Here is a 206929-nt window from a genome sequence, read left to right on the forward strand (position 1 = left end):
GGGCGATGAGCAGCGGCCATTCCAGGGGCCATCCCAGAAGGGTGACCAGTTCGCGCGGCAAGCCGAACGGAAAATCAAACGCGCCGAGCCATTCCGGTGTCTCAGCCAGCCAACGGCTCCAGGCGTCCAGCGAAGCAAAGCACTCGAAGTCGGACAGCTGTACGCAGCGATCTTCCAGCGTGCCGAGCGCGACGACGATGGGCTTGCGCGCGGTTGGCGAACTCGAAAAATCGCATCCGAGCAAGAGCATGGAACGGCTTCAATCCGCCGCGAAAGCCGCGGAACCTGGCATTGAAGGAAGATTCAGTGCCGGCCGACGATGGCGGCGGTGGCCATCAACTCTTCGAGCAGCGCCAGCGACACCTTGCCGGAGACCAAATAGGGGTCGAGCTCCGCCCTTTCGGAGTACTTGAGCAGCGTCGAGGCGTTGAGCTTCGACAGATTGACCTGCCCCATGGTCCATCCACCGAAACGGCGCTCCGAGATCTCTTCGTAGTGCAGCAGCACCACGTCCTTGTGGCGAGGATCGCGCTGGATGTGACCGTACAACTCGCTGATGGCCATCCGCCCACCTTCGATGGCCTGCAGGAAGACACCTGCGCCGTAGCAAAGGATGCCGGTGACGCCACACCCGGGATTGTGCGAACGCGATTGCGCAAGGATTTCGTCGATCGCGGCCTGGCTTGTGTCCACAGCGCGGCTTGCGTAGAGAAGGCGTACGAGCATGGCGTTCAGTGCTTGCGGGGAAGAAGGGAGAGAAATTCGCGGCGGAGATTCGGGTCCTTCAGGAATACCCCGCGCATCACGGAATTGATCATCTTGCTGTCCATTTCCTTGACGCCGCGCCACTGCATGCAGAAGTGCTCTGCCTCGACCACCAGCGCGAGACCATCGGGCTGTGTCTTTTCCTGGATCAGGTCGGCCAACTGAACCACGGCTTCCTCCTGGATCTGCGGACGGCCCATGACCCACTCGGCCAGCCGCGCATACTTCGACAGGCCGATCACATTGGTCTTCTCGTTGGGCATGACGCCGATCCACAGCTTGCCGATGATGGGGCAGAAATGGTGCGAGCAGGCACTGCGAACGGTGATCGGCCCGACGATCATCAGCTCATTGAGATGCTCCGCATTCGGGAATTCGGTCAGCGACGGCGGGGTCACGTAGCGCCCCCTGAACACCTCGTTGAGGTACATCTTTGCGACGCGACGGGCCGTGTTCTCGGTGTTGTGATCGTTCTCGAGGTCGATGACGAGGCTTTCGAGCACGTGCTTCATCTTGCCTTCGACCTCGTCGAGCAAATGCTCGAGCTCGCCCGGTTCGATGAACTCGGCGATGTTGTCGTTGGCGTTGAAACGTCTCCGGGCCGCCAGGAGGCGCTCCCGAATCTTGACGGACACGGGCGTGCCCTCGTCCTCAGCCCCTTCCGCGGGGCGCCGTGCGGCATCGATGGTCCTAAGCATCCGTGCATCCTAACAGCGAATGGACTTCGGGCAATTAGCCCTACAGCGCCTACAGCCCCTTCCTGCCTATCTATGTAGCTACTGTTTTGATAGCAAGAAGTCCGTCACCAGCGGGAGGTGGTCGGACATCCGGGCCCAGATCGGCCCTCGCGGCACCGCGCAGGCATGGAGTTCGAGTTGCCTGCCATAGATGAAATCGAGCTGGGTCACAGGCAGGCGCGAGGGATAGGTCAGCGGGCGCGGGCCGCGCAAGTCGCTCGAATCCCGCATGCCCATCGCATTCATGGCGTAGCGCATCCGCGCGCCCCAATCGTTGAAGTCGCCGGCCACGACCAGCGGCTCCTTGGGGGGAATTTCGCGTTCGATGAATTCGCGCAGCCGCGCGACCTGCCGGATGCGGCTTCCCTTGATCAGTCCCAGGTGCACGACGATCGCGTGGACCGGCTGGCCGTCGACTTCGATCGCGACGTGCAGCAGCCCACGTTGCTCGAAACGATGGTCCGAGATGTCCTGGTGCGTCTTGCGCAGCACCGGCCAACGCGTGAGCAGCGCATTGCCATGTTCGCCGTGCCGGGTGACGGCATTGGTCTCGTAGACCGCCGTATAGCCTTCCGGCGCCAGAAAATCGGCTTGTGGCTGCTCTGGCCAATGCCTGAACCGCACGGCAGCCTGGCGGTTCATCTTGCGCACCTCCTGAAGGCACACGATGTCCGCATCGAGCTGCTCGATGGCGTGGCCGAGGTTGTGAATTTCCAGGCGCCGCGCAGGCCCGATCCCCTGCACACCCTTGTGGATGTTGTACGTGGCCACGCGAAGGTTGTTGACCGGCGAATTCATCGCGCAAATTGTGGCAGGAGCAGTATCGCTTCGGCGTTCGACGGTGAAAAACAGGCGTCCGCTGCTTCGCGGTATGGCAGCCAGCGCCAGGCCGTGTGTTCGCGCGGATCCAGCTTCGGCGTCAGGCGATCCGGCACGCACAGTCCGAAAAGATGCTCCGTGTTGTGCGTGATCCCCGGCGCGTAGCGGGAACGCCAGCGCGGGTAGATCTCGTAGATGTTCTGGAGATTCCAGTCGGCCAGCCGCTGCGCGAGCTCAGTGCCGGGCCCGCAGGCGATGCCGGTTTCTTCTTCGACTTCGCGCACCGCCGTGAGCGTCAGCGCTTCGTCTTCGGAGTCCTTGCTGCCCGTGACTGACTGCCAGAAGTCCTCGGCATCGGCGCGACGGATCAACAGGACGTCCAGCGCCGGTGTGTGGATCACGACCAGCACCGACTCCGGGATCTTCCAGGGGCGCTCGCTCATGCTTGTCGCGCCCTTTCCGGTCTTCCGGTCGGATCAGGCCGCCGGCTGGGTGTTGCGCAGCTTGATGTGTAGCTCGCGCAGCTGCTTCTCGTCGACCGGGCTCGGCGCCTGCGTCAGCAAGTCCTGCGCACGCTGCGTTTTCGGGAAGGCGATGACGTCGCGAATGGATTCGGCGCCGCTCAGCAGCATGACCAAACGATCCAGACCGATCGCGATGCCGCCGTGCGGAGGCGCACCGTACTGCAGGGCATCGAGCAGGAAGCCGAACTTGTTCTGCGCATCCTCGGCGCTGATCTTGAGAGCGCGGAAGACCTTGCTCTGCACTTCCTCGCGATGGATACGCACCGAACCGCCACCCATCTCGATGCCGTTGAGCACCATGTCGTAGGCCTTGGAGATGCACTTCTCCGGCGCGGAGTCCATGAGGTCTTCGTGACCGTCCTTCGGTGCCGTGAACGGATGATGCACGGCCGACCAGCGCTGGCCTTCCTCGTCGAATTCGAACATCGGGAAGTCGACCACCCACAACGGCGCCCAGCGGTCTTCGAACAGGCCATTTTTCTTGCCGAAGGCGCTGTGGCCGATCTTGACGCGCAGCGCGCCGATCGCATCGTTGACGATCTTGGCCTTGTCGGCGCCGAAGAACAGGATGTCTCCGTTGCGAGCGCCGGTGCGCGCGATGATCTCGGCCAGCGATGCGTCATTGAGGTTCTTGACGATCGGGCTCTGCAGGCCTTCACGGCCCTGCGCTGCGTCGTTGACCTTGATGTAGGCCAGACCCTTGGCGCCGTAGATCTTGACGAACTCGGTGTAGGCATCGATGTCGCCGCGCGAGAGACCGCCCTCGCCGCCGCCACCCGGTACGCGCAACGCCACGACACGGCCGCCGGCCGTGCTGGCTGCCTGGGCGAACACCTTGAACTCGACATTGCGCATCACGTCGGTCAGCTCGGTGAACTCGAGCTTGACGCGCAAGTCGGGCTTGTCGGAGCCGTACTTGAACATGGCGTCGCCATAGCTCATGACCGGGAACGGGGGCAGCTCGACTTCGGCAGCCGCGCGGAACACCTTGCGGATCATGCCTTCGAACATCTCGCGGATCTCTTCCTCGGCCATGAAGGACGTCTCGATGTCGATCTGCGTGAACTCGGGCTGGCGATCGGCGCGAAGATCTTCGTCGCGGAAGCACTTGACGATCTGGTAGTAGCGGTCGTAGCCGGCCACCATCAGCAGTTGCTTGAAGAGCTGCGGCGATTGGGGCAACGCGAAAAAACTGCCGTCGTGAACCCGGCTCGGCACCAGGTAGTCGCGCGCGCCTTCGGGCGTGGACTTGCCCAGCATCGGCGTTTCGATGTCGATGAAGCCATTGGCATCGAGGAACTTGCGGGCCTCCATCGTCACCTTGTAGCGCAGCATCATGTTGCGCTGCATCACGGGACGGCGCAGGTCCAGCACGCGATGCGTGAGGCGGGTCGTCTCGGAGAGGTTGTCGTCGTCGAGCAGGAACGGTGGCGTGACCGACGGATTCAGCACCTTCATCTCGTGGCACAGCACCTCGATCTTGCCGCTCTTGAGGTTCTCGTTGGTCGTGCCTGCGGGGCGGGCGCGCACGAGGCCGGTAATCTGCACGCAGAACTCGTTGCGCAGGCCTTCGGCGGCCGCAAACGTTGCGGCGCGGTCCGGGTCGCACACCACCTGAACGTAGCCTTCGCGGTCACGCAGGTCGATGAAGATCACGCCTCCATGGTCGCGCCGGCGATTGACCCAGCCGCAAAGGGTGACGGTTTGACCCAGAAGGGCTTCGGTCACGAGACCGCAATAGTTTGTACGCATGGCCATAGATGGATTCCGGCGCCGGTGGGCGCGTTTATTTGATCGCTATCGTCGCGGGGCCGCCAGGTACGACGACCCCCATCGACACGATGTACTTGAGCGCGTCGTCCACGCTCATCCTGAGTTCGATGCAGTCGCTGCGCTTGAGCATCACGAAATAGCCGCCCGTCGGGTTGGGCGTCGTCGGCACGTAGACGCCGAGGTAGTCACCGCCGCCCAGGTGTTCGACAACTTCCTGGCCTGGCGTGCCGGTCACGAAGGCGATCGTCCACACATCTTCACGCGGCCATTGGACCAGCACGGCAGTGCGAAATGCATTGCCGTTCTCGGAGAACAAGGTATCGGAAACCTGCTTGACGCTGGAATAGATCGAGCGCACGACCGGGATCCGGCGGACGACCGCATCGCCCCAGCCGAGCAGCCGCTTGCCGACGAAATTGCTCGCGATCGCGCCGACGGACAGCAAGATGCCCAGCGTGAGCAGGACGCCCAGCCCGCGCACCTTGTGGTCGTTGAGATACCTCTGCCACTGTTCGGGCAGCAGCCACAGCGTCTGATCCAGCGTGCCGATGATCCAGTTCAGCACGCCCAGCGTGATGGCCAGCGGAACGATGACCAGCAATCCGGACAGCAGCCATTTGCGCAACGCGAGCATGGCGTGGCGGCCTCAGTCGGCGCTGGGTGCGGGTGAAGCGGCGGGCGCGGGTGCGGGCGACGGCGCGGGCGTGGCCGCGGGAGCATCGGCCGGCTTGGCAGGTGGACCGTCAGCAGACGGGCTGGCGGCAGAACCCTTTTCGGCGCTGGCCTTCTTGCCGCCGTCGCGGAAATCGGTCGCATACCAACCAGAGCCCTTGAGCTGGAAGCCGGCAGCGGTCACTTGCTTGCTGAACGCACTTGCGCCGCAAGTCGGACACTCCGAGAGAGGTGCATCGGACATTTTCTGCAGCACGTCCTTGGCAAAGCCGCAGGCGCTGCACTTGTAGGCGTAGATAGGCATGGATAAGGACAAAAAGAGCGACCGGCGGCCGCTCGCAAAGCTCTCGATTATAGGGCGCCCCTCTCGGAGGGCGTCGTGTGGATCAGGCCGGGTCGACGGCAAGCGGCCTGTGCGGTGTCCGGGTATTGGAGACCCACTGCGGCGCCAGCGACCCGACCACCATGCCGCCGAACGAAGCCAGGAGCCCCGCCAGTTGGGCCGGGAATTCCTTGCCCCATGGCATTGCCAGGAACAGCAGCCAGACGCCGATGCCGAGCACCACCGAAGCCACGGCCCCCTGCGTGGTGGCGCGCTTCCAGTACAGGCCGCACACCAGCGGCACGAATGCCCCGACCAGCGGGACCTGATAGGCGCCCGAGACCAGTTCGTAGATGGGCGTCCCCTGCATCCGGATCGCATAGAGCAGCACCGCCGCGCTGAAAACCAGCACCGTGATCCGCATCGTCATGAGGTTCGACCGATCGCTGCCCGCCGGGCGGAACTGGCGCCAGATGTTCTCGGTGAAGGTCACGCTCGGTGCGAGCAGGGTCGCGGAGGCCGTCGACTTGATGGCCGAGAGCAGCGCACCGAAGAACAGCACCTGCATCACGAACGGCATCTTTTCGAGCACGAGCGTCGGCAAGACTTTCTGAGGGTCTTCCTTCAGCAACGTGGCGGTCTGCTCCGGCATGATCAGGAGCGCGCTTGCCACGAGGAACATCGGGACGAAGGCGAACAGTATGTAGGCGACGCCGCCGATCACCGGACCGCGCGTGGCAGACTTGGCGCTGTTGGCGGACATCACGCGCTGGAACACGTCCTGCTGCGGGATCGAGCCCAGCATCATGGTGATCGCAGCAGCAAAGAAGAAGATCATGTCCTTCAGGGTCGGCTCGGGCCAGAACTTGAAGAGGTCCTTGCTGACGGCAAGCTCGACCACCTTGTCGGCGCCGCCGGCCATGTGGCCCGCGAACATCGCGATCACGGCGAGGCCCAGCACCAGGATGATCATCTGGATGAAGTCGGTCACCGCGACCGACCACATGCCGCCGAAGAGCGTGTAGGCCAGGATCGACACGACACCGATCACCATGCCCAGCGAGACGCCGATCGCACCGCCGGACAACACGTTGAACACCAACCCGAGCGCCGTCACCTGCGCGGACACCCACCCCAGGTAGCTCAGCATGATGATCAGCGAACAGGCGACCTCGATGGACCGGCCGTAGCGTTCGCGGTAGTAGTCGCTGATGGTGAGCAGCGTCATGCGGTAGAGCTTGCCCGCGAAGAAGAGCCCGACCAGGATCAGGCAGGTGCCGGCGCCGAACGGGTCCTCGATCACCCCGTTCAGGCCGCCCTCGATGAACTTGGCGGGGATGCCAAGCACCGTCTCTGAGCCGAACCACGTCGCGAAGGTCGTCGTCACAATCATGTAGAGGGGCAGATGCCGCCCTGCGATCGCGAAGTCGGTGGTGTTCTTCACGCGCTTGGCTGCGTAGAGCCCGATCGCGATGGTGATCAACAGGTAGACGATGACCAAGGTCAACAGCACGGCGAATTTCTCCAATCAGAAAAGACGCACGCGCACCAGCACCTGCATCGCGATCAAACCCAATACAAAACCTATGCCACCGTAGATGATTGCCTGCAGCAAGCGGTTGGTCCGCTTCTGGGCCGCCAGCAACTCCAGCAGTTCGCGGCGGTGGTCGGCGGGGCGATTTTCCAGGAAATCGTGCATGAGCCGCGGCAACTGGGGCAGCAATTTGGCGTACCGGGGGGCCTCGGCGCGCAACTGCTCGAACAGCTTGCGCGGGCCGATCTGCTCGCTCATCCACTTTTCGAGGAAAGGTTTGGCGGTGTTCCAGAGGTCCAGCTCCGGGTCGAGCTGCCGGCCAAGTCCCTCGATGTTCAGGAGGGTCTTCTGCAGCAGCACGAGTTGGGGCTGGATCTCGACGTGGAAGCGGCGAGAAGTCTGGAACAGCCGCATCAGCACCATGCCCAGGGAGATTTCCTTGAGCGGACGGTCGAAGTAAGGCTCGCACACCGTGCGGATCGCCGCCTCGAGTTCGTCGATGCGCGTGCCGACCGGAACCCAGCCGCTTTCGAGATGCAACTCGGCCACGCGCTTGTAGTCGCGGCGGAAGAAGGCGACGAAGTTCTGCGCGAGGTATTCCTTGTCGGACTCCGTCAGCGTTCCGATGATGCCGAAATCGAGCGACACGTAGCGGCCGAAGGTCTCCGTCTCCAGGCTCACCTGGATGTTGCCGGGGTGCATGTCGGCATGGAAGAACCCGTCGCGGAACACCTGCGTGAAGAAGAGGGTGACGCCGTCCCGAGCCAACTTCGGGATGTCGACGCCGGCCGCGCGCAGACGGTCGAGCTGGGCGATCGGCACGCCCTTCATGCGCTCCATGACGATCACTTCGGGGTGGCAGAAATCCCAGAACATTTCCGGGATCAGCACCAGCTTGAGCGGCTCCATGTTGCGACGCAACTGGGCGGCGTTGGCGGCTTCGCGCACCAGGTCGAGCTCGTCGTGCAGGTACTTGTCGAACTCGGCGACCACCTCGCGCGGCTTCAGGCGCTTGCCGTCAGCGGAGAGCCCCTCGACCCAGCCGGCCATCATGGCCATCAGCGCGAGATCCTTCTCGATGATGTCGCGCATGCCGGGACGCAGCACCTTGACCGCCGCCTCGCGCACGGTGCCGTCGGTCCATCGGACGGTCGCGAAATGCACCTGGGCGATCGACGCGCTCGCCACGGGCGTTTCGTCGAACTCCACGAAGATGTCGCCGACCGGTCGGCGGAAGGCACGCTCGATCGTTGCGATGGCTACCTTCGACGGGAAGGGTGGCACCCGGTCCTGCAGCCATGCAAGCTCGTCGGCGATATCCGGGGGCAGCAGGTCGCGTCGAGTCGACAGCACCTGGCCGAACTTGACGAAGATCGGCCCAAGCCGTTCCAACGCCTCGCGCAGACGCTGGCCGCGCGGCGCGTCGAGATTGCGGCCGACCGAGACAATCCGGGCCACCACGCGAAGCCAAGGCTTCTGGAGGCTCGTGAGCACGAGTTCGTCGAGGCCGTAGCGGAGCGCGACCCAGACGATGAAGATGCCGCGATAAAAACGCCTCATTCGGCGCCCGCGGGCCCGCCGGCCTTGCCGGAGCGTTCGCCGACAAAGCGCCGCAACCCCTCGACCATGCGACGGGCGCCCGTCGCGATCGTGTGCGCCGGCACATCGCCGATCACGCGCGCAAGATCGTCCTCCACGTCCCAACGCACATGGTCGACCAGCCAGTTGACCTCGGCGGCCAGTTGCACGTCGCCCTCGATGCGAACGGCGGGCTTATCCCCGCGGAAGGCCGCCCGGGCAAGACCGAAGGGAGACTCCTCCGTCACGGTCAGCGTGAGTTCGGGCACAGCGTCTTCGGGCGCCAGGTCGAGCAGACCGGCGGGCGTCGCGACGAACTTCATCGTCACGAAGCGCCATTCGAACAGCGCCACCCTTCCCTGCTGACGCATCAGCCGTTGTTGGGCCTCAGGCTCCTGCTGCAACACGTGATTCAAGAACAGCACTGTCCGGTGCTGGATCTCGTGGATCGCCCAGCCGGGCGGCTGCAACCGCTCGCCAACGCGATTGAATAGATCGTCAAAAAATGAAAATGGGGACGATGGTGTAACCATGTCCCCATTATCCCGGTCTTGCGACCGGATCGAGCCGCCGTTGACTTACTGAAGTGCTTGGACGCCAGCTACGAGCCAGCCGCTCGTGCCGCTCGTCGGCTTGGTCATGTTCCAGACTTCGCGGAACGGGCTCGGGCCCGAGGAGATGTCTTCGCGAATCATGCCGGAGAACTCGACGCTGGCCAGATAGGCGTCGGGCAGTTCCTCGATCCCGAGCAGCTTGGCGTCGAGCATCACGACTTCGGTCTTGTTCGGCTGTCCGCCCGTGTGGGCTTCGCGTTCGGCCAACTGCTGGCGGATTTCGCCGACCATGCCATCGGTCATCATCGACCGCAGCGTGGTGATATCGGCCCGGTCCCAGGCGTCCTGCAAGGTCACGAAATTGCGCTTGGCGGCGTTGAGGAAGCCATCGGCATCGAAGCCTGCAGGAATACCCCAGGTCTGGGAGCCGGCCAGCGCCGACCCGATCATGCTGCCGCCCGCGGCCGCGGCGCCCGCCATGGACGACCCGCCGGTGCCGGCCGGGTGCTCCGCCTGGGCCGGGGAAGCGTCGAAGGCGGCATGGTTGCGTTCCCACGGACGCGCCGAGGCATCGTTGCCAACATTGTTGGGGCTGTACTGCACGGGCGCGGTCGCATCCGCCGGGCTGCCTGCGCCTTGGAACGCGAAGCCGCCAGTACGCGCTGCTGGCGTCGATCGCGAACGCGCCGAAAAGATGCGCCACACGACCACTGCGGCCAGCACCAGAAGACCGATCAGCAGAATGTTGCCGAAAGCGGCGCCGAGTCCGAGGGAATTGGCCAGCCACGCCAGGCCCAGGCCTGCGGCCAGACCGCCCAGCATGCCAGCCCATGGACGCTTGGGCGCCGCAGCAGGCGTGGCCGCGGGTGTTGCAGGTGCGGGCTTGGCCGCGGCGTTGTTCGCGCTCTGGGCCGGCGCACCCGGTGCGGCGGGGCTTGCCGGCGGCGTTGCCTGGCGTTGGGTCACGTTGCTCGACTGCTTGCCGAACGACCTTCCGCCACCCATGCGTGCAGCGTCGGCATCGATGCTCACGACGGCCAGCGCACACACCAGCATGACGGACCAAAAATTCTTCATGACGTCTCCTCTACGGCAAACAGCTTCAACACTTGATTCCAACATGCAGCGCCACGACACCGCCGGTCATGTTGTGATAGTCCACATGCCCGAAACCGCCCTCCTTCATGAGGGTCTTGAGTTCCTCTTGCGCAGGATGCATGCGGATGGACTCGGCCAGGTAGCGATAGCTGGCGTCATCACCCGCCACGACCTTGCCCAGGCGCGGCAGCACACTGAACGAATACCAGTCGTATGCCTTCTGCAACGGCTTGGCGACCTTGGAAAATTCGAGCACCAGCAACTTGCCGCGCGGCTTCAGCACACGGTTCATTTCCTTGATCGCAATGTCCTTGTGCGTCATGTTGCGCAGGCCGAAAGCCACGGTCACGACGTCGAAGTGATCGTCCGGAAAAGGCAGCTTCTCCGCATCGCAGACCAGCGTGGGCAATGCAACGCCGGCATCGAGCAACCGATCGCGCCCGGTGCGCAGCATGGCCTCGTTGATGTCGGTGTGGACCACCTCGCCGGTGGTGCCGACTTTCTTGGCGAAGGCGAGCGCGAGGTCGCCGGTGCCGCCGGCGATGTCGAGCACCTTGGAGCCCTCCCCCACGTTGGCGACCATGATGGTGTATGCCTTCCACGCCCGATGGAGACCCATCGACATGAGGTCGTTCATGAGGTCGTAGCGCGAGGCGACCGAATCGAACACGCCGCGCACGCGTCGTGCCTTGTCGCGCTCGTCGACCGATTCGAAACCGAAATGGGTGGTACTCATGCTCCCGATGTTAGGCCGGAAGCGTTCATACCGCGCCGACGACCCCGCAGGGACACCGGGCATTTGTCACTCAATGACTCAATGGCTGCCGCAGGCGTGTCCGCTCTTCTCGGGCATCGGTGCATCGCGATCGACACCGGCGGCAGCAAGGCGACGCTCGTACTCGGCCCACTTCTCATCCTGACGAGCGCCGAGTTCGTACAGCAGGTCCCACGTGAAGATGCCGGTGTTGTGGCCGTCGCTGAAGGTCGGCTGGACCGCGTAGTTGCCGACCGGTTGCAAGTCCAGCAGATCGACATTGCGCTTGCCAGTCTGGAGGATTTCCTGGCCCGGACCGTGTCCCTGCACTTCGGCCGACGGCGAATAGATGCGCATCAGCTCAAAGGGAATCCTGAAAAGCGTGCCATCGGAGAAGCCAATTTCCAGCACGCGCGACCGGTTGTGGACGGTGATCGATTGGGGCGTCGGCGCGCCTGCCTGCAAACCTGCCATCAGAAACTCCTTGTCGCAAGACGCTGGGTGATGTCGCGCTCCACTACTGGCAAGCGGGCCTCGATGGCGACCTCGCGATGCCGATCGCGCTCTCGCTGCGCGGGAGCCCACACGGGCGACGGGAAGCGATTGTCCCAGTCGAAACGCGCGATCACGTGCCAATGAAGGTGCGGCACCATGTTGCCGAGCGCGGCGAGATTGATCTTGGCCGGCGCCAGTACGTCGCGCATGCTTTGCTCGACAGCGGCAACGGCCTCCATGCACTGCGTGCGATCGGCAGCCGACAGATCGGACCATTCGGCCACGTGATCCTTCCACACGACACGATAGAACGCGGGGAAGGCCTCTTCGGCCGCATGGATCACACGGAATTTCGCGGCGTCGAAGACAAGCCGGCCGCCGGCCTCGTCGCACAGGGGGCAGCCCTTGACGCGCATTGCCGTCACACCAGCACGCGCTCGATACCACCCTGGTTCGCGGCGGCCACGTAGTCGGGCATCCAGCTTTCGCCCAGGATCTTGTTCGCCATTTCAACCACGATGTAGTCGGCTTCGAGCAGACCGTTGTTCAGGTCGTTGCCATAGCGGCTCAGGCCCTGCAGGCAACTCGGGCAGCTCGTGAGAATCTTGACGTTGCCTTGCGGCGCGATCTTGCCGGCGTCGCGCAATTCGGCTTCACCCTTCTTCAGTTCTTCTTCCTTGCGGAACCGGATCTGCGTCGAGATGTCCGGCCGCGTCACGCCCAACGTGCCGGACTCGCCGCAGCAGCGGTCGTTCTTGAGCACGTTGTCGCCGACGAGCGCCTTCACGGTCTTCATCGGGTCCTGCAGTTTCATCGGCGTGTGGCAGGGATCGTGATAGAGGTAACCGCCACCGCCGGCGTCGCCCAACGTGATGCCTTTTTCGAGCAGGTATTCATGGATGTCGACGATGCGGCAACCCGGGAAGATCTTGTCGAACTGGTAGCCCTGCAACTGGTCGTAGCAAGTGCCGCAGCTCACCACCACCGTCTTGATGTCGAGGTAGTTCAGCGTATTAGCGACACGGTGGAAGAGCACGCGGTTGTCGGTGATCATCTTCTCCGCCTTGTCGAACTGGCCGCTGCCGCGCTGCGGATAGCCGCAACACAGGTAGCCCGGCGGCAGGACGGTCTGCACGCCGGCATGCCAAAGCATGGCCTGCGTCGCCAGGCCCACCTGCGAGAAGAGCCGTTCCGAGCCGCAACCGGGGAAATAGAACACCGCCTCGGTCTCAGGCGTCGTCGCGCTCGGATTCCGGATGATCGGCACGTAGTCTGCATCCTCGATGTCGAGCAAGGCGCGCGCTGTCTTCTTCGGCAATCCACCGGGCATCTTCTTGTTGATGAAGTGGATCACCTGTTCCTTGATCGGCACGGGGCCCAGCGAAGCCGGCGGCGCGGCTGTCTGCTTTTTCGCCAGCCCGCGCAGCAGGTCGTTGGCGAGTCGCTGCGCCTTGAAGCCGATGTCGACCATGCCCGAGCGCATCATCTTGATGGTCTGCGGGTTGGTGGCATTGAGGAAGAACATCGCGGCCGCATTGCCGGGACGGAAGGACTTCTGCCCCATCTTGCGCAAGAGATTGCGCATGTTCATCGACACGTCGCCGAAGTCGATCTTCACCGGGCATGGCGTAAGGCACTTGTGGCAGACCGTGCAATGGTCGGCCACGTCCTCGAACTCTTCCCAGTGCTTGATGCTGACACCGCGGCGGGTCTGTTCCTCGTACAGGAAAGCTTCAACGAGCAGCGAGGTCGCGAGGATCTTGTTGCGAGGCGAATACAGCAGATTGGCCCGCGGCACGTGCGTCGCACACACCGGCTTGCACTTGCCGCAGCGCAGGCAGTCCTTGACGCTGTCGGCAATCGCGCCGATGTCGCTCTGCTGCATGATGATCGACTCGTGCCCCATGAGGCCGAAGCTCGGCGTGTAGGCATTGGTCAGATCGGCCGGGAGCGAGCGTCCGTCCCGCGCGAAATTCGTGTTGTCCCGCAGGAGCTTGCCCTTGTTGAACCGGCCCTCGGGATCGACCCTTCGCTTGTAGTCGGCAAAGGGCTGAAGCTCGTCTTCGCTCAGGAATTCGAGCTTGGTGATGCCGATGCCGTGCTCGCCCGAAATCACCCCGTCGAGGCTGCGCGCCAGCACCATGATGCGCGCGACGGCCTTGTGCGCCGTCTGCAGCATCTCGTAGTTGTCGCTGTTGACGGGGATGTTGGTGTGCACGTTGCCGTCGCCCGCGTGCATGTGGAGCGCAACCCAGACGCGGCCCTTGAGCACGCGCTTGTGGATGGCGCTGCACTCGGCCAGGATCGGCGTGAACTCGCCACCGGTGAAGATCGACGCCAGGGGGGCGCGCAGTTGCGTCTTCCAGCTCGCGCGCAGCGAGTGATCCTGCAACTGCGGGAACAACGTTTCGACATCGTCGAGCCATTGTTGCCAGAGCGCGCGCAGTTCACGCACGAGCGTCACGGCCTGCGCCACGCGGTCTTCCAGTAGTTCGGCCGACGGGATGTCGTTGGCATCGTCGCTCTTGCCCAACGGCAGGTTGCCGCGCGCCAGGAAGGCTTCGAGCTCGTCGGCGAGCGCGATCTTGTTCTGCAGCGACAGCTCGATGTTGATGCGCTCGATACCGTCCGTGTATTCGGCCATGCGCGGCAGCGGGATCACCACGTCTTCGTTGATCTTGAAGGCGTTGGTGTGCCGGCTGATCGCCGCGGTGCGCTTGCGGTCCAGCCAGAACTTCTTGCGTGCCTCGGGGCTGATGGCGATGAAGCCTTCGCCGCTGCGCGAATTGGCGATGCGCACCACCTCGGACGTCGCGCGTGCCACCGCATCGGCATCATCGCCGGCGATGTCGCCGAACAGCACCATCTTCGGCAGGCCGCCGTGGCGCTTGGACTTGGTGGCATAGCCGACCGCCTTGAGATAGCGGTCGTCGAGATGCTCCAGGCCCGCCAACAGCACGCCGGAGCGCTTCTGTTCCGCGAACATGAAGTCCTTGATCTCGACGATGCTGGGCACCGCGTCCTTCGCGTTGCCGAAGAATTCGAGGCAGACCGTCCGGGTATGGGCCGGCATGCGATGCACGATCCAGCGGCAGCTGGTGATCAGGCCGTCACAGCCTTCCTTCTGGATGCCGGGAAGGCCCGAGAGGAACTTGTCGGTCACGTCCTTCCCGAGGCCTTCCTTGCGGAAAGTCTTACCGGGGATTTCCAGACGCTCGGCGCGCAGTGCCGTCTTGCCGTCGGCTGCGAAGTACTGCAGCTCGAACACCGCGCTTTCGGCGTCGTGGATCTTGCCCAGGTTGTGGCCAACCCGCGTGACCTCCAGCCACTCGGCCTGCGGCGTCACCATGCGCCACGAGGCGAGGTTGTCGAGCGCCGTGCCCCAGAGCACCGCTTTCTTGCCGCCGGCATTCATGGCAACGTTGCCGCCCACGCACGACGCCTCGGCAGAGGTGGGGTCGACCGCGAACACGAAGCCCGCGCGCTCGGCCGCATCGGCCACGCGCTGCGTGACCACGCCGGCTTCGGTCCAGATCGTCGGGACCGGCGCTTCGAGACCGGGCAGCGAGACCATCTCGACCTCGGTCATCGCCTCGAGCTTCTCGGTGTTGATGACGACGCTGTTCCACGTCAGCGGGATCGCGCCGCCGGTGTAGCCGGTGCCGCCGCCACGCGGAATGATGGTCAGACCGAGTTCGATGCAACCCTTGACCAGGGCGGCCATCTCGGCTTCGGTATCGGGCGTCAGTACGACGAAGGGGTATTCGACACGCCAGTCGGTGGCGTCGGTCACATGCGACACGCGGGAGAGACCGTCGAACTTGATGTTGTCCTTGGCCGTGAGCCGGCGCAGCGTGCGCGTCGCCTTGCGCCGCAGGGCCGCGACGTCGCGGAACATGGCGTCGAAGGTCGAGATGGCCTGCGCCGCGAGGCCGGTCAACTCGCCCACAAGCGCGTCGCGCTGGGCATCGGTATCGGGCGTGCGCCGCTTCTGCACTTCAGTGAGACGGTGATTGAGCGCATCCACCAGCTGGCCCCGTCGACGCGGGTTGTCCAGCAGGTCGTCAACGAGGTAGGGATTGCGCTGGACGACCCAGATGTCGCCCAGCACCTCGTAAAGCATGCGGGCCGACCGGCCGGTGCGGCGCTCTGATCGAAGGGTTTGCAGCAGTTCCCACCCTCGTTCGCCGAGCAGGCGAATCACGATCTCGCGATCGGAGAAGCTGGTGTAGTTGTAGGGGATCTCACGCAATCGCGCGGGCTCTGCGGCCTGCGACAACAACGCCGTCAACGCGGTCGGAGCATTCATCGGGGAGTGGCCTCGGTCGGGCGCTGCGCGCCCCATGAACCAGGGGCGTGAATTTTAAGGCAGCCCCGAAGAGCCTGCAGACAGGTCAGAAGAGCACCCGGCTCCGGATCGTGCCGGGCACTTTGGCGAGCTTCTCGAGCGCCAGGTCGGACGAGGCCGCATCGATGTCGGTCACGACGTAGCCGACCTTCTCGTTGGTCTGCAGGAACTGCGAGGAGATGTTGATGTTGTTGTCGGAAAAGATCCGGTTGATCTCCGACAAAACGCCCGGCACGTTGCGGTGGATGTGCAACAGCCGGTGCTTGCCGGGGTGCGCCGGAAGCGCCACCTCAGGGAAGTTCACCGACGAGGTCGAAGTGCCGTTGTCGCTGTACTTGACGAGTTTCTCGGCCACTTCGAGGCCGATGTTGGCCTGTGCTTCCATCGTCGAGCCGCCGATATGAGGCGTGAGGATCACGTTGTCCAGGCCGCGAAGCGGCGACTGGAACTCGTCCTTGTTGCTTCGCGGCTCGACGGGGAACACGTCGATCGCCGCGCCCAGCAGCTTCTTCTCCTTCAGGGCCACGGCCACCGCCTCGATCTCGACCACCGTGCCGCGAGAGGCGTTGATCAGGATGGCGCCGGGCTTCATGGCGGCAATCTCGCCGGCGCCGATCATCCATTGGGTGGCCTGCGTCTCGGGTACGTGCAGGCTCACGATGTCGCTCTGCGCGAGCAGATCCTTCAGTTCCCGTACCTGCCGTGCGTTGCCCAGGGGCAGCTTGGTCACGACATCGAAGAAGGCAACGTTCATTCCCAAGGCTTCCGCGAGCACCGAGAGCTGCGCACCGATCGAGCCGTAGCCCACGATGCCGAGGGTCTTGCCGCGAATCTCGAATGCGTTGTCGGCCGACTTGAGCCAGCCGCCACGGTGGGCGACGGCGCTCTTCTCGGGCACGCCGCGCAGCAGCAGGATGGCTTCGGCCAGCACCAGTTCGGCGACCGAGCGCGTGTTCGAGAACGGCGCATTGAAAACGGCCACCCCGTGTTCGCGCGCCGCGTCGAGGTCGACCTGGTTGGTGCCGATGCAGAAGCAGCCGACGGCCACCAGCTTGTTCGCTTCGGCGAACACGTCCGCAGTCAATTGCGTGCGCGACCGAATGCCGAGAAAGTGCACATCGGCAATGCGCGCCTTGAGTTCGGCGTCCGGCAAGGCGCCGGAAAGCGTCTCGACGTTGGTGTAGCCCGCTGCGTGAAGCACCTCGACCGCCGAAGGATGGATGCCTTCGAGCAGGAGAAACTTGATCTTGCTTTTGTCGAGGGAGGTCTTGCTCATTGCGAGTCAGGAAAGGCCCGCCCGGAACGCAAAAGGCGGAGCCGAAAAAAGGGAGGGCGATGCTAGCATGGTGCGCTGCAACATGCCGGGACTGGGGTCGTCGCGCACCAAAAGGGTTTCCCCCGTTGAGGCACACCGCGCGCCGCACAAAGAATATGTGACGTTGTCGTGTCATACGCGCGACCTAGCATTCGCGCGTTCATTTCTTTCCAATTCCCCTCAGGAGTCTTCATGCGATTCAAAACGCTCGCCTTGGCCTCGGCGCTTGCAGCAACGCTGTTCACACCCGCGTTCGCGCAGACCGAGATCCAGTGGTGGCATTCCATGACCGCCGTCAATAACGAGTGGGTCAATGACCTGGCCAAGCAGTTCAACGAGAGCCAGAAGGAATACAAGGTGGTGCCGGTGTTCAAGGGCACCTACGACGAATCGATGACGGCATCGATCGCGGCTTTCCGCGCCGGCAATGCGCCGCACATCCTGCAGGTGTTCGAAGTGGGCACCGCGACCATGATGGCCAGCAAGGGCGCCATCGTTCCGGTCGGCCAGGTCATGAAGGACGCGGGCGAGAAGTTCGACCCGAGCGGCTACATCTCCGCTGTCGCCGGCTACTACACGGCGCCCAACGGCCAGATGCTGAGCTTCCCGTTCAACAGCTCGACCACGATCTTCTACTGGAACAAGGACGCCTTCAAGGCGGCCGGCCTGCCGACCGACAAGGCCCCTGCGACCTGGCCCGAAGTCATCGCCGCCGCCGCCAAGCTCAAGGCCGCGGGCCACAAGTGCCCCTTCACCACGGCGTGGCAGGGCTGGACACAGCTCGAAAGCTTCTCTGCCTGGCACAACGTCGAATTCGCGACCAAGAGCAACGGCCTGGCCGGTCTCGACGCGCGCATGAAGATCGACTCGCCGCTGCATGTGCGCCACATCGAGAACCTGGCCAACATGGCCAAGCAGGGTCTCTTCATCTACAAGGGCCGCGGCAACGTGCCCGAGGCGAGCTTCGTGTCCGGCGAGTGCGCCATGATCAACACGTCTTCGGGCTTCTACGGCAACGTCGCCAAGAACGCCAAGTTCGCCTATGGGCTGGCACCGCTGCCCTACTACCCGGACGTTCCGGGCGCTCCGCAGAACACCGTGATCGGCGGGGCCAGCCTGTGGGTGATGTCGGGCAAGAAGCCGGCCGAATACAAGGGTGTCGCGAAGTTCTTCAGCTTCATCTCGCAGCCTGAAGTGCAGTCGGCCAGTCACAAGCGCACGGGCTACCTGCCGATCACGACGGCGGCCTATCAACTCACCGAGAAGTCGGGCTTCTACAAGGAAAACCCCGGCACCGATGTCGCCGTGACGCAGATGATCCGCAAGGTGACGGACAAGAGTCGCGGCATCCGCCTGGGCAACTATGTGCAGGTCCGCGCCATCGAGGACGAAGAGCTCGAACAGGTCTGGAACGGCAAGAAGACGGCCAAGGAAGCGCTGGACGAGATCGTCAAGCGCGGCAACGAGCAGATCGAGCGCTTCCAGAAAGCCAACAAGAGCTGAAGCTCTTGCCAGCTTTCAAGCTGCCGTATTTGCACCCCACCCTGCCCTCCCCGCCAAGCGGGGAGGGTGCCTGCCAACAATTGATGCCGCAGTAGACTCGCCCCGCCCGCCACATCCGAGGCTGGCGGGTTTTTCTTTTTTGAGGTTGCATGGAAAAACGGGTTGTTTTCCGATCCCGCTGGCTGCCGTGGCTGTTGATGGCTCCGCAGATCCTGGTGATCCTCGTGTTCTTTTTCTGGCCCGCGGCGCAGGCGATCCTGCAATCGCTCCAGCAGCAGGATGCGTTCGGTACGTCGGTCGAGTTCGTGGGGCTCGACAACTTTCGCCAGCTGTTCAATGACCCGAGCTATATCGAGTCATTCAAGACCACCGCGGTGTTCTCGGTGCTCGTGGCGGGCATCGGCCTGAGCCTGTCGCTCGCGCTGGCGGTTTTTGCGGACCGCATCATCCACGGCGGCATGGTCTACAAGACCATGCTGATCCTGCCCTACGCGGTCGCTCCGTCCGTTGCTGCGGTCGTGTGGGTCTTCATGTTCTCGCCCTCACTCGGGGTGGTCTCCTACGCGTTGGGCAAGTTCGGCTTCGACTGGAACCACCTTTTGAATTCGGGGCACGCCATGGCGCTGATCGTGCTCGCGTCGGTCTGGAAGCAGATCTCCTACAACTTCCTGTTCTTCCTGGCCGGCCTGCAGTCGATCCCGAAATCGCTCATCGAGGCCGCCGCGATCGACGGCGCGCGTCCCTGGCGCCGGTTCTGGACCGTGCAGTTCCCACTGCTGTCGCCGACCACCTTCTTCCTGCTCGTGATCAACATCGTCTATGCCTTCTTCGACACCTTCGCGATCGTCGACGCGGCCACGATGGGCGGCCCGGGCAAGGACACCACGATCCTCGTCTACAAGGTCTACTACGACGGCTTCAAGGCGATGGACCTCGGCGGGTCCGCCGCGCAATCGGTCGTCCTGATGCTGATCGTGATCGTGCTGACGGTCCTCCAGTTTCGCTACGTCGAAAAGAAAGTGCAGTACTGAACCATGGTCGAGAAGCGTGGCACTCACGGCATCCTCGCCCAAGTGGTGATGGTGCTCGGCGTCTTCATCATCGCCTTTCCGATCTACCTCGCGTTCGTGGCCTCGACGCACACGGCGCAAGAGATCGTCCAGGCGCCCATGCCGCTGCTGCCGGGCAGTCACATGATGGAGAGCTACAAATCGGCGCTTTTCGGTCGCGAGACCAGCGCCGGCTCCAACGCGCCGGTGGCCCACATGATGTGGGTCAGCCTGGTCACCGCACTCGTCATCGCGATCGGCAAGATCACGATCTCGCTGCTGTCGGCGTTCGCGATCGTCTACTTCAAGTTCCCGTTTCGGCGGTTCTGCTTCTGGATGATCTTCGTGACGCTGATGCTGCCGGTGGAGGTGCGCATCCTGCCGACCTACAAGGTGCTGTCGGATCTCCACATGCTCAACACCTATGCGGGGCTGACGGTGCCGCTCATCGCATCGGCGACGGCGACCTTCCTGTTCCGCCAGTTTTTCATGACGGTGCCGGACGAACTCACCGAGGCCTCGCGCATGGACGGGGCCAGCCCGATGCGCTTTTTCTGGGACGTGCTGCTGCCGCTGTCGAAGACGTCGATCGCCGCGCTGTTCGTGATCCAGTTCATCTACGGCTGGAACCAGTACCTCTGGCCGCTGCTTGCGACCACTGGCGAGGACATGTACCCGGTGGTCGTCGGCATCAAGCGCCTGATCGCCGGCGGCGATTCGCAGAACGAGTGGAACGTGGTGATGGCCACCGCCATCCTTGCGATGGTGCCGCCCGCATTGGTCGTCGTCCTCATGCAGAAATGGTTCGTGAAGGGCCTCGTGGATACCGAAAAATGAAACACCCCCAGGCTTGCTCGCTTCGCGTAGCCGCACACCCCCTTTCAGGGGGCAATACCAGCGGCCCGGCGAAGCCGGTTCCGCGGTATTCCTGGAACTTGGATGCCAGCTCGCTGGTAGCCATTGGTCAAAACTAATCAGAACATGGCAGCTCTCTCGTTTCGCAACGTCATCAAGCGCTATGGGCACGGGCCCAAGGCGAACCAGGTCATCCACGGCGTCAGCGCCGACATCGCAGACCACGAATTCATCGTCATCGTCGGGCCCTCGGGCTGCGGCAAGTCCACGCTGCTGCGCATGGTCGCAGGGCTGGAGGAAGTCAGCGTCGGGGAGATCCACATCGGCAATCGGGTGGTGAACAACCTCGAACCGGCAGAGCGCGACATCGCGATGGTGTTCCAGAACTACGCGCTCTATCCACACATGTCGGTGTTCGACAACATGGCCTACGGCCTGAAGATCGCCAAGATTCCGGTGCCCGAGATCAAGGCCCGGGTCGACAAGGCCGCGAAGATCCTGGAACTCGGCCACCTGCTGGCGCGCAAGCCGCGCGAGTTGTCCGGCGGCCAGCGGCAGCGCGTCGCGATGGGCCGCGCGATCGTTCGGCAACCGCAGGTGTTCCTGTTCGACGAGCCGCTGTCGAACCTCGACGCCAAGCTGCGCGCGCAGACCCGGCTGGAGATCCAGAAGCTCCACCGCGAACTCGGCATTACCTCGCTTTTCGTCACGCACGACCAGGTCGAGGCCATGACGCTCGCCCAGCGGATCATCGTGATGAACGGCGGCGTGATGGACCAGTTCGGCACGCCCGAAGAGGTGTACTCGCGCCCCGCCACGACCTTCGTCGCGAGCTTCATGGGCTCGCCGCCGATGAACCTGTTGAAGCACGCGCCGGGTGTGAGGACGGGCATGATCCTCGGCATCCGACCCGAGCACCTGACGCTCGACTCGAACGGCTGGTCGGTGGAGGTCGAGTACGTGGAAATGCTGGGCGCCGAACGGCTGATCTACGGCCGCATCGGTGACGAGCAACTGGTAATGCGCGCCGACGAAGGCCAAACGCCGCCTGTCGCGGGCGACACCATCCGAATCGCCGCGCGGCAGGACAAGCTCCACTGGTTCGACGCCGGCTCCGGGAAGCGAGCATGAAACCGTGGCCCTATCCGCGCTGGATCGCCCATCGCGGCGCGGGCAAGCTCGCGCCGGAGAACACGCTGGCCGCCTTCCGGCTCGGCGCCGAGTATGGTTTTCGCATGTTCGAATGCGACGCCAAGCTCAGCGCCGACGGCGTGCCCTTCCTCCTGCACGACAGCACGCTCGAACGCACGAGCAACGGCCACGGCGTCGCGGGCGACCAACCCTGGATGGCACTGTCCCAACTGGACGCCGGCACATGGCATTCGCGCCGCTATGCCGGCGAGCCGCTGGCCACACTCCAGGGACTGATCCGTTTCTGCCTGGCAAACCGGCATGCACTCAACATCGAGATCAAGCCCACGCCCGGCCAAGAGCGGCCCACCGGTGAAGCAGTGGCACGCCATGCGGCCATGCTGTGGACTGACCCCACGCTTCCTCCGCCCTTCCTCACGTCTTTTCAGCCCGACGCGCTGCGGGGCGCATTGACGACACGTCCGGAGCTACCGCGCGGCCTGCTGCTCGACACGCTGTGGGACGGCTGGCTCGACACAGCGCTGCAATTGCGCTGTTCGGCGGTCGTCTGCAACTACGCGCTATGGGACGCTTCGACCGTGGCGCAGGTGCACGCGGCGGACCTGCGCGCGCTGAGCTACACCGTCAACGACGAATGGGCCGCGCAGCGATTGATCGCGCTCGGCACCGACGGGATCATCACGGATCGGATCGACAGGTTCAGTCCGGCAGACTGATCGTCGCGTCGCACCTCGTTTCGTCCGCCGGACGCGCGCCTTCTATGATGAAGACATGACCTGGCTCCCACGTCTTGCGGCCCTGTTGCTGGCCGCCATGCTTTGCTGCACGGCGATGGCGCAGGGGAGCGAAACAGCCGATGTCGCCCCCACCGTGGCGGCGCTGCGAGCCCGACTCGACGCCGTCCCGCGGAATGTCGAGAACGCCGAGGACGTCGCCGGCGTGATCACGGAACTCAACGGGATCAGCGCCGCGACCGACAAGTTCATCGCCTCGCGCACCGGCGACCTCAACGATCTCAACGCACGCCTCGGCGAACTCGGCAACCCACCGCCCGCGGGCGCGGCCCCCGAGAACCCGGACATCACCCGTCGCCGCGCCACCTTGACCAAGGAACGCAACGCGCTCGACGCCGACATTCGGCTGGCCCGCCTCGTGACCGTCGACGCCCAGCAACGCGCCAGTGATGTCCTCGCCAAGCGACGCGCCATGTTCGAAGCCCAGTTGACCGAACGCGCGCCCTCGCCACTCGGCAGGGAGTTCTGGGGCGACATGGCCGAGGCCTGGTCCGGCGACGTGGATCGACTGAGTGAACTCGGCACCGAGTTGGAAGCAAGTCTGAACGTTGCCAGGCAGCCGGCCCATGCCACGGCGGTGCTCGTCAGCCTGATCGTGGCGCTGCTCCTGGCGTTGCCGGGCAACTGGCTGGCCGAGCGAGCGCTCACCCGGATTGCCGCTCGCGTGCTGCCGACTGGAAGACTGCGACGATCGCTGCTCGTGATCGCGATCGTCAGCACCAACGTCCTTCTGGTCGGACTGGCGGCGCATGGCGTCTTCACGACGCTCGACCTCCACCAGGTGTGGGGCGAAAAGACGCGGAAACTGGGGCAGGCGATGGTGCAGTCGAGCGTTTTCATCGCCTTCGTCGTCGGCCTCGGGCGAGCGCTGCTGTCCAACGGACGGCCATCGTGGCGGCTGCCGCCGATCCCCAACGCCATGGCCGCACGGCTCGCCCCTTACCCCTGGTTGATGGCGCTGGTCGCCGTCCTGGTATGGGTGCCGACGCAGGTCAATGCGTTGGTCGACGCCAGCTTCGCAGCCGTGGTTGCGGCGCACGTGGTGATGGCCCTGGCCCTTACCGGAATCATCGGCGCGATGCTGCTGCGGCTGCGGGGTCCGCGCGAAGCTGTGCCGGCGCCAGCGACCGAAGCGACGGGCGACGCTGCCGCTGCACCCGCTGTGCCGGACGCAACGGAGCGACCGCTCTGGGTGGGGGTGCTGTTGGGGCTGGTCACGCTGATCCTCATCGTGATCTGGGTATTGGTCGCGACCGGTTACGTCGCCCTGGCGAGCTTTCTCGCCAGCCAACTCAATTGGTCCGGCATCGTCGTGTCGGCCTTCTATGTGCTTTTCAAGTTCGCCGACGATTTCTTCATGGCGGTGGTGTCGTCGCGCAGCAGCTTCGGCCAACGGCTGCACCTGAGTTTCGGCCTTACCCAACGCACGCTGGATCAGACGGCCGTCGCGTTGTCGGGTTTGAGCCGCGTCGCGCTGTTCTTCTACATGATCATCGCGCTGGCGACGCCCCTCGGCACGAGCCCGGGCGAGGTGTTCCAGCGAAGCGGCAAATACGGCACGGGGGTGAAGGTCGGCGAGATCCAGTTGGTGCCCGGCGCGATCTTCGGCGCGATCGCGGTGCTCGTTGCCGGCTTCATCGCCCTGCGGATCGTCAAGAACTGGCTGGACACACGCTTCCTGCCGACCACGGCCCTCGAGCCGGGGATGCAGAGTTCGATCACGACGCTGCTGGGCTATGTGGGCGGGATCATCGTGATCGCTTTCGCGATGTCGGCGCTCGGCATCGGCATCGAACGCATCGCCTGGGTGGCCAGTGCGTTGTCGGTGGGTATCGGCTTCGGCTTGCAGGCGATCGTGCAGAACTTCATCTCGGGGCTGATCCTGCTGGCGGAACGGCCGGTGAAGGTCGGCGACTGGGTGGTCCTGGGCAATGCCGAGGGAGACATCCGCCGCATCAACGTTCGCGCGACCGAGATCCAGCTGGGCGACCGGTCCACGATGATCGTTCCGAATTCGGAATTCATCACCAAGACAGTCCGCAACATGACGCTCTCGAACGCCGAGGGCCGCGTGCTGATCCGCCTGCCCATGCCTCTGACGACCGACGCCAACCGCGCGCGGGAGGTGATGCTGTCGGCGTTCGCGAACCATCCGGGCGTGCTGGCCACCCCGGCACCGGCCGTCACGCTCGAAGGTATCGAGGTCGGCTTCATGATCTTCCAGGCGGTTGCCTATGTGCAGAGCCCGCGGCTTTCCGGCGGAATACGCAGCGACGTGCTGTTCACCATCCTCGATGGGCTTCGCGCGGCAGGCTTGCCGATGGCTGCCTATCCTGGAGTACCGGCCGGCATGCCGGCGCCTCCCTCCCCCGTGGCCGCTGTGCCGCCGCCACCCAGCGTGCTGCCGGGAACCGCCACCTAGCGCCGCCAGCCTCCGGAGACGAGCCACTGGCTGGTCCCGCACGCCGCCACCAGCGCGGCGTAGGTCGCCATCCTGCCGTCCTGACCGAAGACGATCAGCCCAGCGACCAGGACGGCAACGCCAACGACGAAATTGACCGCGCCCTGAGCCCACCAAGCCCGAGGCATGCCGGACCGGCGCATCGTGAATCGACCCAGGAGCGCGCACAGAAAGCCGACCGCGAACGCCGGGACAACAAAGTTGAGGAGATGATCGAGAAGGTCCAGAGGGGTCATTGCGAAGGCTCGCGAGACGGGCATCCACGGGATTGGGAAGCTCTGGCAACGGCCATTTTTCGATGCCGGACCGTCTACGGGCCGCAGATTTTATAATCGCCGGCTATGTCAGTCTGGGCCCTCGGGTTGAACCACACGACCGCGCCGCTCGACCTGCGCGGTCGTTTCGCGTTCGCCATCGACCAAATCGCTCCGACGCTCCAGAGCCTTCGGCATTCGTTTGGCTCCAACAGGCATCCCGACGTCGAAGCGGCCATCATCTCGACCTGCAACCGCACCGAGATCTACTGCGCCGCCAATCATCTCGCGCTCGACCACACCGTCGACTGGCTCGCCCACAGTGGCGGGGTGTCGCCAGCGCTCCTCCGCTCGCACGCGTACACTCTGCACGACGACCAGGCCGCCCGCCACGCCTTCCGCGTCGCCAGCGGGCTCGATTCCATGGTCCTGGGCGAGGCCCAGATCCTCGGCCAGATGAAGGATGCCGTGCGCGCCGCCGAGACGGCCGGCGCCCTCGGTAGCACGCTGAACCAGCTGTTCCAGCGCTCCTTCGCCGTCGCCAAGGAAGTCCGCACCGCCACTGAAATCGGCGCCCACTCGATCAGCATGGCCGCGGCGGCCGTTCGCCTGGCTGGTCAGCTGTTCGAGGATCTGCAACGCACCCGCGTGCTGTTCGTCGGTGCCGGCGAGATGATCGACCTGGCCGTGACGCACTTCGCGGCCAGGCAACCCAAGTCCATCGTCATTGCCAACCGTACGCTGGAGCGCGGCGAAAAGCTGGCCTCGCGCTTCGGCGGCGAGGCCATGCGGCTGGCCGACCTGCCAGCCCGCCTGGCCGAATTCGACATCGTCGTGAGTTGCACGGCCAGCACCTTGCCGCTGATCGGCCTGGGCGCCGTCGAACGCGCGCTCAAGCTGCGCAAGCACCGCCCGATGTTCATGGTCGACCTTGCTGTGCCGCGCGATATCGAGCCCGAGGTCAAGGCGCTCGAAGACATCTATCTCTACACGGTCGACGATCTCGCGCAAGTCGTGCAGCAGGGGCACGCCAGCCGGCAGGCCGCAGTGGCGCAAGCCGAGGTCATCATCGACGCCGGGGTCCAGAGCTTCATGCATTGGCTGGACCAGCGCGGCACCGTGCCGCTGATCCAGCAACTCAACGCTCAGACCGACGAATGGCGTGCCGCCGAACTGGCGCGGGCGCGCAGGCTGCTTGCCAAGGGAGAGAGCGTCGAAGCCGTACTCGAAGCGCTGTCGCGCGGGCTGACCCAGAAGATGCTCCACGGCGCCCTGGCCGAGTTGCACGCCGGCGACGCCGCCGCGCGCGAACACACGGCGCAGACCATTTCGCGCCTCTTCCTGCGAAACGAACTCCGCAGCGACACGCGCAAAGAGCGTTAGCGACGCCCCTGCTCCGGCGCCGCGCGCCGAACACGCCCTTGCCGCCTTCGCCTTCGCACGCGGCTTGAACCTTTCGCAAACCCGCCCTCTTTCGCCCCTTTCCCGTGAAACCCTTCCTGCGTCAACAGCTCGAGCGCTTTGCGCAACGCCTCGGCGAACTCGACTTCCTGCTTTCGCGGGAGGACATCATGTCCGACATGGCGCAGTACCGCACCATCTCCCGCGAGCACGCGGAAGTCACGCAGATCGCTGGCCGGTACACCCGCTACCTGCAACGCGAGGCGGATCTGGCCGGGGCGCGCGAGATGCTCGACGATCCTGACATGGCCGAGATGGCACAGGAGGAAATCGCGAGCGCCGAAGCGGAGCTGACGCAACTCGAAGATGAACTCCAGCGCCTGCTGCTTCCCAAGGATCCGGACGACGCGCGCAATGCCTTCCTTGAAATCCGCGCCGGCACGGGCGGCGACGAGTCGGCCCTTTTCGCCGGCGACCTCCTGCGCATGTACACGCGCTATGCCGACCGAGTGGGCTGGCGCTGCGAAATCGTCAGCGAAAGCGAAAGCGAACTCGGCGGCTACAAGGAAGTGGTGATTCGCGTCGTCGGCGACGAGGTGTTCGGCAAGCTTCGCTTTGAATCGGGCGGCCATCGCGTGCAGCGCGTGCCTGCCACCGAAACGCAAGGCCGCATCCACACCAGCGCATGCACGGTCGCCGTGCTCGCAGAGCCGGACGAGGCGCAAGCAGTGCAGATCAACCCGGCCGACCTGCGCATCGACACCTTCCGCGCCAGCGGCGCCGGCGGCCAGCACATCAACAAGACCGACTCTGCAGTACGCATCACGCACGTCCCGACGGGCATCGTCGCGGAGTGCCAGGACGATCGCAGCCAGCATCGCAACAAGGCCAAGGCGCTGCAAGTGCTCTCGGCACGCATCCAGGAAAAGGAGCGCAGCGAACGAGCGGCCAAGGATGCTGCGCTGCGCAAGGGGCTCGTCGGCAGCGGCGACCGCAGCGACCGGATCCGCACCTACAACTTTCCTCAGGGGCGGCTCACGGACCATCGCATCAACCTGACGCTCTACAAGCTGCTGGCCATCATGGAGGGCGATCTGGGTGACGTGCTGGACGCCCTGCAATCCGCGCGCGAAGCCGAGCAACTCGCGGAACTCGAAGCCGCCTTGCCAGCGTGAACACAGCGGAAGCCAATTCGCCCTCGACGCCAGCCGCCATGTTGGCTGCAGCGGCCGCCCTGGACATCGACCGGCTGGATGCGCAGCTTCTGTTGCTGCATGTGCTGGGGCGTCCCGCAGATGAACGAGCATGGCTCCTGGCCCATGACACCGACACGTTGGCGGAAGAGGTCTGGCCCGGTTTCGAACGACTGTGTGCCCGGCGAAGGGCAGGCGAGCCGGTGGCCTACCTGGTTGGCGAAAAGGAATTTCACGGGCTCAGCCTGAGAGTCGACGGCCGCGTCCTGGTCCCTCGTCCCGATACGGAAACGCTGGTCGACTGGGCCCTGCAATGCCTGGAAGGGCGGGAGACGCCCTCGGTGCTGGATCTCGGCACCGGCAGCGGCGCCATCGCCCTGGCGATCCAACACGCGCGTCCCGACGCCCACGTGGCGGCAGTGGATGCCAGCGCCGAGGCACTCATGGTGGCGCGCGCGAATGCTGAGCGGCTCGGACTGCCTGTGCGTTTTACGCAGGCAGACTGGCTCGCCGGCGCCGAACGCGGCCTCGACTTGATCGTTTCGAATCCGCCCTACATCGCCCACGGCGACGCGCATCTGGCCGCCCTGCGCCACGAACCACAGGGCGCACTCGTCTCCGGCGACGACGGCCTGGACGACATCCGCCGCATCGTCCAATCAGCGCCCGCGCATCTGAAAGAAGGCGGCTGGCTTTTGCTCGAACACGGCTACGACCAGAGCGAGCCGGTCCGGCAACTGCTGTCTCGACAGGGTTTTTCCGAATCCCAAAGCCGCGACGACCTCGCCGGCATCGCGCGATGTTCCGGCGGGATCTGGCGGGCGGTGAAATAATCCGCCCAGCCCAATTTCAGGAGTCACCCATGTCCGAAGCCCAGCAACGCATTGACGACCTCGTCAAGACCAACGATCTTGTCCTCTTCATGAAGGGCAACGCCAGCTTTCCGATGTGCGGATTCTCGGGTCGCGCGATCCAGATCCTCAAGGCGGTAGGTGTCGACCCCCGAACGCTCAAGACCGTCAACGTGCTGGAAGACGATGCCATTCGCCAGGGCATCAAGGAATACAGCAACTGGCCGACTATTCCGCAGCTCTACGTGAAGGGCGAGTTCGTCGGCGGCTCGGACATCCTCATGGAAATGTACGAATCCGGCGAATTGCAGCAAATGCTGAACAGCAATCCGGCTTGATATTGCTCGCCCCCAGGTTGCCCGCACTCCGTGTCGGGCGCCCACCCCCTGCCGGGGGCAACACCGGCGGCCCGGCTAAGCAGGTTCCGCGGTGTTTCATGAATGGAGACTGAGCATGAGTCACGACCATGGGGATGACGGGCACGCGCATGACGACCCGGCCTGGAAGCACGATGGCGTGCGCGTGATTCCGGGCAATCAGCTTGACACCAACACGGCGCAGACGCCGGGCATGAACCGGGCGGCGGCCATCAACTTTGCGCGCGTCGGCGCGCAGAAGCTGTGGGCGGGGACCGTGACCATTCATGCGAATGCCAAAACCGGTGCACATCACCACGGTCACCTCGAATCGGTGATCTATGTCGTTCGGGGGCGCGCCCGCATGCGATGGGGTGAACAACTGGAGTTCACGGCTGAGGCAGGTCCGGGCGATTTCATCTATGTGCCGCCCTACGTGCCGCACCAGGAAATCAACGCCAGCGAGACCGAAGCCCTCGAATGCGTGCTCTGCCGCAGTGACGGCCAGGCCGTGGCGATCAACCTCGACATTGAGCCTGTCGAGAAGCCCGAGTCGGTTCTATGGGTCGATCCCACGCACCCGCAAGGCGGTATTTGACCTCTTCGCGACAAAACGGCAAATCCGAGAAAACATAGACATCTGCGAACACCGGGCACGGCTTATGCTGTATCCAAGTGTTCGAAACCGGAGGTGTCCATGGATTCCCGCAGTCTCGTCCCCGCGTCGTCGTTCCAGTTGCCGGTCGCCAACCTGCGCAGCGTTTTCCAGACGCACGACGTCGAGCGCAAGCTCGCCAAGCTCCCCGATCGCGACCACGAACACCTGCGGACGACCTACGAACGCATGCTCGAACGCGGCCCCGATCGCTTCCAGGTCAAGCCCAGCGGCGTGCCAGAGATGTCCGGCCTCTACGCGCAACTGCCCAACTTCACCGAAGTGCTCGACGACGTGCGTCGCCACGTGGCGCTCGCCCAGGACAGTCGCGACGGACTCGAAGTCACGCCGATGTTGCTGCTCGGGCCGCCGGGTGTCGGCAAGACCCACTTCGCAAGGAAACTGGCCGACCTGCTGGGTACCGGAATGTCGCTGGTTCCGATGAACTCCATGACAGCCGGCTGGCTGTTGTCCGGTGCATCCTCGCAATGGAAGGGCGCGAAGCCCGGCAAGGTGTTCGAAGCGCTGGTCGACGGCCAGTACGCAAACCCTGTGATGGTCATTGACGAAATCGACAAGGCAGGTGCCGACAGCCAGTACGACCCGCTCGGCGCGCTCTACAGCCTGCTGGAGCACGACACAGCCCACGCGTTCGTCGACGAGTTCGCCGAAATCCCGATCGACGCCAGCCAGGTGATCTGGATTACCACCGCAAATGACGAACGCGGCATTCCCGAGCCCATCCTGAACCGCATGAACGTGTTCGAGATCGAGGCGCCCTCGCCAGAAGCTTCTCGGCAGATTGCGCGCCAACTCTACGCGTCGATCAGGGGTGAGCATGACTGGGGCCGCCTGCTGACCGAAGAACCCTCCGACGATGTACTCGACCAACTCGCAACCCTCGCGCCGCGCGAGATGCGGCGCGCGCTGATGACCGGCTTCGGCAATGCCCGCCTGGCCGGCCGGGGCGAGGTGCGCGTGGAGGATCTTCCACGGGTCAGCACGCCTCGAAGCCGCATCGGTTTCGTGCAATAGAAGCGTGCCGGGTCGACCCGGGATGGAACGCGCCCGGGTCGTGGCACCATGTCGGTCTTCATCGACCGACCCATGACCCTGACCCAAAGCTTGCTGGTCATCGTCGCGCTCATCGCGACGAGCGCCTTCTTCTCCCTCGCCGAAATTTCCCTGGCCGCTTCCCGCCGTCTCCGCCTGCGTCAGATGGCCGACGAAGGCGACGTCCGTGCCGAGCGCGTGATGCGCATCCAGGAGCAGCCGGGCCACTACTTCACCGTGGTCCAGATCGGACTCAACGCCGTCGCGATCCTCGGCGGCGTGGTCGGCGAAGGTTCGCTGAGCCCCTATTACGCGCGCCTGTTCGAGCTTTGGCTCAGCGTCGAGGCCGCGCAGACTGCGGCCTTCCTCGCTTCGTTCATCACGATCATCGCGGTCTTCCTCGTGTTTGCCGACCTGTTTCCCAAACGGCTCGGCATGAGCAGCCCCGAGCGGCTTGCGGTGCGGATGGTCGGCCCGATGCAGGTGCTGATCACCACCTTCAAGCCGCTGGTCTGGTTCTTCACGGTCAGCACCGATGTGCTTTTCAAGCTGCTCGGCATGCCGATGCAGCGCGACGAAAAGATCACCTCGGCCGACATCCTCGCGATGACTGAAGCTGGCGCGCGCGCGGGCGTTCTGGCGCAGCGGGAGCAGCAGGTGATCGCCAACGTGTTCGAGCTCGACACCCGACTGGTGAGCAGCGTGATGACTTCGCGCGACCGCATCGCCTGGTTTCTTCGGGACGACCCGGAGACGGTGCTGCGCGCGCGCATCGTGGCCGAACCCTTTTCCGCCTACCCCGTGTGCGACGGCGAGATCGACCATGTGCTCGGCTACGTCGACAGCAAGGACATGTTCCAGCGCGTGCTGAGCGATCAGCCGCTCTCCTTCGACCATGGTCTGCCGCTTCACAAGGCGCTCGTCATTCCCGACAGACTGTCGCTGACCGAGGTGCTCGAACAATTTCAACAGGCCCACGAGGACTTCGCGATCATCGTGAACGAATACAGCCTGGTGGTCGGCGTGATCACGCTCAATGACGTGATGAGCACCGTGATGGGCGACCTGGTCGGCGATCAGGACGAAGAACAGCAGATCGTGAAGCGCGACGAGAACTCGTGGCTGATCGACGGCGTGACGCCGATTCAGGACGTCCAGCGGGCGCTCGACATCGAGGAACTGCCACATCCGGACGAGTACGAAACGCTCGCCGGCTTCCTCATGGTGATGCTCCGCCGCGTTCCCAAGAGAACCGACAGCGTCAGTTGGGCGGGCTACACCTTCGAAGTGATGGACGTGGACAGCTACCGCATCGACCAGGTGATGGTCACCCGCACGGCCGCGATGACGGCCAAGGCCTGAGCCTCAGTCCGGCCTGATGTCCTTGCGCGGATCCTTGAACACCCAGAGCCGCTGATTCGCAAAGACAGCATCCGGATAGGGCGACTTGCCACGGCTGCCGTTGTAGCGACCGAGCGTCATGAACAAATCGCCGGATTCACGGTCGAGGTAGTGACGCAGGATCACGCAGCCGAAGCGCAGATTGGTCTGCATGTGGAAGAGCTTGGATGGATCGCCGTCGCCGATCACGCGGGTCCAGAAGGGCATGACCTGCATGTAGCCCCGGGCGCCGACGCTCGACACCGCAAACTTGCGGAAGTTGCTTTCCACCTGGATCAACCCGAGCACGAGGCTGACGTCCAGGCCAGCGCGACGCGCTTCGTACCAGACGGTTTGCAGGAATTCCTTCCGCGTCGGCCAGTCGGGCAGTTTCTTCTTGAGCCGTTCGCTCATTTCGCCGAGCCATCGCAAGTACACGAGGCGGGATTCTGTGTCCTTGAATTCCGGGATCGGCGGCGCGTTGTTACGGATGGCCGACGTCAGCGCGGTGCGCACGGAATCGATCAGCGGTTCCTCGATCTGCGCACCGGCGATGGCCTCGCGCGGCAGCACCAGGGACAGCGCCCCGCAGGCGGCGGCGCCCAGACAGAGGCGCCGCGAAAGCCCGGACGCTTCTATGGACGCCGTCAGGCTCATGCAGCAGCCAGCTTGCCGGCAATGAAATCCGCGATGCCGCCCATCGGCACCTTGGTCGCGGCGGTTTCACGGCGATGTTGGTACTCGAACTGGCCTTCCTTCAGCCCGCGATCGGAGATCACGACGCGATGCGGCACGCCGATCAGTTCCCAATCAGCGAACATCGCGCCGGGGCGTTCGCCGCGGTCGTCGAGCAGCACATCGACGCCGGCAGCCAGGAGTCGCTCATAGAGAGCTTCGGCTGCCGCCTTCACGTCGGCGCTGCGGTCCATGCCGATCGGGCAGACCACGACGGTGAATGGCGCGATCGCATCGGGCCAGATGATGCCCCGCTCGTCGTTGTTTTGCTCGATCGCCGCGGCTGGTAGCCGGGTGATTCCGATGCCGTAGCAACCCATCTCGAGAAACTGCGGCTTGCCGGCCTCGTCGAGGAAGGTCGCATTCATCGGCTTGCTGTACTTGGTGCCGAGCACGAAGACGTGGCCGACCTCGATGCCACGTTCGATCGCCAGGATGCCCTTTCCGTCGGGGGACGGGTCGCCAGCGACGACATTGCGGATGTCGGCCACGGCGTCGGGCTCCGGCAGGTCGCGACCCCAGTTCACGCCGGTGATATGGAAATCGACTTCGTTGGCGCCGCAGATCCAGTCGGCCATCACCGCAACCTCGCGGTCCGCGACGATCTTGACCGCCTGCTTGAGATTCAGCGGCCCCAGATAGCCCGGCTTGCTGCCGAAGTGGTCCTCGATCTCGGTGACGGTTGCAAAGCGGAAGCCCTGGTCGAGGCCCGGCACCTTGCCCACCTTGATCTCGTTCATCTCATGGTCGCCGCGAACCAGCAGCAGCCATACCTGGACGCCCTTGATGTTGCCCGCCGCGTCCAGTGTGTCGGTCGCCAAGACCAGCGATTTCACGGTTGTCGAGAGCGGCACGCCCAGCAATTCAGCCACGTCCTCGCAGGTGCTCTTGCCCGGCGTAGGTGTCTTCGTCAGGGGCTTCGTCGCCGCGCCGCGCGGCCCGGCCGGTGCAAGGGCCTCGGCTTTTTCCATGTTCGCGGCGTAGTCGCTGTCGGGGCAATAGACGATCGCGTCCTCACCCGTCGCCGCGATCACCTGGAATTCCTGGCTCACGTCACCGCCGATCGCACCGCTGTCCGCCGCCACAGCTCGGTAGCGCAGGCCGAATCGGTCGAAGATCTTCCGGTAGGCGTCGGCCATCACCTTGTAGCTGGCCTTCGCGCCTTCGAGGTCTCGATCGAAGCTGTACGCGTCCTTCATGATGAACTCGCGCCCACGCATCAGGCCGAAGCGCGGTCGGCGCTCGTCGCGGAACTTGGTCTGGATCTGGTACAGGTTCTTCGGCAGCTGCTTGTAGCTGCGAATTTCCTGGCGCGCGATATCGGTCACGACCTCTTCGCTCGTCGGCTGGATGACGAACGAGCGCTCGTGACGGTCCTTGATGCGCAGGAGTTCGAGGCCGTAGCCCTGAAAGCGCCCGCTCTCTTCCCAGAATTCGGCGGGCTGAACCACGGGCATGGTCAGCTCAACTGCACCCGCCCGGTTCATTTCTTCCCGGACGATCGCCTCGACCTTGCGTATGACCCGCAGGCCCATCGGCATATAGGTATAGATGCCGGTGCCGAGCTTCTTGATCATGCCAGCACGCATCATGAGACGGTGGCTCGCGACTTCGGCGTCGGCTGGCGCTTCCTTGAGGGTGGAGATAAAGAATCGGGAAGCTTTCATCGGTCACGCAAAGAAAGAATACGGGCAGGGGGTTGGTGGCAGGGCGGAAGGCCCGGAACCGGCCGCTTGCCGTACGCAAGCCGGCAGGCATAATCGACTCAGTTCAAAAATTGGGGTTTGATTATGCTCGACCGGGACGGCTTCAGGCCCAACGTCGGCATCATCCTGCTCAACCAGAGAAACCAGGTTTTCTGGGGTAAGCGTATTCGTACACACTCCTGGCAGTTTCCTCAAGGCGGCATCGATCGCGGCGAAAGTCCCGAGCAGGCGATGTTCCGGGAACTGCATGAGGAAGTGGGTCTCCACCCGGAGCATGTGCGCATCGTGGCCCGTACCCGTGACTGGTTGCGCTACGAGGTGCCGGATCGGTTCATCCGCCGTGACGCGCGCGGCCATTACAAAGGCCAGAAGCAGATCTGGTATTTGCTGCAATTGATCGGTCACGACTGGGATCTGAACCTGCGCGCCACAGATCATCCCGAGTTCGACGCCTGGCGCTGGCATGACTACTGGGTCCCGTTGGACGTGGTGGTCGAATTCAAGCGCGGCGTCTATGAGATGGCATTGACCGAACTCGCCCGCTACCTGCCTCGGCAGGATTTCCGCAACCGGTTCCTGCGCAGCAATGTGCGCGCGCGCGAATTCGAGCGCCATCCGCCCGGCCCGGGCCATGAACCGACCTTCGAACTGCCGCCCGGCGCCAGCTTCGACCCGAATCCGAATGCCAACCTTGCGAACGACTCTCCCTCGACCAGCGACCCGTTTCATGCTCCGCGCTAGCTGGCGAATCGCCCTCGCCTGCATTCTTGGCGCTTCGAGCCTCGCCCACGCCCAGTTGTTTGAGGATGCCGACTGGAAGGAATCCGAAGTGCCACCGCCCCCGGCTTTCAGCCAGGACAAGCTGATCGGCATCGACATGCCACGCTACATGAGCCTGAAGTTCGGCGTCGATCCCGCGACCATCAAGGTGACACGCGATGGCGTGGTGCGCTATGTGGTCGTCGCATCCAACCGCGAAGGCGGCGGATTCAATGCCTTCTACGAAGGCGTGCGGTGCGCGACCGACGAGCACAAGACCTACGCACGCTTCATCAATGGAGCATGGGAGCAGCAGGTCGATCCCGAATGGAGGCGTTTCAGCGAACGAAGCGCACGCTACGTCTACGCGTTGGCTACACAGGGACTGTGTCGCGGGCATGCCCCGCGGGCCTCAGTGAACGAAATGGTTCGCAACTTGACGACACCGGTCCGCGAGGTCGAGTGATCGGTCAGTGGCCGTCGGGCATCAACACCATGTTGTCCCGATGGACCATCTCGGCTTCGGCGACATAGCCCAGGAGCCGCTCGAATTCCATCGATGGCTTGCGACAGAGCATGCGAGCCTCGACACTTGAGTAGTTGGCAAGGCCCCGCGCGAGTTCGACTCCCCGGTCATCGCGTATCGCAATCACGTCGCCGCGCGAGAACTCGCCTTCGACGCTCGTCATGCCGATCGGGAGCAGGCTCTTGCCCTCGCCACGCACCTTGGCCGCCGCGCCCGCATCCACCGACACAGCGCCACGCAGCTGAAGGTGGTCGGCCATCCAGCGCTTCCGCGCCTGATGCTTGGCGGTTTGCGCGAGCAAAAGCGTGCCGATAGGCTCGCCGCACGTCAGCCGCAGCAGAGCATCAGGCTCGCGGCCCCAGGCGATCACAGTCGACGCACCGGACCCCGCCGCACGCTTGGCCGCAAGGATTTTTGTGATCATGCCGCCGCGGCCGATGCTGCTGCCGGCTCCACCGGCCATGACCTCGAGCGCCGGGTCGCCCGCTGCCGCTTCGTGCACGAAGCGGGCATCAGGATCCTTGCGCGGGTCGGCAGTGAAAAGGCCCTTCTGGTCCGTCAAGATGACCAGCGCGTCGGCCTCGACCAGGTTGGCAACCAACGCGCCAAGGGTGTCGTTGTCGCCGAACTTGATTTCGTCGTTGACGACCGTGTCGTTCTCGTTGATGACCGGCACCACACCGAGCGCAAGCAAGGTAACGAGGGTGGAACGCGCATTGAGATAGCGTTCACGGTCCGCGAGATCTGCGTGCGTCAACAACACTTGCGCGCTGCCGATACCGTTTTCGCGCAACTTGGTTTCATAGACTTGCGCCAGGCCCATCTGGCCAACTGCCGCGGCTGCCTGCAGCTCATGAATCTCATGCGGGCGAACACGCCAACCCAGTCGCTTCATGCCTTCGGCGATCGCGCCACTCGACACCATCACGACCTCCCGGCCATCGCGGACCAGCGTTGCAAGTTGGCGGCACCATTCACCAATGGCGCTCTCATCCAGGCCACGCCCTTCATTGGTGACCAGGCTAGAGCCCACTTTGACAACAATGCGACGTGCGTCACGGAGTGCGGCTGAACCAGAACTTGAGGTCATGGAGCTATGGCTAACTTGATGGCTACTGGACTGTCCGTCCTCGGATGGACTCACGAAAAGCGCGGATCGATCTCAGTCGGCGGCTGCTCGGCCACCTGCTGAGCCTTGACGTGCTGGTAGATCGCCTGAACCAACGGCTCGCACCCTTCGCGGGTGAGCGCAGAAATCTCGAAAACCGGCCCCTTGAAACGCAATCTCTTGACGAAATCCTTGACGCGCGTGGCACGCTCGTCGACGGGGATCATGTCGAGCTTGTTCAGCACCAGCCAGCGAGGCTTTTCGTAGAGAGCGGCATCGTATTTCTTCAGCTCGCCGACGATCGCCTTGGCCTGCGCCACCGGATCGACTCCCTCGTCGAACGGTGCGAGGTCGACCACGTGCAGAAGCAAACGAGTGCGCTGAAGATGACGCAAAAAGAGATGACCAAGGCCAGCACCTTCCGATGCACCTTCGATCAATCCTGGGAGGTCGGCCACGACAAAGCTCTGCTCCGGACCGACGCGGACGACGCCGAGATTGGGATGCAACGTTGTAAAGGGATAGTCAGCGATGCGCGGCCGCGCGTTGGAAATGGCGCTGATGAGCGTTGATTTGCCGGCGTTCGGCATGCCTAGCAGGCCGACATCTGCCAAAACCTTGAGTTCGAGCTTGAGGTTCTTCTTCTCGCCAGGCCAGCCCGGGGTCTTCTGCCGCGGGGCGCGATTGATGGCGCTCTTGAATCGCATGTTGCCGAAACCACCGTCACCGCCCTTGGCAATCGTGATCACCTCGCCCGGCGCCAACAGCTCATAAAGCACCTCGCCGGTCTCTGCATCGGAAATGATCGTTCCGACCGGCATCTTGAGCGTGATGTCTTCGCCGGCGGCGCCGAACATGTCCGAGCCCATCCCGTGCTGCCCTCGCTTCGCTTCGTGGCGGCGCGAAAACCGGAAGTCGACCAGGGTATTCAGGTTTGAGTCCGCCACCGCGAACACGTGGCCACCCCGCCCTCCGTCGCCGCCGTTCGGCCCGCCGAATTCCTTGTACTTCTCATGACGGAACGACACGCAGCCGTTGCCGCCGTCGCCGGCAGCAACGTCGATGAAGGCCTCGTCCACGAACTTCATGAGATATCCAGTTTACAAATGAAGAAGCCCCGGCAAAGCGGGGCTCCGAAAAGATCGAAGTGACAGGCTTAGGCCGGAGTCACGTTGACCGTGTGCTTGTTGAGTGCGCCCTTGGTGCCGAAAGACACATGGCCGTCCACCAGCGCAAATAGCGTGTGGTCCTTGCCCACGCCGACATTGATGCCAGGGTGGAATTGCGTGCCGCGTTGGCGCACGATGATCGAGCCTGCACTGATCAATTCGCCGCCGAAGGCCTTAACACCGAGCATTTTGGGCTTCGAATCACGCCCGTTCCGCGTAGAGCCGCCGCCTTTTTTCTGTGCCATGGAATCAGCTCCTTAGCCGGCGATCGCGCCGATTTGCAGTTCAGTGAACTGCTGGCGATGGCCTTGACGTTTCTGATAGTGCTTACGACGACGCATCTTGAAGATGCGAACCTTGTCGTGCTTGCCGTGCGACAGCACCGTGGCTGTCACCGATGCGCCGGACACCAGGGGCGTACCGACCTTGATTGCGCTGCCGTCGCCGACTGCGAGAACTTGGTCGATCACGATTTCCTGGCCTACGTCCGCAGCAATCTGTTCTACTTTAATTTTCTCGCCGGAAGCAACGCGATACTGCTTGCCGCCGGTTTTTATGACCGCGTACATGTGGACCTCTTGGGAAAAGATGGCTCTACGGCAAATTCCGCAGAGCCCAAGATTCTAGCACGCATGCGGCCTGACTACACCCATCATTCCAAGGTGCGAGGCCATTAATCCTTTGGTCTCCCTATAATCGGCGACTTCCGGCCAAGCGCCATCGTCGCACCTCTCGCAGCGCGCAAGCGCCCTCGCCTTGTCAGTTCCCGCCGCAGACACCTCCCCCGCCGCCAACGTCCTCAGCCTGATTGCAGAAGATATGGCCGGGGTCGATCTTGTGATCGCCCGCCGGCTCGATACTGGCGTGCCGCTCGTGAGCCAGGTGTCGAAGTACATCATTTCCGCGGGCGGCAAACGACTGAGGCCCGCATTGCTCCTCCTCATGGCTGGCTCGCTGGGTTATCAGGGGGAGCAACGCTTCAACTTGGCTGCCGTCGTGGAATTTATCCACACGGCGACGCTGTTACACGATGACGTCGTCGACGAATCGACGCTTCGCCGCGGCCGACCGACAGCCAATGAATCCTTTGGAAACCCCGCGAGCGTACTCGTGGGTGACTTCCTGTACTCCCGCGCGTTCCAAATGATGTTGGACGCCAACGACATCCGGGTCATGGAGATACTCGCCGAGGCGACCAATGTCATCGCCGAAGGGGAAGTGCTCCAACTGATGAACATGCATGACGCCTCGCTCAACGAGGAAGCTTATCTCAGGGTGATTCGCTCCAAGACCGCCAAGTTGTTCGAGGCAAGCACTCGGCTTGCGGCGGTACTCGCCAAGGCAACGCCCGAAGTCGAGGAGGCGTGCGCCACCTACGGCCAAGCGCTCGGCACGGCCTTCCAAGTCATCGATGATGTCTTGGATTACGCCGGCGACGCGAGCGAGACAGGCAAGAACGTGGGAGATGACCTTCGCGAAGGCAAGACCACACTTCCCTTGATTCTCGCCATGCAACGCGGCACGTCGCATCAACGAGATTTCATCCGCGCGGCCATAGAAGCCGGAGATACGACACAGTTGCCGCGGATCGTGGAAATCGTGCGGGAAACGGGCGCTCTTGAAGCCACGAGAGACGCTGCAGCGGCAGAGGCTCAGCGTGCGATGGACGCACTTCGTGGTTTTCCTGCAAATTCGCACTCCGCCGGTTTGCTACAATTAGCGGCTCAGTTGCTTGAGCGACGCGCCTAAGTCACCACGAAGGACGACTCTCTTTTCTTGCAACCATCGGGGTGTAGCTTAGCCTGGTAGAGCGCTACGTTCGGGACGTAGAGGCCGGAGGTTCGAATCCTCTCACCCCGACCAGATTCCCGCTAGGAATATCAAAAAACACCTAGCGTCGAGCATTGAATGCCAGCCTTGCAATGGGGCATGGGAGCGGAGTCTCCGTCTTTCGGCAACGTCATTCAACCCACCCCGCGCTTCTTCGGTCTGCTGATAAGATGCCTTTCCCTTTTAAGAGGTTAGAGGCTTCAATCCTCGCTGAGCCGACCAGCCTTTTGAGCTGCAAGTGCCAAATGCTCCGCGATCACCGATCGCGAAGAGGTTTACAGCCCCTGGGTGATCAGCGATGATCGTGAAGCACTTTTTCACGTTTTTTACATTGTTGAATGGCCGCTGCCGAACCCCTAGTCAAAGAAAGCTCGCCTGTCGCCCTTCCGGGACTGGCGCGCGCCTTGGTCTCGGCTGGAAAGCTCCCCGCCAAAGTTGCGGAAGACATCTATCAGAAGTCCCTTAGCGGGCGCACCAGCTTCATTGCGGAGTTGACCGGCACAGGTGCGGTCTCGGCGGCCGATCTGGCGCACACGCTATCGAGCGCCTTTGGTGCGCCGCTGCTCGATCTCGACGCCATCGATCCGCAGCGTCTCCCCAAAGACTTGCTTGACACCAAGCTTTGCCAGGCCTACCGAGTCGTTGTCCTTAGCAAGCGCAATAACCGTCTCATTGTCGCAACAGCCGATCCCTCCGATCAGCAGGCAGCTGAAAAGATCAAGTTCGCGTCGCAAATGGGCGTTGACTGGGTCATCGCGGAGTACGACAAGCTCTCTCGCATGATCGAAGCGGCGGCCGTCACGGCCTCCGAAACGATCGACAGCATCATCGGCGCTGAGTTCGAGTTCGACGAGATTTCGACGGACACACCAGGTGAGACTCCCGACCAAGCCGTTGCCGAAGTCGAGGATGCGCCGGTCGTCCGGTTTCTTCACAAGATGCTGCTCGACGCGTTCAGCATGCGCGCGTCCGATATTCACTTCGAGCCCTACGAACACAACTACCGTGTTCGCTTCCGCATCGACGGCGAACTGCGCGAAATCGCAAGTCCGCCGACCGTCATCAAGGACAAGCTGGCCTCGCGCATCAAGGTCATCTCAAGACTGGATATATCCGAGAAGCGCATTCCCCAGGACGGGCGAATGAAGCTCAAGATCGGTCCCGAGCGGGTCATCGATTTCCGGGTGAGCACGCTGCCAACCCTGTTCGGCGAAAAAATCGTCATCCGTATTCTTGACCCGAGCAGTGCACGACTAGGCATCGACGCGCTCGGCTACGACGCCGACGAAAAAGAGCGCTTGCTGCAAGCCATCGCCCGCCCTTACGGCATGGTGCTGGTCACAGGGCCCACGGGTTCGGGCAAGACAGTGTCGCTGTACACCTGTCTGAACATGCTCAACAAACCGGGCGTCAACATCGCGACGGCAGAAGACCCATCCGAAATCAATCTGCCAGGCGTGAATCAGGTCAATGTCAACGAGAAGGCGGGCCTGACTTTCGCGACAGCGCTACGTGCCTTCCTGCGGCAGGATCCCGACATCATCATGGTTGGCGAAATTCGTGACCTCGAGACGGCCGACATTTCAATCAAGGCGGCGCAGACGGGCCACCTGGTACTTTCAACCCTGCACACCAACGACGCGCCCACCACGCTGACGCGGATGCGCAACATGGGTATTGCGCCCTTCAACATCGCTTCCAGCGTGATCCTGATCACCGCGCAGCGCCTTGCTCGGCGCTTGTGCACCGTATGCCGCGCCCCCGCAGACGTGCCCAAACAGGCATTGATCGACGCGGGTTTCAAGGATCATCAAGTCGACGGCACCTGGAAGCCATACCACCCGGTCGGATGCTCCGCCTGCAATGGCGGCTACAAGGGCCGCGTCGGCATCTACCAAGTGATGCCGATCAGCGAGGAGATCCAGAAGATCATTCTTCGCGACGGATCTTCGCTGGATATCGCCAAGCAGGCGGAGGCCGAGGGCGTGCGTTCGCTGCGCCAATCCGGGTTGAAGAAAGTTATGCAGGGACTGACGTCACTTGAAGAAGTGGTCGCGGTCACCAACGAATAGCACCGAGAAGCGGAGAATCAATGGCAACGGCAGCAGCATCAAACCGAACGCTCAAGGAATACATCTTCGAGTGGGAGGGAAAGGACCGCAGCGGGAAGACAGTCCGCGGCGAGGTACGGGCCGCTGGCGAAAACCAGGTGCAGGCCGCTCTGCGGCGCCAGGGTGTGCTGACGACGAAGATCAAGAAGCGTCGGATGCGCTCCGGCAAGGCGATCAAGCCGAAGGACATCGCGATCTTCACCCGCCAATTGGCCACCATGATGAAGGCGGGCGTACCCTTGCTGCAGGCCTTCGACATCGTGGGCCGCGGCAACGCCAATCCGAGCGTGGCAAAACTGCTCAACGACATCCGCAGCGACGTGGAAACTGGTACCTCGCTGTCCTCCGCGTTTCGCAAGTTTCCAAAGTATTTCGACAATCTCTATTGCAATCTGGTCGAGGCCGGCGAGGCCGCCGGTATTCTTGAAGACCTGCTCGATCGTCTGGCCACCTATATGGAGAAGACCGAGGCGATCAAGTCGAAGATCAAGTCGGCCCTGATGTATCCGACCTCGGTGATCGTGGTTGCTTTCGTGGTGGTGGCCATCATCATGATTTTCGTGATCCCCGCATTCAAGCAGGTGTTCACCTCCTTCGGCGCAGACCTGCCCGCCCCGACCCTGATCGTCATGGGCATCAGCGAATTCTTCGTTTCCTACTGGTGGTTGATCTTCGGCGTCGTCGGCGGCGGCACTTACTTTTTCCTCCAGGCATGGAAGCGCAACGAGCGCGTTCAGAAGGTCATGGACCGCCTTCTCCTTCGTCTGCCGATATTCGGTGCGCTGATCGACAAGTCGTGCGTTGCGCGCTGGACGCGAACACTTGCCACCATGTTTGCCGCGGGCGTCCCGCTGGTCGAAGCGCTCGATTCAGTGGGCGGCGCATCCGGCAACTCGGTCTACGCGGAAGCGACGACCAAGATCCAGCAGGAAGTGTCGACCGGAACAAGCCTGACTACGGCAATGACCAACGCCAACCTGTTCCCTTCGATGGTCTTGCAGATGACCGCCATTGGAGAGGAATCAGGCTCCATTGATCACATGCTGGGCAAGGCGGCCGACTTCTACGAATCTGAGGTCGACGACATGGTCGCAGGCCTCTCGAGCCTGATGGAACCCATCATCATCGTGTTCCTCGGCGTCATCATCGGCGGCATCGTGGTTTCGATGTACCTGCCCATCTTCAAGCTCGGCCAAGTCGTCTGATGCTGGTTTCGCACGGGGTGGACGCCGCGTTGGCCGGCTTGCTCGGGTTGTTGATCGGCAGCTTTCTCAATGTCGTGATCTATCGACTGCCCAAGATGCTCGAACAGCAATGGGCTGCGGACTGCGCCAGCTTGAACGAATCGGAGCCACCTCCCGCGGAGCGGTTCAACCTGATGGTGCCGCACTCGCGCTGTCAGAAATGCAGCCATGTGATTCGCTGGTACGAAAACATTCCGGTTCTCAGCTATGTGTTCCTGCGCGGCAAATGCTCGGCATGCAAAACGCCGATCAGCCTGCGCTATCCGTTGGTCGAAATAGTGACCGCGGCGTTGTTCGCGTGGTGTGTCTGGCGCATGCCGGGCACGTTTGGCAGCCTTGCATGGTGCGGCTTCGCGGCGGCGCTCCTGGCATTGGCGCTGATCGACTGGGATACGACCCTCCTCCCCGACGACATCACGCTGCCGTTGCTGTGGGCGGGCCTGCTGGCCTCCATCGCTGGCTTCACGGGAATTTCGGTCACCAACGCCGTCTGGGGTGCCGTTGCCGGCTATTGTTCGCTCTGGGCAGTCTATTGGCTGTTCAAGCTGACGACCGGAAAGGAAGGCATGGGCTACGGCGACTTCAAGCTGTTTGCCGCTTTCGGTGCATGGTTCGGGTGGCAAGCGTTGGTACCGATCATCCTGATGGCTTCGGTCATTGGCGTGATCGTCGGTCTCGCACTCAAGATCAATAGCAAACTGCGCGAAGGCGGCTATGTGCCTTTCGGGCCGTTCCTGGCAGGGGCTGGCTTCACCGCCATGGTCTTCGGCCCCGATGCGATCCTCCGAGTGGTGGGCCTTTAGGGGCCCGCGAACCATGCGCATCGGCCTGACCGGAGGCATAGGAAGCGGCAAAAGCACCGTCGCGTCCATGCTGGTCCTTCTGGGCGCACATCTGGTCGACACCGATGCCATCGCAAGAGCGATGACCGCGCCGCGCGGCGCGGCCATGCCGGCGCTCGAGGCGGAATTCGGTCCGTCCATCATCACGCCGGACGGCAGCATGGACCGAGCGCGCATGAGGGAAATTGCGTTCCTCGACCCCATGGCCAAGAAGCGCCTGGAAGCCATCCTGCATCCCTTGATCGGCGCCGAGTGCGAACGCCAGGCCGCCTCGGCGGCCGTAGGGCAACCCATCGTGTTCGACGTGCCGTTGCTGGTCGAATCAAGGCGCTGGCGCGGAATCGTCGATCGCGTTCTGGTGATCGATGCGACCGAGCAAACACAACTGGAACGCGTGGTCGCCCGGTCGGGTTGGACGCCCAATGCGGTTCGCTCGGTGATCGCCCAACAGGTCGATCGCGCCTTGCGCAGGGCGGCGGCCGACGCCGTGATCTACAACGAGAGTTTGAGCTTGGCGGAACTCTCTTCCAACGTACGGGGTCTCTGGGAGCGGTGGGTGGTCGCGGGCACGCGATAATCCCCGGTTAGCCGGCCCATGCGCCGGACAACAAGAAAGCGGCGCACAAGTAAGCCCCGCGAGACAGCCCCAAAGATGCTCTTCAATTCATACGCGTTCATCTTCTGCTATTTCCCGATCGTCCTTTTCGGGTTCTTCCTCATCGGAAAGCGAAATGCGCGCGCTGCGGCCGGTTTCCTCGCGCTGGCATCACTGTTCTTCTACGGTTGGTGGAGCGTCAATGCCGTCCCGCTGCTGGTCGGATCGATCTGCTTCAACTACTGGGCAGGACTGCGCCTGACGAACGGACCCGGGCGCACCGAGTCCGGTAGAAAGCGCATGCTGATCATCGCGTTGGTGGTCAATCTTGGCGTGCTCGCCACGTTCAAGTACGCGAACTTCTTCGTCAGCAATGTGAATGAAGGGCTTGCCGCGGCCGGCTTCGCGCCATTGCCGTTGCTGCACATTGCTCTGCCAATCGGCATCTCCTTCTATACGTTCACGCAGATTGCATTCCTGGTCGATTGCTGGCAGGACAAGGTCCACGAACGCAGCTTCGTGCACTACGTGCTCTTTGTCACGTACTTCCCGCACCTGATTGCGGGCCCCGTGCTGCATCACGCGCAAATGATGCCCCAGTTCGCCAACCCGGCGACTTATCGAGTGGACTTGAACAAGGTCGCACTGGGCCTCGCGATCTTCGTGTTCGGTCTGGCCAAGAAGCTGCTCATCGGCGACAAGATGGGCGAATATGCCGACCTCATGTTCACCGGCGTCCACAACGGTGCCGTGCCTACGCTTTACACCGCATGGCTCGGTGTGCTCGCCTACACCCTGCAGATCTACTTCGACTTTTCGGGGTATTCGGACATGGCGGTGGGCCTGTCGCTGTGCCTGGGCGTGGAACTACCGCTCAACTTCAACTCTCCGTACAAGTCGACCAGCCTCATCGAATTCTGGCGCCGCTGGCACATTTCGCTTTCGACGTTCCTTCGCGACTACCTCTACGTTCCTCTGGGCGGCAATCGCAAGGGGCCGGCGCGTCGATACCTGAATCTCTTCATCACGATGCTGCTCGGCGGTCTCTGGCATGGCGCGGCCTGGACTTTCGTGATCTGGGGCGCCCTGCACGGCGCATTTCTCGCCGTCAACCACCTCTGGAACGCCAAGGTGCGTCGCAATTCCAAGCCGGGCCGCCCGGCACGCGTTCTTGGCTGGTTCCTGACCTTCGTCTTCGTGATGATCGCCTGGGTCGTCTTCCGCGCGGAAAGCATGCATGCCGCGATCGAGATCTACAAGGGCATGCTTGGAATGCACGGCGCGCCGCTCGTGGCCTTCGAGGAGTTCGGCCGCGTTCCGTCTCGCAAGCCCGAGTTCTTCCAGACGATGCTGGTCGGACTCTTCATCTGCCTCGCCTTGCCACCGACCATCACGCTGCAGCGTTGGGTCCCGCAGGCGCAGGCCCTGGCCGGTCGCCCACGTGCCGCGACGGTTTTCACCGCACTCATGGCACTGGTGACCGTGATTCTTTTCGGCCTTTGCGTGTCGAGGCTGGGTACCTACAGCCCATTCCTCTATTTCCAGTTCTGATATGACGCCCGCAAAACTTTGGTTGCAGATCTTCGCGGCAGGCTTCGCCGTGATCGTCGCGATGCTGATCGTCACTTTGAGCACGACCATCCCCTATGGCGATTTGTCGAGGATCGGATTGGTCTCCGATCACGAGTTCGGTTGGCAGTTGGAACCGCCCCACGTCGATCCTCGATATCTTCGAGGCTCGCCCATCACGGATGCGGACATTCTGGTGCTCGGCGACAGCTACTCAATGACATACCGTTGGCAATCGGTGCTCACGAAGCAGGGTTACCGGATCTCAACGGTCTATTGGGGCGAGCTAGGCGAATCGCTGTGCGATGACTTCGATGCATGGCTTGATCGCGCGGGCTTCCGGGGCAAGCTGGTCGTGATCGAAAGCTCCGAACGCTTGCTCAACGATCGACTTGTCAACACGCAGAAATGCGCCAAGATGCTCAAGCCAATCGAGCCCCTGGCCAAGCCCTTCTTCGAAAATCCCGAACACCCGCCCGGATTCGCCCTCAACTGGACGGCAAAGCTGACATCGGGCTATACAACTTACCGGAATACTCGCGCGGCGAAGAAATCGGACGGTGCCACGCTGGCCAGCAACGTGACATGGGTGCGCCCCGTGCCCGACGGCTGCTCCATGTTCAGCAATCGATATTGCGAGAAGGCATTGTTCTTCAGGGACGACGTCGACAACGGCGAGCTAACCATTGAGAACGTCGCGCAGATGGAGGCCTTCAACAAGGCCCATCCGAGCCGCTCGATCATGTGGATGGTGATTCCCAACAAGACGACAACCTACGTCATGCCGGATCATTCGAAAGATTTTGTGACAGCCTTCACTCAAGCAGGGCTGGGGCCGGACCTTTTTACCTTTGCCAGGGAGCAGAGGAAGAAGATCCGCGACTTCTTTTTCCCCAACGACACGCACCTGTCGATGCATGGACAGTTGGCGGTTGGCCAGATCATGCTCGAGGCAGTCCGCAAGATCGTGCCGCAACCGCCGGCGAAGCCATCTTGAGGCTATCATCGTCTCTGATCGGAAGCCGTCACGCGTGATTCTTTACGAGTACCCATTCAACGAGCGCATCCGGACCTATTTGCGGCTGGAGCACCTGTTCCGCCGTCTTGGTGAACTGGTGCCTGCCGATTCGGCCCTGCTGCATCACTACGCGCTCGTCACGATCTTCGAGATCATGGACGTGGCGGCCCGTGCCGATCTCAAGGCCGACGTCCTCAGAGATCTCGACAAACACAAGAACGTATTCAACAGCTATCGCGGCAACCCGGCGATCGCCGAATCGGTGCTGGATCAGGTCGTCAGCAAGCTTGAGAGCAACTTCACGACGCTCAATACCGTGCCGGGCAAGGCGGGCCAAGCCTTGACCGAGAACGAGTGGCTGATGAGCATTCGCAGCCGTGCAAGCATCCCAGGCGGCACTTGTGAATTCGATCTGCCAGCTTACTTCGCCTGGCAGAACGGCCGCCCCACTGAGCGACGCGCAGATCTGGAACGTTGGTCGTCGACGCTGGCGCCGCTGGCCGAGTCGATCTATCTGTTGTTGAAGTTGCTGCGCGATGCGGACGTGCCCTACAAAGTCATGGCGGCGCATGGGCAATTCCAGCAGACGCTCCCGCAGGGCCGCAGCTTTCAGTTGCTCCGTCTGAAGATCGATCCCAAACTCGGCCTTATCCCTGAAATCAGTGGAAATCGCTTGATGGTGTCTGTGCGTCTCATGCGACAGGAAGCCGACGACCGCTTGCACCAGAGCACCGACGACACGCCATTCGAGCTGACCCTTTGCGCATGAGCCCCGAGAATTCTTTTGGCGAGCGTATCGTCAGGTGTCCGGCGTGTGGGCAGGACAGCATCTACGCGCCGCGCAACCCTTACCGTCCGTTCTGCAGTGCTCGCTGCAAGGGGATCGATCTCGGCGCCTGGGCGAGTGAAGAATTCAGGATGCCGGCAGAAACGCCGCCCGACGACGATCCATTCGGCGATCCCAAGCGCCAATGATGATGGATTGACCACCAGCCTACGGGCCCTCGTTGGCTGGCCCCGTCGGCTTTCCGGTCAGGTGACCTTGGACTGACCCCGCTCCTCAGCGAGCCATTCCAGGACCGGCAGCGCCCCCGGCAACACCGGTGCCACATCGAGCGGCAATTGCTGCCAACACATCGATTGGCCTTCGCGCATTTCGAAGTCACCTGCCCAGGCCGTGACCTTGCACCAATGCAGCCTTACGAGCGCGTGCGGATAGTCGTGCTCGGTCACCTTCCAGATGACCGCCCCTTTGATCGTGATTCCAAGCTCCTCGTGGAGCTCGCGTCGCAACGCCTGTTCGACCGTCTCGCCGACTTCGATCTTGCCGCCCGGAAACTCCCAATACCCCGCGTAAGGCTTGCCTTCCGGTCGCGTCGACAGCAGCAGCGCATCGTCTTCGCGGATGAGAATGCCGACGGCGACCTCAGTGTGCTTGCGTGGCGTCGTGGTCTCGGACATCAGGCTCGTCCAGCGTAGTCGCGCGCAAACTGGTACGCGACGCGTCCACTGCGCGAGCCTCTTTCGAGTGCCCATACCAAGGCCTCGGGGCGCGCTGCCTCGATGGCCTTCGCGTCGACGCCAAATGACGAAAGCCATTGCGCGACGATCGTCAGGTACTCGTTCTGGCTGAACGGGTAGAAGCTCACCCAGAGACCGAAGCGCTCGGAGAGAGAGATCTTCTCCTCGATCACTTCGCCAGGATGCACCTCGCCATCCTCGGTGTGGGTGTAGCTCAGGTTGTCCTTCATGTACTCGGGCAGCAAATGACGCCGGTTGCTGGTCGCGTAGATCAGAACGTTCGGCGTGGCCGCCGCGATCGATCCGTCCAGGATCGACTTCAGAGCCTTGTAACCCGGCTCGCCCTCGTCGAAGCTCAAGTCATCGCTGAAGACGATGAACTTCTCCGGCCGGTTCGAGACCACTTCGATGATGTCAGGCAGATCCGTCAATTCGGCCTTGTCGACCTCGATCAGGCGCAGACCCTGCGGCGCATAGGCATGGAGACACGCGCGGATCAACGACGACTTTCCAGTGCCCCGGGCACCGGTCAGCAGAACGTTGTTGGCCGGCTTGCCTTCGACGAACTGGCGGGTGTTGCGCTCGATTTTTTCCTTCTGGGCGTCGATTTCCTTCAACGCGTCGAGTGGCATCTTGGCAACGTGACGCACCGGCTCCAACGTGCCATGGCCGGAGCTGCGGCGGCGATAGCGCCATGCGATGGACGCATTCCAGTCGGCGGGGGCCGCCAGTGGTTGGGGGAGGATCGATTCGATGCGACCAATCAGTTGCTCGGCGCGTTCGATCAGGCGTTCGAACTTCTCGTTCATGACCGGTAGTCGGCGTTGATCGACACGTAGTCGTGGCTGAGATCGCAAGTCCAGACCGTATCCGCAGCATTGCCGCGACCCAGCACGATGCGCACCAGGATCTCGCTCTGCTTCATGACGCGCTGGCCGTCTTCTTCACGGTAGGACGGATTGCGGCCGCCCTTGACCGCCACATGCACGTCGTCGAGATAAAGGTCGATGCCCGTCTGGTCCAGGTCGACGATGCCGGCGTAGCCGACGGCCGCAAGAATGCGCCCAAGGTTGGGGTCGCTCGCAAAAAACGCCGTCTTGACCAGCGGCGAATGCGCGACCGCATAGGCCACCTGCCGGCACTCGGCCCCATCACGACCGCCTTCGACGCGAATCGTGATGAACTTGGTCGCCCCTTCACCGTCACGCACGATGGCTTGCGCCAGTTGGCGGGCAACGTTTTGCATGGCCTCCAGCAGGGCACGCCCTTCGGCGGAATCGAGGGAGGTGATGGTGTCGTGCGCCGCCTTCTGCGTGGCGATGACCACGAAGGAATCGTTGGTCGACGTGTCGCCGTCAATCGTCACCCGGTTGAAGGATGCATCGGCCAGCGCCCCGGCGAGCGGTTGGATCAGCGATGCATCGATCTTCGCGTCGGTCGCCATGAATCCGAGCATGGTCGCCATGTTCGGACGGATCATTCCGGCGCCCTTGCTGATACCGGTGATGGTGACAGTCGCGCCACCAATGCGTACTTGCTGGCTGAAGGCCTTGGGCACGGTGTCGGTGGTCATGATGCCTTCTGCGGCGCGCGCCCAGTTCGCGGGTGCGGCGTCGGCCAGGGCGGCAGGCAGCCCGGCTTCGATCCTGTCGATCGGAAGCGGCTCCATGATCACGCCAGTGGAAAAGGGCAGGATTTGTTCCGGCGCCAGGTTCAGCTCGCGGGCGAGCGCAATACACGTCGCCCGAGTGCGCGCCAAACCGTCTTCGCCCGTTCCGGCATTCGCATTGCCGGTGTTGATCAGCATCGCGCGAATCCCGAAATTCTTCTCCAGGTGATCACGGCAGACCTGGACCGGCGCCGCGCAAAAGCGGTTCTGCGTGAACACACCTCCCACGGCGGCGCCCTCATCGATCAGCACCACCGTCAGGTCCTTGCGATTGGCCTTGCGCACACCGGCTTCGGCGACGCCGATGCGGACACCTGGAACCGCGTGCAGCGCTGAGGGATCGGGGGCGGAGAGATTCACGGGCATGGGTATGTCCTGCAGATGAATATCAAGAGAGCTTGCCGTGGCAATGCTTGTATTTCTTGCCGCTGCCGCAGGGGCACGGGTCGTTGCGCCCCACGCGCGCAAAGGCGGCTGCACCGGCGCTCAGGCCGCCGGCAGCCTGCCGGCGAAGGCTTTCTTCGTCCACCCGCACTTCGACCTCGCCAGTCTCGGTGGGCGCCGTGTATGTGATGTTCGCAAGGTTCTCGCCGCGGACTTCCATCGCCTCGGCCGCTTCTTCAAGCTGCTCGCTGGACTGCACGCGCACGGTCATGAGTTGACGCGTCACTTCGTTCTTCACCGAATCGAGCAACTGGCCGAACAGTTCGAAAGCTTCACGCTTGTATTCCTGCTTGGGCTGCTTCTGCGCGTAGCCGCGAAGATGAATGCCCTGGCGAAGGTAGTCGAGCGAGGCCAGATGCTCGCGCCAGTGGGTGTCTATGCTTTGCAGCAGAACCATGCGTTCGAACTGCGTGAAGTTCTCCTGGCCAATCAGCCCGACCTTGGCATCGAACGCCTTGTTGGCCTCGGCGATGACCTTTTCGACAACGTCTTCGTCGCCGATGGCGCTGGCGGCCTCGACCTCTTGCCGCAGAGGCATCTCGATATGCCAGTCGTCTGCAAGGGTCTTCTCGAGACCGCCGAGGTCCCATTGTTCCTCGACCGACTCGGCAGGCACGTACTGGCGAACCAGATCATTGAAGCAACCTTCGCGCAATGCACCGATCTGCGCGGTGAGGTCGCCCGCGTCAAGGATGTCGTTGCGCTGCTGGTAGATCACCTTGCGCTGATCGTTCGACACGTCGTCGTATTCGAGCAGTTGCTTGCGGATGTCGAAATTGCGCGCCTCGACCTTGCGTTGGGCGCTCTCGATGCTGCGCGTCACGATACCGGCCTCGATGGCCTCGCCGTCCGGCATCTTGAGGCGATCCATGATCGCCTTCACGCGGTCACCGGCAAAGATGCGCATCAGCGGATCGTCCAGGCTCAGGTAGAAGCGTGACGACCCCGGGTCGCCCTGCCGGCCCGAACGCCCGCGAAGCTGGTTGTCGATGCGGCGCGATTCATGCCGTTCCGTGGCGATGATGCGCAAGCCTCCGAGCGACTTGACGAATTCGTGGTCTTTGTCCCACTGAGCGCGTAGCTGCGCGATCTCGGCAGCCTTGGCGCTGGGATCGAGTTCCTCATTGACTTCAACCGCCTCGATGGTTTTCTCGACGTTTCCGCCCAGCACGATGTCTGTGCCACGACCCGCCATGTTGGTCGCGATGGTGATCATCTTGGTACGACCGGCCTGCGCCACGATTTCCGCTTCGCGTGCATGCTGCTTCGCGTTGAGCACCTGGTGCGGCAAGCTGGCCTTCTCAAGCAGCCCTGCGATGATTTCGGAGTTTTCGATCGACGACGTGCCTACGAGCACGGGTTGACCGCGTTCGTAGCACTCGCGGATGTCCTGGATGGCCGCGTCGTATTTTTCGCGAGTGGTCTTGTAGACGCGGTCAAGCTGATCTTCGCGCTTGCTCGGACGATTCGGCGGAATGATCATTGTCTCCAGGCCATAGATCTCCTGGAACTCGTAGGCTTCGGTGTCGGCCGTGCCGGTCATGCCCGCGAGCTTGGCGTAGAGGCGGAAGTAGTTCTGAAAGGTGATCGAAGCGAGGGTCTGGTTCTCTGCCTGGATCTCGACACCTTCCTTGGCTTCCACGGCCTGATGCAGCCCGTCGCTCCAACGCCGGCCCGTCATCAGGCGGCCGGTGAACTCATCGACAATGATCACTTCGCCCTGTTGCACCACATAGTGCTGATCGCGGTGATAGAGATGCCGCGCACGCAGCGCCGCATTCAGGTGATGCATCAGCGTGATGTTGGCGGGATCGTAGAGCGAGGCGCCTTCGGGAAGCAGCTTGAATTCGGAAAGAATCGTCTCTGCCTTCTCATGACCGTCTTCGGTCATGAACACCTGATGGGTCTTTTCGTCGACCGTGAAGTCGCCGGGCTTGGTGACGCCCTCACCGGTGCGAGGGTCGGCCTCCCCTTCCTGACGGACCAGCAACGGCACGACCTTGTTGATCGCAAGGTACAAGTCCGTGTGGTCTTCTGCCTGGCCGCTGATGATGAGCGGGGTCCGGGCTTCGTCGATCAGGATCGAGTCGACCTCGTCGACGATCGCGTAGTTCAATCCGCGCTGAACCCGGTCTCCGGGTTCGTAGACCATGTTGTCACGCAGGTAGTCGAAGCCGTACTCGTTGTTCGTGCCGTAGGTGATGTCGCTGCCGTAGGCCTGCTGCTTTTCCTCGCGCGGCATTTGCGGCAGGTTGATGCCGACGGAAAGGCCAAGGTAGTTGTAGAGGCGGCCCATCCAGGTGGCGTCGCGGTTGGCGAGGTAGTCGTTCACCGTCACGACGTGGACACCCTTGCCGGTCAGCGCATTCAGGTAGACCGGCAGCGTCGCCGTCAGGGTCTTGCCTTCACCGGTACGCATTTCGGAAATCTTGCCGTTGTGAAGCGCCATGCCGCCCAGCAACTGGACGTCGAAGTGACGCATCTTCATAACCCGCTTGGATGCTTCGCGCACCGTCGCGAAGGCCTCGGGCAGGAGATCATCAAGCGATTCGCCCTTGGCGATCCGGTCCTTGAACTCCTGCGTCTTGCCGCGCAGCGCAGCTTCATCGAGCTTCTCGAACGACGGCTCCAGCGAGTTGATGCGTTCGACCGTCTTGCGATACTGCTTCAGAAGCCGATCATTGCGACTGCCGAAAATTTGGGTCAGGATGTTGGTGGCCATGAATGGAGATCGAAGCACACTCGCTGAATGCGGGCGCTTCGACCGAAATCCCTAAGATAGACGAGAAGGAACTTGGGCGCGCTTTGCTGGAAAGCAAGCCGACCGGCCCGCAGGATTGCCGGCAAACCGCAGATTTTAGCCGCCTTGTTCGAACCCTTGATTGCAGACCATTGCCCATGAACCGCCGCTTCAACGCCGTCACTTTGCTGCAGGCCACGGAGGAGTCGCCGACCCTCGCGAACCTGGCGGCGCGCGCGCGCGATGCAAACGAACGGCTCGTCGCCATCCAGGACCTGATCCCCGCGGAATTGCGCCCCGGCATCAAGGCCGGGCCGGCTGAAGGCGATGTCTGGTGCGTGCTGGTGAGCGGTAGCGCCGCGGCAGCCAAGCTCCGCCAATTGGCGCCCCTTCTGGTGTCACGGTTGAAAGCCCGCGGCTGGGATGTCGCGACGCTCCGTATCAAGGTTCAGACAGGACGCTGATTCAGAGCTGCGCGAATACCAGGCCAAGTGTGAGAGCGACCGAGGTGCCGAAAATGATCAAGCCGACGCGCCGGCGCCGGTGCGTCAACATCCACAGCGCCACCCCGGAGATCGACAGGAAAACCAGGCTCCCTGCCAGCGTATCCACCAGAAGGATCCACGCAACCGGCATGCCGACCCCCTTGTGCAGGTTTGCCAGGGTGGCAACGAATCCGTTGCTGGTCATGGTGACGCCCACCGAGCGGTTGCCGCGCCAGTATTCGGCCTGAACGATCGCATCGGGACCGCCAAAATTGAAAACCCAGCGCTCGGGCTGCATGAGCGCGGATTCATGGGGGGCATCGACATCCGGCGCAAGCGCCTGGGCATGCTTGTCCTTCTCCGTCCACGCTACAGGTTTCGCCGGCTCGATGCGCATGGAATTAGGCGGACCGCTCTGGCCGAGCGCTGTCTGGAGCCATGCAGCCATTTCCTTGGCGCTGGCGGGGGCCGGATCGGGCAAGGCCAGTTGCGCGTTGATGCGCTGCTGGGCCATCGGCAGCTTAAGTACAGCACGGTGGTTCAGCCACACGCCGGCCGTGCCGAAAAGCAATCCGAGAATGGCGCCCCACAGACCGATCCAGCCATGGGTCTTGCGAATCCATTGCACGAGCGCAGTGCGACGTTGCCGGCTACGCAGGCGCTCGTCGAGTGATCCGGACGAAACAAAAGCTGTCGCGCCGGCGCCAGTTGAGACATTGGAAGCAGTGTTCATGTGGACGACCTAGGTGTCGCTCCATTTGCGAAGAAGGTTGTGATAGATGCCCACCAGCGTCCGGCGTGCGGACTCGTCTGCACCGGCTTGATTCAGGCGCTGGATGGCATTGTCGAGATCGAAGAGCAGCGCTCTGTCGGCGGCATCCCGCACGAGGCTCTGCACCCAGAAGAAACAGGCGACGCGGACGCCCCGTGTGATGGGTGTCACCTGGTGCAGGCTGGTCGCCGGATAGATCACCATGTCGCCAGCCGCAAGCTTTACGCTTTGCATTCCATGGGTATCCTCCATCTGCAATTCGCCACCGTCGTAGGTGTCGGGCGGTGACAGGAACAACGTGGCGGACAGGTCGGTGCGCACCTTGCGCCCATTGTGCGGATGGATGCGCACTCCACCGTCGACGTGCAGGCCGAACGTCATTCCGGCGCTGTAGCGATTGAACATGGGCGGATACAGGATGTTGGGCAGCCCTGCACTGATGAAGACCGGATTCCGTTCGAGTGCGCTGGCCACGATGGCCTGGCATTCCCTTGCCACTTGGGATCGCTCGTCAATCTGCTGGTTGAACTTGACTGGCGCGCCCTGGTGGCCAGCAGTGACGCGGCCATCGACCCAGGCGTCACCTGCGGCCTCCAGCCGCGAGCGGACGGCTTCGAGCGATTCGGCATCAAGGACTCGGGGAATGCAGACGAGCATGGCAGTGGGCGATCGACGTCAGAACCGATAGTTCATCGACAGCATGGCGGTGCGCGCCATGCCGGGCACCGCTCGACCGCCGTCGGACGGAATCAGGGCGTCGTAGTAGTGGCGGTCGAAGAGGTTGAACAGATTCAGCCGTACATCGTAATGCGGCTGGTGATACGCCAGCATCGCGTCGATTCGCGTGTAGCTGCCCACCTCAACCAGATTCGTGTTGGCGGCGTAACGGCTACCGACGTAGGTCGCGCCGCCACCGATTTCCCATTCGGGCGTGACGGTGTAGACAGCCCACAGGCTGGCGGCATTCCTGGGTGTGTTGGCCGGCACATTGCCTTGAGTCCCAGGTGCGATGGCGTCGACGATCGTTCCGTCGAGAAAGGTATAGGCGCCGAACACCTGGAGCACATCGGTGACGCGACCCGCGATGCCGGCACGCGCCCCGTTGACACGCACGGTCCCGGTCGCCGTGTAGGTGCCATCGGAGTTCTGCGCTCTCGCGTTGTATTGCGTGATGCTGAAGGCGGCGGCGGTCATTGACAGCGCGCCTCCATTGGCGTCCCACTTGCCTCCGAGTTCGTAGGCCTTGTTCTCCTGCGGAGGCAATGGCTGCGTCGCCCCAGTGGTTGCGACGAGTTGTTCGAGCGATGGATTGAACGATGTGCTGTACGACACATAGTAGGACTGCTCGGCCGTCGGCTGCCAGATGCCTCCAGCGCGCACGCTGGTGAAATCCACCGTCTGCCTTTCGTAGGCCAGGGTCGTCGCGCTCGTCACCGTGTTGTTGACGCTCGCGCGATAGTTGTCCTGCCGCACGCCGCCGACCAGCTTGAACTGAGGGTTGATATCGACGGTGTCATTGACGTACCCCGCAACCGTGTCGGCATCGGCCGTCGCAAGATTGCCAGGGAGGCCCGGCGCATTGAGCGGCGAATCGGTTGAGATGGGATTCAGCAATGGTGTGCACGACACATAGCCGCTGGTGCCACCCACTGGATTGAGCGGGACGCCCGCGCAAGTGCCATTGCGGTAGTAGCCCTGGTTCCTGTACGTATCGTGTCCGAGTTCCAAGCCTGCCAGCAAGGCGTGCTTGAGTGTGCCTGTCTCGAACTTGGTGTTGTATTCGGTCAGGTTGAAGAGCGAGGTGTCGCGGATGTCCCGGTCGTGACTCTGCTGGCGTACCCAGAGCTGTGTGAGAGGCAGCGCACTGGTTGCCGCGAGCGGGACCGCCGTGGTGCCGGTGGAGAACGGCGTGTAGCCTCTCGCGTTGACGGTTCCGATGCCTTGCGGGGCGGTTTCCGTCGCGTCGGTGGTGACTTGGTTGTACTGTGTCTGGTTGCGAATCGAACTGGTGGGCGTCAGCTTGTGCAGAATCGTCGCATTGAATGCACCGATGTCGGAGATCGTGCGATCGTCGTTGAATCCGTAGGCATTGTTTCGATCGACCTGCGCCGGAGCGCCATTGAGCGGCGGGATCCCGTAGTCGGCCATGTCGTGGTTGTGCTGAACCAGCGCTGAGAGCGTGACTTGCGTCGGCGTGTTGATGCCGAATTTCAGCGAAGGCGCAATGCCGACGTCCTGGATTCTCGTTTGGTCCCGATTGGATGCATCGCCTTCCTGTGCCATTGCGGCAATCCGGAATGCCGAAGTCTCGGACATCGGCCGGTTCACATCGACGGTCGTTCGTACGAGCCCGTTGCTGGTCACTGAAATATCCGCGTTTCCCGCCGCCGTCAGCGACGGCTTTTTGCTCACCTGGTTGATCACGCCACCAGTCGATCCGCGCCCGAACAGCATGGACGACGGCCCCATGAGCACTTCGACGCTATCCAGCGCAAAGGTATCGCGGTAGTACTGGCCGCGGTCGCGCGCGCCATCCAGAAAGATGTCGGTACGCGCCGAAAAACCATTCAGGTTGATGTTGGTCCCGATCTGCCCACCTTCGGCGGCGCCAATGGTCAGCCCCGGCACATTTCGCAGCGCGCTGGCCAGCGAGGTGGCGCCCTGCGATTGCATCACCGCCTGATTGATGATGGTGATCGATTGCGGCACGTCGTGAGGGTCGACAGGCAGGCGGCTGATCGACAGCGGATTGGGGCCGAAACTCCCGGTGTCCGCGGTGTCCCGAACTTGTATTTCGCGCAAGGTCGCCGGCACCGAAGTGTTCGTCGATGATGATGGCGATGACGGAGTGGCCGCCGGCGACTCCGATGACACGGGGGCGGGGGCTTGCTGCGCAAGTGCAGGGGCAGAGACCATGGCGAGCAGGGTCAATGCAACGGGCGTGCGCCGCATCGGGCGGCGACTAGAGCGATTCATGAGTTCTCCTGGAAAGGAATCCGCGGAGCCCTCTTGGGATCACCGGGACTGCTTTGTGGCTCGCAAGTCTAAATGCGAATCACTCTTTCTATCTTTCATCGGACCAATGTGTTACCGACGAAAGACAGTGCTCACAAATCTGTAATTTGGTCAGGTAAAAGTCAGTTTAAAAATTGGCCGATCCGGAAAACAAGAAACCCCGAGCAATTGACCTGCTCGGGGTTTTTGAAATGGTGCCGCTTGTCGGAATCGAACTGACGACCTACCGCTTACAAGGCGGTTGCTCTACCAACTGAGCTAAAGCGGCGTGGTGGGGGATTCTAGCGGTGGCCGTTTGCTGGAATTCTCACTTGATTCGCTTGAGCGACGGCCGCGAGCCCCCGCCGTTGGGTGGTCGCGGAGGATCTCCCGGATCCACTGGCGCGCCTGTCGTCTCGACGCTCTCCTCAGCACCCTCGCCCGAGACGAGATGGACGATCTTGCTGGCATCGCCTTCAGTACCCCGAGAAGCGTCACGCAAAGGTGTTCGCGTCGCAGCGGATGCCGGCATGGCCGTCCCTGGCGTCGCACTTCCATCGACCTGCGCAGGCGCCGGTGCGGGGAAGGCCATGCCCTGCCCGTTCTCCCGCGCGTAGATCGCGATCACGCGACCAACTGGCACGCTGATCTCGCGGGCGGTACCCGCAAAGCGGGCCTTGAACTCGATGAATTCATTGCCAAGATTGAGCGAACTCGTGGCGTCGAAACTGATGTTCAGCACGATCTCGCCGTTCTTGACGTACTCCCTCGGCACCTGGACGGTATCGTCGACCTGAACCGCGACATACGGCGTGAAGCCATTGTCCGTGCACCATTCATACAGCGCCCGGATGAGATACGGGCGGGTGGATGACGATTCGAGTGCGTTGATCATGACCGGCGGCGCCAGCAGTTCACTTGCGCATGACCTTTTCAGATGGAGTCAGTGCTTCGATGTACGCGGGACGAGAGAAGATTCGCTCAGCGTACTTCAAAAGCGGCGCCGCGTTCTTGCTGAGGTCGATGCCGTAGTAATCAAGGCGCCACAGGAGCGGAGCAATCGCGACGTCGAGCATCGAGAAATTGTCGCCCAGCATGTACTTGTTCTTGAGGAACACGGGCGCAAGCTGCGTCAGCCGGTCGCGGATGTGCGAACGGGCCTTCTCGAGCGCCTTCTCGTTCCCCTTGGAACTGCGATTCTCGAGCGTGGAGACGTGCACGAACAACTCCTTTTCGAAGTTGAGCAGGAACAGTCGCACGCGAGCCCGATCGACCGGATCGCCGGGCATCAGTTGCGGATGCGGAAAGCGCTCGTCGATGTACTCGTTGATGATGTTCGACTCGTACAGGATCAGGTCGCGTTCCACAAGGATAGGAACCTGTCCGTAAGGGTTCATCACGCTGATATCTTCAGGCTTGTTGTAGAGATCGACATCGCGAATCTCGAAATCCATGCCTTTCTCAAACAGCACGAAGCGGCAGCGATGTGAAAAAGGGCAGGTCGTTCCCGAATACAAGACCATCATGGCGAAAGGCTCCTAAAAATCAAAAAGAGTGGATCGCGTTCGCAACCCACTCTGTGGGACCAGACGCACGAGGCGCCTGATCGGCATCGTCATCGTATTACTTGACGTCTTTCCAGTACGCGGCATTCAAGCGCCAAACAAAGACCACGGACATGACAAGGAACAACAACACCCAGACCCCCACCCGGATACGCGTGTTTTGCGCCGGTTCGGCCATCCATTGCAAGTAGCTGACGAGGTCACCCACCGCTTGGTCGTATTGCATCGGCGTCATGGTTCCGGGGGTGATTTGCTCCCAACCCTTGAACACATCGGTTTCGTGACCGTGCGACTCGACCTTGTCGAAAATCGGACGGCGCTCACCTTGCAATTCCCACAGCACGTGCGGCATCGCCACGCTCGGGAATGCCAGATTATTCCAGCCCGTTGCCTTCGTGTCGTCGCGATAGAAAGTACGCAGGTAGGTATAGAGATAGTCGGCACCGGTGCCGCCATGGCCGGCACGCGAACGCGCCACGAGCGTCAGGTCGGGCGGAACGGTACCGAACCATTCCTTGGCCTGGCGTGGATCGATGTTCGCCTTCATGGTCTCGCCGACCTTGTCGGTCGCGAATAGAAGGTTGTCCTTGATCTGCTGCTCGGTAATGCCGAGATCCTGCAGCCGGTTGTAGCGCATGAACGCCGCCGAGTGGCAGTTGAGGCAATAGTTGACGAAGAGTTTCGCGCCATTCTGCAGCGCCGCCAGGTCGGTCGTCCGGTTCGGCGCCTTGTCCCAGGGGATACCTTCTTCCGAGGCATGAGCGCCAGCCACGAAACCAAGCGCTGCGATCAACGTGAGGATCAGTTTCTTCATTCTTGTTTTCCCCCGGTCAGTGCGCTGCGAAGGTCACGCGCTCAGGGACCGGCTTGAATTCGCCCAGACGGCTCCACCACGGCATCAGCAGGAAGAAACCGAAATAGAACAAGGTACCCACTTGCGACACACGCTCGCCGGCGGGCGACGGTGGTTGAACGCCAAGGTACGCGAGAACCACGAAGTTGACGACAAAGACACCGTAGAGGTACTTGTGCCAGCTCGGACGATAGCGAATCGACTTCACCGGGCTGTGATCCAGCCATGGCAGGAAGAACAGGATGATGACGGCACCGCCCATCACGAGAACGCCCCAGAACTTGGCGTCGATCGACAACATCATCGCGGCAACGCCAATGGCGACCACGACGATGACGCCCTTGAAGATCGAGGGAATGCGCGTCTTCCACACCCCAAATGCCGCACCGGCAACGACGCAAGCGATGAGCGCGTACATCATCTCGCTGGTGATCGCGCGAAGCATCGAATAGAAAGGCGTGAAGTACCAGACCGGGGCAATGTGATTCGGCGTTTTCAGCGAATCGGCCGGAATGAAGTTGTTGTACTCCAGGAAATAGCCGCCAGCCTCGGGCGCGAAGAAGATCACTGCCGAGAAGATCGTCAGAAACACCACGACGCCGAAGATGTCGTGCACCGTGTAGAACGGGTGGGATGGAATGCCGTCCAACGGATGGCCGTCAGAACCGCGGTTGGCCTTGATTTCGATGCCGTCCGGGTTGTTCGATCCGACTTCGTGAAGGGCGATCAGGTGAGCGACCACGAGACCGAGCAGGACCAGCGGCACTGCGATGACGTGGAAGCTGAAGAAGCGATTCAGGGTAGCGTCGCTCACCACGTAGTCACCGCGGATCAGAAGAGCGAGGTCAGGACCGACGAACGGAATGGCGGAGAACAGGTTGACGATCACCTGCGCACCCCAGTAGCTCATCTGGCCCCAGGGAAGCAGGTAGCCCATGAAGGCCTCAGCCATGAGGCAGAGGAAAATGGCGCAGCCGAAGATCCAGATCAGTTCGCGCGGCTTGCGGTAGCTTCCGTAGATGAGCCCGCGGAACATGTGCAGGTACACGACGATGAAGAACGCCGAAGCCCCCGTCGAGTGCATGTAGCGGATCAGCCAGCCCCATGGCACGTCGCGCATGATGTACTCGACCGATGCGAACGCCAGTTGCGCATCGGGCTTGTAGTGCATCACAAGGAAGATGCCGGTCACGATCTGGATCACGAGGACCAGCATCGCCAGCGAGCCGAAGATGTACCAGAAGTTGAAGTTCTTCGGCGCGTAGTACTTGCCCCACTGGTCGTTCCAGAGCTTGGTCAGCGGGAAGCGGTTGTCGACCCAGTTGAGCAGCTTCTCGTTCGCGGGCGCGTTGGGGGAGATTTCCTTGAGTTCGGCCATGTCTTTCTCCTCAAGCCTTCTTGTCGTCGCCGATCAGGAGGCGGGTGTCGGAGAGGTACATGTGCGGAGGCACCGGAAGATTGTCGGGTGCGGGCTTGTTCTTGAAGACACGCGCCGCCAGATCGAAGGTTGAACCATGGCAGGGGCAGAGAAAGCCCCCGTGCCAATCGTCAGGCAGCGAAGGCTGCGGCCCTGGCTGGAATTTGTCCGTCGGAGAGCAACCCAGATGGGTGCAGATGCCGACGACCACCAGGATCTCCGGCTTGATCGAGCGGTGCTCGTTGCGTGCGTAGGGAGGAGTGAACTCGTCCGGATTGCGCTTCGACTGCGGATCCGCGAGCAACGGATCGAGCTTCGGGAGTTCAGCGAGTTGTTCGGGCGTGCGCTTGAGAATCCACACGGGTTTGCCGCGCCATTCAACCGTCATCTTTTCGCCCACCTGGAGGGCACTGATGTCGACCTCGACCGGCGCACCGGCAGCCTTGGCTTTTTCGGAAGGCTGGAAGGTGCTGACGAACGGGACGGCGACTGCCACTCCGCCCACCGCTCCTGCACAACCTGATGCGATCAACCACGTCCGCTTGCTAGTGTCAATCCGGGGGCGGCCGGCTGTGCTGTCACTCATGGGGATCCTCAATGTTCTTCGCTAGGGTCTTGGGGTCAACCGACGATTGTAGCGGAGCGTAAAAGGCGAATTCAACGCGACGAGCCGTGCATCGACCATGAGTTCCGCCCGAGTGAGTCATTCAAAACACACCTCTATACTGGCCGACGTCTGAAAACCGCACATGAGGTACCCGACATGAGTTTTCTCAAGGAGTTTCGCGAGTTTGCCGTCAAGGGAAACGTGATCGACCTCGCGGTCGGCGTGATCATTGGCGCCGCTTTCGGAAAGATTGTCGATTCATTGGTGAGCGACATCATCATGCCGCTGGTTGGTCTGGTGTTCGGCAAGCTCGACTTCTCGAACCTCTACATCGTGCTGGCCAACAGACCGCCCAATGTGGCCGACAACCTGATCGAGCTCAAGAAGGCCAATGTGCCCGTGCTCGCGTACGGCAATTTCATCACCATTGCGGTGAACTTCGTGATCCTTGCTTTCATCATTTTCCTGATGGTCAAGCAGATCAACAAACTGAGGAAGGCGTCCGACGCAGCGCCGCCCCCACCGGCCCCCACTCCGGAAGACGTCGTGCTGCTGCGCGAAATTCGCGACAGCCTCAAGCGGCCCTGACGGCTGCGGCGCCGCTCGCGAGCGAGCGCGCCATGCGCACCGCTTCGATCAGGCTGGATGGATCGGCGCGACCCGTGCCTGCGATGTCGAATGCCGTGCCGTGATCGGGGCTCGTGCGCACGAGCGGCAATCCGAGCGTGACGTTGACGCCCTTCTCCACGCCCAGGTACTTGACCGGGATCAGGCCCTGGTCGTGGTACATCGCAATCACCACATCGAACTCTCCTGCACAGCCGGCCTTGGTGCGGGCACGCATGAAGACGGTGTCGGGCGCATGAGGTCCGTCGGCGTCGATGCCTTCCCTCCTGGCAGCCGCAATGGCGGGGGCAATGACGTCGCGCTCTTCACTGCCGAAGAGACCACCTTCGCCGGCATGCGGATTGAGTCCCGCCACGCCGATCCTCGGTGACCGACCCAGCACCGCGCCCAGTGCGCGATGCGTGATCCGCAGCGTCTCAAGGACGCTGTCATGCGTCACCGCCTCGATCGCGTTGCGCAACGACATGTGGATGCTCACCAGCACGGTCCGCAGTTCGTCGTTGGCAAGCATCATCCGAACCGGGACATCGGCGAGCGGTCGGTCCAGATGGGCAGCGGCCTCGAACTGAAGCAACTCGGTGTGACCAGGGAACATGAAGCCAGCCGCAGAGAGCGCCTCCTTGTGCAGAGGCGCGGTCACGACTGCCGCGACGTCGCCACGCAGTGCCGCCCGCGCTGCCCACACAACGCATTCGCCGGCGACGCGCCCCGCGACTGCACTGATCTGCCCAAGCGCAATCGGCGCTTCGACCTTCTCGACGACCTGCAGCACCGGGATGCAGGCAGGCGGAACATCGCCCACGCTTGCGGGCGATTCGATTTCCGCAACGGGCATGGCCAAGGAGCCAGGCATCGCCAGCCATTGCGCAGCCCGGCGAACGACACCGACATCGCCGGCAATAAAGCATCCTTGCATGTCACGGGCGGCATCACGGAAGGCCTTGATGATGATCTCGGGCCCGATGCCGGCTGGATCGCCGAGCGTGACCGCAATGGGAGACTGAACGCTGTTCACGCCGGATTGTCGATGTCGATGAATTCGTGGGCCAGGCCCAGCTGCGCGGCCACATGCCCCGCAACAGCCGGTGCGCCGTAGCGTTCGGTCGCGTGATGTCCGCAGGCGAGGAACGCCACGTTCATCTCGCGCGCATAGTGGGCCTGCGGTTCGGAAATCTCGCCGGTGATGAAGGCGTCCGCGCCTGCCGCGATCGCAGCCTCGAAATAGCCCTGGGCCCCGCCGGTGCACCAGGCCACGTTCCTGATCGGACGCTGCTGGGCAGCCTCCACGAGCGTGACCTTCTTTCCGAGCGCCTTCTCGGTGTGGCTCGCCAGCGCAGCGGCATTGGCGAAAACTTCGCCGTTGGCCTGCGCACCGAGAAATCCGAGTTCCTGTTCGCCGAAGCGGCCCGTCGAACCGGCATGCGCGACCAGGCCCAGTTTGGCGCCCAGTTGCGCGTTGTTGCCGAGTTCAGGATGCGCATCCAGCGGCAGGTGATACGCGAACAAGTTGACATCGTCGCCAAGCAGCAGACCCAGGCGCTGGCGCATCCAGCCGGTCACCCGTCCATCCTGGCCGCGCCAGAACAGGCCGTGGTGCACGAAGATGGCATCGGCCTCGGCGTGAATGGCGGCCTCGATCAGCGCACGGCTCGCGGTCACGCCGGACACGATCTTGCGAACCGTCGTGCGGCCCTCGACTTGGAGGCCATTGGGTCCGTAGTCCTTGAATCGCTCTGGGGCGAGCAGCACATCGAATGCGTGAAGAAGTTCGTGGCGGGTCGTGCTCATCGCGTGATTGTGGACCCGGGAGGCGCCGTCCGCATCGCAAGGCCGCGCGACGCGGGCCGCGTGGAGGACCTTCCGCACTCCTGCGCGCCGCGCCGAAGAAGGCCATGTGGACGCCCAGTCGCGCAAGTCACCGAATTCAGGGTTTCCCCCGATTTTGCGCGGCCAAGCGGTTGCGGCTCTGTCCTTCGGCACCAAGCACTTCGTGCGCATTGAGGGACAATTCAAGGTTTGGCGCCCAGTGAAAGAGGCGCCATCACCTCAATGGATTCATCGCCTTCATGAAACGCACCTGGCTGCTGTTTGCCCAAGCCGTCACCATCTTCCTCGCGGCCTATTTCGTTGTTGCAACGCTCAAGCCCGAATGGCTCAACAGACAGGCGAACGGACTGCGCGGCATGGTCGCGGTCGTCGAGGCACCCCCGGTCAATCCGCAGGCTGTGCCCGGCAGCCTGAGCAGCGCTGCGAAGAAAGCCTCGCCCGCCGTGGTCAGCATCAACACGAGCAAGGCCGCGCAGCTGAACCCTCGCAACAACGATCCTTGGTTCCGTTTCTTTTTCGGCGACCAGGGTGCGGACCAGCCCCAGGTCGGACTGGGCAGCGGGGTGATCGTGAGCGCCGACGGCTACATCCTCACCAACAACCACGTCGTAGAAGGCGCCGACGAAATCGAAGTGACGCTCAATGACGGACGCCACGCCCACGGCAAGGTGATCGGGACCGATCCCGACACCGATCTGGCCGTACTCAAGATCGAACTCGACAAGCTGCCAGTCGTGGTCCTTGGCAATTCGGACGCCCTGCAGGTCGGAGACCAGGTACTCGCCATCGGCAATCCGTTCGGAGTCGGTCAGACCGTCACCAGCGGCATCGTCTCGGCGCTCGGACGCAACCAGCTCGGCATCAACACGTTCGAAAACTTCATCCAGACCGACGCCGCGATCAATCCGGGCAATTCGGGCGGCGCGCTGATCGATGTGAACGGCAATCTCGAGGGCATCAACACCGCGATTTATTCGCGCTCGGGCGGCAGCATGGGCATCGGGTTTGCCATCCCGGTTTCGACCGCCAAGCAGGTCCTCGAGGACATCGTCAAGGCCGGAAAGGTCACGCGCGGATGGATCGGCGTGGAGCCCAACGATCTTTCACCCGAACTGGCGGAGACCTTCGGCGTCAAGGCCAAGACGGGCGTGATCATCACGGGTGTCCTGCAGAACGGACCGGCAGCGAAGGCAGGCGTTCGTCCAGGCGACGTGATCACCGGCGTCGGCGACAAGGACATCGGTAACGTCCAGGAGCTACTGACCGCCGTGGCGGGCCTCAAGCCGGGCAACGCGGCACGTTTTGCGCTGCAGCGCGGCGGCGACAAGCTGGAACTCGACGTCACGGCCGGCTCGCGGCCCAAATCGCCGGTCCGGCGCGCGCCGCAAGAAACGGAATGATGAAAACGAAGGATTCCGCTCAGGACTGAGCGGAATCGGGGCTCTCTTCGGGCGCCTTGGTGTACTTCGAGAAGTAGCGCGCACCCACGATGCCGACTTCGTACAGCAGGCACATGGGAATCGCGAGCGCAAGCTGCGAGACGACGTCCGGCGGGGTCAGCACCGCCGCAACGACGAAGGCAACGACGATGAAATAGCCGCGAAAAGAACGCAGCTTTTCGACGGTGACCATCTCGAAACGCACCAGCAGCATGACCACGATCGGGACTTGGAAGGCCACGCCGAAGGCGATATAGAGCGACAGGATCGCCTCCACGTACGACGATATGTCGGGCGTGGCCGCCACCGACGGAGGCGTGAATCGCTGGATGAAGCCGAACATCTTGTCCAGGACGAAGAACTGCACGAACGCAATCCCGGCATAGGCAAGCAGGCTGCCGAAGATGATCAGCGGCAAGGCGAATTTCTTCTCGTGGCTGTAGAGCCCCGGCGCCACGAACATCCAGACCTGATACATCAGCCAAGGCAGCGCCAGCAATACGGCGGTCATGGCCAGCACCTTGAGCGGCACGAAAAACGGCGAGAACACGCCCACGGCGATCAGCTTCGCGTCGTGCGGCATGTGGTTGCGGATTGGCACCGCGATCAGGTCGATCAGCCCACTGGGGCCCGGCCATATCGCGAGCAGGACGCCGGCGACGACAAGGCCATAAATGCAATAGAGCAAGCGATCCCGCAGCTCCATCAGGTGTTGGACGAAAGGCTGCTCGGTGCCGGCCAGTTCGTCTTCTTTGTTCTTGTCAGTGGAGTCAGACATGTCGGGGGCGCTGCGGACGGAATTCGGGCCGCGCTGGACGCGACCGGATCGACGCCGAAGCTATTTGATCTCGTGAGGACGGTAACGGGCCACGCGCGCGGCGCCCGAAAGCGCTTTGGTGCGCACGCCGTTGCGCGCCTTGTACCACTGTGGCGTGGCGCCCTGCTTCAGGCGCCAGTTCTTGCGTGGGTGCTTGTATTGCGGATAGACGGGCAGCGCCGGCTCAGAATCGGAGGACGTCTGGCCGATTTCGGAAAACTGCTTCTCGAATTCGCTCGCGCTGGAATGGATGCTGTGCTCGACCTCGCGAGCCGCGTCCTGCACCGTGTCTTTCATCTTGCGCAACTCGTCGAGGTCCATGGAGCGATTGACCTCGGCCTTGACGTCGTTCACGTAGCGCTGCGCCTTGCCGAGCAGCGTGCCAACGGTGCGCGCCACGCGCGGCAGCTTTTCCGGTCCGATGACGATGAGCGCAACTGCGCCGATCAGCGCAAGTTTCGAAATGCCGAGATCGATCACGGACGGTTGGAGCTCAGGACTTCTGACGCGCTTCGACGTCGATCGTCGACTTGTCGGTCGCGGCGGTGTTGGTCACCTGCGCGTTCGGGTTGGCCGGCGTTTCGGGTGCCCCGCCCTCCCGCATGCCGTCCTTGAAGCCCTTGACGGCGCCGCCGAGGTCCGACCCCATGTTGCGGAGCTTCTTGGTGCCGAAGATCATGACCACGACGAGCAGCACGATCAGCCAGTGCCAGATGGAAAGTGAACCCATGGATTACTCCTGAAGAATGTGAGCGATTTTAGACGGCGCGCAAATGCCGCCTCACGAGGCGGGAATCAGCCTCTGAGCCATGGGCGTGGGCCGCCCATGACGTGCACGTGGAGATGATGGACCTCCTGACCGCCCTCGGCGCCGGTATTCACGACGATGCGATACCCCCCGGTCGGATAAGGCCTGCAGCCCTGCTCGATGGCCAGCCTGGGGGCCAGCGTCATGATCCTTCCAAGCAACGCGGCGTCGTCGGAGGTGACCTGGGCCATCGACGGGACGTGCCGCTTCGGCACGATCATGAAATGCACCGGGGCCCACGGGGCAATGTCGTGAAACGCAAAGAGCTCCTCGTCCTCGTAGACCTTGCGGGAGGGAATCTTCCCTTCGATGATCTTGCAGAAGACGCAGTTGGGGTCAGAGGACATTCGAAGGCTCCATGGATCGGCCCGCGTTCATTCGCACCATCCCCTTGACGATGCGATAGAGGAACCAGAGGGAAATCAGCGCCCAGGCAATCCAGCCGGGCACGAAAAGAAGCAGCCACAGCCACGCGGTCAGCACGTACAGCACGCCGGCCCAGATCACAGTGCGAATGCGCCAGCTGAAATGCGAGGCCTGCCAGGTGCCGGCCGCATCGTCGCGCTTGACCAGGTCGATGATCAGCGCGATCAGCAGCAGCGCGATGGAAGCCTGTGCCCCGGGCAGGACCGCGCCAATGGCCACCACGAGGTGAAGGATGTAGCTGACCCAGCCCCAGGTCTTGAGCGAGTCGTCCGGTTCGACGGTCACGATGTCGTTGGGCATGGTGTCCTCTCAATCGTTGGAAGCTTCGCGAGCCTGCGCCTTGCGCAAGGCCTTTTCCTCGATGCCGCTGGTGCCTTCGCGCCGCTCGAGTTCCGCGACCACGTCGCTGGGCGAGAAACCGTAGTGCGCGAGTGCCACCATGCTGTGAAACCACAGATCGGCCACTTCGTTGACAACCTTCGAACGGTCGCCGCCATGATCGGCGTCCTTGGCGGCCATGACGACTTCGGTGGCTTCTTCGCCGATCTTCTTCAGGAAGGCGTCGGGACCCCGGTGAAGGAGACGTGCGACGTAGCTCTTGTCGGGATCGCCGCCGCGCGCCGGCAGCCGGCTCTCGATCACGGCAGCCAGGCGCGCCAGTGCGTCTTCCGCGTTGCGTGGGGTATCGCTCATCTTGGGGAGGATGTGTAGATCGATGCGGGGTCTTTCAAGACCGGTTCGGCGACCGTCCACCGGCCGTTCTCGTATTTGCTGAAGAAGCAGCTGTGGCGGCCCGTGTGACACGCGATGCCAGGCTCATGGCCGAGTTGGGTCACCTTGAGCAGCACGACGTCGTTGTCGCAGTCGATGCGAATCTCGTGAACCGTCTGCACGTGGCCGGACTCCTCGCCCTTGAACCAGAGCTTGCCGCGCGACCGGCTGAAATACACGGCCCGGCCGATTTCAGCCGTCTTCGCCAGCGCCTCGCGGTTCATCCAGGCGAACATCAGCACGTCGTTGCTGCCCTGCTCCTGCGCGATCACGGGCACCAGGCCGTTCGCGTCCCACTTCACTTCATCGAGCCAATTCATGCCGGAATTGTCGGTCAAAGCCGCACCGGGATGCCCCGCGCCGCCATTTGCGCCTTGGCCTGGCCCACAGTGAACTCGCCATAGTGAAAGATGCTGGCGGCCAGGACAGCGTCGGCGCCGCCCGCCTGAATGCCGTCGGCCAGATGGTCCAGGCTTCCGACCCCACCGGAAGCAATCACGGGCACGCTCACGGCATCGCTGACCGCGCGCGTGAGTTCGAGGTCGAAGCCGCTCTTGGTGCCGTCGCGGTCCATGCTGGTCAGCAGGATCTCGCCAGCGCCGCGCCGCGCCATCTCGACCGCCCATTGCACCGCGTCCAGGCCGGTGTTCTTGCGGCCGCCGTGGCTGTAGACATCCCAGCCTGCCCCGCGGGTCGCAGCGTCCTCCGCGGTGCGCCGCTTGGCGTCGATCGCCACCACGATGCACTGCGCACCGTATTTCCGAGATGCTTCTTCGATGACCTGGGGATTCGCGATCGCAGCCGAATTGAAGCTGGTCTTGTCCGCCCCGGCATTGAGCAGCCGGCGGACGTCCGCGACCGTGCGCACGCCGCCGCCGACGGTGAGGGGAATGAACACCTGCGAAGCCACTGCTTCGATGATCGGCAGGATCAGGTCGCGCCCGTCGCTCGTGGCGGTGATGTCGAGGAAGGTGAGTTCGTCGGCGCCTTGCGCGTTGTAGCGCGCGGCAATCTCGACCGGATCGCCGGCGTCTCGCAATTCGACGAAATTGACGCCCTTGACGACGCGGCCGCCGGTCACGTCCAGACAGGGAATGATGCGTTTGGCAAGCATGGGATCGTTCGGATCAAGGATTCAGGAAACGGTGAGCTGTTGCCAGCCCTGCCACTGCGCCCCCGGCGCCAGCAGAACGGGCTCGTCGATGCGCGCGGCCTCGACACAAAGCATGTGGCGCCAGCCGTCGTCGGGCAAGTCGTCGAGCTTGGCGCTCAGCACAGGACCAGGGTTCCAAACCACCGTCTCGGTGCAGCTCGCGCTCTGCGCGATCTCCAGCGTGCCGGAAGGCTGGGCCAGACGCAGAGGCCGTGTGGACGACGCGTAGACGCTGTCGAATTCGGTGCCGAAGGTGAGCGCGGGCGCCAACTCGACGTGTCGATCGTCGCGCACGGCATCCCAGCGGTTGGCGCCTTGAAGGCCTTCGAGGCGAAGCGCGGTCACGTCGTTCACGCGCAAATAGGTGTGCAGCGCTGCCGCAAAGGACCAGGGGCCGCTGCCGGGATTGTCGACCGTGAGCGCAATGCGCAGCGAATGCGGCGCCAAGGTGACCGTGAGCCGCAGCCGAAAGGCGTGCGGCCAGATGTCGCGCGTTGCCTCGTTGGAATGCAACGAAAAGACTGCCGTGCTGCGTTTGCCGTCGACTTCCTGCGAATCGGCCTGCCAGGGGACATTGCGCACGAAACCGTGCTTGGGCAACGGGCCGCGCATGTTGAACTGCGGCCAGCAGATCGGCACACCGCCCCGGATGGCGCTCTGCCCGTCGAAGCGGGCATCGGGGCTCAGGAAGAGGCGCTCCACGCCGTCGGCGGTCATCCAGGACAGCACGTGCGCACCGTGCAGGGCGACCATGCAACTGTCGCCGGCGGGCAAGGCAAGGCGCACTGCCGGCTGGCCACGAAAGGCTGACGTTTGGACAGACATGACCCGATTCTAGGTTTCGCCCGTGTCGGGATTGCGGCCAGCGCGGTTTTAGCTTGAAATCGCATCAGCAGGCGCTCGCGGTTGCGGGCTGTCGGCCAGAGACGATTCTCCAGAACGCACTCGCAAGGAGCACCCATGAGAAGGAAACTGCCGCCAGCCGTATGGATCCTGATCGCGATGGTGATCGGGATCATCCTGGGCTACATGGTCTTCGTGAACTTTCCGAACAAGAGGACGGCCGCGGAGATTGCCGGGTACATCTCGATCATATCGGACGTGTTCCTGCGGCTGATCAAGATGCTGATCGGGCCGCTGGTGTTCTCGACGCTGGTGGTGGGCATCGCGCACATGGGCGATGCGGCAGCCGTCGGGCGCGTCTTCGGCAAGGCGCTGGCGTGGTTCATCACGGCCTCGCTGGTCTCGCTGATCCTGGGCCTGATCATGGCCAATATCCTGCAACCGGGCCACAACCTTGGCCTGCCGCTGCCCGACATCGGCTCCTCTGCCAACCTCGCCACCTCGAAGTTCACCGTCAAGGACTTCGTCAGCCACATGGTGCCGCGGTCCTTCGTCGAAGCCATGGCCAATAACGAGATCCTGCAGATCGTCGTGTTCTCGATGTTCTTCGGGGTGGCGATGGCCTCTCTCGGCGACAAGGCCAAGACGCTGGTCGCCGCCATCGAGGAACTCTCGCACGCCATGCTCAAGATCACCGGCTACGTGATGAAGCTCGCCCCGCTTGCCGTGCTGGCCGCCATGGCAGCGACGGTCGCGGTCAACGGGTTGGACATCCTGCTGAAGTTCGCGGTGTTCATGGGCGGCTTCTACATCAGCCTGTTCATGCTGTGGTGCTTGCTGGCTCTTGCCGGCTTCATCTTCCTCGGCCCGCGGATCCTGAAACTGCTGAGCTACATCCGGGAGCCTTTCCTGCTGTCGTTCGCCACGGCGAGTTCGGAGGCCGCCTACCCGAAGATCCTGATCGCCCTCGACCGTTTTGGCGTGAAGCGCAAGATCTCCAGCTTCGTCATGCCGATGGGCTATTCCTTCAACCTCGACGGCTCGATGATGTACTGCACCTTCGCCGTGCTCTTCATCGCCCAGGCCTATGACATCCACCTGCCGATCGGCACCCAGATCACCATGCTGCTGATCCTGATGCTGACCTCGAAGGGGATGGCCGGCGTGCCGCGCGCCTCGCTGGTGGTGATTGCCGCCACCCTGAACCAGTTCAACATCCCCGAGGCGGGGCTGCTGCTGATTCTGGGGGTGGACACCTTCCTGGACATGGGCCGCTCGGCAACGAACGCGGTGGGCAACTCCATCGCCACCGCCGTCGTCGCCAAGTGGGAAGGCGAACTGATGACCGAGAGCGAGGCCGAGGCGAACGCGCGGTCGATGGACGCCGAACTCGCCGCCACCCTCGCCCACCCGATGCATGCCTGAGGACGATCATGGCGTTTCTGCGGTCACTGTCGATCGTTGCAGCCCTCCTCTGCGGCCTGTCGTCGCTGGCTTCGGCGCAGTCCGATCCCGTGCCATCCACGCCAGCCGAGCTGAGCGGAACCTTGGCCAAGGTGCGTGATGCCGGCGCCGTCACCATCGGCTATCGCGAGTCCTCGATTCCGTTCTCCTACCTCTCCTCGCGCAACGAACCGATCGGCTATTCCATCGAACTGTGCAAGGCGCTGGTCGAGGCGATGAGCGACGCGGTCCACAAGACGCTCGCGACGAAGTGGGTTCCAGTGACGTCCGAATCGCGCATCGACGCGGTGGTCAACGGGCAGGTGGACCTCGAGTGCGGTTCGACGACGAGCAATCTCGAGAGGCAAAAGCGGGTGAGCTTCTCGCCGACGATGTTCGTCTCGGGCACCAAGTTGCTGGTTCGGAAGGGTTCGCCCATCAAGTCGTTCCGGGACTTGGCCGGAAAGCCGGTTGCCGTGACGCGCGGCACGACGAACGAAAAGACGATGCGCGACATCTCCGAGCGCTTCAAGCTCGACCTGAATCTCCTCGTATCGCGCGACCACGCCGAGTCGTTCGCCCTGGTGAAGTCCGGCAAGGCGGAAGCGTTTGCAACGGACGACGTCCTGCTCTATGGCCTCATCGCCCAGGACCGTGGAACTGCGGACGGCCCAAGCGACTACGAGGTGATCGGCGACTTCCTGTCGTACGACCCCTACGGCGTGATGTACCGCAAGAACGACCCCCAGATGACCACGGTGGTCAACGACACTTTCCACGAGCTGGCGGAGGATGGCGAGATCGAGCGCCAGTACAAGCGCTGGTTCCTGCGCAAGCTGCCTTCCGGCACTAGCCTGAACCTGCCGATGAGCCCGCAGCTGGAAACGATCATCCAGACGATGGCGATCAAGTCGGAGTAAGGGCGAGCGAGGCCCCTTCGCAAAACACCGCGGAACCGGCTTCGCCGGCCCGCCGGTGTTGCCCCCGGCAGGGGGTGGGCGGCTACACGAAGTGAGCCAACCTGGGGGCGAGCCTACTGCTCAGCCAGTTCGTCCGCGCGGGCCTGCGCGGCGGCAAAGTCCAGGTCGCCCGAGTAGATCGCACGGCCGCAGATGACCCCTTCGACCCCGTCGGATTCGACAGCGCACAGCTTGTCGATGTCGGCCATGTTCGAGAGTCCGCCCGACGCGATCACCGGGATCGTGAGGGCCTGCGCCAGGCGCACCGTCGCGTCGATATTGATGCCCGACAGCATGCCGTCGCGGCCGATGTCGGTGTAGATGATCGACTCCACCCCGTAGTCCTCGAACTTCTTGCCCAGGTCGGCAACTTCGTGGCCGGTCAGCTTGCTCCAGCCATCGGTCGCCACCTTGCCGTCCTTGGCGTCCAAGCCCACGATGATGTGGCCGCCGAACGCGCTGCACGCGTCCTTCAGGAAACCGGGGTTCTTGACGGCGGCGGTGCCGATGATCACGTAGCGCAGGCCGTCGTCGATGTAGCGCTCGATCGTGTCCAGGTCGCGGATGCCGCCGCCGAGCTGCACGGGGATGTCGTCGCCGACTTCCCTCAGGATCGCCTTGATCGCCGCGTGATTCTGCGGCTTTCCGGCGAAGGCGCCGTTCAGGTCGACCAGGTGAAGCCGCCTTGCCCCTGCTTCCACCCATTTGCGAGCCATGGCGGCCGGGTCTTCGCTGAAAGTGGTGGACTGGTCCATATCGCCCTGCTTGAGGCGAACACAGTGGCCATCCTTGAGGTCGATCGCAGGAATGAGGAGCATGGTGCGAAATTGCTTGGAACGAGCGATGGAGTCGCGGGAAATCGAAGCGGGCGAACGTGAGTGGGTGGCAGGAAGCGGGATCGTACTCAGAATCCGGCAAAGCCCGCGACGGCAGGCCCGAGCCGGGCATTCGATGCGTTCACTGCGTCAAGGATTCCAGTGGAGGAAATTTCGATAGAGCTGCAGCCCATGGTCCGCACTCTTCTCCGGGTGGAACTGGGTCGCAAAAATATTATCGCGTGCAACGGCAGCGGTAAAGCGGTCGCCATAGTCTGCCTCGCCCACGCTGTGGTCGGCGTCAGCGGGCTTGGCGTAGAAGCTGTGCACGAAGTAGAAGTAGCTTTGGTCGGGGACGCCCGCCCAAACGGGATGCTTCCGCGACTGCCGAACCTGGTTCCAGCCCATCTGGGGGACCTTGTATCGGCTGCCGTCCGGCTGGAGGCGGCCCGCCAGCTCAAACTTGCGAACGTCACCGGGGATCAGGCCCAGGCCGTCGGTCGGCCCTTCGTCGCTGTGCGACAGCAACATCTGCATGCCCACGCAGACTCCGAACAACGGCTTGGAGGCTGCCGCTTCGACGACCGGCTCCAGCAGCCCCGAATCACGCAACTCGCGCATGCAGTCCGGCATGGCGCCCTGTCCCGGCAGCACGATGCGCGTGGCGTGGCGCACGACGTCGGGGTCTGAAGTGACGAACACCTCCACCCCAACCTGGTCGGCCGCATGCTGCACAGCCTGCGACACCGACCGCAGATTGCCCATGCCGTAATCGACGACGGCCACTGTGTTCTTGGTCATGGGAGAGCCTCCGCGCAGCAGCGCTGCGGCGGTCGCCTTGGGGCGGCCCGGCGGCTCAGAGCGAACCCTTCGTGGAAGGTATGACACCGGCGGAACGCGGATCGAGTTCCAACGCCGCGCGTAGCGCCCGGGCGAAAGCCTTGAAGACGGTTTCGCACTGGTGGTGCGCATTGACCCCCTTCAGATTGTCGATGTGCAGCGTGACGAAAGCGTGATTGACGAAGCCGTGAAAGAACTCGTAGGTGAGCTGGCTGTCGAAGGTCCCGATCATGCCGCTCGTGAAGGGAACATCCATCACCAGCCCGGGGCGGCCCGAGAAGTCGACCACCACGCGGCTGAGCGCCTCGTCGAGCGGAACGTAGGCATGGCCGTAGCGCCGGATGCCCTTCTTGTCACCCACGGCCTTGGCGACCGCCTGGCCCAGCGTGATGCCGACGTCTTCCACCGTATGGTGGCCGTCGATGTGCAGGTCGCCCTTGCAGTCGATATCGAGGTCGATCAGGCCATGACGGGCGATCTGGTCGAGCATGTGATCGAAAAAGCCGATCCCCGTCGACAACTTCGACCGGCCGGTGCCGTCGAGGTTGACCTGGACCGTGATTTTCGTTTCCGCGGTGTTGCGCGTGACGGACGCCGTACGCGCGCCGGCCGCGACGACTGCTTCGGGTGCCGTTGGAGTATTCATAGTGAGGCTTCAAGTGCCCCGAGCATCCGCGCGTTCTCGTCGGCGGTTCCGACGGTGAGGCGCAGGCAGTTCGCGAGCAATGGGTGCATTTTAGAAACGTTCTTGACCAGCACGCCGGCCGCCTTCATGCCCTCGAAGGTCTTTGCCGCGTCGGGGACCCGGACGAGGATCATGTTGGCCTCGCTCGGCCAGCTCTTCACGGCGGGCAGACGGGCCAGCGTCTCAAAGATCCGGGTTCGCTGCGCTCGAATGTCCGCGGCCTGTTCGGCGAAGACATCGGCGTGCTCCAGCGCGAAGAGCGCGCACTCGCAGTTCAGGACGCTGATGTTGTAGGGTGGCCGCACCTTGTCGACCTCGGCGACCAGCGCTGCCGGCCCCATCATGTAGCCCAGGCGAACGCCGGCGAGGCCGAACTTGCTGAGCGTCCGCATCAGCAGCACGTGGTCATGGCGCGTCACGCGGTCGATATAGCTCTTGCCGGCGAAAGGCTGGTAGGCCTCGTCGATGACGACCAGCCCTCCTTGCGCATCCTGCGCCTCGATGATCTTCTCGATCACGGCATCGTCCCACAGGTTGGCGGTCGGGTTGTTCGGATAGGCTAGGTAGACGATGGCGGGCTTCTCGCGCGCGATGGCGCTCAGCATCGCGCCCTCGTCCAGTTCGAAATCGGCCGTCAGCGGCACACCAATGAAGCGCAAGCCCTGCAGCTGGGCGCTCATCGCGTACATCACAAAACCGGGGACGGGCGCCAGGATTGCCGCGCCGGGCAGGTCGCAGGCCATGGCCAGGAGCGAAATCAGCTCGTCCGAGCCGTTGCCGAGCATTAGCGCGCAACCTTCCGGCATGGCGGCATATTTCGCCAGGGCGCGTTGCAGATCGGCGCCGCGCTCGCCCGGGTAACGATTCAGCGCGAGTGCGCCAAGGCGCTGGCCCAACGCCGCCTGCAGCGCCGGTGGCAGCCCGTGCGGGTTCTCCATCGCGTCGAGCTTGAGCATGCCGCGCGCGTCCTGGACGGCATAGGCATGCATGGATTGCACGTCGGCACGGATGCGGCCGAGTGCGCGGTTTGTCGCGGTCGTGGAAGTCATTGGTTCAAGGCGCGCAGCGGTAAGTGTTGCGCAGGGCAGCCGCCAGCACCAGTTGAACCGGCATGTCCGCTTCATAGCTGTCGGCATTGCGCGTCAGTTCGGCCTGGTAGAGCGAGCGTGCCATGGCGGGCTCGAGTTTGCGGCCATTGATGCAGAAACGCGGCTTCTGGTGCTCGCGCTGGTCGGCATCATTGGCTTCACGCAGGCCCTCCATCACGCCGACGAGATAGTAGTTGGCGTAGAGCTTGCCGTCCTTCTCGTTGGCTTCGAGGGTGCGAAGTTCGCGGATGGTCATGGCGTGGGCGGCGGCAGTCCATGCCAGCGTCGCCAGCACCAGCGTCTTTGCGAGCTGGCCGAATCGGATGCGTCTCAAAGGATCGTTCTCCCCTGTCTACCGTCAGCGCAGTCGCATGCGAGCTGCCTCGGCGTGCGCCGACAAGCCCTCGCCTTCGGCCAGCGTCGCTGCGACGCGCCCGAGAACCTGGGCGCCGGCTTCGCTGACCTCGATGAGGCTCGACCGCTTCTGGAAGTCGTACACCCCCAACGGAGAGCTGAAGCGCGCGGTGCCACTGGTCGGCAGCACGTGGTTCGGGCCGGCGCAGTAGTCGCCCAGGCTCTCGCTGGTGTACGCACCAAGGAAGATGGCACCCGCGTGCTTGAGCAAAGGCTCCCAGCGATGCGGCTCGCGGCTGCTCACTTCGAGGTGTTCGGGCGCGATCCGGTTGCTGATCTCGCAGGCCTGTTCCATGCTTCGAGTGTGGATCAGGGCTCCGCGCCCACTGAGCGACGCCGCGATGATCTCGGCGCGCGGCATCGACGGCAGGAGCCGATCGATTTCCTGCTGAACACGCTCGATGTAGGCCGCGTCGGGGCACAGCAGGATGCTTTGCGCCATTTCGTCGTGCTCGGCCTGGCTGAACAGGTCCATGGCGACCCAATCGGGCGGCGTCGTGCCGTCGGCGAGCACCAGGATTTCGCTCGGCCCCGCGATCATGTCGATGCCCACCGTGCCGAACACCCGGCGCTTGGCGGCGGCCACGTAGGCATTGCCGGGGCCGGTGATCTTGTCGACCGCCGGCACGGAGGCGGTGCCATAGGCCAGCGCTGCCACGGCCTGAGCGCCGCCGATGGTGAAAGCGCGCGTCACGCCGGCGACGTGCGCCGCGGCAAGCACCAGCGGATTCTTTTCGCCGCCCGGCGTCGGCACGACCATGATGATCTCGCCGACTCCGGCCACATGCGCGGGAATAGCGTTCATGAGCACGCTCGACGGATAGGCCGCCTTGCCGCCCGGCACGTAGATGCCCACGCGGTCCAGGGGTGTGACCTTCTGGCCCAACAGCGTGCCGTCGGCGTCGCGGTAGCTCCAGCTTTCGCCGCTCGCCTTCTTCTGCGCCTCGTGATAGCTGCGCACGCGGGCGGCGGCCGCCTCCAGTGCGGCGCGCTGGGCGTCCGGCAGCGCTTCGAACGCCTCGCGCAGTTCGGCGGCCGTGAGTTCGAGCGCGTCCATGCCGGCCACGTCGAGCCGATCGAACCGGCGCGTGTATTCGAGCACCGCCGTGTCGCCGCGACGCTGCACGTCTGCAAGGATGTCCGCTACCACCTGCTCGATCGCGGCATCGGCCTCAGCGGACCAATGGAGGCGCGCCTTGAATTCGGCCTCGAAGGTGGCCGAAGCGGTCGACAGACGGGCGGGGACGGCTTTCAGTTTCATGGCGCGTGCACTGTCACGAGGAAGGAATGGCCGATTCGAACGCGTCGACGATACGGCGGATCGCTTCGCGTTTGAGCTTGAGCGCGGCCTGGTTGACGACCAGGCGCGCGCTGATGTCCATGATGCGTTCGACCTCGACCAACTGATTGGCCTTCAGGGTATTGCCGGTCGACACCAGGTCGACGATGGCATCAGCCAGACCGGTCAGCGGAGCGAGTTCCATGCTGCCGTACAGCTTGATCAGGTCGACGTGCACGCCCTTGCTCGCGAAAAAGTCGCGCGCCAGGCCGACGTACTTGGTCGCGACCTTGATGCGCGAACCTTGCTTGACGGCCGAGGCGTAGTCGTAGTCGGCGCGCACCGCCACGCTGAGGCGGCAGGCCGCAATGCGAAGGTCGAGCGGCTGGTACAGGCCCTGGTTGCCGTGTTCGAGCAGAACATCGAGCCCGGTGACGCCGAGGTCCGCCCCACCATACTGCACGTAGGTCGGCACATCGGAGGCACGCACCAGCACGACCCGGACATCCGGCCGCGTGGTCGCGAGGATCAGCTTGCGGGATTTCTCTGGGTCCTCCGTCACCTCGATGCCGGCGGCGGCCAGCAAGGGCAAGGTTTCCTCGAAGATTCGACCCTTCGAGAGCGCCAGCGTGATCATGGCTGCACCTCGGCAGGCCCAGCGACCCGCTCGATGTCGGCCCCGAGACCGCGGAGCTTGGTTTCCATGCGGTCGTAGCCGCGATCGAGGTGATAGATGCGATCCACCAGCGTCTCGCCGTCAGCGACAAGCCCGGCGATCACGAGGCTCGCCGATGCGCGCAGGTCAGTGGCCATGACAGTCGCACCGGACAGCTGCGGCACCCCCTCGATCACGGCCACCTTGCCGTCGGTCTGGATCCGGGCACCGAGGCGCAGCATCTCGTCGACGTGCATGAAGCGGTTTTCGAAGATCGTCTCGGTCACCGTCGAGGTCCCCGCGGCGATCACGTTGAGCGCCATGAACTGCGCCTGCATGTCTGTCGGGAAACCCGGGTATTCGGTCGTGCGAAAGCTCTGCGCCTTGAGACGGCCCCGGCTTTGCACGCGAATACCGCCGTCGACCGCGATCACTTCCGCGCCGGCGGCACGAAGCTTTTCGATCACGGCATCGAGATGCTCGGCCCTGCCGTGCTTGAGAAAGACATCGCCGCCGGTGGCCGCCACGGCGCACAGGAAGGTGCCCGCCTCGATCCGGTCCGCCACCACCTGGTGCGTGCATCCGCGCAGCTTGTCCACGCCTTGTATGCGGATGCGGCTGGTGCCGTGCCCTTCGATCTTGGCGCCCATGGCGATCAGCATCTCGGCAAGGTCCGCAATCTCAGGCTCCTGGGCGGCGTTTTCAAGCACTGTCTCGCCCTCGGCGAGCGCCGCAGCCATCAGGAAATTCTCGGTACCGGTGACGGTCACCATGTCGGTCGTGATGCGCGCGCCGTGCAGGCGCTTGCGGCCACCGCCGATGCTGGCGACCATGTAGCCGTGTTCGACCACGATCTCGGCGCCCATGGCCTGCAGGCCCTTGATGTGCTGGTCGACCGGGCGCGATCCGATGGCGCAACCGCCCGGCAACGACACCTTGGCCCTGCCGAAGCGCGCCAGGAGCGGTCCCAGTGCGAGCACCGACGCCCGCATGGTCTTGACGAGTTCGTAGGGTGCTTCGGGCACCTCGAGCGATCGTGCGTTGATGCGCACGGTCCCGTTGTCGTCGCGATCGGCTGCAACGCCCATGTTGTGGACCAGCTTGAGCATGGTCGCGACGTCCTTGAGGCGAGGCACGTTGTGCAGCGTGACCTGTTGATCGGTCAGCAGCGCCGCGCAGAGTTCGGGCAAGGCGGCGTTCTTGGCGCCGGAAATGAGTACCTCGCCGCGAAGCGTACGCCCGCCGCGAATCAGAAGTTTGTCCATGTGGAATCCAGCGGAGGTCTAGCGGGAAGGCGAAGGAGTCTGGCTCGCCCATTCGGCGGGCGTGTAGGTTTTCATCGAAAGCGCATGCACTTCGTCGGTATGCATTTTGGCACCCAGGGTGGCGTAGACACGCTGATGCCGCTGGATGGGGCGCTTGCCCTCGAACTCTGCCGAGACGATCGTGGCGTACCAGTGACGGCCATCGCCCTCGAGCGCGATGTGCTCGCAAGCCAAACCTGCCGCAATGATCGATTGAAGTTCTTCAGCAGTCATAGTTGTTGCTCGCCCCCAGGCTGTGCGTACTTCGTGTCGCTTCGCCAACCCCCTGCAAGGGGGTGGGCGGCCACACGAAGTGGGCAAGCCTGGGGGTGTTTCATGTTATCCGCGAATCTTGTAGCCGATGCGCAGCAAGTGCACTGCGATCGCGCTCACCACCAGCCAGGCACTGCCGACGATCGCGAGACTCAGCCAGGGCGAAGCATCGCTGACCCCGAAGAAGCCGAAGCGGAAGCCGTCGATCATGTAGAAGAACGGATTGAGGTGGCTGACGGTCTGCCAGAAAGGAGGGAGCGAGCCAATGGAATAGAACACGCCCGACAGGAAGGTCATGGGCATGATCAGGAAATTCTGGAACACCGCCATCTGGTCGAACTTCTCGGCCCAGAGCCCGGCAATCAGCCCCAGCGTACCCAGGATGGCCGCACCGAGGAAGGCGAACACGGCGATCCACCACGGCGCGACGAATCCCGGCAGGGCGAACAGCGCCGTCACCACGAACACGCCCAGTCCCACCGCCAGCCCGCGCACGATCGACGAGCCGACATAGGCGAAGAACCAGCCCCAATGGGACAGCGGCGAGAGCAACACGAACACCAGGCTGCCCATGATCTTGCTCTGGATGATCGACGACGAACTGTTGGCAAAGGCGTTCTGCAGCACGCTCATCATCACGAGCCCGGGCACCAGGAAGGCCGTGTAGCTCACCGTCCCAAAGACCTTGACGTGGTCTTCGAGCACATGTCCGAACACCATCAGATAGAGCATCGCGGTCAGCACCGGAGCGCCGACGGTCTGGAATCCCACCTTCCAGAAGCGGAGCGTTTCCTTGTAGAGCAGGGCGCGCCATCCCAGCGCATTCACCATCATCTTGCAACCTCCAAGGGGGTCTGCTCGCCAGCCATCAGGTCGATGAAGACGTCTTCCAGGTCAGCCTTGCGCATCTCGACATCTTCAACATCCAGTCCCGCTTCGCGGATTGCAGCCAACAACTGCTCGACCTCGAGCGCATTCTGCGCGGGCAACTGGACGATGCGTCCGGTGACACGCGCATGCTGCGCGATTGACCATGGCAGCATGCCGTCCGTCTTGAAGCGCAACACGTTGCTGGCGGCGGACCGAAGCAATTCGCTCGTACGGTCCAGCGCAATCACGCGGCCCAGCTTCAGCATGGCGATGCGATGGCACAGCGCCTCGGCTTCTTCCAGGTAGTGGGTGGTCAGCAGCACGGTGCTGCCCTGTTTGTTGAGTTTGGCGACGAACTGCCACAGGGTCTGGCGCAGCTCGACGTCCACGCCGGCGGTCGGCTCGTCCAACACGATCACGGGCGGCTTGTGCACCAGCGCCTGCGCCACCAGCACACGGCGCTTCATGCCGCCTGAAAGCTGGCGCATGTTCGCGTTGGCCTTGTCGGCGAGCCCGAGGTTGTGCAGAAGCTCGTCAATCCAGTCGTCGTTGTTCTTGATTCCGAAATAGCCCGACTGGATGCGCAATGCCTCGCGCACATTGAAGAAGGGATCGAAAACCAGCTCTTGCGGCACCACGCCGAGCTTCCGGCGGGCCTCTGCGTACTGGCGCTGCACGTCGAAGCCGTGCACGCTGATGGCGCCTTCGGTCGGACGCGAAAGTCCGGCGAGCATGCTGATCAAGGAGGTTTTTCCCGCGCCATTGGGGCCGAGCAGGCCGAAGAATTCGCCTTCTTCGATCTGGAAGCTCACATTGTCGACCGCGCGCAGACCCGGTATTCCCTGGGCCCGTTGCTGGCGTGAGGCAGGATAGGTCTTGGAGACCGATTGAAAGGAGATCGCGGGCATGGGAACCGAGCATTTTATGCTCGCCCCCAGGTTGGCTCACTTCGTGTAGCCGCCCACCCCCTACCGGGGGCGCCGCCTACGGCCCGGCAAAGCCGGTTCCGTGGCGGCCCCGATCGGGCGCGCCGCGCAGCCGTGAGCACAGCGCCGCTTCTCGGCCGGCGAAGCCAGGCCCGTTGGTGAAACACCGCGGAACCGGCTTCGCCGGGCCGCTGGTGTTGCCCCCGGTAGGGGGTGGGCGGCTACACGAAGTGAGCCAACCTGGGGGCGAGCAAAAGCTACGGCGCGGCCGGCAAAAGGCCCGCTACACCGTACAAAGAAGCGAGTTCTCGCAAACGCGGGGGCAGGCCCTTTACCGCAAAGCCGCGCCCGAGGGCGCTCGACTCGCGCCGGCATTCGAGAAGCACCGCCAGCGCCGAAGAATCGAAGTGGGTCAGCGCGGTGGCATCGACCACCGTGGCGGTATCCGTTTGGCCGGCAAGCCCCCGCTGGAGCATGTACACGCAAGCGGGCGCCTCATCATGGGTCAGCTTTTGCGGGAGCACGAGCATGCCCGATCAGCCCTTACCGTTGGCGACATTGCTCTTGTTGCGAGCCACCAGCGCATCGATCAAGCCGTCGATGCCCTTGCTGTTGATCTGCTGCGAGAACTGGGTGCGATAGGTCTCGACCAGCCAGACGCCCAGCACATTGATGTTGTAGATCTTCCAGCCGCCGGCTTCGCCGGGCGTTTTCTCGAGACGGTAGTCCAGTTGCACCGGATCACCGCTGCCGCGGATTTCCGTCCGGACAAGCACTTCCTTTTCGTCCGGCGACCCGCGGAAAGGCCGCACGCTCACGGTTTGATTGCTGACCTGGTCAAGCGCGCCCGCATAGGTACGCACGAGCAGCTTCTTGAATTCTTCTTCCAGCCGCTGCTGCTGTTCCGGTGTGGCCTGCCGCCAAGCGGGCCCGACCGCCGAAGCCGTCATGCGCTGGAAGTTCACGTTCGGCATGATCTTGGTGTCGACCAGGGCCATGATCTTGTTGATGTCGCCAGCCTTGATCGATTTGTCGGCCTTGATGGTGTCGAGCACGTCCGCGGAGATGCGCTTGACCAACTCGTCCGGCGATTCGTCGGCTGCGTGAACGGGCTGAACGAATGTCAAGGCCGCGCCGGCCATGAGCAGGCCGGCGAGCGCAAGGCGCCCCAAAGAGCGGCGTTGAAGAATCTGATTCATTGATCTAGTCCCTTGTTTCAAGTCTCGAATCGGTCGAGCGGCCCGTTGGAGGCCGCCCCGCTCGCCAGGGTTCCATAGCGCAAGATGGTCGCTGCAACTGAATGCAAGCCACGCAGCGGCCCAGCAACTTCACTCGTCGGGCAAGTTGCCGTCGTGGATCTCGTTGCGCCGGCGCTGCAGGAACGCATCGCGGGTGAACGAATATCTATCAAGCGCGGCATCCTGGAGCAACTGCCCTGCGCGCAACAGGTTGGAGCGGAGGTCCACCAGGCGAAGTGCATACATGGAGTTTCGCAACGGAATGTTGGTCACATAGTTGACCGGGTCACCGTTGACATCGATTGGGAGCGCCGCAGCATCTCGCACCGTCGACGGGCCCAGCAGCGGCAGCACCAGGTAGGGGCCGCTCGGTACACCCCAGTAACCCAGTGTCTGGCCGAAATCCTCGGTGCGGCGGTCGATACCGGCCTCGGTGGCGATATCGAGCAATCCGCCCAATCCGAAGAACGTGTTGACGTTCACGCGCATGAAGGTCTGGGCGCTGTCCTGCAGCTTGAGTTGCGCCACGCTGTTGGCGAAGCTCCACACGTCCGACAGATTGCTGAAGAAGTTGTTCACGCCCGTGCGAACCGGTGAGGGAAGAACCTGCCGGTAGACGGTTGCGACCGGCCGCAGCACGGCGTCGTCGACGGTGTCGTTGAAGCGTGCGACCTGGCGATTGAGCGGTTCGAGCGGATCGGCCGGATTGGCGTTCGGACCCGTCGCGCAACCCGCCAACAGGGCAAGCGCAAGCGCGATCGGCAAGGCGAAAGGGGATCGTGGGTTCATTTTTTGTTGGAGTTGCCAGACGGCGAACTACCCTCTGCCGCCTTGCTGTATAGAAACTGCCCGATGAGATTTTCCAGCACGACAGCCGATTGCGTCGCGGTGATCACGTCGCCAGCCTGGAGATTCTTCTCATCAGCGCCAGCTTCGATTCCGATGTACTGCTCGCCAAGCAAGCCGCTGGTCAGGATCTTGAGCGAACTGTCCTTCGGAAAACTGTATCGGCTTTGCAGCGCAATCGTGACGCTTGCCTGAAAGTTCTTGTCGTCGAACGTGATCGATTCGACACGCCCGACAACCACGCCCGCGCTCTTGACCGCTGTCTGTAGCTTCAGGCCACCGATATTGTCGAAGCGAGCGGTCACTGAATAGGTCTTCTGGAAGTTCAGGCTCAAGAGATTGGCCGACTGGAGCGCGAGAAAAAGCAGCGCTGCGGCGCCGATCAGCACGAACAGGCCGACCCAGATGTCTTTGTTGGAACGTTGCATGTCTTGCACTCTCTGATCGATTTTTCTAGATGCTGAACATCATGGCGGTCAGCAGGAAGTCGAGGCCCAGCACCGCGAGCGAGGCAACGACAACGGTCCGGGTCGTGGCGCGCGAGACGCCTTCGGGAGTCGGTTGCGATTCGTAGCCTTGCAGCAGCGCGATGAAGGTGACGGTCAGGCCGAACACGACGCTCTTGACGACCCCGTTGCCAACATCCCTCCACACATCGACGCCACTCTGCATCTGGCCCCAGAAAGCGCCCGGATCGACCCCCAGCATCAGGACGCCGACGACATAGCCACCCAACACACCGACAGCACTGAATACTGCAGCCAGTAGCGGCATCGTGATGACCCCGGCCCAGAACCGCGGCGCAAGAATGCGCTGCACTGGATCGACTGCCATCATTTCCATCGCGCTGAGTTGCTCACCGGCCTTCATCAGGCCGATTTCCGCGGTCAGCGAAGTGCCGGCCCTGCCCGCGAACAGCAAGGCGGCAACCACCGGGCCGAGTTCGCGCACGAGGCTCAGAGCGACGAGCAACCCCAGCGCCTCCGAGGAGCCATAGCGCTGCAGCGTGTAGTACCCCTGCAGGCCCAGCACAAAGCCGACGAAGAGCCCGGACACGGCAATGATCGCGAGCGAGTAGTTGCCCAGGAAATGGATCTGGTCGCGCACCAACCCGAAACGACGCAGGCTGCCTGCACCGCGGAAGGACAGCCGCAGGAAGAGGCGGGCGCCCAGACCCAGATCCGCGAGCTTGCTGCGCACGGCAAAGCCGATGTCGGATGGCCGATACCAACTCATGCACGCCCTCCGTGGGCGTTGCCGAAGTCGTCCTCGATGGCCACCGCCGGATAGTGGAAGTGCACGGGTCCTTCGGGCAGTGCATTGACGAACTGATGAACCAGCGGGTCCTCGCTCCGACGGACTTCTTCCGGACGCCCTTGCGCTGCGATGCCGCCGTTGGCAAGGATGATCACGTGATCGGCGATGCGGAAGGTTTCCTCGAGGTCGTGCGAGACGACGATGCTGGTCAGGCCGAGCGTGTCATTGAGTTGCCGGATCAGTCGGGCCGCCGTGCCCAGCGAGATGGGGTCGAGACCCGCGAAGGGCTCGTCGTACATGACGAGATCGGGGTCGAGCGCGATCGCCCGGGCCAGCGCCACGCGCCGCGCCATGCCGCCTGAAACCTCACTGGGCATCAGCTGCCTCGCACCGCGCAGGCCGACTGCATCGAGCTTCATGAGCACGATGTCGCGAATGAGGGATTCGGAAAGGGCGGTGTGTTCCCGAAGGGGAAAGGCGACGTTGTCGAAGACGCTCATGTCGGTGAAGAGCGCACCGAACTGGAACAACATTCCCATGCGACGCCGAGCGGCGTAGAGCGCATCGGAACCGAGCTTGCCGATGTCCTGGCCGTTTACCAGCACCTCGCCGCGCTGTGCCCTCAACTGGCCGCCGATGAGACGCAGGACAGTCGTCTTTCCGCCGCCCGACGCACCCATGAGGGCCGTCACCTTGCCGCGCGGGACGGAGAACGAAACGCCGTCGAGGATCGCACGTGCACCGTATCCGAAGGCGACATCGTGAAATTCGACGAGTGAATTGGGAGGGGTTAGGTCCATGGCAAATGAAAAAGCCGGGGCGCCCTTGAAGGCATCCCGGCTCGCGGTACGGCGCCAATGATACGGGAAGCACAGGCACCCCGCCGCCCAGCGCCGCCTCCCCCTCGCGGCTTCAGCGCGGCAGGTCGCTGAAGCCCATCAGGAATTCGTCCACCGCGCGCGCCGCCTGCCGGCCCTCACGGATAGCCCAGACCACAAGCGACTGACCACGGCGAATGTCGCCGGCCGCGAATACCTTGGGAACGTTGGTCGCATAGCCGCCGATGAAGTCCACGCTGGCCTTGGCGTTGCCGCGCGCGTCCTTCTCGACGCCGAAGGCGTCCAGCACATTGCTGACGGGGCTGATGAATCCCATCGCCAGCAGCACGAGGTCGGCCTTGAGCACTTGCTCGCTGCCGGGAACCTCGATCATCTTGCCGTCCTTCCACTCGACGCGAACCGTCTTGAGGCCGGTGACCTTGCCTTTTTCGCCAATGAACTCCTTGGTCGAGATTGCGAACTCGCGTTCGCAGCCCTCTTCGTGGCTGGAGCTCGTACGCAGCTTGTAGGGCCAGTAAGGCCAGGTCAAAGGACGATTTTCCTCTTCCGGCGGCTGCGGCAAGAGTTCGAACTGGGTGACGCTGACCGCGCCGTGGCGGTTGCTGGTGCCCACGCAGTCGGAGCCGGTATCACCGCCGCCGATCACGATCACGTGCTTGCCGTCGGCCCGGAGCTGACCCTTGACCTTGTCACCCGCGTTGATCTTGTTCTGCTGCGGCAGGAATTCCATTGCGAAATGGATGCCATCGAGATCGCGGCCGGGCACGGGCAGGTCACGCGACTGCTCGGCGCCGCCGGTCAGCAGCACAGCGTCGAACTCCTTGTCGAGTTGCTCGGGCGTGACGGTTTCCTTGGCCCAGTTGGTGACCTTGGAGCCCTTGCCCAGCGGGTCCTTGGCAGCACCGACCATCACGCCGGCACGGAAGGTCACGCCTTCAGCCTTCATCTGCTCGACGCGACGATCGATGTGGACCTTCTCCATCTTGAAATCGGGGATGCCGTAGCGCAGCAGGCCACCGATGCGGTCGTTCTTCTCGAAAAGCGTCACATCATGGCCGACACGCGCCAGTTGCTGCGCCGCCGCCATCCCGGCCGGGCCGGAGCCGACCACTGCAACCTTCTTGCCCGTCTTGTGCTTGGCCGGCCGCGGAGCGACCCAGCCTTCGTCCCAGGCGCGATCGATGATCGCGTGCTCGATCGACTTGATACCTACCGGATCGTCATTCACGTTGAGTACACAAGCCGCCTCGCAAGGCGCGGGGCAGATGCGTCCGGTGAACTCCGGAAAATTGTTGGTCGAATCAAGCACCACGAAGGCGCTCTGCCAGTCAGTGCGATAGACCAGGTCGTTGAAGTCAGGAATGATGTTGTTGACCGGGCAGCCGCTGTTGCAAAACGGCGTGCCGCAATCCATGCAACGCGCACCCTGCACCTTCGCCTGCGTCTCGTCGAGTCCGACAACGAACTCCTTGTGGTGCTTGACCCGTTCCTCGATGGGCTTGTAGCCCTCCTCGATACGCTCATGCTCCATGAAGCCGGTGATTTTTCCCATCGTGTTGTCCTCTGTTCTTCGTTCTCGTTGCCGTCAGACCGCAGCCACCGGTTTGGCGGTCGTTGCTGCGTGCGGCTCCATGCCCGCATGTGCGTTGTTGCCGCTGCTGGTCAGCTCGACCTCTCGGTCGTGCATCTCCGCCAGTGCGCGCTTGTATTCGTTCGGGAACACCTTGACGAACTTCGTGCGCGCGACCGCCCAGTTGTCGAGCAGTTCGCGTGCGCGCTTGCTGCCCGTCCAGCGGTGGTGGTCTTCGAGCAGTTTCCTGAGCTGCGCTTCATCGGTTTCGCCGTCGTGCCACACCTTGCGATGCACGCTCGCAACCTGCTCAGCGGAAGTCAGCACCTTGTCGAGCGACACCATGGAAAGATTGCAGCGCGACGCAAACTGACCGTCTTCGTCGTAGACGAAGGCGACGCCGCCGCTCATGCCGGCCGCGAAGTTGCGACCGGTCTTTCCAAGCACGGCCACCGTGCCGCCAGTCATGTATTCGCAACCATGGTCGCCGGTGCCTTCGACCACTGCCGTTGCGCCCGAAAGACGCACCGCGAAGCGCTCGCCCGCCACGCCGCAGAGGTAGGCCTCGCCGGTGGTCGCGCCGTAGAGCGCGGTGTTGCCGACGATGGTGTTGCGCGTCGCCTCGCCGCGGAAGTCCAGGCTCGGACGGACCACGACACGGCCGCCGGATAGGCCCTTGCCGGTGTAGTCGTTCGCGTCGCCGATCAAGTACAGCGTGATGCCGCGCGCCAAGAAGGCGCCGAAGGACTGTCCACCCGTGCCTTCGAGCTGGATGCGGATCGAGTCGTCCGGCAGACCTTGCGGATGCACCTTCGTCAACGCGCCCGACAGCATCGCGCCGACCGAACGGTTCACGTTGCGTGCCACTTCGATGAACTGGACTTTCTCACCCTTCTCGATCGCGGGACGCGAGCGCTCGATCAGCTTGTTGTCGAGGCTCTTCTGCAGCCCATGGTCCTGCGCTTCGACGTGGTAGCGCGGCACGTCGGCCGGCACGTTCGGTTGCGCGAACAACCGGCTGAAGTCAAGGCCGCGCGCCTTCCAGTGCTCGATGCCCTTCTTGGTGTCGAGCAGGTCCGCACGGCCGATCAGGTCGTCGAACTTGCGCACGCCGAGCTGCGCCATGATCTGGCGCACTTCCTCGGCGACGAAGAAGAAGTAGTTCACCACGTGCTCAGGCTTGCCCGAGAACTTCTTGCGCAGCACCGGGTCTTGCGTGGCGACGCCGACCGGGCAGGTGTTGAGGTGGCACTTGCGCATCATGATGCAGCCTTCGACCACCAGCGGCGCCGTCGCGAAGCCGAATTCGTCGGCGCCGAGCAATGCGCCGATGGCCACGTCGCGGCCGGTCTTCATCTGGCCGTCGGCCTGCACGCGAATGCGGCCGCGCAGGCGGTTGAGCACGAGCGTCTGCTGGGTCTCGGCCAAGCCGATTTCCCACGGGCTGCCGGCATGCTTGATTGACGACCAGGGCGATGCGCCCGTGCCGCCGTCGTGGCCGGCGATCACGACGTGGTCGCTCTTGCACTTGGCGACGCCGGCAGCGATCGTGCCCACGCCCACTTCGCTCACCAGCTTGACGCTGACGCTGGCGTGCGGTGCGACGTTCTTCAGGTCGTGGATCAGTTGAGCCAGATCTTCGATCGAATAGATGTCGTGGTGCGGCGGCGGCGAGATGAGGCCCACGCCGGGTACCGAGTAGCGCAGTTGACCGATGTAGTTGGACACCTTGCCGCCCGGCAGCTGACCGCCTTCACCGGGCTTGGCGCCTTGCGCCATCTTGATCTGCAACTGGTCGGCCGACGAGAGGTACTCGGCCGTGACGCCGAAGCGGCCCGATGCGACTTGCTTGATCTTCGAACGCAGCGAGTCGCCGTCCTTCAGCGGCAGGTCGACCTCGACGTTGGCTTCGCCGATCACGCTCTTGAGCGTGTCGCCCACCTTGATCGGGATGCCCTTGAGTTCGTTGCGGTAGCGGGCCGGGTCTTCGCCGCCCTCGCCGGTGTTGCTCTTGCCGCCGATGCGGTTCATCGCGACGGCCAGGGTCGAATGTGCTTCGGTGCTGATGGAGCCCAGCGACATCGCGCCGGTTGCAAAACGCTTGACGATCTCCGTCGCAGGTTCGACCTCGTCGACCGGGATCGCCTTGGCCGGATCGATCTTGAACTCGAACAGGCCACGCAATGTCAGGTGACGGCGGTTCTGGTCGTTGATGATCTGCGCGTATTCCTTGTAGGTGTTGAAGTTGTTGGCGCGCGTGCTGTGCTGCAGCTTGGCGATCGCATCGGGCGTCCACATGTGCTCTTCGCCGCGCGTGCGCCAGGCGTATTCGCCGCCGGCGTCGAGCATGTGCGCGAGAACCGGGTCATCGCTGAAGGCGGCCTTGTGCATGCGGATCGCTTCTTCGGCGATATCGAACACGCCGATGCCTTCGATGCGGCTCGCGGTGCCGGTGAAGTACTTTTCGACCGTCTCGCTGTTGAGGCCGATGGCCTCGAAAAGCTGCGCACCACAGTAGCTCATGTAGGTGCTGACGCCCATCTTCGACATGATCTTGGACAGGCCCTTGCCGACCGCCTTGACGTAGTTGTAGATGGCCTTTTCGCCGCTCAGGTCGCCGGAAAGGTCTTCGTGCATCGCGGCCAGGGTTTCCATCGCCAGATACGGATGCACGGCTTCCGCGCCGTAGCCGGCGAGCACGCCGAAGTGGTGAACTTCGCGCGCCGAGCCCGTTTCGACGACCAATCCTGCCGTCGTACGAAGTCCCTCGCGAACGAGGTATTGGTGGATGGCCGACAGCGCCAGCAGCGCGGGAATGGCGATCTGCGTCGGGCCGACACCGCGATCGCTCACGATCAGGATGTTGTGGCCGCCCTTGATCGCATCGACCGCTTCGGCGCACAGCGAAGCCAGCTTGGCTTCGACGCCCTCTTCGCCCCAGCCGAGCGGATAGGTGATATCGAGCGTGTAGCTCTTGAACTTGCCCTGCGTGTACTTGCCGATGTCGCGCAACTTCGCCATGTCGGCGAAGTCGAGGATCGGCTGGCTCACTTCGAGCCGCATCGGCGGGTTGACCTGGTTGATGTCCAGCAGGTTCGGCTTCGGCCCGATGAAGGACACGAGCGACATCACGATCGCCTCGCGGATCGGATCGATTGGCGGGTTCGTCACCTGCGCGAACAACTGCTTGAAGTAGTTGTAGAGCGGCTTGTTCTTGTTGGAGAGCACGGCCAGCGGGCTGTCGTTGCCCATGGAGCCGATGCCCTCTTCGCCGGCGGCCGCCATCGGGCTCATCAGGAACTTGATGTCTTCCTGCGTGTAGCCGAAGGCCTGCTGGCGGTCGAGCAGACTGACCTGGCTCGCCGGCGGCTGCACGGTCTCGGCTTCGACGCTGTCGAGCTTGATGCGCAGGTTCTCGATCCACTGCTTGTAGGGCTTGCTGTTGGCGAGGGTCGCCTTGACTTCCTCGTCGTCGATCATCCGCCCCTGCTCGAGGTCGATCAGGAACATCTTGCCGGGCTGCAGGCGCCACTTGCGCACGATCTTCTGTTCGGGCACCGGCAACACGCCGGATTCGGAACCCATGATGACCAGATCGTCATCCGTCACGCAGTAGCGCGAGGGACGCAGGCCGTTGCGGTCGAGCGTGGCGCCGATCTGGCGACCATCGGTGAACACGATCGAGGCCGGGCCGTCCCACGGCTCCAGCATGGCAGCGTGGTACTCGTAGAACGCGCGGCGGCGCGGGTCCATGGTGGCATGCTGTTCCCACGGCTCGGGGATCATCATCATCACGGCCTGGCTGATCGGGTAGCCAGCCATGGTGAGCAGTTCGAGGCAGTTGTCGAAGGTGGCCGTGTCGGACTGGCTGGCAAAGCTGATCGGATAGAGCTTTTGCAGGTCGGCACCGAGCACGGGCGAAGACATCACACCTTCGCGTGCCTTCATCCAGTTGTAGTTGCCCTTGACGGTGTTGATTTCACCGTTGTGCGCCACGTAGCGGTACGGGTGCGCGAGCGGCCACTCGGGGAAGGTGTTGGTCGAGAAACGCTGGTGCACCAGGCCCAGGGCCGAGACGCAACGCTTGTCTTGCAGGTCGAGGTAGTAGGTGCCAACCTGGTCGGCGAGCAGCAGGCCCTTGTAGACAACCGTGCGACTCGACATGCTCGGAACGTAGTATTCCTTGCTGTGCTTGAGCTTCAGGCGCTGGATGTTGGCGCTGGCGGTCTTGCGGATCACGTAGAGCTTGCGCTCCAGCGCGTCCTGGACGATCACGTCGTTGCCGCGGCCGATGAAGACCTGGCGCAACAGCGGCTCCTTGGCCCGGACATTGGGCGACATGGGCATATCGCGGTTGACCGGCACGTCGCGCCAGCCCAGCAGAACCTGGCCTTCGACCTTGATGGCGCGCTCCATCTCCTGCTCGCAGGCCTCGCGCGAGGCGTGCTCCTTGGGCAGGAAGATCATGCCGACGCCGTATTCGCCGGGCGGCGGGAGCGTCACGCCCTGCTTGGCCATCTCTTCGCGGTACAGCAGGTCAGGCAACTGGATCAGGATGCCGGCACCGTCGCCCATGAGTTTGTCAGCGCCTACTGCGCCGCGATGGTCCAGATTCTCGAGAATCTTGAGGCCCTGCAGCACAATGGCATGGCTCTTTTCGCCCTTGATGTGGGCCACGAAGCCGACACCGCACGCGTCGTGCTCGTCAGCGGCGGAATAAAGACCGTGTTGTTGGAGATGCTCGATCTCGGCAGCCGTCGTCATGGGCGTGCTCCTTCAGTTTTCGCAGGGAAAAGGAGCATATTGCTTTGCACAAATAATGCCAAACGCTTTAAATGGGGTCAGATCACTATTGATTCTTCAACAAGTCTGTCAACAAATTAAAGGGGACACATCAAAAACAGTAGCATGAATTCCTTGACTGGTAACGGTTTCAACCAAATGTTCAGTGTTTGCGCGAAGCTGGCGGCCGCCCAGGCCGGGCCTTGTGCAGGCGGCGACCTGTCGTTTTTTGTAACGAATCGAGGAATGTTCGGTCGCCCACCGCCCAGCCGTGGAGTGTGGCGTCTGTCAACGTGGCCTGATCCGCTCTCGAAACGCCGCCACGCACCAATTCGGCATACGCGGCTTCGCGGGCGAACGGCGTGTTTCCGAGCGCCCAGTAGAGCGGGTGCGGCGTCAGCAGCTTGTCTTGCCGCAGGCCGGCATAGTGTCCGTGACTCGACCAGGGATAGTCGCGCGCCTCGGCAACAATGCCCGCGCGTACCGGATTCAAATCGATATAGGCCATGCAGGCCAGCAGATAGCGATCCGTCTGGATCAGGGTGGACTTGTAGCGTCCTTCCCACAACGTGCCCGTCCGCCCATGCCGATCGTTGAAATACCGGACATAGCGCCGACCGACCGCCTGCATCCATTGCGGCAGTCCTTCTGCGGTGGAAGGCGTCGCCAATAGATGGAAATGGTTGTCCATCAGCACATAAGCGTGAAGAGCGACACCCGAAGCCACCGCGTTGTCACCCAGGAGCGCCAGAAACACTTCGTGGTCGGCCCGATCGACGAAGATCGCCTGACGATTGTTGCCACGCTGGATGACGTGATGCGGCTGATCGGCCAGGGTGAGGCGGGGCAGTCTTGCCATGTCGCTGATATGGCGGGCTCAGGAAAGCCTGAAGCGCGTCTCCATCAAGGACTCGAGGCCGAACTCCGCCAACAGATCGCGCAATCTTGCAGCGGCACTCGCCTTGCGCTGCCCGGTATGGCGCGCAATGATGAGTTCGTTCTTCATGCTGTGTTCCCAGCCGACCAGTTCGGTGACCGTGACCTGATAGCCATTCGCCTCGAGGTAAAGACAGCGCAACACATTCGTGAGTTGGCTGCCGATCTCGCGCGTATGGAGCGGATGCCGCCACAACTCCGCCAGGGGCGTACGCGAAAGAGACAGCGCCTTCGTCTGACGCAGGCAGGCCGCGATTTCGGCTTGGCAGCAAGGCACCAAGACCATGAAACGCGCCTCTTTCGCCAGACCGAATGCGATTGCATCGTCGGTGGCGGTGTCGCAAGCGTGCAGTGCGGTCACCACGTCGATCCGGGGCGGCAAGGCGGCAGAAGCTGCAGATTCCGCCACAGTCAGATTGAGAAACGACATGCGGCCGAAATGCAGCCGCTCGGCAAGCGCGCGTGACTTCTCGACCAAATCCGTTCGGGTCTCGATGCCATAGACATGCCCTCCCTCCCGCGCGCGGAAGAACAGGTCGTAGATGATGAATCCCAGGTACGACTTGCCCGCACCGTGATCGGCCAAGGTGGCCTGCGCGCCGTCCGCCGGCAGTTCTTGCAGCAGCTTTTCGATGAACTGAAACAGGTGATAGACCTGCTTGAGCTTGCGCCTCGAATCCTGGTTGAGACGACCTTCCCGCGTGAGGATGTGCAGTTCCTTGAGAAGCTCGACCGACTGCCCCGGGCGCAACTCGCTCAGCACTTCGGCTTCGGCCTTCAAGGCCTTTGCGGCCTTGTTCATGGCGCTGCGCCTCCGGGGCCGACGTCGAGCGCGTCCCACCCTGCAGCCCCGAGCGCCTCGAGCGTCTGGATGTTGCGTCCGAAGATCGCCTCGGCATCCGGAAAAGCGTCGACGGCTCGGCTCACGCTGTCCTCGCGAAGCAGGTGCAAGGTCGGATATGGCGCGCGATTCGTAGCATTCGTGATGTCTTCGGCGTCGGTGCCGGCGAACTGGAAGCGGGGATGGAAACTGGCGAGCTGGAATTGACCCTCGAAGCCTTCGCGCGCAAGACGACGCTCCGCACGGGCGATGAAATCATTGAAATCGAAAAAGTCTGCCAAGGTGTTCGGTGCAATCAAGAGTGTGGTGTCCCGCTCGGTAGGAGAACGGGCGGCGAGCGCTTCGGCTTCGGCCACCAATGCGTCGACGAGACCCGCTTCGTCGTTCGCCGTGTAGACCGCATAGTGAATCTGGCCCCTGACGTGCACCGCCTTGGCGAACGGGCATAGATTGAGCCCGATCACCGCGCGCTCCAGCCAGCGCCGAGTGCCAGCTTCGGCCTGAGAGGACGAAACAACGATCTCGGCGCTCATAAGGCAACCGTGCTCCGCACTGCGGTGCGAGCTTGCTTGGGGCGGCCCGGCGCGGCGCTCATGCTGTCCCCGCGCGTGGAACCGCCGGCGAGAGCCTGGCAGCGAAAGCGATGCCCGCCAACGAGCAGGCCAGCGTGACCGCCCAGGTCCACTGCCAGCCTCCGGCGCGGTGCGCGATCCATGCGACAACAGGCGGCGCGATGAATTGGCCGAGCGATGAAGCCTGCTGCATCATCCCGATCGTCGTCGATACCGTCGAAGGCCCCGGAGCGAGCCGCACGCCGAGCATGAACAACGTGGCCGGCACGACGCCCCCGCCGAGCGAGAACATGCAAACGGCCAGGTAGCGCAACGCTGGCGGAAGCCCGAGCGCATCGCGCGAATCGCCGATCTGCGCAAATGCCGCGACGCTTCCGAGCGCCATGACGACGAAGCCCCAGCGCATCAGTCGATCCGGTGCCACACCGCGCTGAAGAAGCCGTCCGCCTGTGACATTGCCGACGATGTTCATCGCGGCCGCAAGTGCCGTCAATGCGGCAGTCCAGGCCGCCGGAACCCCGGCTTCGACGTAGATCGCGGGCAGAAAACCGATCACTGCCATCCATTGCGAGGAATAGACCGCGAACGCCAGCGCGAGCGTCCAGGGTCCCCCAGCGCTGGCAGTGATGCGCAGACGTTCACCCCAGGCCTCTGTGGATACGCCAGCCGTCGGACGCCGGGAGTTGTCGCCCGGCACGACCAAGGCGACCCATATTGCGGCGGCGGCGGAAACTGCCGACAGGGTCCACCACCAGCCCTGCCAGCCGACCCAAGCGATCAGCGCCGGCCCGGCGAGCAATGCCAGTGCGACCCCGAGCGGCATATAGGCGCCCCACAACCCCATCGCGGCTTTCTCAGCGCTCGCGGGCGCCAACGCGCGGATCAATCCAGGTCCAGGCATCGCCGCCAGGAGAAAGCCGAAGCCTTCGAGCCCGCGGAGTGCGAACAACAGTGACAGCGCCTGCGTCTTGTCGTCGACCCAGAATCCGACCGCGCCGCCAAGCAAACTCGCGCAGGTGACAACAATCAGTCCGGTCAGCATGCTCCGCCGAAGCCCGATGACATCGGCAGCGAGTCCGACAAAAAGGCCGAGCGTCATGCCCGCGACCTGCACCAGCGAAAGCAGGAATCCGGCTTCGACCAGACCGATGCCCAGGTTGGCCTGGAGCGCCGGGACTGCCGGCGGCAATTTGCCGAGATGCAACGCAGCCGCAACGCCCGCGGCAACAACGGCGAGAGCGGCAGCAGGTATGCGGGTCTCGTGCCCGGCGGAAGCGCTCATTCAGCCCACCGCTGCCCCGTGAGGCGTTCGTATTCCCGGATCGCAAATCGATCTGTCATCCCGGCAATATAGTCCGCCACCGCGCGGTACCGGTCGCCACGCCCTGCATAGGCTTCGGGCATCTGGGCAGCGTCATCGACATAAGCGGCGAACAGCGATCGCACGACGCCCTGCGCCCGATTGGCGGTTTGCGCCACCTGGGGGTGCCGGTAGAGATTGCGAAACAGGAAGCGCTTGAGTTCGGTCGACTCCACGCGCATCGATTCGCTGAACAGGACCAACGGGCCCGCCTGCCGCACAGCGTCGGCGTCGGAAGGCGCCGTGGAGGCCAGCGCGGCGGTCGTCGCATCGATCACGTCATAGACCTGCGCGCTGAGCATCCGTCGGATCGTCTCGTAGAGAACACGTCGGCCTCGAAGCTCCGGATACTCGGCCAGCGCTTCGCGGCGGTACCGATCGAACAGCCCGACCTCGGTCAGCCGCTCGATGCCGATCAGCCCGGACCTCACGCCATCATCGATGTCGTGCGCGTTGTAGGCGATCTCGTCGGCGAGATTGCAAAGCTGTGCCTCCAGGCCCGGCTGCGTGCGATCGCAAAAGCGCCGCGCCACGCCACCTGGCTCCCGGGCCTCGATCCGCTCGGCGTTCGCACGCGAGCAGTGCTTGAGAATGCCCTCGCGCGTCTCGAAACTCAGGTTCAGGCCGTCGTACTGGGGATATCGATGCTCAAGTTCATCCACCACGCGAAGGCTCTGGAGGTTGTGCTCGAAACCTCCGTGATCCTGCATGCATGCATCGAGCGCGTCCTGGCCCGCGTGACCGAATGGGGTGTGCCCCAGATCGTGCGCCAGCGCGATGGCCTCGACCAGGTCCTCGTTGAGCCGGAGCGCGCGAGCGATCGAGCGTCCGAGTTGGGCGACCTCGAGCGAATGGGTCAGCCGCGTCCGGAACAGGTCGCCTTCGTGATTGAGAAATACCTGGGTCTTGTAGACCAGGCGCCGGAACGCCGTCGAATGCACGATGCGGTCGCGGTCACGCTGGAACGCGTCTCTTGTGGGCGCGGGCGCTTCGGCGTGTCTGCGCCCGCGCGATCGCGCGGGATGGCTGGCATAAGGCGCGAGGCTCACTTCAGGTGCGGCAGGGGCCGCTCAGTTTGCGCTGCATTGCGCGATGACCTCGCGCACCATGGCGTCCGGGGCGCTGCGCATGATGGCCGAGCCGGGCTTGTCGATCACGACGAAGCGGATCTCGCCGGCCTCGGACTTCTTGTCGATGCGCATCAGTTCAAGATAGCGCTCCGCGCCGAGCGCCGGCGCGACCACCGGAAGGCCCGCCTTCTGGATGAGCGCCGTCAGACGCTGCACAAAAGCGGCGTCGACGCCCCCGAGGCGCTGCGAGAGGTGCGCGGCCATCACCATGCCGCAGCCGACCGCCTCGCCATGCAGCCATTCGCCATAGCCCAGGCCCGACTCGATCGCATGACCGAAGGTGTGGCCGAAGTTCAGGATCGCACGAAGCCCGGTCTCCCGCTCGTCCTGGCCGACAACCGCTGCCTTGATCTCGCAACTGCGCTTGACGGCATACGCCAGCGCCGAAGGATCCATCGCCACCAGGGCGTCGACATGGGCCTCGATCCAATCCAGGAAGCCCATGTCATAGATGGGTCCGTACTTGATGATCTCGGCCAGCCCCGCGCTCAACTCGCGCGCCGGCAACGTCTTGAGCGTCGCAAGATCGCAAAGCACGAGTTGCGGCTGATAGAACGCGCCGATCATGTTCTTGCCGAGCGGATGGTTGATGGCGGTCTTTCCACCGACGGAAGAATCGACCTGGGCCAGCAAGGTCGTCGGGACCTGGACGAAGGGGATGCCTCGCATGTAGCTGGCGGCGGCGAAGCCGGTCATGTCGCCGACGACGCCTCCTCCGAGCGCGAAGAGGACTGTTTTGCGGTCGCAACCGTGGCGGAGCAGCGCGTCGAAGATCAGATTGAGCGTCTGCCAATCCTTGTGTGCCTCGCCATCGGGCAGTTCGAGCACGTGCACTGCGCGGAAACGGCCGGCCAATGCGGCACGCAGGGTAGCCGCGTAAAGCGGTGCCACCGTCGTGTTAGTGACGATCAATGCAGTGGCCGCTGCCGGAGTGGCCGCGAAACAGCGCGCGTCGCCGAGCCCGCCGGCACCGATCAGGATCTGGTAACTGCGTTCGCCGAGGTGGATCTCGACTGATTCTGAGGGAGCGGACAATGACATCCCTGCGAGTTTAGGCGCTTGCAGCGCCGCTCACGCCGAAGGGCGATCCTGCGGCGAGGATTGGATGATCCCCGCCAATTCAAGCTGAGCCACGATGAGATTGACAGACATCGCCAACGTTGGTCGGCCAGTCTCGACCACGTCGTGTGCCGTTTCGCGATAGAGCGGATCACGAGCAGCGTACAACTCGCGCAACCGCCCTAGGGGGTCGGCCACCTGCAACAACGGTCGTGAGAGATCGTGCCGCAAACGGCGAAACAGGTCTTCAGGGGATGCGCGCAGGTAGATGACGTGCCCGCCCTCTTTCATCAAACTCCGATTGGACGTTCGCACGACGATGCCGCCGCCGGTCGCCAGCACACCGCGGCGCGCGGCGATCAGTTCAGAGAGAGTGGCTTCCTCCAAGTCGCGAAAACTAGACTCGCCCTCGCGTTCGAAATAATCCCGGATCGAGCAACCTACTCTCTGCTCGACAACGGCATCCGTATCAGCGAAGGGGAGGTCAAGCCGCAGTGCAAGGCGCCTGCCGATACTTGACTTCCCAGAGCCGGGCAGCCCTACCAAGACGATAGGGCGATCTTCAGAACCTTCTACAAAGCATCTCCGCATGTATTACTGCTGCCATAGGGCGGGGTCAAGAACGAACCATTGGCAACATCCCCTTGCTCGGGCAACAGAACATACGTGTATGTCGCTGCACCTTCGCTCCCAGAAACACCAGCCGTCACGGTGATTTTCACACGTTCCCAGCCAGCCACATTTTGCGGGTACTGAAGTTGGACCTGGGCAAGACCGTTGGCGTCCGTCTTGGTGCCAGCCGGGAATGCGATCGCCACGTCTGATTGTCTCGGCGTCAGAGCGCCGTCGTGGTTCACATCCTCGCCGGGCGCCGGCAGCACATCGAGTACCCCGTTGCGGTTCAAGTCTTCGTTGGGACACCACTTGTGGTCAGAGCCCGGAATAGGATTCGAACTACTGTCGAGAAGCGCATAGTCATTTGCGGTCACCGAGAGCGGTGTGCCCCATTGCTGGGACTTCCAGTAACCTTGTACGTCCACCACGGCGGACAAGGGAACATCTTTCACGGCTTGACCAGCTGAATTGACGACCTGAATCTCAAACTGCTTGATGTAAGAGATACCACTGGCGGTCTTTTGGATCTTGTTGTCGGTACCGATGGTCACATTGACCGGATTGGCAGTCACGGTCAGCTTGGCCGTCACGAAATTTGGGCACAGCGATGCATCGAAGTCGTTCGTGTCATAGCACGCCCTGATGACAACGCCGTCCGTCGGGCTGCCAATCGTTCCAGCAATGTAAGAGGTCTTTGCTGTGCCCGAAGCGTCACTGTAGACAAGCGTCGACCCCGTCGAAAGCGACTCCCCTGGTAAGGCAGAGCTGATGATGGAAAACCGCACGCGCATGTTGGGCAGCGGGTTGTTGAGCGTGGTCAGGAAGAGCGCACGAACTTCAGACTGATTCGTCGTAGATCCGACGGTGTTCGAAGCAACCACGACGGGGTTGGCAATGGCACTCGCGCCGGAAACCGGTCCTACAGCCGCCGGAATCGATCCGCCGCCCGCCGTGAGAACTTTCAAGTCGTACGAAGTCGTGACGCCGGCCCCTTGGATCGAGAGCGGATAGACCCCATCCGTTGCGGGTGCCGTGAACGAAAAGGTCGCGCTGCCCGATGCATCGGTCTGAATCGCAGGGAGAGTCACACCCGGGATCCCGGCAACCACAATACTCGTACCAGGAACTCCGCCGCCGGCCACATCCTTGACCTTGACAGAGAGCGTTGTTGCTTGGCCTGGCTGGGCGACGGAGGGCACCGAGGCCGGACTCATCGAAATCCCAGCCACGCTGATCGCGCCCGTCTTGGTCAACGCGCCCGACTTCACCGTGTAGTGAATGAGTCGATTGGTCTTGTCGGCGCCAATGCCGACCTTGCCGCCAAACGTGCCGTCGGCGGCGGTGGTCGCTCCGGCGGCGGGCGTGAAGACCGCGTTGCTATCGACGGTCACGGCGACGGGCACAGAGCCGACGACGTTACGCGAGGCATCCACAGCTACAACGCTGAGCGTGGCTTGATCGCTGCCTGTGTTCGTGAGCGCGGCCTTGTCGACCGTAACGATCATGTCCGCTGCCGTCGGGGTCGGGGTCGGAGTTGGTGTAGTTGTCGATCCTCCGCCGCCAGTCGAAGTCACAGGGGGAAGCCCCGGACTGCCGCCACCGCCACACGCTGTCATCATGGCAGCCATGATCGTTGCAACCAACGCAGATTTCTTCGCGCTCAATGAATTTCCCATTTTTAACCTAAAAACATTCTTGTTTAACGAGCCGCGTTGCGGTCAGTGATCATCTTCGGCGAGATAAAGACCAGCAATTCGGTCTTGTTCGCCGTCCGATTTCGCGTGCGGAAAAGGGCCCCAAGGTAAGGCACTTCCCCGAGAACCGGTATGCGTGATTCGTCGGTCGCTTCGGTCAACTCGAAGATGCCGCCGATCACAACGGTGCCGCCGTTTTCGACCAGCACTTCGGTTTGGACGTGCTTGGTGTTGATGGCAAATCCAGCCGTCGTCGCTTGGCCAACAGTGTCCTTGTTGACATCGAGTGTCAGGATGATGTTGCCCTCAGGGGTGATCTGCGGCGTCACCTCGAGCTTGAGATTGGCCTTGCGGAAGGCGATGGATGTGGCACCGCTCGATGTCGCGACCTGATAGGGGAGTTCCGTACCCTGTTCGATCAAGGCCTTTGTTTGATCAGCCGTGACGACACGAGGGCTGGAAACGACCTTGCCCTTGCCGTCAGCTTCCAGAGCAGAGATTTCCAGGTTCAGAATTCTCGACAGGCTTTGATTGAACAGGGAAATCGCGAAAGTCCCCGGCGCATTGCCGTTGCCGGCAACACCGGTGGAGGGCAAATTGACAAAGTTGGAACCTGTGAAGACCGTGGTTGCGGTGGGCTGGTTCTGGAACACACCGTTGACAACCGGATTCGGTGTGACGATGGGATTTGCTCCGACCGTGCCGTTTGTGTTGATGATGCCGCCGCCCAGCTTGACGCCTAGCGACTTGCCGAACGTGTCCGTCGCTTCAACAATTCGCGCCTCGATCAACACCTGGCGCACAGGCACATCGAGTTTCTGGATCAGTTCCGCCACCTGCGCCAGGCGAGACGGGATGTCGGACACGAAGATCTGGTTGGTCCGAGCTTCGGCAAGCACACTGCCACGGGCGCTCAGGATACGCGTCGTCGTGCCGCCGCCGCCACTACCAGCACCCGTGCCAGTCAGGCCTTGCGCAATCTGGACCGCCTTGGTGTAGTTCAGCTGGAAGGACTGCGTACGGAGCGGCTCCAGATTCTGAATGGCATTCTCGGCCTCGAACTGGAGCTTTTCCTTGGCGTTGATCTCGTCCTTTGGGGCGATCCAGAGGACGCTGCCGTTCTTGCGCATGCCCAGGTTCTTGGCCTGCAGAATGATGTCCAGCGCCTGGTCCCAGGGAACGTCCTTCAGGCGGAGCGTCAGCGCACCGGTGACCGAATCCGAAGTCACGATATTGAAGTTCGTGAAGTCGGCAATCACCTGGAGGAGCGAGCGCACTTCGATGTTCTGGAAGTTCAGCGAGAGCTTCTCGCCGCTGTAGCCGACGCCCTGGGTCAGCTTCGTGGGATCGATCTTGCGCGGCCGGACTTCGACCACGAACTGGTTTTCGCTCTGGTAGGCGCTGTGCTCCCACTCGCCCTTGGGCTCGATAGTCATCCGCACGCGATCGCCGACTTGTTGCGTCGTCACCAATTGAACGGGCGTGCCGAAATCCGACACATCCAGCCGGCGACGCAAGCCTTCCGGCAGCGTCGACTTGGTGAACTCGACGACCAGATTCTTGCCTTGCTGGCGAATATCAACGCCGACCTGGTTGTTGGCCAAATCAACAATCACGCGACCGGTACCGTCCGAACCAAGCCGGAAATCGACGTCCTTCAAGGGCAACATGTCGCGGTTGCGGTTTTCCGCGAACGTCGATTGCGCCATGGTGGTCGCCAGGGCCTGGCCTGCCACCGGCTCCAGGGACACCAAGAGCGACTTGCCCTGGATTTCGGTCTTGTATGCCGTCGCCTGCTTCAGATTGAGGACCAAACGCGTGCGTTCGCCTGCCTGAACCACATTGACAGATTTCAGGTTGCCCTGGTTGACCTCGATGGCCGAGCGCCCGATCGCATTCGTGACGCCGGGAAAATCAAGCGCAACGCGTGCTGGCGATTGAATGGCAAAGCCGGTCGGCGGCGCAGTGAGCGGTTGCGTGAAATCGATTCGAATGACCTCCGAACCGGATTGCATTGAACTCGTGACCGATTCGATCGCGTTTTGAGCATGGACGACGGCGGCCGCACTGAGGGCCAGCACAGCCGCACCGGCAGCGCGCAGCCACTGCGCGAGCATAGATTTTTGTTGATTCATTTCTTCGTCGTCCTCTCTTGCAACTGCAGCGTCGCCACGCGTTCGATCCATTCACCGGCGGCGTCCTGCACGATTTCACGCAAGCCGAGTTCGGTTTCACTGATTCGGGTAATACGCCCGTAGTTGAGTCCCAGGTAGTTGCCGACCCGGACCTGATAGAGCAACTTGTCGACGCTGATCAAGGCAACGGGTTGGCCATTGCGATTCAGGCTTCCCACCATTGCCATGGAATCGAGCGGAAATGCTTCGAGCGCTTCCTTGCGACGGGTCAATTCCGGCGCGATGAGCGCAGAGGTGCTGGGCTGGCTCGAGTCGCGGCGTAGCGCCTGCGTCAGCTTCTGCATGTCGAAGGGCTCGATCGTGCTGCCTTCGGTATAGGCTTGCGGGGTGAACTTCTTCGGCTCCGTGATCGGAGGCACCGTCGGCTTCACCTGTGCCCGTTGATCGGCCATCCAGCGCTGGAGTTCTTCCTGCTCGGACCCCATGCAGCCGCTCAAGCCCGCTACGGCGGCGCAGAGCCCTAGAAAACCGAGCGTTCTCATTTCTTCTTCGCCCCCGCTGCGGCACGCTTCTGCATGTTTTGCTCTTCCTCATCCAGATAGCGGTACGTCCGCGCAGTGGCGTCCATGACAAGGGCACCATCTTTCTGCGGCGTCACGGAAAGATTGTTCAGGGTCACGATCCGCGAGAGGTTCGCGACATCCGCCGCGAAAGCGCCCATGTCGTGATAGCGCCCCGTCACGCGCACTGCGATCGGCAGCTCGGCGTAGTAGTCCTTGACCGATACCTGTCCAGGCCGGAACAACTCGAACTGAAGGCTGCGCCCCAGGCCGGCCTGATTGATGTCCGACAGCAGGGCGTCCATTTCGGCCTTGCTCGGCAGTTGTTTTTCAAGCAGCGTGACGTACTGCTGAACCTGTTCGCGCTGTTTCTTCAGCAGTTCGAGGTTGGCCGCTTGAGCGACTTTCTTCTGATAGTCAGCCCTTAGGGTGACTTCCTTCGCACGTGCAGCCTCGAGTTCGTCATTCGAGTTGGTCAGCCACACGAACCACAGTGCCGCCAGGACCGCCGCAGTCACGGCGAGGCACAAGGCGTAGCGGGGAACGGGCGGCCATGCCGACGGGTCGTTCGGGTTCAGCCCCTGGAACTGTTCACCGAATCGCCGCAATGAGGCGCCGATGTCGATCTTTTGGGAAGAGCGTTTGGTTGCCATGATGAACGCCTAACCCTTCGCTGCTGGTGCTGCCGCAGGCTTGGCCCCTGCAGCGGGCTTCTGCGCGTCGGTGGGCCGCTTGAGGCCGATGCGCATCGTGAAGTTCGCAACGCGGCGCTGGTCACGCGGACTCAGGCTGACGCTGCCTGATGTGATCTCGACCAACTCCGGCTTGACCAGCCACGGACTGTTGTTGCCAAGATTGCGGAGCAATTCCGACACCCGCTCATTGGACTGCGCCATGCCTTGCAGCGTGACCGTCTGGTTGTCCTGCTTCATGCTCGTCAGGTAGACACCATCCGGAAGCTGCCGAACAAGCTCATTGAGCAAGTGCACTGGCATGTTCCGATCGCCCTGCAGATCTTCGACCGCTTGCTGGCGTGCGCGCAGTGCCGCAATTTCGGCCTGCAAGGTCGAAATCTCCTTGATTTCGGTTTCGAGCTTGGCGATCGAGGTCTGCAGAAGGCCGTTCTTCGCCTGCTGACTGGATATCTGAGCCTGGTACCAGAGGTAAGTCGCTCCGGCCAGCACGACCCCCATGACCGCGGCAAGACCCAGCGTCGCGTAAAAAGTCTCGCGACGGCGCTTGCGCGCGGCTTCCCGGTGAGGGAGCAGATTGATGAGGATCACTGCAGGAACCTCCGCATCGCCAAGCCGCACGACGTCAGGTACGAGGGCGCTTCGCGGCGCACTTTCTTTTCCCGGATCCCGCTGCCGATTTCCATCCCGTCGAAGGGATTCACGAGCGAGCAAGCGAATGATGTCTGGCGCGTCACCGCACTGGTGAGACCCGGCAACGATGCCGAGCCACCCGCCAGCAATACATAGTCGACGCGGTTGTGCGGCGTGCTGGTGAAGAAGAATTGGAGCGCGCGGGCAATTTCCTGCGCAATGCTGGCCACGAAGGGCTTGAGCACGCCCGAACCATAGTCCTCGGGCAGGTCCCCGCTTCGCTTCTTGGCCTCTGCTTCCTCTGCGGAAAACCCGTACTGACGAACAATGAGTTGTGTCAGTTGAGCGCCGCCGAAAGCCTGATCGCGGTCATACAGCACTTCCTGATTGCGCAAGACCTGCATGCTGGTCGTGAAGGCCCCGACCTCGAACAGTGCGACGACCGCGTCACGGCCCTGTCCAGGAAGTTGCTCGATCAAGCGTGCGGTCGCCAAGCGGGATGCATAGGATTCGACATCCAGAATCACCGCCTTCAGCCCGGACGCCTCGGCCAAACCCTGGCGATCCTGCACCTTTTCCTTGCGCGATGCGGCAATCAATACTTCAACGTCACCGGCCGAACTTGCGCTTTGTCCGATGACGCAGAAATCGAGACTCACCTCATCCAGGGAAAAAGGAATGTATTGATTCGCCTCGGATTCGACCTGAATTTCGAGCTCCTGCTCGCTCATTCCGCCGGGCAAAACAATTTTCTTGGTAATTACTGCCGACGGCGGCAAAGCCAATGCGACGTTTTTGGTGCGCGTGCCGCTTTTGCGCACGACGCGCCGCACCGCCTCGGCCACCTCATCAAACTTTTCCACATTGCCGTCAGTGATCCATCCGCGCTCGAGCGGCTCGATGGCACAACGCTCCAGCACCAGCTTGCCGCTCGCGTCACGGCCCAGTTCGACCAGCTTGACACTGGACGAGCTGACGTCCAGCCCAAGCAAAGGCGCAGGCTGGCGGCGAAACAACGATCCCAAGTCTGTCAAGTTAGATCCGTCCGTTTGTAACGATTGGAAAAATTTGCGAGTGGTTGCATGCTAGCAGCAGGTAGAACGCCATCCAAGCGACGAACCCCCAGTGCGGCACCAATCGTTGTCAAAAGTCGACGTAACAGTTCCCTTCTGCAACTTACGTCACAAATAGGAGTACTTGGGTCCTAACTGATACGAACACGCCGCCTTCAAGGACCGCGTTTTTATAATGACCGCAGACTCCAACAGCCTCAATGCCCGAAACTTCCCGACCCAAGACGCCTGCAAAAGCCTCCCCGCCCGCTTCCAAACGCCCGGCCTGGCTGAGATGGTTGGTCCGAATCATATTGTGGAGTTTGGGCCTCGTAGCGGCCGGCGCAGTTGCTGTCATATGCATCATCGCGGTCGCACTGGCGGTTGCCTATCCGAACCTTCCAGACATCTCCGAGCTGGCTGACTACCGCCCGAAACTTCCTCTGCGGGTGTTCTCGTCCGAGGGAATCCTGATCGGCGAATTCGGGGAAGAACGCCGGAATCTCACCCCCATCTCGACCGTGCCGAAGGTCATGAAGGAGGCAGTCCTCGCAGCCGAGGACGCGCGTTTCTATGACCACGGCGGCGTCGACTACAAGGGCATGCTGCGCGCCGGCCTCGCAAACATGAATCGCGTCAAGAGCCAAGGGGCATCGACCATCACGATGCAGGTGGCGCGAAATGTCTATTTGAGTTCCGAGAAAACCCTTACTCGCAAGATCTATGAAGTCCTGCTGACATTCAAGCTGGAGCACCTGCTGACGAAGGACCAGATCCTCGAGATCTACCTGAACCAGATTTACCTTGGCAATCGGGCCTACGGATTTGCGGCGGCTTCCGAGGCTTATTTCGGCAAGCCACTTCAGGACATCACGATTGCACAGGCAGCCATGCTGGCAGGCCTTCCGAAGGCGCCCGGCGCGAACAATCCCGTCAACAATCCGACGCGAGCACGCGGGCGGCAGCTCTACGTGATCGACCGCATGCAGGAAGCCGGCTTCATCACCGCCGAACAGGCGGCGGAAGCCAAGAAGGAAGACCTTCACCTGCGCGACGCCGCCGACCCCACGCGCCTGCACGCCGAATACGTCGCCGAAACGGTTCGACAGTTGATGTACGCGCAATACGGCGACAGCACCTATACGCGCGGCCTCAAGGTCTACACCACCCTTGTCGCTGTGGATCAGGCTGCGGCCTACCGCGCCCTTCGCAAGGGCATCATGGACTATGAGCGTCGCCAGATCTATCGGGGGCCCGAGAAATTCGTCGACTTGCCCAATGACTCGAAGGAGGTCGACGAAGCCGTCGACGATGCACTCGCCGAGCATCCCGACAACGGCGACGTGATGTCGGCCGTGGTGCTCAAGGCCAACGCGAAGGAAATCACCGCTGTTCGCGGCAACGGCGATACCCTCCAGATCGTGGGCGATGGCCTGAAGCCCGCGCAGTCAGGACTCTCGGACAAGGCACCGCCCAACATCAGGATTCGCCGCGGCGCGGTGATCCGCGTCGTCAAGACGCCAAAGGGTGCATGGGAGATCACCCAGTTGCCGGAAGTGGAAGGTGCGTTCGTCGCGATGGACCCGCGCGACGGTGCCGTGAAAGCGATGGTCGGCGGCTTCGACTTCGACAAGAACAAGTTCAATCACGTCACGCAGGCGTGGCGGCAGCCGGGCTCGAGTTTCAAGCCTTTCATCTATTCCGCAGCGCTCGAAAAGGGCTTCACGCCCAGCACGGTAATCAACGACGCGCCGTTGTTCTTCGATGCCGGCACCACCGGCGGACAGCCTTGGGAGCCGAAGAACTACGACGGCACCTTCGACGGGCCCATGCCCCTGCGCCGTGCGCTGATGAAGTCGAAGAACATGGTGTCGATCCGCATCCTGCAATCGATCGGCACGCGGTATGCGCAGGACTGGATCACCAACTTCGGCTTCGAGCGTGAAAAGCACCCGGCCTATCTGCCGATGGCCCTCGGCGCAGGTTCGGTCACGCCGATGCAGATGGCGACGGCCTACTCGGTGTTCGCGAACGGCGGATATCGCGTCAATCCCTACCTCGTGACGCGCGTGACCGATCACAAGGACAAGGTCCTGGTCGACAGGCAACCGCCCTTGCTCAATGAATCGATGCGCGCGATCCCGCAGCGTAACGCCTACATCATGGACAGCCTGCTGCAGTCAGTGGCGAGCGGCGGCACCGCGGCCAAGGCGCAGGCGACGCTCAAGCGGACAGACATCTACGGCAAGACCGGTACGACGAACGACTCTCTGGATGCGTGGTTTGCGGGTTTCCAGCCGACGATGGCTGCCATTGCATGGATGGGCTACGACACGCCACGCAAGCTCGGTGATCGCGAGACCGGCGGCGGACTGAGCCTGCCGATCTGGATCACCTATATGGAGACCGCGATCAAGGGCGTTCCTGTGGCTGAAGTCCCCGCGCCCGCAGGCGTGGTGAACGTTGGCGGCGAGTGGTACTACGACGACTACGCACCGGGCCGCGGCGTCGCGACCCTGGGTGTCGAAGGCGGCCCGACGCCGCCTGCGGAAGCGATCAGCGGACCGCCGATCGGCCCGACGCCGGCGCCTGAAGAACGCAGCCGCATCCTGGACCTGTTCCGGAACTAGACAATCGTCAGTCGGCCGAGAAATTCAGCGGCTGCCCTGCCTGCAACGTTGCTTCGCGCGAGAGGTTCCCAAAGAATTCCTCGCGTGTCTTCGTGTCGACCCACGCGCGGCCGTCATGGCGGTAGTGGTAGCCGCCGGAGCGGGCAGCCAGCCAGATTTCCTGCAACGGTTTCTGCAGGTTGATGATCAACTGGCTTCCATTTCGAAAAGTGATCGTGATCATGCCGCCGACGCGCTGGTTGTCGATATCGGCATCGGTTGCATCGTTGATGCGATCGCAACCGCGCTCTATCGCTTCAAGCGCGGCTTCCGCGCGGTCCATGTACTCGGGGTCGGTCATTACAATTTCGCCATGTTGAATGTTCGTCAAATTCTAGTGAGCGCCGTTGGCCTCGCGCTCGTTGGGGTCGCCCTGACCGCCTGCGGCCAAAGGGGCCCTCTCTATCTGCCCACCGATCCCGCCGCAAAGGAGCGCGCGACGCTGCCCCAGGCGCTGCTACCCGGCGCTGCCAAGACCGATTCAACGACAAAGCCTACACAGCCAACAGGGCCAACGGCCCCGACGAACACTGCCCCAGCACCGACTGGAGATACCAAGTGAGCCAGTTCGCGCTTCTTCCCGGCCATCCCCACATCGCGCGCAAGGAGGGCGAGTTGCATGTTGAGGGCATGAAGCTCTCCGCGCTCGCCCAAGAGCATGGAACCCCCCTCTTCGTCTATTCGAAGCAATGGATGCTCGATGCACTCGCGGCCTACCGGCGCGGCTTCGAAGGTCGCGACGCCCTGGTCTGTTACGCAATCAAGGCCAATTCCTCTCTCGGGGTCCTGCGCGTCTTCGCGGAAGCGGGCTGCGGCTTCGACATCGTTTCAGGCGGTGAGCTGGCCCGCGTCCTGGCGGCCGGCGCGGACCCTGCCAAGGTGATCTTCTCCGGCGTCGGGAAAACGCGCAGCGAGATGAGTCAGGCGCTCGCGGCCGGCATCGGATGCTTCAACGTGGAAAGCGAAGCCGAACTCGAAGTGCTCAACGCGGTTGCGCTCGAAAAAGGGCGTCGCGCATCTGTCAGCGTGCGCATCAACCCCAATGTCGACCCGAAGACGCACCCGTACATCTCGACGGGTCTCAAGGGCAACAAGTTCGGCGTGGCCCATGACCAAGCGGTCGCGATCTATCAGCATGCTGCTTCTCTCAAGGGCCTGCAGGTGGTCGGCATCGACTGCCATATCGGCTCGCAGATCACCGACACAGCGCCTTACCTCGAGGCGCTGGAGCGTGTGCTCGATCTCGTCGAGGCGATCGAGAAGACCGGGATTTCGTTGCACCACCTCGATTTCGGCGGCGGACTCGGCATCGACTACAACGGCGACACGCCGCCGGGTGCCGATGCGCTCTGGCTGCAGATGCTCGCGCGCCTTGATGCGCGAGGCTTCGGCGGGCGCCGACTCATTGTCGAGCCCGGGCGCTCGCTGGTCGGCAATGCCGGCGTCTGCGTCACGGAGGTGCTCTACACCAAGCCGGGTGAAGAAAAGAACTTCTGCATCGTCGATGCGGCCATGAACGATCTACCGAGGCCGGCGATGTACCAGGCATTCCATCAGATCGTTCCCGTGACCGAGCGGCAGGCTTCCTCCGTCACGTACGACGTTGTCGGGCCGGTGTGCGAAAGCGGCGACTGGATCGGCCGCGATCGTTCGCTGCGGGTCCAAGCCGGCGATCATCTCGCCGTGCTCTCGGCGGGTGCCTACTGCATGGCGATGGCCAGCAACTACAACACACGCGGGCGCGCTGCTGAAGTCCTGGTGAGTGGACACAGCGCCAAGCTGATCCGTCGTCGCGAGACCATCGAGGACCAGCTTCGCAGCGAGCGATTCAACGACTGAGCGCCCGGGGAGCGATCGGACCCGACAGCTTCTTCTTGCTGGCGAAGTTCCAGAGCCGCCATCCCAGCAAAACAGCAATGATCGCGGCATAGACGAACACTTCCGAAAAGTTGTTCTTGCCCGCCCGCATCCAGAAGAAGTGCAGCAGCCCAAGCCCGGCGATCACGTAGACCAGCTTGTGCAGCGCCTGCCAGCGCTTTGCGCCCATCGCCTTGATGGCCCGATTGAACGACGTCGCAGCAAGCGGGGTCAGCAGTACGAATCCGGTGAAGCCCACCAGGATGAACGGCCGCTTGGCAATGTCCTTGGCGATGTCCTGGACTTCGAAGCCCATGTCGAACCAGCTGTAGCTCAACAGGTGGACGACGACGTAGAAGTAGGCAAAGAGGCCCAGCATCCGGCGAAACCGAGCCAGTGTGTTGGTCTTGCTGATCACCCGCAGAGGAGTGACTGCCAACACGATGCAGACGAAGCGGAGAGTCCAGTCGCCGGTCGAGCGGATCAGATGCTCCGCCGGATTCGCGCCCAGGCCATCGGTGAGGGCGCCATGGAACAGCCACGCGAACGGCAGCAGGCACATCACGAACACCAACGGCTTGGCCGCCGGGTGCATCAGGAGCTTGTTCACGACAGGCTTGCTCAGTAGTACTTCTTCAGGTCCATGCCAGCGTACAACTGGCCGACCTGGGCTTCGTACCCATTGAACATCTGCGTCTTCGCGCGCTTGGCGAACAGGCCGCCGCCATCCCCGATACGGCGTTCGGTCGCCTGGCTCCAGCGCGGATGATCGACATTGGGATTGACGTTCGAATAGAAACCGTACTCTTGCGCCGCGGCCTTGTTCCACGCCGTGCCTGGCTCCTTCTCGACGAAGCGGATCTTGACGATCGACTTGCCGCTCTTGAAGCCGTACTTCCATGGCACCACGATGCGCACCGGTGCGCCATTCTGATTGGGCAGCACTTCGCCGTACATCCCGAAAGCCAACAGCGTGAGAGGATGCATGGCCTCGTCCAGGCGCAAGCCTTCCGTATACGGCCAGTCGAGAATGCGCGACCCGACGTAGGGCATGGTCTTCGGATCGGCCAACGTCACGAACTCAACGTACTTCGCGTTGCCCTGCGGTTCGACCTTCTTGATCAACTCGGCCAGCGAATAGCCGACCCACGGGATCACCATTGACCATCCTTCGACGCAACGCAGCCTGTAGATGCGCTCCTCCTGGGCACTGAGCTTGAGCAGGTCCTCGATACCGAACTTGCCCGGCTTGTTGACCAGGCCTTCGACTTCCACGGTCCACGGCCTTGTCTTGAGCGTCCCGGCGTTCTTGACCGGGTCTCCCTTGTCGGTGCCGAACTCGTAATAGTTGTTGTAGCTCGTGGCGTCCTTGTAGTCGGTCAGCTTTTCCATGGTCTGCACACCAGGAACGTTCGACTTCACGCCCGGCAGCGGGGCCAACTTTCCGGGCGCGGAGACCTGCGCCAGCGCTTCGCGCGATGCCCAGGATGCCATGGCAGCCCCCGCCGCGCCCGTGGCCAGCCACCTGAGCATGTCGCGCCGGCTTTCGTAGATGCCTTGCGGCGTGATTTCGCTCGAATGCGGATGGATGAAGCCGTTGTCACGGGACCGAATCAACATGGATCGCCTTTCGCCAGAATTGCTGTGCATGACTGAGTTCGTCGCCAGCGATGATTTGGTTACGCGCCAAAGCAGATCACGGATTCATTTCGTCGTGAAAACCAACGGCGTCAGAGGGTTCCGTAGCTGTGCAGGCCGCTCAGGAACATGTTGACGCCCAGGAACGCGAAGGTCGTCACCGCCAGTCCGCCGAGTGCCCACCAGGCCGCCACGGTGCCGCGAAGGCCCTTGACCAGCCGCATATGCAGCCAGGCCGCGTAGTTGAGCCAGACGATCAGCGCCCATGTTTCCTTCGGATCCCAGCTCCAGTAGCCGCCCCAGGCATCGGCCGCCCACAGCGCGCCGAGCACTGTCGCGATCGTGAAGAAGGCAAAACCGACTGTGATGGACTTGTACATCACATCATCCAGCACCTCGTTCGTAGGCAGCCGAGCAGCAATGCGCCGGCGGCCAAGCAGGATGCCGGCCGCGATCAACGCCGAGATCACCGCATAGCCGACCCAATAGCTGCCGCCGGCCTCTTGCGCCCGCTGGCGGAACGCCACCGGCACGAAGCAAAGCGCAACGCCAAGCAGCCAGATCGGCGTGAGCTTGTACCAACGGGTCTCATCCGCCTGTTCCTTGATGAGATAGGCGAAGGCAACCATGGCCGCCAGCGAGAAGGTTCCGTAGCCGATGAAATTGGCCGGCACATGCAGCTTCATCCACCAGCTCTGCAATGCCGGGACCAGTGGCTGGATCTCCTGCGCATCGCGCACCAGCGTGTACCAGAGCAGAAAGCCGACTGCGGCACTTACCACCAGCATCACGAACGCGCCGAGCGAGCGTGTGCGATAGCGCGACTCGAAATAGAGATAGAAACTTGCCGTCAACCAGCAGAAGAGGACAAACACTTCGTACAGGTTGCTGACCGGGATATGGCCGATATCGGGGCCCAACTGATGGCTCTCGTACCAGCGGACCATCGTGCCGATCAGCGCCATGGTCACCGCGGCCCAGGCGAGCCGCGAACCGATGAGATCCATGGCGTCGCCCTGCTTGCCGCCGAAGAAGCCGATCCAATAGAAAAGCGTGCTCATGAAGAAGAGCACGCTCATCCACAGAATGGCCGACTGGCTCGAGAGGAAGTACTTGAGCCAGAAGACCGAATCGGCACGTGCCAGGTCCCCCTGGTAGGACGTGATGGCCAACAGCGTCGCGCAGCCGACCACGATCGCCAACACCCGCAGAGGTCGCCAGAACCAGCCGATCCAGATTCCGGCGGCCATCGCCGCGACCAGGATGGTCTTCTCGTAGTAGTCCATCGACCCCGCATAACGCGAGAAGGCGAAGATCCCACCGGCCAGCACCAGGGCCGCGAAGATCCAGTCGAAGGCATTCCGGCGCGACAGCCAGCTGTCGTTGAGCGTGAGGGTGGTGGTGGTCATGGCGCCGTGTCTTTCCTGATGGCGAGCAGCTTGTCTTTCAGATGCTCGAATTCGCGATCGCTGTCGATGGTCTTGCGATTGACCGAAAAGGCCATGGTGGCGGCCGTACCGGGCGTCGACGCACCCTCTTTCGTCAGCCACACCCACAGTCTGCGCTCCCGGACGTACAGCATCGCAAAAATGCCAATGATCAGCAACAGGCAGCCAAGATAGACGATGTTCTTGCCGGGTGCACGGGCCACCTGAAAGACACTGGCCTGCACTTGCTTGAAATCCGTCATCATCATCGCCACCGGAGCGGGATAGAAGTGCGCGTCGCTGATGGCCAGCACCGCCTGGGTGAGAAACGCCTGAGACCTCTCGTCAGCCGGCAACGCGGCAAGGCCCGCCTTCTCGCGACTCACGTTGAGCACTTCGAAAAGCACGTCGTTGAGGATGCGCACCAGTACCGAGCCCGCGCGCTCCCGCTCGGCTTCGGGCACGTTCGCCTCCATGAACTCCGCAATTGCCTGCCAGCCGCCGGTCGTCACCGCGTCGGCCTTGGCCCGCTCAGTGCCCGCGAACAACGCGAGAGCGCGCGCCGCGGAAGTGCGGAGTTGATTGGCAAGCTCCGGCCGTTTCGGATCGGTCGTGCGCGTGATGTAACGGTCGATGGCCAGCGCGCGCGCCTTCGCATCCGCAAGCGTCTCGCGCATGCGCACGAAGCCGTCCATCGAGCCCTTGTCGTCAGCCGGCACACGGAGATATCGGAACGGATCCTCCGGTCGGTCGCGCACGCCGAGCAGGAACACCGGTTGGCCGTCACCGGTGTCGACGGGAACCATGTAGTTCTGATATTCGCGCGCCTGTCCCGCGGCATCGCGCAGCTTGTAGCCGATGCTCGGGCCGATGTTGCGCAACGTCTTCGGCTTGTTGGTCTTGTTGGCGGCCCCCAGGCGCGACTCGAGTTCGCCTCGCAAATCGACCTTGCGGACGTCCGCACCGCTCGTCATCTCACCGCCGGAGCCGTCGCCGAAATTCTCGACGTTGATCACGCGCAGCGCCGCGTACTCGAGCGTGAGGCGATCGGTGCCGTTGGTGATCTCGGTGCTGCTCCCGATCGTGCCTTCGACCTCGAAGGGTTTCGCCGCCGCGCCCATCGGGACCGCCTTGAGCTTCACGGTCGATCCGCCATCGTCGAAGCTCGACTGGTAGATCTCGACGCCCTTGTAGCTGGCGGGATGATTCACTTCGATGCGTGTCGGAATCTCCTTGCCGGTCTCGCGGTCGTGCAGCACCACCTCGCTCGCGAACAGCTTGGGCATGCCGGTCGAGTAGTAATCGACGATGAACTTCTTGAGCTCGATGGAAAACGGCAGATCCTGAAGCAGTACGCCGTCCGCCTGATTGAGGATCGCAACGCTCGCCTGCCCGCCTTCGGGCACCAGGATGTTGCCGCGGAAGGTCGGATTGTTCGGCGACAGCCGGTGCTGCGGCGCGACGTCGGCAATGAGTCCACCGCCGGTGTAGACGCTTTTTCCATTGAACCAGGTCTGGGCGCGCACCACCAGGTCGCCATCCAACAATCCGCCGATGCAGACGAGAACGATGGCGCTGTGGGCGGCAATGTAGCCGAGCTTGTGCGCGCCGCCCGCCCGCGCGGCGACCATCCATCCCTTTCCCTCGCGCTGCTGGAGCTTGACCTTCCAGCCGCCGCTGACCAGAAGTTGCCCGATGCGATTGGCAGCAACGTCCGGCGTTTCATCGAGCACGGTTTCGGCCCGCTGTCCGAAGGCCTTGAGACTTTGCGCGCGGATGTCTTCCTTGTAGGTCTTCAGGTCGGCAAAGATACGCGGCGTATTGCGCGCGATGCACAGCGAAGTGCTGATGACCAGAAAGAAAAGGATCAGCAGGAACCACCAGGCGCTATAGATCGCGTCCAGCTTCGCTGCGCGGAAGAACTCCGCCCAGAATGGGCCGAACTGGTTGACGTAGTTTCCGAACGGTTCATGCTGCTTCAGAACGGTGCCGATGATCGATGCGACGCAGATGATCGTCAGCAGTGCGATCGCAAAGCGCATCGACGAAAGCAACTCCACCGCCGCACGGACCGCTTTGGGACCGTGACGTACTCGAAGGCCGTGGGTGGAAACTGACATGAGGAGCGAGCCGTTGAAAAGCAAAAAGGCGGGCCATCCTCTCTGGATCGGCCCGCCCTGTTTGGGGTTTGTTATTGGCGGTTAGTTCACGATCAACCGCCGGGCGTCAACGCAGCCCGGCAATGTAGTCGGCCACTGCCCTGATTTCGCGATCGCTGAGCTTGGCGGCGACGCCCGTCATTTGCAGCGAGTTGAGGCGCACGTTGTCGCGGAACATGGTCAATTGCGCCACCGTGTATTCGGCATGCTGACCGCCCAGACGCGGATACTGCGCAGGGATGCCGGCGCCATCGGGGCTGTGGCAACCCGCGCACGCCGGAATCTGCCGATCGGACAAGCCGCCGCGGAAGATCTTCTCGCCGAGGGTCACCAGGTCCTTTTCCTTCGAGTAGCCGGTCTTGACCTTCTTCGATCCCACGAACCAGGCGATGTTTCGCATGTCTTCATCAGACAGCGACGCGACCATCGGCTTCATGATTGCGCTCTTGCGCTTGCCGGACCTGAAGTCCTGGAGCTGCTTGAAGATGTATTCGGGATGCTGCTGCGCCAGCTTCGGGTTGCCCGCGATGGCCGAGTTGCCGTCCGCGTTGTGGCACGAGGCACAGCTCTGGCCGTTGGCGGGCGCCGTATTGAAGAGGGCGTCGCCCTTGGCCGGATCCGGCTTGGCCGCCTTGACGGGTGCTCCGGCAGCCGGCTTTTCGGCGGGCTCGTCAGCCGCGAAGCTGACATTGGCGGCGGCGCCCAGAAGGGCTGCAAGCAGAAAACGGGCAAACAACTTCATATCGGGGGCTTGAATTTATGGCGCAAAACCCGGCGATTCTACAATGGCGCCCCGCTACGAAAGCTCATCGATGACCACCCCGCCGCGCAAGCCGGCCGCCCCCTCTTCCCGCACGGCGCCCGCCGTCGACGCCGCAACCGCCGAGCGCGTCCGTGTGGCGCGGGGCTGGCTGCACACCGCCCACTTCCTCACGAGCGCGCCCCAGTTGGAGCACTTGCCGATGTTCGAGCTGCCGGAGATCGCCTTTGTCGGGCGCTCCAACGCGGGCAAGTCGACCGCCATCAATACGCTCACGCAGCAAACCCGACTCGCCTTTGCATCCAAGACGCCAGGGCGAACACAGCACATCAATCTGTTCGGCGTCGGCAAGCAGAAGGTCGACGACGCAGTGCTGGCCGACCTCCCCGGCTACGGCTATGCAGCCGTTCCCAGGGAAGCCAAACTGCGGTGGCAGCGCGTGATGGGCAACTACCTGATGACACGCGAGAACCTGCGCGGCGTGGTGCTGATGTGCGATCCGCGCCATGGCCTCACGGAGCTTGATGAGATCCTGCTCGAAGTGATCCGTCCGCGGGTCGAGCAAGGACTCAAGTTCCTCGTGCTGCTCACGAAGGCAGACAAGCTCACGCGCTCCGAAGGCGCCAAGGCGCTGTCGATTGCGCGACTGCAGGCGGGCGGCGGCGAGGTCAAACTGTTCTCGGCGCTGAAGCTGCAAGGCGTCGACGAAGCCGCCGAACTGCTGTGGCGGTGGGCGCATCCCCAGGACGAGAAGCCAGTCGAACCGGCCGAACCGGCGAACGAGGGGCACTGACGGCGGCGGCGCCTCCCTCAACGAATAGCAATGAAGGAGACAAACCCGTGATCGAGACTTTCGCCCGCCAGCTCCCCAACGGCATCACCCTCAGTTGCCGGGCGGCCGGCATGCCCGGACGCCCGCTGATGGTGTTCCTGCACGGCTTTCCCGAGGCTGCATTCATCTGGGATGAATTGCTCGAACACTTCGCCCGGCCCGAGCATGGCGGCTTTCGCTGCGTGGCGCCGAACCTTCGCGGCTTCGAGAAATCCAGCTCGCCCCAGGAGGTTTCGGCCTACCGTGCACACCTGCTGGTGCAAGACGTCTCCGAGCTTGCCGCGAGCGAGAGCCCGGACGGAAGGATCGAGATGCTCGTGGCACACGACTGGGGCGGCGCATTCGGCTGGGGGTATGGGAACCAGCACGCCGACAAGCTCGGCAAGCTGGTCATCATCAACTCGCCGCATCCCGGCACATTCACGCGCGAACTGCTGAACAACCCTGCGCAGCAGGCAGCCAGCGCCTACATGAATTTCCTCGCGCGGCCCGATGCCGAGGCGCTGCTCTCCGCCGATGACTACCGCCGCATGTGGCCTTTCTTCACGCTGATGAAGGCCGGCGCCGACGGCTTCGGCTGGCTCACGGAAGACGTCAAGAACCAGTACCGCGAAGTCTGGAACGCCGGCCTGACTGGCGCCTGCAACCTCTACCGCGTGACGCCGATGAAGCCGGCAATGCCCGGCCAGCCATCGCAGATCCCGACGCTGCCGCGAGAGCGGTTCACGGTCGCGGCGCCGACCCTGGTCCTCTGGGCGCTGGACGATGCGGCGCTCTTGCCCGGCTTGCTGGAGGGCCTGGAAGACTATGTTCCGAAGCTCGGCATCAAGAAGATCCCCGGCGCCACGCACTGGATCGTCCACGAGCAGCCGCAGTTGGTTGCCGCCGAGATAGAAGCCTTCCTGAATCGCGACCAGTCACCCGTTCAATAGACTTTGGGTTCGCCGTCGGGGCGTGTCTTGAAGCGGCGGTGCACCCAGTAGTACTGCGAGGGCATGGTGTCGATGTAGCCTTGCAGGCGCTCGTTCATCAGCGTCGTATCGGCGATCACGTCGTCGGTGGGGAAGTTCTTCCAGGCCGGCAGCACCTCGATTTCGTAGCCACCCTTGACGAGCTTCGACACGATCGGCACCACCTTGGCGCGTCCCAGCCGAGCGAATCGCGACAGCGACGGCACGGTGGCGGCCTGCACGCCGTAGAACGGCACGAAGACGCTCTGATCGCGGCCGAAATCCATGTCGGGCAGCAAATACAGCAAACCGCCCTTGCGCAGGCCCGCGAGGACCGGCTTGACGCCGTCGACGCGATTCAGGGTGACCACGTTGCCAAAGCGCTTTCGGCCTTCGCTGATCCACTCGTCGATCATCGGATCGCGCTGCGTGGTGTAGATGGTGGCCGAGGCCCGAGCCGTTTGCATGGTTATCGCGGTGGCCGCCGCATCGAGGCCGTAGAAATGCGGCGCGAACAGGATCGTCGGTTCGTGGCCATGCGCGATCTCGTGGATCTCGCCGGCGGCGCCTTGAATCTTCAGGCGGCTCGCGACCACTTGTTCCGGCGCATGCCAGAGCCAACTCCGATCAAGCCACGATTGCGCCACGAAAACGAAAGTCTCGCGCGCCATGCGCCGACGCTCAGGGGGCGATTTTTCCGGGAAACACAGCGCCAGGTTGGCATCCACGACGCGACGGCGGGGCGCTGCGAGGGCGTGCAACACCGGCCCGAGCACCGCGCCGAAGCCGCGTATCAAGGGCAGCGGTACGTGAGCCAGCGCCCGCATGAATCCGATCCCTATCCTGGAAGTCAGGCTCATGCCGCATCTCCCGATGAGGCCGTGATGGTTTCGGCGCGTGGCTGCTTGTAGCGCGCGTAGTCCCAGACATATTGGCCGGGAAGCCGACGAATCAGCCGCTCGATACCGATGTTCATGGCGGTCGCTGCGGCTTCCGGCGTGGCCTTGGGGTCGCTCATGGCGGTCCCGTCGAACGGCTCGAACCGGATCGCATAGCCCGCCCCGCGGGGCAACCGTTCGCACACCCCGAGAAAAACGCGGGCGCCCGTCTGCTGCGCGAGGCGCGGAAGCAGCGTCATCGTATAGGCCGGTCGGCCGAGAAACGGCGCCCAGACGCCCTGCCCGAGCGGGGGCACCTGGTCCGGCAGGATGCCGGTGTAGCCGCCGCCGCGCAGCGTCCGGATCAGACCCCGCACGCCGGCCACGGTGGTCGGCAGCGTTTGCAGACCAGGCCGATCGCGCGAGCCGGCGATCAATTCCGCCATGAACTTCTTGCGAGCCGGTCGGAAAAGCGCCGTGATGGGCCCGTACTTCTCGAAAAACCGCTCCCCCACCGCCTGGCCGAAGGTTTCCCAGCTGCCGAGGTGCGGCGACACGAGGATGACGCCCTTGCGCGCGGCGAGGGCCGACTCGAATTCTTCGATGCCGTCCCAGCGGACGATGCGCGGCAGCAGGCTTTCCCCCTGCGGCCGAGCCCAGACCCAGGGAAGCTCGCCCACCATGGCGCCCGCCGCGGCAATGGCGGGACGGTACTGTTCAGGCGTGAAGCCGGCGGCCTCGGCGTTCTCCCGGAATCGCCGGCGATAGTCAGGCGCCAGCCACCAGACCAGCCAGCCCAGCCAGCCGCCGAATGCATGCATCCACGGCAAAGGCACACGAGCAAGCAATCGGAACAGAAAAATCATCAAAGCCAGGGGGGTGAAACCATGACGCGCGCGCAGCGTACAGCGCGGCTCGAATAGAATGCAAATTGTCGCTGAGTTATGGAACTACTTGCAGGGCGACGTTAAACAACACTGCTAAAGCGTTCGCCAAGGCTCCAATAGGGTTGGCAACGCGCCAACCGACCAGCATGGAGTTTCATCGAAATGGCGAACGACTTTCTCTTTACTTCCGAATCGGTTTCCGAGGGTCACCCCGACAAGGTGGCCGACCAGATTTCCGACGCGATCCTCGACGCGATCTTTGCCCAGGACCCACGCTCGCGCGTCGCCGCCGAGACGCTGACCAACACCGGGCTCGTGGTGCTCGCCGGCGAGATCACGACCAACGCGCACGTCGACTACATCCAGGTGGCGCGCGACACCATCAAGCGCATCGGCTACGACAACACCGACTACGGCATCGACTACAAGGGCTGCGCCGTGATGGTCTGCTATGACAAGCAGTCCAACGACATCGCGCAGGGCGTGGACCACGCGAGCGACGACCACCTCAACACCGGCGCCGGCGACCAGGGCCTGATGTTCGGCTACGCCTGCGACGAAACGCCCGAGCTGATGCCCGCGCCCATCTACTACGCGCACCGCCTGGTCGAACGACAGGCCCAGTTGCGCAAGGACGGTCGCCTGCCCTTCCTGCGTCCCGACGCCAAGAGCCAGGTGACGATGCGTTATGTCGACGGCAAGCCGCACAGCATCGACACCGTCGTGCTCTCCACGCAGCACCATCCCGACCAGAGCGAGACCGCGACCAAGATGAAGCCCTCGTTCGTCGAGGCCGTCATCGAGGAAATCATCAAGCCCGTGCTGCCCAAGGAGTGGCTCAAGGAAACGCGCTACCTGATCAACCCGACCGGCCGGTTCGTCATCGGCGGCCCGCAGGGCGATTGCGGTCTGACCGGCCGCAAGATCATCGTCGACACGTATGGTGGTGCTTGCCCGCACGGCGGTGGCGCGTTCTCGGGCAAGGACCCGAGCAAGGTGGACCGCTCGGCCGCCTACGCCGCACGCTACGTGGCCAAGAACATCGTGGCCGCCGGCCTCGCGCGCCAGTGCCAGATCCAGGTCGCCTATGCGATCGGCGTGGCAAAGCCGATGAACGTGACCGTCTACACCGAAGGCACGGGCTTGATTTCCGACGAGAAGATCGCGGCGCTGGTGCAAGAGCATTTCGACCTGCGTCCCAAGGGCATCATCCAGATGCTCGACCTGCTGCGCCCGATCTACGGCAAGACCGCGGCCTACGGCCACTTCGGCCGTGAAGAGCCCGAATTCACGTGGGAGAGCACCTCGCAGGCCGCAGCCCTTCGCGCCGCAGCCGGTCTCTGACACGCTCGGCGAAGCACTGATCGAGGCCTGTGGACGTTTCAAGCGTCCGCAGGCCTTTTTTTATTTTTCAGGGGTTGCCGGCCAGCAATCGGCCGACTTCTTCGTCGCTCGTTTGCGCGAAATCCTGATACCAGAGGCCCACCGCACGAAAGTGCTCGGGCGTGAAGACGCACACCACCTCGTCGGCCAGCGCACTCACGCTCTGGACGGCCTCGGACGACGCCACCGGTACCGCCACGATGATGCGCTGCGGCTTTCCCACGCGGGCCGCCATCACGGCCGCGCGCATGGTGGCACCCGTCGCCAGGCCGTCGTCGACCAGGATCAGCACACGCCCTGCCAGATCGAGCGGAGGGCGGCCGCTGCGATAGAGCTGCTCACGCCGCGCCAGCTCGGCCTGTTCGCGTGCGACCACGGCCTCGAGCGCCCGCTCCGACACCGGCCAGGCGTCACTCAACTCTCCCATGACACGGACACCGCCCGGGGCGATCGCACCCATCGCCAACTCTTCCTGGCCAGGAAAGCCGAGCTTGCGCACGACCAGCACGTCGAGCGGCACGCCGAGCGCTTGTGCCACCTCCCAGGCGACGGGCACACCGCCGCGCGGCAGCGCCAAAACTCGCACATCGGGCCGCCCGCGCCAGGCGTCGAGCGCCTTGGCGAGCGCGCGGCCGGCATCGCGTCGATCCTTGAATTCCATCCGCACCCCCTGGAGCAGGAATTCAGAAACGATACGCCCCACTCATGCCCAACGTCCAGTTGCGCCCGGGCGCCGGTTACGTCGCCAGGATTCACGAGCGCGGCTACGATCCGCCCGTCAGTTCCATCCGGCGGCTCATGTCGAAACCTTGCGTATTGCTTGCCTCTGCACTTCGTTGCTTCGCGATCGCGCTCGTCTGCCTGATCTCGGCATGCGCCAACTTGCCGTCACGTACGGCGACGTCGTACGAGCCCGCCGTCAGCTTCTCGCCGGCCACGGAGCTGGGCAAGCTGACTGCCGGCTTCCATGCCGAGCCCGATGGCATGTCCGGCGCACGGGTGATGCCGCAGGCCGCCTTTGCGCTGGATGCGCGTCTTGCGCTCATCCGGCATGCCCAGACCTCACTCGACCTGCAGTACTACCTGCTCGGCAATGACAAGACCGGCAAGCTGATCCTTCGCGAATTACGCGACGCAGCCCGGCGTGGCGTGCGCGTCCGACTCCTGCTCGACGACTTCTACACTGCCAAGCTCGATCCGATGCTGCTGGGCCTGGCCGCCTACCCGAATGTCGAGATCAGGCTGTTCAATCCCTTTGCCGTAGGTCGGGACCACAGCGCGACCCGCTGGTTGAACTTCGCGGCCGACTTTCGTCGGCTCAATCACCGGATGCACAACAAGCTCTTCGTCGTGGACGGCGCCATCGCGATCGCCGGTGGACGAAACCTCGCCGACGAATATTTCCTGCGCAGCGCCGGCGCCAACTTCATCGATCTCGACGTGCTGCTCGCCGGGGCCGTCGTGACCGAACTCGAGAACATCTTCGACAACTACTGGAACAGCGAGGTGGTCTATTCGCTGCACGACATCGTGCGGCCCTCCGAATCGCCGGAGGCAGCGCGCGCCCTGTTCGATGACTTGACTTCAACGACGCAGGCGCCGCCGCCTTCCGCGCCCCCCGAAGCCGACATGTTCGGCGATCCACCGGTGAGCGCTGCGCTCGCGCAGGGCACGCTGGAACTGATTCCGACGCGCGCCAATGCCGTCGCGGATTCCCCCAACAAGGCGCTCCTGCCGGAAGATGACGAGGAACTCCACCAGAACCGCCCACCGACCGTTGCCGAGCGAATGCGCGTCCTGTTCGATGAGGCCAAGTCGGAGATCAACATCATCACGCCCTATTTCCTACCAGGCGACGCGGGCATGGACCACATCGCAAGACTGCGCGCACGCGGCATCCGGATCACCGTCGCAACCAATTCGCTGGCCGACACCGACGAGCCGCTCGTCAACATCAACTACAACCGCTTTCGCGTCGAGATGCTCAAGCTCGGCGTCACGCTGTACGAAGTGAGTTCGGAACAAATCAAGCGAAGCCTCAACTTGCGCAAGGTCTTTCGCCAGTCGCGTGGCGCCCTCCACGCCAAGCTCGCGCTGATCGACCGCGAATGGGCGCTCATCGGCTCGCTCAACTTCGATCCGCGCTCGGCCTACATCAACACCGAGCTCGGCGTGCGCATGGAGAGCTACGAAGTGACACACCGGTTGCTCGATGCTTTCCAGGTCGACAACGTCGAAAGCGTCTACGAAGTCAGGCTGAAGCAAGGGACGGACACGATCCAGTGGGTCACGACCGATGGCGAGAACATCGTCCTGGACAGGGAGCCCGACGCCAACGCGCTGGTCAAGCTGAAGCTGCTGCTGTTCTCCTGGTTCGTGCCCACCGATCTCCTCTGAAAGAAGGCGCAGTTCGCCTACAGGGCCGCGCTCGACATTTGCCGTGCCCGGGAAGATGATCGCCAGTCGCGAACCCCAACCCCATCGAACAGGCAGGAGCAACACGATGCAAATCGGCATGATCGGACTCGGACGCATGGGCGCCAACATGACGAGCCGCCTGATGCGCGGAGGCCATGAATGTGTCGTGCACGACAACGCACCGGCCTCGATCGAGCGGCTCGCCGCGCAGGGGGCGATCGGCGCGGCCTCGCTCCAGGACTTCGTTGCCAAGCTCGCAAAGCCGCGTGCGATCTGGCTGATGGTGCCGGCTGCGGTCGTCGATTCGGCGCTGGCAAGCCTCACACCGTTGCTGGATGCCGGTGACATCGTCATCGACGGCGGTAACTCCTACTACCGTGATGACATTCGCCGCGCAGCGTCGTTGCGCGCTTCAGGGCTGCACTATGTCGATGTCGGCACCAGCGGCGGCGTCGCCGGATTCGATCGCGGGTACTGCCTGATGATCGGCGGCGAGGCGGACATCGTCCAGCACCTTTCGCCTCTGTTCGCGACGCTGGCCCCCGGCGCCGGCGATTTGAAGCCGACACCGGGCCGTGCGCCCGGCAGCGGAACCGCCGACCAGGGCTATCTGCATTGCGGTCCGCACGGTGCGGGCCATTTCGTCAAGATGGTCCACAACGGCATCGAGTACGGACTCATGGCGGCGTATGCAGAAGGCCTGAACATCCTGCGTGGCGCCGGCATCGGCAAGCACTCGCACGATGTCGACGCCGAGACCACGCCCCTGCGCGAGCCCGAGCTTTATCAATACGACATGAACCTGTCGGAGATCACCGAACTCTGGCGCCGGGGCAGCGTCATCAGTTCGTGGCTGCTCGACCTGACCGCCGCGGCGCTCGTGGCCGATCCCGCGCTGGAGACCTTCCAGGGGCGCGTTTCCGACTCCGGCGAAGGCCGCTGGACCGTCCAGGCGGCAATCGACGAAGGCGTGCCGGCGCCGGTGCTGAGCGCCGCGCTCTACGCGCGCTTCAGTTCGCGCGGCGAGGCGGATTATTCGAACCGCGTCCTGTCGGCATTGCGACACCAGTTCGGCGGACATGCGGAAAAGCCCGAGCCCCCGCCGAAGGGCCAAGGCTGACCCTCCGGAGACGATGCGATATGACGGAAGCCGAACGACTCGACCTGCTGTGCATCAATACACTGCGCACCCTTTCCATCGATGCGGTGCAGAAAGCCAACTCGGGTCATCCGGGCACCCCGATGGGCGCAGCGCCCACCGCCTACTGCCTTTGGCAACGCTTCCTGCGCTTCGATCCGAACGACCCCGATTGGCCGAACCGCGACCGCTTCGTGCTGTCGGTCGGGCACGCTTCGGCGCTGCTCTACAGCATGCTGTATCTGTGCGGCGTGAAGGGCACGGGTCCGCACTACGAGGGCGCTGAACGCCTCGCCGTGACGATGGAAGACCTGCAGACCTTTCGCCAGGCCGGCAGCCGTTGCACCGGCCATCCCGAATACGCCTGGACCTCAGGCGTGGAGACCACCACGGGGCCGCTCGGCCAAGGCGTTGCCACCAGCGTGGGCATGGCGATCGCGCAGCAATGGCTGGCAGGCACCTACAACCGGCCGGGCCACACGCTGTTCGACTACAAGGTCTACGCGCTATGCGGCGACGGCGACATGATGGAAGGCGTGAGCGCCGAAGCCGCATCGCTCGCGGGCCACCTGAAGCTCGCGAATCTCTGTTGGATCTACGACGACAACCACATCAGCATCGAAGGCTCGACCTCGATCACCTTCGACGAGAACGTCGGCGCCCGCTTCGAGGCCTATGGGTGGAAGGTTCTTCGCGTTGCGGACGCGAACGACCTCGAAGCACTGACCCAGAACCTCCAGGCATTCAACGCAACGCAGGACAGGCCGACGCTCATCATCGTCCGCAGCCACATCGGCTACGGTTCGCCGAACAAGCAGGACACCAAGGAAGCACACGGCGAGGCGCTCGGTCCCGACGAGGTGCGGCTGGCCAAGCAGTTCTACGGCTTCGACCCAGACGCGCAGTTCGCCGTCCCCGAAGGCGTGCGGGTCCACTTCGAGGCGCAGTTCGGCCAGCGCGGCGCGAGTGCGCACGAGGCATGGAACAAACGCTTCGCCGCATACCGCGCAGAACACGCCAATCTCGCGGCGCAGATCGACCAGATGCAGCGCCACGAATTGCCTGACGGGTGGGACAGCGAACTGCCTTCCTTCCCCGCTGACGCCAAGGGCATGGCCACGCGCGACTCGTCAGGCAAGGTGTTGAACGCGATTGCGAAGCGCCTGCCGTGGCTGCTCGGCGGCGCTGCCGACCTGTCACCCTCGACCAAGACCTCGCTCGGCTTCGAAGGCGCGGGCGAGTTCGACAGCGCCGGCCACCGTGGCCGCAACTTCCATTTCGGCGTTCGCGAACACGCGATGTGCGCTGCGGCGAGCGGCATGACGCTGTCGAAGTTGCGCGCGTTTGCATCGACCTTTTTCATCTTCACCGACTATTGCCGCGGCGCCGTGCGGCTCAGCGCGATGATGGGCATCCCCGTCATCTACGTCTGGACGCACGACTCGATCAGCATGGGCGAAGACGGACCGACGCACCAACCGGTCGAACAGCTCGCCTCTTTCCGTGCCATGCCCGACATGGTGTTGCTGCGCCCGGCGGACGCGAACGAAGTCGTGGAAGCTTGGCGAATCGTGATGCACCTCGTCGATCGTCCCGCGAGCCTCGTGCTGTCGCGCCAGGCAGTGCCCACGTTCGACCGGAGCAAGTACGCCAGCGCCAGCGGCGTCGCCCGGGGTGCTTACGTGCTCGCCGACGCCCCCGACGGGCGACCGGAGGTGCTGCTGCTTGCCACCGGCAGCGAGGTCAGGCTGTGCATCGACGCCTACGAGCAATTGAAGGCCGAGGGGATCGCAGCGCGCGTCGTCAGCATGCCGTCGTGGGATCTCTTCGAACAGCAGAGCGATGAATACCGCGATGGCGTGCTGCCACCCGCCGTCACGGCGCGCGTCTGCGTCGAAGAGGCCTCACCGTTGGGCTGGGAACGTTACGTGGGCCGCGGCGGCGCGATCCTCGGCATGCGTTCCTTCGGGCTCTCGGCGCCGGGGAAGGTGGCCGAGGCCCATTTCGGTTTCGACGCCGCGCATGTCGTCGCTGCTGCCAAGGCGCAGCTGGCAAGGCGTGCGCCGCCCAAGGCGTGAGGTTCCTCATGGCAACACGTATCAGTCCCCTTGCCGGCAAGCCGGCGCCCGAGGCGTCGCTGATCGACGTCGACGGACTCATTGCGGCCTACCACGATAACGTTCCGGACCCGTCCGTCCCGGCGCAGCGTGTCGCCTTCGGCACCTCGGGCCATCGCGGTACGGCGCTCGAGCACTCGTTCAACGAATGGCATGTGCTCGCGATCACGCAGGCTATCTGCGACTACCGGAAGACCCAGGGTATCGACGGGCCGCTCTTCCTCGGCATCGACACCCACGCGCTCTCGCGGCCGGCCGGCGAAAGCGCGCTCGAAGTACTCGCGGCCAACGGCGTCGACGTGATGATCGCAGCGAAAGACGAGTTCACGCCGACGCCCGCCGTATCGCACGCGATCCTCACCCACAACCGCGGCCGGCAGGACGGCCTGGCCGACGGCATCGTCGTCACGCCCTCGCACAACCCGCCACGCGACGGCGGCTTCAAGTACAACCCGCCCAACGGCGGGCCGGCCGCCCAGGACATCACGGGGTGGATGGAAGCCGCAGCCAACCGCTATCTCGAACGGCGGCTCGATGGCGTGAAGCGGATCCCGCACGGGGCCGCGTTGCGGGCGTCGACGACACGCCGCCACGATTTTCTCGACGCCTATGTGGGAGACCTCGGCAACGTCATCGACATGGACGCCATCCGCGCCGCCAAGGTCCGCATGGGCGTCGATCCGCTCGGCGGCGCCGGTGTCAACTACTGGGCTGCCATCGCAGACCGGTACAAGATCGATCTCACGGTCGTCAGCGAGGTGGTCGACCCACGCTTCGGCTTCATGACACTCGACTGGGACGGGCAGATTCGCATGGATCCCTCGTCGCCGTACGCCATGCAGCGGCTGCTCGACATGAAGGACCGCTTCGATGTGGGGTTCGCCTGCGATACCGATCACGATCGTCACGGCATCGTGACCCGCACTGCGGGCCTGCTTGCGCCGAACCACTATCTGTCGGTCGCCATCGACTACCTGTTCCAGCATCGCCCGCAGTGGCCCGCCGGCGCTGCCGTGGGCAAGACGGTCGTTTCGACCCAACTCATCGATCGTTTGGCCGCGAGGCTCGGCCGCCGCCTGTACGAAGTGCCGGTCGGATTCAAGTGGTTCGTGGACGGCCTGCTGGACGGGTCGCTCGGCTTCGTCGGCGAGGAAAGCGCCGGCGCCACCTTCCTGCGCCGGGACGGCTCGGTCTGGACGACGGATAAAGACGGCATCACAGCGGCGCTCTTGTCGGCGGAGATCACTGCGCGCACGGGCCGCGACCCTGGCGCGCTGTACGCCGATCTCGCCAAGGAATTCGATCACCCCGTCGGCGATCGGATCGACGCGCCCGCCACGGTCCCGCAGAAGAAGCAACTGGCCGCACTGTCGCCGCAGCAACTGCGCGCCACCGAGCTCGCCGGAGACAGAATCGTGAGCGTGCTGAGTCACGCCCCCGGCAATGGCGCGGCGATCGGCGGCATCAAGGTCATCTCGGAAGGCGGATGGTTCGCCGCGCGGCCTTCGGGGACCGAGAACATCTACAAGATCTACGGCGAGAGTTTCCGCGGCGCGGATCACTTGCAACGCATCTTCGGCGAGGCACAGACCATCGTCGATGCAGCGATCGCGCCCGCGTCCTGACCTTCTGAAATCGTCGCGTCTCTCCTACGCGCTGTCGGCGCGGATGCAGACGCGATCGAAGGGCCTTCGAGGGCATTCTCTTCATGCCATCAACCGAGGGGCATCAGATGATCAAGATTGGAATCGTGGACGACCATGCCATCGTGCGTTCGGGTCTTCGCGACTTTTTCTCGCAGCACGTGGACCTGCGCGTCGTCGGTGAGGCGGCCAGCGGCCGCGAAGCCATCGACCTGGTGCGCTCCACCGAGATCGACGTGCTGGTCATGGACCTCTCCATGCCCGGCCAGAGCGGCATCGACGCCATTGCGATGGTTCGCGCCAAGGCACCCGACACCGGCATCCTGATCCTGAGCGGCTACCCCGAAGAACACTACGCGATGAACCTCATCCGTCAGGGCGCCAGCGGCTACCTGAACAAGGAATGCGATCCGATGGAGATCGTCGAGGCGATCCGCATCATCTCGCTCGGGCGCCGCTACATCACGCCCGGCGTGGCCGAACTGCTGGCGCGCCAGCTCGATCGAAACAACGACGTCGCACCGCACGAGCAATTGTCCGAACGGGAGTTCCAGGTGTTCCTGAAGCTCGCCACCGGCGAGACGGCGGGCAGCATCGCGGAGCATCTCTCGCTGTCGGTCAAGACGGTGAGCACCTATCGCAGCCGCCTGATGGAGAAGATGAATCTCTCGTCCAACAGCGACCTGACCTACTACGCGCTGAAAAATCAGTTGATCAGTTGACGACTCGCAACTGTCGAGCCGAAACGCACTCTTATCCTGCATTCGCGTACCGCGCGAATGCGAGGTTCCCATGAGAGTGCGTTCCGTCTTCGTTGCATGCTTTTCAGTGGTGTCCATCGGCGCTTCGTGGCCGGCTGCGGCCCAGCCAGCCGTCGATGTTTCCCCACTGTCCATCGAGCAACAGGAAGCTGACGACCGCGTGGTCGCCGCGCGCTGCGGAACGCCGCTCTTCGAGAAGGGGTTCTACAAGCAGTCGAAGGCCGCCGTCGCCGCCGGCCTGGTCGTCAAGCACCGCGATCCGGTCCAAGTCGAGAAGAACGTCACCGCCTTGCGCCGGAACCCGGTTGTCCTGGTCGCAACGCAGGCCGATTGCCCGGCGCAGCTGGATCGGCTCAGGCAGATCGAGAAAGACCGCGCCAAGATGCTTGGAACGCACCGCAAAGGCACGCAGGTCGCAAGGTAGACCACGACGCGCTGTCAGCCAACGATGCCGAAAGCAGTACGTCCCGGATCGGCAACACCTGCCGATTGGCCGATACCCATCCCGGCCATGAGGTCGCAGACTGGGGCCATCGGAACTGTCAGGGAAGCAGACCATGGAAACTGACCTCTACACCTTCGGCGTGCTGGGAGTGGTGTTGATGTGCGGATGGCTGATGAATCATGCCGGCCCTTGGAACAACTCCGATCTCGCGCGTGAAGTCAGGCTCCAGCTCGGCCGGTCCAGCGACGCGCTCGGCGGCACGCCGCGTCGCTGATGCCGTCCACGCGGCCGATGGCCGCCATAGCGGGCGTGCGGCGCAAGTCGTCGCTCCTCGCGGCGGCCTCGCTCATCCTCGCGGCGCTCGGTCTCGAGGCGTATGCGGCGGGCTATCCCATGGGCATGGCGTTGCTCGCCGTTGCCACCTTGCAGGCGCTCATCTGCTCGGCGATGTTCCGAAGCCGGCTGCTGATGGTGGCCGTCGCGACCAACTTCTTTCTCTTCGTGATCCATGCAGTCGTCCTCAGCCGATTCCTGGCTCAGCCGAATCCGGCACCGGTGTTTCAACTCGGGGACTTCTGCTTTGCCGTGTTCGCCGGCGCTTCGCTTGTCTTCACGCCCGTCGAGACGATGGCGCTGATCGTGCGGGACGCCTATCTCAAGCGGCCACGACACCGCAGTCCCCATTGACGGCCAAAACGACACATACTCCGCGACATGCCGCAACTGATCATGACGACGGCCTCTGGCGAAAAGAGGCTGGTTTCGCTTGGGCCGAATGACAACACGATCGGTCGGGGCCCGCAGAACAGCATCGTCGTCGACTCGCTCCAGGCGAGTCGCGTGCATGCCGTCGTCACGGTCGAACCCGCCTTCGTCACGATCACGGACCTCGGCAGCCGCAACGGCACATTCGTGAACGGCGATCGCATCGAAACCCAGATGCTGGTCCACGACGACACGATCAGGCTTGGCGACTACGAAATCCGCTTCGTCGCCGGCGACCAGGAGTTCAGCAAGGTCGAGGCTGAACGGGTACCCACGATCCCGCGCCTGCTGGTCGACCTCGACCGCGAAAATGTGCCTGGCGCGCCCGGCGTCACCACGACAATCAGGGGTAAACCCTGATCATTGATCTGCCTCAAGGCAGGTGAGCCGACCGTCGATCCAGCACGGCCCGGCCTTGAAACCGTGCAAAACGCCCTTATCATTAGCACTCGTTGAAGTTGAGTGCTAACAACACCGGCTCTCAAACGATGCGGAGCCGGCCCGTCGCCGGCTCCCGGACCAAACCCCGTTTCTTATCAGGAGATGCAATGAAACTTCGTCCTTTGCACGATCGCGTGATCGTCAAGCGCATTGAAAGCGAAACCAAGACCGCCTCGGGCATCGTGATCCCCGACAACGCCGCAGAAAAGCCCGACCAGGGTGAAGTTCTGGCTGTCGGTCCTGGCAAGAAGAACGACAAGGGCGAACTCGGCGCGATGAGCGTCAAGGTCGGCGACCGCGTCCTGTTCGGCAAGTACAGCGGCCAGACCGTCAAGGTCGATGGCGACGAACTGCTGGTCATGAAGGAAGACGACCTGTTCGCAGTCGTCGAGAAGTAATCACTCGCCCCTTCATCCCCTCATCCAACTGAATCTCGGAGAAATCTCATGGCAGCAAAAGACGTAGTCTTCGGCGGCGAAGCCCGCGCGCGCATGGTCGAAGGTGTAAACATCCTCGCCAACGCAGTCAAAGTGACCCTGGGCCCCAAGGGCCGCAACGTGGTGCTCGAGCGCTCCTTCGGCGCCCCCACCGTGACCAAGGACGGCGTGTCGGTCGCCAAGGAAATCGAACTCAAGGACAAGCTCCAGAACATGGGCGCCCAGCTCGTGAAGGAAGTGGCTTCCAAGACTTCGGACAACGCCGGTGACGGCACCACCACCGCGACCGTGCTGGCCCAAGCCATCGTTCGCGAAGGCTTCAAGTACGTGGCCGCAGGCATCAACCCGATGGACCTGAAGCGCGGCATCGACAAGGCCGTGACGGCCCTGGTCGAAGAGCTGAAGAAGGCTTCGAAGGCCACCACGACCTCGAAGGAAATCGCGCAAGTCGGCTCGATCTCGGCCAACAGCGACGAAACCATCGGCAAGCTCATCGCTGACGCGATGGACAAGGTCGGCAAGGAAGGCGTGATCACCGTGGAAGACGGCAAGTCGCTCGACAGCGAACTCGACGTCGTCGAAGGCATGCAGTTCGACCGCGGCTACCTGTCGCCCTACTTCATCAACAACCCCGAAAAGCAAAGCGCGATCCTGGACAACCCGTTCGTGCTGCTGTTCGACAAGAAGATCAGCAACATCCGCGACCTGCTGCCCACGCTGGAGCAAGTGGCCAAGGCCGGCCGTCCGCTGCTGATCATTGCCGAAGAAGTCGAAGGCGAAGCCCTGGCGACGCTGGTCGTGAACACGATCCGCGGCATCCTGAAGGTCGTGGCCGTCAAGGCACCTGGCTTCGGCGACCGCCGCAAGGCCATGCTCGAAGACATCGCCATCCTGACGGGCGGCAAGGTCATCGCCGAAGAAGTGGGCCTGACCCTCGAGAAGGTGACGCTGGCCGACCTCGGCCAAGCCAAGCGCATCGAAGTGGGCAAGGAAAACACCATCATCATCGACGGTTCGGGCGCTGGTGCCGACATCGAAGCCCGCGTGAAGCAAGTCCGCGTGCAGATCGAGGAAGCGACCAGCGACTACGACCGCGAAAAGCTGCAAGAGCGCGTGGCCAAGCTGGCCGGCGGCGTGGCAGTGATCAAGGTTGGCGCTGCCACCGAAGTCGAAATGAAGGAAAAGAAGGCTCGCGTCGAAGACGCCCTGCACGCGACCCGCGCTGCAGTGGAAGAAGGCGTGGTTGCCGGTGGTGGCGTGGCCCTGCTGCGCGCCAAGCAAGCCGTGGGCGACAAGCTCAAGGGCGACAACGTTGACCAGGACGCCGGTATCAAGCTGGTGCTCAAGGCCATCGAAGCGCCTCTGCGCGAAATCGTGAACAACGCCGGCGGCGAAGCCAGCGTGGTCGTGAACGCCGTTCTGGCCGGCAAGGGCAACTACGGCTTCAACGCTGCCAACGACAGCTACGGCGACATGCTCGAGCTGGGCATCCTGGACCCGACGAAGGTGACCCGGACCGCTCTGCAGAACGCAGCTTCGGTGGCCTCCCTCCTGCTGACGACCGAAGCCATGGTCGCCGACGCACCGAAGGAAGAGTCGGCCGGCGGCGGCATGCCCGACATGGGCGGCATGGGTGGCATGGGCGGCATGGGGATGTAATCCCCCCGGCCCGGCTTCCAGCCAGTCCCAAAAGCCCCAAAAGCCCCGCGGCGCAAGCCCCGGGGCTTTTTTCGTCTGGAGCGCTTGCCCGCCGGCCCGCTATGAGCTCAGCAGAAACGAGAACACGGCCCCTTTGTCGAGCCGCGGCATCAGCCGGATGTCGCTGCCGTGCAGTTGAAGGATGCGCCTGACGATCACCAGCCCCAGCCCGCCACTGCGGCCACCCGTCGAGGAAAACATCGGCCGTGTGAAGATTGCTGTGCGCAGCTCGCTCGGAATGCCCGGACCGGTGTCGCTGATCTCGACCTGCACGCCGGCCTTGTCCTGCCGCAACTGCACCATGATCTCGCCGCCCGCGGGCGTGTGGCGGATCGCGTTGTCCAGCAGGTTGGTCAGCACGCGCTCGATCAAGCCGAGGTCGGCGGTCACGCCAGGCAGATCCGGCGCGATGTCGGCCACCAGCCGCTGTTGCCGCGCTTCGGCCGCCAACTCGAACTTCTGGAACACGTCCTGCACAAGGTCGGCCAGTGCGAACTGCTCCTTCTCGAGCTTGACGACACCGTATTCGAGCCGCGCCAGTTCGAACAGCTCCTGCGACAGCCGCGACACCTTGCGGCTCTGCGCCAGCGCGATCTCGAGATAGCGGCGCCGCTCCGCGATGTCGAGCGTGTCGGCCTTGATCAACAGCGTCTCGAGGTAGCCGTGCAACGAAGTCAGCGGCGTGCGCAGGTCGTGCGAGATGTTGGCGAACAGTTCGCGCCGCTGCTGATCCTGCTGCGTGAGCTCGCGCCATTGCTCGGCGATACGCTGCGTCATCTGCGTGAAGGCCTGGGCGAGCGTCGCGATCTCGTCGCGGCCCCGGCTGACGCGTTCAAAGTCCGGCGCCACCTCCTGGAGCGCCGCCACGCCGTCGTTCTCGAACTTGCGCACCGCCCCGGTCAGCTCGCGCAGCGGACGCGTGATCAGGCGAAATGCCACGAGCCCGGCGATCAGGCCCAACAGAGCCACCAGCGCCACCGACCATAGCGTCGTGCGCAGCACATTGCTCGCTGCGGCATCGGCCAGCAGCGCATCGCGCTCTTCGCCCGACAGCACCACATAGACGTAGCCGACCTCCCGGCCATCGACGCGCAGCGGCGCCGCGCTGAAGACCTTGCGGGCGCCGTTGCCCCGCGGATCGTCACCAACGATCGGTAGCGGCGCGCCATTGAGCAGCAGCCGGATCGGAGCGAGATCGACCCGGTCGCGCTTCAGGTGCCCGGGCGGCGCGGCCTGTCCCTTGATGCGGCCGTCGAGGCCCAGCAGGTACACCTCGACGCTCGGATTGACCGCCATCAGCTTGTCGAACAAGTCGGTCACGGCTGCAGAATTGAGCCCGTCGCGCTCCATCAAGGTCGAGTTCTCAGCGATGTGCGCCGCAAGTCCCTGCGAAAGACGCTGCGTCACCTCCTGCTCGTAGCGGACGTTGGCGTGCATCTGCAGCCAGATCGAGGCGCCGCAGCAGGCCAGCAGCAGCACGGCGAAGACGATGGAGATGCGGCGCGAAAGGCTGGCACCGAGGCTCATGATCCGGCCTCCTGCGCCGCCAGCTTGTAGCCGCGCCCCCAGACCGTGAGGATGCAGCGCGGCTGCGACGGATCGGCCTCGATCTTCATGCGCAGGCGATTGATGTGCGTGTTGACCGTGTGCTCGTAGCCGTCGTGCTGGTAGCCCCACACATGGTTGAGCAGGTCAAGCCGCGAGAACACCTTGCCCGGATGGCGCGCGAAGAAGTGCAGCAGATCGAATTCCCGCGGCGTGAGCTCGACGGGCTTGCCGTCGACCTGCACCTCGCGCGCCACCGGATCGATGCCGATGTTGCCGATATCCAGGCGCCCTGCCTCCATCCGTGCATTGCGCGCCAGCGCATCAGTGCGCCGCAGCAAAGCCCTGACCCGTGCCACCAATTCCAGGACCGAGAAGGGCTTGGCCAGGTAGTCGTCGGCGCCAAGTTCGAGCCCCAGGATGCGATGCACCTCGCTGGACCGGGCGCTGGTGATGATGATCGGCGTGTAGCGCGTCATCGCACGGGCCCGGCGGCAGATTTCCAGGCCGTCGACACCCGGCAGCATCAGGTCGAGGATCAATGCGTCCCAACTGCCGCGTTCGAGCTCCCGCAAGCCGGCGTCGCCATCGGCTGCATGCGTGATGGCGTAGCCCTCATCCTGAAGGTGCATACCCATCAGCTCGGCGATGTGGGCATCGTCCTCGACGATCAGAACGCGTTTGGCGGAGTCCATGAAAGTGGATTGTGCGGCGATATCGGCGGCGCATTTATCACGATTAATTGAACTCTTCGTGATGAAACGGCCATCGGGTCAGCCCAAGAATCTGCCCCATGCAACGCGAGTCTTCATCAACCGGCAACGCACCCATCCACCCGCTGTGGCTGCGCATCACGCATTGGCTCAACGCCCTTGCGGTGCTGGTGCTGGTCACCAGTGGATGGCGCATCTACGACGCTTCGCCGCTTTTCGACTTCGAGTTTCCGGCCTCGATCACGCTGGGCGGTTGGCTCGGCGGCGCGCTGCAATGGCACTTCGCCGCGATGTGGCTGCTGGCGATCAACGGGCTGACCTATCTCGTGCTCAATGTGGTGAGCGGGCGACTCTGGCGCAAGTTTTTCCCGCTGTCGCCGGCCGGCATCTGGCACGACGCGCTTGCGGCGTTGCGCGGCAAGCTCTCGCACGCGGACCCGCGGCGCTACAACAACGTCCAGCGCCTGGCGTACCTGTTCGTGATGATCGACATCGCGGTGCTCGTCCTCTCGGGCCTGGTGCTCTGGAAGTCGGTCCAGTTTGCAGGCCTGCGCGAGTTGCTCGGCGGGTACGAGTTCGCCCGCCGTATTCACTTCTGCGCGATGGCTGCGCTGGTTGCCTTCGTCGCCGTCCACCTCGTGATGGTGACGCTGGTCCCGCGCACGCTGCTCACGATGCTGAGCAGCCACGGCAAGGAAGCAGCATGAAGATCTTCAAGCGCCCCTCCCCGGCCGTGCTGGCCGACGTGGACAGCGACGCAGTGCTGGCCGAGGCACGCAAGCTCATTGGCCGCCGCATCGAGCAACCCGCGCGACGCGCCTTTCTTCAGCGCTCGCTGACGCTGGGCGGCCTTTCGCTGCTGAGCGGCTGCAGCATCAGCGACAACGCGACGGTCGAGGCGGCGCTCACCCGCATCTCTCGCTTCAACGACGCGGCACAGGGTTGGCTGTTCGACCCGAACCGGCTGGCGCCGACCTATCCCGAATCGATGATCACGCGGCCGTTCCCGTTCAACGCCTACTACGGCGAGGACGAGGTCCGCGAAGTGGCGGAGGACGGCTACAGGCTCGAAGTCACCGGCCTGGTCGCCGACAAGCGAAGCTGGACATTGGCAGAGCTGCGCGCGATGCCGCAGCGGGACCAGGTCACGCGCCACATCTGCGTCGAGGGCTGGAGCGCGATCGGCAAATGGGGCGGCGTTCCTTTCGCCGATTTCCTGCGCAGGATCGGCGCCGACACCAGCGCCAGATACGTCGGCTTCAAGTGCGCCGACGACTACTACACCAGCATCGACATGCCGACGGCGCTGCATCCGCAGACCCTGCTCACGCTCACTTACGACGGCCAGCCGCTTCCTCCGAAGTACGGCTTCCCGATGAAGCTGCGCATGCCCACGAAGCTTGGCTACAAGAACCCGAAGCACATCCGGGCGATTTTCGTCACCAACACCTACCCTGGCGGCTACTGGGAAGACCAGGGCTACAACTGGTTCGGCGGCAGTTGAGTCGATCCCGACTCGGCGCTGTTGAAAACGAGTGGCCGTGTTCTCTTGAACCGCGCCGTTGAAAACTTCGACTCACAAGGACACTGAAATGAACAAGCTCTCCGCAACACTCCTCGCCGCCTTCATGGCCATCGGATCCGCCTCGGCATTCGCTGCCGACGACATGAGCAAGGACAGCATGAAGAAGGACTCCATGGCAAAAGACAGCATGTCCAAGGACGGCATGAAGAAAGACGCCATGGCGAAGGACGGCATGTCCAAGGACGCCATGAAGAAGGACTCGATGTCGAAGGACGGCATGGCGAAGGACGGTATGGCCAAGGATGAAATGAAGAAGTAGCCTCTCGATGCCAAGCCACATGCAAGGAGCAGCAACGCCATGACCCCTCTCTCGCACTTCCCCAGGCTGTCTCGACGCCCGGTTCTGGCCGCGCTGGCGGTCATCGCCGGTGCCGGGCTATGGCACGTCGCTCCCTCGCTGGCTGCCGAATCGGCAGTGGTGATCCCGGCGCCGGCCGAAGACGCGCCGCCAACGCCGGGCGCCGGTTCGGAAACCGCGGTGATCGCGGGCGGCTGCTTCTGGGGCGTGCAGGGCGTCTTCCAGCACGTCAAGGGCGTCACGAGCGCGGTCTCCGGCTACGCCGGCGGCCAGGCCTCGACCGCCAAATACGATGAGGTCGGATCAGGCCGAACCGGCCACGCCGAGTCGGTCAAGATCACCTACGACCCTCAGCAGATCAGCTACGGACGGCTGCTGCAGATCTATTTCTCGGTGGCGCACAACCCGACCGAGCTGAACCGTCAAGGTCCCGACAGCGGAACGCAATACCGCTCGACGATCTTTGCGGCCAATGCCGAGCAGGCGCGCGTCGCCAAGGCTTACATCGCGCAACTCGACAAGGCGAAGGTCTTCGGCAAGCCGATCGCCACCACGGTGGAAACGCTCAAGGGCTTCTATCCGGCAGAGGGCTACCACCAGGACTTCATGACGCGCAACCCGGACCACCCGTACATCGTCTTCAACGATCTGCCGAAGGTTGACAACCTGAAACGAGTGTTTCCAGACAGTTATCGCGCGAAGCCAGTGCTGGTCGGATCGGGCGCCTGAACAGCAGCGCTCAGGCGCCGGCAGGGACGGGCTCGGGCGGCGGGCCGTAAGGGTTCGATTCAGGCTGGGTCGGCTGCACCATGAAGTACAGCAGCACCAAGGTGCCGATCACCGGGATCAGCCCGATCAGCAGGAACCACGCCGACCTGCCGATGTCATGCAGGCGGCGTGCGCCTGCGGCCAGCAGCGGCAGGAGGAAGGCAAGGACCACGACGTAGTAGACGACCTCGTGGATGAAGCCCGCGACGAAGGCCAGGATGAAGTAGGCCAGCACGAACCACCAATACTCGGGACGCGATGCGCGACCTGAAAAATCGACGTACTTACGAAAGCAGGTCTGAACGGCCTGTTGAAAGTTCATTTGACGACTCCTCTTTGTTGATTCCCACGGGAAAACCCCGCAGCCATCATATCGAGCAGCCCGTCAATGCCGATGACGGCATGAACGTCAGGGGCCCTGGCGCAATCTCCCGAGGAGCCCGGCCGTGGAAGCATCCAGCCCCTGGACATTGCCGGAGGCCAGGCGCGGTTCGATGTCCTTCGCCAGGACCTTGCCAAGCTCAACGCCCCATTGGTCGAAGCTGTTGATGCCCCAGACCGACCCGCTGGTGAACACGCGATGCTCGTAGAGCGCCAGGAAGGCACCGAGCGACTCGGGCGTCAGCGTGTCGAGCACGAAGAAACCGCTCGGCCGATTGCCGGGGAAGTTCTTGTGGCCGCCCGCGTCGCTCTGGCCGACCATGAGCGCCTGCGCCTGCGCGAGCGCGTTAGCGAGCAGCTTGGGATGATGCCCTTCGAGGTCGTGCGCCGCGTCGCGCACGGCAAGGAACTCCAGCGGAATGACGTCCGTGCCCTGGTGCAGCATCTGGAAATAGGCGTGCTGCCCGTTGGTGCCCGGCTCGCCCCAGAGCACGGGCGACGTGCCGAATGACACCGGCTTGCCCTCCATGTCCACCTGCTTGCCGTTGCTCTCCATCTCGAGCTGCTGCAGATAGGCCGGCAGGCGCTTGAGTGCGCTGTGGTACGGCGCGATGCCGCGGCTGGTGAAGCGATGGAAATTCCGGTACCAGACGTCGAGCAGGCCGAGCCGCACCGGCAGGTTTTGCACCAGCGGTGCCGTGCGGAAGTGCTCGTCCATCGCGTACGCGCCGGCCAACATGCTGCGGAATCCGTCGGCGCCGATCGCCAATGCAATGGGCAGCCCGATCGCCGACCACAGCGAATAGCGCCCGCCGACCCAGTCCCAGAATCCGAAGGTGGTCTCGATCCCGAATTCGCGCGCCGCCTCGACATTGGTGGTGAGTGCCGCGAAATGGCGCGCGATGTCGACGCTGCCGGACTGTTCGAACCACCGCTTGGCCGATCGGGCGTTCGCCATCGTCTCGGCCGTGGTGAAGGTCTTCGATGCGATCAGGAACAGCGTGTGCTCGGGCGCCAGGCCTCGCAGCACGCCAGCCAGTTCATGGCCGTCGACGTTCGAGACGAAATGAAAACGCTTGCCCGGCGCCACGTCGGCGTCGAGTGCCAGCACGGCCATCTGCGGCCCGAGGTCCGAGCCACCGATCCCGATGTTGACCACGTCGGTGATCGTGTGGTCGGCACGGACCGACTCGGCGTAGGCGAGCATCGCCGTCAACGTGGTCTGCACATCGTTGAAGGCGGCAGACAGGTTGGCGGGCGGAGGCGCCGACGCGGGCCTGCGGAGCAGGGTGTGAAGCACCGCCCGGTTTTCGGTGGCGTTGATGTGCTCGCCGGCGAACATCGCGTCACGATGCGCCTCCAGGCCCGTCTCGCGCGCAAGCGCCAGAAGAAGCTCTTCGGTCCGCGCGTCGATCAGGTTCTTGGAGAGATCGGCGAAGACGCAGGGAGCCGACTGGCTCAGGGTCTCGAAACGCTTTGGGTCGGCAGCAAAGGCGCGACGCAGGTCGAACCCCTTCCCGTTCGCGTCGTAATGCGCCTGGAGCCTGGCCCAGGCGGCCGTTCGATCACCACGAATGCGCGTCATGAGGTCTCCATGAGTTTTTCCAGCTTCACCGCGTCTGCCGCGAAGGCGCGGATGCCTTCGGCGAGCTTTTCGGTGGCCATCGCGTCTTCGTTCAGGGCAAAGCGGAAGGCGGGCTCATCGAAGGTGACTTTCGGGATGTCGCTGCGCTTTGCCGCATCCGCGTCCAGCGCGTGCGCGAGCGGGGCTTCGCTGCCAGCCAGTTCCCCGAGCAGTTCGGGGCTGATGGTGAGCAGGTCGCAGCCCGCCAGCGCCGCGATCTGACCGACATTGCGGAAGCTGGCGCCCATCACTTCGGTCGCGATGCCGTGCTTCTTGTAGTAGTCGAAGATCTGCCGGACCGACTTGACACCCGGGTCGTTGGCGCCCGCGTTGGCCGCCTCGTCCCACTTGCCGCCCGCCGACTTCTTGTACCAGTCGTAGATGCGCCCGACGAACGGCGATATCAACTGGACCCCGGCCGCCCCGCACGCCACGGCCTGCGCGAACGAGAACAGGAGCGTCAGATTGCAGTGGATGCCCTTCTTCTCGAGTTGGCGCGCCGCCTCGATGCCTTCCCAGGTCGAGGCGACCTTGATGAGCACGCGCTTCTCCACGTCGACGCCCTCCGCACGATAGAGCGCGACGATGCGCTCGGCGCGGGCGATGGAGGCTTTCGTATCGAAGCTCAACCGCGCGTCGACTTCGGTCGAGACGCGGCCGGGAATGATGGAGAGGATCTCGGTGCCGAATCTCACCAGCAGCCGGTCGATCACCTCGTCGATCGGCATTCCGTCGTGCTTCTTGACCACCTCGTCCAGCAACGGGCGGTATTCGGGCTTCTGTACCGCCTTGAGGATCAACGACGGATTGGTCGTCGCATCGCGCGGCTTGAACTGGGCCAGTTGGCGGAAATCACCGGTATCGGCTACTACGGTGGTCCATTGACGGAGGGCATCGAGTTGGTTCATCAGGCCATTATCCCGCTGCAAAACTACAGGCCGTGTGGTCCCCGACTGACGCGGCGGGGCTCCATCGGTAACTAATCTTGAGGCAATGGCACACCCCCAGGCTTGCCCACTTCGTGTGGCCTCCCCCCCTTGCAGACAAAAGGATCAGCCATGGCCATTCGCACCCGTCGCGCCCCGCCGCCAGCCGCCTTCGACGACCGCGCTCAGAGCGCGTCGATCGGTATCCTGGCGACCGCCTTCTGCGTCGGCGGCGCGCTGACCCTCCTGGCGCTCACGACCACTCGCACGATGCGCGGCGAAGCGGTCGCCGGGCCGCCGGACGGCGCACCGCTCATGCGCGCGCCGCTCCAGGTGGTCGCGCCGGTGGACCTCAAGCGTTACGCAGGCCTGTGGCATGAACAGGCCCGCTTGCCGAATCGGTTCGAAAAGCAATGCACGGGGCCGGTAACCGCCGAATACAACTTGCGCGGCGACGGCAGCGTCGAGGTACGCAACTGCTGCATCCTCGCCGACGGAAGCTTCGACGAATCCGTCGGTTCGGCGCGTGTGGCGCCCGTTACCGGTCAACCGGGCGCCGGCCGGCTGGAAGTGCGCTTCGCGCCCGACTGGCTTGCGTGGCTACCCATGGTGTGGGGCGACTACTGGATCCTGAAGCTGGACCGCGACTACCAGGTGGCCCTGGTCGGGACGCCCGATCGCAAGTGCCTCCGGGTACTGTCGCGCGCCCCCGTGCTCGACGAACTCTCGCTTGGGGCCGAACTCGACTACGCCCGCACACTGGGCTTCGACGTCGACAAGGTCGTGTTGACCGGAAGGTAGGCCGCGAACTGCGCCGGCAGCTCGCTGGGCCGCTGGCAGTGGATCGCGTTCCAGCCGAGTTCGCGCGCGGCCAGGACGTTGGGAAGCGAATCGTCGATGAAGATGGTGGTGTCGGCCGCTGCGAGCCCGTAGCGCTCGGTCAGCAGGTCGTAGATCTCCCGCTGAGGCTTGATGACCTTCACGTCGCCCGAAAAAATGCCGCCGTCGAACCACCGGAAGAAGGCGTGGCGGTATTCGAGCACGCGGGCGTAGGGCTCGGGCATGTTCGAGAGATAGTAGAGGCGCAGGTCCTCGCCGGCGTCGCGACGATCACGCAGCCCCGCGAGAAGATTGACCGTGACGGCGATCGGCTCCAGCCTTTCGCCCATGGGCGAGAGCACGTCGCTGAGCCGGTCGGCGGGCAGCGAGAGCCGCAGCGCCATGCGGCCGATCGCATCGTCGAGCGAATGCGTGCCGCGATCGAATCCCAGCCAATCCTCGTGATGGAACATCTGTCGCGCCAGCGCGTGCGCCGCTTCAGCCGTGGGTGCATGCGGCGCAAGCTGCGTCTGCACCAGCGCGACCGGCTCCCAGGTCAGGAGCACTGCGCCGAGATCGAAAACAACGTTCGTGGTCATAGGGTGGCGGGGACGATGGAGACGCCGTGGTTCGTCAGGGACAACGTCGTCTCCGCGCCGGCAGTCAGGGGGTGCGCCAGGTCGGTGGAAACGACGAACACCGAGCCGAGCGCGGTGTCGAAAGCATATTCGTAGAAATTGCCCAGGAAGGCGGCCTTGCGCACCGTCGCGGGCAGTCCGACGGCGGCCCCGATGTACCAGGCCTCGGGCCGGACCGCGACCTTGACGATGCCCGGCGGCACGGCAAGTCGAGGAGTCAGTGTCAGCGGGCCCATCTGCACACGCCCGTCGGGTTGCGCCAGCGCGGCAAACACCATCGCCTCGCCCATGAAGCCGGCAACGAATTCGCTTTCGGGGTGGCCGTAGAGCTGTTCGGGCGTGCCGCGCTGTGCGATCACGCCGTGGTCCATCACGATGATCTGATCGCTGACGGCCAGCGCCTCGCTCTGGTCATGCGTGACGTAGGCTACCGTCAGCTTCAGGCGCTGCTGGAGGTTGCGGATCTCCTCGCGCATCTCACGGCGTAATCGCGCATCGAGATTGGACAGCGGCTCGTCGAAGAGCAGCACGGCGGGCTCCAGAACGAGCGCGCGCGCCAGCGCCACGCGCTGCTGTTGACCGCCTGACAGCTCGCTGGGCATCCGGTCGTCGAAACCGACCAGCCCCACGCCCTTGAGCATTTCTCTCGCGCGCGCCGAGGCCTCGTTCTTTCGCACGCCGCTCATCCTCAGTCCGTAGCTCACGTTCTCGATCACGTTCATGTGAGGGAACAACGCGTAGCTCTGGAACATCATGCTCACGTTTCGCTCGGCCGGGCCCAGCGCCGTGACATCGCGACTGCCCATGAAGATCGAGCCCGAAGTCGGCGACTCGAGGCCCGCGATCATGCGCAGGATGGTCGTCTTGCCGCAACCGGATGGGCCGAGGATCGTGGTCAGCGTTCCTGCGGGTACATCGAAGCTGACGCCTTTCACCGCAAGCGGCGCGCGCGCGTCGGTGCCATAGCGTTTGGTGACGTCGCGAAGTTCGATGCCGTTACTCATGGAATCTTTCTTGGATTTGTCTTCTCAGGGCACTGCCGCGACGATGATCGGTACGCCTGCCCGCCGGCGTCCCAGCTTGCGTTCGCCGACAACCCATTGCACGAACGCGATGGCAACCGCCATCAGGATCATCAGCACCGTGCAGTACGCCAGCGCGACACCGTAGTCGCCATTGCCGACCCGGCCAATGATGTAGGTCGTCGCCAGCTCGTTCTCGGCCGTCACCAGGAAGATCACGGCGCTGACCGTTGTCATGGCACGCACGAAACTGTAGACCAGCGCGGCCACCAGCGCCGGTTTCAGCAGGGGCAGCACGACCTTGAAAAGCGTCTGCGAGGTCGACGCGCGCAGCATCAGCGAAGCCTCGTCGAGCGAGCGGTCGATTTGCTTGAAGGCCGCCGTCCCCGCGCGCACGCCGACCGGCAGGTTCCGGAACATGAAGCACAGCACGATGATGAGGCCGGTGCCCGTCAGTTCGAGCGGTGGTACGTTGAACGCCAGGATGTAGCTCACGCCCAGCACGGTGCCCGGAATGGCGAAGGCGAGCAGCGCCGCGAATTCGAAAACGCCCTGCCCCTTGAACTCATTGCGCGCCAGCAGCCACGCGATCAGCAGGCCGAAACCCGCAGTCAGCGGCGCAGAGATGCCGGCGAGCTTGAGCGTGGTGATCAGCGAATTCCACGCCGTGCCTGCCCACACAATGCCGAACTGCCCCCATTCGAGCGCGAAGGCCGTCCTGAAGTGATTCAGCGTGAAGGTGTAGTCGCGGCCCCACGTCTGCACGAAACCGCCCGCGAATGCGAAGAGATAGACCACCATGGTGAAGGCGATCCACGGCAGCGCGATGCCATGGATGGTGCGCCGAACGCCGTCGGGCAGCGCCATGGCAATGCCGGCGTCGCCCTTGCCGCTCACTGTCGTGTAGTTGCGCTTGCCGAGCACGCCGCGCTGGATCGCGAACACCGCCAGCGCGAAAAGCGTCAGCACCCAGGCCAGCGAAGCGGCCCGGCCCTGGTCGTATTGCGCGCCGACGATGGCGAAGAAGATGTCCGTCGAGAGCACCGAGAACTGGCCGCCCACCACGATCGGATTGCCGAAGTCGGCGATGCTTTCGATGAAGCCGACGAGAAACGCATTCGCAAGCCCCGGCTTGAGCAAGGGCAGCGTGACGGTGAAGAAGGCCCGACGGCGATCCGCCCGAAGCATCAGCGCCGCCTCTTCCAGGTTCGGCGAGACGCCTTGCACGACGCCCCGCATGATCATGAACGCAATCGGCGTGAAGGCGAACAACTGGGCGACGAGCACACCCGGCATGCCGTAGAACCACCGCGTGGGCTCGATGCCGAAGCTGCTTTCGAGCACCTGGTTCACCACGCCGGCACGGCCGAACAGCAGGATCAGGCCCAGCCCGACCACGAAGGGCGGCGTGACGATGGGCATCAGCGCAAGCACCCGCAGCGGCGCTTGCCAGCGTCGGTTGCCGCGCTCCGACATCAGGGCCATCAAGGTGCCGAGGAAGGTCGTGCCCGCGGCTGTGAGCAGAGCCAGCGCCAGCGTGTTCCAGGCGACCCCGCAGCGCACGCCGCCCGCGAGACAGCCGAGCCCCCAGATCCGTTCGGTGCCGATGCGGGCAACGAACGCTGCCATCGACCACCGGCCGTCCTCGTCGAGAAAGGCACCCGCGAGCGCCTTGCTCACCGGATAGGCGATGAACAGGGCCATCAGCACGCCGCATGCGATGACCGCGCCGGAGACGAACAGATCGCCCTTGAAGAAGCCCAGGCGCGCAATCCCGAATGCCGCGAGCAGGATGAGCGCCGAGATCGCAAGGAAGCCGCCCGCACCGATGCCGAACTGGTGGACGGGCAACTCACCAAACTGTGCTTCGAGGATCGGGAGCGTCCAGCCTTTGGCGCCGATCAGGAATCCGCTCAGCGCAAGACCGACGGCGCCCACGGCGCCGCCCACGAGCAACAGGCGGCCCTGCGCGCGGCCGGCCCGAAGCAGGCCACCGAACACGCACAAGGCCAAGCCGATGAGCCCGATATGGAGCCAGCTACGACCCTGGAAGGCGGCCTGCATCACGCCATCGGCGCCCTCGCCCTCGCCGAACACCTGCGGGATGACCTCGTACCAGGCCGTGTCCTGGATCGCATACCAGGGCAGTGCGACGTAGCCGATGAGACCGGCCGCGATGCATGTCCAGATGGGTCCGTTGGGGCTGCGCCGCCCTTTGGAGATCGAAGACACGCTAGTGCGGCAGCGAGTTGACGTCCTTTTCCCAACGCGCGATCAGTCGCCGGCGCTCGGCGCTGGCGCCGTACTTCGCGTAGTCGTAGTTGATCATCTTGATCTTCTTGAAGTCCGGCACATTGGGATCCACCGTCGTCGCCTTGTTCGACGGCAACTGATACTGCTTGGCGGCCGCGCCGAAGGTCTGCGCCTGCGGCGTGAGCGCCCATTCATAGAACTTCTTCGCCTGTTCCAGGTTGCGCGCGCCCTTCACGATGCTCATCGAACCGATCTCGGCGCCGGTGCCTTCCGAGGGCGTCGTTGTCTCGACCGGGAAGCCCTGCATCTTTTCCTGCGGCGCGTCGTGGATGAAGCTGATCGAAACCGCCGTCTCGCCGCGGGCCACCGCCTTGATCGGGCCGGTGCCCGAGCGCGTGTACTGGCCGACGTTGCGATGCAGGCCCTTGAGGTATTCGAAGGCCTTGTCTTCGCCCATCAGTTGCACGAGCGTGGCGATCATCGTGTAGGCGGTGCCGCTCGAAGCGGGATTGGCCACCTGGATGTCGCCCTTGTATTCGGGCTTCAGCAGGTCGGCCCAACTGCGCGGCACGGCCAGCTTCTTCTTCTGAATGAGTTCGGTGTTGTAGCCGAAGCCCAGCGGCCCGGAGTAGATACCGACCGTCCGATAGCCGGATTGCTGGGCCTGCTGCTGCGCCCATGGATAGAGCTGCGGCAGCGTCGGAGATTTGTATTCGAGCGTGAGGCCCATCTCGGCTGCCTGCAGATGCGGGTCGCCGGTGCCGCCGAACCAGACATCGGTCTTCGGGTTGTCTTTCTCGGCGATCAGTTGTGCGAGCGCCTCGCCGGAGCCCTTGAGCGACATGTTGAGCTTGACGCCCGTGGTGCGCGCGTACACCGTGGCAATCATGTTGCACCATTCGGCCTGGACCGAACAAATGACGTTGACGGTCTGCGCCGACGCGGCGGCCGACACACCCATCAGGACCACCGCGGCGGCAACGCGCACGAGTTTCTTCTTCATCTTGACCTCGTTCAAAAATAGAAAAGGCCCCGGGGGGCCGCGTTCAGCTTATCGCGGAGTCATCAACGGGCGGATCGGTACAAGTACCATTCGCCCAGCAAGCTTCATGCTCGCGCTTTACAACGCACAGGTATGTATCCATGAGTTTCGATCTCGTTCTTTTTGGCGGCACCGGTGACCTCGCATGGCGAAAGCTGATGCCCGCCCTGTTCCAGGCCTTCCGGCACGGCAGCCTGCCCGAGGGCGGTCGCATCATCGGCGTGGCACGCGATGACCTGAGCGACGACAGCTACCGCGAACTGATCCAATCGCGCTTCGAGGCCGTCGAAGGCGCCAAGCGACCGACGCCGGAGGAGTTCAAGCAGTTCGCCTCGCTGCTGTACTTCTTGCGCATGGACCTTTCGAAGCCCGCGGACTACCAGAAGCTCGCACAACTTCTGAAGGCACGAAATGCCGACACGGTCGTGATGTACCTGGCGACCGCGCCCGCACTTTTCACGCAGGCTGTCGAGCAGATCGCCGCGGCGGGCCTTAACGGCCCCCAGACGCGCCTCGTGCTCGAAAAGCCGCTGGGACACGACCTGGCCTCCAATCGCGCCATCAACCAGGCCGTGTGCAAGGTCCTGAACGAGCACCAGGTGTTTCGGATCGACCACTATCTCGGCAAGCCGGCGGTTCAGAACCTGTTCGCGATGCGTTTCGGCAATGCGCTGTTCGAGCCGATCTGGCGGCGTGAGTACATCGCCAACATCCAGATCACGATTGCCGAAGACCTCGGCGTGGAGAAGCGAGGTGCCTTCTACGACCAGACAGGGGCACTGCGCGACATGGTGCAGAACCATGCGCTGCAACTGGTCTGCGCAATTGGCATGGAGCCGCCGATCAATGCACATGCCGATGCGATCCGCGACGAAAAGCTCAAGGTGCTTCGCGCGCTGAAGCCCTGGACCGCCGAGGACATCGGCCTTCATGCGATTCGTGGCCAATACGTCGCAGGTACCGCGTACGGCGAGCGCGTGCAGGGCTACCGCGACGAGCCGGGCGTCGAGCCCGACAGCCGCACCGAGACCTTCGTTGCGCTGCGCACCGAGATCGCCAACTGGCGTTGGGCCGGCGTGCCGCTCTACATCCGCACAGGCAAGCGGCTGGCATCGCGCGACGCACGCATCGAGGTCAACTTCCGTCCGACACCGCACGCGATCTTCCGTGCACCGGCCAACTCGGTGAACAAGCTTGTCATCAATCTGCAGCCCAGGGACGGCCTGGAACTGCACATGCTTGCGCAAGCGCAGGGCAGCCGCCAGCGCAACGGGAGTCGCCATAACGCACCTCAGCTCGCGCCCGTACAGCTCGATCTCGACTTCGACAAGCGCTTCGGCTCGGAGCGCGTGGGCGCCTATGAGCGCCTGCTGCTCGACGTGATCGGCGGCCGGCTCAATCTGTTCGTGCGCAGCGACGAGCAGGAAGAAGCATGGCGCTGGGTCGAGCCGCTGATCGACAGCTGGTCATCCGATGGAACGCCCCGCCCCTATGCCGCAGGCACCTGGGGCCCAAGTGCATCCAGCGCGATGATCGCCCGCGACGGCTACGCCTGGGGCGAAGAACAGTAACGGCCGGCACAGCCAGCCCGGCCCGTTCGTGAAACACCGCGGAACTGGCTCTGCCAGGCCGCTGGTGTTGCCCCCGGTAGGGGGTGGGCGGCTACACGAAGTGAGCCAACCTGGGGGCGAGCCTAGCTCCTGCCTTCTTCGACGGCGTGGCAGGCAACCTTCACGCCACGCAGCGTCTGCAACTGCGGACGCTCCTTCTTGCAGCGCTCATTGGCGAGCGGGCAGCGCGGATGAAAGGTGCAGCCCGAGGGCGGATTGAGCGGGTTCGGCACCTCGCCCTGCACCGGCGTGCGCGATCGGCCCACGTGCTTCATCTGCGGAATCGCATCGAGCAGCATGCGCGTGTAAGGGTGCTGCGGTGAATCGAAGAGCTTGTGCTTGTCGGCGACTTCGACCAGGCGCCCCAGATACATCACGCCCACCTGGTCGGCCACATGGCGCACCACAGCGAGGTTGTGTGAAATGAAGAGGTAGGTCAGTCCCCGCTCGCGCTGCAGGTCCTTCATGATGTTGAGCACCTGTGCCTGCACACTCACGTCGAGCGCTGAGGTCGGCTCGTCGCAGACGAGAAACTCAGGCTGCGTCGCTAGCGCGCGTGCAATCGAAATCCGTTGGCGCTGCCCGCCGGAGAACTGGTGCGGATACTTCACCATGTCCAGCGGACTCAGGCCGACCGATTGCAGGAGTTCACCGACGCGCGCCTTCAGTCCCGGTCCTTCCTTGAGGATGCCGTGTTCGCGCAGGGGCTCGCCGACGATGTCCTCGACGATCCAGCGCGGGTTGAGGCTCGCGTACGGATCCTGGAAGATCATCTGGATGCGCCTGCGAAGCGCCTGGCCTCCACGGGTCTTGTAGATGGCATGCACGTCCTGCCCGTCGAAACGCATGCCGCCCTGCGACGGCTGGTACAAGCCCACCAGCAGCCGCGCCACCGTGCTCTTGCCGCATCCGGATTCACCGACGAGCGCCAGCGTCTTGCCGCGCTCGATCGAGAAGCTCACACCATCGACGGCCCGCAACAGCACGCGCGGCTTGCGCTCCAGGACGCGGTTGAGCCACGGTGGCGAGACATCGAAACTCTTCGCAAGGTCGTTCGCCTGCACCAATGCGCTCATACGGTTGCTCCGTAGGCCGGCGAGGCGGTGTGCGCAGCGTGCAGCCAGCAGGCGGCGCGCGTAGCGCCCGCGTTCATCAAGTCCGGCCTTTCGACGAGGCAACGATCGAAGACACGCGGACAGCGCGGGTTGTAGGCGCAGCCGCCAGGAATGGCGTTGAGCCGCGGCATGGCGCCGTCGATCTGGTTGAGGCGTTCGCGGTCCATCGTCATGTCGGGAATGGAGGCCATCAGGCCGCTTGTGTAGGGATGGGCAGGCTGATGGATCACTTCCTGCACGGGACCGACTTCGGCAATCCGGCCGGCGTACATCACGGCCACGCGATCGCAGGTCTCGGCGATCACGCCCATGTCGTGCGTGATCAGCATCACGGCCGCGCCACGTTCCTTGCAGATGCCCTTGAGCAACTGGATGATCTGCGCCTGGATCGACACATCCAATGCCGTGGTCGGCTCGTCCGCCACGATCAGCTTGGGCTCCGCAGCGAGTGCCAACGCGATCACGACGCGCTGCCGCATCCCGCCCGAGAATTGGTGCGGGTAGTGGTCGATGCGCTGCGCCGCGCCCGGAATGCCCGTGTCCTCCAGCAGCCCGATTGCGCGACGACGCGCTTCATGCTGGGGCACAGGCAGGTGGGTGCGGATGGTTTCGGTCAGTTGACGCCCGATCGTGTAGAGCGGATTCAGCGACGTCAAAGGGTCCTGAAAGATCGCGCCGATCCTGCGGCCACGGATGTGCCGCATCGCGTCGTGCCCGAGGTTGTCGATGCGTTGCCCTTCGAGACGGATTTCGCCGCTCGCGATGCGACCGGGTGGCTCGAGCAAGCCGATGATCGCCGCGCCGGTGAGCGACTTTCCCGCGCCGGATTCGCCCACCACGCCGAGGATCTCGCCCGGCGCAATGTCGAAGGAAATGTCGTCGATGGCCCGCAACGTGCCGCGGCGATGCGGAAACTCGACGACCAGATTGCTGACTTGCAGGAGAGTCATCGAAGTTTGGGATTGAGCGCGTCGCGGAGCCAGTCACCCAAGAGGTTCACGCTGAGCGCGATGAGCACCAGCATGAGGCCCGGAAAGAGCGTGATCCACCATTCGCCGGAGAACAGAAAGTCGTTGCCGGTACGGATCAACGTGCCCAGCGAAGGAGATGTCGGCGGCACCCCGACGCCCAGGAACGACAGCGTGGCCTCCGTGATGATCGCGGTCGCGACATGGATCGTCGCAAGCACCATCACCGGCCCCATCACGTTGGGCAGCACGTGCCGCATCATGATGCGCAGCGGCGCGACGCCCGTGACGCGCGCGGCCTGCACGTATTCCTTGTGGCGCTCGACCAGCGTGGAGCCCCGCACCGTGCGCGCGTACTGCACCCAGCCACTGAGCGATATCGAGATGATGAGCACGCCGAAGGCGAGCGACCCATGCGCATCGGGAAACAGCGCGCGGCCGATGCCCGCAATCAGCAGTGCGATCAGGATCGGCGGGAACGACAGCATCACGTCGCAAAGTCGCATCAGGAAGGCATCGAGCCAGCCGCCGAAGAAACCCGCGAGCAGTCCCAGCACCACGCCAACCAGCATCGAGAGCACCACCGACACCAGGCCGACCACGAGCGAAATGCGCGCGCCGAACATCACCGCCGAGAGGATGTCGCGCCCCTGGTCGTCGGTGCCGAGCAAGTACTTGCGCGTGCCCTCCGCGGCCCAGGCCGGCGGCAGGCGCGCGTCTCCGAGTTCGAGCACCGCGAGGTTGAACGGATCGTGCGGCGACACCCAGTTGGCGAACACCGCGCAGAAGACACAGGCGAAGGCGATCAGGGCCGCGAACATCGCGACAGGCGAGCTGCGAAAGCTGTGGCCGACATCGCTGTCGAGCCAGCTGGCGATTCTCTTGTTCATCGTGGAAAGTGAAAGCGGGGCCCGCCGCGGCGGGCCCCAGGCACGGGATCGTCAGGCGCTCAGGGTTGCTGCTGCGCCTTGATGCTCATCCACTTGAAGAACATGAAGTTGTCGGCGAGCTGCGTGAGCTCGACCTTCTTGCTCACGCCCCAGGCCAGCGACTGCTGATGCAGCGGCAGGTGGCCGATGTCGTCCGCATGGATCTTGAAGGCTTCCTTGATCAGCTCGTTGCGCTTGGCCTTGTCGGTTTCGGACTGGATCTTCTTGGTGATCTCGTCCAGCTTCGGATTGCAATAGGCACCAAGGTTGAACTGGCCCGCGCCCTTGTCGTCCGGACAGGCCGTCAGCGAACTGAGCGCGTTGTGCGCGTCATAGGTGGTGGGCGTCCACCCCAGCATGTAGAAGCTGGTGTCGCGGCGCAGGACCTTCGGGAAATAGCTGCCCTTGGTCTCGGCGATGAGGTTGATCTTCACGCCGATGCGAGCGAGCCCGGCGGCAACGCTCTGGCAGATCTGCGCGTCGTTGACGTAGCGGTCGTTCGGGCAGTTCATCGACACCTCGAAGCCGTTGGGGTAGCCCGCATCGGCAAGCAGCTTCTTGGCGGCGTCGACGTCGTAAGGCAGGCGCTTGTCCTGCTCCGCCGTCCAGCCGTTGACGCCGGGGCCGACCAGGAGCGCCGTCGGCCGCGAGGCGCCGCGCATCACCGTGCGCTGGATGCCCGCGATGTCGATGGCCTGGTAGAAGGCCTGGCGCACGCGCTTGTCCTTGAACGGGTTCTTGCCCTTGACGCTGGAGTAGAGCAACTCGTCACGCTTCTGGTCCATGCCCAGGAAGATGGTGCGCATTTCAGGTCCGGTGATGACGCGTGCATTGGGGCTCGCGTTGATGCGAGCGATGTCCTGCACCGGCACCGGCTCCATCACGTCGACTTCGCCGGAGATCAGCGCAGCAACGCGTGTTGCCGGATTGGCGATCGGCGTGAAGATGATCTCCTGCGCGTTGCCCTCGATCTTGCCCCAGTAGGTGGGATTGCGAACGAACACGGTTCGCACATCGGGCTGGCGCTCGCGCACGCGGTAGGGACCCGTGCCGTTGGCCTTGAAGGAAGCGGTGTTCTCGATGCCCTTGCGTTTGTCGACCGGCTTGGCGGCGCCGTTCTCCTCGCACCATTTCTTGCTCATGATCATGGTCAGCGTGATCACGTCGGGCAGGATCGGGAATGGTCCGTTGGTCTCGATCTCGATCGCGTAGTCGCCGACCTTGCGCACCTCCTTGATGTCGCTCAGCGTGGCCTTCATGTCGGAGCCGTCGCCCTTGGCGCGCGCGAAGGTGAACACGACGTCGTCGGCAGTGAACGGCGTGCCGTCATGGAACTGCACGCCCTTGCGCAATTCGAAGCGCCAGACGTTCGGCGAGGTCTGCTTCCAGCTCGTGGCGAGCAAGGGCGCGAGGCTCAGGTCCTTGTTGCGACCCACGAGCGGCTCGTAGGCATTGGCGGTGACGCTCAGCTGCAGCGATTCATTGAGCGAGTGCGGGTCGAGAGAGAGTGCATCCCCCTGGTTGGCGATGCGGATGGTTTGAGCACCGGCCACCAGACTCGTGGCTGTCAGCACGGACAGGATCGCCGCCGCGACAACGTTTTTCTTCAGACTCATGAGAAGCACTCCTCGGGGTTGGAAAGGTTCAAGAGGCCGTCTGGGCCATCTTGCTTCTGGGTTTGCCGACCGCAGCGGCCAGCGGCATGCCCTGTTCGATCAATCCCGCATGCAAAGCGGCACCGAGCGGCAGGATCTCGTCATTGAAGTCGTATCGACTGTTGTGCAGGAAGGCGCCGCCCCTGGCGTCCTGCCCGATGCGCAGATAGGCGCCTGCCTTTTTCTGCAGCATGAAGGAGAAGTCCTCGGCGCCCATGCTGGGCTCCATGTTGCGCTCGACGTTGTGCGCGCCGACCAGCGATTGCGCGACGTCACCCGCGAACTGCGCTTCCGGCGCGGTGTTGATGGTCGCGGGATAGATGCGCTCGAACTTGACGTGCGCTGTGGCCCCGAAGCCCGCGGCGACGGCACTGCACAGTTCGGTGAGCCGCTGCTCCACCTGCTCCTGCACCCGCGAACTGAAGGTCCGCACCGTGCCCACGAGCGTGGCCTTGCCGGGCACGACGCTCATCGCGCCGAGATCGCCTGCATTCACCGCACAGATGCTGATCACGGCGGCATCGATGGGTCGAACATTGCGCGACACGATGCTCTGCACCGCCGTGATGATGTGCGCGGAGACCACCACCGGATCGACGGTCAGATAGGCATGCGCGCCATGCCCGCCCTTGCCTGTGACCTCGATCGTGATGCGATCCGCCGCGGCCATCATCGCGCCGCGATTGATGCCCACGGTGCCGGCAGGCAACCCCGGCCAGTTGTGCATCGCATACACCGATCCAACCGGGAAGCGATCGAAGAGACCGTCCTCGATCATCACGCGCGCGCCGGCGAAACCTTCCTCGCCCGGCTGAAAGATCAGCACCGCGGTGCCGTCGAAGTTCCGCGTTTCCGCAAGATAGCGCGCCGCGCCGACGAGCATCGCGGTGTGGCCGTCGTGCCCGCAGCCGTGCATCAGTCCGTTCTTGGACGATCGCCATGCGAATTCGTTGTCTTCGCACATCGGCAATGCATCCATGTCGGCGCGCAAGCCGATCATGCGGCCGCTGGTGGTCGAGTTGCCGCGAATGACGCCCACCACACCAGTCTTGCCGATACCGGCATGTATCTCGTCGACACCGCAGGCCCGCAGGGCTTCGGCCACGCGGCCGGAGGTGTAGACCTCCTCGAAGCCGAGTTCGGGATGCGCGTGCAGATCGCGTCGGAACGCGGTGATTTCGGGATAGAAGCGCGCGATGTGCGCGAACGCTCTTCCGGCCGCTTGCAGACGTAGCTCAGTCATTCAGTGTGCTCCAGCATTGCCGACACGCAGACGCGGATCGACCACGAAGTAGAGCAGATCGACCACGAGATTGATGACGACGAAGATGAGGGCGATCAGGCAGAGATAGGCCGCCATGACCGGGATGTCGGCGAAGGTCACCGCCTGGATGAAGAGCAGGCCCATACCGGGCCATTGAAAGACGGACTCCGTGATGATCGAGAAGGCGATGAGTCCGCCCAGCTGAAGCCCCGTGATGGTCATCACGGGCACCAATGTGTTCTTGAGTGCGTGTCCGAAATGGATCGATCGGTCCGAGAGGCCGCGTGCACGCGCGAACTTGATGTAGTCGGTGCGCAGCACCTCGAGCATCTCCGCACGCACGAGACGCATGATCAGCGTGAGTTGAAAGATGGCGAGTGTTGCGGCGGGCAGCACGATGTGAACCCAGCCGTCGCTGTTCAGGAGGCCGGTGCTCCACCAGCCGAGCCGCACGGTCTCGCCGCGCCCGAAACTCGGGAGCCAGCCGAGCAACACCGCGAAGACGAGGATCAGCAGGATGCCGATCAGGAAGGTGGGCAGGGAGACGCCCAGCAGCGAGATCATCATGAACAACTGGCTCATGAAGGAGCCGCGCCGCAGCGCCGCGTAGACACCCATCGGGATGCCGATCGCCAGTGCCAGGATGGCGGCGACCATCGACAGTTCGAGCGTTGCCGGAAAGCGCTCTGCGATCAGGCGGGACACCTTCGCGCCTTGACGAAGACTGAGCCCGAATTCGCCCTGTGCCGCATTGACGAGGAAGTGCCAGAACTGCACGAAAAAGGGCTGGTCGAGCCCCAGGGCAGCGCGTAGTTCACGGATCTGCTGGGGCTTCGCGTCCTGTCCGAGCAGGAACACGACGGGATCGCCGACGTACTGGAAAAGGAGGAAGGCGATGAAGGCAACCGCGACCATGACGATCACGGCCTGAATCAACCGGCGCAGTATGAAAGCGATCATTCAGCAGATGAAATGTTCATCGATGCTAGCAGAGCAAAGTACATGCCCATGCGGGAGTTCCCCGGGGTTCGTGCCCTGTGTTCGCCACGGTTTGCGCCATGAAAAAAGCCACCCGACTTTCGCCGGGTGGCTTTCAAGACTTCCCATTGAAGCTGGCTTGCGCCAGCGTCAGATCAGAAAGCGTGACGGATACCGAAGTCGTAACCGATCGAGTGTTGCGCCACGGGCGTGAGTGGCACGCCATTGACGGTGACCGGGGTCGTGTAGAAGGCAGGGCCGCCGACGATCAGAGCAGCGCCATCCTTGTTGTTCACGTAGCCGACCGTTGCGTACAGAGCCGTACGCTTCGACAGGTTGTGCACGTAACCCAGGGCCCACTTGTCAGCCTTCGGATCCGAGAACAGACCCGTCAGTTGGTTCAGGTTGCTGGTGTTGTTGTACTTCACCGTCGAGTACGAAGCGCGGATCAGGCCAGGGCCGACCGGCACGGTCACACCGATGAGGCCGCCATTGGCGCCCGGGTTGCCGAATGCGAACGGGTTGGTCACGCCGTTGACGAAGCCAGACGAGCTGTCGTTCTTGAGCGTGTTGTTCGAGTATTCACCGAACAGCTTCACGACACCGAAGTCCCACGATGCGCCGAGGTTCCAGATGTCGAGGTTTTGCGTGGTGCCAGCGAAGTAGTTCGAAGCAACGGTGCTTTGGCCGTAAGCGAGAGCGACATCCAGCGGGCCGTTGGCGTAGCCGACGCGACCACCGATGTAACGGCCAGCGCGGCCATTGGTACCAGGAGCGGTCGGGTTAGCAATGAACGCTGCTGCGCCCGGAGGGGTCAGACCACCCGGATCGTAGCTGGTGTTCTCGTTCATGGCGTACATCACCTGACCGTAGAAACCACCCAGGTTCGGCGGCAGGAAGTAGCCGACCGAGTTGTTGGCACGCACGTAGTTGGTGTTGGCGGTGAAGCCGCTGGGTGCGCCAGGACCGAAGCCGCTGGCCGTCGAGATCAGGTTGGTACCGGCGCCGTTGGTGCCGAACGGATCGAACACGGTGTCGTTCCAGAAGGTCGGGACGTAGTCACGGCCGAGGCGGACTTCACCGAATGCACCCGACAGGCTCACCGTCGAACGACGGTTGAAGAACTGGTTGCTGCCGGTGGTGAAGTTGTTGATGCCGGCGCCAGCGGTGCCGTCGTCGTTGCCCAGAGCAGCTTCGAGCCAGAAGCTGGCTGCGAGACCGCCACCCAGATCTTCCGTACCGCGGAAACCCAGACGGCTGGAGTTGTAGCCCGAATTGGTCAGGGCGGTGCGGCTCGTCTTGATGCTGGTGCCCGTCAACGGGAGTTCCGACGTATTCGAGTAGCTGCTGACAGCAGCGTCAACCACGCCGAACAGCGTAACGGACGACTGAGCCGAGGCAACACCGGCGACAGCCAGAGCAGCCAGGGCAACTAGAGATTTTTTCATTGCAAGTTTCTCCAAGGTTAAACATAGGGCTCCGGTGCGAAGGGCTCACCGTGACTGGCACTTTTGTGCTCCCACCGGACCCCGGGCCAACCTCCTTTTGGGAAGTTGTCGCTATTGCACCAGAGCCGATCCGTCAGGGCAAAACAATTCGCCCGAAAAACCAGCCGGGTCCGGCGTTTCGTTGCACTGCTGCAACAAAGGTCGGCCGACCCCTGCGTCACCACGATGTGAAACCTGAGTCGCTGCGTTTGTTACTTTCCGTAGATCGGTTCAAATCGCCTCATGAACCGATCGCTCGACGCCGTTGTGGGGGTAGCAGACGCGGCGCTGCGTACCCTGTTTGCCAAACCGCACGCGACACGGCCCACCCCTTCGCCCGACACACCTTCGAGCTCCTTGAACGACGCTGAACGGCGCGAGGCGGGCGCGCTGATGCGCGTCAACCACGTGGGAGAGGTTTGCGCACAGGCGCTTTACACGGCGCAGGCCGCCGTGACCCGTGATGCCGCACTGCGCGTGCATTTCAGCGACGCGGCGCGCGAAGAAACCGATCACCTCGCCTGGACGCAACAGCGACTCGACGAACTGGGCGCTCGCCCTTCGATGTTGAATCCGCTGTGGTATTTCGGCGCCTTTGGCCTGGGCCTGGTCGCGGGGCGTCTTGGCGACGCACTGAGCCTCGGCTTCGTGGCCGAAACCGAGCGCCAGGTCGAAGCGCATCTTGATGGCCACCTCGACCGACTGCCGGCAGGCGACACGGCATCGAGAGCGGTGATCAATCAGATGAAGTTGGATGAAGCGCGCCACGCCTCGCAAGCGTGGAGCGCCGGTGCCAAGGAATTGCCGCCGCCGGCCAAGGCACTGATGCGTGCTGCGGCACGTGTCATGACGACGGTCGCGCACCGCATCTGAGCGGGCGCAGGCCTGGCACTCAGAGATCGATCAGATCGAAACTGGTCGTGATTTCGGCTGTCTTCCCCAGCATGACGCTGGCCGAACAATAGGTGTCGTGACTCAGTGCGATCGCCCGCTCGACTGCGGCGGCAGGGATGCCTTTGCCCGCCACGGTGAAGTGCATGTGAATTTTCGTGAAGACCTTGGGATCCTTCTCGGCGCGTTCGCTGGTCAGCTTGACGCTGCAGCGCTCGACCTGGTGCCGGCCGCGCTTCAGGATCAGCACGACGTCATAGGCGGTACAACCGCCGGTACCGGCCAGCAGGGTCTCCATGGGTCGAGCCGCGAGGTTCTGGCCGCCGTTTTCGGGTTTCGCGGCGTCGGGGGCGCCGTCCATCATCAGGACATGGCCGGTCCCGGTCTCTGCGACGAAGCCCATCGCCGATCGGGCGCCGGTATTGCCGGTCCAACTTACTGTGCATTCCATCTTGCCGACTCCATATTCAAGTTCGTTCCATGCGGCGAGAGACAAAAACTCTCATCAGCGTGAATTTATGTTCGAAAAGCGCCACGGGCTTGTTGCAATGCAACAAACAGTCGATATACTTTATTTCATCGCACACGAACCCGTGTGCACCGGTTGTCTCCTCCACCCTCCCAATTGGTGGATTTAGCCCCGAGTCGCAAGGCTCGGGGCTTTTTTCTTGGGTGTTGCTCTTGGGTGTTGCCAGTCCCTGGAGCCGCTGCAGCGACGGGCCTATGATCGCGGCCCTATGTCCACGACCACGCCAGCCGCCGCCACACTCACCCCTGCCGACTACCTCAAGAGGATCCTGACCGCGCGCGTCTACGACGTTGCAGTCGAATCGGCCCTTGAACCGGCGCGCGCGCTCAGCGCAAGGCTCGGCAATACCGTGCTGCTCAAGCGTGAGGACCAGCAACCCGTTTTCAGCTTCAAGCTGCGGGGCGCCTACAACAAGATGGCGCACTTGAGCCCAGAACAGCTCGCCAACGGCGTGATTTGCGCTTCCGCCGGCAATCACGCGCAGGGCGTGGCCTTGGGCGCGCGCAAGCTCGGCACGCGCGCGGTGGTCGTGATGCCGGTGACAACACCCCAGCTCAAGATCGACGCAGTGCGCGCCCTCGGTGGCGAGGTGCATTTGCACGGCGACAGCTATTCCGATGCCTACGTCTACGCCCTCGAGCAGCAGAAAGCGCACGGCCTGACCTTCGTGCACCCCTTCGACGACCCCGATGTGATCGCCGGCCAGGGCACCATCGCGATGGAGATCCTGCGCCAGCATCAGGGGCCGCTGCACGCGGTGTTCGTCGCCATCGGCGGTGGCGGACTCGTCGCCGGCGTGGCGAGCTACATCAAGGCATTGCGGCCCGAGATCAAGGTCATCGGTGTGCAGATGAACGATTCGGACGCCATGATCCAGTCGGTCGCCGCCCACGAACGCGTTGCACTTCCCGATGTGGGCCTGTTCTCCGACGGCACCGCGGTCAAGCTGGTCGGCGAGGAAACGTTCCGCCTGGCGTCCGGCCTGGTGGACGAGTTCATCGCGGTCGACACGGACGCTGTTTGCGCCGCGATCAAGGACGTCTTCATCGACACGCGCAGCATCGTCGAGCCCGCAGGCGCGCTCGCGGTGGCCGCGATCAAGCAGTACGTCGAGGAGCGCGGCACGCGCGGCGAAACCTATGCCGCCATCCTGTGCGGCGCCAACATGAATTTCGACCGGCTGCGCTTCGTCGCCGAGCGCGCCGAGGTGGGCGAAGAGCGCGAGGCACTTTTCGCGGTGACGATCCCCGAGGAGCGCGGCAGCTTCCGGCGCTTCTGCGAACTGGTCGGCCAGTTGCCGGGCGCCTCGCGCAACGTGACGGAGTTCAACTACCGCATCAGCGATGCAAAGGAAGCCCATGTCTTTGTCGGCCTGACCACGACGACGCGGGGCGAATCGAAGACCATTGCGGACACTTTCGTGGCGCACGGCTTCGGCGCCATCGACCTCACGCACGACGAGCTCGCCAAGGAGCACATTCGCCACATGGTGGGCGGCCGCACCGGGCTGGCGCACGAAGAACGCCTGCTGCGCTTCGTGTTTCCGGAACGCCCGGGCGCGCTGCTGAAGTTCCTGAGCCTGTTGCGGCCGAACTGGAACATCAGCCTTTTTCACTACCGCAACCAGGGCGCCGACTATGGTCGCATCCTGGTAGGACTTCAGGTGCCTGCGGCCGACACCGCGGCCTTCGACGAATTCCTGCAGGCACTCGGCTACCCCTTTGTCGAAGAGACCAGCAATCCCGCGTATCGGTTGTTCTTGCAGGCCTGACGGCCCGCGCGCTCAGCGCCGCGGTGCCAGTGGCGTCAGAGGGCGTGGCGGAGCCGGCGCAGTGGTTGGAGCGGCTGTTGTTGGCGCAGAAATCACTGGCGGCGTCATGACAGCCAGCGGACGCGTCGGCAGTTGCAGCGTCAGTGCAGGCGATGTGTCGACGCTGGCGCCGAGCGACGCGGCACGGGTGCTGACCGACTGCAAGACGTAGCCTTCCGCAACCGTGGCCCCCACCTTGAAGGGGCGAGGCGGCTTGCCGTCAACCGCGATGAGCGCGGCACCCTGCTTGTCGGCATCGGCCACCACGCCGAGCAGCGAAAAGCGGCTCGCCGCTTCAGGCGTGACCACAGCCGCAGTCTGCGCCGAAACGGCGCCCAGCATTTGCGCCACCGCGGCGGGATCCGGGTCGGCCTGTGCCTTGGTCACGGCGGGCGGGGCGATAGCGTCCGCCGGCGCGGCCAGGCGCAGTCCCCAGAACACGATGCTCGCCGCCGCGAGCGCCCAGAGACCTGTCGTCGTGACGGCCACGGGCCATCGGGCGGGTGCGTAAGGAACTGACATGGAGGCGGATTATCATTCAGCGGATGCGGCAATCGCCGCCACTCCGACGCGTTCAACTCCTCCATGCTCCTTTCTCACCGCTCCCTTTCGCGCTCCATCCAGCGCGGCTTCACGCTGATCGAACTGATGGTCGTGCTGGTCATCATCGGCGTGCTCGCCGCGTTGATCGTGCCGAACGTCATCGAACGCGCCGACGACGCCCGCGTGACCGCCGCCAAGACCGACATCAATAACCTGATGCAGGCGCTCAAGCTCTACCGGCTCGACAACCAGCGCTATCCGACGGGCGAGCAGGGCTTGCAGGCACTCGTCGCCCGCCCGACCGCCGGTCCCGCCGCACCCAACTGGAAGCCGTATATCGACAAGTTGCCCAACGATCCCTGGGGGCACCCCTACCAGTATCTGAACCCGGGCGTGAAGGGCGAAATCGATGTGCTTTCGCTCGGCGCTGACGGCCAGCCCGGCGGCGAAGGCAAGAATGCCGACATCGGCAGCTGGCAGTAGGCACCGCTGCCGTCATCCCCACGAGACTCGCAGCGGGACAGGCGGCTTCACGCTCCTCGAACTGCTGGTGGTCATCTCGATCATCGCGCTGGCAACGGCGGGCGTCGGGTTTGCGATACGGGATTCCAGCCAGGCGACGCTAGACCGCGAAGCCGTCAGGCTCGCCGCCTTGCTCGAGTCCGCCCGCGCGCAATCGCGCGCAAGCGGCGTCGTCGTGCGATGGCGCCCGATGCCGGAGGGCCCTGGCAACTTCAGCTTCGATGGTCTACCGACGGGATCGCTTCCCACGGCATGGCTTTCCGACGGCATCACGGCGCAGCCAATGGCTGCGGGCGCGCCTGTCGCGGCACTGCAGTTGGGTCCGGACCCGATCATCGCTGCGCAACAGGTGCTGATCACCTCCGAGGGGCCGCCCAGCCGCAGCCTGCTCATCGGCACCGACGGCCTGCGGCCCTTCGCGGTGATTTCGCCATGAAGCACCAGCGCCCCGCCCATGTCCGGCTGCGCCAGGCCGGCTTCACGCTGATCGAGGTGCTCGTCGCCCTGGGCATCGTCGCCATTGCGCTGATGGCCGGCACCCAGGCGACGATGGCGCTGACCCGCAATGCGCAACGCCAGTCCGACGTGATGCTGGCCCAGATCTGCGCAGAGAACGAGCTCATCAAGGCCCGCCTCGCCAAGCAGATGCCTGCCATCGGCGATGCCGGCTTGACCTGTACGCAGGCTAATGTGGTCTTTGGCGTGACTGTCTCGACCACGGCAACGCTGAACCCCAACTTCCGTCGCGTGGACGTGCAAGTGCGCGACGCCGACGATGCGCCCGTGCTGGGGATCTCCACCGTCGTGGGACGCTACTGATGCGGACATCGCGCGGCTTCACCCTCATCGAGCTCCTCGTGGCGATCTCCGTCATGGCGCTGCTCGCGATCATGAGCTGGCGCGGGCTGGATGGCATGGCCCGGTCGCAGGCCATCAACCGCGAACGCGGCGACGCCGTGCTGACGCTGCAGACCACGCTGTCGCAATGGAGCGCCGACCTCGACGCCACCGTGGCCCTGTTGCGAACGCCCGCCATGGACTGGGATGGCCGCGTGCTGCGCCTCACCCGACGCAGCACCGACGCCTCCGTGCCTTCGGTCTACGTCGTGGCCTGGACGGTGCGCACCGATGCCGCCACCGGCACACACTGGAGTCGCTGGCAGTCTCCCGGCTTCGCCACCCATGACGAATGGCAGCAAGCCTGGGACCGCGCTTCCGCCTGGGCGCAAGGCGGCGGCAGCCAGGCGGGCGATGCCCAGGTCGATCTGATGCCGCTGACCGACTGGCAGGTTTCCTACTTCCGCAATGACATCTGGGGGCCTGCGGTCAGCGCCGAAACCCTGGGGACGACCACCCCGCTGCCTGACGGCGTTCGACTGGTGATCGGTCTTCCGCAAGGCGCGTCGCTTGCGGGTCTGATCACCCGCGACTGGGTGCGCCCTTCCGTGACGGTGCCCAAGACATGAAGCAGAGGCGAACCCAACTCGGCGCGGCGTTGCTGACGGCCATGCTGACCGTCACGCTCGTCGCGACGTTTGCCGTGGGCGCGCTCTGGCAGCAATGGCGTGCCACCGAGGTCGAGGGCGCCGAGCGCGCGCGGATGCAAGCGAGCTGGGTGCTGATCGGCGCACTCGACTGGTCACGCCTGATCCTGCGGGAAGATTCGCGCGCCAATACCGGCGCCGATTACCTGGCCGAGCCCTGGGCCATTCCGCTGGCCGAAGCCAAGCTGGCGAGCTTCCTGGCTGGCGACAAGAACGTCTCGAGCGACCAACTCGAAGGGCTGCCGGACGCCTATCTTTCGGGACAGATCATCGACGCCCAATCCAAGCTCAACGTGATGAATCTGGTCCAAGGCGGCAAGCCAGTGCTTTCGTCGGTCGAGGCGTTCAAAAAACTGTTCGCGTTGCTGGGCCTCCCGGAAGCGGAGGTCTCGACACTGACCAGCAACCTGCAACGCGCCCTGCCAGCCGCGGCCGCCGTGCCGACCAGCAACACCGGTACCGTCACCGACACGACATCCAACACTGCCGGATCCACCGGTACCACCGCCAACACGACAACGACGACACCCACGACAACAACGCCTGTGACAACCACCGACACCAGCACGGCGACCACTGGGCCCCTCATGCCCCAGCACACCGCCCAACTGGTCTGGCTCGGGCTGTCACCTTCCACGGCGGCGGCGCTGGAACCCTATGTCACGGTGCTGCCGACGACCACGAAGCTCAACCTGAATACCGCCAGCGCAGAGGCCATCTATGCAAGCGTGTCCAAGCTGGACCTTGCGGGCGCCAAGAGGCTGGTTGAAGCTCGGGCGCGAAAGTACTTCAAGTCCATAGCCGACGCGAACCTGCTTGTCCAGGAAAGCTCGACGCAGTTCACCGACGCTGACCACACCGTTGCTACCAACTATTTCGAAGTGCATGCCCGCCTGCGCCTCGATAACGCCTGGGTCGAGGAACAAACCTTGCTGCGGCGCGACAACCTCGACGTCCGCATCGTGTGGCGCGAACGTGGCGCAGGCGCCACGTTGCCCCCATCCAAATCCTGAAGCTTTTGCGTTTGTCAGTCTTTTGGGTCACAAATAAGCGCAACGCCCGTAGCATCGCGGCAAGTCGCTATCAATTCTGTAGCAACCACTGTGGCCTCACTCCTACAATGACGGCCCCTTACCTCCTTGGACGCCCGTGCTGCTTGTAACCATTCCTGTCACATCCGCATCGGCCACCACCGAATACGGCTGGGCGGACTGGTCCAGCGACGGCCGCAAGCTGCGGTCGCAGGGGACTGCGCCCGCTGCGTTGTTGCCGACGAGCGATGAAGTCATCGTCGGCGTGCCCTCCGCCGCGATCTCCTGGCACCAGGTGACGTTGCCGCAAGGTAGCCTGAGCAGCCCCGCGCGTTTGCGCTCGGTACTCAACGGCCTGCTCGAAGACCGCCTGCTCGACGAGCCTGAAGCCCTGCACTTTGCCCTCGAACCCGGTGCCCGCGCCGATTCGCCTGTCTGGGTGGCGGCATGTAACCGCCTCTGGCTGCAAGGTGCCGTGCAGGCCCTCGAAACAGCAGGCCGGCGCGTCACGCGCATCGTTCCCGAATTCACGCCGCGACCGGCGGGCGTTCCTTCGACGCTCATCGCCATCGGCGAGCCCGATGCACCACTTTGCGTGGTCTGCGGTGCCGAGGGTGTTGCCATGCTGCCGCTCGACGCCGCCGCCCTTTCGCTGGCCGGACCGCTCCCTCCGGGTTCCACCGCACTCGCCGAGCCTGCRGTTGCCGAACTCGCAGAGAGTGTGCTCGGGCAGCGCGTGCCCATTGTCAAGCCGGCGGAACGATGGCTACAGGCCACCCAGTCACCCTGGGATCTGGCGCAATTCGACCTCGCGTCCACCGGACGAGCCCGCGCGAGCAAGAAGGCCGTCGCCGTCGCCCGCGAACTCTGGCGCGCACCGCGGTGGCGTGCTGCGCGCTGGGGGGTGTTGATCCTGCTGCTCACGCAACTCATCGGCCTCAATGCATGGGCGTGGAAAGAGCGCAACGCCCTTGCGGCCAAGCGCGGCGCCGTACGCAACGTGCTCACGCAGACCTTTCCTTCGGTGCAACTAGTGGTCGATGCACCCGTTCAGATGACACGCGAAGTCGCAGCCCTGCAGCAAGCCACCGGCGGCGTCACCGCCAACGATCTCGAACCCATGCTCGGCGCCCTGGCGGCAAGTCTTCCCCCGGGCCGCACGCCGACGGCCATCGACTTCAGCGGTGGGCAACTCCGGCTGCGCGGCCTCGGCCTCCAACCTTCCGAGACCGGCAAGGTGACGGCCGCCCTTTCATCGCGCGGCTACAACGCGCGCAGCGAGGGCGACCTCCTCCTCGTCCAGGTGGAGGCCACGCGATGAAGTGGCTCGACGTCATCGAAGCACGCCGCAAGGCCTGGTGGTCCGAATTGGACGTGCGCGAACAACGCATGATCCTCGCAGCCGGCACGCTGGTGCTGGTCGCCTTGTTCTGGTGGGTGGGGCTGGCGCCCGCGCTGCGCACGCTTTCCTCCGCGCCCGGCGAGCATGCCCAGCTCGACGCCCAGTTGCAGCAGATGATCAACCTCCAGGCGCAGGCAAAAGCCTTGCAGTCGCAGCCGCGCGCAAATCGCGACGACGCCCTGCGAAGCCTGGAAACATCGGTGCGCAAGGACCTCGGCGGTGTCGCCCAGTTGCAATCCGCCGGAGCAGGCGAAGGTGCGACCATCGCGCTTCGCGGCGCGCAGGCCGAAGCGCTGGCGCAGTGGCTCACCCAGGCCCGCAACAACGCCCGTGCGGTGCCTCGCGAAGTGCACCTGACCCGCAACACACAGAACGCACAGAGCGACAAGGCGCCGCCGGCATCCCCGGCCGCCGAACCTTCGGGCGCGCGCTGGGACGGCACCCTGGTGATGAGCCTGCCGGCACGCTGACTCGCATGGCCGCGTCTTCTTCCTCATCCACCTCAGCTGCAGCCGGCTGGCGCTGGGCCGTGCTCGGTGCGCTGATCGGCATTGCGCTAGCCCTGTCCTTCTTCGCCCCGGCACGTTGGCTGGCGGCTGGCCTTTCGCAATGGACCAACGGCCACCTGCAGCTCGTCAACGCACGCGGCACGATCTGGACCGGCACGGCCGGGCTGGTGTTCGCCAGCGGCGTCGGCGGCGCCGAACCCGTCTCACTGCCGGGCACGCTCGGCTGGACGGTGCGGCCGCGTTGGGATGGCGTGACGGCGGCGCTCGACATTCCGTGCTGCGCCGTCAAGCCGCTGGAGTTCAGGGCGCGCCCGCGCGCGAGCGGCCTCGAACTCGAATGGCGCGACGGCCAGTCCCGATGGCCCGCGGCCCTGCTCACCGGCTTCGGTGCACCATGGAACACGCTCAAGCTCGAAGGCGTGCTGGACGTTTCGATGCAGGCATTCACCCTGCGCTGGAACGGCCCACGGCTGGCAATCGCCGGCCATGCGACGCTCGATGCGGTCGACATTTCCTCCAGCCTTTCGACCTTGAGGCCGATGGGCAGCTATCGCATCGCTCTCGAAGGAGGGTCATCGCCGACCTTCCTGCTGACCACCCGCGACGGAAGTCTGCAACTCAGCGGCAGCGGCCGATGGAACGGGACCTCGCTGCATTTCGACGGCGAGGCAAGCGCCGCGCCGGGGCGGGAAGACGCGCTTTCGAACTTGTTGAACATCATCGGGCGGCGCGAAGGCGCCCGCTCGCTCATCACATTGGGTTGACCATGAAGCCAAGAACTTCGTACGGCACCCGCATCGGCACCCTCGCGCTCGCAGCGCAGATGCTGGTCGCGGCCTGTATGCCCCCCTTCGCATTCGCGCAGGAAGTCGCCGCACCGCGTCGCGGCGAGCCGATCACGCTGAACTTCACCAACGCCGAGATCGAATCGGTCGCGCGGACCATGGCGGTCGTGACCGGTCGCGACGTGGTCGTCGACCCGCGCGTCAAGGGACAGATCACGCTGCAGACCGATCGGGCGATCTCTCCGGAGGCGGCGTTCAACCAGTTCGCCGCGGCGCTGCGCCTGCAGGGCTTCGCGATCGTGCAATCCGAAGGCCTCTACAAGGTGGTGCCCGAGGCCGATGCCAAGCTGCAGAGCAACGCGGTGACCACGACCACGCCGACGGCGTCGAGCGTGAGCGGCAACCAGATCATCACCCAGGTCTTCAAGCTCAACTACGAGTCGGCCAACAGCATGCTGCCGGTCCTGCGTCCGTTGATCGCGCCCAACAACACGATCAACGTGAACCCGGGCAACAACTCGCTGGTCATCACCGACTATGCGGAAAACATGCGTCGCCTGGCGCGCATCATTGCCGCGCTCGACGTGCCCAACGCATCCGACATCGACGTCATCCAGCTCAAGTACTCGGTGGCGTCCGACATGGTGCCGCTGGTCACGCGCCTGCTCGAAGGCGGCACCAGCACTGGCGGCGCCGTGCCCGGCGCTGCGCCGGGCACGGCGGACGCATCGTTCCGCACCACGCTGCTCGCCGATCCGCGCGGCAACTCGATCATCGTGCGCGCCGCCAATCCCGCGCGCGCCCAATTGGTCCGCACGCTGATCGACAAGCTCGACCGCCCGCCGCTCGATACCGGCAACGGCGCAGCGGGCAATGTGTACGTGGTCTATCTGAAGAACGCCGATGCGGTCAGGCTGGCCGTCACGCTGCGCGCCGCGATGTCCGCCGAAGCGCGCGGCGGTGCCGGCGCCACGGGCACCAATCCGTCGCAGACCGGCGCAGCTGCCCAGGCCACGACGGCTCAGACGGCCAGCAACCTCGGGGGCATGTCCCAGAACCCCGCGGCAACCGCGCCGGTCAACAACGCGAACCAGCCTTCGACCGGCGGCCAAATTCAGGCCGACCCATCGACCAACTCGCTGATCATCACCGCCTCCGAACCACAGTACCGTCAAATTCGCGCCGTCATCGACAGGCTCGACGGCCGACGCGCGCAGGTCATGATCGAGGCGCTGATCGTCGAAGTCAACGCCACCAAGGCGGCGCAATTCGGCGTCCAGTGGCAGAGTGCGATCGGCAACAACGGCGTCATCGGCACCAACTCCAGCCTGTCCGGCGCCAATATCCTGGCGCTCACCGGAGCCCTGATAGCCAACACCCCCGCGACGAGCGCTGCGGCATTGGCGGGCCTGGGAGGCGGGCTCAACGTCGGCGGCGGGTCCAAAGTTGGCGGCCAGTTCGTGCTCAATGCGATCGCCAACTTCTTCAGCAGCGACGCCGATGCCAATCTGCTGTCGACGCCGAATCTCCTGACCCTCGACAATGAAGAGGCCAAGATCGTCATCGGCCAGAACGTCCCGTTCGTCACCGGCAGTTTCGCCAGCCAGCCGACGGCCGCCGGGGTGAATCCGTTCACGACCATCGAACGCAAGGACGTGGGTCTGACGCTTCGCGTGCGCCCGCAGATCAACGAAAACGGCACCGTGAAGATGACGGTGTTCCAGGAAACTTCCACGGTTCAGGCCGGAACCGAAAACGCGGCCAACGGCCCGACCACCAACAAGCGCTCGATCGAATCCAGCGTGCTGGTCGAAGACGGTGGCCTGGTCATGCTGGGCGGCTTGCTGTCCGACAACTACAGCAACAACATCGACGGGATCCCGCTGGCCCGCGACATTCCGGTGCTCGGCAACCTCTTCAAGAGCGAAAACCGCAAGCGGGACAAGTCCAATCTGATGATGTTCCTGCGGCCTGTCGTGATGCGTGACGCGGCCACGACTGCCGGGGTCGCCAACGAGAGATACGACACGATACGGGGCCTGCAGCAGCAGGTGCAACCCGAGAGCAATGCAATGCTGAGCAACGTGAACGGAGCACCGATAGTGCCGGCGCTGCCCGAGCCTCGGCGCAGCGAGGCAGGCAGCCTCCGAAAGGAAGGCACCATGCTCATTCCGCCGCCGGTGGCGCCGGTCCAGAAGCTCGGGTCCTCGCCCTTGAAAGGCGCCTTGCCGCCGACGGCGGATCCGGCGACTTCACGCGAACTGCCTTAGCGTCGGGCCGCGTTGTCGAACCCGATGCTGCGCTTGATAATTCCCCATTGCCTTCGAATGAGAGCCGAGAGGCATTGATGCGCTACCCTCTTCCCTACGCTTTCGCGCGCGGCCAGCAGCTGCTGCTCGAAGAAACGGACCCCGGCCAGTTCACGCTCTGGATGCCGAGGGTGCCGCCGCGCAGCGCGCTCGGCGAGGTCCTGCGCAAATACCCGGTCAAGCTCTTCGAGCCGCTCGCCCCCGAGCAGCTTGCGCAGCGCATCAGCGCCGCCTACGCGCAGGGCGAATCGAACGCCGCGGCCGTGGTGAGCGAAGTCCAGAGCGACGCCGATCTCTCGCGGATGATGCAGGAGCTCCCTGCCGTCGAGGACTTGCTCGAATCGGCCGGCGACGCCCCGATCATCCGGATGCTCAACGCGCTGCTCACGCAGGCGGCGCGCGACGGCGCGAGCGACATCCACATCGAGCCCTATGAGCGGACATCGTCGGTGCGTTTCCGCATCGACGGAACGCTGCGCGAAGTGGTCCAGCCCAATCGCGCGCTGCACGCGGCGTTGATCTCGCGGCTGAAGATCATGGCCGACCTCGACATCTCCGAGAAACGCTTGCCGCAGGACGGCCGCATCAGCCTGCGCATCGGCACGCGGGCGGTCGACGTGCGCGTGTCGACGCTGCCTTCCGCGCACGGCGAGCGCGCGGTGCTGCGCTTGCTCGACAAGTCGGAAAGCAAGCTCACGCTCGAATCCGTCGGCATGCTGGGCGACACGCTTGCGCGCTTCGAACGCCTGATCGAGCAGCCGCACGGCATCATCCTCGTCACCGGGCCGACCGGCTCCGGCAAGACCACCACGCTCTACGCTGCGCTCAGCCGCCTCGACGCCGGCAGCAGCAACATCATGACGGTCGAAGACCCGATCGAGTACGAGCTGCCGGGCGTCGGGCAGACACAAGTCAACGCCAAGATCGAACTCACCTTTGCCAAGGCCCTGCGCGCGATCCTGCGGCAGGACCCGGACGTGATCATGATCGGCGAAATCCGCGACTTTGAAACCGCGCAGATTGCGATCCAGGCCTCCCTTACCGGACACCTGGTGCTCGCCACGCTGCACACCAACGATTCCGTCAGCGCCGTCACGCGCCTGACCGACATGGGCGTGGAACCCTTCCTGCTCAGCTCCTCGCTGCTCGGCGTGCTGGCGCAGCGCCTCGTGCGCAAACTGTGCCCCGTGTGCGCGACGCCGTCCCACGGCGGAGAAGCGACACCGGTCGGGTGCGAAGCCTGCGGCCAGACCGGCTACCAGGGCCGTACCGGCGTCTTCGAACTGCTGGTGGCCGACGACACCGTGCAATCGCTGATCCACAACCGCGCCCCCGAAAGCGAGATCTTCGTCGCGGGCGAACGCGGCGGCCTGCGCTCGATGCGCGAAGACGGCGAACGCCTGGTCAAGTCCGGCATTACCTCCCGCGCCGAACTGCTGCGGGTCACCCGCGAATAACCGAGTCCGGGAGCCGCCGCGGAACCGGCTCCGCCGGGCCGCAGGCGGCGCCCCCTGCAAGGGGGTTGGCGGCTACGCGAAGCGAGCAAGCCTGGGGGTGAGTCTTGAACCTCAAGCCTGGGGGTTAGTCTTGAACCACCAGGTTCTTGGTCTGCGGATCCGTCACGACCTCGACCACCCGCCCCGACTTGTCGAAACGAATCTGGTATTCGGAGAAGCTGCTGATCCACATCCGCCAGATCTCGGCATCGAGACTCGGGTTCTCGCTGGTGATCGGCCATCCGACCGCCATGGCGACCTGTTCGCGCGTCATGCCCTTGGTCACCCGGGCCGCCTTGATGGCGTCGCGGATCTTGGGCGGAAAGGTCGCGAGCTTCGCTGCGGGATCTTCCTTGACCACCCAGCGCTGCGCGAACGTGCCGAGGTCGATGTCGCGGCTGTAGTCGTTGCCGATGTCCTGCTTGCCCCCGTTGAGCTCGACGTGAACCCGATTGCGGCCGTAGCCCGTCACTCGCACGGGCGTGCCGACCGGGATGATGCGCTTACCACTTTCGGCATAGTTGCTGTCGCTCGCCCAACTGCCGTCGGTTCGCAGGTTGCAGCACAGAAAGCCGTCGAAAACGGGCTGGGCCCAGGCAGGAACGGCGACCGCCCCCAGCAGCGCAGCGATGACGGCAATACAACGAATCAGCATGGCGAACTCCCGTGAGTGGTGTTGTGAAAGTCGCGCGACGAAACAGCTTGCCGAGCGTCGACAATGCGGTTTCGCGCATTTTGCTGTCAGCCCTCCATGCCTGCCTATTCGTTTGAAGCCATAGACCAACAGGGGCAAGCCCGCAAGGGCGTGCTCGAAGCCGATACCGCGCGCAGCGCGCGCGGCATGCTGCGCGCCCAGGCGCTGATCCCGCTGACCGTGACGGCCGTCGGCAGTGTCGAAAGCGGCGGCGCGTCCGCCTCTGGCGGCTTGCGCCGGGTGATCGGTGGCGGACGCATCTTCAATTCCACGACGCTCGCGGTCTGGACGCGCCAGATCGCCGGCCTGGTGTCCTCCGGGCTGCCGCTCGAACGGGCGCTCACGGCGCTGACCGACGAGGCCGAGACCGAAGCGCAACGCAACCTCGTCGCCTCGTTGCGCGCCGAGGTCAATGCGGGCTCTCCTTTCGGCCGCGCACTGTCGCAGCATCCGCGTGAGTTCTCACCCATCTACACGGCCGTGATCGGCGCCGGCGAGCAGAGCGGCAACCTGGGCCTCGTGCTCGAGCGACTGGCCGACGACCTCGAGCAACGGCAGGCGCTGCAACAGAAGCTGGTCGGTGCGGCGCTTTACCCGGCGATCGTGACCCTGGTCGCCATCGTGATCGTGATCTTCCTGGTGAGCTACGTGGTGCCCCAGGTGGCGAACGTGTTTGCCGGAACGAAGCGCGCGCTGCCGATCCTCACCGTCGCCATGCTGGCGCTCAGCGACTTTGTTCGCAACTACGGGTGGGTCATGCTGGGCGTGATCGTCGTCGGGGTCATCGTCACCAGGATGGCGCTGGCGCGAGAGGCGATCCGCGAGAGGTTCGATGCGGCCTGGCTCAACCTGCCGCTGGTCGGCAAGCTCTCACGCGGCTACAACGCTGCGCGCTTCGCCAGCACGCTGGCCATGCTGGCCACGGCGGGCGTTCCCATCCTGCGTGCACTCCAGGCCGCATCCGAGACGCTCGGCAACCGCGCGATGCGTGCCGATGCACTCGACGCGCTGGTGCTGGTGCGCGAAGGCGCGCCGCTCGCGTCCGCGTTGGCGCAGAAGAAGCGCTTTCCGGGCATCGTCTCGATGTTCGCGCGTCTCGGAGAGCAGACCGGTACCCTGCCGTTGATGTTGCAGCGCGCCGCCAATCAGCTCGGTGCCGAAGTCCAGCGGCGGGCGATGCACCTCGCCACCATCCTCGAACCTTTGCTGATCGTGGCAATGGGCGGCGTCGTCATGCTGATCGTCCTGGCAGTGCTCATGCCGATCATCCAACTCAACCAATTCGTGAAGTAGCGTATGGCTGTCTCCCTCGACGACAAGCTGGTGGTCGCGATCTCGTCGCGAGCGCTCTTCAATCTCGAAGAGGAAAACCGCATCTTCGAATCTGGCGACGACGCCGGCTACATGAAGCTCCAGCTCGAGCGCCTGAACGTGCCGGCGCAACCGGGCATCGCCTATTCGCTGGTGCGCAAGCTGCTGCGCTTCAACGACGACGGCAAACAGCGCGTCGAGGTCGTGATCCTGTCGCGCAACGATCCCGTCTCCGGCATGCGCGTGTTCCGTTCGGGGGTGGCCAACGGAATCACGCTGCAACGCGGCGTGTTCACGCAAGGGCGGCCGCCCTTCGGCTATCTGCGTCCGCTGCGCGCACATCTTTTTCTTTCGGTGAACGCAGAGGACGTGCGCGAGGCGCTCGGCGCCGGATTCCCGGCCGCACGCGTGCTGGTCGAATCGGTGCATGCGAGCGATGCCTATCCGAACGAAGTCCGCATCGCATTCGACGGCGACGCGGTGCTCTTCAGCGACGAGGCCGAACGCGTCTTCCAGGCCGAAGGACTCGATGCCTTTCAACTGCACGAATCCAGCAAAGCCGAACTCCCGCTGCCCGAGGGGCCATTCAAGCCACTGCTCGCAGCACTGCACCGGCTGCAGCGGGCGAGCAATCCGGCCATGCGGATCCGCACCGCGCTGGTCACCGCGCGCAGTGCGCCCGCGCACGAGCGGGCCATCCGCACGTTGATGAACTGGAACATCAAGGTCGACGAGGCCATGTTCCTCGGCGGTCTGCCCAAGGGCGAGTTCCTGCGCGAGTTCGAACCCGACTTTTTCTTCGACGACCAGACGGGCCACGTCGACGCGGCCGCGCGGCATGTGCCCGCGGGACACGTCGCCAGCGGTATCAGCAACGAGCGCTGACAACGGCGCGCTCATCAGGCGGAACGATCGACATGTCCTCTTCAGCCACAAACCATCGGCCACTGATCCTCCGCCACGCCGAGGTGCTGGTCACCATGGACTCCGCCCGGCGAGAGATCCTCGACGGGGCGGTCGTCACCGAGGGACCTGCGGTCGCATGGACAGGCGCCACATCCGAATTGCCGGCCATCTACGCCGAGGCGCTGCAAAACGGCCAGGCCGATGCGATCGACATGCATGGCCACGTCGTGATGCCGGGACTGGTCAACACGCACCACCACATGTACCAGAGCCTCACGCGCGCCGTGCCCGAGGCACAGGACGCCGAACTCTTCGGCTGGCTCACCAACCTCTACCTGCTGTGGGCACGCATCACGCCCGAGATGATCCGCGTGTCGACACAGACCGCGATGGCGGAGCTCATGCTCTCGGGCTGCACGACGACCAGCGATCACCTCTATCTTTTCCCGAATGGTTCGCGGCTCGACGACTCCATCGAGGCGGCCGATGCGATGGGCATGCGCTTTCACGCGTCGCGCGGCAGCATGAGCGTCGGCCAGAGCCTCGGCGGTCTGCCGCCGGACGAAGTCGTCGAGGCCGAAGACGTCATCCTGCGCGACAGTGAACGGCTCATCGGCCGCTGGCATGACCCTTCTCGCCACGCGATGCGCCGCATCGTGCTGGCACCCTGCTCGCCCTTTTCCGTTTCGCGCGACCTGATGCGCCTGTCGGCCGAACTCGCGCGCGAGCGCGGTGTCTCGCTGCACACGCACCTCGCCGAGAACGACAACGACATCGCCTATTCGCGCGAGAAGTTCGGCATGACACCCGCCGAATACGCCGAGGACTTGGGCTGGGTCGGCCGCGACGTGTGGCACGCGCATTGCGTCAAGCTCGACGAGGCCGGCATTGCGCTCTTCGGCCGCACCGGCACCGGTGTGGCGCATTGCCCCTGCTCGAACATGCGCCTGGCCTCGGGCATCGCTCCGATCGGCGCGATGCGGCGCGCGGGCGTGCCGGTGGGCCTGGGCGTGGACGGCAGCGCGTCGAACGACGGCGCCCACATGCTGGGCGAAGCGCGCCAGGCGCTGCTGCTTCAGCGCGTGGGCTTCGGCCCCGCAGCCATGACGGCGCGCGAGGCGCTGGAGATCGCGACAATCGGCGGCGCACGCGTGCTGGGCCGCGACGACATCGGTGCGCTGGCGCCGGGCATGTCGGCCGACATCGTGGCTTTCGACTTGCGCGGCGTCGCGCACGCAGGCGCCGGTCACGATCCCGTCGCCGCGCTGGTGTTTTGCCAGCCCGCCGGCGCTGCCTTGAGCGTGATCAACGGACGCGTGCGGATTCGCGAAGGTCGCCTGCTGGACTTCGAACTCGCGCCGCTGCTGGCGCGGCATCGCGAACTCGCGCGCACGTTGTACGAGCGCGCGAGGCACCCGCACACAGCCTGAATCTGCCGAGAAGCGGATCAGTCCGGCGCCGCCGGCCGCTCGCCGCGCGCGAGCCTTGCCTCGATCTGGTCCAGCACAGGCAGCAGGTCCGCGACGCTGTCGATCACATAGTCGGCACCGGCTTCCTCCAGCAGCGCCGTCGCTTGAGCACGCCGCGCGGCTTGCTCGCCGGCATCCAGCGCAAGCCATTCACCGTGCGTGAGACCCAATGCGTTGCCGCTGATCGCAACGCCGACGGTCCAGGTGCCCGCATTGCGCCCCTCTGCGAGGCCTACGCCGGTGTCGTCGACCTTGACCACAGTCTGCGGCGGCCACACGCCCAGATCGGCGAAGCATCGATACATCATGAGCGGCGACGGCCGCCCCACCGCGAGGTCGCCTGCGCAGACCAGGTTGTCGGGCGCATAGCCTGCCGCAGCGGCGATGGGCACCACGACTTCCATGATCGGCCTGTTGTAGCCCGTGGTCGATCCGATCTTGAGTCCGCGGGCGCGGCATGCATTGACCGCATCGAGCGCGCCGGGAATGAAGTCCATGTGATCCCGGACGCTCGCGGCATTCATCGGCGTGAACACCTCGTAGAGTTGGTCCACGTCAGCATCGGTGAAGGCTCGGCCGTGCCGGTCCTGCCATTGAGCGGCCACGGAAGGCAGGCTGCCGACCGCCTTGATGTGGTCCCACTTGGCCATGCCCATCGGACCGCGAGCGTCGGCGATCGTGATTTGCACGCCGAACTGTTCGAACAGCTTCACGAAGGCGCCCATGGGCGCGCAGGAGCCGAAGTCGACGATGGTGCCGGCCCAGTCGAAGACGACAGCCCGGAGGGATTGGGTCTGATTGCTCATGTTGCTCATGTTTTTCACCATGCATCGAAGACGTCGCGCGCAATACCGAACCCGGTGCTCGCACCGGTGCCGCTGGTGACCAGCACCACGCGGGTGGCATTGTCAGGTGCATCGATCACGCAGGGCAATTCAGGCGACGAAGGGTACACACCGGTCCAGCGTTCGGTGATTTGCGCCTGCTCCAGATCGAGCGTCGAGCGCAGGTGGCGCAGGATCAGCCGGTCCACCTCTTCCATTGCAAACGGCTCGGGCGCCGCGCTGTAGTGATGCGAGTCCCCGACCACTAGAGACCCGTCGGCGCTCTGGACCACGATCAGATGAACGCCATGCGCCAGCGACGCCGCTTCCTCTTTTTGAAGGCGCGCGCGCAAGGCCGCCGCTTCAGGCAACGTGCTGTAGCCCTCGTAGCGCACGAGGCTCAGGTCCATCATCACCGAGCCCGGCAGACGGAACCCGGCCTCCGGCTGAACACGCAGCATCTGAAGCCGGCACAGTCGCAGCGGGTGCGCGGCGATGCGGTCCGCGAAGAGGCCGTGCAGTTCGGTGTTGGTGCAGACGACGACGCGCTCTGCGTGCAGGGTTTCCCGCGACGTGCGCACGCGAGGCGTCGCGACTTCGAGCACGGCCTCGGAAAAACGGAACGCCACGCCGTGCACTTCAGCCAGCCAGCGCGTCAGCAGGCCGATGGCGGTGCGCGACTCGACGCGCAGTTCGTGCGGACTGAACAGCACCGAGCGCGCTTCCTCCAGACGCAGCGAGGGTGCCTTGGCCTGGGCCTCGGCCGCCTCGATCAGCTGGCAGGCCTCGCCCATCGGCGTGCGCAAGAACGCTTCGAGCACCGCATGCGCTTCCGGCCGATAGGCCGCCAACCACAGATGGCGGTGAACGATCTCGATGCCGGCCTGCGGCGCGATGGCCGCCCACACGTCGCGCGAGTGCATGGCTCGCCGCCAGGTGTCGCCAGGCGCCTGGCCGGTGACGGTCACGAAGCCGAAATTGCGGATCGACGCGCCGATGCACGCGGCGTCGCGTTCCACCACGCAGACCTTCAGGCCGCTCGCAGCGGCGGTATAGGCATGGGCCAGGCCGACGATGCCGGCGCCCACCACGATCACATCAAAGGAAGTGCCTGCTGCACTCATCGATTTCTCCAGGCTTGGGTCTTGGCGAGCGTGGAACGCGCCGCCAATGCAAAAAGGCCGCGGCCGATCGCGGCCGTCAGCATGATCAGCGAGGCCATGGCCGCCGCCGGCGCCACGTCCCCGGCGTCATCCATGTTCAGCACGGCAATCGCCGCCAGCGTGGTCTGCGGCGAGTAGAGAAAGACCACTGCCGACACCGTCGTCATTGCGTTGACGAAGAAGTAGCCCGCGACGTTGAGCACGGTGGGCAGTGCGACCGGCAAGTGCACACGCCATAGCGTGCGCCAGAAAGGCACCCCCATCGACTCGGACACCAGCTCGTACTCGCGGTCGAGCTGGCGCAGCGCGGTCAGCGACGTGAGGTGGGCAACCGAAAAGAAATGCGCCACCGTGCACACCACGAGGATCGCCATGCCGCCATAGAGACCATGCAGGGGATTCGACGACGAATTGAAAAAGAAGATGTAGCCCACGCCGAGCACCAGCCCGGGCACCGCCAGCGGCAGGTTGGCCAGCAGATTGAGCAGCTCGCGCAACAGACCGAAATGGCGCGGCTTCTCGACCAGATAGGCCGAAAGAAAGGTCGCGATGGCCCCCACCGCCGCCGCGCCAACCGCAAGGCGCAGCGAATTGACGTAGCTGCCCCAGCCGCCGCCGTCCATGTTGCCGAAGTCGTAGTTCTTGAGCGACGGCGCGAGCTGGTAGGGCCAGTAGGTCGCCAACGATGCGAACACCGCCATGCCAATCATCACCACGATGCACGCAGCGATCAGAACGCAGGCGAGCAACAGCGCGCGGTCGCGAACGGGCACCGGTTCCGGCACATGGGGTGTGGCACGTGCCGACAACGCGGCGGCCTGCCGGTTGCGCACACGGCGCTCGACCATGAACGACAGGACGGCCGGAATGAGCAGCACGAAGCCCACAACCGCGCCCATCTGGAAGTTCTGCTGCCCGACCACCTGCTTGTAGATGTCGGTGGCGAGCACACCGGTCTGGCCGCCGACCACCTTGGGGACGCCGAAGTCGGTGATGACGAGGACGAACACCACCATGCCGGCCACGATCAGCCCGTAGCGCGACGCCGGCAAGGTCACCGTGCGAAAGATGCGCCAGCGCGACGCGCCGAGCGTCTCCGCGGCTTCGTAGAGGCGCCCATCGGAGGTCGACATGGCGGTGGTCAGGATGAGCAGCGCATGCGGCAAGGTCCAGAACACGGAGCCGAGCACGATGCCCAACGGTCCGTAGATCGACACATCGCCCAGCCAGCCCTTGAACACGCCCTGGTTGCCGAAAAGATAGACGAGACTGATGGCCGGCAGCAGCGACGGTGCGAGCAGCGGCATCAGGGCGATGGCTCGCAGCAGCCCCTTGGCGCGCATGCACGAGAGCGTGAGGCCGTAGGCATAGACATAGGCGATGCCCGTGCACAGCACCGCGCTCACCGATGCAAGCCAGACGCTGTTGAAGGCCGATCGCACGAGCGCCGGATTGTCGAGATAGCGGGCAAAGTTCGCGAGGCCGACGAAGCCTCCGGCGCGGTCGAAGAAACTCTGGCCGACCAGGGCGCCCACCGGCAGCGCCACGATGACGACCAGCGCCGCCACGGCCAGCAACGCAGCAATGCCGACGAGCCAACGATCGCGATCGAATGCGCCGCGCTGCCTGGCCTGCTCGACGGCAGGAACGATGCGCGTCGACACGTCCACGGGATCGGCGTGAAGGGGTGCGGTCAACGCGCCAACACCGACAACGCGTGCTGCGGCAGTTGGATATGCACCATGCTGCTGGGCACCAGCGGATCTGCGGCGCGGTGGTCGATCGGCAAGTCCACCTCGATCTCCATGCCCAGCGGCTCGCAGGCCAGGCGCGCTGCGGTGCGGTTGCCGAAGAACTCGGTGGCCAGCAATCGGGCGGCGAAACTGTTCGCGCCGACGTCGTCGCCGAATCGACGGACCACGACGTGCTCGGGCCGGATGCCAACCGTGGCTTGGCTACCCACGCCGACGTCGCCGGACGGGCACAGCAGTTCGCTGTCACGCACGCGCACCTTGCCATCGGGCAGTACCGTGGCCGGCAGCATGTTCATGCGGCCGACGAAGCTGGCGACGAAGCGCGTGCGCGGGCGGTGATACAGCTCGCCGGGCGTGCCCGCCTGTTCGATGCGGCCGTCGTGCATCAGCACGACGCGGTCGGCCATCGAGAGCGCTTCTTCCTGGTCGTGCGTCACCATGATCGTGACGACGCCGAGCCGCTTCTGCAGCGCGCGGATTTCACCGCGAAGGCTCGCGCGCACCTGCGCATCGAGCGCGGAGAGCGGCTCGTCCAGAAGGAGCAACCGCGGATTCGGCGCGAGCGCGCGCGCCAGCGCCACGCGCTGCTGCTGCCCGCCAGAAAGTTGCACGGGGTACTTGTCGGCGTGCGCGGCAAGGCCGACCAGGTCGAGCATCTCGCGCGATCGCTTGGCGATCTCGCGCGCCAACGCGCCGGTCGGCTGCAGGCCGTAGGCAATGTTCTGCGCCGCCGTGAGGTTGGGAAACAACGCGTACGACTGGAACACGACGCCGAAGCCGCGTGCCGCCGGCGGCAGCCCGCCGATGTCCTGGCCGTTCAGTTCCAGCTTGCCGGCGTCCGCGTGCTCGATGCCGCAAACGATGCGCAGCAGCGTGGTCTTGCCGCAGCCCGACGGCCCGAGCAGGCACACGAATTCGCCCGGCTCGACGTCCAGGTCGATGCCGTCCAGCACCCGCGTCGCGCCGAACGACTTGCCGATGCCGCGCAGGGAAAGAAAACTCACTGCGGCGCCTTCTTCTCCGATTTCGATTCGTAGCGGCGCGACCACTCGGCCAGGATGCGCTCGCGGTTCGCGGCAGCCCAGTCGAAGTCATTCTTGGCCAGCAGCTTCTCAACATCGCCCGGCACGAATTCCAGCTTCTCCTGGATGCCCGGCAGTGCGAGCACCGCGAAATTCTTCGCGTAGAGCTCGTTGGCCTGTTTCGTCGCGGCCCAGTCGGCCAAGGCCTTCGCGGCTTCGGGCTTCTTGGTCGTCTTCATGATGCCGGTGGCTTCCATGTCCCAGCCGAGACCTTCCTTGGGCAACACGATGTCGATGGGCGCGCCGTCACGCTTGGTCTTGTTGGCGCGGTATTCGAAGGACATGCCCAGCGCGAATTCGCCTGCGCCGGCCTGGCGGCAGGGTTTGCTGCCGGACTGGCTGTAGATGCCGATGTTCTGGTGCAGCGCGTCCATGTATTGCCACGCCTTCTGCTCGCCCATCATCTGGATCCAGCCGGAGACCATCAGGTAGCCGGTGCCCGACGCGGCCGGGTTCGGCATCGTGATCTGGCCCTTGTAGACGGGATTCGTCAGGTCGGCCCAGTTCGTCGGCTTCGGCAGGTTCTTCTTCTGCGCTTCGACGGTGTTGAAGCAAATGGCGGACGACCACACGTCCATGCCGACCCACTTGGGCGGGTTGGCGCTGTCACGCATCGTGGACTTGATGGCTTCGAGGCCCTTCGGCGCATAGGGCTGGAGCATGCCTTCCTTGTCGAGCAGCATCAGCGATGTGGCGGCCAGGCCCCAGACGACGTCGGCCTGCGGATTGGCCTTCTCGGCCAGCAGCTTGGCAGTGACGATGCCGGTGGAATCGCGGACGAACTTCAGCTCGATGTTGGGGTTGTCCTTCTCGAAGGCCGCCTTGTAGGCCTGCACCTGGTCCGCTTCGAGCGCGGTGTAGACCAGCAGCTCGGTACGGCCTTGCGCGGCCGCGCCGACGCCGATGGTCAGCAGAAGGGCGGGCAGGGCCCATTGAAAAGTGCGACGCAACATGAGATTCCTCTTCGGTATTGGATGGCGGGCAAGGCCGCCGATCGGTGCGCGTTCGGCGCAAAGCCGGCTGATGATGGGAGGGAGATGTGACAAGGGTTTGTCAAATCCCTCCCCCAAATGACGGCTCGCCACCCAGCCGTCACGCCGAAGTCATCGAATTCATGTTTCAGCGCCGATTAAGACTGCGGCGCGTCCCGGCGCTACGATGAAAGGCAACGCGCCGTTCGGGCGTGCACCCATGCTCATGCCCATGACTTCTCCAGACGGCTCCAAGAACATCATCTCCACCCTGCGGCGCATCGGCGCACTGGCGGCGCCTTACTTCCGATCGGAAGAGAAATGGATCGCCCGCGGCCTGCTCGCCGCGATCGTTGCGCTCAATCTCGGCGTGGTCTACATGCTGGTGCTCAACAACCAGTGGTATGCGCGCTTCTACGACGCGTTGCAGAACAAGGACCAGGCGGTGTTCTGGCGCGAGATCGTCTACTTCTGCTGGATCGCCGCCGCATACATCGTCATCGCGATCCTCAAGTTCTATCTGACACAGCTGTTGCAATTGCGCTGGCGGGCGTGGATGACGCGCAGCTACCTGGCACGCTGGATGGCCGACCACACCTTCTACCATCTCGAACTGGCGCGCTACGGCCAGCGCGACGGCCAGTCGCCGGACAACCCCGACCAGCGGATCCAGGAAGACATGCAGATCTTCACCGACTACACGATGACGCTGTCGATGGGCCTGCTCAACGCCGTGGTCACGCTGGTGAGCTTCATCGGCATCCTGTGGGGACTGAGCGGGATCACCAGCTTCACGCTCTTCGGCACCGAACACACGATTCCCGGCTCGATGGTCTGGATTGCGCTGCTCTACTGCGCCGCGGGCACTGTCATCACGCACTACATCGGCCGGCCGCTGATCGGGCTCAACTACCAGCAGCAACGTTTCGAGGCCGACTTCCGCCATCACCTGGTGCGCGTGCGCGAATACAGCGAAGCCATCGCGCTCGACCGTGGCGAACAGGTCGAACACGGGCAACTCAAGCTGCGCTTCGGTTCCGTGCTGAAGAACTACCTGCAACTCATCAACAAGCAGAAGAACCTGGTGGCCTTCACGGCTTCGTTCGGCCAGGCCTCGGTGATCTTCGCCTTCATCGTGCAGGCGCCGCGCTTCTTCAGCGGCGCCATCCAGCTCGGCCAGTTGATGCAGGTCAACTCCGCGTTCGGGCGGGTGCAGGATTCACTCAGCTGGTTCGTCGACAACTACGACCGCGTCGCCGTCTGGCGTGCCACGGCGGACCGGCTTACCTCCTTCGAGGCGGCCATGCGCGCCCACGCCGACAGCAAGAGCGCCCTTGAACGCACGCCTGCCGTCAGCGGCCAGGGCCTGCGCACGGCTGGCGTCAGCGTCGCGTTGCCCGACGGCGCGCCGCTGATCCGCAATGCTGCGCTGTCGGTGCAGCCGGGCGAAAGCGTGTTGCTGCAAGGTCCTTCGGGCAGCGGGAAGTCGACGCTGTTCCGCGCCTTCGCCGGCATCTGGCCTTTCGCGAACGGCCAGGTTTCGATGCCCGCGAACGCGATGTTCATTCCGCAGCGGCCCTACGTGCCCAACGGCCGGCTGCGCGATGCGCTCGCCTATCCACAAGCGGCCAGCGAGTACACCGAAGAGCAGCTCGTGCAGGCGCTGAACGAGGCCCTGCTGCCCGACCTTGCCAGCCGCCTCGACGACAGCGACGCCTGGAGCCAGAAACTGTCAGGCGGCGAGCAGCAGCGCCTCGCGATCGCCCGCGTGTTGTTGCGCAAACCGGCATGGCTGTTCGCGGATGAAGCCACCAGCGCACTCGACGCCGAAGCCGAGGAAACACTGTACAAGCGCCTTGCAGCCGGCGTCCGCGCAGCCGGTGGCGCGATGGTCTCGATCGCGCACCGCGCCTCGGTCGGCAGCTTCCACGACAAGCGCTGGACGCTGGTGCCCGAATCCGCTGGCGGCGCCGCCCGCTACAGGGTCGAAGCCACGTAACGTTCCCAGCCTCGCGCGCGCAACTCGCAGGCAGGGCAGTTGCCGCAGCCGTAGCCCCATGCGTGGCGCTGGGTGCGGTCGCCGAGATAGCAAGTGTGCGTCTCCTCGACGATCAACTCGACCAGCGCCTCGCCGCCCAAGCGGTGCGCCATCGACCAGGTCTCTGCCTTGTCGATCCACATGAGGGGCGTCTCGACCACAAGGCGCCGGTCCATGCCCAGCGAGAGCGCCAGTTGCATCGCCTTCATGGTGTCATCGCGGCAGTCCGGGTAGCCGGAGTAGTCGGTCTCGCACACGCCGGTGACGATCACGTCCAGACCTCGCCGATAGGCCAGCGCACCGGCCAGCGTGATGAACAACAGGTTGCGCCCCGGGACGAAGGTGTTCGGCAGCCCGTTGGCCTGCATCTCGAAGGCGATGTCCTGCGTGAGCGAAGAAGCGCTGACCTGTTTCAGCACATCGACCGACAGCATGTGGTCGTCGCCGAGCCGCGGCGCCCAATGCGGGAAGCGCTCCCGCACCTGGTCCAGCACCTTGGACCGGACGTCCAACTCGATCCGGTGACGCTGTCCGTAGTCGAAACCGACGGTCTCCACGCGCTCGTACCTGTCGAGCGCATCGGCCAGACAGGTGGTGGAGTCCTGGCCGCCGGAGAAGAGGACGAGTGCGGTGGTGTGCATGGCAATCGCGGTTTCGGAAAAAACCACGAGTTTGGCACTCCCGGGCGCAGACGACTACACCACCATCCGTATCAAAGAAAGCGTTCGAGCAACTTGCGCGATGGGCGGTCCAGCGCCTTCACGTCGGGGATGCGGAACTGCACGCCATGCGCGCTCGCAATCAGCAGCGCGCCCCCTTCTAGCCGTCGAATGTCCTCTTCGGCCTTGAGCACGAAGCTGGTCTCACCGCGGTCAGTGTTCACGTGCCACGTGCTGGGCACGCCGAAGCTCGACACCCGGTGAAGCTTCAGCAGCGTCGGCGCGAAGTCGCGCGCGACAAGATCCTCGTTGAGCAGCGTGCGCAAGGGCGCGGGCAGATCGGCGATGCGGTCGACCCAGACGATTTCGCGTCCATCGGTCCCGACCAGCGAAATACCGTCGTCCGGCGCGGTGAGCGGAAAGGCCCGCACCGGCACGACGCCAACGTGGCGCACGCCTTCGGCATCGGTCAGCACGAGGCGCCCGAAAGCATCGCGTTCGAGTTGGAATCCCTTGTTCATGCTGCTCATGCGTCCCCCGCCGGATGGGCTGCGTGGCCACCCAGGGCCATTGCCACCGCCGTACGCTCGGCGGCTGCCCCAGCGCTCTCGTCATCAGCCTGCCGAAGTTGCGCCTGGTAGAGCCGCCAATAGGCACCCTGCTTTTCCATGAGCGCGTCATGCGGCCCGACTTCCACGATCTCGCCGCGATCCATCACCACCAGCCGGTCGGCCTTGCGCAACGTGGAGAGCCGGTGCGCGATCGCGATGGTCGTGCGGCCTTTCACGAGGTTGTCGAGAGCCTTCTGGATTTCCTTCTCGGTCTCGGTGTCGACCGCCGAGGTGGCCTCGTCGAGGATGAGGATGCGCGGGTCGATCAGCAGTGCACGCGCAATGCTGATGCGCTGGCGCTCGCCGCCCGACAGCCCTTGGCCGCGCTCGCCGACGAGCGAGTCGTAGCCGTGCGCAAGGCGCAGGATGAAGTCGTGCGCATGCGCCGCGCGAGCCGCGGCCACGATTTCCTCCCGCGTGGCGTCGGGCTTGCCGTAGGCGATGTTCTGGGCAATCGTGCCGAAGAACAGGAAAGGCTCCTGCAGCACCAGCCCCACATGCCGCCGATAGTCCGACACGGCGAAGCGGCGGATGTCGGTGCCGTCGACCTTGATGGCCCCATCGGTCACGTCGTAGAAGCGGCAGATCAGGTTGACCAGCGTGCTCTTGCCCGAGCCGCTGTGGCCGACGAGGCCGATCATTTCGCCCGGTTCGATCACGAGGTCGAGGTCGCGGATCACCGCGCGGCTGCCGTAGCGGAAGCCGAGGTCGGCCATCTCGATGCGGCCCTGGATGCGTTCGACCTTCACCGGGTTGGCCGGCTCCGGGACGTTGCTCACATGGTCGAGGATGTCGAAGATGCGCTTGGCACCGGCCGCCGCCTTCTGCGTGACCGATACGATGCGGCTCATCGAATCCAGCCGCGTATAGAAGCGGCCGATGTAGGCGATGAACGCGGTGAGCACACCGACCGTGATGCTGCCGCGCGCCACCTGCCAGATGCCGAAGCCCCAGACCACCAGCAGCCCGATCTCGGTCAGTAGCGACACGCTCGGCGTGAAGAGCGACCAGGTCTTGTTGAGCTTGTCGTTGACCTGCAGGTTGTAGAGGTTCGCGGACCGGAATCGGTTGGCTTCGCGCTTTTCCTGCGCGAAGGCCTTCACCACGCGGATGCCGGGGATGGTGTCGGCGAGCACGTTGGTGACCTCGCTCCAGACGCGGTCGATCTTCTCGAAGCCGGTGCGCAGCCGGTCGCGCACGACATGGATCATCCACGCGATGAAAGGCAGCGGCACCAGCGTCACGACCGCGAGCAGCGGATTGATCGAGAACAGGATCACCGCGGTCATGGCGATCATCAGCACGTCGGTCAGGAAATCCAGCGCATGCAGCGACAGGAAGACGTTGATGCGGTCGGTCTCCGAGCCGATGCGCGCCATGAGGTCGCCGGTGCGCTTGCCGCCGAAGTAATCCAGCGGCAACGTCAGCAAGTGTTCGTAAGTGGTGGTGCGCAGGTCGGCACCGATGCGTTCGGACACCAGCGCCAGCAGGTAGGTGCGCGCCCAGCCCAGCGCCCAGCCCACCAGGGCCGACGCCAACAGCGCGCCGAGGAACATCACGACCTTCGCCACGGCGATCTTCTGCCCGTTCTGGAACGGGATCAGGATGTCGTCCATCAGCGGGATCGTCAGATACGGTGGCACCAGCGTCGCGGCGGTCGAGGCCAGCGTCAGGAGAAAGCCGCTGATCAACTGCTTGCGGTAAGGCTTGGCAAAGCGTCCCAGGCGCAACAGCACCCAGGTCGACGGCGGCGTCTGAAGTTCGGGTTCGACCGCCGCCTCATCGGCGTCGGCGCCAGCGGCTGTCACCTGCGCGACTCCAGCGACCTGCTGCGTGAACAGTTTCTGAAGCCGCAGTGCCGCCGGTTGCTGGGCCAGCGTGTAGCGCCAGCGAGCCAACCGGCCCCTGCCGTCCTGCAGATCGAGCGTCCCTATCCCGGCGTGATCGGCCAAATGCAGGTCCAACTCCGCCGCCGGCAGCGGCCATTCGGACCAGGCGCCCCCGGCGTCGCGCGCCATCAGGCGGCGGTCTGTCAGCGCCAGCAGGCCGGATGTAAACCGAAGTTCCCCGTCGAGGTCAACCGGGAGCGTCGCCAGAACGTTTTCCGCGACAGAGAGCCGGCTTTTCAAAGCTTCCGAAGCTCCTTCTGATTCGCCCTCCGGGGTGCCGACTGGATCGTGATGTTGCATTGTGTTTCTATATTTCCGGCCCGCTGCCGGACCCTTCATGGCGCTCGCCGGGCGCCGATTCTGACCGATCGCCATGGGTGCGCCTGAAGGCGCCGCAGTGCTCGGCCAAAGCACATCGAACGTTTTCATGACCCGTTTCGACGACATCCGCCTGCTGCGCATCAACTATTTGCGTGGCCCCAACCTGTGGACCTACCGCCCCGTGCTGGAGGTCTGGCTCGACCTCGGCGCGCTGGAGGACCATCCGTCCAACACCATTGCCGGTTTCACCGACCGGCTCACCACGCTGCTGCCGGCGCTGATCGAGCACCACTGCGGCGTCGGCGAGCGCGGCGGCTTCATCCAGCGCCTGACCGAAGGCACCTGGGCCGGCCATGTGCTGGAACACGTGGTGATCGAACTGCTCAATCTCGCCGGCATGCCGACCGGCTTCGGCCAGACGCGCAGCACCTCGCAGCATGGCGTCTACCGGATGGTGTTCCGCGCCCGCGATGAACAGGTCGCCCGCGTCGCCCTGGCCGAAGGCCACCGCTTGCTGATGGCTGCCATCAACAACGCCCCCTTCGACGCCGCCGACGTCCAGCGCGCAGTCGATGCCGTCAAGGCCAAGGTCGAGGATTGCTACTTGGGCCCGAGCACTGCCTGCATCGTGGGCGCAGCCACCGACCGCGGCATCCCGCACATGCGGCTCAACAGCGGCAACCTAGTGCAGCTCGGCTACGGTGCCAACCAGCAGCGCATCTGGACGGCCGAGACCGACTACACCAGCGCCATCGGCGAATCGATCGCCAGCGACAAGGAACTGACCAAATCGCTGCTCGCGAGCTGCGGCGTGCCGGTGCCTGAAGGCCAGGTCGTCGCCAATGCCGAGGAAGCGTGGGAAGCCGCCGAAGACATCGGCCTGCCTGTGGCGGTCAAGCCTTCCGACGCCAACCACGGCCGCGGGGTTTCGCTCGAACTCCATACACGGGAAGAAGTCATCGCCGCCTTCGCGGTCGCCGAGCCCGAGGGCAGCGACGTGATGGTCGAGCGCTTCATCCGCGGGTCGGAGCACCGGCTGCTCGTGGTCGGCGGCCAGGTGGTCGCCGCAGCGCGCGGCGAGATCATCACCGTCACCGGCGACGGCACGTCGACCGTGGCCCAACTCATCGACAGCCAGCTCAACAGCGACCCCCGCCGTGGCGCGGAAGAGGAATATCCGCTGGATGTCATCGTCCTCGAGACCGACGCCAAGCTTCAGCTCGAACTCAAGCGCCAGGATCTCGACGGCGCGTCCGTGCCCGCATCGGGCCGAGTCGTCACGATCCAGCGCAACGGCAACATGTCGATCGACTGCACCGACCAGGTGCATCCCGAAGTCGCGCACGCTGCCGTCCTTGCCGCCCGCGTGGTCGGCCTGGACATCGCGGGCATCGACCTCGTGGCGCAAGACATCGCCCAGCCGCTCGCGGCCCAGGGCGGCGCGATCGTCGAAGTCAACGCCGGTCCCGGCCTGCTGATGCACCTGAAGCCGGCCGTCGGCTCGCCTCGCCCGGTCGGCCGCGCGATCTGCGACCACCTGTTCCCGGACGACGCACCGGGCCGCATCCCCGTGGTCGGCGTGGCCGGCTCGCGCGATACGGCCGTGCTGTCGCGGCTGGTCGCCTGGCTGATCGGCCTCGGCGGCCGCCATACCGGCCTGGCTTGCAGCGACGGCCTCTTCCTCGATCGGCGTCGGGTCGACGCGCGCCCGAGCGCCAACTGGCATGCCGGCCATCGCCTGCTGGTGAACCGCGCCGTGCAGGCCGTGGTGATCGAGAACGGCGCCGAAACCATCCTGCGCGACGGCCTCGCCTACGACCGCTGCGAAGTCGGCATCGTGACCGACCTCGAAGGCTCGGAGTCGCTTGCCGAATTCGACATCACCGAGAGCGACCAGATGGTCAAGGTGCTGCGCACGCAGGTGGACGTCGTGCTGCCCGAAGGCACCGCCGTTCTCAATGCCGCCGACCCGCGCGTGGCCAGCCTGGCGCCGCTGTGCGATGGCGCCGTGATCCTCTATGCCGCCGACCCGCAGGCCGAAGCGCTGGCGAAGCACCGGGCCGATGGCGGCAAGGCCGTTGTCGTGCGGCAGGACCGCGTGGTCCTGGCGAACGGCGGCAGCGAGTCCTTCCTGCCAGGACTCGGCCGGCTCACCATCTGGCGTGCCACGCACGTCGGCGTCAGCCTCGAAAGCCTGCTGGCCGCGGTCGCCGCAGCTTGGGCGCTGGGCATCCCGCTCAACCTGATCGGCGCCGGCGTCGAAGCCTTCGAAGCGGACCTGCAGGCTGCGCTTGCATCGCTGCAACTGTCGCAGACGCTGGTTGCACCCGAACACCAATTTGCCTAGATGAAACCCCCGCGCTTCGCGTCCGCGCAAGCGGCGCGAAGCAACGGAGGGAGATAACAACATGGACATCACACGCATCCGCGCCCTGCGCGGCCCCAATCTGTGGAGCCGCCACACCTGCATCGAGGCGATCGTCAACTGCAAGGACGACGAGAACGCCATCGGGCGCCTGGCCGGCTTCGAGCCTCGCCTTCGCGCGCTCTTCCCGACCATCGGCGAACTGCATCCGATCGTGCTCGGCCAGCCGCTTGCGCTGGCCCATGTGCTCGAAAACGCTGCCGTGGCGCTGCAGGCGCAGGCGGGCTGCGCAGTCAACTTCGGCCATACCTCGCGCACCATCGAGGAAGGCGTCTACCAGGTCACCTTCCAGTACAGCGAAGAAGCGGTCGGCCGCCGCGCGCTGGAGTTGGCCAGGCAGCTCATCGACGCCGCGCAGAACGGCGCGGGATTCGACGCCACGGCGGCTATCACGGAGCTGCGCGATCTGGACGAATCCGAACGCCTCGGCCCGAGCACCGGCTCCATCGTCGACGCGGCCGTCGCACGCGGCATTCCGTACCGGCGCCTCACCAGCGGCAGCCTGGTGCAGTTCGGCTGGGGTTCCAGGCAGCGCCGCATCCAGGCGGCCGAAGTCGACAGCACCAGCGGCGTCGCCGAAGCCATCGCGCAGGACAAGGAACTCACCAAGCAACTGCTCAACGCGGCCGGCGTACCCGTTCCGCTCGGCCGTCCGGTGACGGACGCCGACGACGGCTGGGCCGCGGCCCAGGACATCGGGCTGCCGGTGGTCGTCAAGCCGCAGGACGGCAACCAGGGCAAGGGCGTCACGGTCAACATCACGTCGCGCGAGCAACTCAATGCTGCCTACGCGTCGGCAGCGGTCTACGGCGAGGTGATGGTCGAGAAATTCCTTCCCGGCTTCGACTTCCGCCTGCTCGTCGTCGGCGACCGGCTGGTGGCGGCGGCCCGCCGCGATCCGCCGCAGGTGATCGGCGACGGCGCCAAGACCGTTCGCGAACTCGTCGACATCGTCAACCAGGACCCGCGCCGCGGCGAGGGGCACGCGACCTCGCTCACCAAGATCCGGCTCGACGACATTGCCGTCGGCCGCCTCGAAGCGCAAGGCCTGACACCCGAGAGCGTGCCCGCACTCGGCCAGCGCGTCGTGCTGCGCAACAACGCCAATCTTTCGACCGGCGGCACCGCCACCGACGTGACCGACACGGTGCATCCCGAAGTCGCCGCGCGCGCGGTCGATGCGGCCCAGATGGTCGGCTTGCACATCTGCGGCGTCGACATGGTTTGCGAGAACGTGCTGCGCCCGCTCGAAGAACAGCACGGCGGCGTGGTCGAGGTCAATGCCGCGCCCGGGCTGCGCATGCATATCTCGCCCTCGTTCGGCCGCGGCCGCGCGGTCGGCGAAGCGGTGATGGACACCCTCTTCGCCCACGGCGACGATGGCCGCATCCCGGTCGTGGCCGTGACCGGCACCAATGGCAAGACGACGACTGCACGACTGATCAACCACCTGCTCGCCGCCAGTGGCCTGCGCACCGGCATGACCAACACCGACGGTGTCTACGTCGACGGCCGCCAGACCGACAGCGGCGACTGCAGCGGCCCGAAGAGCGCGCGCAACGTGCTGCTCCATCCGGATGTCGACGCGGCCGTGTTCGAAGTGGCGCGCGGCGGCATCCTGCGCGAAGGCCTCGGCTTCGACCGCTGCCAGGTGGCAGTGGTGACCAACATCGGCAGCGGCGACCACCTCGGCCTGAACTACATCACGACGGTGGAAGACCTGGCCGTTCTCAAGCGCGTGATCGTGCGCAACGTGGCGCCCACCGGCTACGCCGTGCTCAACGCGGCCGACCCGAACGTCGCCGCGATGGCAGCGAGTTGCCCCGGCAGCGTGATCTTCTTCACCGCCGACCGCCAGCATCCGGTGATGGCCACGCACCGCGCGCAGGGCAGGCGCACGGTCTATGTGGACCAGGACGCGGTGATCGCCGCGGAAGGCTCGTGGCGGGAGCGCATTCCGCTGCGCGACGTGCAGATCACCCGCAACGGCACCATCGGCTTCCAGGTCGACAACGTGATGGCAGCGATCGCCGCGGCCTGGGCCGTGGGCCTCGACTGGGATGCCATCCGCAGCGGCCTCGCCAGCTTCAAGAACGACGCCGCGGGCGTGCCGGGCCGCTTCAACGTGATGGACTATCGCGGCGCGACCGTGATCGCCGACTACGGCCACAACACCGACGCCATGCGGGCGCTGGTCGCCGCCGTCGACACGATGTCCGCGAAGAAGCGCTCGGTCGTGATCAGCGGCGCGGGCGACCGCCGCGATTGCGACATTCGCGACCAGACCGCGATCCTCGGCGAGGCCTTCGACGACGTCATCCTCTATCAGGACGCGGCCCAGCGTGGCCGCGCCGACGGCGAGGTGATGGCACTCCTGCGGCAAGGGCTCGAGGGCGCGCAGCGCACGCGCTTCGTCGACGAGATCCGCGGCGAATTCATCGCCATCGATTCCGCCCTCGCACGCCTGCAGCCCGGCGACCTCTCGCTGATCCTGGTCGATCAGGTCGAGGAAGCGCTCGCCCACCTGGCCAAGCGCATCGCCGAAGGCTGACCCGCCGCGGCGGGCGAAATGCTTCTGCGAGTCGTCTGCCCGCCCTTTTGCCGGACTGGTCCGACACGAAGGCGAGGCGAGGGGGGCTGGTCTCAGGTCCTTTCGTCTCGCATACTCCGATTTCCGCCGGCGTGAGGCAGCGCATCCTCTCGGGTGCAAGGCCGCGCCGCAACCCAAGGAGTACCCATGAAGAACGCTCTTCGTTCGTGTCTCGCAGTCCTCGTGGCGACCGGTGGCCTCGCTGCCGGCTCGGCCGCCCTTGCCCAGTCTTCCTCCAAGTCGTCGCTCCCCTGCGACGGTGTGCACCAGAACAAGCAGGCGTGCCTTCGCGAAAGAGGCGCGGCGGCCCAGACGTCCTTCCCCAAGGTCGACGACGCCACGTTGCGGCAGAACGCGCTGGCGCGCTGCAGCCGGCAGCCGCCCTCCGACCGTGCAGCCTGCGAAGCGCGGATCACCGGCGCCGGATCGACCACCATCAGCGGCAGCGTGCTGGGAGGCGGCGTGATTCGCACGACCGAGACGCCGGTACCCGCGCAATAGACTTCTGCTGCGCTTGAACGGAAATCCCGCTTCGTCACGCGGCTGTCACAAATGGCGCGGCGGCGCTGGATATAGTCGTGGGCTAGTTTCAACGAGGAAAACTTCCCCATGAATGCCATCAAGGTCGCCCGTCGATTCATCGAAACCGACCCGACCAACGAGTCGGCAAAAATCCTTGCCCGCCTGGTGCTGGCGCTCGAATCGGAGCACAGCTTCGAACTCGTCACGCTCTATGACCTCGACTACAAGAGCTTCCAGCTGGCGATGGACATCCTGAAGGAATGGCGCCTGGATCGCTACTACGCCAGCAAGTCCAAGTTGTTCGATCTGGCGCAGCAGGTCACCGACTTGCCGGGCTGATTGCGACGCGCAAGCGGCGACAACGGATCAGTGACCGAATTCGAACTCAAGTTCCAGGTCGACCCGCAGCACCGGGCCGCGGTTGAAGCGGCGGTGGCCCGTGGCCGCTCGCACGTCGAGCGGTTGCGCGCCCGCTACTTCGACACGGCGGACGGCGCGCTGGCCGCCGAGCGCCTGGTGCTTCGCTTGCGCAAGGAAGGCCAGGCGTGGCGGCAGACCGCCAAGGCGCCGACCAACAGCCTGCTCGAGCGCCACGAACACAATGTGGATCTGCCCCCCGCCGGCGCACGCGATGTGCCCGTGCCCAGCATCGCGCGGCATGAAGGCACGCCCGTCGGCGACCTGATCCGCGACGCATGCCGCAAGGCCGGCCACGACCCGGCAACGGTCGAACTCGTTCCCCTCTATGGCACGGACGTCCGCCGCACCACGCGCGAAATGCGCACCGGCGATGCACGGGTCGAACTGGCCTTCGATCGCGGCGAAGTGCGCGCGGGCGAACGCGCGCACGCGCTGTGCGAACTCGAGATCGAGCTGAAAGGCGGCAGTCCGCGATCCATGCTCGAACTCGCCCAGCGTTGGCGCAACCGGTACGCGCTCTGGCTCGACACCGTGTCGAAATCCGTGCGCGGCCAGCGGCTGGCACAAGGCACGCTCTTTGGTGATGCGGTGAAAGCCCGCGCACCGGAACTGCACAACGATCTGGACGCGCCGGAAGTCTTCCGCGCCGTGCTCAAGACCTGCCTGGCGCAAATCCTCCCCAATGCAAGCGAAGTCGCCGCCGGCAGTACCGACGCCGAGCACGTGCATCAGTTGCGCGTCGGCATCCGCCGACTGCGAACGGCACTGCGCGAGATGGCGGAACTTGCGCCCGCCATCGACCCCACGTGGGATCCGGCGCTGACGGACGCCTTTCGCGCGCTCGGTCAGCAGCGCGATCACGATCACCTCACCCAGACCGTGCAACCGGAGCTCGAAGCCATCGGCGCGCCGCCCGTCGATTGGGCCGGCAGCTTCGCCGACCTGCCTGATCCTCGCGATGTGGTGCGGGGCCCGGCATTCCAGTCCGTGCTCATGGCGCTGATCGCTGCATCGCTGCCCGTCGAGACGATGGACGAGATCACGCGTGAGGAGGCGGAATGCGCCGGCCCGCCTCGCGATGCGCTGCGCGAACGGCTTTCGAAGCTGCATCGGCAGGTGACGCGCGACGGCCGCCGATTCGAGGATCTCGAACCTGCTGCGCAGCATCGCGTGCGAAAGCGGCTCAAACGGCTGCGCTACCTCGGCGAGTTCGTCGCTCCGCTGTTCGGCGCGAAAGCAAAGCGCTATCTCAAGCAACTCGAACCCGCGCAGGATGCGCTCGGCCACCACAACGACACCGCAGTCGCCATTGCCGCGTATCGTGAGAACGCCGCCCACGACGGACACGCATGGTTCGCGGTGGGATGGCTCAGCGCGCGCCAGCCCGCCAGCGCCGTCGAATGCCGGAAGGCGCTCGACAAGGTGGCCGAGGCACGTCCGTTCTGGCAGTGAGATTCAATGAGAGTGCCGCGGCACGGCAGCGCCGCGGCAGCCGACCAGAAAATCGAAATCGCAGCCTTCATCAGCCTGCAGCACGTGCTCCACATAGAGCCGCTGGTAGCCACCGCCTTTCACATGGGCCGGCGCACGCGCGATGGACGCCAGGCGATCGGTCAGTTCCGCATCGCTGATGTCGAGATGCAGGCGGCCCTGCTCGCAATCGAGTTCGATCCAGTCACCGTCTCGCACCGCCGCGAGCGGACCGCCGTCGGCCGCTTCGGGTGCAACGTGCAGCACCACCGTGCCGTACGCGGTTCCGCTCATGCGCGCATCGGAAATACGCACCATGTCCTTGATGCCCTCGCGCAGAAGCTTCGGCGGCAGCCCCATGTTGCCGACCTCGGCCATGCCGGGGTAGCCCTTGGGCCCGCAGTTTTTCATCACGAGCACCGAATTCGCATCCACGTCGAGCGACTCATCGACGATGCGCGTCTTGTAGTGATCGAAATCCTCGAACACCACCGCACGGCCCCGATGCTTGAGCAACTCGGGTGAAGCGGCGGAGGGCTTGAGCACCGCGCCGCGCGGCGACAGGTTGCCGCGCAGGATGCAGATGCCGCCGTCGTCGATGAGCGGCCTGTCGAGCGGGCGGATCACTTCGTCGTTGTAGCTGGGCGCCTCGCGCACGTTGTCCCACAGCGACCGGCCGTTGACGGTGAGCGCGTCGGGATGCGGCAACAGGCCGTTCTCGCCGAGCCTGCGCAAGACTGCCGGCAGACCGCCCGCGTAGTAGAACTCCTCCATCAGGAAGCGCCCCGAGGGCATGAGGTCGACCAGTGTCGGCGTGCCGCGTCCGATGCGCGTCCAGTCTTCGAGTTCGAGCGCGACGCCGATGCGCCCTGCGATGGCCTTCAGGTGAATCACCGCATTGGTCGAGCCGCCGATCGCGGCGTTGGTGCGTATCGCATTCTCGAACGCTTCGCGCGTGAGGATCTTCGACAGCGTCAGCCCTTCGCGCGCCATCTCCACGGCCCGCATGCCCGACATCTGCGCGAGCACATAGCGGCGCGAATCCACCGCCGGAATCGCCGCGTTGTGCGGCAGCGAGACGCCCAGCGCCTCGGCCATGCAGGCCATGGTCGAGGCGGTCCCCATGGTGTTGCATGTCCCTGCCGAACGCGACATGCCCGCTTCGGCGGAAAGAAACTGGTGCACGTCGATCTCGCCGGCCTTCATCGCCTCGTGCAGTTGCCAGACGGCCGTTCCCGAACCGATGTCGCGCCCTTCGAGCTTGCCGTTGAGCATCGGCCCGCCCGTGACGACGATGGCCGGAATGTCGCAACTCGCCGCGCCCATCAGCAATGCCGGCGTGGTCTTGTCGCAGCCCGTGAGCAGCACCACCGCATCGATCGGGTTGCCGCGAATCGCCTCCTCCACATCCATGCTCGCGAGGTTGCGCGTCAGCATCGCGGTCGGCCGCAGATTGGACTCGCCGTTGGAGAACACCGGAAACTCCACCGGAAACCCGCCTGCTTCCGAAATGCCGCGCTTCACGTGCTCGGCGATCTTGCGGAAGTGCGCATTGCAGGGCGTCAGTTCCGACCACGTATTGCAGATCCCGATGACGGGCCGCCCGTCGAACTCGTGATCAGGAATGCCCTGGTTCTTCATCCAGCTGCGATACATGAAGCCGTTCTTGTCGGCCGACCCGAACCATTCGGTCGAGCGCAGTTTTTTCGGTGTGTCGGACATGCGGAGGATTTCGGTGAAGCCTAGGGACGCTCCGCCGCACGCGCCGAGAACAGGCGCTGCAGCAGGCAGAAGACAAAGAGCAGGACGCCGACCACGATGCGCGTCCACCACGAACTCAGCGTGCCGTCGAAGGAAATGAGCGTCTGGATGATCCCGAGCATCAACACGCCGAACAGCGTGCCGATCACGTAGCCGACACCGCCGGTGAGCAGCGTGCCGCCGATCACCACCGCCGCGATCGCATCCAGCTCCATCCCCACCGCGTGCAGCCCGTAGCCCGAAAGCATGTAGAAGGTGAACACCACGCCGCCCAGTGCCGAGCAGAAGCCCGAGAGCGTGTAGACGCCAATCACGGTCGAGCGCACCGGCAGGCCCATCAGCACCGCCGATTGTTCGTTGCCACCGATCGCATACACCGTGCGGCCGAACGGCGTGTAGTGCGCGACGAACACCGCGAGCGCGACCATCGCCAGCGCGATCAGGCCGCTGAGCGAGATCGATGCCGTGCCCCACACCGGCAGGCGCCACTGCGAGATCTGCGAGTAGGCCTCGTTGGTGATGCTGATCGAATCGATGCTGATCAGGTAGCAGAGCCCGCGCGCGAGGAACATCCCCGCCAGCGTCACGATGAAAGGCTGCAGCCGGAAGCGCTCGATCAGCACCCCCATGAAGGCGCCGAACAGCGTGCCCATGACCAGCACCAGCGGAATCACGATCGCGGGACTCCAGCCGTGCTTCTCGACAAGCGCCGCGGAGACCATCGTCGTCAATGCGACCACCGAGCCCACCGACAGATCGATGCCGCCGGAGAGGATGACGAAGGTCATGCCTACCGCGACGATGCAGAGAAAGGCGTTGTCGATCAGGAGATTGAGGAAGACCTGCGCCGAGAAGAAACCGTTGTAGAAGACCGAGCCCAGCGTCGCCATCAGCACGAAAAGCGAGACGGTCGCGGCCAGCGGCAGGTATTTCGGGTTGAGCCGCGTGCGCGGCCGCCTCGCGGGCGCGTCCGATTCAGGTACCGCCGATTCGGGCACGACTGCGCTCATCTAACCATCTCCCCACGCGCAGGCCGCTGCACGAGCTGACGGATGCTCGCGCGGAACTCGGCCGACTGCAGCAGCATGACCGCGAAGACAACCGCCGCCTTCACCACCAGGTTGATCTCCGGCGGTACGCCGAGCGAATAGATGCCGTAGGTCAGCGTCTGGATGATCAGTGCACCGATCACGCTGCCCACCAGGCTGAAGCGCCCGCCGGTGAGCGCCGTGCCGCCGAGCGTGACGGCCAGGATGGCATCGAGCTCCAGCAGCTGGCCTGCGTTGTTGCCGTCCGCACTCTTGACGTTCGAACTGATCAGCAGCCCCGCCACACCCGCGCAGAAGCCGCAGAACATGTATGCGCCCACGATGATGCGGCGCGCCCGCACGCCGGCCACGCGTGCCGCGTTCGGATTGATGCCCACCGACTGCACGAAAAGCCCCAGCGCACTGCGCGTGATCGCCAGATAGACCAGCGCGAACACCGCAGCAGCCACATAAACCGAGAACGGCAGTCCGAGGAGATAGCCGTTGCCGACGAAAAAGAATGGCGAGTAGTAAATCGTGATGATCTGCCCGCCCGTGATCAGCTGCGCAATGCCGCGTCCGGCCACCATCAGGATCAGGGTCGCGATGATCGGCTGCATCCCTACGCGCGCGACCAACAGGCCGTTCCACAGTCCGCAGACCAGCGCCACGCCGAGCGCCGCGACGATGGCCAGCCACATCGGAAATCGGCTGACCTCGGCTTCGGCGCCGTTGCTCACGACCAGCGAGCCGCCGATCATCCAGGCCGCCAGCGCTCCCGCAATGGCCACCACGGCCCCCACCGAGATGTCGATCCCGCGCGTCGCGATCACGAGCGTCATGCCGAGCGCGACCAGCACCAGCGGCGCCGCGCGGTTGAGGATATCGATCAGGCTGCCGTACAGATGCCCGCTGCGCACTTCCAGATGCAGGAAGCTCGGGTTGAAGACCGCATTGATCGCCAGCAGAATCAGCAACGTGATGACCGGCCACGCCAGCCGATGGCGAAACATGCGAGTCATTGTTCCGCCGCGATGAGCTCGTACACCGCGTCCTCGCTGGCTCCGGCCGGCAGTTCGCCCACCTTGCGCCGCTCGCGCAGCACCACGATGCGATGCGACACGCGCACGACTTCGTTCATTTCCGACGAGATGAACAGCACCGCCATGCCGCCGCGCGCAAGACGAAGGATCTCGTCCATGATCTCCTGCTTGGCTGCGACGTCGATGCCGCGTGTGGGCTCGTCGAGGATCAACAGGCGCGGCTCGATCGCCAGCCAGCGCGCCAGTACCGCCTTCTGCTGATTGCCGCCCGAGAGCAATCCGATCGGCGTCTCGATGCTGGCGGTCTGGATGCCCAGCGTCTTGACGAAACGCTCCGCCAGCGCCGCCTGCTCGGCGCGCGACAGCGTGTTGCGCACGCCGCGCCGAGCCTGCAGAGCAAGCGCGATGTTCTCGCGCAATGAAAGGTCGGCCACGATGCCGTCGGTCTTGCGCTCTTCAGGACACAGGGCAAGGCCATGCTTCACCGCATCGGCCGGACTCGCCAGCTCGACCGCGACGCCGTCGACCTTCAGGCGGCCGTGATCCGGCTTGGCGAGGCCGAACAGCAGGCGAGCCAACTCCGTACGTCCCGAGCCGAGCAACCCGGCGAGTCCCACGATCTCGCCGGGGCGCACCTGCAGGTCGACCGGCTGCAACTGTCCGCGCTGCCCCAGGCCCTCTGCGGCCAGGACGGCGGCAGCGCTCTCGTCGATCGGAGGCAGGTCCGCATGCCCCGTCGCCTGCGCCGCGAATTCGCGTCCGACCATCGCCGAGATCAGCGCCTGTGGGCCCAGTTCGCTGGTCGGCCACTCGCCCACCCAGGCGCCGTTTCGCAGTACCGTGATGCGATCCGACACCGCATAGACCTGGTTCAGGAAGTGCGTGACGAACAGGATCGCCAGCCCCTCGCCGCGCAACCGGCGCAGCACTGCGAAGAGGCTTTTCACTTCTTCGTCGTCGAGGCTCGATGTCGGCTCGTCGAGGATCAACACCTTCGACGACAAACCCAGCGCCCGCGCGATCGCGACCATCTGCTGCACGGCCACCGAATAGCTCGACAGCAGCCGCGATACGTCGATGTGCACGTCGAGCCGCGCCAGCAGTGCGCGCGCCTCGCGGTTGACGGCGGCCCAGTCGATGCGGAAGCCCTGCGCCACGCCACGGCGCGGGTAGCGCCCCGAAAAAATGTTCTCCGCCACCGAGAGATTCGGGCAGAGGTTCACCTCCTGGTAGACCGTGCTGATGCCCATGCGCTGCGCGTCGATCGGCGAGGATGGCCTGATCGGACTTCCGGCGAGCGTCATCTCTCCGGCATCGGCCGCATAGACGCCCGTCAGCACCTTGATCAGCGTCGACTTGCCCGCGCCGTTCTGCCCCAGCAGCGCATGGATCTCGCCGGCCCGCAGCCGCAACGCAACGCCGCGCAGCGCCGGCACGCCGTTGAACTGCTTGTCGATGCCCGTGAGTTGCAGCACCGACGCATCGAGAGTGGCGGGCGTGTTCATTTGTTCTTGTTGTAGACGTCGATGAAGACGGCCGCCAGCAACACCAGTCCCTTGATCACCTGCTGGTAGTCGATGCCGATGCCGAGGATCGACATGCCGTTGTTCATCACGCCCATGATGAAGGCCCCAATCACTGCGCCCATGACCTTGCCGACGCCGCCCGAGGCCGACGCACCGCCGATGAAGCAGGCCGCGATCACGTCGAGCTCGAAACCCAGCCCCGCCTTGGGCGTGGCCGTATTGAGCCGCGCCGCGAACACCAGGCCTGCCAGCGCCGCGAGCACGCCCATGTTCACGAAGGTGAGAAACGCCAGCCGCTGGGTCTTGATGCCCGACAGCCGCGCCGCTTTCTCGTTGCCGCCCAGCGCATAGATGCGACGGCCCACCGTCGTTCGGTTCGTGACGAAGTCGTAGGCGACGATCAACACCGCCATCACGATCAGCACGTTGGGCAGACCCTTGTAGGTCGCGAGCAGGTAGCTCAGCAGCAGGATCGCCGCCGCGAAGAACAGGTTCTTGACGAGGAAGAAGGCATAGGGCTCCTGCGCCATGCCATGCGCCGCGAGCTTCGCGCGCCCGCGAAGTTTGAAGAACACGAGCGCCGCAGCGGCCAGCGCACCCAGCAGCAGCGATGTGGTCCGCAAGCTCTCGCCGCCGATCACGTCAGGCACGAAGCCCGAACTCAGCTTCTGGAAGGTTTCAGGGAACGGCCCTACCGACTGCCCTGCCAGCAACGCCAGCGTGAGCCCCTTGAACACCAGCATGCCCGCCAGCGTGACGATGAACGACGGTATACGGAAGAAGGCCACGAACCAGCCCTGCGCCGCGCCGATCACGCCACCGGCGATCAGGCACACGATGAATGTTGGCACGTAGTGCCAGTCGTACTCCACCATCAACACCGCCGCGAGTGCGCCGACAAAGCCGCACACCGAACCCACCGACAGGTCGATGTGGCCCGCCACGATCACGAGCAGCATGCCCAGCGCCATGATCACGATGTAGCTGTTCTGCAGCAGCAGGTTGGTGAGGTTCAGCGGCCGCATCAGCGTGCCGTCGGTCAGGACCTGGAACAGCGCCATGATCGCAACCAGCGAAATCAGCATCCCATATTCGCGCAGGTTGTTCTTGATGAACCCTGCATGCTCGGCCGTCGCCGTGCCGGACGCCGGCGGCGTGATCGGTGTTGCCGGTTTGACGGCTTCTGCTTCAGGCGGCATGGACGCTGCTCCCGGAGGCCACGATCACTCGCATTATTTTTTCCTGGGAAGCCTCGGCCACAGGAAACTCGGCGACGAAGCGCCCCTCGTTCATCACATAGATACGGTCGCACATGCCAAGCAGCTCCGGCAGTTCGGAAGAAATCAAGAGAATGCCCTTACCCTCGCTCGCGAGCTGGTCGATGATGGTGTAGATCTCGTACTTGGCACCCACGTCGATGCCGCGCGTGGGCTCGTCGAGGATCAGCAACTCGGGCTTCGCGAAGAGCCACTTGCTCAGCACCACCTTCTGCTGGTTGCCGCCCGAGAGATTGACGACGCGTTGGTTCACCCCGGCGCAGCGGATGTTGAGCGCGCGCCGGTAGTCGTTCGCCACCTTGAACTCGCGGCCGTCGTCGATCACACCACGCTCGGAGACGGCCGCCAGGTTGGCCATGCTCACGTTCTTGCGGATGTCTTCCTCCAAAACCAGGCCCGCGCTCTTCCGGTCCTCGGTGACGTAGGCGATGCCGTGGTCGATCGCCTTGCGGATCGTGCCGACGTCGACTTCCTTGCCGTGCATGTGCACCGAGCCGCTGATGCGCTGCCCGTACGAACGCCCGAACACGCTCATTGCGAACTCCGTGCGCCCCGCGCCCATCAGCCCCGCGATGCCGACGATCTCGCCGCGCCGGACGTGCAGGTTCACGCCCTTGATCTGCTCGCGGTCGGCGTGCAACGCATGGTGCACGCGCCAGTCGCGCACCTCGAAGATGGTTTCGCCGATGTTCGGTGTGCGCTCCGGATAGCGGTGCGCCATGTCGCGTCCGACCATGCCGCGGATGATGCGGTCCTCGCTGATCGGCGCGCTGCGGCAATCCATGGTCTCGACAGTGGCGCCGTCGCGCAGCACGGTGATCGAATCGGCCACCTTGGCGATCTCGTTGAGCTTGTGCGAGATGAGGATCGACGCGATGCCCTGCGCCTTGAGTTCCAGCAGCAGGCGCAGCAAGGCATCGCTGTCGCTCTCGTTCAGGCTGGCGGTCGGCTCGTCGAGGATCAGCAGCTTCACCTCTTTCGAGAGCGCCTTCGCGATCTCGACCATCTGCTGCTTGCCAACGCCCAGGTTGGTGATGAGCGCCGTCGGCGGCTCCTTGAGTCCGACCTTGGCCAGCAACTCCCGCGTGCGGGCATAGGCCTCGAACCAGTCGATCACGCCGCCGCGTGCCGTCTCGTTGCCGAGAAAGATGTTCTCCGCGATCGACAGCAACGGCACCAGCGCCAGCTCCTGGTGGATGATGATGATGCCGAGCTTCTCGCTGTCGGCGATGCCCTTGAAGCGGCGCAACTCGCCCTCGAAGTGGATCTCGCCCTCGTAGGAGTCGCAGGGATACACGCCGCTGAGCACCTTCATCAGCGTGGACTTGCCCGCGCCGTTCTCGCCGACCACGGCGTGGATCTCTCCCGCGCGCACCGCGAGGTTGACGTTGTCCAGCGCGTTCACCCCCGGAAAGCTCTTGGTGATGCCGCGCATCTCCAGAATCACATCGTTCACCCTGTCTCCTTCGAGCCTGCGGGGCCGGCCGACCCCGCATCGCACTGTCGGCTACTTGATCTGGCTCTCCTTGTAGTAGCCGCTGTCGACCAGCGCCTGCTTCCAGTTCGACGCGTCCACGCTCACGGGCTTGAGCAGGTAGGACGGCACGACCTTGACGCCGTTGTTGTAGGTCTTGGTGTCGTTCACTTCCACCTGCTTGCCAGCGAGCATGGAGTCCACCATGCCCACCGTGACTTTCGCCAGCTCGCGCGTGTCCTTGAACACGGTGGAAGTCTGCTCCTTCTTCAGGATCGACTTGACCGAGGGGATTTCGGCGTCCTGCCCCGTCACCACCGGCATCGGCTGCTGGGCCGAGCCGTAGCCCACGCCCTTGAGCGAGGAGATGATGCCGATCGACAGGCCGTCGTAGGGCGACAGCACCGCATCGACCCGGTCCTTGGTGTAGTAGGCCGACAGCAGGTTGTCCATGCGCGCCTGCGCCACGGCGCCATCCCAGCGCAGCGTCGAGACCTTGTCCATGCCCATCTGCTTGCTGCGCACCACCAGCTTGCCACTGTCGATGTAGGGCTTGAGCACCGACATCGCGCCGTTGTAGAAGAAGAAGGCGTTGTTGTCGTCGGGCGAACCACCGAAGAGCTCGATGTTGTACGGGCCCTTGCCCTCCTTCAGCTTCAGCGCACTCTCGATGTACTGCGCCTGCAACACGCCGACCTGGTAGTTGTCGAAGGTGGCGTAGTAGTCGACGTTCTTCGAGCCCTTGATGAGCCGGTCGTAGGCGATCACCTTCACCCCCTTGTCGGCCGCCTTCTGCAGCGCGTCCGACAGCGTCGTACCGTCGATCGCCGCGATCACCAGCACCTTCGGTCCCTTGGTGACCATGTTCTCGATCTGCGCGAGCTGGTTCGGGATGTCGTCCTCGGCGTACTGCAGGTCGGTCTTGTAGCCCTTCTCGTTGAAGTACTTGACCATGTTCGAGCCATCGGCAATCCACCGCGCCGACGACTTCGTCGGCATCGAGATTGCAACGAGGCCCTTGTCCTGCGCGTAGACGAGCGGCGCGACGCCGACGAGCAACGTAGCCGCGGCGCCGGCAAGCAAGGTTTTGAGAAATTTTCTTTTCATCGGGAAATCTCCTTTTTGGGATCGGCGGCTCAGTACTTCCTGCTGGGGAACTCTGCCTTGGCGACTTCCATCGGGAAGATGCCTTCCTTCGTCAGGATGCGCTTCGGCAGTGGCTTGCCGGCCTTGATGTCCTTGACCGCGCTCATCAGCTGCGGGCCAAGCAGCGGGCTGCATTCGACCGACACATTGAGCTTGCCGGCCATCATGGCCTCGAAGGCACCCTTCACGCCGTCGATCGAGATGATGATGATGTCCTGCGCCGGCTTCATGCCGGCTTCCTCGATGGCCTGGATGGCGCCGATCGCCATGTCGTCGTTGTGCGCGAAGAGCACGTTGATCTTCTTGCCCTCAGCCTTCAGGAAGGCTTCCATCACTTCCTTGCCCTTGGCGCGGGTGAAGTCGCCGGTCTGCGAGCGGATGATCTTGAACTTCGGATCGGACTTGATGATTTCCTCGAAGCCCTTCTTGCGGTCGATCGCGGGTGCCGAACCGACGGTGCCCTGCAGCTCGACGATGTTGATCGGTCCCGGGTTTCCCTTCTCCTTCTCGACCAGCCATTTGCCGGCCTTGCGGCCTTCCTCGACGAAGTCCGAGCCCATGAAGGTCACGTAGAGCGAGGTGTCCTTGCTGTCGACCGCGCGGTCCGTCAGCACCACCGGAATGCCGGCGGCCTTGGCCTCTTGCAGCACCGGGTCCCAGCCGGATTGGACGACCGGCGAGAAGGCGATGACGTCGACCTTCTGCGCGATGTACGAGCGGATGGCCTTGATCTGGTTTTCCTGCTTCTGCTGTGCATCGGAGAACTTGAGATCGATGCCGGCCTCCTTCGCGGCCGACTTGATCGACTCGGTGTTGGCCGTGCGCCACTCGCTTTCGGCGCCAACCTGGGCGAAGCCCAGGACGATCTTCTGCTGCGCCAATGCCTTCAGCGGCAGCAGCGACGAGAGCGACGCGGTTGCGAGGGCGATGTTGAGCGTGCGACGGTTCAGTTTCATGTTGTCTCCTTGTTGAACGTGGTGAAAGAAACCCTGGTTGTCGGTCCGCTCAGGCCAGCACATAGCCGGTCTTGACGGTGGTGTAGAACTCCGCGGCATGACGGCCTTGCTCGCGCGGACCGTAGCTGGACGCCTTGCGGCCGCCGAAGGGCACGTGGTAGTCGACGCCCGCCGTCGGCAAGTTGACCATGGTCATGCCGACCTTGGCGTGGCGTTTGAAGTGCATTGCGCGCGAGAGCGATTTGGTGCAGATGCCGGCGCACAGGCCGAAGGGCGTGTCGTTGGCAAGCTCCAGCGCATGCGCGTAGTCGTCGGCGCGCAGCACGCAGGCAACAGGCCCGAAGATCTCGTCGCGCGCAACGCGATGCTCGGGCCGGGCCAGGAACAGCGCCGGACTCATGTAGTGACCGGCGGTCGCGCGCTTCAGCCGTTCGCCGCCCCAGACATGTTCGGCGCCCTCTTCGCTCGCATTGGCGACGGCGGTGAGGTTCTGTTCGAGCTGGGCGGCATCGACCACGGGCCCGATGTCGGTACCGCGCTCCAGCGCGTGGCCGATCTTGAGCGCAGCGAGACGATGACGAAGGCGCGCGACGAAGGCATCGTGGATCGCCGCTTCGACGATCAGCCGGCTCGACGCCGTGCACCGCTGGCCGGTGGAGAAGTAGGCACCCTGCACGGCGCAGTCGACCGCACGGTCGAGATCGGCATCCGCCAGAACCACCAGCGGGTTCTTGCCGCCCATCTCCAACTGAACCTTGGCGCGACGCTGGGTGGCGGCCTGCAGGATGTGCTCACCGGTGGCGACCGAGCCCGTGAAGCTGATGGCATCGACGAGCGGACTGTCGACGATCGTCTGCCCCACTTCACGACCGCTGCCCATGACGAGATTGAAGGTGCCCGCCGGCAATGCCGCACGGCTGATGATTTCAGCCAGCGCCCATCCGCACGCAGGCACCAGTTCTGCCGGCTTGAAGACGACGCTGTTGCCGTAGGCGAGCGCCGGGGCGATCTTCCATGCGGGAATCGCGAGCGGAAAGTTCCACGGCGCGATCAAGCCGACCACGCCGACCGGCTCGCGGGTGATGTCGACCAGCACGTCGGGCCGCACGGAAGCCAGCGCCTCGCCGCCGCCGCGCAGGGCTTCGCCGGCAAAGAACTTGAAGATGTGGCCTGCACGTGCCGCCTCGCCGACGGCCTCGGGCAAGGTCTTGCCTTCTTCGCGCGCCAGCAGCATGCCGAGTTCCTCGCGCCGGGCGAGGACCTCGCTGCCGATCTGGTCGAGCACATCGGCGCGGCGCTGTGGCGTGGTCAGGCTCCAGTGAGGAAAGGCATCGGCCGCGGCGCGGATGGCACGCTCGGTCTGGCTGCGATCGGCGCGCGCATATTCGGCGACGACCTCCCGGGTGTCGGACGGGTTGCGGCTGACGCCCGTGGTCACGCCCGTCTCCCAGCGCCCGTTGATGAGCTGCCGTGCATTCTGCTGGAGGTCGCTGCGCTTCAAAGTGGGGCGAGTGTAGGAATCGCACCAATATCTTTCCAATCAATATTTGGATGGAATGGATATCAGAAGAAGCATTCAGGTAAACCCCATGACCAACTACACGCACTGGTTCATCCGTGCGCGACTCAAGACCCGCCAATTGCTGCTGCTCGTGGCGCTGGCCGAAGAAGGCAACATTCATCGCGCCGCACAGGTGCTGAACATGACCCAGCCGGCGGCTTCGAAGCTGCTGAAGGACCTCGAGGACGTGCTGGAGGTGCCGCTGTTCGACCGCCTGCCACGCGGCATGCGGCCGACGTGGTACGGGGAAACCATGATCCGCCATGCCCGCGTCGCGCTCGCGAGCCTGAACCAGGCACATGACGAACTCACGGCTCTCAAGGCCGGCAGCGCGGGGCAAGTCAACATCGGCGCCATCACCGCGCCAGGTCTCGTGCTGCTGCCGCCGGCGGTCGCGGCGGTCAAGCGCGATCACCCGAACTTGCGTGTGTCCCTGGAGATCGAGACCAGCCCGGTGCTGCTGGAGCGGCTCGAACAGGGCAAGCTCGACCTGCTTGTCGCACGCCTCTTCGCGGAACACGATAAGACAAACGTACGCTACGAAGCACTCACCGAGGAGCCGGTCTGTGCGCTCGTTCGACCCGGCCATCCGCTGCTGGGCATGACGGGCCTGGGCCTGCGCGACCTGGTGTCTGCGGGCTGGATCGTGCCGCCCGCAGGCAGCGTGTTGCGGCATCGCTTCGAACTGATGTTCCAGGAGGAAGGGCTCCCGCCGCCGCTGAACGTGATCGAGACGGCGGCACTGCTCTTCATCACACGCATGCTGCAGCAGAGCGACATGGTGGCCGTGCTGGCGACCGACGTGGCCCGCTACTACGCGGCGCACGGGATCGTTGCGCTGCTGCCTATCGAGATGCCTTGTCATATGGATGCGTTCGGCATCATCACTCGCACCGATCGTCTCTTGTCGCCGGCAGCGAAGGTGATGATGAGGGCGCTCAAGGCGGAGAGCTTCACTGCCTATGGGCGTCGGCTTGAGGCTGATTGAGGTTTGGGGTGGCGGAGGCGGGCGGTGTGCGCTGGGCCGGCCGACGTCACCGGCCGCTTCGCGGCTGCCCTGCGCTGCTCACGGTACGCGGGGTCCGCGCGAAACTCGCTTCGCTCAAACACGCGCAGCCCTGATCCGCGTACCGCTGCGCTGCTCGGC

General features: G+C 64.0%; 198 protein-coding genes and 2 tRNA genes (1 of these 200 cut by a window edge). 75 read left to right on the forward strand and 125 right to left on the reverse strand.

The window, feature by feature from the left end:
- From AC1DN9_RS06325 to serA, 17 genes are all read right to left on the reverse strand, one after another.
- Positions 1-250, reverse strand: the 5' end (the start) of a protein-coding gene (locus AC1DN9_RS06325) for a DUF429 domain-containing protein (RefSeq protein ID WP_478098332.1). Its footprint begins 575 nt before the window's first position; the window shows 250 of its 825 coding nt (coding positions 1-250); the start codon lies at positions 248-250; its stop codon lies off the left edge, out of view.
- Positions 251-303: 53 nt separating this feature from the next.
- Positions 304-726, reverse strand: coding sequence for a BLUF domain-containing protein (locus tag AC1DN9_RS06330; RefSeq protein ID WP_478098336.1), 423 nt, complete (start codon positions 724-726; stop codon positions 304-306).
- A gap of 5 nt (positions 727-731) precedes the next feature.
- Positions 732-1463 (reverse strand): GTP cyclohydrolase I, encoded by a 732-nt coding sequence (gene folE, locus AC1DN9_RS06335; RefSeq protein WP_478098339.1) that lies wholly within the window; start codon positions 1461-1463, stop codon positions 732-734.
- A gap of 78 nt (positions 1464-1541) precedes the next feature.
- A complete protein-coding gene (locus AC1DN9_RS06340) occupies positions 1542-2300 on the reverse strand; it encodes an endonuclease/exonuclease/phosphatase family protein (RefSeq protein ID WP_478098341.1) in 759 nt (252 codons plus the stop codon).
- Complete coding sequence (gene nudB / locus AC1DN9_RS06345; protein ID WP_478098343.1) at positions 2297-2764, reverse strand: dihydroneopterin triphosphate diphosphatase; 468 nt, start codon at positions 2762-2764, stop codon at positions 2297-2299. The genes AC1DN9_RS06340 and nudB overlap by 4 nt, the downstream gene beginning before the upstream one ends.
- A 33-nt stretch (positions 2765-2797) precedes the next feature.
- A complete protein-coding gene (gene aspS, locus AC1DN9_RS06350; RefSeq protein ID WP_478098345.1) occupies positions 2798-4603 on the reverse strand; it encodes an aspartate--tRNA ligase in 1806 nt (601 codons plus the stop codon).
- 28 nt (positions 4604-4631) lie between these two features.
- A complete protein-coding gene (locus AC1DN9_RS06355) occupies positions 4632-5252 on the reverse strand; it encodes a DUF502 domain-containing protein (RefSeq protein ID WP_478098347.1) in 621 nt (206 codons plus the stop codon).
- Between the two features lie 12 nt (positions 5253-5264).
- Positions 5265-5594 (reverse strand): FmdB family zinc ribbon protein, encoded by a 330-nt coding sequence (locus AC1DN9_RS06360; RefSeq protein WP_478098349.1) that lies wholly within the window; start codon positions 5592-5594, stop codon positions 5265-5267.
- A gap of 82 nt (positions 5595-5676) precedes the next feature.
- Positions 5677-7125, reverse strand: coding sequence for a high affinity choline transporter 1 (locus tag AC1DN9_RS06365; RefSeq protein ID WP_478098350.1), 1449 nt, complete (start codon positions 7123-7125; stop codon positions 5677-5679).
- A 15-nt stretch (positions 7126-7140) separates the two neighbouring features.
- Complete coding sequence (gene ubiB, locus AC1DN9_RS06370) at positions 7141-8706, reverse strand: ubiquinone biosynthesis regulatory protein kinase UbiB (protein ID WP_478098351.1); 1566 nt, start codon at positions 8704-8706, stop codon at positions 7141-7143.
- The gene (locus AC1DN9_RS06375; RefSeq protein ID WP_478098353.1) at positions 8703-9257 is read right to left on the reverse strand and encodes a ubiquinone biosynthesis accessory factor UbiJ; all 555 of its coding nucleotides are present in this window, start codon (positions 9255-9257) and stop codon (positions 8703-8705) included. Before AC1DN9_RS06375 ends, ubiB begins: the two co-directional genes overlap by 4 nt.
- Positions 9258-9302: 45 nt before the next feature.
- Positions 9303-10355: a Tim44 domain-containing protein gene (locus AC1DN9_RS06380; RefSeq protein ID WP_478098355.1), complete on the reverse strand. Its 1053-nt coding sequence runs from the start codon at positions 10353-10355 to the stop codon at positions 9303-9305.
- Positions 10356-10380: 25 nt separating this feature from the next.
- On the reverse strand, positions 10381-11112 hold the full coding sequence (ubiE, locus tag AC1DN9_RS06385) for a bifunctional demethylmenaquinone methyltransferase/2-methoxy-6-polyprenyl-1,4-benzoquinol methylase UbiE (RefSeq protein WP_478098357.1): 732 nt from the start codon (positions 11110-11112) through the stop codon (positions 10381-10383).
- Between the two features lie 78 nt (positions 11113-11190).
- On the reverse strand, positions 11191-11604 hold the full coding sequence (locus tag AC1DN9_RS06390) for a gamma-butyrobetaine hydroxylase family protein (protein ID WP_478098359.1): 414 nt from the start codon (positions 11602-11604) through the stop codon (positions 11191-11193).
- Positions 11604-12041: an HIT family protein gene (locus tag AC1DN9_RS06395; RefSeq protein WP_478098715.1), complete on the reverse strand. Its 438-nt coding sequence runs from the start codon at positions 12039-12041 to the stop codon at positions 11604-11606. Before AC1DN9_RS06395 ends, AC1DN9_RS06390 begins: the two co-directional genes overlap by 1 nt.
- Before the next feature lie 5 nt (positions 12042-12046).
- Positions 12047-15934: a DUF3683 domain-containing protein gene (locus tag AC1DN9_RS06400; protein WP_478098361.1), complete on the reverse strand. Its 3888-nt coding sequence runs from the start codon at positions 15932-15934 to the stop codon at positions 12047-12049.
- Between the two features lie 85 nt (positions 15935-16019).
- A complete protein-coding gene (gene serA, locus AC1DN9_RS06405) occupies positions 16020-17249 on the reverse strand; it encodes a phosphoglycerate dehydrogenase (RefSeq protein WP_478098363.1) in 1230 nt (409 codons plus the stop codon).
- Positions 17250-17480: 231 nt separating this feature from the next.
- Here serA and ugpB point away from each other — a divergent pair, with 231 nt between their 5' ends.
- From ugpB to AC1DN9_RS06435, 6 genes are all read left to right on the forward strand, one after another.
- Positions 17481-18791 (forward strand): sn-glycerol-3-phosphate ABC transporter substrate-binding protein UgpB, encoded by a 1311-nt coding sequence (ugpB, locus tag AC1DN9_RS06410; protein ID WP_478098365.1) that lies wholly within the window; start codon positions 17481-17483, stop codon positions 18789-18791.
- Positions 18792-18940: 149 nt separating this feature from the next.
- Positions 18941-19822, forward strand: coding sequence for a sn-glycerol-3-phosphate ABC transporter permease UgpA (ugpA, locus tag AC1DN9_RS06415; protein WP_478098367.1), 882 nt, complete (start codon positions 18941-18943; stop codon positions 19820-19822).
- Between the two features lie 3 nt (positions 19823-19825).
- Positions 19826-20677, forward strand: coding sequence for a sn-glycerol-3-phosphate ABC transporter permease UgpE (gene ugpE / locus AC1DN9_RS06420; RefSeq protein ID WP_478098369.1), 852 nt, complete (start codon positions 19826-19828; stop codon positions 20675-20677).
- 144 nt (positions 20678-20821) lie between these two features.
- Entirely contained in the window at positions 20822-21826 is a 1005-nt protein-coding gene (gene ugpC, locus AC1DN9_RS06425; RefSeq protein ID WP_478098371.1) for a sn-glycerol-3-phosphate ABC transporter ATP-binding protein UgpC, read from the forward strand.
- Positions 21823-22563, forward strand: coding sequence for a glycerophosphodiester phosphodiesterase (gene ugpQ, locus AC1DN9_RS06430; RefSeq protein ID WP_478098373.1), 741 nt, complete (start codon positions 21823-21825; stop codon positions 22561-22563). The genes ugpC and ugpQ overlap by 4 nt, the downstream gene beginning before the upstream one ends.
- 55 nt (positions 22564-22618) lie before the next feature.
- A complete protein-coding gene (locus AC1DN9_RS06435; RefSeq protein ID WP_478098375.1) occupies positions 22619-25063 on the forward strand; it encodes a DUF3772 domain-containing protein in 2445 nt (814 codons plus the stop codon).
- On the opposite strand, the gene AC1DN9_RS06440 is transcribed toward AC1DN9_RS06435, so the two are convergent.
- Positions 25060-25338, reverse strand: coding sequence for a hypothetical protein (locus tag AC1DN9_RS06440; protein WP_478098377.1), 279 nt, complete (start codon positions 25336-25338; stop codon positions 25060-25062). The two genes, AC1DN9_RS06435 and AC1DN9_RS06440, sit on opposite strands and share 4 nt — an antisense overlap.
- 105 nt (positions 25339-25443) lie before the next feature.
- Between AC1DN9_RS06440 and hemA the strand changes: the two genes are divergently transcribed.
- The 7 genes from hemA to paeA all read left to right on the forward strand — a co-directional run bounded on the left by hemA (position 25444) and on the right by paeA (position 32227).
- Positions 25444-26739 (forward strand): glutamyl-tRNA reductase, encoded by a 1296-nt coding sequence (hemA, locus tag AC1DN9_RS06445; protein WP_478098378.1) that lies wholly within the window; start codon positions 25444-25446, stop codon positions 26737-26739.
- Positions 26740-26843: 104 nt separating this feature from the next.
- Entirely contained in the window at positions 26844-27932 is a 1089-nt protein-coding gene (gene prfA, locus AC1DN9_RS06450) for a peptide chain release factor 1 (protein WP_478098380.1), read from the forward strand.
- Between the two features lie 38 nt (positions 27933-27970).
- Positions 27971-28783: a peptide chain release factor N(5)-glutamine methyltransferase gene (gene prmC, locus AC1DN9_RS06455; protein ID WP_478098382.1), complete on the forward strand. Its 813-nt coding sequence runs from the start codon at positions 27971-27973 to the stop codon at positions 28781-28783.
- Between the two features lie 29 nt (positions 28784-28812).
- Positions 28813-29139 (forward strand): Grx4 family monothiol glutaredoxin, encoded by a 327-nt coding sequence (gene grxD, locus AC1DN9_RS06460; RefSeq protein ID WP_478098384.1) that lies wholly within the window; start codon positions 28813-28815, stop codon positions 29137-29139.
- A gap of 115 nt (positions 29140-29254) precedes the next feature.
- A complete protein-coding gene (locus tag AC1DN9_RS06465) occupies positions 29255-29755 on the forward strand; it encodes a cupin domain-containing protein (RefSeq protein WP_478098386.1) in 501 nt (166 codons plus the stop codon).
- A gap of 99 nt (positions 29756-29854) precedes the next feature.
- Positions 29855-30847 (forward strand): AAA family ATPase, encoded by a 993-nt coding sequence (locus tag AC1DN9_RS06470; protein ID WP_478098388.1) that lies wholly within the window; start codon positions 29855-29857, stop codon positions 30845-30847.
- A gap of 72 nt (positions 30848-30919) precedes the next feature.
- Positions 30920-32227, forward strand: coding sequence for a polyamine export protein PaeA (gene paeA / locus AC1DN9_RS06475; RefSeq protein ID WP_478098390.1), 1308 nt, complete (start codon positions 30920-30922; stop codon positions 32225-32227).
- A 3-nt stretch (positions 32228-32230) separates the two neighbouring features.
- On the opposite strand, the gene AC1DN9_RS06480 is transcribed toward paeA, so the two are convergent.
- The gene (locus AC1DN9_RS06480; protein WP_478098392.1) at positions 32231-32902 is read right to left on the reverse strand and encodes a lytic transglycosylase domain-containing protein; all 672 of its coding nucleotides are present in this window, start codon (positions 32900-32902) and stop codon (positions 32231-32233) included.
- Positions 32899-34647: a proline--tRNA ligase gene (locus AC1DN9_RS06485; protein WP_478098394.1), complete on the reverse strand. Its 1749-nt coding sequence runs from the start codon at positions 34645-34647 to the stop codon at positions 32899-32901. Before AC1DN9_RS06485 ends, AC1DN9_RS06480 begins: the two co-directional genes overlap by 4 nt.
- A gap of 123 nt (positions 34648-34770) precedes the next feature.
- Between AC1DN9_RS06485 and AC1DN9_RS06490 the strand changes: the two genes are divergently transcribed.
- A complete protein-coding gene (locus tag AC1DN9_RS06490) occupies positions 34771-35427 on the forward strand; it encodes an RNA pyrophosphohydrolase (protein ID WP_478098716.1) in 657 nt (218 codons plus the stop codon).
- A complete protein-coding gene (locus tag AC1DN9_RS06495; protein ID WP_478098396.1) occupies positions 35414-35911 on the forward strand; it encodes a CNP1-like family protein in 498 nt (165 codons plus the stop codon). Before AC1DN9_RS06490 ends, AC1DN9_RS06495 begins: the two co-directional genes overlap by 14 nt.
- A 4-nt stretch (positions 35912-35915) precedes the next feature.
- Here AC1DN9_RS06495 and proB read toward each other — a convergent pair whose 3' ends face one another.
- The 4 genes from proB to rplU form a co-directional block, all read right to left on the reverse strand.
- Positions 35916-37061: a glutamate 5-kinase gene (gene proB / locus AC1DN9_RS06500; protein WP_478098397.1), complete on the reverse strand. Its 1146-nt coding sequence runs from the start codon at positions 37059-37061 to the stop codon at positions 35916-35918.
- A 50-nt stretch (positions 37062-37111) separates the two neighbouring features.
- Entirely contained in the window at positions 37112-38167 is a 1056-nt protein-coding gene (gene cgtA / locus AC1DN9_RS06505) for an Obg family GTPase CgtA (RefSeq protein ID WP_478098399.1), read from the reverse strand.
- Positions 38168-38235: 68 nt separating this feature from the next.
- On the reverse strand, positions 38236-38493 hold the full coding sequence (gene rpmA, locus AC1DN9_RS06510; protein ID WP_478098401.1) for a 50S ribosomal protein L27: 258 nt from the start codon (positions 38491-38493) through the stop codon (positions 38236-38238).
- 12 nt (positions 38494-38505) lie between these two features.
- The gene (rplU, locus tag AC1DN9_RS06515) at positions 38506-38817 is read right to left on the reverse strand and encodes a 50S ribosomal protein L21 (protein WP_093105742.1); all 312 of its coding nucleotides are present in this window, start codon (positions 38815-38817) and stop codon (positions 38506-38508) included.
- 187 nt (positions 38818-39004) lie between these two features.
- On the opposite strand from rplU, the gene AC1DN9_RS06520 reads away from it, so the two are divergent.
- The 10 genes from AC1DN9_RS06520 (at position 39005) to AC1DN9_RS06565 (ending at position 48432) form a co-directional block, all read left to right on the forward strand.
- Positions 39005-39997 carry a polyprenyl synthetase family protein gene (locus AC1DN9_RS06520; protein ID WP_478098405.1) on the forward strand — a complete coding sequence of 331 codons (993 nt, stop codon included), beginning with the start codon at positions 39005-39007 and terminating at the stop codon, positions 39995-39997.
- 37 nt (positions 39998-40034) lie between these two features.
- Positions 40035-40111: transfer RNA gene (locus AC1DN9_RS06525), tRNA-Pro, on the forward strand.
- A 305-nt stretch (positions 40112-40416) separates the two neighbouring features.
- Entirely contained in the window at positions 40417-42150 is a 1734-nt protein-coding gene (gene pilB, locus AC1DN9_RS06530; RefSeq protein WP_478098407.1) for a type IV-A pilus assembly ATPase PilB, read from the forward strand.
- A 20-nt stretch (positions 42151-42170) separates the two neighbouring features.
- Positions 42171-43394, forward strand: coding sequence for a type II secretion system F family protein (locus AC1DN9_RS06535; RefSeq protein ID WP_478098409.1), 1224 nt, complete (start codon positions 42171-42173; stop codon positions 43392-43394).
- Entirely contained in the window at positions 43394-44236 is an 843-nt protein-coding gene (locus AC1DN9_RS06540; RefSeq protein ID WP_478098412.1) for a prepilin peptidase, read from the forward strand. The genes AC1DN9_RS06535 and AC1DN9_RS06540 overlap by 1 nt, the downstream gene beginning before the upstream one ends.
- 13 nt (positions 44237-44249) lie before the next feature.
- Positions 44250-44852: a dephospho-CoA kinase gene (gene coaE, locus AC1DN9_RS06545; protein WP_478098414.1), complete on the forward strand. Its 603-nt coding sequence runs from the start codon at positions 44250-44252 to the stop codon at positions 44850-44852.
- Positions 44853-44927: 75 nt separating this feature from the next.
- Positions 44928-46421, forward strand: coding sequence for an MBOAT family O-acyltransferase (locus AC1DN9_RS06550; RefSeq protein ID WP_478098416.1), 1494 nt, complete (start codon positions 44928-44930; stop codon positions 46419-46421).
- Position 46422: 1 nt separating this feature from the next.
- Positions 46423-47436 carry an alginate O-acetyltransferase AlgX-related protein gene (locus AC1DN9_RS06555; RefSeq protein ID WP_478098418.1) on the forward strand — a complete coding sequence of 338 codons (1014 nt, stop codon included), beginning with the start codon at positions 46423-46425 and terminating at the stop codon, positions 47434-47436.
- Positions 47437-47470: 34 nt separating this feature from the next.
- Positions 47471-48226: a cell division protein ZapD gene (gene zapD / locus AC1DN9_RS06560; protein ID WP_478098718.1), complete on the forward strand. Its 756-nt coding sequence runs from the start codon at positions 47471-47473 to the stop codon at positions 48224-48226.
- Entirely contained in the window at positions 48223-48432 is a 210-nt protein-coding gene (locus tag AC1DN9_RS06565) for a DNA gyrase inhibitor YacG (protein ID WP_478098420.1), read from the forward strand. Before zapD ends, AC1DN9_RS06565 begins: the two co-directional genes overlap by 4 nt.
- A 57-nt stretch (positions 48433-48489) precedes the next feature.
- Here AC1DN9_RS06565 and AC1DN9_RS06570 read toward each other — a convergent pair whose 3' ends face one another.
- The 4 genes from AC1DN9_RS06570 to secA are packed head-to-tail and all read right to left on the reverse strand — an operon-like array spanning position 48490 to position 53813.
- Complete coding sequence (locus tag AC1DN9_RS06570) at positions 48490-48918, reverse strand: NUDIX domain-containing protein (protein WP_478098422.1); 429 nt, start codon at positions 48916-48918, stop codon at positions 48490-48492.
- Positions 48918-49787, reverse strand: a complete 870-nt coding sequence (locus tag AC1DN9_RS06575; protein ID WP_478098424.1) for an ATP-binding protein — start codon at positions 49785-49787, stop codon at positions 48918-48920. The genes AC1DN9_RS06570 and AC1DN9_RS06575 overlap by 1 nt, the downstream gene beginning before the upstream one ends.
- A complete protein-coding gene (gene argJ / locus AC1DN9_RS06580; RefSeq protein WP_478098426.1) occupies positions 49784-51013 on the reverse strand; it encodes a bifunctional glutamate N-acetyltransferase/amino-acid acetyltransferase ArgJ in 1230 nt (409 codons plus the stop codon). The genes AC1DN9_RS06575 and argJ overlap by 4 nt, the downstream gene beginning before the upstream one ends.
- Positions 51014-51035: 22 nt before the next feature.
- Entirely contained in the window at positions 51036-53813 is a 2778-nt protein-coding gene (secA, locus tag AC1DN9_RS06585; RefSeq protein ID WP_478098428.1) for a preprotein translocase subunit SecA, read from the reverse strand.
- Positions 53814-53989: 176 nt separating this feature from the next.
- Here secA and AC1DN9_RS06590 point away from each other — a divergent pair, with 176 nt between their 5' ends.
- Positions 53990-54295 carry a hypothetical protein gene (locus AC1DN9_RS06590; RefSeq protein WP_478098720.1) on the forward strand — a complete coding sequence of 102 codons (306 nt, stop codon included), beginning with the start codon at positions 53990-53992 and terminating at the stop codon, positions 54293-54295.
- 1 nt (position 54296) lies between these two features.
- Here AC1DN9_RS06590 and AC1DN9_RS06595 read toward each other — a convergent pair whose 3' ends face one another.
- From AC1DN9_RS06595 to petA, 9 genes are all read right to left on the reverse strand, one after another.
- A complete protein-coding gene (locus AC1DN9_RS06595) occupies positions 54297-55049 on the reverse strand; it encodes a PepSY-associated TM helix domain-containing protein (RefSeq protein ID WP_478098430.1) in 753 nt (250 codons plus the stop codon).
- Positions 55050-55058: 9 nt separating this feature from the next.
- Complete coding sequence (locus tag AC1DN9_RS06600) at positions 55059-55745, reverse strand: Fe2+-dependent dioxygenase (protein ID WP_478098432.1); 687 nt, start codon at positions 55743-55745, stop codon at positions 55059-55061.
- Between the two features lie 18 nt (positions 55746-55763).
- Positions 55764-58064: a TonB-dependent receptor gene (locus AC1DN9_RS06605; protein ID WP_478098433.1), complete on the reverse strand. Its 2301-nt coding sequence runs from the start codon at positions 58062-58064 to the stop codon at positions 55764-55766.
- 231 nt (positions 58065-58295) lie between these two features.
- Positions 58296-58371 (reverse strand) — tRNA-Thr (locus tag AC1DN9_RS06610).
- Positions 58372-58410: 39 nt separating this feature from the next.
- On the reverse strand, positions 58411-58977 hold the full coding sequence (locus AC1DN9_RS06615) for a ClpXP protease specificity-enhancing factor (RefSeq protein WP_478098436.1): 567 nt from the start codon (positions 58975-58977) through the stop codon (positions 58411-58413).
- 19 nt (positions 58978-58996) lie between these two features.
- A complete protein-coding gene (locus AC1DN9_RS06620) occupies positions 58997-59608 on the reverse strand; it encodes a glutathione S-transferase N-terminal domain-containing protein (RefSeq protein WP_088955903.1) in 612 nt (203 codons plus the stop codon).
- Between the two features lie 97 nt (positions 59609-59705).
- Positions 59706-60461, reverse strand: a complete 756-nt coding sequence (locus AC1DN9_RS06625; RefSeq protein WP_478098438.1) for a cytochrome c1 — start codon at positions 60459-60461, stop codon at positions 59706-59708.
- A gap of 16 nt (positions 60462-60477) precedes the next feature.
- A complete protein-coding gene (locus AC1DN9_RS06630; RefSeq protein WP_478098440.1) occupies positions 60478-61878 on the reverse strand; it encodes a cytochrome b in 1401 nt (466 codons plus the stop codon).
- A gap of 10 nt (positions 61879-61888) precedes the next feature.
- Entirely contained in the window at positions 61889-62503 is a 615-nt protein-coding gene (gene petA / locus AC1DN9_RS06635; RefSeq protein ID WP_478098442.1) for a ubiquinol-cytochrome c reductase iron-sulfur subunit, read from the reverse strand.
- A 177-nt stretch (positions 62504-62680) separates the two neighbouring features.
- Between petA and mscL the strand changes: the two genes are divergently transcribed.
- The gene (gene mscL / locus AC1DN9_RS06640) at positions 62681-63112 is read left to right on the forward strand and encodes a large conductance mechanosensitive channel protein MscL (protein ID WP_478098444.1); all 432 of its coding nucleotides are present in this window, start codon (positions 62681-62683) and stop codon (positions 63110-63112) included.
- Here the strand turns inward: mscL and pdxA are convergent.
- Positions 63099-64166 (reverse strand): 4-hydroxythreonine-4-phosphate dehydrogenase PdxA, encoded by a 1068-nt coding sequence (gene pdxA, locus AC1DN9_RS06645; RefSeq protein WP_478098446.1) that lies wholly within the window; start codon positions 64164-64166, stop codon positions 63099-63101. The two genes, mscL and pdxA, sit on opposite strands and share 14 nt — an antisense overlap.
- Positions 64163-64939 carry a Nif3-like dinuclear metal center hexameric protein gene (locus AC1DN9_RS06650; RefSeq protein WP_478098448.1) on the reverse strand — a complete coding sequence of 259 codons (777 nt, stop codon included), beginning with the start codon at positions 64937-64939 and terminating at the stop codon, positions 64163-64165. Before AC1DN9_RS06650 ends, pdxA begins: the two co-directional genes overlap by 4 nt.
- A 278-nt stretch (positions 64940-65217) precedes the next feature.
- Between AC1DN9_RS06650 and AC1DN9_RS06655 the strand changes: the two genes are divergently transcribed.
- A complete protein-coding gene (locus tag AC1DN9_RS06655; protein WP_478098450.1) occupies positions 65218-66378 on the forward strand; it encodes a Do family serine endopeptidase in 1161 nt (386 codons plus the stop codon).
- 19 nt (positions 66379-66397) lie between these two features.
- Here AC1DN9_RS06655 and tatC read toward each other — a convergent pair whose 3' ends face one another.
- From tatC to AC1DN9_RS06700, 9 genes are all read right to left on the reverse strand, one after another.
- Positions 66398-67195 (reverse strand): twin-arginine translocase subunit TatC, encoded by a 798-nt coding sequence (gene tatC, locus AC1DN9_RS06660; RefSeq protein ID WP_478098452.1) that lies wholly within the window; start codon positions 67193-67195, stop codon positions 66398-66400.
- A gap of 60 nt (positions 67196-67255) precedes the next feature.
- Entirely contained in the window at positions 67256-67714 is a 459-nt protein-coding gene (gene tatB / locus AC1DN9_RS06665; protein ID WP_478098454.1) for a Sec-independent protein translocase protein TatB, read from the reverse strand.
- Between the two features lie 13 nt (positions 67715-67727).
- On the reverse strand, positions 67728-67964 hold the full coding sequence (tatA, locus tag AC1DN9_RS06670) for a Sec-independent protein translocase subunit TatA (protein WP_478098456.1): 237 nt from the start codon (positions 67962-67964) through the stop codon (positions 67728-67730).
- A 65-nt stretch (positions 67965-68029) separates the two neighbouring features.
- On the reverse strand, positions 68030-68389 hold the full coding sequence (locus AC1DN9_RS06675; protein ID WP_478098460.1) for a histidine triad nucleotide-binding protein: 360 nt from the start codon (positions 68387-68389) through the stop codon (positions 68030-68032).
- Complete coding sequence (locus tag AC1DN9_RS06680; RefSeq protein WP_478098462.1) at positions 68379-68768, reverse strand: DUF4870 family protein; 390 nt, start codon at positions 68766-68768, stop codon at positions 68379-68381. Before AC1DN9_RS06680 ends, AC1DN9_RS06675 begins: the two co-directional genes overlap by 11 nt.
- A gap of 9 nt (positions 68769-68777) precedes the next feature.
- Entirely contained in the window at positions 68778-69161 is a 384-nt protein-coding gene (locus AC1DN9_RS06685) for a phosphoribosyl-ATP diphosphatase (RefSeq protein WP_478098464.1), read from the reverse strand.
- Positions 69158-69559 carry a phosphoribosyl-AMP cyclohydrolase gene (hisI, locus tag AC1DN9_RS06690; protein WP_478098466.1) on the reverse strand — a complete coding sequence of 134 codons (402 nt, stop codon included), beginning with the start codon at positions 69557-69559 and terminating at the stop codon, positions 69158-69160. Before hisI ends, AC1DN9_RS06685 begins: the two co-directional genes overlap by 4 nt.
- Before the next feature lie 14 nt (positions 69560-69573).
- The gene (gene hisF / locus AC1DN9_RS06695; protein WP_478098468.1) at positions 69574-70353 is read right to left on the reverse strand and encodes an imidazole glycerol phosphate synthase subunit HisF; all 780 of its coding nucleotides are present in this window, start codon (positions 70351-70353) and stop codon (positions 69574-69576) included.
- A gap of 21 nt (positions 70354-70374) precedes the next feature.
- The gene (locus tag AC1DN9_RS06700; protein WP_478098470.1) at positions 70375-71217 is read right to left on the reverse strand and encodes a D-hexose-6-phosphate mutarotase; all 843 of its coding nucleotides are present in this window, start codon (positions 71215-71217) and stop codon (positions 70375-70377) included.
- A gap of 135 nt (positions 71218-71352) precedes the next feature.
- On the opposite strand from AC1DN9_RS06700, the gene AC1DN9_RS06705 reads away from it, so the two are divergent.
- Together AC1DN9_RS06705 and AC1DN9_RS06710 are read left to right on the forward strand one after the other, a co-directional pair.
- Positions 71353-72660, forward strand: coding sequence for a dicarboxylate/amino acid:cation symporter (locus tag AC1DN9_RS06705; protein ID WP_478098472.1), 1308 nt, complete (start codon positions 71353-71355; stop codon positions 72658-72660).
- Positions 72661-72668: 8 nt separating this feature from the next.
- Entirely contained in the window at positions 72669-73598 is a 930-nt protein-coding gene (locus AC1DN9_RS06710; protein WP_478098474.1) for an amino acid ABC transporter substrate-binding protein, read from the forward strand.
- A 113-nt stretch (positions 73599-73711) separates the two neighbouring features.
- On the opposite strand, the gene hisA is transcribed toward AC1DN9_RS06710, so the two are convergent.
- The 32 genes from hisA to AC1DN9_RS06870 all read right to left on the reverse strand — a co-directional run bounded on the left by hisA (position 73712) and on the right by AC1DN9_RS06870 (position 106579).
- Complete coding sequence (hisA, locus tag AC1DN9_RS06715) at positions 73712-74455, reverse strand: 1-(5-phosphoribosyl)-5-[(5-phosphoribosylamino)methylideneamino]imidazole-4-carboxamide isomerase (RefSeq protein ID WP_478098476.1); 744 nt, start codon at positions 74453-74455, stop codon at positions 73712-73714.
- 147 nt (positions 74456-74602) lie between these two features.
- A complete protein-coding gene (gene hisH, locus AC1DN9_RS06720; RefSeq protein ID WP_478098477.1) occupies positions 74603-75253 on the reverse strand; it encodes an imidazole glycerol phosphate synthase subunit HisH in 651 nt (216 codons plus the stop codon).
- 55 nt (positions 75254-75308) lie between these two features.
- Complete coding sequence (gene hisB, locus AC1DN9_RS06725) at positions 75309-75938, reverse strand: imidazoleglycerol-phosphate dehydratase HisB (protein ID WP_478098479.1); 630 nt, start codon at positions 75936-75938, stop codon at positions 75309-75311.
- Complete coding sequence (gene hisC / locus AC1DN9_RS06730) at positions 75935-77026, reverse strand: histidinol-phosphate transaminase (RefSeq protein ID WP_478098481.1); 1092 nt, start codon at positions 77024-77026, stop codon at positions 75935-75937. The genes hisB and hisC overlap by 4 nt, the downstream gene beginning before the upstream one ends.
- 4 nt (positions 77027-77030) lie before the next feature.
- Positions 77031-77399: a hypothetical protein gene (locus AC1DN9_RS06735; RefSeq protein ID WP_478098483.1), complete on the reverse strand. Its 369-nt coding sequence runs from the start codon at positions 77397-77399 to the stop codon at positions 77031-77033.
- Positions 77400-77423: 24 nt separating this feature from the next.
- On the reverse strand, positions 77424-78740 hold the full coding sequence (gene hisD / locus AC1DN9_RS06740) for a histidinol dehydrogenase (protein WP_478098487.1): 1317 nt from the start codon (positions 78738-78740) through the stop codon (positions 77424-77426).
- A gap of 13 nt (positions 78741-78753) precedes the next feature.
- Entirely contained in the window at positions 78754-79395 is a 642-nt protein-coding gene (gene hisG, locus AC1DN9_RS06745; RefSeq protein ID WP_478098489.1) for an ATP phosphoribosyltransferase, read from the reverse strand.
- The gene (murA, locus tag AC1DN9_RS06750; protein ID WP_478098491.1) at positions 79392-80678 is read right to left on the reverse strand and encodes a UDP-N-acetylglucosamine 1-carboxyvinyltransferase; all 1287 of its coding nucleotides are present in this window, start codon (positions 80676-80678) and stop codon (positions 79392-79394) included. The genes hisG and murA overlap by 4 nt, the downstream gene beginning before the upstream one ends.
- A gap of 18 nt (positions 80679-80696) precedes the next feature.
- Positions 80697-80951 (reverse strand): BolA family protein, encoded by a 255-nt coding sequence (locus AC1DN9_RS06755; protein WP_478098493.1) that lies wholly within the window; start codon positions 80949-80951, stop codon positions 80697-80699.
- 105 nt (positions 80952-81056) lie between these two features.
- Positions 81057-81821, reverse strand: a complete 765-nt coding sequence (locus AC1DN9_RS06760; RefSeq protein ID WP_478098722.1) for an ABC transporter permease — start codon at positions 81819-81821, stop codon at positions 81057-81059.
- Positions 81821-82768 (reverse strand): ABC transporter ATP-binding protein, encoded by a 948-nt coding sequence (locus tag AC1DN9_RS06765; protein WP_478098495.1) that lies wholly within the window; start codon positions 82766-82768, stop codon positions 81821-81823. Before AC1DN9_RS06765 ends, AC1DN9_RS06760 begins: the two co-directional genes overlap by 1 nt.
- Positions 82769-83043: 275 nt before the next feature.
- Complete coding sequence (locus AC1DN9_RS06770) at positions 83044-83316, reverse strand: STAS domain-containing protein (protein ID WP_478098497.1); 273 nt, start codon at positions 83314-83316, stop codon at positions 83044-83046.
- A gap of 6 nt (positions 83317-83322) precedes the next feature.
- Positions 83323-83985 carry an MlaC/ttg2D family ABC transporter substrate-binding protein gene (locus AC1DN9_RS06775; RefSeq protein ID WP_478098498.1) on the reverse strand — a complete coding sequence of 221 codons (663 nt, stop codon included), beginning with the start codon at positions 83983-83985 and terminating at the stop codon, positions 83323-83325.
- Between the two features lie 129 nt (positions 83986-84114).
- Entirely contained in the window at positions 84115-84813 is a 699-nt protein-coding gene (locus AC1DN9_RS06780) for an MlaA family lipoprotein (RefSeq protein WP_478098500.1), read from the reverse strand.
- Complete coding sequence (gene mlaD / locus AC1DN9_RS06785) at positions 84810-85298, reverse strand: outer membrane lipid asymmetry maintenance protein MlaD (RefSeq protein WP_478098724.1); 489 nt, start codon at positions 85296-85298, stop codon at positions 84810-84812. The genes AC1DN9_RS06780 and mlaD overlap by 4 nt, the downstream gene beginning before the upstream one ends.
- A 25-nt stretch (positions 85299-85323) precedes the next feature.
- Complete coding sequence (gene mlaE, locus AC1DN9_RS06790) at positions 85324-86106, reverse strand: lipid asymmetry maintenance ABC transporter permease subunit MlaE (protein WP_478098502.1); 783 nt, start codon at positions 86104-86106, stop codon at positions 85324-85326.
- On the reverse strand, positions 86103-86927 hold the full coding sequence (locus tag AC1DN9_RS06795; protein ID WP_478098504.1) for an ABC transporter ATP-binding protein: 825 nt from the start codon (positions 86925-86927) through the stop codon (positions 86103-86105). The genes mlaE and AC1DN9_RS06795 overlap by 4 nt, the downstream gene beginning before the upstream one ends.
- A 112-nt stretch (positions 86928-87039) precedes the next feature.
- The gene (locus AC1DN9_RS06800) at positions 87040-88518 is read right to left on the reverse strand and encodes a glutamate synthase subunit beta (protein WP_478098506.1); all 1479 of its coding nucleotides are present in this window, start codon (positions 88516-88518) and stop codon (positions 87040-87042) included.
- Between the two features lie 33 nt (positions 88519-88551).
- Positions 88552-93300, reverse strand: coding sequence for a glutamate synthase-related protein (locus AC1DN9_RS06805; protein ID WP_478098508.1), 4749 nt, complete (start codon positions 93298-93300; stop codon positions 88552-88554).
- A 181-nt stretch (positions 93301-93481) separates the two neighbouring features.
- Positions 93482-94177: a transposase gene (locus AC1DN9_RS06810; RefSeq protein WP_478098509.1), complete on the reverse strand. Its 696-nt coding sequence runs from the start codon at positions 94175-94177 to the stop codon at positions 93482-93484.
- Positions 94178-94195: 18 nt separating this feature from the next.
- Complete coding sequence (locus AC1DN9_RS06815) at positions 94196-95056, reverse strand: class I SAM-dependent methyltransferase (RefSeq protein ID WP_478098511.1); 861 nt, start codon at positions 95054-95056, stop codon at positions 94196-94198.
- Positions 95053-95628: a DUF1415 domain-containing protein gene (locus tag AC1DN9_RS06820; RefSeq protein WP_478098513.1), complete on the reverse strand. Its 576-nt coding sequence runs from the start codon at positions 95626-95628 to the stop codon at positions 95053-95055. Before AC1DN9_RS06820 ends, AC1DN9_RS06815 begins: the two co-directional genes overlap by 4 nt.
- A gap of 58 nt (positions 95629-95686) precedes the next feature.
- Positions 95687-96949, reverse strand: coding sequence for an MFS transporter (locus AC1DN9_RS06825; RefSeq protein ID WP_478098515.1), 1263 nt, complete (start codon positions 96947-96949; stop codon positions 95687-95689).
- Complete coding sequence (locus tag AC1DN9_RS06830; protein ID WP_478098517.1) at positions 96946-98076, reverse strand: deoxyguanosinetriphosphate triphosphohydrolase; 1131 nt, start codon at positions 98074-98076, stop codon at positions 96946-96948. Before AC1DN9_RS06830 ends, AC1DN9_RS06825 begins: the two co-directional genes overlap by 4 nt.
- 21 nt (positions 98077-98097) lie before the next feature.
- Positions 98098-99198 carry a 3-dehydroquinate synthase gene (aroB, locus tag AC1DN9_RS06835; protein WP_478098519.1) on the reverse strand — a complete coding sequence of 367 codons (1101 nt, stop codon included), beginning with the start codon at positions 99196-99198 and terminating at the stop codon, positions 98098-98100.
- A gap of 30 nt (positions 99199-99228) precedes the next feature.
- Entirely contained in the window at positions 99229-99807 is a 579-nt protein-coding gene (locus AC1DN9_RS06840; RefSeq protein ID WP_478098521.1) for a shikimate kinase, read from the reverse strand.
- Complete coding sequence (locus AC1DN9_RS06845; protein ID WP_478098523.1) at positions 99789-101336, reverse strand: hypothetical protein; 1548 nt, start codon at positions 101334-101336, stop codon at positions 99789-99791. The genes AC1DN9_RS06840 and AC1DN9_RS06845 overlap by 19 nt, the downstream gene beginning before the upstream one ends.
- A 194-nt stretch (positions 101337-101530) precedes the next feature.
- On the reverse strand, positions 101531-103660 hold the full coding sequence (locus AC1DN9_RS06850; RefSeq protein WP_478098525.1) for a type IV pilus secretin PilQ: 2130 nt from the start codon (positions 103658-103660) through the stop codon (positions 101531-101533).
- The gene (locus AC1DN9_RS06855) at positions 103657-104202 is read right to left on the reverse strand and encodes a pilus assembly protein PilP (RefSeq protein WP_478098527.1); all 546 of its coding nucleotides are present in this window, start codon (positions 104200-104202) and stop codon (positions 103657-103659) included. Before AC1DN9_RS06855 ends, AC1DN9_RS06850 begins: the two co-directional genes overlap by 4 nt.
- Positions 104199-104873, reverse strand: a complete 675-nt coding sequence (locus AC1DN9_RS06860; RefSeq protein WP_478098528.1) for a type IV pilus inner membrane component PilO — start codon at positions 104871-104873, stop codon at positions 104199-104201. The genes AC1DN9_RS06855 and AC1DN9_RS06860 overlap by 4 nt, the downstream gene beginning before the upstream one ends.
- A gap of 9 nt (positions 104874-104882) precedes the next feature.
- A complete protein-coding gene (locus AC1DN9_RS06865; RefSeq protein WP_478098529.1) occupies positions 104883-105503 on the reverse strand; it encodes a PilN domain-containing protein in 621 nt (206 codons plus the stop codon).
- Positions 105500-106579, reverse strand: a complete 1080-nt coding sequence (locus tag AC1DN9_RS06870; RefSeq protein WP_478098530.1) for a pilus assembly protein PilM — start codon at positions 106577-106579, stop codon at positions 105500-105502. Before AC1DN9_RS06870 ends, AC1DN9_RS06865 begins: the two co-directional genes overlap by 4 nt.
- Before the next feature lie 239 nt (positions 106580-106818).
- Between AC1DN9_RS06870 and AC1DN9_RS06875 the strand changes: the two genes are divergently transcribed.
- Positions 106819-109227: a penicillin-binding protein 1A gene (locus AC1DN9_RS06875; RefSeq protein ID WP_478098531.1), complete on the forward strand. Its 2409-nt coding sequence runs from the start codon at positions 106819-106821 to the stop codon at positions 109225-109227.
- A gap of 7 nt (positions 109228-109234) precedes the next feature.
- Here the strand turns inward: AC1DN9_RS06875 and cyaY are convergent, their stop codons facing one another.
- Entirely contained in the window at positions 109235-109567 is a 333-nt protein-coding gene (cyaY, locus tag AC1DN9_RS06880; RefSeq protein ID WP_478098533.1) for an iron donor protein CyaY, read from the reverse strand.
- Positions 109568-109579: 12 nt separating this feature from the next.
- Between cyaY and lptM the strand changes: the two genes are divergently transcribed.
- Both lptM and lysA read left to right on the forward strand, forming a co-directional pair.
- Positions 109580-109828, forward strand: a complete 249-nt coding sequence (lptM, locus tag AC1DN9_RS06885; protein ID WP_478098536.1) for an LPS translocon maturation chaperone LptM — start codon at positions 109580-109582, stop codon at positions 109826-109828.
- Complete coding sequence (gene lysA, locus AC1DN9_RS06890) at positions 109825-111105, forward strand: diaminopimelate decarboxylase (protein ID WP_478098538.1); 1281 nt, start codon at positions 109825-109827, stop codon at positions 111103-111105. The genes lptM and lysA overlap by 4 nt, the downstream gene beginning before the upstream one ends.
- Here lysA and AC1DN9_RS06895 read toward each other — a convergent pair.
- From AC1DN9_RS06895 to AC1DN9_RS06915, 5 genes are all read right to left on the reverse strand, one after another.
- A complete protein-coding gene (locus AC1DN9_RS06895) occupies positions 111095-111733 on the reverse strand; it encodes a protein-methionine-sulfoxide reductase heme-binding subunit MsrQ (RefSeq protein ID WP_478098541.1) in 639 nt (212 codons plus the stop codon). The two genes, lysA and AC1DN9_RS06895, sit on opposite strands and share 11 nt — an antisense overlap.
- Before the next feature lie 11 nt (positions 111734-111744).
- The gene (gene msrP, locus AC1DN9_RS06900) at positions 111745-112743 is read right to left on the reverse strand and encodes a protein-methionine-sulfoxide reductase catalytic subunit MsrP (RefSeq protein ID WP_478098543.1); all 999 of its coding nucleotides are present in this window, start codon (positions 112741-112743) and stop codon (positions 111745-111747) included.
- A 110-nt stretch (positions 112744-112853) separates the two neighbouring features.
- Entirely contained in the window at positions 112854-114170 is a 1317-nt protein-coding gene (gene ccsB / locus AC1DN9_RS06905) for a c-type cytochrome biogenesis protein CcsB (protein WP_478098546.1), read from the reverse strand.
- Positions 114167-116308 carry a cytochrome c biogenesis protein ResB gene (locus AC1DN9_RS06910; RefSeq protein WP_478098548.1) on the reverse strand — a complete coding sequence of 714 codons (2142 nt, stop codon included), beginning with the start codon at positions 116306-116308 and terminating at the stop codon, positions 114167-114169. Before AC1DN9_RS06910 ends, ccsB begins: the two co-directional genes overlap by 4 nt.
- Before the next feature lie 106 nt (positions 116309-116414).
- Positions 116415-117089, reverse strand: a complete 675-nt coding sequence (locus AC1DN9_RS06915; protein ID WP_478098550.1) for a c-type cytochrome — start codon at positions 117087-117089, stop codon at positions 116415-116417.
- Positions 117090-117159: 70 nt separating this feature from the next.
- Between AC1DN9_RS06915 and yihA the strand changes: the two genes are divergently transcribed.
- Positions 117160-117900, forward strand: coding sequence for a ribosome biogenesis GTP-binding protein YihA/YsxC (yihA, locus tag AC1DN9_RS06920; RefSeq protein WP_478098552.1), 741 nt, complete (start codon positions 117160-117162; stop codon positions 117898-117900).
- Positions 117901-117947: 47 nt separating this feature from the next.
- Positions 117948-118871 (forward strand): alpha/beta fold hydrolase, encoded by a 924-nt coding sequence (locus tag AC1DN9_RS06925; RefSeq protein WP_478098554.1) that lies wholly within the window; start codon positions 117948-117950, stop codon positions 118869-118871.
- Here the strand turns inward: AC1DN9_RS06925 and AC1DN9_RS06930 are convergent.
- The gene (locus AC1DN9_RS06930; protein ID WP_478098557.1) at positions 118865-119749 is read right to left on the reverse strand and encodes an LpxL/LpxP family acyltransferase; all 885 of its coding nucleotides are present in this window, start codon (positions 119747-119749) and stop codon (positions 118865-118867) included. The two genes, AC1DN9_RS06925 and AC1DN9_RS06930, sit on opposite strands and share 7 nt — an antisense overlap.
- A complete protein-coding gene (locus tag AC1DN9_RS06935) occupies positions 119746-120633 on the reverse strand; it encodes a lysophospholipid acyltransferase family protein (protein ID WP_478098559.1) in 888 nt (295 codons plus the stop codon). Before AC1DN9_RS06935 ends, AC1DN9_RS06930 begins: the two co-directional genes overlap by 4 nt.
- Before the next feature lie 183 nt (positions 120634-120816).
- Here AC1DN9_RS06935 and metK point away from each other — a divergent pair, with 183 nt between their 5' ends.
- Positions 120817-121998: a methionine adenosyltransferase gene (gene metK, locus AC1DN9_RS06940; RefSeq protein ID WP_478098562.1), complete on the forward strand. Its 1182-nt coding sequence runs from the start codon at positions 120817-120819 to the stop codon at positions 121996-121998.
- 67 nt (positions 121999-122065) lie between these two features.
- Here the strand turns inward: metK and AC1DN9_RS06945 are convergent, their stop codons facing one another.
- Positions 122066-122698: a phosphoribosyltransferase gene (locus tag AC1DN9_RS06945; RefSeq protein WP_478098564.1), complete on the reverse strand. Its 633-nt coding sequence runs from the start codon at positions 122696-122698 to the stop codon at positions 122066-122068.
- A gap of 44 nt (positions 122699-122742) precedes the next feature.
- On the opposite strand from AC1DN9_RS06945, the gene AC1DN9_RS06950 reads away from it, so the two are divergent.
- The 11 genes from AC1DN9_RS06950 (at position 122743) to groL (ending at position 133861) form a co-directional block, all read left to right on the forward strand.
- Entirely contained in the window at positions 122743-124434 is a 1692-nt protein-coding gene (locus tag AC1DN9_RS06950; protein WP_478098566.1) for a phospholipase D family protein, read from the forward strand.
- Between the two features lie 106 nt (positions 124435-124540).
- On the forward strand, positions 124541-125575 hold the full coding sequence (gene gnd / locus AC1DN9_RS06955) for a phosphogluconate dehydrogenase (NAD(+)-dependent, decarboxylating) (protein WP_478098569.1): 1035 nt from the start codon (positions 124541-124543) through the stop codon (positions 125573-125575).
- 20 nt (positions 125576-125595) lie between these two features.
- Complete coding sequence (gene tkt / locus AC1DN9_RS06960) at positions 125596-127671, forward strand: transketolase (protein ID WP_478098571.1); 2076 nt, start codon at positions 125596-125598, stop codon at positions 127669-127671.
- Positions 127672-127679: 8 nt separating this feature from the next.
- Positions 127680-129335: a phosphoglucomutase (alpha-D-glucose-1,6-bisphosphate-dependent) gene (gene pgm / locus AC1DN9_RS06965; RefSeq protein WP_478098573.1), complete on the forward strand. Its 1656-nt coding sequence runs from the start codon at positions 127680-127682 to the stop codon at positions 129333-129335.
- A 107-nt stretch (positions 129336-129442) separates the two neighbouring features.
- Complete coding sequence (locus tag AC1DN9_RS06970) at positions 129443-130075, forward strand: response regulator (protein ID WP_478098575.1); 633 nt, start codon at positions 129443-129445, stop codon at positions 130073-130075.
- A gap of 70 nt (positions 130076-130145) precedes the next feature.
- Positions 130146-130538, forward strand: coding sequence for a hypothetical protein (locus AC1DN9_RS06975; protein ID WP_478098577.1), 393 nt, complete (start codon positions 130146-130148; stop codon positions 130536-130538).
- A gap of 133 nt (positions 130539-130671) precedes the next feature.
- Positions 130672-130833 carry a hypothetical protein gene (locus AC1DN9_RS06980; RefSeq protein WP_478098579.1) on the forward strand — a complete coding sequence of 54 codons (162 nt, stop codon included), beginning with the start codon at positions 130672-130674 and terminating at the stop codon, positions 130831-130833.
- A 17-nt stretch (positions 130834-130850) separates the two neighbouring features.
- On the forward strand, positions 130851-131246 hold the full coding sequence (locus AC1DN9_RS06985) for a hypothetical protein (protein ID WP_478098581.1): 396 nt from the start codon (positions 130851-130853) through the stop codon (positions 131244-131246).
- A 27-nt stretch (positions 131247-131273) separates the two neighbouring features.
- Complete coding sequence (locus AC1DN9_RS06990; RefSeq protein WP_478098583.1) at positions 131274-131684, forward strand: FHA domain-containing protein; 411 nt, start codon at positions 131274-131276, stop codon at positions 131682-131684.
- Positions 131685-131872: 188 nt separating this feature from the next.
- Positions 131873-132163 (forward strand): co-chaperone GroES, encoded by a 291-nt coding sequence (gene groES / locus AC1DN9_RS06995; protein WP_093109638.1) that lies wholly within the window; start codon positions 131873-131875, stop codon positions 132161-132163.
- Positions 132164-132211: 48 nt separating this feature from the next.
- Positions 132212-133861 carry a chaperonin GroEL gene (gene groL / locus AC1DN9_RS07000; RefSeq protein WP_478098585.1) on the forward strand — a complete coding sequence of 550 codons (1650 nt, stop codon included), beginning with the start codon at positions 132212-132214 and terminating at the stop codon, positions 133859-133861.
- A 99-nt stretch (positions 133862-133960) separates the two neighbouring features.
- Here the strand turns inward: groL and AC1DN9_RS07005 are convergent, their stop codons facing one another.
- Both AC1DN9_RS07005 and AC1DN9_RS07010 read right to left on the reverse strand, forming a co-directional pair.
- Positions 133961-135427 (reverse strand): sensor histidine kinase, encoded by a 1467-nt coding sequence (locus AC1DN9_RS07005; protein ID WP_478098588.1) that lies wholly within the window; start codon positions 135425-135427, stop codon positions 133961-133963.
- A complete protein-coding gene (locus AC1DN9_RS07010) occupies positions 135424-136140 on the reverse strand; it encodes a response regulator transcription factor (protein WP_478098590.1) in 717 nt (238 codons plus the stop codon). The genes AC1DN9_RS07005 and AC1DN9_RS07010 overlap by 4 nt, the downstream gene beginning before the upstream one ends.
- Before the next feature lie 98 nt (positions 136141-136238).
- Between AC1DN9_RS07010 and AC1DN9_RS07015 the strand changes: the two genes are divergently transcribed.
- The 4 genes from AC1DN9_RS07015 (at position 136239) to msrA (ending at position 138770) form a co-directional block, all read left to right on the forward strand.
- Positions 136239-136865: a cytochrome b/b6 domain-containing protein gene (locus AC1DN9_RS07015; protein WP_478098592.1), complete on the forward strand. Its 627-nt coding sequence runs from the start codon at positions 136239-136241 to the stop codon at positions 136863-136865.
- Positions 136862-137662, forward strand: a complete 801-nt coding sequence (locus AC1DN9_RS07020) for a molybdopterin-binding protein (protein ID WP_478098594.1) — start codon at positions 136862-136864, stop codon at positions 137660-137662. The genes AC1DN9_RS07015 and AC1DN9_RS07020 overlap by 4 nt, the downstream gene beginning before the upstream one ends.
- Before the next feature lie 88 nt (positions 137663-137750).
- Positions 137751-138002, forward strand: a complete 252-nt coding sequence (locus tag AC1DN9_RS07025; protein ID WP_478098596.1) for a pentapeptide MXKDX repeat protein — start codon at positions 137751-137753, stop codon at positions 138000-138002.
- Between the two features lie 39 nt (positions 138003-138041).
- Positions 138042-138770 carry a peptide-methionine (S)-S-oxide reductase MsrA gene (msrA, locus tag AC1DN9_RS07030; RefSeq protein ID WP_478098598.1) on the forward strand — a complete coding sequence of 243 codons (729 nt, stop codon included), beginning with the start codon at positions 138042-138044 and terminating at the stop codon, positions 138768-138770.
- Between the two features lie 10 nt (positions 138771-138780).
- On the opposite strand, the gene AC1DN9_RS07035 is transcribed toward msrA, so the two are convergent.
- The 3 genes from AC1DN9_RS07035 to tal form a co-directional block, all read right to left on the reverse strand.
- Positions 138781-139131: a DUF805 domain-containing protein gene (locus tag AC1DN9_RS07035; RefSeq protein WP_478098600.1), complete on the reverse strand. Its 351-nt coding sequence runs from the start codon at positions 139129-139131 to the stop codon at positions 138781-138783.
- An 87-nt stretch (positions 139132-139218) separates the two neighbouring features.
- The gene (gene pgi, locus AC1DN9_RS07040; protein ID WP_478098602.1) at positions 139219-140775 is read right to left on the reverse strand and encodes a glucose-6-phosphate isomerase; all 1557 of its coding nucleotides are present in this window, start codon (positions 140773-140775) and stop codon (positions 139219-139221) included.
- The gene (gene tal, locus AC1DN9_RS07045; RefSeq protein ID WP_478098604.1) at positions 140772-141722 is read right to left on the reverse strand and encodes a transaldolase; all 951 of its coding nucleotides are present in this window, start codon (positions 141720-141722) and stop codon (positions 140772-140774) included. Before tal ends, pgi begins: the two co-directional genes overlap by 4 nt.
- A 150-nt stretch (positions 141723-141872) precedes the next feature.
- On the opposite strand from tal, the gene AC1DN9_RS07050 reads away from it, so the two are divergent.
- A complete protein-coding gene (locus AC1DN9_RS07050) occupies positions 141873-142541 on the forward strand; it encodes a lipocalin family protein (protein WP_478098606.1) in 669 nt (222 codons plus the stop codon).
- Here the strand turns inward: AC1DN9_RS07050 and AC1DN9_RS07055 are convergent.
- The 4 genes from AC1DN9_RS07055 to AC1DN9_RS07070 are packed head-to-tail and all read right to left on the reverse strand — an operon-like array spanning position 142487 to position 147475.
- The gene (locus tag AC1DN9_RS07055; protein WP_478098608.1) at positions 142487-143158 is read right to left on the reverse strand and encodes an HAD family hydrolase; all 672 of its coding nucleotides are present in this window, start codon (positions 143156-143158) and stop codon (positions 142487-142489) included. The genes AC1DN9_RS07050 and AC1DN9_RS07055 overlap by 55 nt on opposite strands.
- Positions 143155-144201 carry an ABC transporter ATP-binding protein gene (locus AC1DN9_RS07060; protein WP_478098610.1) on the reverse strand — a complete coding sequence of 349 codons (1047 nt, stop codon included), beginning with the start codon at positions 144199-144201 and terminating at the stop codon, positions 143155-143157. The genes AC1DN9_RS07055 and AC1DN9_RS07060 overlap by 4 nt, the downstream gene beginning before the upstream one ends.
- A 24-nt stretch (positions 144202-144225) precedes the next feature.
- Complete coding sequence (locus AC1DN9_RS07065; RefSeq protein WP_478098726.1) at positions 144226-146409, reverse strand: ABC transporter permease; 2184 nt, start codon at positions 146407-146409, stop codon at positions 144226-144228.
- A gap of 43 nt (positions 146410-146452) precedes the next feature.
- Positions 146453-147475 (reverse strand): ABC transporter substrate-binding protein, encoded by a 1023-nt coding sequence (locus AC1DN9_RS07070; protein WP_478098612.1) that lies wholly within the window; start codon positions 147473-147475, stop codon positions 146453-146455.
- A gap of 140 nt (positions 147476-147615) precedes the next feature.
- On the opposite strand from AC1DN9_RS07070, the gene zwf reads away from it, so the two are divergent.
- Complete coding sequence (gene zwf / locus AC1DN9_RS07075; protein ID WP_478098614.1) at positions 147616-149085, forward strand: glucose-6-phosphate dehydrogenase; 1470 nt, start codon at positions 147616-147618, stop codon at positions 149083-149085.
- A 122-nt stretch (positions 149086-149207) separates the two neighbouring features.
- On the opposite strand, the gene AC1DN9_RS07080 is transcribed toward zwf, so the two are convergent.
- The 7 genes from AC1DN9_RS07080 to AC1DN9_RS07110 form a co-directional block, all read right to left on the reverse strand.
- On the reverse strand, positions 149208-150200 hold the full coding sequence (locus AC1DN9_RS07080) for an ABC transporter ATP-binding protein (protein ID WP_478098616.1): 993 nt from the start codon (positions 150198-150200) through the stop codon (positions 149208-149210).
- Positions 150197-151189, reverse strand: coding sequence for an ABC transporter ATP-binding protein (locus tag AC1DN9_RS07085; RefSeq protein WP_478098618.1), 993 nt, complete (start codon positions 151187-151189; stop codon positions 150197-150199). The genes AC1DN9_RS07080 and AC1DN9_RS07085 overlap by 4 nt, the downstream gene beginning before the upstream one ends.
- Complete coding sequence (locus tag AC1DN9_RS07090; protein ID WP_478098620.1) at positions 151186-152097, reverse strand: ABC transporter permease; 912 nt, start codon at positions 152095-152097, stop codon at positions 151186-151188. Before AC1DN9_RS07090 ends, AC1DN9_RS07085 begins: the two co-directional genes overlap by 4 nt.
- 59 nt (positions 152098-152156) lie before the next feature.
- Positions 152157-153752, reverse strand: coding sequence for an ABC transporter substrate-binding protein (locus AC1DN9_RS07095; protein WP_478098622.1), 1596 nt, complete (start codon positions 153750-153752; stop codon positions 152157-152159).
- Between the two features lie 28 nt (positions 153753-153780).
- Positions 153781-155034 (reverse strand): M20 aminoacylase family protein, encoded by a 1254-nt coding sequence (locus tag AC1DN9_RS07100; protein ID WP_478098624.1) that lies wholly within the window; start codon positions 155032-155034, stop codon positions 153781-153783.
- Complete coding sequence (locus AC1DN9_RS07105; protein ID WP_478098626.1) at positions 155035-156015, reverse strand: ABC transporter permease; 981 nt, start codon at positions 156013-156015, stop codon at positions 155035-155037.
- 173 nt (positions 156016-156188) lie between these two features.
- Positions 156189-157481: a porin gene (locus tag AC1DN9_RS07110; protein WP_478098628.1), complete on the reverse strand. Its 1293-nt coding sequence runs from the start codon at positions 157479-157481 to the stop codon at positions 156189-156191.
- Positions 157482-157763: 282 nt separating this feature from the next.
- Here AC1DN9_RS07110 and coq7 point away from each other — a divergent pair, with 282 nt between their 5' ends.
- Positions 157764-158393 (forward strand): 2-polyprenyl-3-methyl-6-methoxy-1,4-benzoquinone monooxygenase, encoded by a 630-nt coding sequence (coq7, locus tag AC1DN9_RS07115; protein WP_478098630.1) that lies wholly within the window; start codon positions 157764-157766, stop codon positions 158391-158393.
- A 19-nt stretch (positions 158394-158412) separates the two neighbouring features.
- On the opposite strand, the gene AC1DN9_RS07120 is transcribed toward coq7, so the two are convergent.
- A complete protein-coding gene (locus AC1DN9_RS07120) occupies positions 158413-158862 on the reverse strand; it encodes an OsmC family protein (RefSeq protein WP_478098632.1) in 450 nt (149 codons plus the stop codon).
- A 286-nt stretch (positions 158863-159148) separates the two neighbouring features.
- On the opposite strand from AC1DN9_RS07120, the gene ilvA reads away from it, so the two are divergent.
- Positions 159149-160711 carry a threonine ammonia-lyase, biosynthetic gene (gene ilvA / locus AC1DN9_RS07125; RefSeq protein ID WP_478098634.1) on the forward strand — a complete coding sequence of 521 codons (1563 nt, stop codon included), beginning with the start codon at positions 159149-159151 and terminating at the stop codon, positions 160709-160711.
- Between the two features lie 12 nt (positions 160712-160723).
- On the opposite strand, the gene AC1DN9_RS07130 is transcribed toward ilvA, so the two are convergent.
- Positions 160724-161272: a type II secretion system protein N gene (locus AC1DN9_RS07130; RefSeq protein ID WP_478098636.1), complete on the reverse strand. Its 549-nt coding sequence runs from the start codon at positions 161270-161272 to the stop codon at positions 160724-160726.
- A gap of 63 nt (positions 161273-161335) precedes the next feature.
- On the opposite strand from AC1DN9_RS07130, the gene gspG reads away from it, so the two are divergent.
- The 10 genes from gspG to gspE all read left to right on the forward strand — a co-directional run bounded on the left by gspG (position 161336) and on the right by gspE (position 170852).
- Entirely contained in the window at positions 161336-161776 is a 441-nt protein-coding gene (gspG, locus tag AC1DN9_RS07135; RefSeq protein WP_478098638.1) for a type II secretion system major pseudopilin GspG, read from the forward strand.
- A complete protein-coding gene (locus tag AC1DN9_RS07140; protein WP_478098640.1) occupies positions 161751-162251 on the forward strand; it encodes a prepilin-type N-terminal cleavage/methylation domain-containing protein in 501 nt (166 codons plus the stop codon). Before gspG ends, AC1DN9_RS07140 begins: the two co-directional genes overlap by 26 nt.
- Positions 162248-162634, forward strand: a complete 387-nt coding sequence (gene gspI, locus AC1DN9_RS07145; RefSeq protein WP_478098642.1) for a type II secretion system minor pseudopilin GspI — start codon at positions 162248-162250, stop codon at positions 162632-162634. Before AC1DN9_RS07140 ends, gspI begins: the two co-directional genes overlap by 4 nt.
- Entirely contained in the window at positions 162634-163281 is a 648-nt protein-coding gene (locus AC1DN9_RS07150) for a PulJ/GspJ family protein (protein WP_478098644.1), read from the forward strand. Before gspI ends, AC1DN9_RS07150 begins: the two co-directional genes overlap by 1 nt.
- On the forward strand, positions 163278-164372 hold the full coding sequence (gspK, locus tag AC1DN9_RS07155) for a type II secretion system minor pseudopilin GspK (RefSeq protein ID WP_478098646.1): 1095 nt from the start codon (positions 163278-163280) through the stop codon (positions 164370-164372). The genes AC1DN9_RS07150 and gspK overlap by 4 nt, the downstream gene beginning before the upstream one ends.
- 136 nt (positions 164373-164508) lie before the next feature.
- Positions 164509-165711, forward strand: a complete 1203-nt coding sequence (gene gspL, locus AC1DN9_RS07160) for a type II secretion system protein GspL (protein ID WP_478098648.1) — start codon at positions 164509-164511, stop codon at positions 165709-165711.
- Positions 165708-166262: a type II secretion system protein GspM gene (gene gspM / locus AC1DN9_RS07165; RefSeq protein ID WP_478098650.1), complete on the forward strand. Its 555-nt coding sequence runs from the start codon at positions 165708-165710 to the stop codon at positions 166260-166262. The genes gspL and gspM overlap by 4 nt, the downstream gene beginning before the upstream one ends.
- 5 nt (positions 166263-166267) lie before the next feature.
- Entirely contained in the window at positions 166268-167065 is a 798-nt protein-coding gene (gene gspN, locus AC1DN9_RS07170) for a type II secretion system protein N (protein ID WP_478098652.1), read from the forward strand.
- Positions 167066-167067: 2 nt separating this feature from the next.
- Positions 167068-169356, forward strand: coding sequence for a type II secretion system secretin GspD (gspD, locus tag AC1DN9_RS07175; protein WP_478098654.1), 2289 nt, complete (start codon positions 167068-167070; stop codon positions 169354-169356).
- Between the two features lie 77 nt (positions 169357-169433).
- On the forward strand, positions 169434-170852 hold the full coding sequence (gene gspE / locus AC1DN9_RS07180; RefSeq protein ID WP_478098656.1) for a type II secretion system ATPase GspE: 1419 nt from the start codon (positions 169434-169436) through the stop codon (positions 170850-170852).
- A gap of 124 nt (positions 170853-170976) precedes the next feature.
- Here the strand turns inward: gspE and AC1DN9_RS07185 are convergent, their stop codons facing one another.
- Positions 170977-171546: a hypothetical protein gene (locus tag AC1DN9_RS07185; RefSeq protein WP_478098658.1), complete on the reverse strand. Its 570-nt coding sequence runs from the start codon at positions 171544-171546 to the stop codon at positions 170977-170979.
- A gap of 96 nt (positions 171547-171642) precedes the next feature.
- Here AC1DN9_RS07185 and gspF point away from each other — a divergent pair, with 96 nt between their 5' ends.
- The 3 genes from gspF to AC1DN9_RS07200 are packed head-to-tail and all read left to right on the forward strand — an operon-like array spanning position 171643 to position 175232.
- Complete coding sequence (gene gspF / locus AC1DN9_RS07190) at positions 171643-172878, forward strand: type II secretion system inner membrane protein GspF (protein ID WP_478098660.1); 1236 nt, start codon at positions 171643-171645, stop codon at positions 172876-172878.
- A 3-nt stretch (positions 172879-172881) separates the two neighbouring features.
- Complete coding sequence (locus tag AC1DN9_RS07195; protein ID WP_478098661.1) at positions 172882-173781, forward strand: 5'-nucleotidase; 900 nt, start codon at positions 172882-172884, stop codon at positions 173779-173781.
- A gap of 32 nt (positions 173782-173813) precedes the next feature.
- Entirely contained in the window at positions 173814-175232 is a 1419-nt protein-coding gene (locus tag AC1DN9_RS07200; RefSeq protein WP_478098664.1) for an 8-oxoguanine deaminase, read from the forward strand.
- Positions 175233-175249: 17 nt separating this feature from the next.
- Here AC1DN9_RS07200 and phnX read toward each other — a convergent pair whose 3' ends face one another.
- From phnX to AC1DN9_RS07225, 5 genes are read right to left on the reverse strand one after another with little or no spacing between them, the layout of a single operon-like run.
- Positions 175250-176077, reverse strand: a complete 828-nt coding sequence (gene phnX / locus AC1DN9_RS07205) for a phosphonoacetaldehyde hydrolase (RefSeq protein WP_478098665.1) — start codon at positions 176075-176077, stop codon at positions 175250-175252.
- Between the two features lie 14 nt (positions 176078-176091).
- Positions 176092-177219, reverse strand: coding sequence for a TIGR03364 family FAD-dependent oxidoreductase (locus AC1DN9_RS07210; RefSeq protein ID WP_478098667.1), 1128 nt, complete (start codon positions 177217-177219; stop codon positions 176092-176094).
- Positions 177216-178928: a putative 2-aminoethylphosphonate ABC transporter permease subunit gene (locus tag AC1DN9_RS07215; RefSeq protein WP_478098728.1), complete on the reverse strand. Its 1713-nt coding sequence runs from the start codon at positions 178926-178928 to the stop codon at positions 177216-177218. Before AC1DN9_RS07215 ends, AC1DN9_RS07210 begins: the two co-directional genes overlap by 4 nt.
- Positions 178929-178951: 23 nt before the next feature.
- A complete protein-coding gene (locus AC1DN9_RS07220) occupies positions 178952-180016 on the reverse strand; it encodes an ABC transporter ATP-binding protein (protein ID WP_478098668.1) in 1065 nt (354 codons plus the stop codon).
- A complete protein-coding gene (locus tag AC1DN9_RS07225) occupies positions 180013-181047 on the reverse strand; it encodes a putative 2-aminoethylphosphonate ABC transporter substrate-binding protein (protein WP_478098669.1) in 1035 nt (344 codons plus the stop codon). Before AC1DN9_RS07225 ends, AC1DN9_RS07220 begins: the two co-directional genes overlap by 4 nt.
- A 244-nt stretch (positions 181048-181291) precedes the next feature.
- On the opposite strand from AC1DN9_RS07225, the gene AC1DN9_RS07230 reads away from it, so the two are divergent.
- Entirely contained in the window at positions 181292-183064 is a 1773-nt protein-coding gene (locus tag AC1DN9_RS07230) for an ABC transporter ATP-binding protein/permease (protein ID WP_478098671.1), read from the forward strand.
- Here AC1DN9_RS07230 and queC read toward each other — a convergent pair.
- From queC to AC1DN9_RS07245, 3 genes are all read right to left on the reverse strand, one after another.
- Positions 183043-183744: a 7-cyano-7-deazaguanine synthase QueC gene (queC, locus tag AC1DN9_RS07235; protein WP_478098672.1), complete on the reverse strand. Its 702-nt coding sequence runs from the start codon at positions 183742-183744 to the stop codon at positions 183043-183045. The genes AC1DN9_RS07230 and queC overlap by 22 nt on opposite strands.
- Before the next feature lie 71 nt (positions 183745-183815).
- Positions 183816-184292, reverse strand: a complete 477-nt coding sequence (locus AC1DN9_RS07240; protein WP_478098673.1) for a cyanophycin metabolism-associated DUF1854 family protein — start codon at positions 184290-184292, stop codon at positions 183816-183818.
- On the reverse strand, positions 184289-186562 hold the full coding sequence (locus tag AC1DN9_RS07245) for a cyanophycin metabolism-associated ABC transporter (protein WP_478098675.1): 2274 nt from the start codon (positions 186560-186562) through the stop codon (positions 184289-184291). Before AC1DN9_RS07245 ends, AC1DN9_RS07240 begins: the two co-directional genes overlap by 4 nt.
- 127 nt (positions 186563-186689) lie before the next feature.
- On the opposite strand from AC1DN9_RS07245, the gene AC1DN9_RS07250 reads away from it, so the two are divergent.
- The 5 genes from AC1DN9_RS07250 (at position 186690) to AC1DN9_RS07270 (ending at position 193992) form a co-directional block, all read left to right on the forward strand.
- Positions 186690-188930 (forward strand): cyanophycin synthetase, encoded by a 2241-nt coding sequence (locus AC1DN9_RS07250; protein ID WP_478098677.1) that lies wholly within the window; start codon positions 186690-186692, stop codon positions 188928-188930.
- A 61-nt stretch (positions 188931-188991) separates the two neighbouring features.
- Positions 188992-191559 carry a cyanophycin synthetase gene (gene cphA, locus AC1DN9_RS07255; protein WP_478098678.1) on the forward strand — a complete coding sequence of 856 codons (2568 nt, stop codon included), beginning with the start codon at positions 188992-188994 and terminating at the stop codon, positions 191557-191559.
- Between the two features lie 186 nt (positions 191560-191745).
- Positions 191746-192099: a hypothetical protein gene (locus AC1DN9_RS07260; protein WP_478098680.1), complete on the forward strand. Its 354-nt coding sequence runs from the start codon at positions 191746-191748 to the stop codon at positions 192097-192099.
- Between the two features lie 108 nt (positions 192100-192207).
- Positions 192208-192459, forward strand: a complete 252-nt coding sequence (locus AC1DN9_RS07265; RefSeq protein WP_478098682.1) for a hypothetical protein — start codon at positions 192208-192210, stop codon at positions 192457-192459.
- A 30-nt stretch (positions 192460-192489) separates the two neighbouring features.
- A complete protein-coding gene (locus AC1DN9_RS07270) occupies positions 192490-193992 on the forward strand; it encodes a CYTH and CHAD domain-containing protein (protein ID WP_478098684.1) in 1503 nt (500 codons plus the stop codon).
- A gap of 3 nt (positions 193993-193995) precedes the next feature.
- Here AC1DN9_RS07270 and AC1DN9_RS07275 read toward each other — a convergent pair whose 3' ends face one another.
- The 9 genes from AC1DN9_RS07275 to AC1DN9_RS07315 all read right to left on the reverse strand — a co-directional run bounded on the left by AC1DN9_RS07275 (position 193996) and on the right by AC1DN9_RS07315 (position 205722).
- Positions 193996-195732 (reverse strand): IlvD/Edd family dehydratase, encoded by a 1737-nt coding sequence (locus tag AC1DN9_RS07275; RefSeq protein WP_478098686.1) that lies wholly within the window; start codon positions 195730-195732, stop codon positions 193996-193998.
- A 20-nt stretch (positions 195733-195752) separates the two neighbouring features.
- Positions 195753-196781: a galactofuranose ABC transporter, permease protein YjfF gene (gene yjfF / locus AC1DN9_RS07280; protein ID WP_478098688.1), complete on the reverse strand. Its 1029-nt coding sequence runs from the start codon at positions 196779-196781 to the stop codon at positions 195753-195755.
- A complete protein-coding gene (locus tag AC1DN9_RS07285; protein WP_478098690.1) occupies positions 196778-197812 on the reverse strand; it encodes an ABC transporter permease in 1035 nt (344 codons plus the stop codon). Before AC1DN9_RS07285 ends, yjfF begins: the two co-directional genes overlap by 4 nt.
- A 5-nt stretch (positions 197813-197817) precedes the next feature.
- Positions 197818-199347 carry a sugar ABC transporter ATP-binding protein gene (locus AC1DN9_RS07290; protein ID WP_478098693.1) on the reverse strand — a complete coding sequence of 510 codons (1530 nt, stop codon included), beginning with the start codon at positions 199345-199347 and terminating at the stop codon, positions 197818-197820.
- Positions 199344-200567 carry a multiple monosaccharide ABC transporter permease gene (gene mmsB / locus AC1DN9_RS07295; RefSeq protein ID WP_478098695.1) on the reverse strand — a complete coding sequence of 408 codons (1224 nt, stop codon included), beginning with the start codon at positions 200565-200567 and terminating at the stop codon, positions 199344-199346. Before mmsB ends, AC1DN9_RS07290 begins: the two co-directional genes overlap by 4 nt.
- Entirely contained in the window at positions 200557-202080 is a 1524-nt protein-coding gene (gene mmsA, locus AC1DN9_RS07300; RefSeq protein ID WP_478098730.1) for a multiple monosaccharide ABC transporter ATP-binding protein, read from the reverse strand. Before mmsA ends, mmsB begins: the two co-directional genes overlap by 11 nt.
- Before the next feature lie 72 nt (positions 202081-202152).
- Positions 202153-203226 (reverse strand): multiple monosaccharide ABC transporter substrate-binding protein, encoded by a 1074-nt coding sequence (chvE, locus tag AC1DN9_RS07305; RefSeq protein WP_478098697.1) that lies wholly within the window; start codon positions 203224-203226, stop codon positions 202153-202155.
- A 29-nt stretch (positions 203227-203255) separates the two neighbouring features.
- Positions 203256-204221, reverse strand: coding sequence for an ABC transporter substrate-binding protein (locus tag AC1DN9_RS07310; protein WP_478098699.1), 966 nt, complete (start codon positions 204219-204221; stop codon positions 203256-203258).
- Between the two features lie 49 nt (positions 204222-204270).
- The gene (locus AC1DN9_RS07315; RefSeq protein ID WP_478098701.1) at positions 204271-205722 is read right to left on the reverse strand and encodes an aldehyde dehydrogenase family protein; all 1452 of its coding nucleotides are present in this window, start codon (positions 205720-205722) and stop codon (positions 204271-204273) included.
- Between the two features lie 88 nt (positions 205723-205810).
- Here AC1DN9_RS07315 and AC1DN9_RS07320 point away from each other — a divergent pair, with 88 nt between their 5' ends.
- Positions 205811-206770 (forward strand): LysR family transcriptional regulator, encoded by a 960-nt coding sequence (locus AC1DN9_RS07320; protein WP_478098703.1) that lies wholly within the window; start codon positions 205811-205813, stop codon positions 206768-206770.
- The last annotated feature ends 159 nt before the right edge of the window (positions 206771-206929 follow it).

The sequence above is a fragment of the Variovorax sp. 05L425 genome, assembly GCF_056397705.1.

Coding starts and splice junctions, on each gene's coding strand:
- AC1DN9_RS06875 (WP_478098531.1), top strand. CDS start 106,819: ATGCCCGAAACTTCCCGACCCAAGACGCCTGCAAAAGCCTCCCCGCCC.
- mlaE (WP_478098502.1), bottom strand. CDS start 86,106: ATGAGTTGGTATCGGCCATCCGACATCGGCTTTGCCGTGCGCAGCAAG.
- aspS (WP_478098345.1), bottom strand. CDS start 4,603: ATGGCCATGCGTACAAACTATTGCGGTCTCGTGACCGAAGCCCTTCTG.
- AC1DN9_RS07245 (WP_478098675.1), bottom strand. CDS start 186,562: ATGCAACATCACGATCCAGTCGGCACCCCGGAGGGCGAATCAGAAGGA.
- gspF (WP_478098660.1), top strand. CDS start 171,643: ATGCCTGCCTATTCGTTTGAAGCCATAGACCAACAGGGGCAAGCCCGC.
- groES (WP_093109638.1), top strand. CDS start 131,873: ATGAAACTTCGTCCTTTGCACGATCGCGTGATCGTCAAGCGCATTGAA.
- tkt (WP_478098571.1), top strand. CDS start 125,596: ATGACGGAAGCCGAACGACTCGACCTGCTGTGCATCAATACACTGCGC.
- AC1DN9_RS06600 (WP_478098432.1), bottom strand. CDS start 55,745: ATGCTCGTCTGCATTCCCCGAGTCCTTGATGCCGAATCGCTCGAAGCC.
- AC1DN9_RS06760 (WP_478098722.1), bottom strand. CDS start 81,821: ATGGTGAATGCGCTGGGATGGCGCGCCCTGCTCTACAAGGAAACGCTC.
- coq7 (WP_478098630.1), top strand. CDS start 157,764: ATGAACCGATCGCTCGACGCCGTTGTGGGGGTAGCAGACGCGGCGCTG.
- AC1DN9_RS06340 (WP_478098341.1), bottom strand. CDS start 2,300: ATGAATTCGCCGGTCAACAACCTTCGCGTGGCCACGTACAACATCCAC.
- AC1DN9_RS06570 (WP_478098422.1), bottom strand. CDS start 48,918: ATGTCCGAGACCACGACGCCACGCAAGCACACTGAGGTCGCCGTCGGC.
- pilB (WP_478098407.1), top strand. CDS start 40,417: ATGGCCGCTGCCGAACCCCTAGTCAAAGAAAGCTCGCCTGTCGCCCTT.
- AC1DN9_RS06850 (WP_478098525.1), bottom strand. CDS start 103,660: ATGAATCAACAAAAATCTATGCTCGCGCAGTGGCTGCGCGCTGCCGGT.
- AC1DN9_RS06465 (WP_478098386.1), top strand. CDS start 29,255: ATGAGTCACGACCATGGGGATGACGGGCACGCGCATGACGACCCGGCC.
- AC1DN9_RS06495 (WP_478098396.1), top strand. CDS start 35,414: ATGCTCCGCGCTAGCTGGCGAATCGCCCTCGCCTGCATTCTTGGCGCT.
- hemA (WP_478098378.1), top strand. CDS start 25,444: ATGTCAGTCTGGGCCCTCGGGTTGAACCACACGACCGCGCCGCTCGAC.
- gspK (WP_478098646.1), top strand. CDS start 163,278: ATGAAGCAGAGGCGAACCCAACTCGGCGCGGCGTTGCTGACGGCCATG.
- AC1DN9_RS07240 (WP_478098673.1), bottom strand. CDS start 184,292: ATGAGCAGCATGAACAAGGGATTCCAACTCGAACGCGATGCTTTCGGG.
- AC1DN9_RS07320 (WP_478098703.1), top strand. CDS start 205,811: ATGACCAACTACACGCACTGGTTCATCCGTGCGCGACTCAAGACCCGC.
- zwf (WP_478098614.1), top strand. CDS start 147,616: ATGAGTTTCGATCTCGTTCTTTTTGGCGGCACCGGTGACCTCGCATGG.
- ugpQ (WP_478098373.1), top strand. CDS start 21,823: ATGAAACCGTGGCCCTATCCGCGCTGGATCGCCCATCGCGGCGCGGGC.
- AC1DN9_RS07200 (WP_478098664.1), top strand. CDS start 173,814: ATGTCCTCTTCAGCCACAAACCATCGGCCACTGATCCTCCGCCACGCC.
- AC1DN9_RS07185 (WP_478098658.1), bottom strand. CDS start 171,546: ATGCTGATTCGTTGTATTGCCGTCATCGCTGCGCTGCTGGGGGCGGTC.
- AC1DN9_RS06615 (WP_478098436.1), bottom strand. CDS start 58,977: ATGATCAACGCACTCGAATCGTCATCCACCCGCCCGTATCTCATCCGG.
- AC1DN9_RS06380 (WP_478098355.1), bottom strand. CDS start 10,355: ATGAAGAATTTTTGGTCCGTCATGCTGGTGTGTGCGCTGGCCGTCGTG.
- AC1DN9_RS06815 (WP_478098511.1), bottom strand. CDS start 95,056: ATGAACAAGGCCGCAAAGGCCTTGAAGGCCGAAGCCGAAGTGCTGAGC.
- AC1DN9_RS06780 (WP_478098500.1), bottom strand. CDS start 84,813: ATGAACCCACGATCCCCTTTCGCCTTGCCGATCGCGCTTGCGCTTGCC.
- AC1DN9_RS06915 (WP_478098550.1), bottom strand. CDS start 117,089: ATGAAGTTGTTTGCCCGTTTTCTGCTTGCAGCCCTTCTGGGCGCCGCC.
- AC1DN9_RS07090 (WP_478098620.1), bottom strand. CDS start 152,097: ATGAACAAGAGAATCGCCAGCTGGCTCGACAGCGATGTCGGCCACAGC.
- ccsB (WP_478098546.1), bottom strand. CDS start 114,170: ATGACCACCACCACCCTCACGCTCAACGACAGCTGGCTGTCGCGCCGG.
- ubiB (WP_478098351.1), bottom strand. CDS start 8,706: ATGAGGCGTTTTTATCGCGGCATCTTCATCGTCTGGGTCGCGCTCCGC.
- grxD (WP_478098384.1), top strand. CDS start 28,813: ATGTCCGAAGCCCAGCAACGCATTGACGACCTCGTCAAGACCAACGAT.
- hisF (WP_478098468.1), bottom strand. CDS start 70,353: ATGCTTGCCAAACGCATCATTCCCTGTCTGGACGTGACCGGCGGCCGC.
- hisI (WP_478098466.1), bottom strand. CDS start 69,559: ATGAATTGGCTCGATGAAGTGAAGTGGGACGCGAACGGCCTGGTGCCC.
- prmC (WP_478098382.1), top strand. CDS start 27,971: ATGTTGGCTGCAGCGGCCGCCCTGGACATCGACCGGCTGGATGCGCAG.
- gnd (WP_478098569.1), top strand. CDS start 124,541: ATGCAAATCGGCATGATCGGACTCGGACGCATGGGCGCCAACATGACG.
- folE (WP_478098339.1), bottom strand. CDS start 1,463: ATGCTTAGGACCATCGATGCCGCACGGCGCCCCGCGGAAGGGGCTGAG.
- coaE (WP_478098414.1), top strand. CDS start 44,250: ATGCGCATCGGCCTGACCGGAGGCATAGGAAGCGGCAAAAGCACCGTC.
- AC1DN9_RS07250 (WP_478098677.1), top strand. CDS start 186,690: ATGACCCGTTTCGACGACATCCGCCTGCTGCGCATCAACTATTTGCGT.
- AC1DN9_RS07290 (WP_478098693.1), bottom strand. CDS start 199,347: ATGAACACGCCCGCCACTCTCGATGCGTCGGTGCTGCAACTCACGGGC.
- tal (WP_478098604.1), bottom strand. CDS start 141,722: ATGAACCAACTCGATGCCCTCCGTCAATGGACCACCGTAGTAGCCGAT.
- AC1DN9_RS07265 (WP_478098682.1), top strand. CDS start 192,208: ATGAATGCCATCAAGGTCGCCCGTCGATTCATCGAAACCGACCCGACC.
- AC1DN9_RS06550 (WP_478098416.1), top strand. CDS start 44,928: ATGCTCTTCAATTCATACGCGTTCATCTTCTGCTATTTCCCGATCGTC.
- AC1DN9_RS07120 (WP_478098632.1), bottom strand. CDS start 158,862: ATGGAATGCACAGTAAGTTGGACCGGCAATACCGGCGCCCGATCGGCG.
- AC1DN9_RS06565 (WP_478098420.1), top strand. CDS start 48,223: ATGAGCCCCGAGAATTCTTTTGGCGAGCGTATCGTCAGGTGTCCGGCG.
- AC1DN9_RS07130 (WP_478098636.1), bottom strand. CDS start 161,272: ATGTCAGTTCCTTACGCACCCGCCCGATGGCCCGTGGCCGTCACGACG.
- AC1DN9_RS06805 (WP_478098508.1), bottom strand. CDS start 93,300: ATGACGACGGCTGCCGAGATCGAGCATCTCCAACAACACGGTCTTTAT.
- nudB (WP_478098343.1), bottom strand. CDS start 2,764: ATGAGCGAGCGCCCCTGGAAGATCCCGGAGTCGGTGCTGGTCGTGATC.
- AC1DN9_RS07055 (WP_478098608.1), bottom strand. CDS start 143,158: ATGACCACGAACGTTGTTTTCGATCTCGGCGCAGTGCTCCTGACCTGG.
- AC1DN9_RS07025 (WP_478098596.1), top strand. CDS start 137,751: ATGAACAAGCTCTCCGCAACACTCCTCGCCGCCTTCATGGCCATCGGA.
- ugpE (WP_478098369.1), top strand. CDS start 19,826: ATGGTCGAGAAGCGTGGCACTCACGGCATCCTCGCCCAAGTGGTGATG.
- AC1DN9_RS06770 (WP_478098497.1), bottom strand. CDS start 83,316: ATGCTCGTGCTCCCGCAAAAGCTGACCCATGATGAGGCGCCCGCTTGC.
- msrA (WP_478098598.1), top strand. CDS start 138,042: ATGACCCCTCTCTCGCACTTCCCCAGGCTGTCTCGACGCCCGGTTCTG.
- hisA (WP_478098476.1), bottom strand. CDS start 74,455: ATGCTCCTCATTCCTGCGATCGACCTCAAGGATGGCCACTGTGTTCGC.
- AC1DN9_RS06775 (WP_478098498.1), bottom strand. CDS start 83,985: ATGAATCAGATTCTTCAACGCCGCTCTTTGGGGCGCCTTGCGCTCGCC.
- AC1DN9_RS06440 (WP_478098377.1), bottom strand. CDS start 25,338: ATGACCCCTCTGGACCTTCTCGATCATCTCCTCAACTTTGTTGTCCCG.
- AC1DN9_RS06845 (WP_478098523.1), bottom strand. CDS start 101,336: ATGATCGTTACGGTCGACAAGGCCGCGCTCACGAACACAGGCAGCGAT.
- AC1DN9_RS06860 (WP_478098528.1), bottom strand. CDS start 104,873: ATGGCAACCAAACGCTCTTCCCAAAAGATCGACATCGGCGCCTCATTG.
- AC1DN9_RS07105 (WP_478098626.1), bottom strand. CDS start 156,015: ATGATCGCTTTCATACTGCGCCGGTTGATTCAGGCCGTGATCGTCATG.
- AC1DN9_RS07070 (WP_478098612.1), bottom strand. CDS start 147,475: ATGAAGAAGAAACTCGTGCGCGTTGCCGCCGCGGTGGTCCTGATGGGT.
- AC1DN9_RS06985 (WP_478098581.1), top strand. CDS start 130,851: ATGGCCGCCATAGCGGGCGTGCGGCGCAAGTCGTCGCTCCTCGCGGCG.
- AC1DN9_RS07225 (WP_478098669.1), bottom strand. CDS start 181,047: ATGTTGCGTCGCACTTTTCAATGGGCCCTGCCCGCCCTTCTGCTGACC.
- gspM (WP_478098650.1), top strand. CDS start 165,708: ATGAAGTGGCTCGACGTCATCGAAGCACGCCGCAAGGCCTGGTGGTCC.
- AC1DN9_RS07095 (WP_478098622.1), bottom strand. CDS start 153,752: ATGAGTCTGAAGAAAAACGTTGTCGCGGCGGCGATCCTGTCCGTGCTG.
- cyaY (WP_478098533.1), bottom strand. CDS start 109,567: ATGACCGACCCCGAGTACATGGACCGCGCGGAAGCCGCGCTTGAAGCG.
- AC1DN9_RS06820 (WP_478098513.1), bottom strand. CDS start 95,628: ATGAGCGCCGAGATCGTTGTTTCGTCCTCTCAGGCCGAAGCTGGCACT.
- chvE (WP_478098697.1), bottom strand. CDS start 203,226: ATGAAAAGAAAATTTCTCAAAACCTTGCTTGCCGGCGCCGCGGCTACG.
- serA (WP_478098363.1), bottom strand. CDS start 17,249: ATGAGCAAGACCTCCCTCGACAAAAGCAAGATCAAGTTTCTCCTGCTC.
- lptM (WP_478098536.1), top strand. CDS start 109,580: ATGTTGAATGTTCGTCAAATTCTAGTGAGCGCCGTTGGCCTCGCGCTC.
- AC1DN9_RS06485 (WP_478098394.1), bottom strand. CDS start 34,647: ATGAAAGCTTCCCGATTCTTTATCTCCACCCTCAAGGAAGCGCCAGCC.
- AC1DN9_RS06630 (WP_478098440.1), bottom strand. CDS start 61,878: ATGGCCGAACTCAAGGAAATCTCCCCCAACGCGCCCGCGAACGAGAAG.
- AC1DN9_RS07275 (WP_478098686.1), bottom strand. CDS start 195,732: ATGTCCGACACACCGAAAAAACTGCGCTCGACCGAATGGTTCGGGTCG.
- AC1DN9_RS07035 (WP_478098600.1), bottom strand. CDS start 139,131: ATGAACTTTCAACAGGCCGTTCAGACCTGCTTTCGTAAGTACGTCGAT.
- AC1DN9_RS06655 (WP_478098450.1), top strand. CDS start 65,218: ATGAAACGCACCTGGCTGCTGTTTGCCCAAGCCGTCACCATCTTCCTC.
- ubiE (WP_478098357.1), bottom strand. CDS start 11,112: ATGAGTACCACCCATTTCGGTTTCGAATCGGTCGACGAGCGCGACAAG.
- ugpA (WP_478098367.1), top strand. CDS start 18,941: ATGGAAAAACGGGTTGTTTTCCGATCCCGCTGGCTGCCGTGGCTGTTG.
- AC1DN9_RS06605 (WP_478098433.1), bottom strand. CDS start 58,064: ATGAATCGCTCTAGTCGCCGCCCGATGCGGCGCACGCCCGTTGCATTG.
- AC1DN9_RS06705 (WP_478098472.1), top strand. CDS start 71,353: ATGAGAAGGAAACTGCCGCCAGCCGTATGGATCCTGATCGCGATGGTG.
- AC1DN9_RS06810 (WP_478098509.1), bottom strand. CDS start 94,177: ATGGCAAGACTGCCCCGCCTCACCCTGGCCGATCAGCCGCATCACGTC.
- AC1DN9_RS06755 (WP_478098493.1), bottom strand. CDS start 80,951: ATGACTGCTGAAGAACTTCAATCGATCATTGCGGCAGGTTTGGCTTGC.
- AC1DN9_RS06680 (WP_478098462.1), bottom strand. CDS start 68,768: ATGCCCAACGACATCGTGACCGTCGAACCGGACGACTCGCTCAAGACC.
- AC1DN9_RS07230 (WP_478098671.1), top strand. CDS start 181,292: ATGCCCATGACTTCTCCAGACGGCTCCAAGAACATCATCTCCACCCTG.
- tatC (WP_478098452.1), bottom strand. CDS start 67,195: ATGTCTGACTCCACTGACAAGAACAAAGAAGACGAACTGGCCGGCACC.
- proB (WP_478098397.1), bottom strand. CDS start 37,061: ATGACCTCAAGTTCTGGTTCAGCCGCACTCCGTGACGCACGTCGCATT.
- yjfF (WP_478098688.1), bottom strand. CDS start 196,781: ATGAGCGCAGTCGTGCCCGAATCGGCGGTACCTGAATCGGACGCGCCC.
- AC1DN9_RS07020 (WP_478098594.1), top strand. CDS start 136,862: ATGAAGATCTTCAAGCGCCCCTCCCCGGCCGTGCTGGCCGACGTGGAC.
- hisH (WP_478098477.1), bottom strand. CDS start 75,253: ATGACCAAGAACACAGTGGCCGTCGTCGATTACGGCATGGGCAATCTG.
- msrP (WP_478098543.1), bottom strand. CDS start 112,743: ATGTTGATTCGGTCCCGTGACAACGGCTTCATCCATCCGCATTCGAGC.
- AC1DN9_RS06990 (WP_478098583.1), top strand. CDS start 131,274: ATGCCGCAACTGATCATGACGACGGCCTCTGGCGAAAAGAGGCTGGTT.
- AC1DN9_RS06980 (WP_478098579.1), top strand. CDS start 130,672: ATGGAAACTGACCTCTACACCTTCGGCGTGCTGGGAGTGGTGTTGATG.
- AC1DN9_RS06555 (WP_478098418.1), top strand. CDS start 46,423: ATGACGCCCGCAAAACTTTGGTTGCAGATCTTCGCGGCAGGCTTCGCC.
- groL (WP_478098585.1), top strand. CDS start 132,212: ATGGCAGCAAAAGACGTAGTCTTCGGCGGCGAAGCCCGCGCGCGCATG.
- AC1DN9_RS06910 (WP_478098548.1), bottom strand. CDS start 116,308: ATGTCAGTTTCCACCCACGGCCTTCGAGTACGTCACGGTCCCAAAGCG.
- rplU (WP_093105742.1), bottom strand. CDS start 38,817: ATGTACGCGGTCATAAAAACCGGCGGCAAGCAGTATCGCGTTGCTTCC.
- ugpC (WP_478098371.1), top strand. CDS start 20,822: ATGGCAGCTCTCTCGTTTCGCAACGTCATCAAGCGCTATGGGCACGGG.
- secA (WP_478098428.1), bottom strand. CDS start 53,813: ATGGCCACCAACATCCTGACCCAAATTTTCGGCAGTCGCAATGATCGG.
- AC1DN9_RS06650 (WP_478098448.1), bottom strand. CDS start 64,939: ATGAGCACGACCCGCCACGAACTTCTTCACGCATTCGATGTGCTGCTC.
- phnX (WP_478098665.1), bottom strand. CDS start 176,077: ATGAGCAATCAGACCCAATCCCTCCGGGCTGTCGTCTTCGACTGGGCC.
- AC1DN9_RS06540 (WP_478098412.1), top strand. CDS start 43,394: ATGCTGGTTTCGCACGGGGTGGACGCCGCGTTGGCCGGCTTGCTCGGG.
- AC1DN9_RS06620 (WP_088955903.1), bottom strand. CDS start 59,608: ATGATGGTCTTGTATTCGGGAACGACCTGCCCTTTTTCACATCGCTGC.
- AC1DN9_RS07085 (WP_478098618.1), bottom strand. CDS start 151,189: ATGACTCTCCTGCAAGTCAGCAATCTGGTCGTCGAGTTTCCGCATCGC.
- AC1DN9_RS06470 (WP_478098388.1), top strand. CDS start 29,855: ATGGATTCCCGCAGTCTCGTCCCCGCGTCGTCGTTCCAGTTGCCGGTC.
- rpmA (WP_478098401.1), bottom strand. CDS start 38,493: ATGGCACAGAAAAAAGGCGGCGGCTCTACGCGGAACGGGCGTGATTCG.
- cphA (WP_478098678.1), top strand. CDS start 188,992: ATGGACATCACACGCATCCGCGCCCTGCGCGGCCCCAATCTGTGGAGC.
- argJ (WP_478098426.1), bottom strand. CDS start 51,013: ATGCCCGTGAATCTCTCCGCCCCCGATCCCTCAGCGCTGCACGCGGTT.
- AC1DN9_RS07060 (WP_478098610.1), bottom strand. CDS start 144,201: ATGAGTAACGGCATCGAACTTCGCGACGTCACCAAACGCTATGGCACC.
- AC1DN9_RS06825 (WP_478098515.1), bottom strand. CDS start 96,949: ATGAGCGCTTCCGCCGGGCACGAGACCCGCATACCTGCTGCCGCTCTC.
- AC1DN9_RS07150 (WP_478098644.1), top strand. CDS start 162,634: ATGCGGACATCGCGCGGCTTCACCCTCATCGAGCTCCTCGTGGCGATC.
- AC1DN9_RS07210 (WP_478098667.1), bottom strand. CDS start 177,219: ATGAGTGCAGCAGGCACTTCCTTTGATGTGATCGTGGTGGGCGCCGGC.
- murA (WP_478098491.1), bottom strand. CDS start 80,678: ATGGACAAACTTCTGATTCGCGGCGGGCGTACGCTTCGCGGCGAGGTA.
- AC1DN9_RS06840 (WP_478098521.1), bottom strand. CDS start 99,807: ATGCGGAGATGCTTTGTAGAAGGTTCTGAAGATCGCCCTATCGTCTTG.
- AC1DN9_RS07050 (WP_478098606.1), top strand. CDS start 141,873: ATGGCCATTCGCACCCGTCGCGCCCCGCCGCCAGCCGCCTTCGACGAC.
- AC1DN9_RS06950 (WP_478098566.1), top strand. CDS start 122,743: ATGCCCAACGTCCAGTTGCGCCCGGGCGCCGGTTACGTCGCCAGGATT.
- AC1DN9_RS07140 (WP_478098640.1), top strand. CDS start 161,751: ATGCCGACATCGGCAGCTGGCAGTAGGCACCGCTGCCGTCATCCCCAC.
- AC1DN9_RS07010 (WP_478098590.1), bottom strand. CDS start 136,140: ATGGACTCCGCCAAACGCGTTCTGATCGTCGAGGACGATGCCCACATC.
- AC1DN9_RS06595 (WP_478098430.1), bottom strand. CDS start 55,049: ATGAACACTGCTTCCAATGTCTCAACTGGCGCCGGCGCGACAGCTTTT.
- hisG (WP_478098489.1), bottom strand. CDS start 79,395: ATGATCACGCTGGCGCTCTCGAAGGGTCGAATCTTCGAGGAAACCTTG.
- tatA (WP_478098456.1), bottom strand. CDS start 67,964: ATGGGTTCACTTTCCATCTGGCACTGGCTGATCGTGCTGCTCGTCGTG.
- AC1DN9_RS06625 (WP_478098438.1), bottom strand. CDS start 60,461: ATGAAGAAACTGATCCTCACGTTGATCGCAGCGCTTGGTTTCGTGGCT.
- AC1DN9_RS06490 (WP_478098716.1), top strand. CDS start 34,771: ATGCTCGACCGGGACGGCTTCAGGCCCAACGTCGGCATCATCCTGCTC.
- AC1DN9_RS07260 (WP_478098680.1), top strand. CDS start 191,746: ATGAAGAACGCTCTTCGTTCGTGTCTCGCAGTCCTCGTGGCGACCGGT.
- AC1DN9_RS06685 (WP_478098464.1), bottom strand. CDS start 69,161: ATGAGCGATACCCCACGCAACGCGGAAGACGCACTGGCGCGCCTGGCT.
- petA (WP_478098442.1), bottom strand. CDS start 62,503: ATGAGTGACAGCACAGCCGGCCGCCCCCGGATTGACACTAGCAAGCGG.
- AC1DN9_RS06375 (WP_478098353.1), bottom strand. CDS start 9,257: ATGGTTACACCATCGTCCCCATTTTCATTTTTTGACGATCTATTCAAT.
- gspD (WP_478098654.1), top strand. CDS start 167,068: ATGAAGCCAAGAACTTCGTACGGCACCCGCATCGGCACCCTCGCGCTC.
- cgtA (WP_478098399.1), bottom strand. CDS start 38,167: ATGAAGTTCGTGGACGAGGCCTTCATCGACGTTGCTGCCGGCGACGGC.
- AC1DN9_RS06800 (WP_478098506.1), bottom strand. CDS start 88,518: ATGGGAAAAATCACCGGCTTCATGGAGCATGAGCGTATCGAGGAGGGC.
- paeA (WP_478098390.1), top strand. CDS start 30,920: ATGACCCTGACCCAAAGCTTGCTGGTCATCGTCGCGCTCATCGCGACG.
- hisC (WP_478098481.1), bottom strand. CDS start 77,026: ATGACTTCCACGACCGCGACAAACCGCGCACTCGGCCGCATCCGTGCC.
- AC1DN9_RS06675 (WP_478098460.1), bottom strand. CDS start 68,389: ATGTCCTCTGACCCCAACTGCGTCTTCTGCAAGATCATCGAAGGGAAG.
- mmsB (WP_478098695.1), bottom strand. CDS start 200,567: ATGCCGCCTGAAGCAGAAGCCGTCAAACCGGCAACACCGATCACGCCG.
- gspE (WP_478098656.1), top strand. CDS start 169,434: ATGCGCTACCCTCTTCCCTACGCTTTCGCGCGCGGCCAGCAGCTGCTG.
- yihA (WP_478098552.1), top strand. CDS start 117,160: ATGACCACCCCGCCGCGCAAGCCGGCCGCCCCCTCTTCCCGCACGGCG.
- AC1DN9_RS06795 (WP_478098504.1), bottom strand. CDS start 86,927: ATGGACCTAACCCCTCCCAATTCACTCGTCGAATTTCACGATGTCGCC.
- AC1DN9_RS07005 (WP_478098588.1), bottom strand. CDS start 135,427: ATGAGCCTCGGTGCCAGCCTTTCGCGCCGCATCTCCATCGTCTTCGCC.
- AC1DN9_RS07015 (WP_478098592.1), top strand. CDS start 136,239: ATGCAACGCGAGTCTTCATCAACCGGCAACGCACCCATCCACCCGCTG.
- gspN (WP_478098652.1), top strand. CDS start 166,268: ATGGCCGCGTCTTCTTCCTCATCCACCTCAGCTGCAGCCGGCTGGCGC.
- hisD (WP_478098487.1), bottom strand. CDS start 78,740: ATGAAACTGAAAGCCGTCCCCGCCCGTCTGTCGACCGCTTCGGCCACC.
- pgi (WP_478098602.1), bottom strand. CDS start 140,775: ATGACGCGCATTCGTGGTGATCGAACGGCCGCCTGGGCCAGGCTCCAG.
- hisB (WP_478098479.1), bottom strand. CDS start 75,938: ATGAATACTCCAACGGCACCCGAAGCAGTCGTCGCGGCCGGCGCGCGT.
- AC1DN9_RS07110 (WP_478098628.1), bottom strand. CDS start 157,481: ATGAAAAAATCTCTAGTTGCCCTGGCTGCTCTGGCTGTCGCCGGTGTT.
- queC (WP_478098672.1), bottom strand. CDS start 183,744: ATGCACACCACCGCACTCGTCCTCTTCTCCGGCGGCCAGGACTCCACC.
- AC1DN9_RS07100 (WP_478098624.1), bottom strand. CDS start 155,034: ATGACTGAGCTACGTCTGCAAGCGGCCGGAAGAGCGTTCGCGCACATC.
- mmsA (WP_478098730.1), bottom strand. CDS start 202,080: ATGCGCGGCATCACCAAGAGCTTTCCGGGGGTGAACGCGCTGGACAAC.
- AC1DN9_RS06935 (WP_478098559.1), bottom strand. CDS start 120,633: ATGATTTTTCTGTTCCGATTGCTTGCTCGTGTGCCTTTGCCGTGGATG.
- AC1DN9_RS07310 (WP_478098699.1), bottom strand. CDS start 204,221: ATGAAACTGAACCGTCGCACGCTCAACATCGCCCTCGCAACCGCGTCG.
- AC1DN9_RS06480 (WP_478098392.1), bottom strand. CDS start 32,902: ATGAGCCTGACGGCGTCCATAGAAGCGTCCGGGCTTTCGCGGCGCCTC.
- aroB (WP_478098519.1), bottom strand. CDS start 99,198: ATGTCATTGTCCGCTCCCTCAGAATCAGTCGAGATCCACCTCGGCGAA.
- AC1DN9_RS06435 (WP_478098375.1), top strand. CDS start 22,619: ATGACCTGGCTCCCACGTCTTGCGGCCCTGTTGCTGGCCGCCATGCTT.
- AC1DN9_RS06975 (WP_478098577.1), top strand. CDS start 130,146: ATGAGAGTGCGTTCCGTCTTCGTTGCATGCTTTTCAGTGGTGTCCATC.
- AC1DN9_RS07080 (WP_478098616.1), bottom strand. CDS start 150,200: ATGAGCGCATTGGTGCAGGCGAACGACCTTGCGAAGAGTTTCGATGTC.
- AC1DN9_RS06400 (WP_478098361.1), bottom strand. CDS start 15,934: ATGAATGCTCCGACCGCGTTGACGGCGTTGTTGTCGCAGGCCGCAGAG.
- AC1DN9_RS06930 (WP_478098557.1), bottom strand. CDS start 119,749: ATGAGCCTGACTTCCAGGATAGGGATCGGATTCATGCGGGCGCTGGCT.
- ugpB (WP_478098365.1), top strand. CDS start 17,481: ATGCGATTCAAAACGCTCGCCTTGGCCTCGGCGCTTGCAGCAACGCTG.
- mscL (WP_478098444.1), top strand. CDS start 62,681: ATGAGTTTTCTCAAGGAGTTTCGCGAGTTTGCCGTCAAGGGAAACGTG.
- AC1DN9_RS06390 (WP_478098359.1), bottom strand. CDS start 11,604: ATGGCAGGTTTGCAGGCAGGCGCGCCGACGCCCCAATCGATCACCGTC.
- AC1DN9_RS06710 (WP_478098474.1), top strand. CDS start 72,669: ATGGCGTTTCTGCGGTCACTGTCGATCGTTGCAGCCCTCCTCTGCGGC.
- pgm (WP_478098573.1), top strand. CDS start 127,680: ATGGCAACACGTATCAGTCCCCTTGCCGGCAAGCCGGCGCCCGAGGCG.
- AC1DN9_RS06590 (WP_478098720.1), top strand. CDS start 53,990: ATGAACCGCCGCTTCAACGCCGTCACTTTGCTGCAGGCCACGGAGGAG.
- AC1DN9_RS06360 (WP_478098349.1), bottom strand. CDS start 5,594: ATGCCTATCTACGCCTACAAGTGCAGCGCCTGCGGCTTTGCCAAGGAC.
- AC1DN9_RS06330 (WP_478098336.1), bottom strand. CDS start 726: ATGCTCGTACGCCTTCTCTACGCAAGCCGCGCTGTGGACACAAGCCAG.
- AC1DN9_RS06945 (WP_478098564.1), bottom strand. CDS start 122,698: ATGGAATTCAAGGATCGACGCGATGCCGGCCGCGCGCTCGCCAAGGCG.
- AC1DN9_RS06970 (WP_478098575.1), top strand. CDS start 129,443: ATGATCAAGATTGGAATCGTGGACGACCATGCCATCGTGCGTTCGGGT.
- AC1DN9_RS06395 (WP_478098715.1), bottom strand. CDS start 12,041: ATGCGCGTCAAGGGCTGCCCCCTGTGCGACGAGGCCGGCGGCCGGCTT.
- AC1DN9_RS06355 (WP_478098347.1), bottom strand. CDS start 5,252: ATGCTCGCGTTGCGCAAATGGCTGCTGTCCGGATTGCTGGTCATCGTT.
- ilvA (WP_478098634.1), top strand. CDS start 159,149: ATGTCCACGACCACGCCAGCCGCCGCCACACTCACCCCTGCCGACTAC.
- AC1DN9_RS06765 (WP_478098495.1), bottom strand. CDS start 82,768: ATGCCCGCGATCTCCTTTCAATCGGTCTCCAAGACCTATCCTGCCTCA.
- AC1DN9_RS07195 (WP_478098661.1), top strand. CDS start 172,882: ATGGCTGTCTCCCTCGACGACAAGCTGGTGGTCGCGATCTCGTCGCGA.
- mlaD (WP_478098724.1), bottom strand. CDS start 85,298: ATGCAACGTTCCAACAAAGACATCTGGGTCGGCCTGTTCGTGCTGATC.
- gspI (WP_478098642.1), top strand. CDS start 162,248: ATGAAGCACCAGCGCCCCGCCCATGTCCGGCTGCGCCAGGCCGGCTTC.
- gspG (WP_478098638.1), top strand. CDS start 161,336: ATGCTCCTTTCTCACCGCTCCCTTTCGCGCTCCATCCAGCGCGGCTTC.
- AC1DN9_RS06700 (WP_478098470.1), bottom strand. CDS start 71,217: ATGTCTGTCCAAACGTCAGCCTTTCGTGGCCAGCCGGCAGTGCGCCTT.
- metK (WP_478098562.1), top strand. CDS start 120,817: ATGGCGAACGACTTTCTCTTTACTTCCGAATCGGTTTCCGAGGGTCAC.
- AC1DN9_RS06855 (WP_478098527.1), bottom strand. CDS start 104,202: ATGAGAACGCTCGGTTTTCTAGGGCTCTGCGCCGCCGTAGCGGGCTTG.
- AC1DN9_RS06535 (WP_478098409.1), top strand. CDS start 42,171: ATGGCAACGGCAGCAGCATCAAACCGAACGCTCAAGGAATACATCTTC.
- AC1DN9_RS07285 (WP_478098690.1), bottom strand. CDS start 197,812: ATGTTTCGCCATCGGCTGGCGTGGCCGGTCATCACGTTGCTGATTCTG.
- AC1DN9_RS06575 (WP_478098424.1), bottom strand. CDS start 49,787: ATGAACGAGAAGTTCGAACGCCTGATCGAACGCGCCGAGCAACTGATT.